Raw genomic sequence first — 230,686 nt, forward strand, 5'->3', positions numbered from 1 at the left:
TTTTGCCAACTCCGTTTTTCCTGTTCCTGTAGGTCCCAGTAAGAAGAATGATCCTATTGGCTGCCCCGGCTTGTTCAGTCCGCTTCTGTTTTCAACGATAGCATCAGAAAGGATTTTTAAGGCATGATCCTGTCCGACTACACGGTTCATAAGAAGCGATTCCATATTAAGAAGTTTCTCTTTTTCCTGTGCCTGAATCTTACCTATCGGAATATTTGTTTTTGCAGCCATCACTGCGGCCAGTTCCAGACGGTCAACTTTTTCCCTTTTTATGGAAGCATGCTGAAGAAGCTCAGTATAGGTATCATCGATAATCTTTTTGATCTGGTCTACAGTCATTGAGTTATCGATCGTAGGTTGCTCACTCAACGATCCCCACAAAATAGGGCTGATCTTATCCCTTAACAAATTATAAGTCCATATCAGCTCATCTGCCTGATCCTTAGCATCAGGATATTCTTCTTTTAGAATTTCTTCATAACTTTCTTTCCAGCTTTCCAGCTCTTTTTCGGAAAGTTCATCAAGCATTTTGATGGCAGCCATAGTCCTGTCCAGCAAATCAATCGCCGCATCAGGAAGTTTTTTACCTTTTGCATAGCGCTTCGCTAAACGTACACATTCCGGAAGGGCTGTTTTTTCAACCTCAATGTTATGGTGTTTTTTGTAACCTTCAAGAAGAACATCGATCATTTTCACACAGGTTTTCTCATCCGGTTCATTTACCGTCAATACCTCAAAGCGTCTGTTAAAGGCCTGTTCAGGTTCGATGATCTTCCGGTATTCCTCCTGAGTGGTAGCTCCGATAACCGTGATCTCGCCTCTTGCTAATTCAGGCTTCAGTAAATTGGCAACATTTCCGATGCTCCCCTTTGGATCTAAAAGTGTATGAATTTCATCGATGAATAAAATAGCTTTTTCAATCTTTTTACATTCATTAATTACTTTCTTAAGGCGATCTTCAATTTCGCCTTTATAGGATGTTCCTGCCAGCAGTGCTCCTGTGTCCAACTCCAATAAGGTGGCATTTTTTAGCATTTCCGGAACATTTCCCCTGATGATTTCAGTAGCAAAGCCTTCTACTAAAGCTGTTTTACCAACTCCGGGCTCACCAATGATAATCACATTAGGTTTGCTTCTTCGGCAAAGGATCTCTACGAGCATCCTCAATTCTTTGTCCCGTCCGATAATATTTTCCAATGTTCCTTGCCTCGCCTGTGCTGTTCTGTCTACACAATAGTTTTTGATCGAAGGAAATGAGGCGTCCGTAAAATCCGAAGTATTGGAAAAAAGTGACGAAAATTCACCATCTTCCGCTGTGCCGTAAGGCATATCCTTCCTGTATAGGGCGAATATTTCATGCTCTCTTAAGGGAAGGGATTTCAACTGCTGTAATGTAAATGCAACCTGAGGCTTTACAATAGCAGTAAGGATACAAATAGGAGTGATCTCATCAAGTCCAAGTTTCAGCCTGATGTCATCTGCCTCTTCGGTAATTTTATCTACGTATTCATCTTGTCCCACATCATCAGGAAGATGGGTTGTTTTAGGGTAATCTTCTATGCGAACGTCGGCCCATTCGTAAAAGTATCCAGGGTCTTTATCAATATTTTTCAGAAATTCGTTAAGTCCTATATCTTTGTGCATCAAAGCCTGTAAAAGATGTGGAGCTCCATATGTGGCATTATAATTTTCTCTTGCAATGGATTGTGCAATATGAAAAAGCTGTTTTACGGTTTCGTTGGTTACTAGTACTCCCATTGATAATGTTCTTATTAATATGTTTTGTGTTGTTGTATGCAAATAGTTTCACGTCTGCCTGTACAGTTCATCAGCAGGAATGTTCTTACATTAAAATATCATGAGCCTCATCAGCAATAATATGATCAGAATAGGGTCTTATTGGTAAAGTACACATCTGCAGATCCTTAATGAATCTGCCGGGTTTCTGTGATAAACGGAAAGAAATTCCGTAGGTATGTTCAGGTATCGGTAGCATATTTTTGCGATTGTGGTGAGGCTTAAAGGTAAAAAAAAATATCCAATCAGGATTTCTTTTAGGCAAAGTATTCCCTGATAAAGATTTCAGATTGTCTTTTCTGTGGGTATCTAAATTATCTCAGGCAAAAAAGACTGTCTTTTTATGGACAGTCTTTTTCTATGAATGTGGATTAAATGTGCCTTTTTTAATTAGCTTGATGGCCATAGACCTTCATAAATACCCTGACCATAATGAATGGTCTCAGCGCTTACGATAAAGCTGATCAGCATACTGTTTTCATCTACTGCATCGAAATCTACTTCATGCTGAATAACATATCCGTTTTCCCACTTTAAAGTAATTAAAGTACCTTCTTCATGAGATTTGTTAAATGTAACTTCTCCGGTGGTCGGCTTATATTTTCCATTAAGTAAGCTTTCCAGAATATCAGATTTTTCCGTTGCCTCTACTGTAAGTTTTATAAGTGCATTTGAAGGATCTGATGCTACCCTTCCCGATACATCTGTAGATCTGGAAACGCTATAGTTAAGTTTTAATAGTTTTTGACCCTCGCCTCCGTTGAATTTTAAAATCCCTCTAGAATTTGCTGCCATGATTGTAAATTTTTAATCGTTAATTGTATATTGTAACTCAATGAATGTACAACAAATATAGTACCCCTGCTGCTTTTATAAAAGTTTTCAAATGGATTTTTACAAATTTGTAGTAGTTCTACGATCATCGATGTAGCAACATTTTAGAACTCCCTGGCAATGATTCTTTTGCAATAATCCGGAATTGATAATCCGGAGATATTTCTTCAGGATTTCAATATGTGTAAATACAAAAAAGGCGGAAATAATTCCGCCCTATAATTGATTTTAATGTTTTGTATACTCTGGTTCCTCTACCGGAAGCATGGTCGGCATAAAATATTCATTTAGCCAATAGAAAGTCTGTCCGTTTTGCTGGATTTTCACCGCCGGATTATTTCTGTGAGTAAGCAATCTTTCTCCCAATTCTTTGTAGTTAAGGAAATATTTTCTTACTGTTTCATTTAGAACGATCTTAGATTTTCTCCAGCCCTTAAGCTTATATTTTGACATTAGTTCTTCTTCAGACAAATCGAAACCTGTCGTCAATCCCACTACATAAGACATAGGCTGCTCGTAAAGATCACCTTTATCTATGAATGTTGTTGTCGGATTATATTTTTTAACAAGACGAACATATTCTTTAATTGCTTTTGACTGGTTGAAGTCTGCTCTTGCCGGACCAGTTTTCTCATATACTTCCCTATAGAAAGCTTTTAGGTTATCATATTCTGTTTCAGAGATCAGAATTCCTTTTTCAAGACCTGGTTTATAATCTTTAAGATCTTTTGGAATATACCCTTTTACCAGGAACGGACTTCCGTAATTGATCAGCTGAGCGGCAATTCCCGCCGGAACGCGATTGGTAAGTCCCGGATACAGATATTTATATTTCAGATCCACATCTGTTCTTCCCGCTCCTACTGAGGAATGGAAATAAGCATTCAGGGAATTATCTATCGACATATTATCCATGGTTACCTGTGAAATTAAACTATCAACTGATTTTTTCAGATAGCCCGGTGTCGTTACATCTCCTTTTTTAGGGAATATTACAAATCCCTGAGACATACTTTGCTTTGGATAATCTAAAGAGAAGAAGCCTTCATCTCCTTCCACAAGGTTAAAGTTATTCTTAGTTAAAACATCATTCTGGTTAATGATTTTTTGCTTTTTCAGCTCGGCAATATTTTTTGCCGTATTGGAAACAACATTTTGCCCCAGCAAAACGAAGTCATTATACGTATCAGATGATCTAGAACTCGTCTGGAACATGATCAGCCTTGCCTGTGCTTGCGTAAGAGAATTGATTACGCCATACATATTCCCGCTCTGGTTGGCAGATGTCCCCACTGTAATTACAAGGTTCGTTTCATCAGGAACCGTTGAAAGAAGATTTCCTGCCGCCGTTAAACCTTCACTTACGGGTTGATATCCACTGTTGGTAGGACAATTCATCTCATTAATCTTATCTTCTATGAAAGTGATTATTTTACTGTAATCAGCATTTAAGCTGGAAACAGCTACATTATCTCCGCAAGAATTGTTTTTATAGAGAACCACTCCATATTTTACAGAATTGAAATAAGAAGGCTTTTCAAATCTTAACTGCAGGTCCTGTAACAGGGACTTTACAATCGGAGCATAGAGTGCATTAGGTGCACTGATATCTAAAGCAAAAACAATGTTGATGTTTTTATTTCTTTCCGTGATCTCACGATAACGATCAAAATAAATAGGTTCTCCCAATACATTTAGGACATAGTTCTTACTGTAGTCCAGGATATTGGTAAAATATTTGGTTTTAGAATCCGGAGTTGGCGCTTCTTTTAATGCAAGCTTAACAGGGTAAATATTTTCAAGTGGCGTTCTCTTATTAACATCCGTAAGAAGAATTGCAGTCCTGCTTGCGGCATCACTACCTCCCGGCGCTCCTTCATGTAACCCTAAAGCAGTTTCCGTAACACCGGTTGTATTCTTCATTTTTACTGCAGAACGTTCCCCCCATGCTGAAATCACATTGGAACTTACCCAGCCATATAATCCTGTACTGATACTATCGATGTCAATATTCGGTTTTTTACCCACTAAAAATCTTTTGTTATTCTCAGCTTGTTTGTAAACATATACAATTTGACCGTTAGGTATCTTTACATTCGCATTTTCGATCAGACTTGGAGAGTTGAACACCATGATCGAATCATTTTTGTAATATCTTTCAGCACTTCTGATAACATCACTATTGCTTGGTACCACAGCAACCCTTACCGGATAACCTGTCTTTTCATCTTTTAAGGAGCTGTTCCAAAGCAATAGCTCGGATTCAGGAATCCATCCATAGGTCTTAATAGCCTTCGAAGAAACCTTTTTCATTAAAGCATCCGGAATATACTCGGCTACTTTTACCATGCCGTCTCTATGCTTTAAGACCATTAAAGGTTCTAAGAATTTTACTTCTTTATATGATTTTTCGTCATTTTTATCAAGATAAGCCGTATTTCTGGAACGATCCGAAATGGCAATCCATGGAACGGACTTCTTTGGATAACCATTCATCACTGAGGCATTATCAATTTGCCCGTATTGAGTTGGCTCCGGAGTTCTTTTCGATGGTAATTTTACCTGACAGCTCGTCAGTAAAAATGAAACTCCGATATAATATGCTGCTAGAGGAAATTTATTTTTCATCCTATTTTCTTTTATAATTTGGTGTGCCCGATACAGGGTTGTAATTATTTACTTTGGTTAATATCCACTTTGGTTACACAATTCTGTGTATCATCAAAATTTACCTTAACGGTCTGAATAACATTATTTTTATCAAACTGAAGTCCCGCGCAATACATGTAAAAGTTATTTACTTTACTGTCATTCACCTTCACAACCGTATTCTCATTATTACAAAGGTATTTCTGAAGAAGGTAATTATAGTGTGAATTGAAATTACTCCCGTTGGCAATCTGCTGCAAATGATATTTAAAATCATTATCGATTTTTGCATAAGCGTCTTCTACGCTTACATCCTGATCATTTAATGCATCATAAGAAGGATCAATTCTAATGTGGTGTATAATCGGTTCAATGCTTTCATCCGTGTATAAAGTAACAATATAATCTCCCGGTTCTTTATAGGAGTAGATTGCTAGCTTATCTTTAGAATCCGTAGTTCCGCTTTCCCCGAATTTCCAGCTGAACTGTTTAGCATCGGAGATCGCACGAAACTGTACATTCTCGAATTGCATAGCCCGTAATGGTGCATCTATGGTTGTTTTTACCATCGCTGTATCTTTTGCTTTCTGAATTGCTCTGGCAGAAACCAGTACAGGGAAGGATTTAGAGTATTTATTATCGATAATAAGCGTTACCGGATAATATCCCGGTTTGTTATAAAAGTGGATACCACTGCTTTTCTCAGAAGTTGTCCCGTCTCCGAAGTTCCATTTTTTGCTTTTGGCAAATTGTGTTTTATCTTCAAATACCAATGTATCCCCTACACTTAATGTAGATGGATATACAACCCCTACAATATCATCTGCAGAATGAATGACCTTTTTCTGCAACCAGAGTGCAACAAGAGCCGCAATCAGCAATGTCGCTATAACACCGATAATAATGTTCTTTTTGTTCTTTTGAAAATAATTCATAGTTATAATGTGATGTGTGATTGATTGAGTATTAGTTTTTACCGTCTACTGGGTTCTTTCTTTTAATGCATTCTGTCGCTGAAAGACACGGTCTTTGGTTTCTTTAAGTCCGATCAGGCAATCCTGATACTGTTTTTGAAAGAGTTTGATATCTTCTGTAGTTCTTGAGATGATCTTTTTGTCCTCAAAATACATTTTATAGAATTGTGCAATCTGAGGATAAGCATCTTTTCTGATGTCTATATATTCCGGACCAAAGCTGTTATTAATATCATTAATCCCTGTCTGAATAGAATTTTCCACAAAAGGTTCTGTAGTTTCATCCGTAAGTCTGCTTACCTGGATGAAAGTACTATCCTGCAAACGCTGGGTTAATTTTTGTTGCTGATCAAATTTGGCTTTTTGTTCAAGTTTCTGAATGGCAATGATATCATCTTCAGAAAATGGCGATTTGAATCTTTTCAGGAAAATAATTCCTAAAAATATGAGTGCTGCCAAAAGCATTAAAATCAAATAAAAAAATTGATATTGCTTTTCTTTTTTGGATAATGTGATGTGTCCCTGCATAACTTATCTTTTTCTTCGACTTCCTGTAAACTTTCTGGTAGGATCTATCTTCAGTACCTTTTCCATACTTCCTACTTTCCCCATGCATCCGTTGACATCTCTTATTGCAATTTTTTTCTGGTTGGAAACCTCTACAATACGATTTTTCAAAGTCAGCATCGGACTTATTTGTTTCATTAAGACCGCATAATGTTTAAAATTATCCGCACTGTCTTTTCCCATAATGTTTTTAGCATTATTCACATTGTCTATAATATCATTTCTTAGGAAAATATCATTTTCCACTCTGTTGAGCCTGCTCATTCTGCTGAAAATAGTATCCACCTGAACTCTAAGAATATCGCTGCGGCCCAGTAATTCTCTGTAGGCTTCCGCATCACGGCTTACCCCTTCCGTTTGGGCATCATAGCTTTTAAAAAAGAAAAATACGCTGGTGAAAGAAACAGCAGCCAGGACAACAAAAGACAGAACAAACTTCCAAATGCCTATTCTGACGTCTGATTTATTTAATTTTTTCTCTCTATTTGAAGACATATTTTGTGGTTTGTTTGGGTCTGTGAAAGTATAAAAAAAAAATTTCCTGCACAATATCTATCTTTTCCGTGATATAACGGATCATTTTTCATTTAAATTAAGATTAATTTTAACTTTAATAAGTTTTTATTAATTTAGACCCCTAAATTTAATTATCATAAGCCAAATCGATATTAAATATTAACGTGAGTAAAATATTAACTAATACTGTGCGATTCTCAATAGCAGACAGCGATTTTTATTTTAAAAAAATACTTGTCAAAACGCTTTTGGAAAACCCGTTTTACATGCTTCTCAATGATTGTAATAACGGGCATGAACTCGTAAACAGAATTTACAGAAGACAGGAAGACGTCTTTATCATTGAACTATTTATGCCTGTATTAAGCGGAATTGAAGCGATAAAATACATCCGTAAAAGCAATTCCGAAACTCCCATTATTACCTATTCAGGAACCTATCAGGAAGATATGGCTGAAATACTTTCCAAAATTCCCAATATCTATTATTGCGAAAAGAAAAGTAATATCATTCGAGATATCATAAAAGGACAGGTAGCGTCAGACACCTTCAACTATGAAGCATATTCCAAAGAATGGGAACAGCAACCCCTTGCTGTTATGGAGTATATGGAACGGCAAAAAAAGAGCCAGGAAGAGCTTTCTTCCACAGAGATCCAGCTGATGAAATTTTGCTATGAAGGCTTTAGTAATAAGGAAATCGGAGAGAAACTTAATCTTAGTACGAGAACGATTGATACCTACATCAACAGGTTAACGGAAAAACTGGGACTAAAGACAAAACTTCACCTGATCCGCTTTTGCGTAGAAAACGGATATTACAATTCCAGCATGTAAAAAACATCATTACGTAATATATATAGAGAGTAAATATAAAACCATCAACCGTTTACCGAAATTTTTTTTACCACTAATTTGCTAGTATTCAATTTTTTTAACTAAATTTGCACACCTAAAATTTAAAATTAAAAAAGGAAATGACAAAGGCAGAATTGGTAAACACCATCTCAAATAAGTTGGGAACAGAAAAGAATGAAACACAGAAAGTTGTAGAAGCTTTTATGCAGGAGATCAGAACTTCTATGTATAATGGAGATAACGTTTATCTAAGAGGTTTTGGTTCTTTTATAATTAAAACAAGGGCTGCTAAAACAGGAAGAAACATTTCTAAAAACACTGCAATTGAGATCCCTGCTCACAATATTCCTGCTTTCAAACCATCAAAATCTTTTGTTGAGAAAGTAAAAACTAAAGTTGCAGTAAAATAAAAATTAACTGAATATTAACTAGTTACTAAAAAATTTAAAATTATGCCAAGCGGAAAGAAAAGAAAAAGACACAAGGTTGCAACTCACAAAAGAAAGAAAAGAAGAAGAGCGAACAGACATAAGAAAAAATAATCTCCTTTTTCGAGATTTAAAAATATATTAATATAGTTGGTGTTTTTAATTTTTTAATCTACACCGACTATATTTTTATTTATAACTATAGGATTCCCAAAAGATCGGGACAGGTTTTATTTCATTGAAATAAATAACACAACTTTCATTATGAATTCGTAAATTTATACATGCATTTATTAAAGAAAACCATGCCTGTTTCCTATAATCTTAACAATTTTATCTTATAACAAAATGAAGAAAGAACTAATAGTTTCGCATGAGGATGAACTTACAAAGATTGCATTACTGGAAGACGGAAGACTATGTGAACTTCATGAGGAAGAGGACAAAAGTGATTTTATAGTTGGAGACTTATTTATAGGAAAGGTAAAAAAGCTGGCACCTAACCTTAATGCCGCATTCGTAAATATAGGTTACGACAAAGATGCGTTTCTGCATTATCAGGACCTGGGGCCACAATATCTTACTTATAGAAAATTTTTAAAGGACACCATTTCTAAAAAGCAAAGTTCTTCAAGCTTAAAAAATTTCGAGATACAACCCGAAATAGACAAAAACGGAACTGTGGATAAGGTCATTGCAAAGGATGACATTGTCCTGCTGCAGATTACCAAAGAGCCTATCTCCACAAAAGGGCCAAGGATCTCTACCCAGGTATCTTTAACAGGACGTTTTTTGGTTTTAATTCCTTTCGACAACAAAGTTTCTATCTCCAAAAAGATTAAAAGCTTTGAGGAAAAAGAAAGACTAAGAACTCTTATCGAGAGTATCAAACCTGAAGGTTTTGGTGTGATCATAAGAACCGTTGCCGAAGGAAAAAAAGTGGCAGACCTGCATAACGATATGAATCAGCTGATTCAGAAATGGGAAAGTACTTTTAAAAATATCCAGAAAAATAAAGTTCCATCTAAGGTCTTAAGCGAAGAAGATAAGGCTTCAGCTATTTTAAGGGACAATTTTAATCAGGATTTCGTAAGTATCATTTGTGATGATGAACAAATGGTAGAAGAAATGAAAAATTATGTAGAAGTAATTGCTCCTGAAAGAAAAAATATTGTTCAGTTTTATGATTCTCACATTCCTCTTCTGGAATATTACAATGTTGAAAAACAGCTTAAACAAAGCTTTGGAAAACACGTCAACATTCCAAGTTCTAAAGGAGCTTACCTTGTTATTGAACATACGGAAGCTTTACACGTAGTCGACGTGAACTCCGGGAATAACATTACAACCGGAAATGCAGCCAATAAAGAACACGCTCTCAACGTGAATAAAATGGCCGCAACAGAAATTGCAAGACAATTGCGCCTTCGTGATATGGGTGGTATTATTGTAATCGATTTTATCGATATGCCGAACGCCGATCACAGAAGAGATTTGTACGAACATCTGAAAGAAGAAATGAAGCGCGACAAAGCTCGCCACAAAATTTTACCTCCAAGTAAATTTGGATTGATACAGATTACCAGACAGAGAAACCGTCCGGAAAAACAAATCGAAACCAAAGAAGAAAACCCTAACAAGGACGGAGAAATCGTAGCTCCGATTGTTATTGTGGAAAGAATGGAAGAAACCATTAGAAACATCATGCAAAAGGAAAAAGGAAAACTTTACCTGCATGTACACCCATTCGTGGAAGCTTATCTTACAAAAGGAATTAAGAGCATCCAGATGAAATGGTTTGTAAAATATAAAAAATGGGTAACCATCATTCCAAGGGATTCTTTTAAATATTTGGAATACAAGATCTATAACTCTAAGAAAGAAGAAGTATCAGGATATTCCAATTAATACAAAATTACAACCTCCAGTTTTCTGGAGGTTTTTTTATTTAAATTAGTACCTGTTTTAATAAACACAAAAAACATGAACAAGGAACACCACTACTCCACTTCCATTGAATGGACCGGAAATAAAGGAACAGGTACCAGCGGCTACCGGAATTACGGCAGAAGCTATACCATCTCAATAGAAAATAAAGTTACTATTGATGGGTCTTCTGATCCGGCATTTCGGGGCGATAAGACCAAACATAACCCTGAAGAGCTTTTTTTAGCATCCTTATCTTCATGCCATATGTTATGGTATCTCCATTTTTGTTCGGAAGCGGGAGTTATCCTAACTGAATACACAGATAAAGCAACCGGAATCATGGCAGAAACCGCCAATGGAAGCGGCCATTTTACAGAAGTAACCCTACACCCTGAAATAATCGTGACGGATAAATCCATGATTGAAAAAGCGGTGGAACTTCATCAAAAAGCTAATGAATTTTGTTTCATTGCCAACTCGGTTAATTTCAAAGTAAAGCACAGCCCCACAGTACAGGTTAAACAATGATGAATTCGGCAACATTAATAGCCTATTCGCGTCCGGTATCTTTAATTTTTTCATCTTTAATTTTTCAAAACCATATGGTTAATTAATGTTAATGGCTATTCCATTCTTCAGGATATATTGCTAAATTTGAGCTATGGAAAGTTTTGGAAAAGATTTATTAAGAAAAATTAAAAGTGTGGAATTACCAGGAGAGAATGCTCACGGCGTATTTTCTCCACCTTATCGTCCTGTTTTCAATCACGATGAAATCTTAAAGAAAAATCCAAAATTCGCGGCAGTAAATATTGTTTTATATTTAAAAGATGATGAATGGTATTTCCCTCTGATTCAAAGGACCATTAATGAGCACGACAGGCACAGCGGTCAAATATCACTTCCTGGCGGAAAGCGCGAAGAAATGGACCGGGATTTTGCCGACACTGCTATTCGTGAAACTTCAGAAGAAATAGGAATAGATAAACATTACGTAAGGATCATAAGAGAGATGTCCCCTATTTATATTCCTCCAAGTAATTTTTACGTATATACCTATATTTCATATACCAAAAAGAACCCCACTTTCGTTTTACAACAAAGTGAAGCAGTAGAAACCATCGAGTTTCCTATTACTTCGTTTTTAAATCTTCCCGACCAGCCTGAAATTATGGCTCTGCCAAGTGCCGGAGGACATGAAGTTCCGGTCATTAATTTCAATGGATATATCATATGGGGAGCTACAGCAATGATATTAAGTGAATTCAGTCAGTTGCTGAAAAAAATGTAACTTTGCACAACCGTGTTTAATTGAGAGATGGCGAAGAAAAATATTTTCACCGATGCATTCGGGACACCTTACTTTTTGAAAAGGTTAGTTATTTTTATTTTAGGATTTGTTTCTTACAGAAGATTCAATGGTTTTAATAAGCTAAAAATAACCGGTACTGAACACCTTGTTGATCTGCCCGATTCCAATGTGTTGTTTGTATCCAACCATCAGACTTATTTTGCAGATGTTGCAGCAATGTACCACGCATTCTGTGCTGTAAATAATGGCTATTTAAATACCATTAAAAATCCGATCTATCTCCTCAATCCAAAGATTGATTTCTACTATGTGGCAGCAGAAGAAACCATGAACAAAGGAATTCTTCCTAAAATTTTTAAAATTGCAGGTGCTGTTACGGTAAAGAGAACATGGCGTGCGGAAGGAAAAAATGTAAACAGAATGGTAGACCTCACAGAGGTTGATAATATAATGAAGGCTCTTGATAACGGCTGGGTAGCCACCTTCCCTCAGGGTACTACTTCCGCTTTTGCACAGGGCCGTAGAGGAACAGCAAAACTGGTAAAAAACCAGCGCCCGATTGTAATTCCTATCAAGATCAATGGTTTCAGAAGAGCCTTTGATAAAAAAGGATTACGGGTAAAGGTTACCGGTGTAAAACCTACCATGGAGTTTAAGGCATCTCTCGATATTGATTATGATAAAGAAAATGCACATGAAATTTTATTAAAAATCATGACTGCCATAGAGCAAACGGAGGACTTCAATCTGCTGCACCAGTATGATGAAGAATTAAAAGCTAAAAAACTAGAGAAGAAAGATTCAGATAATTAAAAAAGGTAAATTACATATGAAAAGAATAATAGAGATCTTATTCGCAATCATAGTATTAGTTTCATGCAACAGTCAAAAAGTATATTCAAATTTCGACATTAGCTATTCCAAAAGCGGAGGCTACGCTCCTGCTTATGAAAACCTACTTATAAAAGATAATACTGCACACTATTCTTTTGAGGGCGAAGGAAAAAAGATCAAACAGGATTTTAAGGTTTCGGATGAAGACCTGAAGAAACTCAATAACATTTTGTCTCAGAATAACTTCAGAAGGATACAGGAAGATCACAAAAAACTGTATGATAACGTAACGACTTCTATTAATGTAAAGAAAGGTCCTAATGAAGGAAGTAAAACGGATGCCAGCCTGATTATGCCGAATTTCAGGACCAATTGGACGAATATCACCAATGCATTTCAGGAGATCATTAATAATAATGTTAAAAAATAATAAATACAATTGAAGACCCATTTCATTGCTATCGGAGGAAGTGCCATGCATAATCTTGCCATAGCACTAAAAGATAAAGGATATCAGGTGACAGGTTCTGATGATGCCATTTTTGAACCGTCAAAATCAAGACTTGAAAACAAAGGAATACTTCCTCAGGAAATGGGTTGGTTCCCCGAAAAGATCACTTCAGATCTTGATGCAGTCATTTTGGGGATGCATGCTCATCAGGATAATCCTGAATTGGCAAAAGCAAAAGAATTAGGCCTGAAAATATACTCTTATCCTGAATTTCTTTACGAACAGTCTAAAGATAAAACAAGAGTAGTTATTGCAGGATCACACGGGAAGACCACCATTACTTCCATGATTCTGCATGTCCTTAATTTTCATCAGAAAGAGGTGGACTTTATGGTAGGAGCACAATTGGAAGGCTTCGACTGTATGGTGAAATTAACTCCTGATAACGATTTTATGGTATTGGAAGGTGACGAATATCTTTCGTCCCCTATCGACCTGCGTTCTAAATTTTTATTATATCAGCCGAACATCGCTCTTCTAAGCGGAATTGCCTGGGATCACATCAATGTGTTCAAAACATTCGATGATTATATAGAACAATTCAGAAAATTTGTAGCCAGCATCACTCCTGGTGGTGTATTAGTATACAATGAAGAAGATCCGGAGGTGGTAAAAGTAGTGGACAATGCGGAAAATTATTTCAGAAAAATACCCTATAAAACTCCGGAGTATGAGATCAGTAATGGGCAGGTCATTTTAAAAACTGAAATGGGAGATATCCCGCTTTCTGTTTTCGGAGCCCATAACCTTCTGAACCTGGAAGGGGCCAGACACATCTGCCGTCAGCTAGGTATTATGGATGAAGATTTCTACGAGGCAATTATGAGCTTTAAAGGTGCCTCAAAACGTCTTGAAAAAGTAGAAAGAGAAGATAAAGCCATTCTTTACAAGGATTTTGCCCACGCTCCAAGTAAAGTAAAAGCCGCGGTAAAAGCTTTTAATGAACAGTTTAAAGGAGAGAAAAAATACGGATTCCTTGAACTGCACACCTATTCAAGTTTAAATCCTGCTTTTTTAGAGCAATATGATCATGCCATGGATGGCCTGGATGAGGCTATTGTATTCTATTCTGAAGATGCCTTAAAGATTAAAAGAATGGACCCGATATCTCCTGATCTGATTAAAGAAAAATTTAAAAACGACCATTTAAAAGTATTTACCAATGCGGAGGAGCTTCATGCGTATTGGGATATTCTGGATAAAAAGCAAGGTGTTTTCCTGATGATGAGCTCGGGTAACTTTGGTGGATTGGATCTCACAAAATAATTATTCATATAAATAAGTAATTATAAAAAAAGCTTCCCTCTTTAAAAGAGGGAAGCTTTTTTATTGTGAAGAAAATATATTTTACATATAAATTTCCTCTCAAAATTGAGAAGTTTTTTTTAGTTGGTTCTCGTAAAAAATCTCCTGATAATATCGTTGGTCCCATCGCCATCCATATCTTGGGTACGGTCTTCCATGATCATTTCGGATTGGGTAAGTTTTGTAACGAAATATGGATAATCCTGTTCCCCCTCATACCAAAATTGACCGGTTGGTTTATCAAAAGTATAGTTTCTGGTAACAACATCAGTCTGAATACACGCAGTACCTTGCTGACCATAAGTTGTTGAAGTCATATTGGTTTGCCTGAACTCATGCGTGCTTTTTTCTGACAATCTGTAGAAAAATTGGTTTTTATCTGATGATCTTTTGAAGTGTACAATTCAGATTTTTCAATATACCACTTCCCGATTATTGTCTCTACATTGGGATCAATAGTATCCAATGTTTCACTATCACTACCACATGCAAGCATTGACAATAAAGCTAAAGGTAAAAATATTCTTTTCATATATGCTGGGCTTAAAGCCTGCAAAAATAGACAATTTTTCAGGATATTTTTTCAACATCAAGAATCAGTCTTTTTAAAATATCCATGGTGGATGCTTCACTGTACGGATGAACCGATTGCCCTAGCCATATATTCACAAACTCCACATTACCTTTAAGTTTTGCCGTTTTTCTTAAAATCCCTGTCAGCTTGTTTTGATAAGGATAAGGCAGAATATAATCAGAATTCTCAAGAGCTTCAATAAATCTATTTCTTATCTCTCTTGCATAACGTCCCGAGAAGCTTCTGGTCAAAAGAATTTCGTCTTCTCTTACCTTCTTTAATCTTTCTTTCTCAAATGACTGCAATGCGCTTTCCTGAGAAGCCAATAATATACTGCCCACCTGAAACCCTTTTGCTCCAAGTTCATTTGCCGCCAATATGGTTCTTGCATTATAAATCCCACCTGCATAAATCAAAGGAACCTTCACATGATCGAATACCTGCGATAAAAGAGACAGACCTCCTATCTGCGGAATCCGATCTCCGCCAAATGTTCCCCTATGCCCTCCAGCCTCAATTCCCTGAACACAGATTATGTCAATCCCAGATTTCTCCAGGATCAAAGCTTCTTCCACTGAAGTACACGTTCCAATAAGGGTTATTCCATTTTCTTTTAATTTCTGAATACTATTATCGTCAAGATTTCCAAATGTAAAGCTCAGTATCTTACATCCTTCTTCAATGATGGCATCAATTTGCTCGTGATAAGTGTTCACTTTAAGATCTTCGAGATCAGGAAGGCTGACCTCCAGATTATTTTCTTCCGCAAGCTCTTCAATAAAGTTTTTGGTCTTTATGTATTTCTGTCGTATGGAGTCTGTGATCGGAGGGATATTATGGGTAAAAATGTTAACGGCAAATGGCTGGTCAGCAAGTTTTTTTGTAACCTTAATCAATTCAACGGATTGTTCCGCAGATAAATCAGCTAATGCCAGAGTACCCAAGCAACCAACCTTTGAGGCTGATGCCGTCATCTCAGGAGTACTTACTCCGAACATTGGAGCCTGAATAACGGGATATTTTACGTTTAATTTTTCAATAAGTGTATTTGCCCAGAACATACAAATTATTTTATTTTAAAGTACAAAAAAACAGACAGCATTTAAGCCGAGCAAAATATGACATTATTCATTCTAAAAACACAATTCCCACAGATCTCACTTGTATACGGACTATTTCCGCAAAACCCTCGGAGCTGTGGGAATTGATTAATCTTTTATTAGATGTCTGCTATAGAATTCAGCATTTTCTTCTCCCATTCAGGATCTTTCGGATCAAAGAACAGTCTTTTACCCGTATCCAGCGAGCGAACGATATTCATTTCATCTTCTGTTAAGCTGAAATCAAACACATTAAAATTCTCCTCAATTCTGGATGGAGTAATCGATTTCGGAATAATAACAAAACCTTCCTGTAGATGCCATCTCAAAATAACCTGCGCTACTGTTTTGGAATATTTTTCTGCAATTGATTTTAGCTTAGGGTTTTGTAGAAGCTCAGCATTTCCGTTTCCAAGCGGACTCCATGGCTCCGTTACAATATTATTTTCACGGTCATAAGCTACCATTTCTTTTTGCTGGAAAATAGGATGCAATTCAATCTGATTGATCACTGGAAGAACAGCCGAATTCGCTTTTAACTCTTCTAGTTTTTCCACTGTAAAATTACATACTCCAATCGCTTTGATCTTTCCTTCATGATATAATTCTTCCAATGCTTTCCACGCACCTAAGAAATCCCCGAAGGGCCAGTGAATAAGATACATATCAAGGTAATCCAGTTGCAATCTGTCCAGTGTTCTTTGAAATGCCGCTTTAGCTTTTTCATACCCATGATCCTGCACCCAAAGTTTTGAGGTAATGAACAGCTCATCCCTATTCACACCACTATTTCTCACTGCGCTTCCCACAGCCTTTTCATTAAGATATATAGATGCGGTATCGATCATTCTGTAGCCTGTTTGAATAGCTTTGATCACAGCATCTTCACAAACTTTCAGATCATCAATCTGCCATACTCCGAATCCTAGTGCCGGAATATCAATTCCGTTATTTAAAGTAACAACCGGCTGCCCTGTGTACATTTTTTTCTGCATAATTCTTTATTTTAATTTTTAACATAAAGTCTAACAAATTTGCAACAAAAAATTGAAATTTTACACCTTAAATCCCTGCTTTATGAAATTTAAAAATTATTTATTTTTGCACAAAAATTAAGATAATGGACTATCAGATTATAAAGGCAGAATCAAAGGATTATCCCAGGATCATGGAAATCTGGGCTTCATCAGTGAAAGCAACCCATCATTTTCTTGCGGAAGAGGATTTTAATTATTTTCAGGAAGTGATTCCTAGAGATTATCTGCCTCATTTAGATGTTTACCTGATAACGGAAGATAATAAAGCAAAGGGATTTGCATCAGTTGCCGGGGATACTCTTGAAATGTTGTTTATCCATGATGATTTCCGAGGAAAAGGATACGGAAAAAAATTATATCAGTTTATGAAAGATCACATCGGTTTTACGAAGCTGGATGTCAATGAGCAAAATCCCCAGGCGATTGGCTTTTATGAAAAAATGGGGTTTAAAAGAGTAGGAAGATCAGAAAAAGATGGCTCCGGAAAAGATTATCCTATTATCCATATGGCAATATAATGGATCCGTTCACACTGATTAAGATCGATGCCTCTTCAGAGATGCCCTATGAATTGCTTCTGCTGGCTGATGAAACTGTGGAAGCAATCCATAAATACATATTTGATTGTGATGTATATGTTCTTAAAGATAAGTCCCGATCGATAGCCGTAATGGCCCTTTACCGGATTAGTAATACTGAATTGGAAATTAAAAACATAGCAGTTGACAGCCCGTATCAGGGAAAAGGTATTGGTGGTCTTTTAATCGATAAAGCGAAGGAAATAGCAAACAAGAATCACTTTCATTCCCTATTAGTAGGAACTTCAGATACAGGCTTCCGTCAAATCCGCTTTTATGAGAAAAATGGTTTTGTGAAAAAAGGAATACACAAAGATTTTTTTATTCAAAACTATCCGGATCCTATTTTTGAAAATGGAATTCAGATGCGTGATATGGTCGTTTTAGAGTTTTTAACTCATCACTTCTCTGAATAATTTCTTGATATGCCCGATCTCTGCCTGATAACTTGTTTTTTTCCGGCATCCGAAATATAAAGTATTTTCCAGCTTTTTATCTCCTTCCCAGATCAATTTTACATCTCCGTTTTCAATTTCATTTTTACATAAAAAATCAGGAACTACAGCCAATCCTGTCCCTCCTTTCAGACAACGGATAATAGAATTAAGATTAGGAACGATATAATTGGGACGGAAATTAGGTTTATGTCCAAAATTCAGGATCCAGAATTGGAATAAGTGTTCCATATCACCTGTTGTTCCATACCATTTCTCCTGTTTAAGCCATTCTTCTATCTTATCAGGATCTTTGGTTTTAAGAACCTTTTTAAAAGCATCGGTATCTACATCTTTCCCTCCGACCAGAATAATCTGCTCGGATGAAAATGCTTCATGCTCAATATTAAGTGATGATCCCTTTTTGGGTGTTATGATAAGATCAAGAATCCCTTTATCAAGCTGATCCAGCATCTCCGGATACTCCCCGAAGCTGATGATCAAATTAAAAGGTAAAGTGGAAACATATTGCTCCAAAGTAGTTTGAAAAGTCTCAAAACACATCCCTACACTGATTGTCGGTGTATGCTTTTCTGTTGATTTCTGAAAGTTTTTCTCTACATTCTCAAGCTTTAAAAGCGGTTCAAAAACAGCATTATAAAGCACCTTCCCTCTTTCTGTGGGAATCATTTTTCTTCCGGTCCGGTCAAAGAGTTTATATCCTACATAAGCCTCAAGTGAGCTTAGATGAAGACTTACACCAGGCTGTGAAATGAACAAACTTTCCGCAGCTCCGGTTAACGTTCCTGTCTTGTAGATCTCTTTAAACGTACGATACCACTCTAAATTAACCATATCAAAGCATTTAAATTATAATACAAAACTACAAAATAATCAGAATACTAATAGATAGAAATTGACTATGCTTTGCATCAATAATTGTAATACCTTTGTGTAAAGGCTTGATTCAGGCATGAAAAAGGACATTCAGACATTTCATCAATTTCTAAATTCTATCGGGGAAATTTCAACACAAGATTTTGACCTGATATGTCAATATATGGAAATAAAGGAAATGGGAGTGGGAACTATTCTCCTGCAGGAAGGAAAAATCGCAAAAGATCTTTTCTTTGTACTGGATGGTATTTTAAAGATCGTCTCCACTAATGAAAAAGGGAACGAAGTCATTCATTTTTTTATTAAAGAAAATAAATTTTGTACAATCCTATACAGTTTTACAGATGAAGTTATTTCAAGGGAAGAAATCATTGCTGCAACTTCTGCCCGGGTTTTGGTATTTTCCAGGAAAAATCTGAATGAATTATTTGAGAAACTACCTCACTTTAAGAATCTGATAGAAAATATTACCCAAAAAACCCTCATGGAAAAAATTAAAGCCAGAAACCATTTAATGGGAGAAGAAGCCACAATACGTTATCACAAGTTTATTTCCAACCACCCAGACCTAATGCTTAAAGTTCCCTTAAGTGATGTGGCTTCCTACTTGGGAATAACGCAACAATCTCTTAGCCGGATCAGAAAAAATATTAACTTTTAATTTTTGACTTAAAGTCATTGGATACCAAGAAGTATCTCCATTCAATTACAATCATAGCTGCTTTTTCATCATAAAAGTTATCTTCATTCATTAAAAAAATCCCCCCTATGGAAAAAAGTACAATAAATATATACTTTTAGCCATTTTTTCGAACCCGTACCGTCTCTATCTTTGCCCTGTTAAGTTATTCTAAAGTCAGATAGCTTAGCAGGGAATCAGACAATTGGTCTGGTCCGTAACAAAAAAAATTTAACCTTAAAATATATACTTATGAAAAAGACTTCAATTTCAAAACAATCAAGGTTCTTACCTTTCTTAGCTGTTTTATTTATGTTATTCGGTGGAATATCTGCTTTATCAGCTCAATCATCTAAAGTAGTAAAAAACATTGTGCTGGTGCATGGGGCATTCGTAGATGGTTCCGGTTACAGGGGTGTTTATGATATCCTTACAAAAAAGGGATATAATGTTACCGTGGTACAAAACCCGCTAACTTCGTTGGCAGATGATGTTCAGGCAACAAAGGATGCACTTGACAAGCAGGACGGTCCAACTATTCTTGTGGGACATTCCTATGGCGGAACAGTGATTACTGAATCCGGAGATCATCCCAATGTAGCAGCATTGGTTTATGTAGCGGCATTTCAGCTTGATGAGGGTGAATCAGCTGTAGACTGGGCAAAAACAGAACCTGCATCTCCTAAGAGCGGAATTTTGCCTCCGGATGAAAAAGGATTTCTTTACTATGACAAAGCTAAATTTCACGCAGGATTTTGTGCAGATCTACCTAAAGAACAAGCTGATTTCATGTATGCTTCGCAAGGACGTTTTTCTGCAGCAGCTCTGGGCGCTAAAGTAACAAGAGCACCATGGAAAACAAAACCTTCTTATGGTATCGTTGCCACTCAGGATGAGGCGATACTTCCTTCTATTCAACGTAAAATGTACCAAAAAGGACATGCAAAAATCACAGAAATAAAAGGAAGCCATGTTGTATTTATTTCTCATCCACAGGAAGTGGCGGATGTGATCATCAGAGCATCAAAAGAAGTAAAATAATAGTAATAAACATCCTCACATTCAAAGCTGTTTCAATTTTTTGAAACAGCTTTGAATTATTTAGATTAAAAATTAACCGACTTTTCGTTTCTCAGAAAAGATGCATAATAATTGGGAATTCCACTGGCTTCAATACTTTTAGCCACCGTTTCGAGCGGATACTCCAGTTGAATGATCTCAGGGACTACCTCTTTTTCATTCAACGTAAGAATTACATAAGATGCTAATCTGTTTTCTTCCTTTGATCGACCCACAGAACCAGTATTAATTGCCCATTTTTCACCGATCTTCTTCTTAAAAGAAATATGAGTGTGTCCCATCAGAATTACATCCGAATCAGAACCCTTCAACATTTCGTGAAACACCTCATCAGCTTCATATTCGTAGAGATAAGTATCATTACTTTTCAGAGATGAATGTACCAGCTGGATATTCCAATGTCTGCCTCTTGTCTTATAGTTTAATTTGATGTGGAAAGGAAGCTCGGCCAAAAAGGATTTATTCTCATCCCTAATAGATTTCCGGGAGTGGTCTATAGCTTCAAACCGAGCTATTGTTTCTTCTTCGGAATGTTTGCTTAGTGGAATTACGGGCAGGTCGAAAGCAATTCTTTCATCATGATTCCCGAGTATACAAGGAATATGGTTCTTCCTGATCTTGTCAATTACTTCATTTCCCCACGGTGCAAAGTCCACCAGGTCACCCAGACAGAATTTTTGAGTAATTCCTCTTTGATCTATATCCTGTAAAACCACTTCTAAGGCCGGAAGATTACCATGTACATCACTAAAAACGGCTATCTGTATCATATACCACTCAAATTTACCTAACAAAATTACATGAGAAAATAATAAATAGCGTGCAGAAGGAATATGATATTCAACCATAATGCCTTAAATTCAATGTATCATTATTCTAATATTAAACTATAATTTATATTATTTTTATCATAGTAAAACACAACCTAACTTTGCATCATAAATTTTAAACAATCATAAAACAATGAAAAAAGTATTAATAATTAATGGTGGACAAAACTTTGGACATTCCGGAGGAAAATATAATAAAACAGTTGCTGATAATACATTGGAAGTATTGAAAAATTTTGAAAATGTAGAAGTTAAAGTAACCAATATAGCAGACGGATATGACAAAAATGAAGAAGTTCAGAAATTTGTGTGGGCCGATTATATAATTTACCACACTCCGATCTGGTGGTTTCAGCTTCCGAACGGATTTAAGAAATACATTGATGAAGTTTTCACTGCCGGACATGCTAAAGGCATTTATCTGAGCGACGGGAGAACAGCCGAAAACCCAGAGATCAATTATGGAACCGGAGGGATGCTCGGTGGCAGAAAATATATGGTAACAACCAGCTGGAATGCTCCAGAAACTGCGTTTACTCTTCCCGGAGAGTTTTTTAATGAAACGAGTGTAGATAACGGACCATTATTTGGATTCCACAGGATGAATGCTTTCGTTTCTTTACAGAAAATGGATAGCTTTCACTTCCATGATGTGGAAAAGAATGCCAATATAGAGCGTGATATGAAACGGTACCAGGATCATATTAAAAATGTTTTCGAAAAAGAATTAAAAGTACAATTAGCCTCATGAAAAGAATACTAATAACTGGAATTACAGGCTATATCGGAGGAAGTATTGCTAAAAAATTACAGGATAAAAACTATACAGTAATAGGTCTGGTCCGTAATGAGACCCATGCTAAAGAACTGGCGTCTGCGGGAATTGAAACCATCATCGGAAGCATCCATAATGAAGCTCTTCTCCGCGATGCCATTGAAAAATCAGATGCAATCATTCACAATGCCGATTCGGCAGATGATGCTTATGCTGTGGACAGCATTATCAATGCACTGGAAGGAACCGGAAAAACATTTATTTTTACTTCAGGTTCAGCTATTTTGGGAGGAAAGGAAAACGGAGAAAAAAGTGACTTTATTTTCACTGAAGATATTCCTTTAACCCCAAGGCTGGAAATGGCTTCCAGGGTTCTGATCAATGACTGCGTTTTAAGATCTGCACAAAAGAATATCAGAAGTATTGTTATTGTCCCTACAATGGTATACGGTACAGGTCTTGGGATCAAAAAAGACAGCATTCAGATTCCTGCCCTGACTCAATTCTCAAAAGAAAAGGGATTTGGCGTTTATTTCGGGAAAGGAGAAAATATCTGGTCAAATATCCACATCGAAGATCTGGCAGACCTCTATGTACTTGCTCTGGAAAATGCAAAAGCAGGTTCCCTGTATTACGCAGAAAACGGCTCATCCAATATCAGGAATATAGCTGAAACCATCAGTACAAAATATGGATTGGAGCCTGCACAATCTTTAAGCGTACAGGAGGCAGTAGATCGGTTTAGCAATGCGGGTGGTTATTTTGGATTTGCCTCTAATAGCCTGTGTAATGCGGACAAAGCAAAAAAAGAACTGGGCTGGACTCCACAGTATCATTCAATCGAAGACTTTATTTAAATACAATTATTATGAAAATATATTTAACAGCGATTATAAAAGCAAAAGAAGAACACCGTGCAGAAGTACTTGAAGTTCTTCAGAACATGGTAAAAGAAACGAGAAAAGAGGAAGCATGCGAACTTTACAGCCTGCATCAGGGTATAGAGAACCAAAACGAATTTGTTTTCTATGAAATATGGAGAAATACAGCAGGGCTTGAACAACACAATCAACAGCCATATATTAAAGCTTTCGGAGCTCTGGTTGATGAAAAACTTCAGGAAGTTCCACAGATTTATAAAACCAACATTTTATAGCCATGAAAAAACTTGCAATTGTAATATTCAGCATATTCATGATAGGATTTGTCCAGTCACAAACCAAAAAATCAATTCATATGAAAAAGAAAATTTTATTTGTCGTAACAAGTCATGACAAAAAAGGAGATACCGGCGAGAGTACCGGATATTATTTAGGAGAGGTTTCTCATCCATGGGAGGTACTTCATCGCGCAGGCTATGATATAGATTTTGTAAGCCCTAAAGGAGGAACACCGCCAGTAGATGGCTTTGATCTTAAAGACCCGGTGAACAAAGAGTTTTGGGAAAACAAAGAATACAAAAATAAAATTGATCATTCTCTAAAACCTTCTGAAGTAAAGCCTTCTGATTATTCAGCTATCTTTTATGCCGGAGGTCATGGAGCAATGTGGGATCTTGCAGATAATACCGAATTAGCTTCCATTGCCTCAAAAATTTATGAAAACAGAGGAATTGTTGCCGGAGTTTGTCACGGACCCGCAGGTTTGGTCAACATTAAACTGAAAGACGGTAAATATCTAGTTGATGGTAAAAAGATCAATGCTTTTACCAATGAAGAGGAATCTGAGGTAAAACTAACGAATGTTGTTCCTTTCCTTCTGGAAGACCAGCTCAAAGCAAGAGGAGCGAAATTTGAAAAATCAGGACTTTGGCAGACGCATGTTGTTACAGATCAAAGAGTGATTACAGGACAAAATCCTCAATCAGCAAAGGCTGTTGGTGAGGCTATTTTAAAAGAATTAAACAAATAATTTCAAACAATTTTTAAATCAAAATGGAATATAGAAAACTAGGTAATACTGACCTTGAATTATCAGTAATTACTCACGGGGCTTTTGCCATCGGTGGAAATATGTGGGGCGGAAATGAAAAACAAGATTCTATAAACTCTATTCATGCTTCTTTAGATAACGGAGTAACCTCTATTGATACGGCACCTTTTTACGGTTTCGGATTAAGTGAGGAAATGATCGGGGAAGCAATCAAAGGAAAAGACCGTTCAAAGATCCAGCTATTAACTAAGTTTGGCTTAGTATGGGACGGCAGCAATCAGGGAAAAGGTGAGTTCTTTTTTAATGCAGAAAAAGATGGTAAAACACTTCCTGTATATAAATTTGCATCTAAAGAAAACATCATTAAAGAAGTAGAAGAAAGCTTACAACGTTTAGGAACCGATTATATTGATCTTTTACAATTACACTGGCCGGATAACTCGACCCCTATCAGTGAAACCATGGAAGCTTTAGAAATGTTGATACAGCAGGGAAAAATAAGAACTGCCGGTGTAAGCAATTACCTTGTGGAACAAATGGAAGAAGCTTCTAAAACGATTCAGCTGGCAAGTAATCAGGTATCATACAGCATGCTGAACAGAGCTATAGAAAAAGATTTAGTACCTTACTCTTTAGAGAACAATACCGGAATTATAGTGTATAGTCCAATGGAGAGAGGATTATTAACGGGTAAATATTTTAAACAAGCTCAATTAAAGGCTGATGATCACCGTAACGGATATTTTGCACAGTTTGATCTTGAAAAAGTAAAAGCTTTTCTGGAAACTTTGGAAACAATTGCCCAGGAAAAAAATGCTACCGTTTCACAGTTAGTCCTACGCTGGACCAGTTTACAACCCGCTATCAGTGTTGTATTGGCAGGAGCACGAAATGCCCAGCAGGCCATCGAAAACGCACAGGCAATGTCCGTTGAACTTTCTCGGGAAGAATTAGATACGATTAATTCTGCCCTTACCGGAATCTAACATAAAACAAGTTGGAAGAGAGAAGCTGCATACTCATTACATCTGATTGAATATCATTTATTCATAAAGGGTTCAATAAACTTTCCTCTTCTAACTTCCCTTCTTTCTAATCCTAAATCATAGAAAATGAAAAATAATCTGATCACATTGTTCGGGTTGACTGCTTTATTGTCTTTTAACACCACAACAGTAAAAGCTCAAAAACAGTATATCAATCCTGACGATCAATCCTGGTACCCCTCAACATACGGGGTAAATGATGAAATAGGAGCCGCTAATCTCCTGACAGCGCAAGTTGTAAAAGCAGCCATTTCGCTTGTAAAACAAGGTAAAACATTACCTCTGGCTGTCGCTATAGATAAAAACCTTCCTGCTTTCCGTCACAGAAGCTTTAATTTATATAACATTCAACCCGGGGAACAGGCCGGCCAAAGTTTGGGCCCTAATAAGTTTACGTTCAATGACGAACTGGTTAATGGCTGGACGGGCGTTGGAACACAACTTAACGGAATCGGACACATTGGTATCAACAATATCTACTACAATGGCAATAAAGCCGCTGATTTTGTAACTGTAGAAGGTGTGAAAAAGCTGGGTATTGAAAAAGTTCCGCCATTTGTAACCCGCGGAGTGGTATTAGATATGACCGAACATTACGGAAAATCCATCGTTCCCGGAGGAACGGAATTTACAGTATCCGATATCAAAGCAGTATTGAAAAAACAGGGAATCACACTCAGAAAAGGAGATATTGTTCTTTTCAACACAGGATGGCTTGAGCTCATTGGTAAAGACAACAAACAGTTTTTAGAAGTTGAGCCCGGTATTGGTATGGAAGCAGCACAATGGCTTGCCGACCAGGGAATTGTTGCTTTTGGCGGCGATACGTGGGCTTCCGAAGTCTACCCCAATCCCAAGAGTAGAGAAGAATTTCCTATTAATCAGTTTATGCTGGCAAAAAAAGGAATCTACAACCTGGAACTGATTGACAGCCGTCCTTTGGTAAAAGAAAAAATATGGGAATTCATGTTCGTCCTTGGGCAACCACTTTATAAAGGATCAACACAAGTAAATATCAACCCTGTCGCTATTTATTAATACTTCAGCGGAATTTGTAGTTTGAAATGATCAGTAAACTGATTTTAAAAAGAGCTTCTCAATGATGAGAAGCTCTTAGTGTTAAATAAAACAATTTCAAAAAATTATTTCATAATCGGTAAATGTGTGCTTATGGCAATTCTGTTCCATCCATTAATCGTTACAATCGCCATAATGATCTGGGCAATCTGATTATCATCAAAGAATGTTTTTGCTTTTTGATATGTTTCTTCCGTCAATCCTTTATGGCTGATTAAGGTAATTTCTTCTGTCATTGCCAGTAAGATCTGTTCTTCTTCTGTGAACAGTTCTAAAGCCTCTCTCCATGCATTTAAAAGATATATCCTTTGTGGAGTTTCCCCATATTTCACAGCATCTTTCGTATGCATATCCAGACAAAAGGCACAACCGTTGATTTGTGAAGCTCTGATTTTAATAAGCTCCTTTTGAAGAGGATTTAAAGAAATGGTCTGAAGATATCCTTCCAATCCCATCATAGCTTTATAAGCTGCTGCATCCGTTTTTGCAATATTTACTCTTGCACTCATAATATTTATATTTTTTTGGTTAATTGATCTGCACTTAATGAAAATTGTCGTTGACTTGCCAATAAAAACGCCCCTGCACTTCCTACCCAGACTGAATAATCGAGAGGAGCTTTAGCCCCCAAAGCAATCGTCATGGATAAAGCAAAAATGAGCAATAAAAATCCGGCTCCGTAAGCTGCTATTCTGGTTTTATACCCCACAAGTAATAACAACGGAATAGCAATTTCAAAGAATGTAGCCGTATAAGCAGAAAACTGACTCAGCCCTTCAGGAAGAAAAAAAGTTAATTTCCGGGTGTATTTCTCAAAATTCTCCCAGTTCCCCCAGGCTGAATTTTTTCCCCAAAAACCAAAACGGTCCGCCACTGCTGAAAGCATTGTCACGGCAATCGCTACTCTTAAAAATAATTGCGGAAATTGCTCTTTTATATTTGTCATTGTATTAGCTTTTAATAACATGACAAAATTCCGATTTTAAAATCTTAAAAAACTTAAACTGGTTTAAGAACGTAACTTAGCTCTAATTTCACTAAGATATTCTGGCGTAAACCCTAAAAACGAAGCAATCAAATATTGTGGAATGCGCTGAATAAACCAAGGATATTGTGTGCTGAAATGAATATAAAGCTCTTCCCTTGACATTTCATATAAATAACGGATTCTTCTCTCAGAGGACGCATAAGCCCGTTGATAGATCATTCTGAAATAACGTTCCATGACGGGATGCTTTTTCAACAAAAGTTCCTGGGTTTCAAGGTCAATTACCAGAATTGTTGATCGTTCTACAGATTGAATACTAAAATCCGATTTAATCTGTCTCTCAAAAGCAAAAGTATCCGTGATCCACCAATTCTCAATCGCAAATTCAGTTGTTTGCTCGACTCCCTTTTCATTCACAAAAAATTTTCTGAGACAGCCATTTAAAACAAAATACATGGATTTACAAACTTCACCTTCAACAAGGAGATTCTGTTTTTTCTTAACTTCCATGATCTGGAAAAAAGATAATACAGAACTATAATCTTCATCATTAATCGTAATGAATTTGTCAAGATGTGTTTTAAAAGTATCCATTTTACAATTTAGTAGTCAAACTTAACTTTATTTTTTTAGTTTTACAATTACAAAATAATTAATCATGGAAATTGTTGCAAAAATTTTGATTGCTGTAGTAGCACTGGAACATATTTATATTCTCTGGATGGAAATGTTTGCATGGGAAACAAAAGGAAAAGAAGTTTTCAAAGCCGCACTTCCTGCAGAAATGTTCAAGCCTACCAAAGGATTGGCTGCCAATCAAGGATTATACAACGGTTTTCTTGCAGCGGGACTCATCTGGACTTTTTTTATTAAAGATGCTGAATGGCAAACCAATATCGCTCTGTTTTTCCTGGGCTGTGTTGCCATTGCAGGAATTTATGGTGCTATTTCAGCTACCAAAAAAATATTTTTTGTTCAGGCATTACCTGCTATTTTAGGAATTATTGCAGTGCTTCTGAAATAACTTTTCACAAAAAGTCTGATATTGTCAATCTTTTAATTTTTCAATTCTTTAATTAATCATTTCTGATCCCCCATCGACTGCCTGATCTTCTCGCGGTGGATAATTCCCCAATTTACTAAAGTTTCGGTAACAGGAAGTACCGATTTTCCGTAATCAGTAACCGCATAGGTTACAGTAATAGGTTTGGTATCCTGGATTGTACGCGTAATGAGTAAGTTCATTTCCAGTTCTTTCAATTCCTTGCTCAGCATTTTTGCAGAAATACCATCGATTCCTCTCTGAAGCTTTTTAAAATGGATCAACTGAGCCGTACGGTTCGTTAAATAACGCAGGATCATCAATTTCCATTTTCCACCTAAAACATCCAGACTATCCCGCATTGCGAATAATTCTTCAGTACAGGTTGCTTCCCGCTCAACTCCGTTTTCTATAATTTTTGACATAATAGTATCCTTAAAGTTACTAGTTACCAATAGTTAACTAGTAGCAAATATAAACTATTCCTGTTTTACATTTGTCTGATAAATTGATTATGATGAAAGCAGTAATACTTAATAAAGATTTCAGATTAGAAGATGGGACGGTTGAAAAGCCCCAACCCAAAAATAATGAAGTTCTGATTCAGATCAAAGCAAGCGGATTTAATCCAATAGACTATCAGATGCTCGAAAACGAACTCGAGAAAAGATTGATAAGCTCCCCTGTTTTAGGACGTGAGCTTTCCGGAATCATTGTCGAAAAAGGATCCGATGTTTCCGAATTTGAAATTGGAGACGAAATATTCTGTGGCAGTGGTTCCATGGGAAGCAATGGTTCTTATGCCGAATACATCAGCGTCCCTGCAGCAATCGTAGTTTTAAAGCCTAAAAACATTTCATTTGAACAGGCTGCTGCTATTCCATCTGTGGGGATGACGGCTTTGCAGACTTTTAACCGCTTGCAGTTGAAACCTACTGACACAGTATTGGTTACAGGCGCTACTGGAGGTGTAGGATCTTTTTTTATCAAACTCTTAATTGCTAACCACTTTAAAAATGTGGTTGCAACGGTAGGATCGGAAGAAAACAGAATGCTATTGCTGGAGATGGGTCTTCACCATGATCAGATTGTAAACTATAAAGAAACTCATCTTCCTGAAAAATTACTCAAAGCGAATGGAAATCAACCTTTCGATATTGGAGTAGATCTTGTGGGTGAGGGTATGTCTGAAGTGACGGCCAAAGTACTGAAAGTTCATGGAATGTATGTGGATATTACTGCGCTAATTAGCAAAGAAGCCAAGGAAATCCTTTTTAATAAGGGAAATACTATTATGAACATTTCTAACTACACCTACAGTATGACAAAGAACCACGATTACTATAAAGACAGTTTAACAAAAATCTCAAATCTCATTGAAGATCACTTGATTGTCCCGCCCAAATATAAGATCGTTGGAAACTTATCTCTGGAAACCGTTCTTAAAGCCCATCAGATGCTTAAAAACAACCTCACCCGAGGGAATAAATTAATTATGACCCATTAAGTTATGAATAGAATACCAAGACGCATTGTAACAGGAATTCAAAATGGGAAGTCAACTATTATTGAAGACCATGAAGTAGAAAATACGGTAGAGCATTTACCCGGATTGATTATTTCAGATCTCTGGAATACACAAAAGACTCCTGCAAGCATGGATTTTGAAGCCCCGATCCCAAACACAGGATTCCCTCAGACACCAAAAAACGGCACCTACTTTCGCTATGTGGTTATACCTCCTGATAAAAATCTGGGTGTTGAATTTAAACCAGGAGAACCTCATCCGATGATGCACCGAACGCAGACACTAGATTACATCATTATTCTTTCAGGTGAGCTTTATCTGATCATGGAGGAGGGTGAAACGCTTCTTAAAGCAGGAGATATTGTTATCCAAAGGGGGACAAATCACGCATGGAGCAATCGTTCCGATAAATCTTGTATTCAGTTGGCAGTTTTGATTGATGGAGGAGAGTAATTGAAAGACGTAAGAATTTAATCGTTAAAGGATCAACGTCCTTTTCATCATTAAAAACTTATTTAATCGATAAAAATTCCTCGCAGATTGAGATAAATTCGGCGGGGAAATTTAATTGTACAAAGCCGAAATTTCTTCAAGTTTCTTCTTCATCTTTTCCGGTTTAAATTCGCCTTCATGGTAATACACCAAATTCTGGTTCGCATCCAATATGATCCAGAGCGGATAAACCGGCTGGCTTTTATTTTTAGACAGTGCTAAAGCCAGTTCATGAATCCCGGAATTTCCATTAGGAAGATAATGAAACTCTTTTCCTTCAAAATTGATTTTTTCTTTCGTCTTTTCCGCTTCAAAATTGATAAAATAGAAATGATCATTAATTATAGTGACAAGCTCCTTATCTTTATTCAGATTGAAAGATTCGATTTTACAAATAGCACACCACCCGGTATACAAATGAATGATAACAGGCTTTTTCTGATTATTCCGCAATGTTTCAAGTTCAGAAAAAGTGCCCTCTCTCATCTTTTGAGAAAGACCAAAGAAGGGCACTAACATTAAAAATAAAATCAATATTTTCATTTCAAAGTATATCTTATTCCCAAAAATCCACGTATTCTCTGCATTGGTGCGTAACCGTATGCCGTATCAAACTTGTAGTTATTGGGATTATTAATAGGATCATTGACATGCTGGTCAAACGGATCAAAAGGTCTCATCAAAGGATCTTTTGGGGTAAAGTTGAACAGATTCTTGATTCCGCAGTACACCTCAAATCCTGACTTAAATGCTTTTGAAACCTGGATATTAGCTAATGAATAAAAAGGTGAGTATTCCGGACGGAAATCATCCGGAAGAACCGGAAGACGCATAGGTCCGTAGAACTGTCCCGTAAAATCTAATGTCAAAGCATTCGGAAATTTATACGTCAGACTATACGTTCCACTCCATTTCGGCGCATGAAGCTGCTGAACTTTAGAATTGCCATCATCCAGTTTCTGAAATACTTCAAGATAGGTCACCCCAACATTGACACTTAAGGGAAAACTGAAACTGAAATCCACATTCATAGAAGCTCCCTTAGAAATCCCATATCCATGAAGGTTGTCATAAATAATTTTATCAGGATCCGTGTCGAAATCCCCCACGATCTTATTACTGAAGTAGGTATAAAAAGCTGAAGCGTCAAGGTTAATCAGGCGATTACCCACAGGAATCTTCCAGATGTAATTTAAATTTCCATTGATCGATTTTTCAGGCTTTAAATCGGATTTAATAACAACCTCACGGGAACCTGTTAATGCAGCATGATCCTCGGTAAATAAATTCACTACTCTAAAGCCGGTTCCAAAATTAAACCGTAACGTGTGGTAAGGATTAGGAGAAAATTTCCATGCAAATCTGGGAGAATGAACAGAATGATGTATTTTATCGTAATCATATCTGTAGCCCAGTAATACTGTGTTTTTAGAATCCAAATCCCACTGATCCTGGATGAAGGCACCCAAAATAGGAGATTTCATAGGTTGATTGATGAGTCCGTCTGCAGAAGAAGTTCCCGGAGTATTGTCATCATAAAATGTCCTCTTGTAGGTAACTCCTAAGATCAGATCATGATTTCCGAATTTTCTGTCCCAGTAAGTCTGTACAAAAGCAACTTTCTGTTGTGCATCGTAAGGATTGGTACCATAAAACGAATCCTGGTTATGATAATTGTATGAAAACTGGGTAATGATCTGCTCTTTCAATGGCCATTGGTATACCCCTAAGGCTTCTACCCTATTTGTATAAATACTTTCACCATATATTTTGTCACCACCCCTATTAGCCTTTGTCCACTGCATCTCACCGCCGAACCGGTCTTCATAGAGATACCTCAGTGCTAAGCTTGCCAGTCTGTTCTCTTTTCTCTGGAAGTTCCATTTGTTGAAAACAGAAATTCTATTCTGTAGTGTGGCATCCGTAAAATTATCTTTGTTCTGGTCTATTCTTTTGGTAAAGTTAAAATAGTTCAAACTCAATAAAGAGGCGGCTTTCTTACCTACGTTAAATTTGGTAGATAAATCTATATTATCTTCACTCCAGGTACTTGTCATTACATCCAGACTTAATTTAGGAGCTGTTAAAGCATTCTTTGTGATGATATTAATCACTCCACCCATAGCCTCAGATCCATAAATTGATGAAGCCGGACCTTTTACCACTTCTATCCTGTCGACCAGGCTGTTGGGTATCCCACTAAGCCCGTAAACAGTAGATAACGAGCTCACAATAGGCATCCCGTCAATAAGGATCATTGTATAAGGACCTTCAAGGCCGTTGATATGGATATCTCCGGTATTACAAACCGAGCAATTGAGCTGAGGGCGGACTCCGTTAACCATAGAAATCGCTTCAAAAACATTCGGAGTAGGATTTTTCTGGAAAAACTTCTGGCTATAGATTTCTACAGCTACAGGGCTTTTGGATCTGCTGATAGGTTTTATGGTTCCTGTCACCACCACATCATCGATCAGCTTTGTTTTGATCTCTTTTTTAGCAACAGAAATAGAATCAGGCCTTTGATTTTGATTTAAAGTTAAACTATCTGTTTCCTGAGAAAAACAATACGAGGATAAAAGTACACCAGAAAATAATATTCGCTTCATGAAATAATAATTGTTAGGCAAATCTAACAATTATTTTTGAAACAAAAAACTCTATGATAAATATCCTCTAAAATAATTCGTCAAAAATTATTAAATTTGAGAAAATATAAAGGTAAAAATGAGATATAACCAGTCCGGGAAAATCCCACAGAAAAGACATACGATTTTTAAATCTCCTGAAGATAAATTCTACTATGAACAACTTTTCGGAACGGAAGGGTTTCATGGTATTTCTTCTTTGCTTTATCATATCCACCGTCCTACACAGATCAAATCTATAGGTACACCAAAGGATGTAACTCCGAAAATTGCGGTAGAAAAAAATGTGACCCCGAGAATGTTTAAGGGGATGCAGGTGACTCCTGAAGACGATTTTCTGGACAGCAGAAAATTCCTTTTGGTCAATAACGACTTGAAAATGGGATTATCAAAGCCAAGAAAATCTACGGATTATTTCTATAAAAATGCAGAGTGTGATGAGCTTTTGTTCGTTCATGAAGGAAAAGGTGTTTTAAAAACCTTTGTTGGAAATCTCGAGTTCTCAACCGGTGATTACCTCATTATACCAAGAGGAACCATCTATCAGGTGGAAATCCAGTCAGAGAACACTGTATTTTTTGTTCTTGAAAGTCATTCTCCGATCTATACTCCGAAACGTTACCGAAATGAATTCGGGCAACTCCTGGAACACTCTCCTTTCTGCGAAAGAGATATCATTGCCCCTACCTTCGTTGAACCTAAAGACGAAAAAGGAGAATTTCTCATCAAAGTAAAAAAAGAAAATCAGATTACCGATTTCATTTATGCAACTCATCCATTTGACGTGGTGGGCTGGGACGGTTACTTCTACCCTTATAAATTTAATATCAAGAATTTTGAACCGATTACAGGAAGAATACATCAACCACCACCAATCCATCAGAACTTTGAAGGGCATAATTTCGTAGTCTGCTCATTCTGTGCCAGAATGTACGACTACCATCCATTAGCCATTCCTGCACCGTATAACCATTCCAATATCGATTCCGATGAGGTATTATTCTATACTGAAGGGGACTTTATGAGCCGTAACCATGTTGATCTGATGGACTTCAGTCTTCATCCGGGAGGAATTGTTCATGGGCCACATCCGGGAGCTATGGAAAGAAGCATCGGAAAGAAATTCACAGAAGAATACGCTGTAATGGTAGATCCTTTCCGTCCTTTAAAAATCACGGAAGAAGCAATGAAGGTGGAAGACCCTACATACAAAACTTCCTGGCTGGAATAAATCTGGATAAACACAAATAACCGCAGGCAGCGCGCGGTATAAATATTATTTCAAAAAAATTCAATATGTACAATTATATTAGTGCAGAGGAAGCCGTATATACAGTAAAAAGTGGTAATCGCGTATTTTTTCACGGGAGTGCCTGTACACCAAATTATCTCATTGACGAGCTTGCGAGACAATCCCACAGGCTCGAAAACGTGGAAATGGTCTCCATTACCCAACAGGGAAATGTGGAAATTGCAAAACCTCAGTACAAGGATAACTTTTTTATTAATTCCCTGTTCGTTTCAACTCCGGTGAGGGAAGCTGTTAATTCAGAACGGGGAGATTTTGTTCCTGTATTTTTAAGTGAAATTCCGATTTTATTCAGAAACAATATCCTACCCCTTGATGTTGCATTAATTACCGTTTCTCCTCCTGATAAACATGGTTTTTGTACGCTGGGCACATCTGTAGATGTTGCGAGAGCTGCTGTAGATACTGCAAAAATAATTGTCGCCATTGTTAATCCCCTGATGCCCAGAACGCACGGGGATGGAATGATCCATATCAGCCGCATTCATAAGCTTGTGTGGCACGAAGAAGAATTGCCTACTGTAGATTACGGATCCAAGGTGGGGCCAGAAGAAATGCTGGTCGGCAAAAATGTGGCAGAACTGATCGATGACAGATCTACCTTACAAATGGGTATCGGTACAATTCCGGATGCTGTTCTTAAATGCCTGGGTAATCATAAAGATCTGGGGATCCACACCGAAATGCTGAGTGACGGAGTGATAGACCTTATCCAAAATGATGTCATCAACAATAAGTACAAAGGATACAACGATAATAAAACCATTACTAGCTTTTGTTTCGGAACAAGAAAGCTTTACGACTATGTAGATGATAACACCGTATTTGCTTTTAAAGACGTAAGTGATGTGAATTTTCCAATCAACATTATGCGTAACAAAAAAATGGTTGCAATTAATTCGGCTATTGAAATTGATCTTACAGGGCAGGTTTGTGCAGATTCGATAGGCACTTTGCAATACAGTGGTATCGGAGGACAAATGGATTTTATGAGAGGAGCTGCGTTAAGCGAAGGAGGAAAACCTATTATTGCTATCACTTCCAGAACAAAAAAAGGAGTATCAAGAATTGTCCCTTACCTGAAACAGGGAGCAGGAGTTGTAACTACGAGAGGACATATCCATTATGTTGTCACAGAATATGGAACGGCTTATTTGTATGGAAAAAATCTTCGTCAGCGTGCCCAGGAATTAATCAGTATCGCACACCCTGACGACAGAGAGATGCTGGAAAGAGCAGCCTTTGAAAGATTCAAACATTAAGAGAATTGATATATTTTAAACGGATTTTTAACCGAACAAAAAGGGATTGATAAAAATATCCTATAATTCTTTGGCAGTATTTTTGATAAAAACCTTCTAAAGTCAGGAAATTGAAAACCATATATAACTCAATCCGGGAGGAAATAGTAAAACATTCCAAAATAAAAAATTCAGTTTTAGGAAATGTTAAAGATTGGAAAAGAAGCCATTACATTATTCTCTCTGAAATCATTAAAGAGGAACTTTCAGAATCGGAAGAACTGAAAGGAGGAAGAAAATTTGAAATAGGGAATACCATTTCACACGTCACTTTACAACGCTTTTTTGAAAATGATTATCAGGATAAAACCCACAATGATCTTCGTTTTTTAAAGACACTCGATAAGATCTGTATCTTTTTAGGATTCAAAGATCTGAACGATTATATTCAGTTTGCCAGAGAAAAAAAACAGGACAATGGTACGGATGATGAAGCATTTTTCAGCAATATGGTCTATGAATACTGCTCTACAGCTTTTAAGTTTTATAAAAAGTTTCCTGAACACGACACCGCACTTTTCAAGGATCTTGTTTTCGATGACTCGCCTTTTCTCGAAAGAGCAACCCAGTTCAGCAAAGAATTATGTGAAAGAAAGTTTCAGCTTATAACCAAGAACAACCGTTCCAACTTTGAGGTTTTTGATATTCACATGGTCACAGACGAACCGGATAAAAAAATACTGGAGACTCAGGAATTCTGGAACCTATTGTTTAAAATAGGGGAAACCGGTGAAGAGAATTTTGTTAACCAACTGAACACCCAGATCTACTTTATCAGAAAGATAGATAACGTCTGGAAAATATGGGATAATTATAATCCCGACGCTGGTAGACTCAACAATAAAAAATGAAAGCCGTAGATTCCTACGGCTTTCAAATTTTCGAAAATATCTTTCTTTCACTTGTCTTTGTATTACAAATGTAATTAACCGAATTGTAATAAATTAAACTTAAAATTACTTAAATGAACTTTTCTTTAAGATTATGTTAACTCAATTTGAGGATTTCCCATTAATACTTTTGCCATATCTAAGATTTTTGTAATTTGCATACCAATAAAAATAAAAGTAAAAAGAAAATATGTCAACACTTACATTTGCCGAAAAAATTGCTCAAGCAGAGAATTTTTTGCCAATTAATGGTACAGATTACATTGAGTTTTATGTTGGAAATGCTAAACAGGCTGCTCATTTTTATAAAACCGCTTTTGGTTTTCAGTCTGTAGCATATGCTGGTCCTGAAACAGGAGTAAGGGATCGTGCTTCTTATGTTCTTCAACAGGGAAAGATAAGATTAATCTTAACGACAGGACTTACCTCTGAATCACCAATCAACGAACATGTAAAAAAACACGGAGATGGAGTAAAAGTTTTAGCACTTTGGGTGGATGACGCTTACAAGGCTTTTGAGGAAACGACAAAAAGAGGTGGTAAGCCTTATTTGGAGCCTGTAACTTTAACGGATGAGCATGGAGAAGTAAAAATGTCCGGAATCTATACATACGGAGAGACCGTTCACATGTTTATTGAAAGAAAAAATTATACAGGACCTTTCATGCCTGGCTACGAGAAGTGGGAAAGTGACTACCAGCCGGAAGAAACAGGTTTATTATATGTAGACCACTGTGTGGGAAATGTAGACTGGAACAGAATGATTCCTACTGTAGAATGGTATGAGAAAGTAATGGGATTTGTGAACATTCTTTCTTTTGATGACAAGCAGATCAATACAGAGTATTCTGCCCTGATGTCTAAAGTAATGTCCAATGGAAACGGATACGCCAAGTTCCCGATCAATGAGCCTGCAGAAGGAAAGAAAAAATCTCAGGTAGAAGAATATCTTGATTTCTATGAAGGTGAAGGTGTTCAGCATATCGCTGTTGCTACCAAAGATATTATCCATACGGTAACAGAACTTAAGAAAAGAGGAGTAGAATTCCTTTCCGCACCACCAGAAGCTTATTATGACATGGTTCCTGAGAGAGTCGGTCACATCGATGAGGATCTTAAAAAACTACAGGATTTAGGAATTTTGATCGATCATGATGAGGAAGGTTATCTATTACAGATCTTTACCAAGCCGGTAGAAGACCGTCCTACCCTATTCTTTGAAATCATTGAAAGACATGGCGCACAAAGTTTCGGGGCAGGTAATTTTAAAGCATTATTCGAAGCTTTGGAAAGAGAACAGGAAAAAAGAGGAAATCTTTAATCCCAAATAACAATACTAAGTTTTGTCAGGATGAAAAGTCCTGACAAAACTTTTTTTTAAACACTTAATATGAAAAAAATTGTATTCGGAATTTTATTTTTCAGTGCATTAGGGCTAAAAGCTCAATATGGAACACTGAATGAAATTCTTACCAGACTTGAAGAAAGAAAAGGCATCAATCAACATCTTGAAAATGTAAATATTGATGATAAAAAATTTGTCTTTATCAAAGATTTTGACGACCATACGGAAAGGGATTTCATTATCATAAAAGGAAATAATGCAACCTATGTTGAAGTTTTCGATGATAAAACCACAGGAGAAAGCAGTTCTAATGTTTTTACCGGCGATATCATCAGGAAAAAAAATATTGTTTCTTTAAGAGCCAATATCCTGGAGGGAAAAAAAGTTCCTATGCCGGTAACCAAAACCTTATTATTAACAAGACAGGATAATATCTTATATCTGATTGACGTTAATACTAAAGACAGGTGGATTGACGAAGCCTCTTATTCAAAAAAATAATACAAAATATCTTGAGGGCGCTCGTATTTGCGAAGAGCGTAGTGAGAAGGTAATTTATTTCATATCTCAATATTGAACCGACAGGTGATCATTGGATAACCAGTCAAGGAGTTTTAAGAATATTTAGTTGGAAAACATCGCTTTTCTGCTACGGCCGCTTGAGATATTGGAACCCAAATTTTAACAGATTTATTAATCTTAATTAAATTACAATCTTATGAAATCATTTGTAGAGTATTCCTCAAATTCAGACTTTTCTATACATAATATTCCTTTTGGAGTAGCTGTTTTCAATAAAGAATATATCGGATGCTGCACCAGAATCGGTGATCAGGTCATTGACCTTGCCAGCCTGTATGATCTGGGCTATTTTGAAGATATTGAAGGACTTGAAGATAACGTCTTCGAAGCTTACACCCTTAACGAATTCATTGAATTGGGGAAACCCATTACCAATGCCGTGCGTACTAAAATCCAGGAATTATTACAGGAAGGCTCCACTTTATCAAAAGACCAGAAAACCATAGAAGATGCTTTCTACGAACTGGATCAGGTAAAAATGATAATGCCTCTGCATATTCCAAATTACACTGATTTTTACAGCAGCATCGAACATGCCACCAATGTAGGAAAAATGTTCCGTGATCCTGCCAATGCGTTATTACCCAACTGGAAGCATTTGCCTGTAGGATATCACGGCAGAGCATCATCCATTGTGATTTCAGGAACTGATATCAACCGTCCCAAAGGCCAGACTAAACCTGCTGATGCAGAAAAGCCGGTATTCGGCCCTTCTAAACAACTGGACTTTGAACTAGAGATGGCTTTTGTTATCAACAAAAATACGGATATGGGCGAGAGCATTTCCACAAAAGATGCTGAAGATGCAATTTTTGGGATGGTTATGTTTAATGACTGGTCTGCAAGAGATATCCAGGCATGGGAGTATGTTCCGCTTGGACCGTTTTTAGCTAAAAACTTTGGCTCTTCTATTTCTCCATGGGTTGTTACTTTAGAAGCATTAGCTCCTTTCAGAACCGCTTCACCGGTACAGGATCCGGAAGTTTTGGACTACCTGAAGTTTGAAGGTGATAAAAATTATGATATCAACCTTGAAGTATACTTACAGCCTGAAAACGGAGAAGAAAACCTAATTTCTGAAAGCAATTATAAATTCATGTACTGGAACATGACCCAGCAACTGGCACACCACACGGTAAACGGTTGTAATCTTGAAGTTGGTGACCTTTATGCCAGTGGTACTATTTCAGGAAGCGATCCAAAATCATTCGGATCTATGCTTGAACTGACATGGAGGGGCCAAAATCCTATTCAGCTAAGTAACGGCCAGGAAAGAAAATTCATTGAAGATAATGATACCATTACCATGAAAGCATGGGCTGAAAAAGATGGCGTAAGAGTAGGTTTCGGGGAAGTATCTGGTAAAATAATTCCAAGTTTATAAAAAGAGTTAAAAACGTTTGAGCTACTTAAGTTAAAATATTATGGTAAAATTAAGTTCACTTTAGTTTTTCAATTAATATTGATAAAACTGAAGTGACTTATTATAAAATATGAAAACAGTTATCCCATCTGAAATAACACCGGTTCAATTACAAACGATAATGCAGACCGCTGTTTCACCGAGGCCTATTGCCTTGGCTTCGACAGTTGATAAGAATGGTACTATTAATTTATCGCCTTTCAGCTTTTTCAATATGTTCAGTACCGTTCCACCTATCTTGATTTTTTCACCTTCAAGGAGAGTCCGTGATAACACCACTAAACACACGTTGAAAAATGTTTCAGAGCTTCCAGAGGTGGTAATCGGAACAGTCAATTTTCCTATTGTACAACAAATATCTTTAGCTTCAACAGAATACGGAGACGGGGTTAATGAGTTCATCAAATCCGGCCTTACAATGAAGGACGCAGATCTTGTACAGCCAAAACTGATTGAAGAATGCCCGGTTAATTTTGAATGTAAAGTACTCGAAATAAAACCCCTGGGAGATCAGGGCGGAGCAGGAAATCTGATCATCTGTGAAGTACAGAAGATTCACATAAGGGAAGAATATCTGAATGAAGAAGGCAATCTGGATCAGAAAAAACTGGATATGGTAGCCCGTCTGGGAGTAAACTGGTACTCAAGAAGTAATGAAAACAGTCTTTTTGAAGTTCCTAAACCACTGGTAACAAAGGGAATTGGATTTGATCTTCTTCCTATTGAAATACGATACAGTAAAATTTTTACAGGAAATGACCTGGGCATGCTTGCCAACATTGAAGTTTTACCGGAGGGTAGTTTTCATTCTGAAGAAAACATTCATCAGGAAGCGCAGAAACTTCTGCTTGAAAGTAAAATTAACGAGGCCTGGAGTATTTTAACCAAGCCGACACAGAATGACTAAACTTGAAATCTATAAGATCTAAAATAAAAAAGGAGTGACGTTGCCACTCCTTTTTTATTTTTATTCGTGTACAATCTTATTGTTAATAAAGTCAATACATTTTTCGATAGCTTTATTCAGATCTTCCGGTAAATCCGGACTTTCCCAAGGTTCTTTGGCTCCGAATGTATGATTCGCATCTTCAATTAAAAACAGTTCAGAATTCGGGTTCAAAATATGGAGATGTTCCGCTTCTTTTGGAGCAACACTTTCATCGTTGGTGCCATGGATAATTAAAATATGAGCTTTTGCCATTTCCATTGCTCTTTCTACATCGAAACGATGCACATTCTCTTCAAAATCTATATAAAACTGAAAATAATGAGGCATTTCCTGCTTTGTTCTGCCATTCATAACATAATACACACCTTCTTTTTTCCAGTTTTCAAAAGCATTTCCTGTTGGAAAACGCTCAAGGGTATCTACACTTGCAAGGGTAATTAAGCCGTTTATTCTTTCATCTTCGGAGGTTTTTATAATCGAAATGCCTCCTCCTCTGCTGTGCCCTATTAAAATGACCTTTTGATCATCTACCCTATCATCTGTAATAAAAAAATCAATAACAGCACCGAGATCGGAAAGTTCCTTAGAATAATTATTTTGCCCGAAAGCTTCCAGATCCCCGAAGTTATGAGGGTCATTTGTTGTTGTCCCGTTATGGGAGGAATTAAACTTAACAAAGAAAAAACCGGCTTTTGCTATTTTTTCAGCCATAAGCCCCCATGCTCCCCAATCTTTATACCCTTTATATCCATGTACAAAAATTACCAGTGGTAATTTTCGTTTACTTTCCGGATAATAAGCATCTGCAAGAAAATCCTTTGTTTCAGGATTTGAAATAACAATATTCTCTTTTTTTATAACTTCCATACTCACTTCTTAAAGAATCAGCCAGAAAAGAACATCTTATCACAAGAATATTTCTTCCACTTTGATGGCTGACATAATTTCAACTAAAAATATTAAAAATAGGAACAAACACAAAGTAAAATCTTATTTTTGCGGTATGTTGGATTTAAGAACAGTAACGGTAATGCGCTACATCCTTCCATTAAGAGAGGGTGGTTCGCTTCCGGCTTTGGCAGAAGCTGATGATGACTTTAAATATGTCCTGAAGTTCCGGGGTGCCGGCCACGGAGTAAAAATGCTGATATCTGAACTTTTAGGAGGAAAAATAACAGAAGTTTTGGGATTAAAAATTCCGGAGCTTGTTTTTGTAAACCTGGATGTAGATTTTGGACGAACGGAAGCTGATGAAGAAATTCAGGATTTGCTAAAATTTTCGGAAGGGCTGAATCTGGGACTTCACTATCTTTCCGGATCGATCACATATGATCCGGGTGTAGTCATCGATCCTCTACTGGCCTCAAAAATAGTATGGCTGGATGCATTCATCACCAACATCGATCGTACTTATAAAAATACCAATCTGCTGATGTGGCATAAGGAACTCTGGGTAATTGATAACGGAGCTTCTTTTTATTTTCATCACTCATGGCAAAACTTTGATGCAGCGGCAAAGACTCCTTTCAAATATGTAAAAGACCATGTTCTTCTTCCCAAAGCTAAAATGCTGGATGAAGCCGACCAATGGGCACATGAGGTTTTAAATGAAAAAGTATTCCGGGAAATTGTAAATCTGATTCCCGAAGATTGGCTACACTGGAACGATGCGGATGAAAGTCCTGAAGAAATCCGTGAGGTGTACTTCCAATTTATGAAAACAAGGCTAGAAAATTCACAAATCTTTGTAAACGAAGCTAAAAATGCAAGAGGATAAAATATACGAATATGCCGTAATACGTCTGGTACCTAAGGTTGAAAGAGAAGAATTTTTCAATATAGGCCTCGTGATGTTTTCAAAAAAAGAAAAATTCATTCGTGTAGATTTTTATCTATGCCCAGATAAATTCAGACTTATGCACAGCAAACTTGACTATGAAGACATTATTCAGAACCTGCAAAGTTTTCAAAAGATTGCCAATGGAGATAAGTACGGTGGACCAATAGCCCTGCTTGATATTCCCGAGCGTTTTCGCTGGTTAACAGCGGTAAGAAGTTCCGTTATACAAACATCAAGGCCTCATCCCGGAAAATCCAAAGATCTTGAAAAAACTTTTGGTAAACTTTTTGAGGAGTTAGTAAAATAACCAATTTCTCAAAAATTATATGGCATCATTCAAAAGCAATATTACAATATACAGGTTTTATGTAAACCTGTTTTTTATTTTACTTCTGAGCATTTCCCCTGTCGCTTTTTCCCAGAATCAGCTTCAGCCTAAAGCCCCAAAAAGCAGTCTTTTAAAAGAAAGGACCATTTCATCAGAAGATATTTTCTATAAAACCAATAAGGAAGGTTCAATAGCTTTGGATATGTACAGCCCAAAAACAACCTCTGCGGAAAAACATCCTGTGCTTATTTATGTCCATGGAGGGGGATGGGTCGGCGGTGATAAGATCATTCATGCAGATTCCTATATAGAAAACCTTATTCTCAAGCTGGTAGAAAAGGAATATACTGTAATCAGCATCAACTATACTTTAGTGAATAAAGATATACATTTTCCAAATCCTATCCAGGATACTAAGGATGCTATACGATGGGTCAGAAAGAACGCAGATAAATATCACTTTGATACCAACAATATAGGACTTTTCGGGGCGTCTGCCGGGGCGCATCTTTCATTGCTGGCTGCCTATACGCAAGATAATGAATTCGTCGGAGCACCTGAACTCTCATCTTATTCTGCAAAAGTAAATTATGTAGTCAATAATTTCGGGCCTACTGATCTTAATAAACTTTTACATACCCGTGTGGGAAATGTAGGTGCCTTTTTTATTAGCCTTTTTTCAAAGAAAATTGTTGATCTAAGGGGAAAACTGATCTTAGGAATTTCAGGATACGACATCAAAAAAGACAAGAAGAAAGTCATCAAATACTTTGAAACGCTTTCACCGGTAACTTATGCTGATCATGCAATCCCAACCCTAACTCTACAAGGAAATAAGGATAAGATTGTACCTCTCAAGCAATCGATACTACTGGAACGAAAACTTGAAGAAAATGAAGTACAAAATAAACTGACTATCGTAGAAGATGGTATACACGGCTTCGGAACCACCGATAAAAACTACCTTAATCAGCTTGTTGATGAAATGGTAGATTTTATTGTTTCTCAGAGAAAGACTAAGTCCAGCAATCATTAATGTTGAAATGAAATATACTTCTAAACTAGCAATAAATTATAGTTAACTCAAACGGAAAAACAATATAAAATATTAATTATCAGGATATTAAATAAGTAATTATTTTCAATTTTTGTTAATTTGCTAGATTAGTATACATATTCTTATTTTTTATTTACAAAATAATTAACTTGGCCATTGTTTAAATTATTCAAAATAAATTAAACAAAAAATTTAATTATTTACTCATAAAAAATCAAGACGATATGGATTTCCTAAATAACATCAACGCCTTAACTTTAGTTTTCACATCGCTCCTTATTTTCGCCATAGCATACCGCATCTATGGAATTTTTCTCGCCAATAAGGTATTACGTCTTAATAACAAAAATACGACTCCTGCATTGGAGTTTGCGGATGGTAAAGACTATGTTGCAACTAATAAGAATGTTCTTTTCGGACATCACTTTGCTGCAATTGCAGCTGCAGGACCATTGGTTGGGCCTGTTCTTGCCGCACAATTCGGATACCTTCCCGGAGCATTGTGGATTCTGATAGGCTGTGTATTAGGAGGTGGTGTTCATGATATGGTCGTTTTGTTCGCATCCGTAAGGCATAAAGGCCAGAGTCTGGCAACCATTGCTTCTAAAGAAATTGGAAAAACAACCGGAACAGTAGCCGGATTTGCCATTTTATTCATTCTCATTCTTACACTGGCAGGACTATCGTTGGCGTGTATCAATGCTATGCACGAAGCCTCATGGTCATTATTTACCGTAGTGATTACAATGCCTATTGCCATCATTATGGGTCTGATTATGCGCTATCGCAAAAATAGTGTCACTTTTGCCAGTATCCTAGGAGGAGTCCTTCTTATTGCGGGTATTATCGGAGGGCATAACCTGATGCAGAATGAAACCATGCATAATTTGTTCTCCTGGGATATCACCACCATTTCTATAGCTATTCCTTTGTATGGTTTTTTGGCATCCGTTCTACCGGTATGGCTGCTGCTCGTCCCAAGGGATTATTTGTCGACATACCTGAAAATCGGAACTATCATCATGCTTGCTATCGGAGTAATTGTGATCCATCCCACGATACAGATGCCTGCCCTTACACAGTTTGTAAACGGTGGCGGACCCGTGATCGGAGGACCTGTCCTTCCATTCATTTTCATTGTTATCGCATGTGGTGCTATTTCGGGTTTTCACGCTGTTATAGCAACCGGAACAACGCCTAAAATGCTAAATAAAGAAAGGGAAATTCTTTTTGTAGGATATGGAGCAATGCTTGTTGAGGGATTTGTTGCCCTAATGGCATTGATCGCAGCATGTACATTAATGCCCGGAGATTATTTTGCCATAAACACTCCGAAAGACTCTTATGATGCATTTCTGGCTGCTCATCCTTCTTTACACGGAGTTGATATTGATTATTTTTCACAGAAAATCGGGATCGATCTTCATGGCAGAACCGGAGGTGCTGTATCTCTGGCTGTGGGAATGGCTCATATATTCAATAAGATCCCCTATATGGATCAGTTAATGGCTTATTGGTATAATTTTGCAATCATGTTTGAAGCTGTTTTTATTCTTACGGCTATTGACGCAGGAACAAGAGTAGGACGTTTCTTTTTGCAGGAAATGCTGGGTTCTGTAATTCCGAAATTCAATGACAAAAACTGGACCCCGGGGATTATTATCAGTAGTCTGATCTTCACTTTTGCATGGGGATACCTTGTATTTACAGGAAACGTCAGTAGTATCTGGCCATTATTCGGGATCAGCAACCAGCTGCTTGCTGCCTGTGGACTGATCGTCTGTACAACAATGCTCATACGGTTAAACAGAGGCAAATATGCCTTGTGTGCAGCTATACCGGGTGTGTTCATGGCAGGGATCACATTCTGGGCAGGTTATATCCAGGTTACCTCCATTTATATTCCCAAAGGGCAATACTTACTGGCAACACTTGCTGTGGTTGCAATGGTCTTAATGCTTATCGTATTTGTAGGAGCCTTCAGAAAGTGGTATGAGCTTATCAAAATTAATAAATCGGAAATGGATTACTACGGAGAAAGCGTAAAGGAGCTGGTAGAGAGATAAAAGGTTTGGGTTACTAATTAATGATAAGGCCATATCTGATATTTTTCTTACATTTGTTATGCTTTAGGGGTATTCTGAGAAGAATTGAGAGAGTCCCTTTGAACCTGATACGGCTTACACCGACGTAGGGAAAAGCAAAAAGACATTCTTTACAATGTACTTTTGTTTTGGATTTTTTCCTGAAGCTATTTATTTAATCAATAATAATGGATAAAAATCTTTGGGAACAAGTACAGCTCGTAAAACAGCAATCCCCCCTTGTACACAATATCACCAATTACGTGGTGATGAATAATACAGCTAATGCCCTTTTGGCTGTGGGAGCTTCTCCGATCATGGCGCATGCAAAATCTGAAATTCATGAAATGGTCAGTATTGCACATTCAGTCGTTATTAATATAGGTACGCTGGATGAATATTGGGCAGAGTCAATGATAATAGCCGCAAAGGCTGCCCATTCATTAAAAAAACCGTGGATTTTGGACCCGGTAGGTGCCGGTGCAACGGGTTTCCGTGATGAGATTTTACACCAGCTTTTACCGTACCGGCCGACTGTAATCAGAGGCAACGCATCAGAAATTATTGCTTTGGCTAAAGCAAACACAATCGTTACAAAAGGAGTTGACAGCACAGCAAAAAGTGACGAAGCGATCAATGCCGCCCAATATCTCGTCAATCAACACGATACGATTGTCTGTATCTCCGGAGCTACAGATATCATTCTTGACCGACAGCAGACCTCCTTTATCCGTAACGGGCATCATTTAATGACCAAAGTTACCGGATTAGGCTGCTCGGCAACTGCCCTTATTGGTGCTTTTGCAGGAGTTACCGAAAAGTATTTTGAAGCAACTGCGGCTGCAATGGCATTAATGGGTATCGCAGGTGAACTGGCTGTTTTGGAAAGTAAAGGTCCTGGAAGCCTTCAGGTTAACCTTCTCGATAAATTATATACTATTACCGAAGAGGAGTTTCTCAGTCATCTCAAGTATGAAAGATAATGAATCGACATCCTTTTCCTTACCAGCTTTACATTGTTATTTCTGAGGCAGATTGTCCCGGAAGAGACTTTTTAAAGGTTGCAGAGCAAGCTATTCTAGGCGGCGTTGATATCATACAACTAAGAGAGAAAAACAGCTCTCCCGATGAATTCCTCCAAAAAGCCAGACAACTGATAGCAATTACAGAAAAACATCATATTCCACTGATTATTAATGACAACGTAGAAGTGGCCACAAAAGTAAACGCGGCAGGCATCCATGTGGGTAATACCGATGCAAGCCCCGTCTATTTGAGGGAGCAGCCACTCATTCACAATAAAATGATTGGTTACTCCATTGAATATCTCGATCAGCTTGAAAATGATCAGACTGCAGCATCAGACTATCTGGGCATCAGCCCGGTCTTCCGCACGACTACCAAATCAGATACAGTTACTGAATGGGGATTGGAAGGAATAGTAAAAATAAGGCAACTCACCTCAAAGCCCCTTGTTGCTATTGGCAGTGTCAACTTAACCAACGCCAAGGCTATTATGGACGCGGGAGCCGACTGTATTGCCGTGGTTTCTGCAATATGCGGTGCTAATGATCCTCAAAAAGCAGCTTATGAACTCAAAAATGAAATTGTAAAATGAAAAAATTTAAATATTCATCCGTATTAACGATAGCAGGATTCGACGGAAGCGGAGGGGCTGGCATCCAGGCTGATATTAAAACCGCCTCTGCCCTGGGATGCTTTTCAACATCGGTGTTAACTGCTTTACCGGTCCAGAATACCCAGGGAGTAAGAAAGATATATCCAATTCCTGTAGAAGCAGTAGCTGATCAGATCGAAGCTATTTTAGATGACATTTTTCCTGATGCAATCAAAATCGGAATGGTCCATACTTCCCAGCTTGTGGAAACCATCGTTTCAACACTCGGTAAATATAAAAAGATTCCTATTGTATTCGATCCGGTAATGGTCGCGACAAGTGGACATCGTTTAATCGAAGAAGAGACTATTACCGCTATTACAGAAAAACTTTTCCCTATTGCAGATGTGATTACCCCTAATATGGATGAAGCAGCAATTTTAGCCAGCATGGAGGTGAAAACGCTTGAAGACCTTTATGCAGCAGGAAAACTGATCAAAAGTCTGGGCTGCAAAAGCATTCTTTTAAAAGGCGGACATCAGGATACCTCAACGATTACCTCATTATTCTACGATGAAAATAATCAATACCATACCTTTGAAACCATCAAATTGGCAACCCACAATACCCATGGTTCAGGCTGTACCCTTTCTTCGGCTATAGCCGCATATCTGGCTCAGGGAAAAACCTTATTTGATTCTGTTTCTCTTGGACAACAATATGTTTATAAAGCCATAGAAAATGGAAAAGATGTAGAAACCGGTTTAGGAAACGGCCCGCTTAATCACTTTTTTAACCCTCAAAAACTGATCAAAAATGAAATGGTCTGAAAAAACCTGGCAAGCTATTGAAGACAAATACATGTCTATTTTGCAAATGGATTTTATCAAAGAGCTTTCAGCCGGAACTTTGCCGCTTGAAAATTTTAAATTTTACATGGCTCAGGACTCTCTATATCTTGAACATTTTGGACGAACGCTTTCGCTAATTGCTGCTAAGATCCCGGATCTTCAGGATGTTCTTTCTTTTATGAGGTTTGCCGAAAATGCGATCGTGGTCGAAAATGCTTTACATGAATTTTATTTTAAGGATTTTGGTGTTACCGATAAAGGTGTTTTACAGCCTGCATGTCATCACTATATCCATTTCCTGAGGAGTACTGCTGCTCTGGAATGTGTTGAAGTTGCAGTTGCTGCAGTGTTGCCGTGCTTCTGGATCTATAGGGAAGTAGGAAACTTTATCTTTAAGTATCAGAACAATATTAATAATCCTTATCAAAAGTGGATCGATACTTATGGCGGAGAGGAATTTTCTGCTGCTGTAGATCATGCCATTGCTATTTGTGATAAGATCGCAGAAAAAGCTACAGATGATACAAGATATAAAATGACAGAAGCTTTTATCATGTCAACCCAAATGGAGTACCATTTTTGGGAAGCGGCCTATGAATTAAAAATATGGAAATAAAACCTGCAAAAGCTGTTATTTTTGATATGGACGGCGTTCTTATCGACAGTGAAAAATTCTGGAAACAAGCGGAGTCCGAAGTATTCAGCTCATTGGGTGTAAAGATTACTGATGAATTCACACAGTTTACTCAGTCGATGACTACTGCTGAGGTTACCGAATTCTGGTATAAAAAATACCCTTGGGATAACATTGCATTGGACACTGTGGAACAACAAGTCATCTCAAGGGTCATTGAACTGATCGCAACAGAAGATTGTACTATTGCGGGTATAAAAAAGTTTATAGAAGATCTTAAATCAAAGCAATACAAAATAGGCCTAGCCACCAATTCTCCTTACAGGATCATTCAAACCGTTCTTGATAAAGCAGAGATTGCCCATTTATTCGATCATATTACCTCAGCTGAGTTTGAAGAACATGGTAAGCCTCATCCTGCCGTATATTTTACTTCAGCAAAAAACCTGAAAGTTGACCCTCAACATTGTTTTGTAATAGAGGACAGTCAGTCCGGTATTCTTGCTGCCAAAAATGCAGGAATGACTGTCATTGCTTTTACCAATCAAAATTCAGAAATTTATTTTGATCTCGCAGATCACAGAATAATCAGTTTTGAAGATCCTTTGCCTGCATTGTTCAGCTAGTTTTTATTTTTTACTTAAAAAGTAAAATTAAGTCTCGTAAAAACATACCTTCCGTTCTGTCCGAATTGAGACGTGGAACGAGAGTAGATAAACTGGTCGTTATTGGTTGATACCGGAAGATTTTTGCTTGGATAAATATCAAAAACGTTATTCACTCCCAGCGTTAAGCCTACATTTTTAGTAAACTGATACGCTACAGAAAGATCAGTAATCACCTTATCTGCTATTTTCTGATGTTCATCAAATGCAATAACCCCATCTCCATTAGCATCTAAAACATCAGCACCGGTTACCTTTCCGAAATACGTATTTCTTAAATAGAAACTGGCATTTTTCCATGAAATACTGTGGGATAAACTTGCCTTTACTCTTGGAACCGCTTCTTCAAGATAGACTCTTGATTTTTCAGAGAAATAGGTATTTTCAAGATTAGCAGATTCCAACAAACCCGATGAATGCACGTCTCCTACTTTTTTGGTCTGATTTAGATTAACTGCAAAACTATTATCCAGCTTCACTTCTGAAAATCTTACATTGTGAGCGATTACAATATCCAGCCCTTTCGTTTCCGTATCAATTGCATTGGCAAAAAATTGTCCCGCATTTACTCCCGCAGCATCAAATGCCTCCTTTGCCGGCTGAGGAACTGCTGATCTGGTAAACTGGTCGGTAAGGATAATCCTATTTTTAATTTTAGTAAAATAACCATCTGCCGTAAATGTTACATTAACTGATGGAATTTTATACGTAAATCCTATACTTGCTGATTGGGAAGTTTCCTGTTTCAATTTTGGAATTCCCAATAGTCCTGCTATTTTAGAGTCGTTGCTGAAAGTTCCTACTTCTAAAAGCTGATTATTGGTAAATAAAGTAGAAGTTACATTATAATAGATCTGATGGATAGATGGCGCTCTAAATCCTGTAGATCCAGCAAATCTTAAATTAAAGTTCTTATCAAGTTTAATTCTCGAAGCTATCTTATAATTAAAAGTAGATCCGAAATCCGAATAGTTTTCATATCTCGCAGCAGCATCTACCAGCAACCAATCTGTAAAATTGAATTCAAAATCTGCATATCCCGCAACAGATTGTCTGTTTTTATTTACAGCATTTTCAGGTCTGAAACCGCTAAATACCTGTGATCCTCCCGGAAGTGAATTTCCAAAGAAATCGGTAGGTCTGGAAGTGGTCCCGTTCCATACATTACCATTGATATCATAAGTTGCATAAGAAGCTTCTTCTCCTGCTGTTATTTTAAAATTTTCATATCGGTGCTCAGCCCCAAATGCTATGTTGATTCCCTGCCACACATCATATTTCTTTGAAAAATCAAGATTGATCGTATTTTGAGAAAACCTTAGTCCTCCGGCACTAAATTCATTGGGGGAAGCAAATCTTAAAGAAGTATTACCTGTATTCTGGATAGTATAATCAAAGGAGTTTTGTCCGTAAGTATTACTGAAGTCAATATTCCAGCCATCCCAGTTTCCTTTTATACCTGCTGAAAGAGACAAGTCCTGGATATCTGTTCCGATCTGCGGCAGATAACCATCCTGATATATTCCTGTAAAGGTTCTGCTTTGATTAGGTCTTCTGAAAAATCCTCCCGAAGTACCATGCCTGAAGCTATAACCTCCAAAAGTATAGACTTTCCAGTTATCATCAATCGGAACCTCTATATTTGCAAAAAGCTGGTGGTTATTCAGTTTTGACTGGCCTACCTGCATATTGAAATCTTTTCTTTCAAGACCTCTGTAGCTCAACTCCTGATTGGTTACATCAGCTCCTAACAATCCCTGTAGCGCACCAATTGTATTGGCTCCCTGAATTTGGTTTTGAAAATCCTGGGAGAAATAATTAACATTCTGTGCATATTGATGAATATAATTTACGATCTGCTGAGCATTGGGAGTAGTACCGATATTTGTAAATAATGAAGAAAGATTCACGCCATCATTTAATGCTCTTTTCTCAATAGCATTGTAAGCATTGTAAATTGTCCCGCTTTCGGTTCCTGCTCTATAGGTTGGATTTCTAAACTGTGAAGTCCAGGTAATATTGAAAAAACCTCCCTTTTTTCCTATTTTATCACCATAATTCAGATCTACCTGAAAGTTTTGTCCGTCAAAATTTCCTGTATGATCATTGGCTGCCGGCGTGAGGTTTCCTCCGTAAGTAAACTGACCTGTCAGTCTTCCGGTATCTCTTTTAAGCCCTAAATTAATAACCCCTGCAATGGCATCTGATCCGTATTGTGCCGCAGCACCATCCCGCAACACTTCAATCCGGTTGATCGCGAAAGAAGGAATAGCATTCAAATCCGTACCTACAGTTCCTCTTCCCGGAGTTCCGTTCACATTAACCAATGCCGAAGTATGCCTTCTTTTACCATTGACCAAAACCAGGACCTGATCGGGACCCAGGCCTCTGAGCTGTGCAGGGTCCAAATGATCCGTACCATCAGCGTTGGTCTGGATCGTAGAGGTAAATGAGGGTGCTATAGCGTTAAGGATCTGAGAAATATTGGTCTGAGGAAGAACCAGCGAAGATTCTTTTATATTAAATACATCCACAGGAACCGGGCTGTCAACTTTAGATCTTGCTCCGCTTCGGGATCCCAGAATAACAACCTCTTCCACATTAGCGGTTTTCACTGTATCCTTCTCCTGTCCATAAACATAAGTTGTCCCCAGAAAAAATAAAACAGAAGCTGAAAAAATTGTCTTTCTATTTTTCATACATTTTATGTTAAGTTTTTTTTAACTTTTTTTGAGGAGCAAATGTATGTCATATTTATAAGTCTACAAAATAAGTAGACTTATAATTTATAAAAAGTTCTGATAGCTTACGTCTATGTTTTTTAAATTTTAGTTAGTTTAGCGTATTTCAGAATAAGATTCTTCTCTCCTTCATGCATGAAAACCACTTTAGCCTTGATATTCTGAGGGTCTGTTCCATCCAGAAAAGTAACTTCCCCGACACCAAAACGATCATGTCTCACCTTATCCCCCACTTCAATATCCTGAGAAGAGGCTCCGCTTGGGTTAATGATTTTGGCCGTACTTACGGGTTTCAGTTTACGAGGTTCAGCAATTGGTTTTGAATTCTCATTCTTTTCAATGGTTTTCTTCTCTACCTTTTTAAAACTACGTATTTCTGAAGGATGTTCATCAAAAATATTGGATTTAAGCCCGCTTTGATTAATAAAACGTTTTTCCATTGCAGGATTGATGAATTCCAGATACTCTTCATCAATTTCACTTAAGAATCTTGATGGTTCTGCATCTGTAATTTTTCCCCATTGGAATCTGGAGATGGCATAAGAGAAAAATGCCTGCTTCTCGGCTCTTGTCAAGGCTACGTAAAACAAACGTCTTTCTTCTTCCAGATCTTCCCTTGTTGCTGAACTCATAAAACTAGGGAAAAGATTTTCTTCCATTCCTACAAGATGCACAACAGGAAACTCAAGTCCTTTGGAAAGGTGAATGGTCATCAGGGAAACCATATCATCTTCTTCATCTTTTGCTTGCGTATCTGCTGAAAGGGCAATATTTTCAAGGAAATTGGATAAACTAGGATCTCCGTCCTCCAGCTGCATCTGCTCTTCTATAAAACCCTGCATAGAGTTCATGAGTTCCTGTACGTTTTCTACCCTTGAAATCCCTTCGGGAGTTCCGTCATCTTTCAGAAATTTGATCAGACCGCTTCGTTTTGCAACTTCCATGGCAACACTGTAAGCTGTTTCTGTTTTCAGCAATACCTGAAAAGCCTTGATCATTGACCAGAAATCATTCAGTTTGTTGAGAACACCATTATTGAATCCTAACTGTTGAGAATACATCGGAAGATTATCCAGGACCTTTGCTACAGACACGTTATGGGCATCAGCAAAAACGACCAGTTTATTCTGCGTTGTTTCTCCGATCCCTCTCGTAGGATAATTGATTATCCTTGTCAATGCTTCCGAATCATTTTCATTGATAAGAAGACGCAGGTAAGCAATAAGGTCCTTTACCTCTTTCCTTTGATAGAAAGATAAACCTCCATATACTTTATAAGGGATATTCTTACGTCTCAGAGCATCTTCAAAAGCCCTGGTCTGAGAGTTCGTCCTGTATAAAATGGCAAAATCACTAAATTTTCGCTGGTCCCTGTTATGAAGCTCCCATATATTTCCAGCCACAAAGTTGGCTTCATCCGCATCCGAAAGCGAACGGTAGATTTTTATTTTATCTCCTTCTTCATTCTCACTGAATACATTCTTTTTGAACTGCTGAAGGTTTTTTGCAATCACCACATTAGCGGCATTCACGATATTTTGTGTTGAACGGTAGTTTTGTTCCAAAGAAACCGTCACCGCATCAGGATAATCTTTCTTAAAATTTAAAATGTTATAAATATTGGCTCCCCGGAATGAATAGATCGATTGAGCATCATCTCCCACTACACATATATTTTCAAACTTTGAAGCCAGTGCCTTTACAATCAGGTACTGAGAGTGATTCGTATCCTGGTACTCATCTACCAGAATATAACGGAATCTGTCCTGATATTTGGCTAAAACCTCAGGAAACCGGGTAAGCAGTTCATTGGTTTTTAACAATAAATCATCAAAGTCCATCGCCCCGTTTTTAAAACAGGCTTCTACATATTTCTGATAAATCTGACCGATAAACTTCATATTCGCTTTTTCATCAGCCTCCATCAATTCAGGGTTGTTGAAATAGGCTTTTACCGTGATCAGGTTATTCTTATAGTTTGAAATTCTTGCCTGGACTTTTTTAGGTTTATACAGATCCGCATCTATATTCATGTCTTTCAGCACTTTCCGGATTACATTCAACGCATCCTGCTGATCATAAATTGTAAAATTCGATGGAAATCCCAGATAATGAGCTTCACTTCTCAAAATTCTTGCAAATACCGAGTGAAAAGTTCCCATCCACAAACTTCTTGCATTACCGGGGCCTACTACCTTTGCAATACGCTCCTTCATTTCACGTGCTGCTTTATTGGTAAAGGTAAGGGCTAAAATATTGAAAGGATCGACACCGTTTGTAATCAGATGGGCGATACGCATGGTAAGTACACGCGTTTTCCCCGAACCTGCTCCTGCAAGTACCATTAAAGGTCCCTGTAAAGTAGTAACGGCTTCGTATTGTGATTCATTGAGTCCTTTCAAATAGTCCATGCTGCAAAAAATTTTGGGAATACAAAAATAATGTATTAAAAGGAGAATTCAAATTTTTGAAATGCAGGTATGATATATTTAACAAAACCAATAATTCAGTTAAAAATTTCACATAATAATTGTAACAATTAAAGTATTTTTAGGACTTATTGACAAACAATTTCTACTTTATGAAAAAACGACTTCTTTCTGTTGCTGCTGTAGCTTTCTTTGGAGTGATGCTGAATGCACAACAAATCAAATTCGAAGAGTATGATTTACCAAACGGTTTACACGTGATTCTTCATCAGGACAATACAGCACCGGTAGTTACAACAGGAGTAATGTACCACGTAGGTGCCAAGGATGAAGTAAAAGGAAGAACCGGTTTCGCTCACTTCTTTGAACATCTTTTATTTGAAGGAACACCTAATATCAAAAGAGGTGACTGGTTTAAAATAGTTTCTTCCAACGGAGGACAGAACAATGCCAATACAACCAATGACAGAACATATTACTATGAAACTTTCCCTTCCAACAACGAACAACTGGGACTTTGGATGGAAGCTGAAAGAATGCGTCACGCAGTTATCAACCAGGTTGGAGTAGATACTCAGAGAGAGGTTGTAAAGGAGGAAAAAAGATTGAGAATGGACAACCAGCCTTACGGGAATCTTTTTACCACCATCCAAAAAAATCTTTTCACCAATCACCCGTACAACTGGCCAACCATCGGATCAATGGAGGACCTGAATTCTGCTAAACTTGAAGAATTCCAGGCATTTTATAAAAAATATTATGTACCTAACAATGCCACTTTGGTCGTAGCAGGAGATATTAAGCCTGAACAGACTAAAAAATGGATTGAAGAATATTACGGAGGAATTCCAAAAGGAACAATCTATCCTAAAGATTTCCCGAAAGATGCTCCTATCACTCAGGAGAAGGAAGTTACTGCCACAGATCCTAACATCCAGCTTCCGGCCTATGTTTTTGCCTACAGAACACCTGCCAATAAAGAGAAAGATGCCTATGTTCTGGATATGCTTTCAACCTATTTAAGCAACGGAAAATCATCTGTTTTGTATAAAAAATTAGTAGATCAGGACAAAAAAGCACTTCAGGTAGCGGCTTTCAACCAGGGACTTGAAGACTACAGTATATTTGCATTTTTCGCAATCCCAATGGGACAGACTACAAAGCAAACTTTACAGTCTGACATTGATGCTGAGATCAAAAAATTACAAACAACTTTAATCTCTCAGGAAGATTATCAGAAAATTCAGAATCAGTTTGAAAACCAGTTTGTAAATCAGAATTCAAGTATTCAGGGAATTGCTGCTTCATTAGCAACAAACCACGTATTGATGGGGAACACCAATTTAATCAACAAAGAAATTGACATTTACAGATCCATCACAAGAGAAGATCTTCAAAATGCTGCTAAAAAGTACCTGAATCCTAATCAAAGAATAATCATTAATTACGTACCTGAAAAAAAATAATCCAGATCAGTTGGGTTAAAAAGTGATTATAACAAACAATTATTTACAAATGAAAAAGCAATTAACATATATAGCCGTAGCATTTTTATTTACCGGAATGCTTTCAGCACAAAAAATAGATCTTAATGCAATGCCAAAGCCAGGTCCTACTCCAGCGATAAACATTGCCAAGCCAAAAACTTTCCAGTTAAGCAATGGCCTTACGGTGATGGTTGTAGAAAACAACAAATTACCACGAGTAAGCGCCAATCTATCTATGGACAGACCTCCTTACCATGAAGGAAATGTGACCGGTGTAAGCGAAATCATGGCAGAACAGTTCGAAAACGGAACAACCAATATCGGCAAAGATGAATTTAATAAAAAGGTAGATTTTCTGGGAGCTAACCTTAACTTTTCATCTTCCGGAGCTTTCGCAAGTTCTCTTTCAAAATATTTCCCTGAGGTATTGGGATTAATGGCTGATGCTATTATTAATCCAAAATTTTCTGCTGAAGAAATCCAGAATTCTAAGGAAAGAGCTATTGAAAGTTTAAAATCTGATGATAAAAACGCTTCTTCTATAGCAGCAAGGGTTTCCAATGCTTTACAGTATGGAAAAAACACATCCAGAGGAGAGTTTGAGACCGTTGAGTCCATCAATAAAATCCAGCTGGCCGATGTTCAGAATATCTACAAAAAATATTACGCTCCGGACAATGCTTATTTAGTTATCGTTGGAGATGTTAAATATGATCAGGTAAAACCTTTGATCGAAAAAGCATTCAGCGGATGGAAAAAATCCAATACTGCTTTTACCGCATTAGAACCTGCTTCAAATGTTGCAAAAACAGAGATCAATGTTGTTGATGTTCCTTCAGCTGTACAATCGGTTGTTTCCGTAGGCAACCTGAATACACTGAAAATGAAAGATCCCAACTACTTCCCTGCAACAATTGCCAATTACATCCTTGGAGGAGGTGGTGAAGCTAGACTTTTCATGAATCTTCGTGAAAAAAACGGATTTACTTACGGAGCTTATTCAAGCATGTCTGCCAGCAAATATTCTCCTAATTTCTCAGCACAGGCAAGTGTAAGAAACGAGGTCACAGACAAAGCCGTTAAAGAATTCATGAATGAACTGAATGCTATTTCTACCGTAAAACCGGAAGAGCTTGAAAATGCTAAAGCAAAGCTGAAAGGAAACTTCATCATGTCTTTGGAAAAACCTGAAACCATTGCAAGATTTGCATTAAATCAAAAAGTACAGGATCTTCCTTCAGATTTCTATACCAATTATCTGAAATCTATTGACAAAGTAACCGCTGCAGACGTTACAAGTGCGGTTAAAGCGACAATACTTCCTAATCAAAGCAGAATTTTCATCGCAGGTAAAGCTTCTGATATTTCTGAAGGTCTGGAAAAATTAGGGTACCCGGTAAAATATTTTGATAAGGAAGCTAATCCTGTAGCAAAACCGGCTGCACAAAAAGTGGATGCCGGTGTTACGATCGGATCTGTAGCGGATAAATACATTAATGCAATTGGAGGTCTTGCTGCTGTCCAGAAGATCAATTCTATTTCCAGTGAAGCCACTACAAAAGTACAGGGCATGGAAATGAACATGAAAATGATTCAGGCCAAAGAAGGCAAAATGGCTATGAACATCAGCATGATGGGAAATACCGTACAAAAAATTGTATTCGACGGAAAAGATGGCTACATGGAAGTTCAAGGGAAAAAGGTTCCTCTAAGCGACAAGCAGAAAGCCGAAATGTCTGATGAGAAAGAACTATTCCCGGAAATTAATTTCGCAAAATCTACTGAATATAAATTAGCAGGAATTGAAAAATATAACAACGAAGATTCCTACGTAGTGAAAGGCGCAAAAGACACATATTATTATAGCGTAAAAACCGGCCTGAAAACAGGAGAGGTAAAAAGTGGAGAGCAGGGTTCTACCCCTACAAGCTATGCTGATTATAAAGATGTATCCGGCGTAAAATTACCACATACCATTATTCAGAATATGGGCGGAATGGATATAAACCTGGCTGTAAAATCTTATCAGATCAATCAGGCCAAGGATTCTGATTTTAAATAAGAATAATCTCTTTTAAAGAAAAAACAGCAACAATTGTTGCTGTTTTTTCTTTTTACTAAAATCTTATTTTGCTGTTCGGTAAAAAAAGATTAAATTTGCCCATTCAAAAAGATATCAAATTAATGGATTCTATATTTATACTATTGATGGTTCTTGTTATGATTGCTAGTGTTTTACTGGTAATTATCGTTATGGCTCAAAATCCTAAAGGAGGAGGCCTTTCCAGTACCTTCGGAGGTGCATCATCTGCGCAATTCGGAGTACAAAGAACCAACGACTTTATGGAAAAAGCAACATGGACCTTGGGAGCAACAATCATTGTTCTTATCCTTATCAGTGTTGTGATCACAGGAAAGCCATCACAAACGGCTCCGGTTCAGCAACCTGTTAAAAAAGAAGCTCCTGCAAAACAATCTGCTCCGGCTTCTCAAACAACAGCACCAACTCAGGCTCCTGTTACTCCTGCTAAATAAGCAAATACTATTTTTACATATTAAAAAAGCAACTCAATTGAGTTGCTTTTTATTTTAATTTGATCTTTTCTATTTTGTGCCGGAGCCTTAAGCCTGCTTTTAAAAATGAATACTGCAAAGGCTTCGATTCCTTGTAATATTTACTGATAAAAATCTGCATAGCCCCATAAAAGCGCTCGAGATAAAGCTCATCTTTTACCGTACTTTCTCCTTTATAGTGTAATATTGAAGCTTTACCATAATAGTAATTCGTAAAGCCATTCCTAAGTAAGGTATAACATAAATCGATATCTTCACCATACATGAAATAAGCTTCATCCAGGCCGCCTACTCTTTCATAAACCTCTCTCTTAACAAGAAAAAATGCACCGGTGATCACTTCCACTTTATCAATTGCATTTTCATCAATGTCATTCCGATAATAGGATTTTGAATTGTTATTCTTAAAATTCACAAATAACTTCTCGAAGGAGTTGAACATATCCGGAACAGAACGTTTGCTTTCCGGTAAAAATGCACCTTTCGAATCATGCATTCTCACTCCCAGACACCCAAAGTCAGGCTGAGCATCTGCAAAATCTAAAATCTCATCCATATAACAGCCTTCAAGTTCGGTGTCAGGATTGAGGATCAGGACATAATCTCCCACTGCCCTTTTTATAGCTGTATTATTGGCTTTTGAAAAACCATCATTACTTTCGGAAGCGATAAAATGAAAACCCGGAAATTCTTCTATCAGATTTCGCCATGAGGTGTCTGTAGAAGCATTGTCAATAATAATGACTTCATAGGGAACTTCTTTTACATATTTTTTAATGGATAAAAGGCAATTCCGAAGTAACTGGGTAACGTTATAATTAACAATTATTATTGAGAGCCTGGTATTCATTTTTAATCCTTTTCGTTATAAGGAAGCCTGTTGATAATGGACCTGCCCAAAGAAATCTCATCCGCATACTCAAGTTCATCCCCTACTGAAATCCCTCTGGCAATGCTTGAAAAACTTACATTGAAATTTTTAAATTTCTTATAAATATAATACGCTGTGGTGTCCCCTTCCATGGTTGCGCTCAAAGCAAAAATAAACTCTTTGACCAGCCCTGTATTCAATTTCCTTTCAATGCTTGGAATATTAAGCTGATTCGGACCGATCCCCTCCATAGGAGAAATCTTACCTCCCAGGATCAGATATTTCCCTGTGTATTTTCCTGTATTTTCAATAGCAATAACATCACGTACATCCTCTACTATACAAATCACCTCATCACTTCTTTTGGAACTGCTGCAGATTTCGCAAACATCAAAATCCGAAAAATTATGACATTCCTTACAGTATTTTATATCATTAACTAAACTGATAAGAGAATTGCCGAGACCAACGGCCCTGGAATTGGGCTGTTTTAATAAATGAAGCGCCAGACGCAAAGCTGTTTTCCTGCCAATTCCGGGAAGTCCTGAAATCTCATCCACAGCTTTTGCCAAAACTTTACTTGGGTAATCCATAATTACTTACAAAAATAATATAAAAAGATGAGTCTATAGGGCTTTCTCAAGCATAAATCATCTCCTTCTCCAATAAAAGATATATCTTTGGAAAATATATGAAAAAAATAAACTAAATGATTCTTAACAACCTTAATTATCCTCTGGATTTCAAATTCAAAATCACAACATTAGCCAGTGATTTTAACATTACAGACAGAAACGGGAACTATGTGGCGTATGTTCGCCAAAAAATGTTTAAGCTAAAGGAAGATGTTATTGTCTTTAATGATGAAAGCAAATCTAAGGAGCTTTTCAGGATACAGGCCAATAAGTGGATCGATTTTAATGCATCCTACTCTTTAAATGATCTTGTTGATAAAAAAAACTTCGGAAGGCTGGCAAGAAAAGGAATGCGTTCACTCTGGAAGTCAACTTATAATATCCTGGACGCAAATGATCAGCCTAAATTTACAGTAACGGAAGATAATGCATGGACAAAATTCTTCGACGGGATGGTAAGTGAAATTCCGATCATCGGTATGTTTACCGGATATTTCTTAAATCCTGCTTACACGGTAAGAGGCGTGGATGGAAAAGAATATTTTAAATTAAAAAAGATGCCTTCATTTTTTGGCAGAAGATTCCAGCTAGACAGAATGATCGATATCGATGATGAGGACGAAAGTCTGGTTATACTTTCTTTATTAATGATGGTTCTGCTTGAAAGAGCCAGAGGATAATGTATTAAAACCACAAACAATGAAATACCTTATTATTATCTTTTCAGCACTCTTGGTAGTAGCTTGTAAAAAAGAACAACCAAACGTTTTAACAACCACTCCCAAAGATTCACTGAATATTGTTCAGGATTCTGCAAAAGTGGAGAGCTCAGGAAAAATCCTGGTTGAAACGATAGCCTTCCCCAAGGAGATTAAAGAATGCTCATGTTACTTTGCAAAAAGCAAAGCTGATTTCGAAGCGGAAAAGTACATCTATGCTGATGATGCAGGAAAAACAGCTTACATGAAACTGGACGGAAAAAGATTAGCCATGAACCTGATCTCATCCAGCGATATGGAAGCTGATGAACTTCTAACCAAAGAAATAGAAAATGACGATTATAAAATATCCGTAAAAGGTAAAAAAATCAAAGGAGAAGAAGCTCTATTATTTGAAGGGACCATAACCATTGAAAAACCTGACGGAACTGTCATCACATTGCCTATTTATGGAGAATGTGGATGCTAATCATCCTGTAATTACGCTTTTCAAAAATTTCCTCTCCAAAATAAAAAAGACTGCTCCCGAATTTACGGGAGCATTTTTTATTCGTAATTTTGATAAAAATAAATTTTATGGAATTATCCAATATAGAACCGCAGATTATCTGGAAGAATTTCTCCAAATTAAATGCTGTTCCAAGACCTTCAAAAAAAGAAGAAAAAGTAATCGCATTTATTAAAGGATTTGGTGAAAGTCTGGGATTACCAACAACAGTAGATGAAGTAGGAAATGTTATTATTAAAAAACCTGCAACAGCAGGAATGGAAAACCGTAAATCGATTGTATTACAATCACATTTGGATATGGTTTGTCAGAAAAACAGTGATGTTAATTTTGATTTTGATACAGAAGGCATCAAAATGGAAGTTGACGGAGACTGGGTAAGAGCAAAAGGAACTACATTAGGAGCAGATAATGGTTTAGGTGTAGCTACGATCATGTCTATTTTAGAAAGTTCAGACATTCCGCATCCGGATTTAGAAGCACTTTTTACCATTGATGAAGAAACAGGAATGACCGGAGCTCTTGGATTAAAGCCAGGACAGCTTACCGGACAGATCCTATTGAATCTTGACACCGAGGAAGATGATGAGATTGATATCGGCTGTGCAGGAGGAATAGATGTTACTATCACTCAAAACTATGAGCTTGAAGCAGCGAAAGGACAAATTGTAAGAATTGAAATCAAAGGGCTACAGGGAGGTCACTCGGGAATGGATATCCATAAAGGTTTCGGGAATTCCAATATTATTTTGGGAAGATTGCTTTACAGCGGTTTAGCAAAAGAAAATGTACAATTGATTTCAATCGATGGTGGTGGTTTAAGGAATGCGATCCCAAGAGAAGCAGTAGCTATTATCTCTGTAAGAAACGCCAATGAGTTTATTGAGGAACTGACCAATGGTCTTAAAAAAGAAATTTTAGAAGAATTTGCAACTGTTGAGCCAGGTCTTCAGATCAATATAGAAAATTCAACAAGCTCTGATAAAGCCCTGTCTGAAGAAGATTCTAAAAAGGTCATTTTAGTCCTAAAATCTCTTCACAATGGTGTTTACAGAATGAGTCCGGATGTAAAAGATCTTGTAGAAACGTCCAACAATGTAGCAAGAGTAGAACTTAAAGGTGGAAATTTAAAAATATTAAACCTGTCAAGATCTTCAGTTGACTCAACTAAATATGCTGTGGCAGAACAGTTAAAATCAGTTTCTGAACTGGCAGGAATGCAAGTAGAATTCAGTGGCTCTTATCCCGGATGGAAACCAAAACCCGGATCTGAAATCGTTCAGCTCATGGAAAAGATCTATACCGAAAAATTCACTGAAAAGCCTCATGTGGTAGCTTGCCATGCAGGTCTGGAATGTGGGATCATCGGTGCTAACTATCCGGAAATGGAAATGGTAAGCTTTGGACCTACCATCAGAGGAGCCCACTCTCCTGATGAAAAGGCTAATATCCCTTCAACACAAAAATTCTGGAGCTTCCTGAAAGAAATTTTAGCGAATATTCCTCAGAAATAATTATTCAAAGTAATAATCATTCATGTGGAGTCCATAGGCTTCACATGATTTCATCAGCTGGAAAATACAATTCAAAGATACAGTATACGTATGCTATCCGGGAATTCCAAATTTTCCAATACATAAAAAAAGTCCTGAAAAAAAATTTCAGGACTTTTATATTTTTAAGTTAAAAATTTTCTAAGGATAAGGAGCAATCTCTACTTCAAGCCCTTCCATATCTTCCACGATGTGCAGCTGACATCCTAATCTGCTGTTTTCCTTCACATGGAAAGCTTCAGCTAACATAGCATCTTCTTCATCTCCCATTTCAGTTAAGCCCGGATCATTGATCACATACACCTGGCAGGAAGCACACATAGCCATTCCTCCACAAACACCGATTGTTCCTTCTTCTGCTAATTCATAAGAACGGATAACTTCCATTAAATTCATAGACATATCCGTTGGTGCAATAACATCGTGCGTTACACCTTCCCTATCGGTAATTTTTATATTGATATCTGACATAATTTTGCAAAATTAGTCAATTTTTTTCACAACTGCTTTTTCTGCTTCTTTACGGCTTCCGTCGAACCCGTCTACTCCACTCACAGTAGTATATTTAAGAACATATTTTTTCCCAGGGTTCAATCTGTTATAAACACTTTGACACATTAATGTTGCTTCATGAAAACCACATAAGATCAATTTTAATTTACCCGGATATGTATTAATATCACCAATAGCGTAAACTCCGTCAATATTTGTCTGATAATCCAGCGCATTGTTTACAACGATGGCATTCTTTTCAATATTCAGCCCCCAGTTGGCAATATCTCCTAACTTTGGAGTTAAACCGAATAAAGGAATAAAATAATCCGTTTCAATATCATGAGCTTCTTCACCATCTACCTGAACGGTGATCGCTGAAACTTTTCCTTCTCCTTTTATTGCAGTAACCTCGGCAGGGGTAATTAATTTTATTTTTCCCTGGTTCTTTAAATCCTGAACTTTTTCTACAGAATCCAACGCTCCCCTGAACTCATTTCTTCTATGGATCAAAGTCACTTCACTGGCAACGTTAGATAAGAAAATACTCCAATCCAATGCTGAATCTCCACCTCCTGCAATAACCACTTTTTTATTTCTGAAGTGTTCAGGCTCTTTAACAAAATATTCAACACCTTTTTCTTCGTAATCTGCAATATTTTCGATGGTAGGCTTCCTTGGCTCAAAAGTTCCTAATCCACCGGCAATAGCAACCGCTTTTGCTCTGTGAACCGTTCCTTTATTCGTAACAACCTCAAACCATTCCTCATCTACTTTTGTAAGCGTAACCGCCGTTTCGCCTAAAGTAAACCCAGGCTGAAACTGCTTGATCTGCTCCATTAAATTATCTACCAGATCACCGGCATTTACCGAAGGATAACCCGGAATATCGAAAATAGGCTTTTTAGGATAAAGCTCGGCAAGCTGACCTCCCGGCTGTGGAAGTGCATCTATAATATGGCATTTCATTTTAAGCAAACCTGCTTCAAACACTGCGAAAAGTCCAGTTGGTCCGGCTCCTATAATCAATATGTCGGTAGTAATCATAATAAAATTTAATTTTACATATAACTGCAAATTTACTAATTTTAACGCGAAGCTGATTTAATTGAGTCTAAATAAAAACCTGAGATTTATCAAATAACGGGTAAAATAGAAAAATTTTAATTTTGGCAGCGTTTTTGTAAAAACCATATTATGAAGAAAATTCTCAATATCATTGCATTATTCGTATTCTTTCTTGGTTTTGGCCAGATTGATAATATAGCAGATGGCGAATCTATTACTTTCAGGATTCATTACGGAATACTAACTGCCGGAAATGCAACGCTTACAACTCAAAAAACAACTTACAAAGGAGCTCCCCACCTCTATGTAAAAGGAACGGGACAAACCTCCGGTGCTGTAAAAGCTTTTTTTAAAGTGGATGATCTTTATGAGAGTTTCATTGATATACAGACGGGACTTCCCAGTTTCTACGTTCGAAATGTAAAAGAAGGAAGCTATCGCCAACATTTTGAAACTGTGTTCAACCATGACAACAATACACTAATCCTGACGGATAAAAAAACACCGGCTAACGGCTCAAAAGTAATCAAGTCTGTAAAAGGAATACAGGATATGCTTTCTTGTTTTTATTACCTCAGAAGCCAAAGCCAGACGGAGCTTAAAGTGGGTACGGTAATTAATATGAATGTTTGGATTGATGATGAAATGTTTCCTTTTCGTTTAAGGGTTGTAGGTACCGAAAATTTAAAGACAAAGTTCGGAGTCATCAATTGCTTAAAAATCGTTCCGTCAGTAATGAGTGGGAGAGTATTTAAAGATAAAGAGGGAGTAACCATGTGGGTTTCTAATGATGCTAATCACGTTCCTATGTTACTTAAAGCTGAATTAGCTGTCGGTTCTTTAAAAGCAAGTATCGACGATTTTAAAAATGTAAAATACCCCTTAAGGTTTTCTAAATAAAAAGCCACTAACAAACATAAAAAAGCCTCCTACCGGAGGCTTTTTCTATAGTGTCTTAAATTGTTCTAAAGTTCTGATATCGTTTTCAAAGAACATTCTGATATCGCTCATTTGATAAAGAAGCATTACAATCCTCTCAATACCCATTCCGAAAGCATACCCAGAATATTTTTCCGGGTCAATATTTACATTTTTTAAAACAGCCGGATCCACCATACCGCAACCCATAATTTCCAGCCATCCTGTTCCTTTAGTAATTCTATAATCCGTTTCAGAGTTTAATCCCCAGTACACATCGATTTCAGCACTAGGTTCAGTGAAAGGGAAATAAGAAGGTCTCATTCTGATTTTGGACTTTCCAAAAAGTTCAGTAGTAAAAAACTGGATGGTTTGCTTCAAATCCGCAAAGCTTACATTTTCATCGATGTATAACCCTTCAATCTGATGGAAAATACAATGAGAACGGGAAGATACCGCTTCATTTCTGAAAACCCTTCCCGGAGATAAAATTCTTACTGGGGGTTGGTTTTCCTCCATATAACGAATCTGCACTGAAGAAGTATGCGTTCTCAAAAGAATATCAGGATTTTGCTCAATAAAGAAAGTATCCTGCATATCTCTTGCCGGATGATATTCAGGAAGGTTAAGTGCCGTAAAGTTATGCCAGTCGTCTTCAATTTCAGGTCCATCAGCTACCGCAAAACCAATAGATTTAAAGATCTCAATAATTCTGTTCTTCACCAGGTTGATAGGATGTCTCGATCCCAGCTCCAAGGGAAAAGCAGGTTTTGTAAGATCATCTTTCTCCACTACGACGGAAGATTCAGAAGCGCTTTTCAGATCTTCTAATTTTATGGCAATAGCCTGTTTTAAAGAATTCACTTTCTGTCCGAATTCTTTCTTCTGATCGTTTGGAACTTCCTTTAATGTTTCGTAAAAATCGTTTAGAACTCCTTTCTTACCATTATACTTGATTCGGAAATTTTCGATCTCCTCTTTAGATGTAGTATTGAAGTTATTTACCTCAACGAGTAGTTCTTCTATCTTTTCTATCATTATTTTACCCTTTCAAAATGTTTTGCAAAAATACGATTTTTCAGTTTAAAAACTTTCTTATTTTATCATAAAAAATCTGCCCCCTTATTCAGAGGCAGACTTCAATCACTTATTTCACTTAAATAAAAAAATTATTTCTTTTCTAAAGCTTTAACGTTGATCTGAAGAGTTACCTCATCTTTAATCACTCCGTTTTCAGCAGGAGCCTGGAATTTCACACCAAACTCTTCTCTTTTAATATCTTTAGGTTCAGTAGCTACGGTTACTTCACCTTCTTTTACAGACACATTAGCTTTAAGCTGAAGCGGCTTGGTAATTCCTTTAATCGTTAAATTACCATCCAATAAAGTATTATAATCACCTTCAGCTGCCGGTGTAACTTTAGTAATTTCATAAGAAGCAGTTGGAAATTTTTCAACTTCAAAGAAATCCCCGCTTTTCAAATGCCCGTTCAGTTTTCCTAATTGCTCTGCGTCATCTTTTAAATCCACAGATGTTAATGAATTCATATCAGCAACGAACTTTCCACTTTCTAATTTTCCATCTTTCACTGTAAGATCACCACTTTCAAACTTAATTGTTCCGAAATGGCTTGTACTTTCAGATTTGAAGACTTTATACCCCTTCCACTCTATTTTACTATTTAAAGTATCCAATGCATATTGAGCACCTTCTTTTGTTGTCGTAACATCATTACTTTCACTTGTAAGCGGTTTGTCTTTTTTACAAGAAACAACAACAGCTGTAGCAAAAACGGCAGGGATAACGAAATAAAACAGTTTTTTTCTCATTTTTGATATTTTTTTATTACGTTCGCTAAGATAATAAAAAAAATAATTCTTTTTTAAAAATACTACATTTGTAATATGCTATTAGAGATAAACAATCTTTATTTTTCACATCGTAAAGACCAGCCTCTTTTTCAAAACCTCAATATACGATTTGAGGAAGGGAAAATCATTGCCCTGGCCGGTGAAAGCGGCTGTGGAAAATCTACATTATTAAATTTAATTTATGGACTTTTAGACTGGGAAAGCGGTGAAATTATTTTTGACGGCACTCCACTTATGGGCCCGAAAGGCAATCTTGTTCCCGGAGAACCTCAAATGAAATTTGTTGCTCAGAATTTTGACCTGATGCCTTATTCCACCGTTGCAGACAATGTGGGTAAGTTTATTTCAAATATCAATCTATCAAAAAAAAGAGAAACCGTTCATGAACTTCTTGAAGTAGTAGGCCTGCAGGAATATGCTGATGTTTTCCCAAAAAATTTAAGTGGCGGACAGCAGCAAAGAGTGGCTATTGCGCGTGCTTTGTCTATATTGCCTAAGCTCCTGATCCTGGACGAACCGTTTAGTAATATTGATTTTCCAAGAAAAATAGAACTTCGGGAAAGGCTTTTCAGGTATGTAAAGCAACATAACATTTCCTTAATCATCTCAACTCATGAACTTCAGGATATTATACCTTGGGTAGACCAGATCGTTGTTCTTCAAAGTGGTAGACTGATCCAAAACACCCATCCGGAAGAAACTTATAAAGAACCTTACAATCCTTATGTTGCTAAACTTTTTGGGGAAGTAAATATTTTCACCGATCATGAAATGAAGAATTTTGGGATCCCCAAATTTTCCTATTACCCGCATGAAATTAAAGTTTCGGAAAACGGTATGGATGCAGAAGTTCTGGAGAGCAGGTTTGCCGGTAACCATTATTGGAATAAAGTAAGAGCAAAGGAAAAGGATGTCGTTTTATATACCAACAGCAAAATTGAAGGCCCCGTAAAAATTGTCTTTGCATAAAGCCGAACTGCTCAATGGTGGAAAAAACAAAATTATTATACGTATAAAGTATAAAAGGTAAATTTGGGATTCGGTGATTTTTCCAAAAAAATTAACATATCCTTAATATGCTTATTGTTAGTTTGTTGATAAAAGTCCGGATTCCGGAAATTCATTTTTAAAACTTTTTATTACATTTGTAATTCTATAGCATAAGGAAACTTTTGGTTAATTCTCTTTCTGCCTCCTGGACGAACATTAGCAGAATCCTGCAATCTAGTCTTTGAAAGATTACACTGTCCAATCTTTTCCTTTTTTTGTTTCTTATAACTCCTTATATATCAAAAATGCGTCCCTAAAGACGCATCAATGAATATATTATCAGGTTTTATGCTTTCTTCACGAACTCTGATTTCAAAGCCATCGAACCAAAGCCGTCAATTTTACAATCGATATTATGGTCACTATCAGGTCTCAGGCGGATATTTTTCACCTTTGTTCCCGCTTTTACAGGTTTTGGAGCTCCTTTTACCGGCAGGTCCTTGATAACCACTACAGAATCGCCATCATGTAACTCATTTCCATTGGAATCAAGTATTTTACCTTCATTGGCTGTTTCCGCAGCTGCCTCATCAGCATTCCATTCATAAAAACACTGGGAACAAACCGTCATGTTGTCACTAGGATAAGTAAATTCGGAACCACACTTCGGACAAAGAACAATATCACTCATATTTTAATTTTTTGCAAAGGTAGAGTTTTTTAAAGGATCAAGTCAACAGAAAGGTTTAGAGATAAGATCAGGTATCGGGAGAAAAATCACCCACCCTATTTATCTATTTATGTATTAACTATCAACATCTATCGTACCTCCTGTTTCCCATCTCCTTCATCAATCTCAAATCTCAACTATAATTTGTACTTTTGCAGATTGAAAACAGCAGAAGCAATTATGGAACTTATTCACAGAAACCTGGCAATCGGAATTCACGATGCCCTACAGGAGACATTTTTTGAAAAAAACAAATACGCTGATAAAGTTATTGAAAGACTTTTAAAGGCTCACAGAAAATGGGGAAGTCAGGACAGAGCCGTTGTTTCTGAGATTTTTTACAATATCATCCGTTGGAAAAAGCGTTTGGAGTATTATATGGGAGAAGGTGTAAAACCGAATAACATATACAAACTCATTCTTGCTTATTTGCTTTGGAGCAAAACAAACTATAAAAAGTTTGAGGAGTTCGACGGGATAAAAATCGCTGATATCATTACAAAGCTAAAAAAAGATACTGTTCCTACAAAAGCTATTGAACACTCTATTCCTGAATGGCTGGCTGAAACCCTTGAAAAAGAATTAGGCGCTGGCTGGGAAAAGGAAATGAGAGCTTTAAATGAGCAGGCTCCTACTGTTTTGAGAGCAAATTCTCTTAAAACAACGCCCAGAGAACTGATCTCTGATCTATCTGATGAAGGTATCGCCTCTTTTACCGTGAGAAATTATCAGGACGCTGTACAGCTGGAAGAAAAAAAGAATGTTTTTTTAACAACAGCTTTTAAAGAAGGATTATTTGAAGTTCAGGATGCTTCTTCACAAAAAATAGGATATTTCCTTGATGTAAAAGAAGGACAAAGAGTAGTTGATGCATGTGCAGGAGCAGGAGGAAAAACACTTCACCTCGCAGCACTAATGCAAAATAAAGGACAGATCATCGCTTTGGATATCTTTGAATGGAAACTAGCAGAACTAAAACGCCGCGCCAAAAGAGCAGGCGCTCATAATATTGAAACCCGTATGATCGCGGACAATAAAGTGATCAAACGTCTTCACGAAAAAGCAGACAGGCTTCTTATTGATGCTCCTTGCTCAGGCTTAGGAGTTTTAAAAAGAAATCCTGACAGTAAATGGAAAATCGACCAGGATTTCATTGATAGAATCAAACTGGAACAACAACAGATCCTTCAGGATTATTCTAAAATCCTTAAAAAAGGTGGAAAAATGGTGTATGCCACATGCTCTATTTTGCCTTCTGAAAACACCGGACAGGTTAAGGAATTTCTTAAAAACAACCCGGACTTCAAACTTATTAAAGACGAAAAAGTAATGCCTAGCGAAGGATATGACGGATTCTATATGGCTCTTATAGAAAGGTTAGCCTAACCAGCCTTACATTATAAATATACTAACTACTCCATTTTCTGGAGTAGTTTTTTTTACAATACATCATTAATCAAAAAAAATTTCTCAATATTCGTAACATTTCGGTATCCTTGGAATACCTATTCATGAAATGCCATTGAATTTACAGGTAGACATTTGTAAGACATTGTATATTTGTGATAAACCATCCGCACATGCGTAAACGACTTTTATTTGCTTTCTTTGCTTTTCTGTATTATGTTTCATCTGCCCAAACCTATGAAATACAGTATACCAATTCTTACAACGGAAAAATACAGACAGAACAGTCACCGACTTTTATATGGGTTAACGGCAGTGAAAACTTCATCCTTAATAACTCTATCAGGGAACAAAAGAGCGAATATCCGTTTGAAATTACAAAAATTGAAAAACCTTCAAATACAATTGTATCATACGGGTTTTTAAAGCCTGATGAGATTATTTCTACTGCCGATAAAGAATCAGTAGCCAGACAGACCTTTGAATTAACCAATGAAACAAAAAAAATTCTCGGCTATGCCTGCCGGAAGGCTGTCACTAAAATCAACTCCAATACAATAGAAATCTGGTACACAGGAGATTTAAAGATAAGTGGCGGACCTTCAGTTCTAGGACAAAACCTGGGATTGGTTCTGGAAATTGAAAGAAATAAAAATTCTCTAATTACTGCCACTTCTATTAAAAAAGTAAAAAAAACCAATATTGCGGATATCATTAAAGGATCCATTACCTCTACAGATCTTTTAGGTTACAAAGACCAGCTGTGGAAAAGCCGCTTTACTACTTTGAAAGTTTTTGAAAACGAAACGATCAACTTCTCGGACGAATCCAAATCCGACGAAAAGATAAAACGATTTGCAAATGGAACAATTATCTTAAAAAAGGTAACGTTTCCAAAGATATCTGAAGGAGAAAATGTTTTCATTGAATTAAAACAGCAATCCAATGGTGATGCTTATGACAGAACAGGAACCGTTTTCTTTATTCCTCAGAATAAATCGCAATCCTTTTTTGATGGCCTGGAAAAAGGTGCTAAAACACTTCCGGTATACGAAAACGGAAATGGAAAGCAATATTATGGCATTATCCCTACAGATAATTATGATCCGAGCATTGAAATGATGCGCTTCTTTACCGCATTTGGGATTCAAAAATTCAACCATATCCAGCTAAAAGGAAAAGACTGGCAAACAATCAGTCCATACCGTCAGGATATTACAGAACTAAAGCCTTCTTTATCTGATAAAGAATTATGGATTGGAACCTTTATAGGAAACTATGATAAAGGCGGACATACAGTAAATCTGGAAATTACGATTCATAAAAGTGATCAGACTGTTTATAAAAACAATACCGTAATTCCGTTGTTCAATACCGTCAACATCATGGAAATGGCGGGACAGGATTATTCCACCATGTTTAATGCCGAGAAAGGACTCTTCGTAGAATTCACTCTAAAAAAAGATCTGAAAAATGCGCAATTACGTTATATAACGACAGGCCATGGCGGATGGGAAAACGGAGATGAGTTCGTTCCGAAAGTCAATTCCATATTTGTGGATGGAAAGATGATTTTCTCTTTTACACCATGGAGAACAGACTGTGGTTCATACCGTTTATATAGCCCTGCATCAGGAAATTTTCCGGATGGACTCTCTTCATCAGATTTAAGCAGATCAAACTGGTGTCCCGGGACTGTTACGAATCCAGAATTTATTTCATTGGGAGATTTAAAGGCCGGAAAACACAGTATCCAGATCAAAATTCCTCAAGGCCCTACAGAGGGCACAAGTTTCAGTTCATGGAATGTTTCCGGGGTTTTATTAGGAATTCAATAAAAAACAAAACCTTCTCGTGATATTAATCACAAGAAGGTAAAAACACAAATGATGAAAAAAAATTATTTCGAGCCACAAAGTAAAAGTAAAAATTCATATAATTAATTACCATATATTAATAAATATCCCATTTTAATTTCGTATAGCTACACATAGTATTCTTCTGTAAGAAAAATATTAACCAAAATCATATTTATCATTCAATTTAATTAATTAAATTCTTTAAAATAGATTATTTAATTAAAAATATTAACTTATATTTAATTAATGTTTTCTTTTTTAAATTGCAAGTCTATTTTTGCTCCTAAATAAATGATAAAAAATGTGTGGAATCGTATGTTTGTTTGACGCAAAACAAAAAACAGAAATATTAAGACCTCAGGTCTTGGAAATGTCAAAAAAAATCCGTCATAGAGGTCCGGATTGGAGTGGAGTTTTTCAGAATGAAAAAGTGGTGTTTTCTCACGAAAGATTAGCCATTGTAGATCCTACATCCGGAAAGCAGCCTTTATTTTCTAAAGATGGGAATATTGTATTAGCCGTAAATGGGGAAATATATAACCACAGGGAACTGAAGGAAGAATTTCCGAACTATGAATTTCAAACCCAATCCGATTGCGAAGTTATTTTAGCACTTTACGAAAAGTATGGTAAAGACTTCCTGGAAAAGCTTAATGGTATTTTCGCATTTTCGTTATATGATATCAAAAATGATGTTTATCTCATCGCGCGGGATCATATGGGGATCTGCCCGCTTTATCAGGGATGGGACAGAAACGGCAACTTCTATATCGCTTCAGAATTAAAAGCACTGGAAGGAATTTGTAAAACCATTGAAACCTTTTTACCGGGACATCTTATTTACAGTAAAGACGGTATGGAGCTTCAACAATGGTACACAAGAGACTGGACCGATTTTGATCATGTAAAGGATAATGAGAGCGATATAAAAAAACTGAGACAAGGATTAGAAGATGCAGTTCACAGACAGCTTATGAGCGACGTTCCTTATGGAGTACTATTATCGGGAGGATTGGATTCTTCTGTAATTTCAGCGATCACTGCAAAATTTGCCCGTCAAAGAATTGAAAGCGGAGACACCCAGGAAGCATGGTATCCGAGACTGCATAGCTTCGCAGTAGGATTAGTAGGATCTCCTGATCTTGCAGCAGCACAAAAAGCAGCAGAACATATCGGCTCTGTCCATCATGAAGTTAATTTTACCGTTCAGGAAGGACTGGATGCTATACGCGATGTAATTTATCATCTGGAAACCTATGACGTAACAACCGTAAGAGCTTCTACTCCCATGTATCTTTTAGCAAGAGTAATCAAATCCATGGGGATTAAAATGGTACTATCAGGTGAAGGTTCTGATGAACTTTTCGGTGGATATCTATATTTCCATAAAGCTCCGAATGCCAAAGAGTTTCACGATGAAACAGTAAGAAAATTAGGAAAACTTCACCTTTATGATTGTTTAAGAGCCAACAAAGCATTAATGAGCTGGGGAATTGAAGGACGTGTTCCCTTTCTTGACAAAGAATTCATGGACATTGCTATGAATATTAACCCTAAAGATAAAATGATTGATACCGCTGATGGCAAAATAGAAAAATGGATTTTAAGAAAAGCTTTTGAAGATATCCTACCGGAATCTATTGTTTGGAGACAAAAGGAGCAATTCTCCGATGGTGTAGGCTATTCATGGATTGATACCTTGCGTGAAGTGGCAGAGAAAGAGGTTACGGACGAAATGATGGCGAATGCAAAATTCAGATTTCCATTGAACACTCCTCAGAATAAAGAAGAATACAGATACAGAACGATCTTTGAAGAACATTTCCCAAGTGAAACGGCGGCAGCAACAGTTCCGTCTGTACCATCTGTGGCATGTTCCACTCCTATTGCACTGGAATGGGATGAAGCTTTTAAGAAAATGAACGATCCAAGCGGAAGGGCTGTAAAAGTACACGAAACTTCTTATGAGGGATAATATTTGGGGAATAATCAAAGGAGTTTTTGAACACCCTGATAAAAAATTTTCCAACTCACCTTTCAACCCCCCGGAAACTAAAATTTATTAATCCTGTAGCAATACAGGATTTTCTTTTGAATAAACATCAATAATATTAACAGATTTTAACTAACAATCAAAAATAGTATCTAATAAATAATTATATTTGGAAAACGAAAAAATCAATATTATAAAATGAGAAGAACCGTTACTATCTTTTTTGCTTTATTATCTATAAATTTTGCTTTTGGCCAGGGTAAATTTGGTAAATATCTTAACTCAAAGAAACTTGCACTTACTTATAAGACTGTAAAGGACAACGAAAAAGAAAATTATTATCAACAATATTACTGGCTTGCGAAAGCTGAACAATTAAAAACCTATCCGCACCTTAAGGATGTAAAGCCAGTTGTTCTCTATGAATTTGTGAAAAAAGTAAACCCACAGAATCCAACCAAAAAGCTGGATGCCAGAGGAAAAGAACTACGCGAAACAGCTGAATTATCTTTAAATCAATACTTTAAGAATAAGAATTTTGAAAACAATGCCGTTTTAATGTATAATCTTGAAACGTATGTTGATCCTTCTCAGGGTGAGTACTTCACAAAGGTAGATCCTGAAAAAATCAAGGAATTGGTGCCTAAAGAACTTTTTGCCTTCAATTCCCTGAATAGAAAAACTCAGGAGGAAAAGACTTATTACCTTTGGATAGACAAGAAAAAAGATGATTTTAAAATTGTAGATATTATTCCGAGTGAAGAAGATAAAAAGTTTTATGCTTCACTAAAACAATATCTTCCCAACTATAAGTTTTCAAAATATGTTCCTTCTGTAAAAAAAGGGAACAAAACCGATAAAACAGATGTGGATTACTATTACATCATGCCGTTTGAGCAAAATACAGATAACATCGAGTATAAAACAACAGATTTTAAAACTTTCATTTTAAGCCAGTACAGAAAAGCCGGCGATGAATGGAAAGGAGTAGAAAAAACTAAAAAATAAATCAAAAAGTCCTGTGAAATCTCACAGGACTTTTTTAATTTTATACATATTTCTTTATCTAAGAAACAAGTCTTTTAAGTTTCAAAATACATTACATTAGATAATGGCCGGAAGAGAGGGAAAAAACCTGTTCAATCCATTTATTTTTATTCCAGAATGATCTCTTCAATTTGCCTTGATCGAAATAGCAAACTTATCGAAAGACTACATTATATAAAGATCCTAGCTGATATAACATGTCTGAAACCAATTCATCTCTAACGTCGATTAAAAAAATCCTTCCACTGATTCTTGCTACCGCTATTTTCATGCAGATGCTTGATTCTACAATTCTGAACACTTCTTTACCTTCTATTGCCAAAGATCTAAAAGAGTCTCCGCTCAATATGCAAAACGCCATAATCAGCTACGTTCTGACTCTGGCAGTTTTCATGCCTGCGAGCGGCTTTTTAGCAGATAGATTCGGAACAAAAAGAGTTTTCATCTTCTCCCTGGTTCTCTTCAGCCTGGGTTCCTTATTCTGTGCATTATCGCAAAACCTCACTCACCTTGTTATTTCAAGAGTTATCCAGGGAGTGGGCGGCAGTTTAATGACACCCGTTGGAAAATTAGCCCTCATTAAAACCTTTGATAAAAGTGAATTATTAAAAGCTATGAATTTCGCTATCATTCCCGCTCTTATCGGTCCTGTATTGGGGCCGTTGGTTGGTGGTTATATGGTGGATTATTTATCCTGGCACTGGATATTCCTTATTAATATCCCAATTGGCTTTTTAGGGATTATTCTGGGAATTAAGTACATGCCTAATTACAAGTCGAAGGACGTTGATTTCGATCTCAAAGGCTTTATGATTTTTGCTGCAGCCTCCCTCCTGCTATCCATTTCTCTTGAACTTTTTGGGGATCTTCAGAATATAACACCGGTTCTTCTGATCTTTATCTTAGGATTTCTCTTTCTATATTATTACTATAAACATGCAAAAAAGGAAGGAAATCCTATATTTCCTTTAAATCTTTTCCAGGTGCGAACTTTCCGTGTGGGAATTGTAGGAAATCTGGCTACCCGTCTAGGAATCAGTGCTGTTCCTTTGCTACTTCCCCTGATGATACAAATCGCCTATAAACAAACAGCAGTTACGTCTGGCTGGATCGTTGCTCCCATGGCTCTGACAGCTATACTCGGAAAATCATCAGTCATTAAAATCCTGGATAGGTTTGGTTACCGTCAGACGTTAATGGTTAATACATTCGTCATTGGAACATTAATATGTATGCTGGCCATTCCTGATATTCATACGAATCTTCTATGGTTCATCCCGATCATAGCGGTTTTAGGCTTTTTCAATTCTATCCAATTCACCTCCATGAATACCATTTCGATTGCTGATTTAAGAAATTTCCAGACGAGCAGCGGTAATTCATTAATATCTGTAAATCAACAGCTCGCCATTGGTTTTGGAATTGCTTTTGGTCTTATTGTTCTAAAAATATTTGAAAGTACCGATCTTATTAAAGGAGAAATCCATAATGCTTTCCGCTATACTTTTCTTACAGTTGGTTTTCTCACAATATTATCCGGATTGGTATTCCGAAGACTTCATATTTCAGATGGCAAGAATATGAAATCAAAGGAGTAACCCTATTATTTCGACTATAATAAGTCATGAAAATCAATCTAATCCGAACTTAACACAGATCAATGCAATTGATTCTTATCTACTCTATTTTTGTTATTATAAAAAATCAACATTATGATGACAACTAAAAAAGTAGAAATCGTAGTATCTCCAAAGCCTGCCCATTTTGTAGGTGATGGGTTCAGAGTTCATAATTTTATACCCGGTGCATCAGGATTAGATATGAAAAGAATGGATCCTTTTATTATGCTCGATTATAATTCAAAATTCCATTTTAACGGATCTGAGAAACCAAGAGGAGTTGGAGTACATCCGCACCGAGGTTTTGAAACCGTAACCATAGCGTATCAGGGAAAAGTAGAACATCACGATAGTTCGGGAGGTGGTGGTATAATTGGTCAGGGAGACGTTCAGTGGATGACCGCTGCAAGAGGTGTCTTACATAAAGAATACCACGAAAGAGAATGGTCTAAAACCGGTGGAATCTTTCAGATGGTTCAGCTTTGGGTGAATCTTCCAGCGCAGGATAAAATGAGCAAACCTAAATATCAGGCCATCAAAAACTCCGATATGAAGATCGTTGATCTGAAAGAAAACGGGTTTATTGAGGTGATCGCCGGAGAATATGCAGGAAATAAAGGACCTGCAAATACCTTTACTCCGGTACACATGATGAACGCAAAATTAAAATCCGGCGGAAAAGCTGATTTTAATTTTCCTGCTCACTTTAATACTGCTGCCCTTGTCATCGAAGGAAGTATTATTGTGAATGGAAATGAAAAAGCAAAAACCGATCAATTGGTATTATTTGAAAACAAAGGAGAGGGATTTACCATTGAAGCCAGTGAAGACGCAGTGGTACTGATCATTAGTGGGGAACCAATCAATGAGCCCATTGTCCCGCATGGCCCTTTTGTAATGAATACAAGAGAGGAAATCATGCAGGCTTTTGAAGATTTCAACACCGGAAAATTCGGATATTTAGAAGATTAACCATACAGAATTTGGCAATAATTAAATAATCTTAATCTTAAGTCGGTTATTTAATTATTGCTTTTTTATTACCTTTAACATAATACTTTTACTTTTTAAGTATACAGCCAAAAATTTAAACAATGAAACCAGAATTTGAAAATATTCCACTTGTAAAAAATGAATCAAAAAAGAGATTCGAAATTGAAGTAAATGGCCATTTTGCTTTCATTGATTACCGTGAAACCGACAGTCAGATCATTTTAATTCATACGGAGGCTGACCCAGAATTGGCAGGTACCGGAGCCGCCGTAGCAGTTGTAGAGAAAACATTGGTTTACATTGAAGAAAGTCTTAAAAAATTACTCCCGTTTTGTCCTTATGTTTTTGCTTACATTAAAAAGCATCCGGAATGGAAACGCATTGTGGACGTAACGTTTGAAAGATATGACCAGCTTTAATATCTAAAAAAGCTAAATAATTTAATTAAATAACACCAGCAATCGTAAAGAATCATAATTATGTCAAATATTGGACTTATCATAGAAGAAAAAGCCGCAGATATAGGAAACTTTTTAGTCGGAAGACTTTTACCTTTCCGTGAAAAAAGAGCGGTAGGCCCATTTGTTTTTATAGATCACATGGGACCGTCAGAATTAAAAGATTATCAAAATCTGGATGTACCACCTCATCCCCATATCGGACTATCCACTTTAACTTATCTTCTGGAAGGATCTATTTTTCACCGTGACAGTATCGGAAGTGCCATGGAAATAAAACCGGGAGCCGTCAACTGGATGACAGCAGGAAAGGGAGTGGTACATTCCGAAAGAACTCCGGAATATTTAAGAGAAACTGATAAAAAATTACATGGTTTTCAAATCTGGGTAGGCCTTCCAAAACATCTGGAGCAAAGTGAACCGACGTTCCATCATACGGAGGCAGATGAACTTCCGGTTTGGGAAAATGGAGACATCCACTACAAACTAATTGCCGGAGAAGCCTTTGGAAAAAAATCTCCCGTTCCCGTTCATAGTAAGCTTTTTTTCATTGAGATAAAAACAAAATCGGCACAAAAAATCAGCATCGGACAGGACTTGTACGGTGAAGCGGCCATGTATGTTCTGGATGGCACTGTAAATATCGAAGGAAACACCTATGGCTCGAAACAATTGCTTATTGCAAAGGATACCAAGCTATGTGAGTTTGAAATGAGCGAAAATGCAACCGTCTATCTTTTCGGAGGCGAACCCTTTGAAGAAGAGCGCTTTATATTCTGGAATTTCGTAAATTCGGATAGAGAAGTAATTGATCAGGCTAAGGTAAACTGGAATGACCAGAACCACGATGCTTTTCCTTTAGTTCCAGGAGATGAGGACGAATTTGTTCCGCTTCCTAAAGCAATTCTGAACAGAAAATAATTCCGGACAGAAATTTTATAACGACAAGACACCATGAAAATATTAGCATTTGCGGGAAGTAGCTCTTCCACCTCTATCAACAGAGAACTGGTTAAATTTGTTTTGAAGGATTTTCAAAATGAAGATATTAATTTAATTGACCTTAACGATTATACAATGCCTGTTTTTTCTGTAGATCTTGAAAAAAAAGGATTCCCGGATGCTGCACATGAATTCTTAAAAAGAATCGAAGACTGTGATGTTATTATTTGTTCCCTGGCCGAACATAACAGATCATACAGCGCTGCTTTTAAAAATATATTTGACTGGGCTTCAAGGATTAATGTAAAGGTTTTTCAGAACAAGCCCATGCTTCTCATGAGCACCTCACCGGGTGGTTATGGTGGTGGAAATGTAATGAATACAGCCAAAACGTTCTTCCCCCAGTTCGCAGCGGATATTAAGGAAACCTTCTCCTTACCGAAATTCTATGAAAACTTTGATTTGGAAAGTGGTGTCATAAATCCGGATATGCTCAAAGAGCTGAATGAAAAAATCAAAAATTTTAAAACAGAGATTACAAACTGATGACCAAAGGAAGACTGGAAGCGTTCAGTGATGGTGTTTTAGCCATTATCATTACCATTATGGTACTGGAACTTAAAGTACCGGAAGGTGACAGCTGGGCAAGTCTCAAACCGATTATCCCAAAAGTTCTGGCTTATGCCTTTAGTTTTATCTATGTGGGAATTTATTGGAACAATCATCATCACTTGTTCCAGGCAGCCAAAAAGATCAACGGAACTATTCTTTGGGCAAATTTGCATTTGCTGTTCTGGCTCTCTTTAATGCCGATTGCTACGGAATGGATAGGTACTACACATTTCGCTAAAAACCCGGTTGCTGCCTATGGAATCGGATTGTTCATGTGCGCCATAGCCTATACAATTATGGAAAACTTAATTGTCCGCTGTGAGGGAGAGAATTCGAAGTTAAAAGAAGCTATCCATTCCAGGTTTAAGGAATATATTTCAATTGTATTTTATATATCCGGAATCGCGACTTCATTTTTTTATCCTTATATTGCTCTATGTTTTTATTACATTGTTGCTCTTATATGGCTGATTCCGGACAGAAGAATCGAAAAATTACTAAAAGAAGAATAATGGAAACACACGAATATACCAACGGAGATCTTACCGTAGTCTGGATGCCTAAGAAATGTATCCACTCTGCAGTTTGTGTAAAAATGTTACCCCAGGTTTATAATCCAAAGGACAGACCATGGATCAAGGTAGAAAACGCAACAACTCAGGAACTCATCAATCAAATAGAACAATGTCCTTCCGGGGCATTGAGTTACAAAATCAATACTGAAAAATAATGGGCGTAACAGTAAAAGCAAGTTTAGGAAAAACAAAATACTATACAGAAGTAGTAGCCGGTGAAAATAAAATCATCACGGATGAACCTTTAGATAAAGGAGGGCAAAACAAAGGATTCAACCCCTTTGAAATTCTTGCCACTTCTTTGGCAAGCTGTACTGCTGCAACCTTAAGAATGTATATTGAAAGGAAGGAATGGGATGTGGAAAAAATCAACGTAGAGGTTGATCTGGAAAATTTCCCCCTTACCAAAAGAGCTGTTTTTAAAAGAGATATCAGCTTTGAAGGAACCAACCTCGATGACGAACAATTGAAAAGGCTGCATACGATTGCTGATGCGTGTCCGATACATAAGATACTAACAAACGATATAGAAATATTAACCAAATTTTCATAATATGATAGAGGTAAAACAAAACAACGACGAAAAACACGGAAGTTTTGAGGCTTTCATAGACGGAAACCGCGCAGGGCTAATGACATACACCTGGGCAGGAGACGAAAGATTCATTATTGATCATACGGAAGTAGAGGAAGCTTACAACGGAAAAGGCGTTGGCAAAGAAATGGTTTTAGCGGCGGTAGATTTCGCAAGAAAACAAGGCAAAAAAATAATTGCACTTTGTCCTTTTGCGAAAGCTACTTTCCAGAAAAACGAAGATCTTCAGGACGTCGTAGTCTAGTTAACAGGAAAAGGAAGATGAAAAACCTTTCAGGACAGATCCCTGAAAGGTTTTTCTTTTTTATCAGAAGATAAAAAAACTATATTTGTAAAATTTTAATTACAAAAATATGTCTCCAATTATATTACTGTCCATTATCGTTGTATACTTTGCGCTGCTTCTCTGGGTAGCTTATAAAACCGGTAAAGGAAGTGACAACGAGAGTTTCTTCATTGGAAACCGTAAAAGTAATTGGATGCTTGTTGCCTTTGGAATGATAGGCACTTCACTTTCCGGAGTAACTTTTGTGAGCGTTCCGGGAGCTGTGGGTAAAGACAGTTTCTCCTATCTGCAGATTACTCTGGGCTATCTTATCGGGTATATTACCGTTGCATATGTATTGCTTCCTTTGTATTACCGTCTTAAACTCACTTCCATCTACGGCTATCTTCAGCAGAGAATGGGACAGCTTTCTTACAAATCAGGAGCCTGGATATTTATTGTTTCGAGATTGGTAGGAGCTACAGCAAGATTGTACCTGGTTGTCAATATCCTACAGGTAACCATATTAGACAGCTTAGGAGTTCCGTTCATTGTGACCACTCTCATCATTCTGGCCATGATTATTTTATATACCTATGAAGGAGGGGTAAAGACCATTGTGTGGACCGATACCCTGCAGACTTCATGTATGCTTCTGGGACTGATTATCTGCACCATCTACATGCTGAACCACCTGGATCTTAGCGTTGGACAGAGTTTGAGTGCCATGAGTAGTAAAGGTTATACAAAAATATTCGAAATGGATTTTAATTCTCCGGGGTTCTTTATCAAACAGATTCTTGCGGGAGCATTTATTACCATCACCATGACCGGAATCGATCAGGAAATGATGCAGAAAAGTCTTTCTGTAACGAAGCTGAAGGATTCTCAGAAAAATATGGTAACCTTAGGATTTATTTTGTTAGGAGTAATTTCATTGTTCCTGTATATGGGAGGCCTTCTTTATCTTTTTGGAGAGAGCCAGGGAGGTCACCTTACAGAAGTCATTGTAGATGGTATCCCCAAAAAGGAGTTTATACTGAACGGGAAAGATATTTTTGGAGATAAGATTTTCCCTGAAGTGGCATTAAACCATATGCCTGGGTTTATTTCAATTATCTTCATCATTGCTTTAATTTCAGCTTTATTTCCAAGTGCAGACGGAGCCATGACAGCACTTACCTCCTCTTTGTGTATTGATATCTTTGGAATGAAGGAAAAGAAAGAATGGACAGATCATAAAAAGGAGAAATTCCGTAAAAATGTTCACCTTCTGGTAGCGCTTTCTTTCCTGGTTATGGTAATTATTTTCAAGATCATCAATGATAATTCCATGATCGGATTGATCCTGAAATTAGCAGGATTTACATACGGACCTCTTTTAGGACTTTTCGCTTTTGGTATTTTTACTACATACAAGGTTAAAGACAAACTTGTTCCTTATGTTTGTATTGCAGCACCTATTATATCCTATTTTATTGATAAGTATCAGACGTCTATTTTCGGAGACTTTAAAATAGGACTGGAATTACTGATCATCAACGGACTATTAACATTCCTGGGGCTTTTAATCATCAGAAAAAAATAAAATCAATAACCAAACTCAAAATAATTAATACATACCATGAAAAAAATCTTTCAGCTTTTATTGGGTCTTTTGGCTTTCAGCTTTGTGTCAGCACAGGAAAACTTTGAAGTTTCAACCCTTAGAATAGGCCCTTATAAAGTATTTATGAAAAGTGCGGAGATAGAAAAAATTTCAGGAACAAAACTGAAAATAACCGACGGAGAATATAAAAACTCTGTAAAATACAATGGTGAAATCCTTATGATCAGCACCAGCCAGGAATATGATAATGATGGAAAAGAAACTAATGGATATAGTATATATGGCATTTCCACAACCAGCAAAAAATTCAGAACCAAAAGTGGTATTGGTGTAGGCAGTACAAAAGATGAGATTATTAATGCTTACAAAAATTATCCAAGCTATAGTGCATATCCGGGATGGGATGATAAGGGCAAGCCCATTAAAAATCAAAGTTATTTCATTCTGAACGACAGTGATGCCTCAACCATATTGTCTTTTAAATTGGTTGATAATATTGTTACCGAGATTTCAGTATCGCTTAATGAAGGCTGCTAAAAGCTTCAAATCTTTAAATAATTCAAAATCCGGGCATTCCGTCCGGATTTTGAATTTCCATAAGCCAGTAAAAAATCGTAAATTCGCGTGCAAATAAATCAGATATAATGAGTAAAAGTATCGAAGAGTTGAAATCTCTTACTACACAAATCAGAAGAGACATTTTAAGAATGGTTCACGCTGTTAATTCAGGACACCCTGGTGGAAGCTTAGGATGTACGGAATTCTTTACAGCGCTTTATGGAAAAGTATTGAACTATCATCTTCCTTTCACTATGGAAGGTAAAAATGAGGATCATTTCTATCTTTCCAATGGCCACATTTCACCTGTTTTTTATTCTACTTTGGCTAGATTTGGCTTTTTCCCGGTTGAGGAATTAAAGACTTTCAGAAAGCTTGATTCAAGATTACAGGGACACCCGACTACTCATGAGGGATTACCTGGAATCCGTATTGCTTCAGGTTCTTTGGGACAAGGACTTTCTGTAGCTTTAGGGGCTGCCTTAGGTAAAAAATTAGACGGAGATAAATCATTGGTTTACTCACTTCATGGTGATGGTGAATTACAGGAAGGACAAATCTGGGAAGCTTTAATGTTTGCTGCGGCAAAGAAAGTGGATAATATTATTTCTACGATCGATTACAATGGTCGTCAGATCGATGGTGACACTGATGATGTATTGAGTTTAGGTGATCTGCATGCTAAACTGGAAGCATTTGGATGGACTGTATTAGAAGAGAAAAACGGGAACGACCTTGAAGCGGTGATTGCTATTCTTGAAAAAGCAAAAACAGAAACAGGTAAACAAAAACCGGTAGCGATCCTTCTTCATACTGAAATGGGCTATGGAGTGGATTATATGATGGGAAGTCATGCTTGGCATGGTAAAGCGCCTAATGACGAGCAATTAGACACAGCATTTAAGCAACTTTACCTGGAAGCTCCTGCAGATTACTAATATCTTTGATTGTCACAATTATCAAGTATTCCATGAAAAAATTCATCATAATCTGCTTGCTTACAAGCTTTATTTTAGGAGTCGCTCAAGAGAAGAAAATTTCTTTCTCTAAAGTGTTTAATTATCAAATGATTGATAAGAAAGCTTCTTTACCTACCCTAAAGATGTATGCAAGTAAGAATAATGAATTTCTCACCCGTCTGAACATTAAAGAGATTCCCATGTATTATTATACCGACGCATTGGGAACAAGCACGGTTTCATTAGAAATGAACAGCCGGCTTACCGGTTCAGGTTTGAGTGCTTTGATGTATTTGGGGTACAGTGGCTATGATTATGGAGAAAAGGAAGAGTATACTTTGGAAGCCAGAAAACTGGATACAAAAGAAACTATTCTGGGAATGCCCTGCTCACATTATCTGGTCAACTACCGTTCAAAAGATGGAACGAAAAAGGAAAATGAAGATTTAAAATTGTGTATTGATGATCAATCGTCTATCAATAACATGTCTGTATTTAACGGACTTTTGAATCAGTATCTTCCGGGCGTAAAAATGAAGAGCTCCGGCCTGAAAGGCCTTATTTTAAAAGTGGGTCCTGAAAAAACGTATGATAAAGAATACTTTGTACTGGAATCGGTAAAAGATTCTCAAGATCAGGTATTTTTTGATCATAGAAAAGCAATGATGGACAGACAAAGAAAACAGGACTCTCTGATGATTGCCTATAAAAAGCAGGAAGAAGAATATGCAAAGGCTGATTCCGTATATGCAACAACTGATTCTACCGCTATCGTAGCTGATTCTGCTGCTACAGCCGCAGTTCCATATGCTGATGAGACTTATTATTATATTCCCGACTATGTTTCTTCATATAAGGAGAACCAGGATGAAGACGGAAGCTTGGCTATTGCAAACATTCCGGCTGAAACTCTTTGGAAAGGACTGCCTAAGCATTGTAAAAATTTAGAAAAAGATCTTCCAACCTTTAAGCTTAAAGAAGTAAAAGGACATTTGAGAAATTATGTGGGTCAGATGTGTGATATGTATCTTACACAATCGACAGGACACAATGTAGGTATCAAACTTACTTTGGATGAAATAAGGCGAGAAGTTCTATATCTTAATACTATTCAGGAAAAACTTGATCAATCTGATAAAAAGAAATTAAATAATTATTTAAAAACTCTAGATTAAAAAAATAAAAATGAAATATACATATACAGAAAAAAAGGACACACGTTCAGGATTCGGAGCCGGATTAGCTGAGCTTGCAGATAAAAATCCAAATGTAGTAGCACTTTGTGCAGACCTTATCGGATCTTTAAAAATGGAGAAATTCATTGAAAAGGCACCGGAAAGATTTTTCCAGGTAGGAATTGCTGAGGCCAATATGATCGGTATTGCTGCAGGTCTTAGTATTACAGGAAAAATTCCTTTTACCGGAACGTTTGCCAATTTCTCTACTTCCAGAGTATATGACCAGATCCGTCAATCTGTTGCCTATTCAGGAAAAAATGTAAAAATCTGTGCTTCACATGCCGGGCTTACATTAGGAGAAGACGGGGCTACGCACCAGGTTCTTGAAGACATTGGTATGATGAAAATGCTTCCTGGAATGACGGTAATCAATCCGTGTGATTACAACCAGACAAAAGCAGCTACTATTGCTATCGCTGATTTTGAGGGTCCTGTATACTTAAGATTTGGAAGACCTACCGTTCCAGTATTCATTCCTGAAGATATGCCTTTCGAAATCGGAAAAGGAATTATGTTGCAGGAAGGAACAGATGTAACAATCGTGGCAACCGGACATCTTGTTTGGGAGTCTCTTGTAGCTGCAGATGAGCTTGAAAAAGAAGGTATCTCTTGTGAGGTGATCAATATCCACACTATTAAGCCGCTTGATGAGGAAATCATCTTAAAATCAGTTGAAAAAACCGGCAAAATAGTAACTGCTGAAGAGCACAATTATTTAGGAGGTTTAGGAGAGTCAGTTGCGGGAATGTTGGCGAGAAAAAGACCAACAAGACAAGAATTTGTGGCAGTAAATGACACTTTCGGAGAGTCTGCTACTCCTGCTGAATTGATGAAGAAATACAAGATTGATGCTGCTGCTGTAAAAGAAGCCGTAAAAAGAATTTTAGAGAAATAATTTCTCTGACAAGTTTTATATACATAAAAGCATCCCATCTGGGATGCTTTTATTTTTTTACAGAAGCGTGTTCTGCTGTTATTTAAATTTCCGTTCTTCTTCCTTAATCGCTAAATCATTGATGCTGGCATATCTCTTTTTCATAAGTCCGTTTTCATCAAACTCCCAGTTCTCATTTCCATAGGCTCTGAACCACTCTCCATTTTTTGTCTGATATTCATATTCAAAACGTACGGCTATACGATTATCGGTATGTGCCCAGTATTCTTTCTTAAGCCTATAATTAAGCTCTTTTTCCCATTTATGACGGAGAAATTCAATGATCTCTTCTCTCCCGTTCACAAACTGGTCTCTGTTTCTCCATTCACTGTCTTGAGTATACGCTTTAGATACCCTTTCAGGATCCTGACTGTTCCAGGCATCTTCTGCTAACTGGATTTTTTCTTTTGCCGTTTCAAGGGTAAAAGGTGGAAGTGGGTGTTTCTGTTCCATTTTTATGGTATTAAATTGGTGATTATCTTTTTTGATTTTTCTATCAGTTCATTGGATCTAAACAACTGGCTTTCTATAATACTGCTCTCAAAAAGCATGTAAACATGATCACTGATTTCAGCATCATCCACTATTTTCATAAAGTAATTACGAAGATCTGTTTTATGATGTTGAATTACATTAAGAATCTTGGTATTATCAGTTGGAATTTCAGATAAGATATTGAGAAAGCTGCAGCCTCTGAAATTCTCTTTTCGATTCATGTCAATCAGGAAGTCAAAAGCAGCCATTACTTTCGATTTAGCACCTCTTTTCCCCGCCGTAAAGGTTTCAAGCTCACTGAACCAGTAAGTATGCCTGGTATTCAAAAACTCAACGCACAAATCTTCTTTGGACTTAAAATACTGATAAAAACTCGCTTTGGCTACACTCGCTTCTGAAATAATCTGATTGATCCCTGTAGAGTTGTATCCCTGGGTGGAAAATAATTTCATTGTCGTTGCTACGATCCTTTCTTTTGGAGATATCATAAATCAATATATTATTGAAACAAAGGTAGAAAAAAATAATAACATACAGACAGGTCTGTCTGTTAATTTTCAAATAAAAAAACCTTCATTACGAAGGCTTCTTATTTTTATTTGAAAAATTTCCATTTAGGAATTATTGCAAGCATCCCAAATCCTGTGAAGAGGAAAAGATTGGTAACATCCGTGTACAGGAATGTTGAAAGATAATAGTTGTGCATAAAAAAATGCAGAACCAGCAAAGCAGGAAAAGTAAATATGCCTATCTTCCTGTAAAAAAACATCAGTATTAGACTTATCATCATAAGAATGTCTATAGAAAAGATGACATAAAAATACCATCTGGGAATATTAAGGTATTCATGCTGCAGGTATTCATCTACATCTATCCCCAATCCCATGATTGTAAATAACATTAAAGATGCAAATGCTAAAATAAAACCCCATCCCTTCTTTGGGTCCTCATCAAAGTAACTGTATTCTTCCATAGGTACAAAAATAAAGAACTTATGAATCATATCATAAGTTCTTCTATAATTATTCGTTTAGAATTTGATTAAATAGAAATAGCGTTGATTAGTCTATTTTTATCACTTAAGTATTCTTCCATGGAAATCATACTTTCTGTTCTCATAACATCCTGAATATCGTCTATCTGATAGATAATTCTTTTCGCGTCTTCAGTATTCTTCGCTCTTACTTTACAGAAAATATTATATTTTCCAGAGATCACACTCGCCTCGATTACGTTTGGAAGAGTTGATAACTCTTTTAAAACTTCCTGAGTACGGTTTGATTTAGTTAAAAGAATTCCGATAAAAGCAGTAAAGTGATAATCCAACTTACCATAATCGATATTAAGGGATGATCCCAAAATAATACCTGCATCTTCCATTTTTTTCACTCTTACGTGAATTGTACCCGCAGACACATCCATCTGTTTAGCAATTTCAGTAAAAGGCATTCTTGTGTTTTCTACTAAGAAATCAAGAATCTTTTTGTCTATTTCGTCCAGTTGATAGTTCATATTAGTTAAATTACAATTTTTTTAAAAAATCTATGTATTTTTTGCAAATCTATAAAAAATAATTTAACTAAAAAAATTATAACAATAATTAACAATAATTAACACGGATGATAAAAATCATTAAAATATTCAAATTATTTACCCATTGCTTTTAGGGAATCTGTTTTTATTTCTTTTCCAGTCTCTACAGGTTTTTTGTCTTTTTTCTTTCTTTTAAACAAAGAATTGAAGCTTTTACTCCACACAACACCGCCTCCATAGGCTTGATTTGCAGATCCGTTAGTGCCTGCACCTACCACACCCATTCCGATATTCGTAGGTTTAGAGTAACCTCTTAAAACTAAACTTCCGTCATTTTTCTTAGAAATATCGTATTCAATAGATCCCTCTCCGGAGAGATAATTAGCTTCCGTACTCTCTGTTTTTGTTAAAGGAATACCTAAACCTGTCTTCACTTTAATCCTTGGAGAAAGTGCAAAGCTTACACCGGCGTTCGCCCGGTCTCCTGTATTGGAGTTCTGGTCTCCTTTTACATAATTCAGGTCAATCTGAAATTCGTTACTCATTGTATTAAGAACAGATCCCAATTGCTTTAAAAGCATATTATACCCGGATGATTCCGCTACACCGGCAACATCTACACCCACACCTCCGGTATTTGAAATATTAAAACTATTCAATAGCAATATAGATCCGAACTGCAATACTTTTTCTCCCTCCTGGCTCATTTTTGCAGCTAAGGTTTCTTTTACCTGGCTGGAAACGTCCAAAGCAGAAACATCGAGGTCAATTTTAGGATCCGTCAATGACTGTGTAATATTTGCCTGTAATAAGATACTGATTGGCTGAAGGCTACCCATATTCAAATATTGCCCTGCATTTGAAACCATCCTTACATAATTCGCCGTAATATTAAGTGCAGGCCTCATTGCATCACCATCCCAACGGATACTGCTTCCTTTTTCTATCTGGAATGTTTTATTAAGAATAGCTTTTGAAACGAAAGTACCATTTTCTACCTTATAAGTTCCTCCCATTGCAATAGCCCCTTGTCTGTTCATGAGGAATTTTAAGTTTTGAGCCTCCCCTTTTACCGTAATATTACCTACATCATCTCCTACCAATACATTTACAGTCGTTCCCTTATCTACATCAAGAGAAAAGTCTATATTCATATTGGCTCCCGTCTTTTTCTTTTCTTCAAGAGTTACCAATCCGTCTTTTCCTTCTTTTAGGAACCTCAGCATTTTGAACTCCTCAACATTGGAAGTTGAACCTGAGTTAAAGGTAAATGTACTTCCGCTAAGAGCCTTCATATTTGGCGTGGATATACTGAGACCAGACACAGGACCGTCAATATAGAGATCCCCTTGTCCATATACTCTACCCCAGAAAAGATCTAGATCTTTTTGAGTGCTGTTCAGGACTAAAAGATTATCAGCCCTCATTACAAGGTTGACTCCCATTGAAGAAAGGGTTTCAAACTGAATTGCCCCCGAAATATTACCTTTAGAATTGGATCGCCCGTCATGAACTTCAATATTATTTAAAATTGCCAATCCTTTTGATAGTGGAATGACTGTATCGTCAAACGAATAGTCTACTCCTGTAAACAAAAGTTTTAATCCAAAATCTTTTAAAGCTATATCACCACTGTAGTCAAGATTCTTTAAGGTACCGTTTATTTTAAGGTCCCCTGTTGCCTTACCTCTAAGGTTTCCGAAGATAGACTGCACAAACTGCTGAGCAAATGAAATATTAAAATCCCTCATTTCCGCTACCAGATCAATCGTTGGAGAAGCAGTGTTGTTATTTACAGTTCCGGTAAGATTCAAATTATTATTTCCCAGCACTCCTGCTGATGTTACTTTTACATCAATATCGTAAACATTAAGCGAGAAGCCATTGGTTGCAGAGATGGTAAGATCTCCCATATCCGTTCCGTTCATCTTGATATCATCAACCGTTAAATCCACCAAAGGTTGTAAGGTGCTCTTATCCATCCTTATTTTCACACTTCCGTTTGCCAGCCCTTTGATGTCCATGGAATTCCCACCAGACTGCATTTCCAGAAGCTTTTCAATGGCAAAATCATTGATATCTGCATCTACATAAAAATCTTTAGCAGATTTGAAGGTAGATTCTTTAATAAACAGAACACTTTTATCCGAATATATTTTCAAATTACTGATTTCAAAGTCACTGGTCTTCTTCCTGTAAGTAATTGAGTGATTCAATTCAGGACTTGTATCTATGGCCCAGGTTACATCATTGAATTTTACTTCAGTAGGATCAAATTTAAAAACAAAATCACCTCCGGCATTGGTAGATTGATTAACGTTAATCGCATATTCTTTAAGATTATCATCCAGTTCATCTGCCGGACTGCCATGTTTAAATTTGGTTGCTAAATGTAATATGGAATTGTTTTCATTTTTACCACTAAGCGTGATGTCTTTAAGGATATTATTATTGTATTGTACCTTATTTATTTTAGCGTACAATTGTTCATCCAGGTTAGCCGTATTTATTCTTACCATTACACTATCCACTAAAGCACTGTCTCTGGTAATATTTCCTCTCTCGTTTATTTTATAAGCAGGATTAGCTTCTGCCAATGCCTTATCGGCTTCTGTAACCTCCGCTTCTTTGGTCATTATATACTTTAGGGAGGAAGCATCTACATTCAACCTAAGATTGTTGGCATTTCCATCATATTCCCCTTCTACTACAGCACCTTGAGGCAACTTAAGATCCGGCAGGAAATAGCTTACCAATCCTTGCTGAACATCAAAATTCATGGCAAAATTTTGTCCGCGATACAACTTTCTGGGTGGCGGCCCTACCAGGATTTTCCCCAATCCGTTTTCTACCATTCCGGTAAGATCAGCCAGGTTATACTTCCCTGATATTTTTCCATTTACAGCTCCCGGAGCATCAACGGAAATAATCCTGCTACCCGATTCTATAAATGTTTTGAGTTTAGCATTGGGAATGATATATTTTTGCGTTGCTGTAGCAAAATTAATGTTATTAGCCTCTACATCCATCGCCAGGTCATTAATGGTGGCCATGGACATTTTTCCAATTACCTGTCCGCTTACCACCTGACTTCCGGGCTTATCTGTAAAATAATTCATGTTCAGGTAGTTCACATCAGCATTTACATCCATAGCGATTCGCGAAGTGCTGAAGTCAATAAGACCTTTTACAGTAGCCTTAGCCTGCTCATCATTGACAGTAATGGTTCCGTTATACTTCTTGTGATCCAGTAAGCCATCCAGATAGAGGTTATTAATTTCCTTATTCATGATCTCAACCTTCGAAATCTGAGATTTTGTGGTCAACCTCATGGTATTAACATCAAAGCTTTGTCCGGTAATATCAAATTTCCCGGAAATTAAACCCACAGCCTTATTTTTTGTAATTACGGAAACATTCAGATCTGTTGCTTCTACATATCCTGCATATTTTGGCATAGCTGTACTATAGCCGGACAAAGTAAGTTTTGTAATCCTGGCCTGTCCGATTCCGGTCATCAGATTTCCGTTCGGAATAAAGATTTGATCAGGGTTTACTCTTGCCGCTCCGTTATACTTCAGCCTTCCGAAATCATCTGCAAAATTCTTCATCTTTTTTGAAATGAATGAAGGCATCATGGCCTTTAGATCCACGTAGGTAAAATCAGTAGAAAGATTGTTGGTTTCGATCTGGAAGTTTCCTTTCAGAAGGTTATTGACCTTCATCGTCTGCGTTGCTATATTGACGTCAGGGTTTCTGATAAGGAAATTTTCAAGATAAAATTTATTCAGCGGGCCATTCATTTTCCCGGAGACATTGAAAGGTTTAAAATTATCCCAGTTGGTGACAAAATAACTGATATCATATCCGCTCAACTGGCTTCCCTGTTTAAGATTCATGTCCCATCGTACCCGGTCTGCAAAATCCGCCCAAGATCCGTTATTGAGGTTAAATTTAATATCTCCCTGCAAAAGGGTATGATCTGTATTTATCGTTAAATCTTTAAGAGAAAGATGTTTATGGGTTAAAGATAATTCCGTCGAGAAGGTGTCCACAAAATGAGATTTTCCCCATCGTGTTGTAACGAAGGACATATTATTGATCAACGCAGAAACATCAGGTCCACTCACTTTAAGATTAGGAGCCTTCAGGTTGAATTTAGTCGCAGTAAGCCACTTCCCTGCTTCTCCCGGAGAGTTTTGGTTAACGATAGAAACTTTAGAGTCAATGATTTGTATGCGAGAATTCAATTCAAAAGCCGGCTTTTTCGGATCCCTTTTCTTACCGTTATCAAATAATTGGGTAAAACGAATAAAATTTGAAATGCTATCTCCTTTATATGTAATTACTTTAACATCGGCATTAATCATCGTAAGGGAATTAAAGCTCAAAGAGTTGCTTTTCCCGGAAATAGCCCCTGCTGCCAGCGATAACCAGTCCGAATTTGCCCGGAACTCACGTGCCTTAATAAACTCTAATCCTTTATAATCTTTAACTTTTAATCCTTTGATGGTAACATTTCCAAAATAATTTACTTCCACACTTTCAGTGGACATATCTGCTTTAAAATCCTTATTGACAATCTGCAACGCCTGATCTGCAGCCCATTGTTTGGTAACAGGAAGATTAATAATAATGACAATAGCAACAACAACAGAAACGACCAACCAGAATAAAATAAGTAAAAGTCTCGCCCACCATGAATAGTTGGTAACATCTTTAGCGGCCTGTTTCCCAAATTCCTGAACAGTTTCCACCGGATGATGAACAGCATCGGAAGCAAGTTCAGAGGCTTCTTTTACCGTTTCTTTTACTTTTTCCTCAACATTTTCTACAGTCTTTTGTACCTGATCACTTAAGTTTTCAGTTACAGATTTTTTATTCTCATTTTCGTTATTATTCTCTAACTTTGCCATTATTATGAGCGAGTCTATAATTTTAGGTATCGAGTCGTCTTGTGACGACACATCAGCAGCTATCATCAAAGGGAACACTATTCTTTCTAATATTGCTGCCAATCAGGCTATTCACAAAGAATATGGAGGCGTTGTTCCTGAGCTGGCCTCAAGGGCCCATCAGCAAAACATCATTCCCGTTGTTGAAAAATCTCTCACCAAAGCAAATATACAACAAAATGCGATCTCTGCTATAGGATTTACACGCGGACCAGGACTTTTAGGTTCTCTTCTTGTGGGGACGTCTTTTGCTAAATCCCTGGCTATGAGTTTAGATGTCCCATTGATCGAGGTAAACCATCTCCAGGCTCACATTTTAGCGCATTTTATTGACGATGCAAATCCTATGCCGCCAAAATTCCCTTTTTTATGCCTTACGGTGAGTGGAGGACACACCATGATCGTTTTGGTAAAAGACTATTTCGATATGGAGATTATTGGTAAAACCACAGACGATGCAGCGGGAGAAGCATTTGATAAAATCGGAAAAATATTTGATCTTGATTATCCTGCAGGTCCTATTATCGACAAATTAGCGAGAGAAGGAAATCCCGACGCATTCAAATTCAACAAACCCAAACTGGAAAATTACGATTATTCCTTCAGCGGGATAAAAACTTCAGTACTCTACTTTATCCAGAAAGAGGTAAAAAAGAATCCTGACTTTATAAAGGAAAACCTCAACGATCTATGTGCTTCCGTACAGAAAGCCATCATTGAGATATTAATGAACAAGCTTGAAAAAGCCGCAAAAGAACTTAACATCACTGAAGTAGCCATTGCCGGCGGTGTATCAGCCAACTCAGAATTAAGAAAAGTAATGCAAGACAACCATCAAAAACTTGGGTGGAACATCTACATTCCAAAATTTGAATACACAACGGACAATGCAGCCATGATCGCTATGGTAGCACAACTCAAGTTCGAAAGAGGAGAATTTACAGATTTGAGAACGAGTGCAACATCGAAATATGATTTGTAATTTTTTGCTAAATTGTAAAGTTGCAAATTTGAAAATCGTAAAAGATGGATCAGTTTTACTTTGAAAAATTAGAAGTCTGGCAAAATGCCCGGCAATTGGTTAAGGAAATTTATATTGCAACTCAATCTTTCCCAGAAAGTGAGAGGTTTGGAATCACCGATCAAATCCGAAAAGCAAGTGTAAACATTACGGCTCATATAGCAGAAGGGGTGTTAAGAAAATCAAAGAAAGATAAATCCCGTTTTTTAGATACCGCTTTTGGCTCAACAATAGAAGTAATTAATTTTTTAATTCTTTCGCACGATCTGCAACTTTTAAATTATGAAGACTACCTTCATTTAAGAGGTCAGTCGGAATTCATTTCTAATCAAATTAATTCATTAAAGAAGTCCATCCATAATGAATCTTAGCCCTAATTAACAATTCAGCGATCAAAAGCTATCAACTTATGAAATTATTTCACGGACATATAGAAAACAATACCGTAACAATACATGATGAGGAACAACAACATATTGTAAAAGTTCTTCGCATGAAAAACGGAGAGGAAGTCCATGTAACAGATGGAAATGGAAATCTTGCCTTTGGAAAATTGATTTTGGAAGGTAAAAAAGCTCTTTTGGAGTTGTCCGACATCAAAACCGGACTTCCGGATTTCAATCCTAAACTCCATATCGCGATTGCTCCTACCAAAAATATTGACCGGATAGAGTTTTTTGTAGAAAAAGCTGTAGAAATGGGCATTTCCGAAATCAGTTTTTTAATAACTGAAAAGACAGAACGTAAAAATATCAACATTGATAAGATAAGAAAACAAGCTATTGCAGCTTCAAAACAAAGTCTGAGATTTCACTTTCCTGTCATTCATGATCCCGTAAAGTTTTCAGATTTTATAAAAGGTATATCCCCTGAAAGTACTTTTGTTGCTCATTGCCATGAAAACCTGGAGAGAATTGAGCTTAATCAAATTCCCACACTGGACCATTTCACTTTTCTTATTGGTCCTGAGGGTGATTTTTCTGAAAAGGAAATTCAAACTCTTGCAGATCAAAAAGTAAAAGCCGTGTCCCTTGGAAATCAAAGACTCAGAACCGAAACAGCAGGCATATTTGTCGCATCATGGAATTACCTTCATCTAAAATAGCTGCATAACATTACAAGCTTATCCTTTTTAAGCAACCAAATATTTTTTTCTAAACAGAGGTCTCAAAAGATGATAAGGGAAAAAGATGACAATCAGGAAATAATTTGCATTTTCAAATTCAGCTAAAACAAATATAGCTGTGTAAACATGAAAAATATAAAGGAATATTAAAAAGAAGGTAAGCAGTTTCCGATTAAAACCCCCAAGAAAACAAAGAAATTGCATCAAAATTCCTAATACAGTTATTACAATCCAAATATGATCATAGGCATAAATACTTTTAAATACAGGAGGTATTTGCATATCTGCCATCCAATAATTATCATAGGTATTAAGCTTTGCAGCATCTTTGCTAACCCAGGTGAGCTTATCCGTATTTTTAATCAAATTCTTTACCGTACCCAGGATTTTACTCATTCCCGCAAGGGTATAGGTCATTAGTATTCCCAAATAAAAGTATTGTACAAGTTTATAATCCTTGTCTTCTAATTCCTTTGGGAGTAAAAAAATACTAAGAAAAAATCCCAGAACGATGATGTGCCCATCGTGATGGACTCCAAAGTTGGCCGCAATAGGGAGATTAATAATAGCGACTAACAGAAAAATAAAAAAATTAAGAAGATAAGATGATCTGAAAACCGTAATAATCAAAAGAGCAGCACAGACGATCAAAAGTCCGGCAAAAACAAATGTCCCCGGAAATTCAGGAAAGATAAGCTTTTCAAGCTGAAAAACAGGTTCATAGATTGCCGCAGGTCTTTCTTTCAATCTGATAAATTCCAGATACTGTGCTACCAGCCAGTACAATCCGAAAAACCTTACCATGTAGTAGGCAACCTTATAATTGAATACAGTAATCTGAGGATAGTTCATCACAGTTTTACAATCAGTTTTTTGTTGATATTCATCTTTGCTTCTCCTATTTCCTTCGGACGATAAGTCTCTTTATAAAGAAGATAACCTTTATATTGAGGTTCAGTATCTTTTGCGAAAATCAGTAGCTTCCTCTTATTTTCTTCCTTGTTCACATTATCTTCTATTCTTTTACCATAGGTTCCCACGATTACAGCTTTGTCATTGGCATCATAGCTGCGGACGGATTTATTTACAATTCTAATGGTATCACTATCGGAGATTCCATAGAGTTTATATTGGTCTTCCGTAGCCTCTCCTCCGCTAGGCACTGTAAAAAGCTTCCAACTGAAAAACGGATATAATTCTTTATACCCTTTTTCCATGATAACTAAACTGATAAGGGACATTACAAAAGAAAAGATAAATAAATGTAGGGTATATTTTTTCATCAGATTAACAATGGGAATTATGTTTTTAAGTAATGTTCGAGGATTTCATGGCCGCTTCTTATAGAATTCACAGCCCATCGTATTTTCATTTTCAGAAGTTTCTCTTCATTGAGTTTGTATTCTATTCCTGATCTGAGAAGTTTTTGTTTTAATTCATACATACAGATTCCTGCAGCAACGGAAACATTAAAACTCTTTGTAAAGCCATACATGGGAATAGCCAGTGTTTCATCTGCAAAGTCAAGAACTTCTTCTGACACACCTTCCAGCTCAGTTCCGAATACCAGGGCAATAGGCTTCGTAATGTGGTAATCAGGAAGCATCACAGCATTTTTTTCCGGTGAAACGGCTAAAATTTTGTAACCTTCATTTTTAATTTCCTGAAGTGACGAAATATCTTTAGCCATTTTCTTTACTTCAACCCATGTTTCAGCACCTTTTGTAACGGTAAGATTGGGATTAAAAACATTTTCTTCTTCCATAGCTACCACTTTATGAAATCCACAAGCTTCCACAGACCTAACAATGGCTGCTGCATTTCTGAACTGATAAATATCTTCCATTACGGGAAGCACAAAATCAGAACTCTCCTGGGAAAAATGTTCGATCTTCCTTAATCTCTCATCCGTTAAAAATTGTTTTAAATATTCAAAAGTTTGTGCTAAATCTTTCATCTGCATTCGATTTCTTTTTAATAACAAGATGGAACGCAACTCATTATAAAATGATTTTATAAAATTTATCATGAAGCGTTTCATTCATTTTCAAATCTTTGCAAATTAACGTAATTTTGAGTTTATAAACCTGCACAAGGTTCAACTTCTTAATAAAAAGTAATACATGAAACGAAAAGTCCTGTTGATATACACTGGTGGAACTATTGGAATGGAAAAAGATTATGAAACCGGAAGCCTTAGGGCATTTGATTTCGGAAATATCTTTGAGAAAATGCCGGAAATGAAACTTATGGAATGTGAAGTTTTCGTCCATCCTTTTGCAAAACCTCTGGACTCTTCAGATATGGGACCGGAAGAATGGAAAATCATTGCGCATTATATTCATAAAAATTATGATCATTATGATGGCTTTCTGGTTCTTCACGGAACCGATACCATGTCTTATACGGCTTCTGCACTAAGTTTTATGTTGAAAGGACTGAGAAAACCGGTTATTTTTACCGGTTCACAACTTCCTATTGGAGATCTCAGAACCGACGCTAAAGAAAATCTGCTTACAAGTTTATATTACGCCAGTTTATATGAAAACAACGAACCTGTTATTCAGGAAGTTGCCATCTATTTTGAGTATAAACTATTGAGAGGAAACAGGACATTAAAATATTCCGCAGAATATTTTGATGCATACGCAAGTCCGAACTACCCTATTCTGGGTCAATCCGGGGTTCACCTTAATATCATCAAAGATAACCTTCACCGATGTGATCAGGATGTGGAATTTCACGTTGATGATCATATTTCCGAGGATATTTTATTCTGGAGAATTTTTCCGGGAATGCACTTAAGCCATTTCAAGGAAATTCCCAAAATGAAAGTCCTTATCCTTCAGGTTTTTGGTTCCGGAACTATTTTCAGCAGCGAAAAAACACAACAGACACTTGAGGAAATCCGAAATAACGGAACTGAAATCGTAGTAGTAAGTCAGTGTATTTCAGGAGGAATCTCGTTTGGAAAATACGAAAACAGCAATATTTTCTCGAGGATTGGTGCCATAAGCGGAAAAGATATGACCGCAGAAACTGCAATAACAAAAGCGATGCATTTAGTCGGCAATCCTAAATATCAGGGAAGCTTTGCAGAAAACTTTTCAAAGAGTTTATGTGGAGAAATTACAGACTAATTGCTTTAATTATTTGTAAATTCAAGAAAATACATTACTTTTGCAATCTCAAACAGAAAGGTGTCCGAGTGGTTGAAGGAGCTACCCTGGAAAGGTAGTATACGGGTAACTGTATCGAGGGTTCGAATCCCTTCCTTTCTGCAAAATAACGTACTGAAAATCAGTACGTTATTTTTTTTATACAGCATCACTATTTTTCTATATTTTTATTTTCAGAGCTTTATATATACAAAACAGGTACTTACTACTTCGTTTTTACATAATTTTTACACAACAGATATTACTATCAAAATACACCTATTATTATGATCACGATCATAAAAAAGCTTGTTCACAATTAGTATATTCGAATATTAGTTTTCCAACTGATAAATTTCATCAAGTTAAATTAGCTTCCCTGCCCCGGGAAGCTTTTACGCAAAAAACACTTTTTAAAATTTTTTTAAATACTGGATTGGAGTCTTTCAATTGAAAGGCTCCTTTTTTGTAATAATTTCTAGTCTAAAATAAAATATTAATCCGGATGAACCAACAACTACACGCCCCTAATAAAGAGAATTAATTCAAAAGATATAGATCATAAAAAAACGACTATCATTACTGAAGTCGTTTTTTCTTATTTTTCCTGAAAAAATTATTTCTTTAAATCTGCTTTCACATCTTTATAACCATCTGAAACCGCATCAGCTCCCTTCGTGGCTGTTTTACCAACCCATTTTGTACCTTTTTTAACTCCTTTTTTAGTAGCTTTTGCACCTTTGGTCGCTGTTTTACCTACCCAATTAGCACCATCTTTCACACCCTCTCCAGTTGCTTTTGCTCCTTTCTCAATGGCTTTACCTACATTTTTAACTTCTTTTTTTACAGTCTCTTGGGCATTAATAGCTGTAGTGAACAACACAAATGCTAATAAGCCAAATAGTTTCTTTTTCATTTTTTTTATTTTTTTAAACTGTAGTATATATTACATAAAACAAGCCAAATTTATTTAGCCTAAAAAGATTAGTAAAAATAGTTTACTCAAAATAAAGAGCAAAAAGTTAAAAACTCTTGTGAATGCCGAACCGAAAGCTTGGTTATCTTTTAAAATAAAAAAACATTGAAATTCAATGTTTTTTTTATTATTCTGTGCATGCTTATCTTATAAACGGCTAACCGTTAATTGGTATGTTTTGGATACATTTCCATTATTGGTTATAGTGTACGAATCAGTTGTTGCTTTCATAACAGTGAAATCGAACTGCGTTCCCGTGCCTCCATCAGCACAATTGGTTACATTGGGAAATACGACACTCCATGTTCCTGAAGTATTGGCAGAAGGAGCAATCGGAGCAATAGTGGGATTTCCAATTTTATCTCTTGCTACTCCTGATACATATCCGAGAGACAAGCCATTATATACAAAGGTTGTAATCATAGCTCTTGCACATCCATTTGTAGATTTTACAATGAAAAGGCCAGTAGCAATATTCACCGTAGAGGGTACTGTCACTGTTGCACTGGCTCCAGCTGCCACTGTTACAGCCTCCGTATAGCTATAAGATGTTGCAACAACATCACTTGTAGCCATATCCCTTGTTAAAATATCATAACTCATGGGTACCTGTCTGATCAGATTTCGAACTCGAAGACTTTGATTTTTGGCATCTACGTCCAGTGATCTTTGTGGGTTTGCATTTCCTATTCCCACATTTCCTGTTGCGGTTACAACAAAATCATTGGCTTCCTGAGCCGCAGTTGGAGCACCGGTAGCAGCATTGTCTTTAGCTCCGTCAACATGTAAAACTGCCTGAGGGTTAGTTGTACCGATACCAACCTGTGAAAAATAAAGCATTGGTAGGCATAAACAGTAAAATAAAATAGTTTTTCTCATAACTTGATTGGTTTTAAAAGATTAGATATAAATAATTCAATTTTAATAACCTGATAAAAAACATGATACAATCTTAATCTGTCTGCCTAATTGTACTCTTATAAGAATATTCCACTATCGTTAACTCAAAGTTAAAAAAATAAATCAAATGTTTTTAAAATAAATAAGTTATAAATTATTCTAAATAAAATAACTTATCATTTTCATCACAATTAATCTTATAAAATATTTTTCAAACATCATCCATAATGCGAATTTTAAATATTTTCTATAAATTTTAATTAAATTGTACTTCGAATATGCATAATCTATGATTTTACAAAATATAACAACAGGCTTATTTCTGACCATCACCAGTTTAGTATTTGCACAAAATAGCAAGCAAATGTCTAAGCTAATTCAGAATGAATTTCAGCTCGCAGATAAGCAATACAAGAAGCTAATGAAAAGCATACCTCAGGATAAAATGCCTCAATCTTATAATGCGTCTATTGATAAAGTAACCACAAAAGATATTACATGGTGGTGTTCAGGCTTCTATCCCGGATCATTATGGATGATTTATGAACAGACAGGAGATCCTGAAATCAGAAAAGAAGCAGAAAAGAGATTGCAGCTGATCGAACCTAATAAAACATTTACACGAGATCATGATTTAGGCTTTATGATGTTTACCAGCTTCGGCAATGCATACAGAATCACTAAAAATCCTATATATAAAGATATCATTCTTACTTCAGCGGAATCATTATCCACAAGATTCCGGCCAGGAATGCAGGCTATTTTGTCCTGGGATAAGATGGCAGACTTTAAAGGTCCCGTTATTATTGACAATATGATGAACCTGGAAATGCTCAATTGGGCAGCCCAAAATGGAGGTAATAAAAAGTTAGAAGAGATTGCAATCGCCCATGCTAATACAACCATGAAAAATCACTTTCGTTCCGATTACAGCTCATATCATGTAATTGATTACAATGTCAATACAGGTGAAGTTTTCGGTAAAAAAACCTTTCAGGGCTATTCAGATTCTTCTGCCTGGGCAAGAGGTCAAGGGTGGGCTTTATATGGCTATACCATGATGTACCGCTTTACTAAAAATAAAGCATATCTTGACCAGGCCAGGCATATCGCAAAATTTATTCTGAATAATCCAAATTTACCGGAGGACAAGATTCCTTTTTGGGATTTCAATGATCCAAAAATTCCTGAAGTTCCCCGTGATGCGTCTGCCGCTGCAATTATCGCATCTGCCTTACTGGAATTAGGACAGTATGTAAAAGCAGATGAAAGAAAAAACTATATCAACAATGCACGGCAAATGATAGTAAGCTTATCAGGAGATCATTATCAGGCAAAAGCCGGAACGAATGGTGGCTTTCTCCTCATGCACAGTACAGGCGGGCTACCACTCCATTCAGAAATCGATGTCCCGTTAATCTATGCTGATTATTATTTTCTGGAAGCATTGAAACGATATAAAGATTGGTATTTACAATAAACCGGAAATTCATGAAATCAACATTATGGGGCTTAGTAATGATACATTGTGTATCTTTCATGCATGCCCAACAATCCATATTATTAAAATTAGAGCTAAAAAACAGTCTTACGATTCCCCGAAATATGGAGTCCGTAGAAATTCCTTTAAAAAAAGTCAGGGTTCTCGCCGGTCAAAACTTTACCATTAATGATGCATCTTCCAAAAAGGAGCTACCCTATCAGTGGTTGGCCAACGGCGACCTGCTTATTCAAAGCGACTTTAAGGCTGGCGAAATAAAAAAAATAGAATTTTATAAATCTTCACTACAGCATTTTGAGCCTAAAGTGTACGGAAGATTTGTACCCGAACGTCTTGGAGATTTTGCATGGGAAAACGATAAGATCGCCTTCCGTATGTATGGAAAAGAACTGGAAAAAGTTCCTGAACAAAACGGCTGGGGAATGGACGCCTGGACAAAAAGAACCAACAAAATGATTATCAACCAATGGTATCAACTCAATAATTACCATCAGGATAATGGAGATGGGTTGGACTTTTTTCAGGTGGGTAGTACTTTGGGAGCAGGTGATGTCCTTCCTTTCATAAATAATAATTTAGCCTATCTTGGAAATTATACTTCCTACAAAATCATTGAAGAAGGTCCTCTTCGATTTACATTTGAACTCACTTATCCCCAGGTAAAAATTGACGGCTATGAAATTTCCGCACTCAAAAGGATCAGTCTGGATGCAGGCTCACAACTTAACAAATCTGTCATTAGGTATGAGTTTAAAGGAAAAAAGACCCTTCCTGTTTTTACCGGTATTGTTCATTGGGATGGTAAGGGGCAAAAAATCATCGACCAGGATAATCAGCTGGCTGCTTACTGGCCTGAGAACTCAAAAAACGGAACTGTAGGTAGCGCTATTCTATACCCTAACAGCAATAACCTTATTATTGATAAGAATAAACATCTGGGCTCGGAAACTAATGTAAAAAGCAATCAGGCCGTTACCTTTTATACGGGTGCTGTCTGGGATAAAGCAGGTGAAATTACTTCCGGTAAAAACTGGCTATATTACCTTCAGGAATTTTCTCTCAGATTAAAACATCCTATACAGATAACCCAATAATAAAAACAAAATCCTGATCATGTAATCAGGATTTGTTTGTTTGATCAGTATCAAATACCAATCAAACCATAATTGAGTTATAATGAATGTTTTGGTGTCGGTTGTATAATTAGTTACACATGGTAAGAAACTGATGGCTCATCTGTACCTTGAATCTTGCATCTGATTTCAGCTTATTATAAATAGTCATTTCGGTAGCCTGTACAGCTCTTAATTTCCGATCAATAAATTGAGCGATCTGAACAACAGAAAAAATAAAATCACGATAAACTCCAATATTTACAGTTTGCCCATGGCAAGGAAGGTAAGCCTTTAAAAAAGAAATAGTTTTCTGATGTTGATTGTAATTCACACAATATCCCGCTCCCTCTTTAAAAGTAATGATTTCACGACTGTTAATATAATCTAGAACATTTTTATCTTTAGGAGAGATCTCGTTTTTAGCAAAATACCGGTTTATTTTATCAAGAATATGTTGCGCATATTCCATCATTGTTATTGTTCTCCATTCAAATACATGGTTCATTTGCTTTTTATGCTTCTTCTCTGTATCATTTTCACAGTTGGTACAAAAAGATAAGCCGATTTTTTCATGGTATGGGAAAAAGCAATCTTTGATTTGAATAGATGCATCAGCCTGAATCCTGTCATGAGTGAAGTTGTAATACAGATACGGACAATACATATCCACAAGACTTTTCAAAAAATCAGTTTCACTGGTATTCAGATGCTCTTCAAACCACTTTTCAAGATTATTGTAATAATTATTTTCAAACTCTTTATAGCTTAAATAAAAAGGCAATTCCATAGCTTTATATTTTGATAAGACAAAGCTATTTCAGTAAAGCGTCAAAACTTGACGTTTAATATTTTTTTAGTGAAAATTTAAATATGAAGGGGGATCAATTACAGGCTATCAGGCTATCAGGCTATAATACGTATGAATCACTTATCATAATTCTTCATGATATACTCAAAATAATGAATCATTTTCATGTAATTTTCAATACTGATATACTCATTAGTACTATGAATGCTTTGTTTTTCAGCATCAGTAATCTTAATAGGCATAAACCTGTAAATATTTTTACTTACGATCTGATATTTATAAGCATCTGTTCCGGCAATGGTAAGATAAGGAGTAATTAAAGAATTAGGATAAACCTCCTTAATCCCCTGTTCAATCACTTTATATGCCCTAACATTCGTCGGTGATATCGCAGAAGCCTCTCTGGTATTGTCAATCTCTTCCACTTCTACATCAAAACCTTTGGTCGCCATAGCGATATGATCTCTTATATCTTTTACAGAATTGCCTGAAAGTAATCTGAAATTAACCACAAACTCAACTTCGGGGGAAAGTACATTAGTTCCGTCACTCCCTTTCATCATGGTAAGAGCAGTTGTAGAGCGTATCAAAGCATTGGTGGAATTGTTTTTAGCCAACTGTGAAAGCAACACGGATTTTAAAAGCCATTGATTAGAAATAGCCAATCTATTTGCAAATGGCATTGTTCCACCAATATTATCAAAAAACTCTTTAATAAGAGGAGTAATGGTTGGCTTCATCTGATCTTTTTCCAATCTTTGCATGATAACAGCAGCTTTACCGATGGCACTTTCCATAGGTGGCATTGAGGAATGTCCTCCCAATCCTTTCACTTTTATTTTTGCAGAAAGAAATCCTTTTTCAGCACAACCGATTACGGCAACATCAGAATCTATTCCTTTAATCCCTCCTTTTTCCAGGATCAATCCACCTTCATCGTAAACCGCATCAAACGTCAATCCTTTTTTCTTAAAATCCTCGGCGATCTGTTTTGCTCCTTTTCGTCCTCCTACTTCTTCATCAAACCCAAAAGCTAGATAAATATCGCGTTGAGGAACTGTTCCGCTTTTAATCATATTGGTAAGAGATTCCATCAGGGAAAACAGCATTCCTTTCATATCGATCGCTCCTCTTCCATAAATTCTTCCATTCGCAACCGCCCCGGAAAAAGGGGAAAAATCCCAATCTTCTGCTACTTTGGTCACAGCGGGTAAAGCTTTATCATCGGGTCTGAAAACATTTTGTTCATTATTTTTGATATCAGCATCGCCCGGAGGCACTACATCCATGTGTGATAAAAAAAGGATAGGTTCCAGATTAGGTTTGCTTCCTTTTAATTTAAAAACTAATCCATAGGTATTAACTTCATAGTTTTCTGTGTTTTGATAGACTAAAGGATATGATTTTTTCAAATATTCTTTGAATTGTCCAAATGGAGCATAATCAAAAACATCCAGATCACCCGCTGACACTGTAGGTATTTTAATTCCACCTGAGAACCTTTGGATGGCAGAATCATTTTTAACCCATTTTGTTTCCGGAACAGAACTTAGATTATTTTTTTTAAACGGATACGTAAATGTCTTGATCAGCAATACCGCAACGATCACCACGACAATGACTGCAATTGCTAAAAGGAATTTTTTCATGATCTTTTGTTTTGTGATAGCTTTTCAATAAATATAATAAAGATATTCATATTAAAAAAACTCAAAACAGAATATGGATATGAAGTAGATGTTTTTTTACGCAGGATTAAATGCCGAGAAACTATTTTTACTATCTAGTTCCTGTTTTCTTTTGCGGATAAAATCCGTTGGCCGGATCCCATTAATTTCATAAAATAAATCTGAAAAATTCTGTCTGGATGCGATACCACACTCCTTTGCTAAAGTTTCTATGCGGTACTTAAGATATTCTTTGTTCTCAAATAGAAGTGCTGTTATGTAATTGATCCGGAGCTCACTTAGATATTTATTGAAATTAACTCCTTTACAATCATTGATCACCTGAGAAAGATAATTTGAATTGGTTCCCAACTGCCCGGCCAGTTTGTGAATGGTAAGACCTTTTTGGGTATATTCTTTTTTTGCTTCAAATATTTTCAGCTTGGTGAGAAGCTCTTCTACCTTATTTTCATCTAATCCGGTTTTCTTTTCCTCAGCATCTATATTCAACAATGATTTTTCAGGTACTGAATTTTGATGTAAACTGAATTTTTCCTCCAAAAGGATATATTTCTGCTGAATGTCCTTTTCTCTTCTATATCTTATGACAAGAAGGATGGAAAGTATAATCGCCAGAACAATTAAACTTACTATAATAATATTGCCCCAGGAATTGGCTTTCTCCAGTTTACTTTTTTCTTCAAGCAAAGTCTTTGTATCAAATTCTTTATGAATTTTACTCGACAAATAAATAAAATCCTTCGAAATAATACTGTCTGCTTTTAAAAGCTGACCGGTAAAATATAATTGCTCGCCTTGATTCCCTTCTTCCTTATAATGCTTGATCAGGATTTCATAATTTTCTCTAAGATCAGGAAGAATAAATTGATGTTTTTGAAATATAGAATCAACTTTCCTAAAATACATAATAGATTCCGTATCCTTTTTTAATCCGGCTAAACTTTTCCCTATATAAAAATATCCTACGGATAGTCGTGCAAAATCACCGCTTTTCTTCATAGGAAAAACCGACTGTTTCAAATCATCGACAGCCGTTATATAATCTTTTCTGTCAAATTCCGATATTCCTTTTGCAAGCTGAAAATAGCCTTTCTCCTGCGAGTATTCACCATTGGCACCTACCTGCTGTAATCCAGTGTGGATAGCCTTATCTGCCTGATCCGGCTTATGTAAATTACGGTAGCAGATAATCAATTGATGTAAGCTGTTGAGATAACCCTTTTTATTGTTATACACTTCATTAGGATGCAATCCGGATTTTGATTTCGGTCCGTAATAGGCGATACATTGTTCAAATAATTTTGAGGCCTCCTCATAATATCCTAAATAACTTTTTACAACACCTATATGATACAGATTCTGATATTTCAGGAAATCATTTTTCGTATCCTTCGAATATTCGTAAGCGAGCAGATATTCATTCAATGCTGCCTGGAACCTTTTGTAATGATAGTAATAAACAACCCCTTTTTCTAGATAAGCAGTACTTATGAGATCTTTATCTCCGGATTGCTGAGCAGCCCATACCGTGCTGTCTGCATAAATAAGCTTCTGTTCGTTGGAAGAGGAATAGAATACTCCATCCTTATATCCCTGAACAAGCTTTTCAAAATTCTTTTCCTTTTTAGCTTTATTAATATAAGGTTGAATATATGGAAACGCCTGAGTGTTATTTTCTTCGAAGTTTTCGTATTTCAACCGGAGTTTATAATAGTCACTGTATCCTTCCTGAGAAAAGGATAATTTAAAAATTACTAAGACGAGTATAAAAAGCAGTTTTTTTATCACTTCGAATATTTAACAAACCATATTTATAAACCAAAAATACATAAAATCATTTAATTCCTATTAAACAATTATGATTTAATCCCCTTGGTTTTCGACACATTAAAAATTTAAATAAACAATTGAAAATCAAATATTTAACATTGTCCTTATTTATGAATTAGGACGTCTTAATTGCCGAATAGAGACAACAAGTACTTTTTTTTATCATTTTATGCCTATAATTTCGGACTCAGAATTCTGAATGATAAACCTGGCCGGGATAACCTTTTAACTCTGAAATTTTATGAAAAAGATTATCTCATTAAAAACCTTTCCATTAATAATTGCTATGGCAGTTTGTATGACTTTAGGAGCTTGCAGACAGGATGATGAAAACGACTTTCAAATGGCAAAGAATAATGCCACTGGGCTTAAAATTGCTAGTGACAAGCAATCAAAGACGGTAGAAGGAAAACTGGTTGCAAAAACAGATCCTCCTGTAAAAAACGGAACACACTGGAAAACACAACCATAACAGGAAGAAAGCATTCCTGAATGTTGATTACAACGAACTAACAACCATGTTTATATATAATTTAGTTGCAAATTGCAGGTAAATTCCAAAGGGCCCGGCATATTACAGGGCCCTTTTTAATGGAAATTTAATTGATATTTTAAACAAAAAAGAGGCTGTCTGACGACAGCCCCCCTTCTATTAAAAAAACATTAAAGATTTATAATCACTTCCAGCCTCCGCCTAAGCTCTTATAAATATCAACAACTGTACTCAGCTGTTTTTCTTTTGCTTCTACCAATTCCATTTTGGCATCTAAAGCATCTCTTTGATTTAATAATACTTCAAGATAGTCTGCTCTTGAATTTCTGAACAATTGATTGGCAATATCAATAGATTGATCTAGTGCATGGGTTTCCTCAGACTTCAGCTTATAATACTGATCAATATTCTTAACTTTCGACATCAGATTAGCAACATCCAGATATGCATTCAGAATAGTTTTATCATATTCATACAATGCTTGTATCTGTTTTGCATCAGCAGTCTGGAAATTAGCTTTAATCGCAGTTTTATTAATCAGAGGCCCTGCTACTTCTCCTACCAGATTATAAGCGATAGACTCGGGCATTTTTACCAGATAAGAAGGTTTGAAAGCTTCCAGTCCAAGCGCTGCAGAGATCTCAAGGGAAGGATAAAATTCTTTTCGCGCAGCTTCCACATCCAGTTTTGCAGATTTTAATTCCAATTCAGCCTGTTTGATATCTGGGCGATTGGCTAATAATTGCGATGGAATACCGGTGTAAACGGTCTGAGGAATTGTAGACATAAAGCTTTCCTTAGTTCTTACAATCGGCTGTGGAAATCTTCCTAAAAGAGCATTTATCTCATTTTCCTTTTCAGTGATCTGTTGTCGGATTGTATATTCCGTTGCCTTGGACTTAGCCAATTCTGCTTCAAATTTCTTTACAGCCAGTTCTGTTGCCGCAGCAGCCTCCTTCTGGATTTTAGAAATCTCCAACGCCTTATCCTGCAGCTTGATGTACTGCTGAATAATATCCAACTGGTTGTCAAGTGAAAGCAATTCATAATAATTGTCCGCCACTTCTTCAATAAGGCTGGAAAGAACAAAATTCTTTCCTTCTACTGTAGACAGATAATGGGCTACAGCAGATTCTTTTTCTGTTCGTAGTTTTTTCCAGATATCAATCTCCCAGTTTGCCATTAATCCTCCTTCAAAATTACCCAGTGGATCAGGCATTTCTCTTCCGGGTTCAATCTCCGTAGTTGCATCTCCTGCTCCTTCACTGGTATAACGTCCGGATTTTTTCAACCCCGCTCCCAGTTTTGCCTCTACTGTAGGACTCAATTTACCTTTCTTGTAAAGAACTCCGCTTTTTGCGATTTCAATTTCCTGTAAGGTAATCATCAGCTCCTGATTATTTTTCAGGGCGGTTTCAATCAGCACTACAAGATTTGGGTCAGTAAAAAACTGCCTCCATGGAGTTGTCCCACTGTTGGTATTAGCATCCTGCTGATCATTTTCTCCAAAGTTCTGAGGTACATTTTCTTTTACCTCGTCTTTTATAACAGTCGCCATAGGTGCTTTACAACTTGATAAAACAAGGGATAATGCTATGGCTGTAAGTATTGATTTAGTCTTCAAATTTTCCATCATGTTCATAAGGTTCAGTTTGTTCTGTTAAAGGATTTTCTTCCTCATATCTTGCCAGCCTGGACTTTTCAGCAATCGTTCCGAAAATATAGTATAATCCAGGAATAATCATTAATCCAAAAATGGTCCCTATCAGCATTCCTCCTGCTGCTGCAGTTCCGATTGTTCTGTTTCCGACTGCTCCCGGTCCCGTTGCCATTACCAACGGAATCAATCCGGCAATAAACGCAAATGAGGTCATCAGGATAGGACGGAAACGGATTGTTGCTCCCTCGATAGCAGCTTTCACTACAGAGATTCCTTCTTCTGCCTTTTTCTGTACGGCAAATTCCACAATCAATACGGCATTTTTCCCTAAGAGACCAATAAGCATTACCATTGCCACCTGAGCATAGATGTTATTTTCCAACCCTAATAGTTTCAGGCATAAAAATGCTCCAAATATCCCTGTAGGAAGAGAAAGAATTACCGGCAAAGGAAGAATGAAACTTTCATATTGTGCAGAAAGAATAAGATATACAAATCCAAGACATACAAGAAAAATAAATATGGCTTCATTTCCACGGCTTACTTCATCTTTGGAGATACCTGCCCAGTCGATTCCAAATCCTCTCGGTAGAGTTTTATCTGCAACCTCCTGAATGGCTTTGATCGCCTGTCCACTACTGTATCCCGGTGCTGGGGTTCCACTTACCTCTGAGGAATTATACATATTATGTCTTGTAATCTCAGATAATCCATATACTTTTTCAAGCCTCATGAAATCTGAATATGGAACCATTTGCTCCTTATCGTTTTTAACATATAGCTTCAATAAATCAGTTGGTAATGCACGATATTGCGGCCCTGCCTGAACGATTACCTTATAAGGTCTGTCAAAACGAATAAAACTGGTTTCATAGTTCGAACCAATCAATGTTGATAAATTATCCATTGCATTGGCAATAGTCACTCCTTTTTGCTCCGCCAGGTCATTATCAACCCTCAACATATATTGCGGGAAACTTGCCGAGTAAAAGGTAAACGCTGATCCAAGTTCAGGACGTTTTTTTAGCTCTTTAACGAAGTCATTACTTACTTGCTCCATTTTATGGTAATCCCCGCTACCCGCTTTATCTAAGAGACGAAGCTCAAAACCTCCGGCAGCACCATATCCCGGAATAGAAGGCGGTTGAAAAAACTCAATATTGGCACCCGGAATATTTTTGGCTTTTTCTTCTAGTTTCTCAATGATTTCTGCGGCAGATTCTTTACGATCTTCCCAGCTTTTGAGGTTGATAAGACAGGTTCCGGAGTTAGATCCTGTTCCTTCTGTTAGAATTTCATAACCAGCAAGGGAAGAAACAGACTGTACTCCATCAATATCTTCCGATTCTCTTAAAAGTTCTTTTGCTATCTGATTTGTTCTTTCCAAAGTAGATCCCGGAGGAGTCTGAATAATAGCATAGATCATCCCCTGGTCTTCACTAGGAATAAACCCTGATGGAAGTGAATTGCTTAAAAAGAATGTACATAAACAAAAAGCTAACAACAAAGGAAGCGTAAACATCTTTTTCGTTACGGTCTTATTCAGTAACTTTTCATATTTCCCGGCTCCTTTAGTAAATAACCCATTAAATTTATCCAGGAATATCGTAATCGGAGTTCTTCTTTTTGCCTTTCCGTGATTATTCTTTAAAATTAAAGCACATAAAGCCGGAGTCAGTGTCAATGCCACAACCCCTGAAAGTATAATTGCAGAAGCCATCGTAATAGAGAACTGACGATAGAAAACACCTACAGGTCCTGACATGAATGCAATAGGAATAAATACAGACGCCATTACCAAAGTGATTGCTATAATCGCTCCACTGATCTCATGCATCGCCTCTTCCGTTGCTTTTAATGGTGAAAGATTTTTTTCTTCCATTTTGGCGTGGACGGCTTCAATAACCACAATGGCATCATCCACAACTACACCGATCGCCATTACAAGCGCAAAAAGTGAAATCATATTCAATGTGATCCCAAATGCAGACATTACGGCAAATGTTCCTACCAATGACACCGGAACCGCTAAGGCCGGAATCAATGTTGAACGCCAATCACCAAGGAAAAGAAACACCACAATCGCCACAAGGATAAAAGCTTCAAATAAGGTATGAACCACTTTTTCAATCGAAGCATCCAGGAACCTGGATACGTCATAACTGATGTCATAATGCATTCCTTTAGGAAAAGAAGTTTTCTGAAGATCAGCCATCAGGTTTTTTACATTCTTAATAACATCACTTGCGTTGGATCCATAAGACTGCTTCACTGTGATTGCCGCGGAAGGTTTACCATTCAATGTTGAATAAATATCATACATTGAACTTCCGAATTCAATATCGGCTACATCTTTCAGTCTTACAAACTCCCCGGCTGACTTTGCCTTAAGGATAATGTTTCCATAGTCTTTTTCACTATTAAAACGACCAGGATATTTTAGAATATATTCAAATGATTGAGAACGTTTTCCCGAACTTTCTCCGGTTTTCCCCGGTGAAGCCTCTAAACTCTGCTCATTCAAAGCTTCCATTACTTCGTCTGCTGAAATATTGTAGGCCGTTAATCTGTCCGGTTTTAGCCAGACACGCATTGCATATTCACGGGTTCCAAGGATATCGGCAAAACCAACTCCACTTACCCTTCTCAATTCAGACATTACATTGATGTCCGCATAGTTAAACAGAAACTTCTGGTCAGCTTTGGGATCATCACTATACAGGTTGATATACATCAACATGTTAGGCTCTTCACGGGTGATCTTCACCCCCTCTCGGACAACCAATGGAGGAAGTTTGTTAACCACTGAAGATACCCGGTTCTGAACGTTTACTGCTGCAACGTTCGGATCAGTTCCCAAATCAAATACAACCTGGATGGAGGCTTCTCCGTCGTTTCCGGCGTCAGAAGTCATATACTTCATCCCCGGAACACCATTGAGTCCTCTTTCCAGTGGAATAACTACAGATTTAATTAACAGTTCATTGTTTGCTCCCGGATATTCCGCAGTAATATTTACTTTAGGCGGAGAAATGGACGGGAACTGTGTTATGGGCAGCTTAACAAGTGATAAAACTCCCATAAACACAATAATCAATGAGATTACGATAGACAGAACAGGTCTGCGAATGAATTTCTTAAACATACAGCTTCATTTTACGAGTACACTACTCTGCTTTTAATTTCAATGATTGAATTACTTTCCGCGGATCCTGGAATTTCACTTTTACTTTTTGGTCGTCCTTCACTTTCTGAACGCCTTCTAAGAGAAATTGCTCTCCTGCTGCCAGGCCTGAAGCCACAACATATAGATCAGGTAATTCATAAGCCACTTTTATATTCCGGGATTTTAATACGCCATTTTTGCCAACGACAAACACATATTTCTGATCCTGAATTTCATAAGTAGCCTTTTGTGGAATAATTAAAGCATTTCTGAGCGGTAGGGTCATTCTTACCTTTCCTGTTTCTCCATTTCTCAAAAGTTTATCAGGATTAGGAAACTTTGCCCGGAAGGCTATATTCCCCGTTTCATTATCAAATTCCCCTTCTATAGTCTGGATCTCTCCTTTTTGAGGAAGTGCATCTCCATTAGCCATAATAAGAGTTACTTCTTTACTTCCTCTATCTGCGGCATGAGTCTGATAATTCAGATATTCGGGTTCTGATACATTAAAATAAGTGTAAACATTGGTATTATCAGACAAACTGGTCAACAAATCTCCTTCATCGACAAGACTTCCGAGTTTCAATGGAATCCTGTTAATAATACCTGAGAACGGAGCTTTTATATCGGTGAATGATAAATGAATCTGGGCAAGTCTCATTTCTGCATTAGCAGCATCAAGCTTAGCTTTTGCCATTGCTCGTTCGTTCTTTGAAACAATATTATTACTGGCTAATGTACTTGCATTTTTTAATTCAATATTGGCCTGTTCCACTTCAGCTTTGGATTTCATTAATTCAGCCTGATACAATTGAGGCATAATACGGAATAAAGTCTGTCCCGCGTGAACAAACTGACCTTCGTCCACGTAGATCTTTTCAAGAAATCCTTTCTCCTGTGCACGGACTTCGATATTTTTTACAGATTGGATCTGCGTAACATATTCTTTGTTGATTACAGTATCCATTTTTACCGGAGACGTAACCGGAAAGGTTGTTACTTCTTCTTTTTCTTCTTTTTTGTTGTGACAGCCAACAAATAACAAGAGGGTGCTTAGCGCAATGCCCGAGGCAGCTCTTTTCATAATTTTGAAATTATATAAATCGTTAATGTTTTAATAGAATAGAAATGGTAATTGAGAGAGAACGCTATGCCCACTACCAACAAGCACAACGCATACTGCTCCACTCTGTAATCAGAGTAGAATCATACATTGAAAAATGAATTTTAAATTCTGATAGATCGGATCAGAATAAACTTTTTTACAGAGGAATAATTGGAAACAAATCCTTGAATACGGGCTTTTAATTTTTTATAATTAAATAGTCCGAAGAAATACACCAAACCGAAAACGCCTACAAAAAGAATAGCATCCTGAACACTATCCGACCATTGAAAATCTTCTTCTGTAAGCTCTAAAGAAGAATTATCAACACCATCCGGCATTTGCTGGATCGATAATTTATCGTAGGTCTGATTTAAACGATTGGCTTTTTTAGGTAAATGATGAGAAACAGGTAGATGGTTATGTAATGTTTTGACATTGATTTTACTTTCCACTATGAAAAGCAGAAATAGACTCGTCAAAAAATACACAATATAGTTTCTCATTTTGAAGTGGCAAAGGTAAGCTTAGATTTGAATATTTTTATACAGATTAACAAAATTTAACTCACTCACAAATATCAATCATCAGAATTGATTTATTTTCTTTCGATTCCCGGCATCCAGATACCTGAGATTACAACAGTTTTTTTTCATCATTTCTAATGGGAAATACAGTGTAGATTGCCAATACAAATAATTCCGTAAAACAGAAACAATCGTTAAAAAAAATAAAAATAACCATTTCCGAAACAAAGATGCATTCCATACTATTGATATGAATATTTAATTAATTTATTAAAAATTAACAAATACACCGTAAATATTTTGTAATTTTACAGTTCACAAACAAGTAACCAATGAAACACCTAATCACAAATACTTATGAAAAAAATAGTTCACATTATTATCCTTGTTCTCGCAGTAGTTTCCGTAGCAGCATGTAAAAGCTCAGCCAAAGAAGAACCCGAAGTTATCGCCTCTCAACCTGTAGAAACAGATGATATTACCAAAGAAGTTTTTACAGACAATTATGGAGATAAAATAGAAGTCGCAATCAATAATACAGATAATACTGCTGTTATTCACCTTGATGGTAAATCTTACGAACTTAAAAAGAACAAAGATCTGCCAGATTATACTGCATCCAATCCAGAGTATCAGTATTCTAATATCAGAGGAAATATAACTTTTCTAAAAAGAAATGTTGACATGGTCTTGTTCCACCACAAACAGGAAAAGAAAGGGGCCACTGCCAGCAAAATGGCATCATATTAGTTTTGTCAAACTAAAAATTAGATGCTTTAATTAAAAACAATACCCATGAAAAAACTACACAACTATGTCTTAATACTTTCTGTACTTATCCTGGCGATATGCTGTACTGCAAAAACAGCCGATAAGAACAGTAATGATATTACCGGAAAAACTTGGAAACTGATTGAAATTAACAGTCAGCCTATACAGCTGAAAAACCCGAAAAATAATCCTTATTTCAAATTGAATATGACTGACATGCGGTACGAAGGAAACGCTGGATGTAATGGCCTGGGAGGTACTTTTGAAATCAAACAGGACATTATGCGTATCAAGTTCAATCAGGGGATTTCTACCATGATGGCTTGTGATGATCTGGAAATAGAACAACGTTTTACCAAGGCTTTATTGGCTGCAGATAATTATTCTGTAAATGGCAAAATCCTGAGTCTTAATAAAGCTAAAATGGCACCCTTGGCAAAATTTTCCCTACAAGAATAAATAGAAATGTATACAGATAAGAAGGCACTTTAATGAGAAAGTGCCTTTTATTTTTTTTTATAGATCATATAACAGATTAAAAGTACCACATTCAGCACGACAGCAAATGCATTGGATAAAATAATGGGAAGTTCATCCTTCAGCAATCCATACCACACCCATAAAGACAAACCTGAAATAAGAACCAAAAGCATGACCCATGAAATATCTTCAACATTCTTTTCTTTAAGAACTTTTATCAGCTGAGGAACCATCGATACAGAAGTGAGCACACCTGCCACAATACCAAGAATATTTTCATTCATTTTTATAGAATTCACATATCCTGAATATACTAATTTTTTAATTAGGTAACGAAAAACATACACATATTATGTAAACCTTGTAAGGGCAACTTCATCAGGTAAAGGAATTCCTTTCTCTATAAGTTGATACAAACTTCCGGAAAAATAACATCCGTTTAAGATTCCCCTCGCCCCCAATCCGTTGAAAACATACAAATTGGAATATTCACTATGACTACCAATAATAGGTCTTCTATCCTTCACAGTTGGCCTGAAACCAAAATTAACTTCCTGTATCTTAAAATCGTGAGGATATACTTCAGATAACCCTCTTAACAGCTGGTCTACCGCAGAATCATCAATTTCGTGATGCAATTGCTCACGATCGTATGTGCCACCATAAAAATAAAGTCCATTATCAATGGGAAATAAAAAATGTTTCTTCTTTATGGTATCGACAGTTGAAATTTTTTCTGATAATTTGACCCTAATATGATGCCCTTTGTTTGGAATTACAGCAATGTCTGAAAAGTACGGGTTTTTCATTACCCCCATTCCTTCACAAAAAACAATATTATTAAAACGGATTCCTTTATATTCGGATCCAGACACATCTAAACTATCATAATCAAACTTCTCATTGATAAGATTTCCTTTGTCCTCGAAATAAGTGAAAAAATCGTTAAAAAAGTTACTGACATCCAATCTCGCAGATTGATTAACGATTCCCGTACTAAAAGGATTATTAATTCCTTCTAAACTTTGAAACTCCTTATTCAAAAAGTTTTGTAATTCTAAATGATCAGACTTCTTAACCCAAAGCTTTTGTTCATTCTCATCATGGAAAATCCTATGAATAGGCTTATCAATCAAATAGTTTCTCCCTGTATATGATTCAATTTCTAAAAGGGTTCTTTTCAGAGTATTTATTTGTTCCTGTGCTAACCAGAACGTTGTAAATTTCTTTAATACCACAGGATTAATGATTCCTGCAGAGACCTGTGAAGCACTTTTCTTTTTCTCGGAAAAAATAATAAATGATTTATTATTCTGTATTAACTGATGGGCAAAAAAAAGCCCGGCATATCCATCCCCTACAATAATATAGTCTACATTTTTCATAATAAAAAAACCTGAGTAAAAATACTCAGGTTTTGTATAAATATCAAGTGAAATATTAATAATTCCACATATCATTTTCCATATCAAGAATCTGTGCTTTAATTCTGTCGCTTTCTTCTATCTGCTCATCAGCATTTCTAGGAATATAATCTTTGATTACACCATCTCCTAAACCACTTGAAGATTTATAGATAATTGAAGAGAATCTTCTTGCATTGATGATATCATCGAAAGAAAGATCAGCAGAAGAGTTTTTTCTATTATACACGAAGTTATTCGCTAATATCTCTCTCGCACTTGGGTAATAAATCCAAAACAGGTCAATAAGCTCATTAGCTCCGGCCAAAGGCTGTCCGTCTGGCCCTGTTCTACCTTGTACAGCAGGATCTGGTCCCATTGCTGCAATACCCAGTGGTCTGTATTTCATCTGACCATCTCTTCTATCGATAAACCACATACCCATAATTTTTAATACTTTAACTTTATCAGTCGTCGTTTTAAAAATATCGGTATACTCTTTTTTCTCCTGTTCTGTAAGCTGTCTTCCAGAGTTTAGGATATCAATAGCAGCGTCAGAAACTCTTACACTTTCCAATCTTTTCTGAATTCCTTCAGGAGTTAATTTAGTTACAAAATTCTCATCATCATAAACTTCCTGGATTTTACCTGTTATTGCAGCATCCAGCAATAATTGATATAAAGATCTTGTTTGAGTAGCAAGAAGACCATCAGGATTATCATAGTATAATGGCTGATTAATCTTATCATTCATGTCAATAATCTCCCAAACAAACATACTTTTTAAGATATCTTTGTCCTCAACAAAACCGTATTCCAAAGGTTTTACCGTTTTATCAACAATAGTATCTCCAACTTTCTGCTTGTTTTCAGCTCTCATTTGTCTGAACTCTTCAGGAGAAGAAGCATTCAGAATAGTCTGGGAAAAAGCAACTCCCGAAACTACTACTAAAAAAGCGCTTATATATTTTTTCATAATATTATTTTAACTTATTAAAATTACTGAACATTGATTACAACAGGAGAGATATTCTTCAATGTTTGATTTCCTAATCCTGTAGCAGTCGCTTTAATATCAAAAACATACACTACATCACCCGCTCTTACATTTTTAACCAATCCGGCAGCTTCTTCAAGACTATTACCTTTGATCAGCAATGCTGCTCTACCAGGTACCTTCACCATAAACTGATTAACAGTGAATGAAACAGGGAAATCAAAATCTGGTATTGCTGCCTGTACCATCTGATTTGGAATCGAAGTAGCAGGAATATTCAATACTGTCTGACCTCTCATCTGACCTTGAGGAGCCGGAACATTCTTAATTCTGTATTCAAATACCTGAGATACCGTTTTACCATAAGGATCAGTTCCAGATAATGTTAATTTCACAGTATTACCAGTAGAAGGAATAATATTCCATTTTCCTGGACCATTACCTTTTACTACAGCACCCGGAGCAGATAATGATAATTTAGAATTGTCAGCACCCAGGATAGAACCGGAAACCGGGTTTTCTAATCCTCTGTACAATACATTCATCTTATCCGGAGAAAGTAATAATCCTTTTTCAAGTTTTACTTCTCTTGGTCCTGCAATTACATTATATGTATGCGTCCAAGGGAAACTTTGAGGTTTACCAGAAGCATCTGTTAAGGTAATAGTACCGTTTAGTTTATGCTCTCCAATACCATTTCCTGAAATAGAAATTGTTCCTTTTCCATTTTCTACCTTATTTACTCCCGTAATGCTAATCTTATTGCTATTAGAATAAGTACCTAACATTACTTTTACTTCAGCCTGTTTTCCAGCCTGAATATCAACAGGTCCTGCAACAATTGGTTCATAGCTGCTGAATTTAATACTAGCATCTACTTTCTCTTGAAGTAATAAAGCCAATGCATCAGACTGTACGTTTCTCGCATCATTCTGGATAATTTCCAGGTTAGAAATTGCTGCAATTAAAGGCTGATGATAAAACTTATTCTGAAACCATGTTTTCTCGTTTGGAGATTTTCCTTTAGGGTATTCAGCAATTAAAGATTTATTGGCTCTTTCAATCAAATCATTTAACTGATTGTTTTTTCCGAAAGTTGCTACAATATAATTTCTTACTTCATCAATTTTGGACTTCAATTCCAATGCTCCTTTAGAAGGGCTATTTTCATCTCCGTCAGCAAAAAAATAATGCGTAGTTGCTTCGTTATTATTAAGAGCTGCAAAATTCTCACTTACATCCACTTTATCAGAGAATTCTGATTCAGTTTTTAATTTAGTTTTAATTGTTTCAGCACTTTCTACTAAGGCATTAATTTTAGCTTTTAAAACCTTATACTGTTCCCATGGAGTAGCATAAGTATCCGGCACTTGTTGTGCCTTTAATTCTAGAGTTTTTTCAAAAATTTTCTCATTCTTTCTTTCTGTTAAAGTTCTTGTTTCATTAAGAGCTTTAGTCGAATCATAATAAGATCTGATGATTTCCGCATCAATATTTAGGGCCATCATAGCGATGAACACCAAATACATTAGGTTGATCATCTTCTGACGTGGAGTCTGTTTTCCTTGTGCCATTCTTTTTCTTTGTTTGGATTAAAAATTAAATTTAGAAATGGTTTGGAAATTAAGACTTCATAGCAGTTAACATACCACCATAAACTCTGTTTAAATTATTTAAGTTTGATGTTAAACCTTGTAACTCCTGGTTGAATTTTTCTGAATGCTCAGCAGACTTCTGCATATCTGCCACATATTTATTGGCAAATTCAGATTGTCTTTTACCATTCTCCAACTGCATCGCGTATAAAGCGTTCATGCTTTCCATGTGCTGAGCGGCAATGTTTAACTGATCATTATATTTGTGAGTAGAAGCAGAAACATCTACCGTCTGATTGATCTGATCCACTGAATTTGAAAATTTATCAATTCCTGTTCTTAATCTTTCAAACAATTGAACATCTAATTTAGCATCCTGTAACATTTTATCCAATTTTGTAGAAAGAGAGTTCTCTAATTCTGCAAATTGAGCAGCTGCATTATTTCTTGAAGAAACATTAGAATGTAAAGGGTTCGGGTTAGCATGTTTATCTAACAATTCAGGATAAACATTTTCCCAGGCATAAGACTCTTCTGATTTTGGAGGGTCGAAAGCGAAAATAATGAAGATGATTGCTTCAGTAATAAGTCCTACTGTAAGAGCAACGTTACCACTGATTGGTCCCAAGTTAATGTGAGTAATCTTAAGCCAAGCTCCAAGGATTACAATTGCAGCACCGAATGAATAAAAGAAATTCATCCAAGCATCTTTAGTCTTAAACATATAAGTTAGTTTTTTTTAATGATTAAAAATAAATTGTATTGAAAAATAATTATGTATCTGATTATCTGTTAACCCTTCTTGGCTTAACAGCAGCTTCAGGAATATCCTGTACAGTTCTGAATCCAATATAACTTCTTGCAGAATCTTTTCTTTCCCAATCTCTTGCACCAGTCATAAGCATTGCGCCTATATCTTTCCAAGAACCTCCTCTTACAGATTTCTTAGAATCTGATTTATCTTTAGTAGAAGGGTTTAGAGTTGAAGAAAATCCGTATGAAGAATTGTTATAAGAAGATTCTGTCCATTCAGAAACGTTTCCAGCCATATCAAATAACCCAAATCCATTTTTCTTAAATTTCTTTACTGGAGCTGTATATGTATAAGTACCTTTTTTATCGTCTTCCATGTAATTACCACGCTTAGGCTTAAAGTTAGCCAGGTAGCATCCTCTGTCATCCATCAAATATGGACCTCCCCAAGGATAAGTAGCATTCTGCATACCTCCTCTTGCAGCATATTCCCATTCGATCTCTGTAGGTAAACGGAATTGTAATGGTCTCTGTTTTTTTCTTTTTAAGCTTTCATTGTAATCCGTTTTCAATTTAGATCTGAAATTACAATATGCTCTTGCCTGATCCCAGGTTACCCCAACAACAGGATAATCTTTATAAGCTTTATGCCAAAAATATTGTTCAAATAATGGCTCGTTATAGGCGAAGTGGAAATCTTTTACCCAAACAGTTGTGTCCGGATAGATTGCTATACTTTTGCTTTTAAGGTAGTTTACCCCTCTTTCATTGTCAGCAAGAGCAGCATCCATATCTCCCCACTGGTAATTATATTTTAATTTACTAACATCAAGGATTCTTTCATTACCAATTCTGGCAGAAGCTGGTAAATATAAAGACTCAAGAACTTCCGCATATTCTACATCAGGATATTTTGAAGTATTCCAATGCAATGGGATTTTCCAATCTAGTCTTTTACTTGCATCATATCCTCCATCTTCTCTTCCTCCTTGTCCTTCTAAATATTCCTGATACGGAGTTAGGTTTTCTTCTTTCTTAGCAAGGTATGCATAATCTCCGATGCTGGCACCTCTTCCTCCACCTTCACCACCTTCTCCGGCAGCTTCAGCAAGTAGAGTTCTGGCAATAGAGTCTCTTACGTAGTTAATGAATACTCTGTATTCTGCATTAGTAGTTTCTGCTTCATCCATAAAGAATGAGGACACAGTTACTGTTTTCAGTGCTGATTTCTCAGGAGTATGAGTGATATCCTGATCAGCTAAACCTGCGATAAAAGATCCTGCAGGAATTGCAACCATACCGTATGGTCTTTCAGCAACAAATGATTTAGTTTTTTCTCTTGGTATCAACTCTCCTTTTGTTCCTGGCTTCCCTACAGAAGAGCTACCACCACCTGAACAAGATACCGACGCTACCGACGCAGACAATAATAAAAGAAATATCCTTTTCATGTTAATTTTTATAATTAAGCCGTAAATATATAATTTTTTTAAGAAACTTTTAAGATTTTTTTTGAAATAACGCGAGAAATCTAAATTTATTTTATTTCCTAGTATTTTTATTCTACAGTTACCGACTTAGCAAGGTTTCTGGGCTGATCTACATTGGCTCCTCTATATACTGCAATATAGTAAGCAAGCAGCTGTAAAGGCACAGATGCAACTATTGGAGAGAAGCATTCTGAAGTTTCAGGAATTTCGATAACGTAGTCTGCCATTTCGCTTACCTGCTGATCCCCTTTATTAACAACAGCAATCACCTTTCCTTTTCTTGCTTTAATTTCCTGAACATTACTTACGATCTTATCATAGTGACCTTTTTTAGGCGCAATAATAACGATTGGCATATTCTCATCGATCAAAGCAATAGGTCCGTGCTTCATCTCCGCTGCAGGATACCCTTCTGCATGGATATAAGAGATTTCTTTCAATTTAAGAGCTCCCTCTAAAGCTGCTGGATAATTATAACCTCTACCTAAATATAAGAAGTTATGAACCCCTACGAAATCTTTAGCAATATTCTGAGTCAATTCATGTGTTGAACTCAAAACTTCTTCAATTTTCTTAGGAATTGCATCAAGCTCTGAAATAAGACTCATGAATTCAGCATTTCCAAGGTTACCATTATGCTTTCCTAGCTTGAATGCAATAAGTGTAAGGATCGTAAGCTGGGCAGTAAACGCCTTTGTAGATGCTACTCCGATCTCTGGTCCGGCATGTGTATAAGAACCGGCATCCGTAATTCTTGCAATAGATGAATCCACTACATTACATATACCATATATAAATGCTCCTTTTTCTTTTGCCAGTTTTAAAGCCGCCATTGTATCGGCAGTTTCTCCCGATTGGGAAATAGCAATTACAACATCTTTATCTGTAATAATCGGGTTTCTATATCTGAATTCTGATGCATATTCCACTTCAACAGGGATTCTTGCATATTCTTCTATAAGATATTCACCAATTAAACCTGCATGCCATGAAGTACCACAAGCTATAATGATAATTCTGTTGGCATTTTTAAATTTCTCAACATGATCCCAGATTCCTGCCATCTTGATGATTCCTTCATCCACAAGTAATCTACCTCTCATTGTATCGTGGATCGATTTTGGCTGCTCAAAAATCTCTTTAAGCATGAAGTGCTCATATCCACCTTTTTCGATCTGCTCAAGGCTTAATTTCAATTGCTGGATTTCCGGCTCTATTCTCGAGTTTTCATTAATTGTTCTGATATCCACTCCTCCTTCCAAAGAAATTGTAGCCATATGTCCTTCTTCAAGATAGATTGCTTCTTTTGTAAACTCTACAAAAGGCGAGGCATCAGATGCAATAAAATATTCTTTATCTCCAATACCAATTGCTAAGGGAGAACCTAATCTTCCAACTACCAAAACGCCAGGATAATCCTCGTGCATTACAGTAATAGCATAAGCTCCATATACCTCATTAAGTGCATATCTTACCGCAGTTGGAAAATCTGTTGCTACATTTATATCCATAAAATACTGGATAAGATTCACTAAAACTTCAGTATCTGTTTCAGACTTGAAAGTAAATCCTTTATCAGCAAGCATTTTTTTAATGGTATCATAGTTTTCAATGATTCCATTATGAATGATTGCAATTTTATTATTATTAGATAAATGCGGGTGAGAGTTTCTATCACTTGGAACCCCATGAGTTGCCCAACGTGTGTGTCCCATCCCAATTTTCGCAGTACCTTTTAATTGAGCTGAAATATTAACAAGATCATCTACCTTTCCTTTTGTTTTTTCAACTTCAAATGAATTGTTTGCATTTTCCAAAACAATTCCCGCACTGTCGTATCCCCTGTATTCTAGTCTTCTAAGACCATTAATAACTACATCATAGGCATCCTGAAAGCCTGTATATCCAACTATTCCGCACATAATTTATTTTATTTGGTGTATGTTTTAAATTTATTTTGTCGCGTAGGTAACTTTTAACCTCGCTCTTTGAGCATTTGTCTTATCCGATCCTACAAAAACGGCTCTTTCCCTAGCATAAGATCTTGATGTAAATCTAGCTCCTGCTAATCCTGTATTATCTGAATTGGATAAGAACGCTCCAATATCAATTCTATAATATTTATAGGTATTGTTTGATGCATAATTATCTACTTTTCCTTCTACTAAATCTTTTACTGATTTCGTAACAATAAAATCATAATAACCAGGATCAGGATTCTTATCTAAATCAAAGGTTTTATAAATTGTATAATTAGGAGAGCCTGCAAGAGTTAGTACATCACTAGTAAAACCAGTAGTTGTAATTAAAGGTTTATCCTTATTTCTATCTTTCTGCAAAAAGGTTAATGCAGTCGGTTTTTTATAGCTGTTATTCCATGTTGCCTTGTCCGTATATATTCTGATTTTAGCACTTATAATAGCAGCTTTATTTTGTTGATATAAAGTTTTAAGACTATCAACAGTCTCTTTTGGAATCTTAATTCCAATAGATGGGCCACCCATTCCCTGTGCATACAATTTTTTATCTCCAGTCACTCTATTTCCTATCACTCCTGTAGATGCTCCAGAACCCGTTCTATCATACTCATATTGTCCAATATGAGAATTACCCGCTCCTAAAGCAAATGCATATGTTGATTGTGGTCGGGTATTAGTTCCATTTTCTACTTTATCATTTTTATAATACATGATCAGCTCCATATCATTGGGAGAAAACTGGAATAAATATCCGTCATTTTCCTGAACTGAAATCCTAAGTCCTTTAAAATGTCTGATAAAGTTGGAAGCATCAGCGAGTTCAGGCTTACCCTTCTTATCAATAATTTTTTCCTGGAACAGATCTTTGTTCAATGAAATTCTTATACCTGGTGTTGTAGTAGTAAATAATGAACTATTATCAGAATCTTTAGTTATAGCAACTGTATTAATTGTCCCTTTAAATTCTTTTGTTCCTAATACAGTTGCATTGTAAGCAAAATTAGCATTTGATTTAACACTGTCAGTCGCTGCTCCTAGGAAATCGGTAACTTCATTTACATTGATATGAAATGTTGCTTTAGCTTTACCATATTTATTAATAGGATATGTTTTTACTTCTTTTTTCGCAGGTACATTCCCATCAGGATAGACATAATTTTCGTCTGTAGTTGTTGTAAGCGAATCTGATGCATAAGTTGGTTTAATAACCAAAACCACTGAATCTACCTTAGCGTTAGTTCCAAAATCTGGATTATAAGTAGATAATCTTAACTGTGTAACATAAGATGCTTTCTGCATTCCAAATTGCCCTTCTTGAAAAGCACCTAGAACAGCTGACCCTAATTGAGTAGCATCACTTTTGATTGTATCTTTATTATCAATATTGAAAGCAATTACTTCATAAGCCTTTTCATTTCCCTGAGCTGCCCCATCTAAAAATAATTGTTCTCCCAAAGAATCCGGATCCGGTTCACAATTATAAAGTAACACACTGCCGAAAATTGCCAGAGAAAGTATGGCAAAAGTTCTTTTAATAGTACGAGTCATTAAATGTCTTTTTAATAAAGTTTGTTTATGGAATCTACATCAAGATATTCCGATTTGGTTGTAGATGTTTCATTGAATGCCTTATCTAGGTCTCCATCCAGGAATTCATCTCCTTTTACAACCCCGTCTACATAATTCATGCTTTCAATGACAAAACTTTGAAAGCTTGGTTTATCTAACGCTTTTAGTCCCGAAATATTATCGAATTCTAGTTTTTCTCCGATTTTATCGTTAAGAGATGCGTCTTTTTCATTATATAATGAAAGCACAATCTTAGCGTCTTTAAAATACGTATCGGATTTGTAGTAAGTTTTAAGATAAATAGGAACAAAAGAGGCCATCCAACCATTCAAATGAATGATATCCGGAACCCAGTTCAGCTTTTTAATAGTCTCAATTACTCCTCTTGCAAAAAATATCGCTCTTTCGTCGTTATCTTCAAAAGGGCTACCATCATCTTCATAGTAATATTGCTTTCTTTTGAAGTATTCTTCATTATCTATAAAATAGACCTGAAGTCTTTCCCCCGGAAGAGATGCCACTTTAATGATTAGAGGTTGGTCCAGGTCATTAATGATAATGTTCATTCCTGAGAGACGGATAACTTCATGGAGTTGGAATTTCCTTTCACTTATTTGTCCAAATCTTGGCATAAAAACTCTTACATCATTGCCTTCATTGTGCATTTTAAGCGCCATTTTGTTTACCACAGTAGCCATGTTTGTATCTTCCTGATATGGATACATTTCTGTAGTAATGTACAGTATTTTTTGATTCGGCATAAATTTCTATCTAATTTTTTGTAAAAATGCTTTAATGTGCAAAATTACAAAAAAACATCCAACATTATTTTAATTAACATTTTTTTACGAAAATTACCTTTTTCAAATTATCAAAAACGCAGTTTATTATCTGATATTTTAGTATTTTTGAATTGCTATTAAAATTAATTATGGAAGTTTTAAAAAATAAAAAAACACTTCAGGATTTCATTGAAAGACAGAAAGAAATGGGAAAAAGAATAGGATTTGCACCTACAATGGGAGCTCTTCACAATGGACATCTTTCTCTTTATGAAGTAGCAAGGAATGAAAATGATCTTGTGATTTCTTCAATTTTTGTTAATCCTACTCAATTCAATAACCCTGATGATCTTGCAAAATATCCACGGGATGTGAACCGGGATATACTTATTTTAGAAAATTCCGGATTAGTTGACGCCGTTTATATTCCTGAAATTACAGATATCTACCCTGAAAAAGCTGAAAGTCATCATTATGATTTTGACGGCCTGGAAAATGAAATGGAAGGAAAATCCAGACCTGGCCATTTTGATGGTGTAGGAACGGTAGTAGAAGAACTTTTCAGGCAAATACAACCTGACAATGCTTATTTTGGAGAAAAAGATTTCCAGCAGCTTGCTATTATTAAAAAATTGGTTGAGAAAAAACATTTTCCTATAAAAATTACTGGTGTTCCTATTTACAGGGCAGATAACGGGCTCGCTTTAAGTTCAAGAAACCAAAGACTGCATGAAGATCGCAGGGAAGCTTCAAAAATTATTTATGAAACATTAAAAAAGGTCAATGATTGGTTCAGAGTAATCACCGTTCCTGAAATTAAAGAAAGAGTTGTTGATATTTTCGATCATCAGCACGGTATGAAGCTTGAGTACTTTATGATCGCAGATGAAAACTCATTAAAAGAAACAGACTTCTTTTATAAAGATAAATCCTACAGAGCTTTTATCGTTGTTGTTGTAGACGGTGTAAGACTAATTGACAATATGCATCTGGATTAACACAATCTCCTGATAATTTCGCAATACAAAAATGTAAACTTTGATTCCTTAATCGAAGTTTTTTTTGTTCACCTGCTCATATACAAAAAATCAAAGGCCTCCTGAAGGAAGCCTTTGAACACCAAATCACAAAATATTAATATGAAAAAAATTTACTTTTCAGTAAACTTGTGACCCGGCTGGGATTCGAACCCAGGACCCATACATTAAAAGTGTATTGCTCTACCAGCTGAGCTACCGAGTCGGTCGTAATTCTAATTTACAAATTTTAAATCAATATGCAACTTAAAATTTACTTTTCTTTGCAGTGCCTGCGACTGGACTCGAACCAGCACATCCTTAGGAAACCACCCCCTCAAGATGGCGTGTCTACCAATTTCACCACGCAGGCAAAAAAATTACAAAATTTAGTAATATTTTTGCTAGTGACCCGGCTGGGATTCGAACCCAGGACCCATACATTAAAAGTGTATTGCTCTACCAGCTGAGCTACCGAGTCGGCCACTTATTTTAAACAACTTTCATTTAAGTAATGTCCCTTGTTTTAAGTGGTGCAAAGATATAACTTTTTTTAATTTCTCAAAACTTTTTCGCAAATTTGTTTAAAAATATTTCATGATAATTTCACTAGTCGGATACATGGGTTGTGGCAAATCACACATTTCCAAAATTTTAAGCGAAAAAATAAATTTTAAATTAATTGACCTCGATAAAGAGATTTCCAGACGAAATAAATTAACTATTCCGGAAATCTTCGAAAAAAAGGGTGAAATCTACTTTAGAAAGCTGGAAAGAGAAACTTTGGAAGAAATACTCGCTACCGAAGAAAATCTCATTTTAAGCCTCGGCGGTGGAACTCCTGTTTATTACAATAATATGGAGATCATTAATAATAATTCTAAGAGCATTTTTCTGAGAGCTTCCGTTGGTACTTTAGCAGAAAGGCTTTCAAAACAGAAAGAAAAAAGACCATTAATCGCTAATATTTCTGATGAAAACCTTCCTGAGTTTATTGCCAAGCATTTATTTGAAAGAAATGAATTCTATAGCAAGGCTATGATCAGTGTGACTACAGACTCCAGAGAACCTGAAGCTATCGTTGATGAGATTATCGAGAAGCTCTATTTATGATTTCTCTTCAACCTCATTTTCCATTCCGTCGTCTTCACTTTCACCGAAAAAGTCGTCCCAATCCGTAAAATCTGATGCAATATCATTTTCCACATATCCATCCATGTCCCGTCTATCCTTTTTAGTTGGCCTGCCTTCTCCTCTGCTTCTGTAATAGTCCTGGGTCATTTTACGCATTTTAAGCAATTCGTATTGCTCTTTGTCTGTTACATCTTTGATATGAAGAGATACCAATTTAGCTCCTATCCTGCTTTTCGGGATCTGGATTACTTTAATCTTATAATCAATCTGATTTTTACGGATTTTTATTATATCTCCTTCTTTTACCTCTTTTGAAGACTTTACAACAGTATCTCCAATGGAAACTCTGTTCTTCTTAATCTCCTCAGTTGCAACAGTTCTCGTTTTATAAAAACGAATGCTCCATAAAAATTTATCTATTCTCATAATTTTTTATACTTTTGCCGTTATATTATTTGTAAAGTAATTAAAGTTTTTGAAATGAAAAAAATATTTTTATATATCCTTGCAGGATCTCTTTGTTTTTCTGCTTGTAAAAAAGATGATGAGGCACAAACATTTGTTGAGCCCGATGATGTAGCAGTAAGAAATACCTATGATGATCAGGCTATCCAAAAGTTTCTGAACGACAACTATCTTGATACCCAAGGAAATATAAAAGCTTTCAGTGCTACTGATACCATTGATGACCATGAGAAGAAGTTAGCAGAATTAAATCCTGTAAAACTTCCTTCAGGAGTTGTGTACATCGTAAGAGCAGGTGCACAGCCTTCTCCGGGAAAAACAATAGGGGCTACCGATGTTCTTAGGATGATGGTAAGAGCAAATTATTACCTGGCGACCAATACAGACGGAACCGTAGCGCTTACAGCATCTTCAGTTTCCCCTTACCTTGTCAATACAGTAAATGGAACCGGATCTCCCCTTTCGGATCCTATGTGGTATTATGTAAAGAAACAAGTATTAGCAGATGCTACAACAGATGTTGCAAAACAAAGAAAATTCTATGAAATAGAAGGATTCCAGGAAGGGTTGAAGTTTTTCAAAGCAGCATCACCTGCTTTAACGGATGGGGCTCCTTATAACCTACAGGGAGTAATTATTGTTCCTTCCAGAGCTGCTTTTGGAAGAGAGGCCCATTATAACTATACAGGATATTCTCTTCAAAACAGGACATTTGTATTTAATTTCCAGGTGTATGGAACATCAGATAGACCTGCAAATGAATAAGTAAAAGTAAAACATCAATAAAAAAAGCGCTTCAGAATAACTGAAGCGCTTTTTATTTATCTACATTCTTGTTTTCTGTCTCACATTTCCTAAAATATCCGGAAAATAAAGATCCGCAAGATGATCGAATTCATCTCCCCTCATAAACATAGATGCATCTACTTCTTCATAAGAACTACGTCCTGCTGCAGCAATCAACTCATTACATGTATGAAGGGTATTTTTATGGAAATGGTACACTCTTTCACTTTTATCTGTAACATCCAGACCCTTGATCAGCATCTTATCCTGCGTAGCAACACCTGTAGGACAATTATTGGTATTACATCTGAGCGCCTGTATACATCCCAGTGAGAACATAAATCCTCTGGCATTATTACACATGTCAGCTCCCATCGCCACCGCTCTTAAAATATCAAGACTTGTCAATACTTTACCACTGGCAATGACCCTTAGCTTTTTTCTAACATTATAATTGTTAAGTGTTTTATTTACAAAAATCAACGCCGGTTCCAAAGGCATTCCTACGCCATCTGAAAATTCCGGTGGTGCTGCACCCGTACCTCCTTCAGCTCCATCTATGGTAATAAAGTCCGGGTATATTTTTAACACATTCATCTGAACACAGATGTCCTCAAATTCTTTTGTATCTCCTATACAAAGCTTAAACCCTACAGGCTTTCCTCCGGAAAGTTCTCTTAGTTGCTGTACAAATCTTAATAAACCTGCTGCATTGGAAAAAGCAGAGTGCGATGGTGGCGAAATCACGGTTACTCCTGGTGTTACGTGACGAATCTTTGCAATTTCAGGTGTATTTTTTACTCCCGGCAAAACTCCCCCATGTCCCGGCTTTGCCCCCTGAGATAATTTAATCTCAATCATTTTCACATTAGGCAATGTAGAATACTTTATAAAGAGATCCGGATTAAACTTTCCTTCTTCATCCCGGCATCCAAAATATCCTGTCCCTATTTGCCAGCATAAATCACCTCCTTCCAGGTGATGTGGGGAAATACCTCCTTCCCCTGTATTATGATAAAAATTACCTTTTTTCGCACCTCTGTTCAGTGAAATCTGTGCCCTGTCACTTAATGCTCCAAAACTCATCGCTGAAATATTAAATAACGACGCATGGTAAGGTTGCGTACACTGTTCCCCTCCTACCCATACTCTTGGTAATTCTTCGGATGGCGATTTAGCATATATAGAATGCTTAATCCCTTCATATTTTCTGTGATTAACCTCCAGTTGTGTTCCGAATGCCACGGTGTCGCTAAGGTTTTTTGCACGCCGGTAAACAGCTGAACGCTGATTTCTGGGAAAAGGCTTCCCATCTGTTTCCCTCTCAATAAAATATTGCTGCATTTCAGGAGAGATGCTTTCAAAAAAGTATCTGAAATATCCTAAAACAGGAAAGTTTCTTAAAATTGCATGCTTTGATTGTGTAACATTATAAACTCCAACAGCATAAATAATAGTAAGTAAAATAGGAATCCACCAATCCGCTTTTATCAAGAAAGCGATAGCCCAGGCTACAACTAAAATTATAGCACCCCAAAGCAAAAATTTATCTCTCATATCGTTTTTGAATTTTATCAAAGTTAAAAAAATACAGAATACTTTCCCGCATTCAGCTCCATTAAAAACGGTTCAATTTATTGTATTTTTCGTTTTTTTCAGTTTTCAACAGGAGCATGAAATTTATATCTTAAGACAAATCAACAAAATCGTGCCGTCCAATGCACTTTCGAAATCTATAAGTTACGAAAACCTCTCTGAATTTTGGGTAACGACAATTTGCTTTCTATTTTCATCAATAATGATGAAAAGTCTGGAATAATATGAATAAGAAAGGAGATAAAAAGGTTATACCTTTTCTAAAAAGCTCTCAAAAGAATTAAGTACTGAAACCGTACCGTCAGCTTCTATTTTTTCAAGTTTTAAAAATTCAATCTGGTTAATCGATGCCTGGTCAAAATCTTTTTGGACTCTTACGTAGTTTTCAGTGAAACCATACATCTTGCCATCTTTATTTTCATGCTCCCAAAGTACCGGAAGTGTTTTTCCTAGCTGAGTTTGATAAAAGGACATTTTTTTCTTTTCCGAAAGGATCCGCAACATTTTGTTGCGTTTTTTTCTTTCAGGGATGGGAACAACCCCTTCCATATCTGCTGCTTCGGTATTTTCTCTTTCAGAATAAGTGAAAACATGAAGATAACTGATGGGAAGATCATTAAGGAAGTTATAGGTTTCCATGAACTTTTCTTCAGTTTCTCCAGGGAATCCAACAATCACATCAACACCAATAGCCGCATGAGGCATAACTTCACGAATTTTATTCACCCTATCCCGGTAAAGCTTTGTTAAATAACGTCGCTTCATCTTTTTCAACAGATCATCGCATCCGGATTGTAAAGGAATATGAAAATGAGGAACAAAGCTTCTGCTTCTGGAAACCAGTTCAATGCTCTCATCCTTCAGAAGATTAGGTTCAATAGACGAAATACGTATTCTCTCGATCCCATCTACCTGATCAAGCTCAGAAATCAGATCCAGAAAAGTATGCTCATGTCTTTTATTTCCGAATTCACCTTTTCCATAATCCCCAATATTCACTCCGGTAAGGACAATTTCTTTGATATCTTTTGCTGCAATTTCTTTAGCATTATTAAGAACACTTTCAATCGTATCTGATCTTGAAATCCCTCTTGCTAAAGGAATGGTACAATAGGTACATTTATAATCGCAACCGTCCTGAACTTTCAAAAAGGCTCTTGTTCTGTCACCGATTGAGTAGCTTCCTATAAAAAAGTCGGTTTCTTCAATCTCACAGGAATGAACAATTCCCTCACTTTCAGATTTTTCTAAATCGTCAAGATAACTCAGGATATTGAACTTTTCTTTGGCACCTAATACTAAATCAACTCCATTAATTTGTGAAATTTCTTCAGGCTTGAGCTGAGCATAGCAACCAACAATAACAACCAGTCCTTCTGGGTTCGCTTTCATTGCTCTTTTTACATGAAGTTTACACTCACGATCTGCATTTTCAGTAACGGAACAGGTATTGATCACATAAACATCAGCCTTATCATCAAAACCTACCTTATCATATCCGGCATCTGTTAATTGACGAGCAATAGTAGATGTTTCCGCAAAATTTAATTTGCAGCCTAGGGTATGAAATGCGGCGGTTTTATGAAAATTTGACATTTTTATCAGTCCTGAATTTTATGAGTGCAAAGATAGTAATTTAAATAAAGACTCTGAATTGATTCGGTCTATTGTTTGTAATCGTCTCTGACTTCCGGGTTATTTTCAAAACAAACAGGTGAGGAATTACCTTTAAATTCAGTATTATTCCATTTATTTTTCATTTCCATGTTGAACTCCTGAGATTTATTTCTTGGAATAGAAAGCGTTTTCCAATCATCATTTTTTATCATTTTAGCAATATAAACGATCTGCCCGATATGATAGGGATAATGGGCCAGCTGACGAAAAACAGCATCTAAAACCGTATGCCCTTCTCCTCTAATATAAATCGTAGCATACAGGTTTTCATCAGTGATCTGATCTAATGCATTCAATAAACAACTCCAGCCTTTTTCCCAGAAATTGATAACCTCCTCCTTTGTTTTAAATGCATTGACAAATTCTTCATCGCGGTTTCTATATTCCTTTTCCCCATCTTCTGTTAAAAAATTCGTCCATCGGGAAATCATATTTCCTGCAACATGCTTTACAATTATTGCAATGGAATTGCTTTCGTTATTAAACTGCCAAAATATCTGCTCTTCTGACAGTTGTTCAAAAGCCCTGTCTCCAAGAGATTTATAATAACTGAATCGTTTGATAAATAATTCTTTCATTCATTAAATTTAAAAATATTGAAAGAAAAAACCATCTTTTTAGGATGGTTTTTTTTTATGATTATCAAATATTAATCCCTGTTTTTCACCAGTATCCAGCTTGAGAATTTAACCAGTGTATTTTTCTTATCATTTTCGTTCCAGGTCACAGAGTACCAATATGTTCCTGTCGGAACCTTTTTACTGCCATTGGTAGTACCATCCCATTTATATCCATTTGTTTTGTCGGCCTGGTGAACCTTATTACCATATCTGTCGAAGATACTCAATATTAAATTTTGTTTGTGGGCCAGCGCTGAATAATCAATTACATCATTAATTCCATCATTATTCGGAGTAATTACATTGATCAGGTTCGGTACCACCACTGTAATATCAATTGGATCACAGTCATAAGAATCCTTTACATAAACCTGGCTATCTCCTCTCGGTACATTGCTAAATACATTAGAAGTCTGCCAGTTGATATTATCTAATGAATATTGATAAGGAGGTGTTCCTCCGTTAACCGCAACTGTAATAGTGTTAGTCGAAATATCAATATTGGATATTACAGGCTGCTCACTTGCATACACTTTTACCTCCTGAGTTGTGATGCATTCTCCTGTTTTTAGTTTTACCCAATAAGTCCCTACGCTTACATTTGTGATCGCCTGGGTTGTAGCTCCTGTACTCCAGAGGTATGAATCGAAACCGGGACCGGCATCCAATGTCGTAGTATCCTCCATACAGATGGTTTTATCAGTAAGGACTGTCGATTTTACCGGCGGCAGCACAGCTAGAGTAACTTTTGCGACGGCAAAACAATTATTTGAATTGAATACTTTTATGTATACCACACCATTTGAAGCGATGTACGCAGACGGTGTTGCGATTTCATTTGTTCCATTCACCGCGTCAGTAAGTGAAGGATAATATTTCTTGGTTACGGGTGTCTGTGTAGTAACCGATGCCGCGGTAAGATTAAAGGACGCTGTAGAGGAGGCGCCTTCAATGAAACATGATCTCAAAATAGCATCATTTACAACCACCACAGGATAAAACTTAAGATAAATCATTCCTGTTCCAATACATCCCAGCTGGGAAATTATTTTTACATATACTGTTGCTTCGGCAGATACATATGCAGAAGGATTCAGAATTTCATTAGTACCTGCATTAAGATCGTTTAAAGACGGATAATATTTTTTAACTGCTGTAGGATCACCAAAAACAGCAGCGGTTGTAAGATCAAATGTTGCCGTACCCGCATTATTATTGTTACAGGCAAATAAAGAAACGTTATTCCCTGTTATATTTCCCAGCTTAAATTTAAAGGCACCCACCTGCCTGCATGAATTGATGGGATTGTTGGGATTTGCAGGATCCTGATAATGTATACTGAAATAATAAGTTGTTGTTGTATTAACGGTAATAGGAGTTAAAATCGGGCTTGCACCGGAAAGGGCATCATTTTGTGAAGTATGGTACGTTATCTGGAAATTAGGGTTCGCATTAAGAATGCCTGCCGTCAAAGTACTGAAATCAAAAACAGCCGGACTATTACATATAATAACTTCGCGTGGGTCAGCAGGATTAGCCGCAGGAACCCCCGGAGGGACAAATGGATGTGGCTGTATTGCAGGATCAGTGAAAGGAGACGCCAAAGCAGCAGTACCTCCCCAGGTCAAAGAAAACGGAGCCATTGTAGTACTGGCAGCACCCACCCAGTTATCTATATATAAATAATAAGTCTGACCTGGCAAAACATCTAAATATTTACAATAAGGAGTCAGTGATCCTCCGGGAGCGTCTACAATCGTACTTGTCATATTTAATCCTGTAGACGGACCTACACCAATCACAGTTGCAGCATTACAGCGTATAGGAGATCCTAAACTTCCGCAAGCTACATTAGGACCATAAATAGCCCAATCATAATCCGCATCCGGATCATTGGGCACCAAATCAAAAGTAAGCGTTCCACCAGTGGCAATAGTAAGTTTATACCAAATTGAATTGTGCTCGCCTGTTATTAAGCACCCTCCTAAATTTTCATTTACAGCTCCAATTCCTGTGGGAGAATATGTAATGCTTGAATTTCCACAAACCGATAATGCAGATGAACAATCTGCCTGGGAAAAGAGGATTTGTGAGATCAATAAAAAAATAATAAGTAAATTTTTCCTCATGAATACATGCTTTTGTTAGAAATTAATCAATAATTAAATCAATACACAACACATATATCAAATATACTTATTATTTCATTAAAATTCATAAAATAGCAAAAATCATTAACAATACATATTAAAAATATGTAATTATTAAATAAAAACACATCTATTAAAGAATTATTTTATACTTGTCAAATTCCCACATAAATTCTCAAGATGGAAAATTTTGTGAAAAGGACTTTTGACTTCATTCAGATGTTCTTTATCCTGAATAAAGGTATATCGCGATGCAATAGAATTCATATCTGAAACGATCACAAGCCAGCATTCGTCTACTGAAGTGTCGTAATAAGGAAATTTTTCATTCTTTTTCTCAATCAGTTCAAGTATTTTATCCGAGCATAATTCATCAAATAAATTCATACTGTATTCATGTGTAATAAATACATTTCTGCGATGAAAAGACTTCCTGATTTTTTTAACGCAGCCTACCGGTTTGTTTTTCTTTATGCTCTTACAGATGGCAAGAATACTTTCCTGCTGTTCCTCGGGATTATCAAACCTGAAATCTGAATGAAATTCTAAAAAATAAACACCACGATATTTCGTAGTGTCTTCTTGTTCTAATAATATTTCAGCCTGACGGAAAATCTTGTTAAGATTACTTTCTATCTTCTTCATTTCCAAATGATTGATCACCTCAGTGAGTTCTATCCCAATTTTTTTATCATTTAAATTAGCGATAAAGTCGGGACTTTCACAGGTAAGGTTTTCAAATTTAACATCAGGAAAATGATGCATAAAAGAATTTAACAGTAAAATTTCTGATTTTTTCTTATACTTTTCGCGGTCATGAAGCTGAGATTCGTCTATTTTACGATGATACTTTTCTATCGGCTTTTTTTTCAAATGTCGATTCAGGTAATATAAGCTTAGATTCTTGATTAAATCTTCATCGGAAAACACCTTTTTCATGACTGCCTTTTTATTAATGGTTAATAAAACATGGAACCTAAAGTTTCATCTGAGAAGTTTTTGATTATCAAAAAATTACACTTAAAGGTAAGCAAAAAAACTATTCAACAGATATTTTTAAAAATAAATTGTCAAATAATTAATGTATAGTTTACTTTCATATTCAATACCTTTGGCTTTTAAATACAAAATTGTGATACATGGATTTTAAAAACTTTAAAATACCTTTTAATACCAATCCCCAATATTCAAAAAAAGTTGCCTATTTTTCAATGGAATTTGCCATTGAACAGGTTTTAAAAATATATTCCGGAGGACTGGGCTTTTTAGCCGGTTCACACATGAGAAGCGCCTATAATTTAAAGCAGGATTTTATAGGAATAGGAATACTCTGGAAATTCGGCTACTATGATCAGGCAAGAAACCACGATCAGACACTACAGCCGGTATGGACAAAAAAAATGTATAGTTTTTTGGAAGATACCGGAATAAAATTCCAAATTGAAATCCACAGCGCTCCTGTTTGGGTGAAAGTATGGTATCTGGATCCTGAAATTTTCCATACCGCCCCTATGTTTTTTCTATCAACAGATGTACCGGAAAATGACCACGTTTCAAAAACAATCTGTCATAAACTATATGATGCCAACGAATCGACAAAGCTGGCTCAATATATTTTATTGGGAAAAGGAGGTGCCCAATTACTGGACGAAATGAATTTGGAAAGAGATATTTATCATCTGAATGAAGCACATGCCCTACCCGCTGCATTTTATTTATTAAGAAAATACAATGGAGATTTAAGCAAAGTAAAAGAGAAACTTGTTTTCACAACGCACACTCCTGAAGAAGCGGGAAATGAAAAACATAATCTGAAATTATGTTATGACATGTCTTATTTTTCAGGCTTTAGTATGGAAGAAGCCAAAAGCATAGAAGGAGTAGATGATGAACGTTTCAATCATTCTCTTTGTGCATTAAAAATGGCTAAAGTTGCCAATGGTGTTTCACAACTTCACGGTGTGGTTTCCAGAGCAATGTGGAGTAAATATCCTGGAATTTGCGAAATCAAATCAGTCACCAACGCACAGGAATTTAAATACTGGGCAGATAAGCGCCTGTACAACTCCAAAGATGAAAGAGACGATCAGGCATTTGATTACCGTAAAAAATATTTAAAAAAGAGACTCTTTAAAATCGTTGCCGATCAAACAGGAAATCTTTTCAATCCAAACATTTTTACTATAGTCTGGGCAAGGAGATTTGCCGGTTATAAACGTGCTGATCTGCTTTTGCACGATAAGGACAGATTTTACAAGTTATTGAATAATCCTGAACATCCTGTTCAGATAATTTGGGCAGGGAAGCCCTATCCAATGGATTATTCTGCCATTTCTACATTCAATACACTGGTAGAAGAAAGTAAGAATCATAAAAACATGGCTGTCCTTACAGGTTATGAGCTTTCTTTAAGCAAATCACTAAAACAGGGTTCAGACCTATGGCTGAATAATCCCAGGGTTCCAAGAGAAGCTTCAGGAACTTCCGGAATGACTGCTGCTATGAATGGTTCTGTAAATCTTTCGACAGATGACGGCTGGATTCCTGAATTTGCAAGACACGGACAAAACTCTTTTGTCGTTCAAAAAGCAGATTACCTGAATATGAGCATTTATGAACAGGATAATTATGATTTAAACCAGTTATATGAAATCCTGGAAAACCAGATCCTTCCAACCTACTACGACAATGCAGATAGCTGGAGGAAAATACAGTACAATGCCATGGACGATGTTAAGCATCAGTTTAACAGCGATAGAATGGCTGATGAATACTATAGCATGCTGTATAATTATTAGGGCGAAATTGCTGAATTGAGAAATTTAAAAAATTGAGAACCTTTCAATTGTTAGGTCTATATTAAATAAAAGCTGCCGGAAAATTCTCCGGCAGCTTTTATTTTAAGTTAGTCTTTTTTCTTTTTAGGAACTTTCAAGCCTTTCTCTCTTGCCTCAGAAATTCCGATTGCAACAGCTTGTTTCTTACTTGTCACTTTTTTTCCAGAAGAAGATTTTAATTTACCCTCTTTGAATTCGTGCATTACTTTTCCTACTTTTTCCTGAGCTTTATCTGAATATTTTGTCTTGCTCATGATGCTATTTTTTTAAGATTTTGGCAGGGATACCCCTATTTCATAAACTTCAGCGTGTTTCAAATATTTTGAACGCTCTCTTGAAGTAACCGATTCTAAACGATCATTTTTGATCACAATAATCGGATCTTCTGCATTTTCAATTTCAAAATTGGCTAAATATCTTTCGTCAGGAGCATCCTGACGCATCTTAGCTTTTATTTTCTGCAGATCGTCTGCGTATTTTCTGAATCCCGGATCTGAGGAATGGATAAATTTATATTCATCACCTGCATATACATAATAATGTAATTTTTTTTCAATAAGCCCTGCTTCATCTGAAATCTGCGGATTATCATTTCCATCTTTAAAGCTTACTTCCACTAAAGTTCCGCCCTTTTTCCGTGCACATGCTTCAGCATCTTTAAAGCTCGAAAAACCCGTATACACTATTTGATCATTCAAAACGTAACGATTTAATTTCTGATTGAATGCATTCGTTTCCATAATTATTATTTTAGCTTGATTTGTAATAATACATTCAATTTTTTTGCCAAAGCCTTATATTAAAAAGCTTTTTTGTGCGTTTGATAAAATTATTATCTTTGAATCTGTTTAAAATTAGAAATGAAAAAAATCCTATTAAGTCTTGGTGTTGCCATAGCTCTTCAAAATCTATCTGCACAAGAAATCACATTAGATAAAATATATTCAGGATATTACCGTGGGAAAGGCATTGCCGGAATTACTTCCATGAAAAACGGAGAAAACTACTTGGTTATTGAGCAAGGCGGTATCGCAAAATATTCTTATAAAAATTCTCAAAGAGAAGGTAATATAGTAGACGGGCAGTTTGAAAGCTATGAGTTTTCCGATGATGAATCCAAAATTCTTTTGCTTAAAGAAAGACAGCCTATTTATAGACATTCGTTTTTAGGGAAATTTGAAGTTAAAGACCTTAAATCAGGGAAAATCATTTCTGTTAATGAAGGGAAACCCGTTCAGGAGCCCAGGTTTTCACCGGATGCATCTAAACTGGCATTTATTGCAGACAATAACCTGTTTTTTCAGGATCTGAATTCCGGAAAGATCAATCAGATAACGACGGACGGAAAGAAAAACTCAATTATCAATGGACTTGCTGACTGGGTATATGAAGAAGAATTCGGACATGCAAGACAGTATGAATGGACCAAAAATTCGGATGCCATTGTTTTCATAAAATCAGATGAAAGCCAGGTTCCGGAAATTTATATTCCTATTTATGGTAAAACTCTTTATCCGACAGAAATGCGTTATAAATATCCAAAAGCCGGAGAAAAGAATTCTGTTGTATCAGCTCAATTATACCGTCTTGATTCAGGAAAAACAATGCCATTAAATCTTGGATCCTTCAAGAATTATTATATTCCCAATGTATTTCAGACAGCAAAACCTGACGAAATGGTTTTGATTACTTCAGAAAGAATACAAAACGCTTCTGATGTTTTAAAAGTTAATACAAAAACCGGTGCTGTTCAAAAATTATTTACAGAAACAGATGATAAGTGGATTGATACAGACAGTCCAACATTGGAATTCCTGGAGGATGATTCTTTCCTTTGGGGGTCAGAAAGAGACGGGCACCGTCATCTATATTGGTATGACAAAGATGGTAAACTGAAGAAGCAGGTTACAAAAGGAAACTGGGAGGTAACTGATTATTATGGTTACAATCCAAAATCTAAAGAAATCTATGTTCAAACCACAGAAAAAGGTAGTATTAACAAGGTAATATCCAAAATCAATATTCAGAATGGGAAATCACAGCTGATCTCCAATACAGAAGGGAATAACTCTGCTAATTTCAGCAAAAACTATAATTATTTCATTGAAACCTCCTCCTCTGTTTCAAAGCCTTATAGTTTTGTACTTAAGGACGGCAATGGTAAAATAGTAAAAGAGCTTCAGAACAATAACGACCAGCTTCAAAAATTACAAGCAGATAATTTTGCCGTGAAGGAATTCATTACCATTCCAAATAATGCAGGTGATCAGATGAATGCATGGATCATAAAACCTAAAAACTTTGATCCGAATAAAAAATATCCTTTATTTATGTTCCAATACTCCGGGCCTGGTTCTCAGCAGGTTTCTAATTCTTGGGATCAAGGAAATACTTTGTGGTTCAATCATTTGGTTCAGAAAGGATATATTGTAGCGTGTGTAGACGGACGTGGTACTGGTTACAAGGGAGCTCAATATAAAAAGGTAACATATATGAACCTCGGAAAATATGAAATTGAAGACCAGATTACCGCTGCGAAATGGTTTGGAAATCAATCTTATATTGATAAAAGCAGAATCGGAATGTTCGGATGGAGCTTTGGTGGATATATGACAAGTTTGGCTATGACAAAAGGAGCCGACGTCTTCAAAGCAGGAATTGCTGTTGCTCCGGTTACCAACTGGAGGTATTATGATTCTGTTTATACGGAAAGATTCATGAGAACTCCACAGGAAAATGCTGACGGTTATGATAAAAATTCTCCAACAGAATACTCTAAACTGCTCAAAGGTAAATTTCTACTAATCCATGGTACTGCCGATGATAATGTACATTTTCAGAATTCTATGGAATTCTCGGAGGCCTTGATCCAAAACAAAAAGCAATTTGATTTCATGGCATATCCTGATAAAAACCACGGAATTAATGGCGGACAAACAAGACCTCAGCTCTATCAAAAAATGACGGATTTTATCCTTAATAATTTATAATCCATCGTTAAAAATATTTATTAAACCTTCTGATTTACGTTAGAAGGTTTTTTAATATTCATTTCATTTATCGTTTTTCTAAAGAGTAATTTATTTTATCAATTAAAATTAAAAACTTATTTTTGGGAAATTTGAAATTTGTATAGATGAAGACTAAACATCCTAAAGGCCTGCCTTTTCTATTTTTTACCGAAATGTGGGAAAGGTTCGGGTACTACTTGATTCTCGGAATTTTTGTTTTGTATGTTATTGAACCTACCGGTTTAAAAGGAGGTCTGGGATTACCGGACAAAACCGCTGACGATATTTTCGGGACCTATATTGCACTTACCTATCTAACCCCGTTTATTGGAGGTTTCTTGGCAGACAGGGTTTTGGGATATATCAAATCTATTTATCTGGGAGGAATTCTGATGGCTGCTGGATATATAGGAATGGGTGTTTTCAAGGATCTCCCTTTATTCTACACTTCTCTGGCACTTATTATCATCGGAAACGGTTTTTTTAAACCAACCATTTCTACCCTTCTCGGAAATCTGTATTCTGAAGAACCTTATAAAGCCAATAAGGACTCTGGTTACAATATTTTCTATATGGGGATCAACATAGGAGCATTTATCTGCAATATTATTGCTGCTTTCATGCGTAACAAATTTGGTTGGGGTGAAGCTTTCATTACGGCCGGAGTAGGAATGCTTATCGGTATGGTTATTTTTACCATTGGGAGGAAGCACTATATCCACGCAGCTCAGATGAAACCAGTTCAGGAAGGAGATACTAAGCTTTCGGAAATCTTAATAAAGGTTTTTTTACCGGCTATTATTGCCGGAGCCATCGGATGGTTTATTCCGGGTAATATATTTGGAAGCGATAGTACCGATGCATTTATTTTTGCATGTATTCCTGTCATCTATTTTTATGGATCACTTTATTTTAAAGCAAAACCGGAAGAAAAAACGGCTATCGGAGCATTATTATCTGTTTTTATGATCAGTATGTTTTTCTGGGCAGTTTTTAAACAGAACGGAACCGCTTTAACAAGATGGGCGAATTATTATACCGATCGATGTGTTCCCGCAGCCATAGAAAAACCTTTAGAGAATATCTATATGGTAGATGGTAAAAGTTATGAGGACAAAGAAGTTCCTGTTTATGACAATCAATTCCAGTCACAGAAAGATAAAGACGGAAATACAATTAAAGTGCAGGGGAAAGATGTTTATTTTAAAAATATATCTTCTGAACAACGTGCTGAATTAGAGAAAAATCCAAAAAATAAGGTTTATTTATACAACACTGAATTATTTCAATCCATAAACCCTTTCTGGGTTATTGCTTTAACCCCTCTGATCGTAGGATTTTGGGCAATATTACGAAGAAAAGGAAAAGAGCCGCTTACTCCTACAAAAATTGTTTTAGGCTTATTCATCTCCGCATTATCCTGCCTGGTAATGGTATTGGCAGTAATGGCCGGAGATAACGGAGCTGTAAAAGTTTCTCCATGGTGGCTTGTTGCCGGTTATGGAGTGATTACAGTAGGAGAACTCTGCCTTTCCCCAATGGGACTTTCTTTTGTTTCTAAGCTTTCTCCTGCAAGAATTACAGCATTGATGATGGGTGGTTTTTTCCTTGCCAATTCAGTCGGAAATAAGTTATCAGGAATATTGGCAAGTACGTGGTACAGCTATGATAACAAGATGAATTATTTCCTGGTTAACTTTGCTTTATTGATTTTTGCTACGCTTTTAGGGCTTTCAATGCTTAAAAGGTTAAACAGGATCATGAAAGAAAAAGGGCATTAATTAACCCTTTTTAATAGATAATAAAAGCTGTAGAATTGATCTACAGCTTTTTTATTTAAATATAAAATTAAAATCTTGCCAAAAACTCAAAAAAAACTATATTTGCTAGTCTTAACAAAAATTAACAATAAGAATGGATAATATTGAAGCATTAAGTCCGAAACCGGATGAACTTGTAGAGAATAAGAGCTCCAGACATCCCAAAGGATTATGGGTTCTTTTCGGAACAGAAATGTGGGAGCGTTTCAACTTTTATGGGATGAGAGCACTTTTAACGCTCTTTATGGTAAACTCCCTATTGATAAAAGAAGCTGATGCAGCGATCATTTACGGTGGATTTTTAGCTTTGTGTTATTTAACACCTCTTTTAGGAGGATTTATTGCTGATAAATATATTGGTAACAGATACGCCATTATTATTGGTGGATCCTTAATGGCCATCGGTCAGTTTTTACTGTTCATAAGTGCCTCCACTTTTTCTGCTGATATCGGAAGTGCTAAGCTTATCATGTGGCTTGCCTTGTTCATTATCATTTTTGGTAACGGTTTCTTTAAACCGAATATCTCCTCAATGGTTGGAAGCCTTTATCCTAAGCAGGAAAAATCAAAGCTGGACTCTGCCTTTACTATTTTCTACATGGGAATCAATATCGGCGCATTCCTTGGGCAATTTATCTGTCCATACGTTGGGGATGTTAAAGATGCAGCAACAGGGGTAAGAGATATTTTCGCCTTCAAATGGGGATTCCTTGCAGCTTCTATTGCCATGATTATCGGAACTGTAACATTCTTCATCCTTAAAAACAAATATGTGGTGACTCCGGAAGGAAGACCTATCGGAGGATTACCAAAACATAATACAAGTGCAGATTTTGAAGAAGGGGAAACCCAAACGGCTAAATTCTCAGGTCCGTCATTAGGAATAACGGGGCTTATATTTGTCGTTTTATTTTTTGCTTTCAGATATCTTCTTGTAGGAGAATTTGGATTCAATTCAGTAGAGATGGGACAACTTATCAAAGGAATTATCTATCCTTTCATCTATGCGGCAGGTATCGCTTTAGCATTCCTGATTATGACTTCTGCTGAAAATAAAGTGGAAAGACAGAGAATCTGGGTAATTTATATCGTATCATTTTTTATTATTTTCTTCTGGGCCGCTTTTGAGCAGGCAGGTTCTTCCCTGACGTTCATTGCGGATAACCAGACAGACAGGAATATTTTAGGCTGGAATATGCCTCCTTCCATGGTTCAGATCTTCAACGGGATCTTTGTTGTTATACTTGCCGTTCCGTTCAGTTTGATCTGGGACAAATTAAGAGCCAAAGGAAAAGAACCTGTATCTCCGTTCAAGCAAGCTATGGGATTGGCATTAATTGCGCTTTCTTATTTCATCATTGCCCACAATGTAAAAGATCTTGGAAGCTCAGGTTTGTTAGCAATCAAATGGTTGATGCTATTGTATTTCATTCAGACATGCGGTGAGCTTTGCCTTTCTCCTATTGGTTTATCACTAGTAGGTAAGTTAGCTCCAAAAAGATTCGCTTCATTACTATACGGGGTTTTCTTTATCTCCAATGCAGCAGGTTATGCTTTAGCAGGTTCGTTAGGAGCTCTTATTCCTGCAACAGGTGATAAATTTAAAAAAGCGGAGGAAATCGGAGTAAACCTTCAGGATGTTTTAGATAAAAAAGTAACTTTAACAGCTGATCAAATAGCTGCTTTTGATAAAGCCCAGCTCCCATTACACAATCCTACATTTGCCGGATTTGAAATTCACAATCTGTTTCAATTCTTCATGGTATTCGTAGTACTTTGCGGTATTGCTGCGGTAATTTTAGGTTTAATTTCACCTATTTTAAAGAAAATGATGCACGGTGTAAAGTAGTTGCATTAATAAAATACTATAAAACCTCTGCTTTGTCAGAGGTTTTTTTATAAATTAGCACGCCGTTTCAAAATGAAACAGCTTTTCGTTTATTTTCATTTACTATGTATACATTAGAAGAAATACAAGATTTTAAAGGCAAGTATCCTAAACAGCTTTGGACGCTATTCACAGTAGAAATGTGGGAGCGTTTTTGTTTTTACGGGATGCGCGGAGTTCTTACCATTTTTATGGTGGACCAATTGGGCTTATTGGAAGATAAAGCCAATTTACAATATGGAGCAATACAGGCCTTCATTTATGCATTCACCTTTATCGGGGGAATTTTTGCAGACAAGATCCTGGGATTTAAAAGATCATTGGTTTTTGGCGGACTTATCATGTCCATTGGTAATCTTATTATTGCCTTTTCGCCCCATGATTTCTTTTATTTCGGAATTACCTGTTCAATCATTGGTACCGGTTTTTTCAAACCTAATATTTCTTCGATGGTAGGAGAACTTTACAAGGAGGATGACCCAAGAAGGGATGCAGGATATGGATTATTTTATGCAGGTATTAATATTGGTGGGTTACTTGGGGGTGGCTTATGTGTTTATCTGGGGAAATATTATTCATGGTCATGGTGTTTCCTTGCAGCTGCCGTTGTAATGATTTTAGGCTTGATTACATTTTTTGCGACAAAGAAAACCTTAGGCCCTATCGGAGATTCTCCATTACAGGCTCTTCCACAATCCAAAAGAACGACTCGTGAAGTGTTGGTTTATATCGGAGCGTTGCTAAGTATGCCGCTTATTTTTATCATGGTCAAGAATACGGATTATACCGATTATTTTATGTACCTGATAGGAATTGTTGCGGTCGGATATTTTATCATAGAAACATTAAAACAAACCACACCTTATCAGAAAAAGCTTGTTGCCGCATTCATATTCATCTTCATGTACTTTGTGTTCAACTCTATTTATGAGCAAAGCGGAGGTTCATTATCTTTATTTGCAAAAGATAATCTTGTACATAAGCTTTTAGGCTTTGGTATGGATCCTAATGTTATTAATAATAGTGCCAATTCATTTTTCATTATCATTTTCAGTCCATTGATCGGGCTGGCATGGATTGGTTTAAATAAAAGAAAATTAGAGCCTAATACCATCAACAAATTCGGGATTGGATTTTTATTCCTTGCAGCCGGATTCTTTTTATTTTATAGTTTAAGATATTTTGCGGGTGCTGATGGAAAATCTTCACTTAATCTGTTTACCTTTACCTGGCTGGTCATTACTTTCGGAGAATTATGTTTGGGGCCGATCGGAATGTCTATTATCACAAAACTATCACCAAAGAAAATGTTCGGAATGATGATGGGATTGTGGTTTCTGGCAAGTGCATTCGGACAGTTTGCAGCCGGTAAAATCGGAGCAAGTTTTTCGGAGGCCAATACCGGCAATACCAACATGAGTAAACTTATTGCTTATACCGACGGATATAAAACTCTGGGAATCTATGCATTGATAGCTGGTGTGGTATTAATTTTGATGTCCAAGCTTGTGAGAAAATTAATGCAAGACGTAAAATAAAATATAAGCTTATTATGCTTAATTTTATTAATAATTTAAAATTATATGAAAAAAATTCTAAGCATAATAAGTTTGTTTTTGTTTACCCTGAGCTTCGCACAAGTCAAATGGATGACTATTGAAGAAGCCCTGAAGGCTCAGAAACAAAATCCTAAAAAAATTCTTATTGATTTTTATGCCGACTGGTGTGGTCCATGCAAAATTATGGACAAAAAAACATTTGGTCATCCTGTGATTGAGCAGATCCTGAATGAAAACTATTATCCGGTGAAGTTCAATGCAGAAGAGAAAAAAGATATTGAAATTTTCGGGAGAACATTTTCCAATCACACCGTTGAACACAAAAAAGGAAAAAATTCACTCCATGAATTCACACAATATATGAACGTTGCTGCAGTTCCAAGCACTGTTTTTCTGGATGAGAAAGGAGGACCCATCACTATTCTTCAGGGTGAACTTTCAGCTATAGAGCTAGAGCCTTACCTGGAATTTATTTCAAAGGATATGTATAAAAAAATTAAAACGCGCGAACAATGGGAAGATTACCAGAAAAAGTTTAAATCCAAAATAAAAAACTAGTTTGGGATTTCCAAATTAATAATTAAGGCTTCCAATTTTTTGGAAGTTTTTTTTATTTTACCGAAATTCGGACTTTTATTTTTTCATTTACTATCGCGGATCAGAAACCTGTATCCAAGCTAAAATTGAATCTAGAAACCTCTATAGAATACGTTAAAGGAATCGGTCCTGAAAAAGCTAAACTCATTAAAAGTGTGTTGGGAATTTCTACTGTGGAAGATTTGCTTAACTTCTATCCTATCCGGTATCTGGATAAAAATAAAGTGTATAAAATTTCTCATCTTCAGGAAAACAATCTGGAGATTCAGCTAAAAGGAAAAATTACCCATGTTCAGGAAATTCAAACCGGAAAAACCAAAAGACTCTCCGCTAAATTCAATGATGAAACCGGAACAATGGATCTTGTATGGTTCCAATATTCAAAATGGCTGAAAGAGCAGCTTCCCATCAACAGGGAAGTCTATATTTTCGGAAAGATCAATCTTTTTAATAATCAGTTTTCAATGCCACATCCGGAAATTGAAATTGAAGAAAAAAGAGAAAATGATAATCGCCTGAGACCAATTTATCCAAGCTCTGAAAAGCTGACAAAACGTGGTTTAAACCAAAAATATTTTCAAACAATTCTCAGAAATATCTGCAAAGAGATCCCCAATCTTATTGAGGAAAACCTGCCGGATTACCTGATAAAATCCTTTAAATTCTTATCAAGGCAACATACTTTTTTAAATATCCATTTTCCACAGAGTATGGAATATTTTGAAAAGGCCGATCACCGGTTGAAATTTGAAGAATCATTTTTCTTTCAGCTAGGCTATGTTTTAAAGAAAATTCATCATAAAAGTCAGGCGTTCGGCAATCCATTTCCTATTGTGGGAGACTACTTTACCGGTTTTTATGAAAACCATCTTCCTTTTGAGCTTACCAATGCCCAAAAACGTGTTTTAAAAGAAATACGCTTAGATATGAAGAAACCGATACAGATGAACAGGCTTCTTCAGGGAGATGTAGGCTCAGGAAAAACGATGGTTGCTTTGCTTACTATGCTTATTGCAATGGATAACGGCTTTCAAAGTTGCATAATGGCACCTACTGAAATCCTTGCCCAACAGCATTATAACGGAATAAAGGAATTGCTGGAAAAAACAGATATTAATGTCCGGCTTTTAACCGGTTCCACAAAGGCTTCTGAAAGGAAAATCATTCATCAGGAGCTTGAAAACGGAGAGCTGTCAATTTTAGTAGGCACCCATGCTGTACTTGAGGATAAGGTTAAGTTTAAAAATCTTGGGCTGGCCATTATAGATGAGCAACATCGGTTTGGTGTTGCACAGCGGGCAAAACTTTGGGCAAAAAACAAAATTCCGCCACACATTCTTGTTATGACAGCCACTCCTATTCCGAGAACTCTGGCTATGAGCTTTTACTCGGACTTGGATGTTTCTGTGATTGATGAAATGCCTGTAGGTAGAAAACCGATTATAACAGCTCATAGAAGAGAAAAAGACAGAACCTATGTTTATAATTTCTGTAGAGATGAAATAAAAAAAGGCAGACAGGTCTATTTTGTATATCCGCTGATAGAAGAATCTGAAACTTTAGATTATAAAAATTTAATGGAAGGTTTGGATCATGTTATGAACTCTTTTCCGGATTATAATGTGAGTATGCTCCATGGAAGGATGAAGCCGGATGAAAAAGACGCAGCCATGAATTATTTTGCATCCGGGAAAGCAGAAATTATGGTTGCAACGACAGTAATTGAAGTGGGTGTAAACGTTCCCAATGCCTCAGTAATGGTTATAGAGAGCGCTGAGAGGTTTGGTTTGTCACAGCTCCATCAGTTAAGAGGACGTGTGGGCCGCGGGGCGGAACAAAGCTATTGCATTCTCATGACTTCAGATAAACTATCAACTGAAAGCAGAACCCGCATCAGGACAATGACAGAAACCAATGATGGATTTAAAATCTCAGAAGTAGATATGCAATTACGCGGACCTGGTGATATTTTAGGTACTCAGCAAAGTGGCGTTGTAGATTTTAAAAGACTTGACCTGGTAAAAGATTCCGGGATTATAAAAACAACAAAGAAAACAGTTGAAAAGATTCTTGAAAAAGATCCCCTGCTTGGTCTTGCGGAACATCAGATTATTAAAAACTACTATCTGAAATACTATAAAGGGAAAAATAAATGGAGCAAAATATCATAAAAAAAAACCGCAAAAAGAAAAAGATCTTTCCGCGGCCCCCTTATAAAACTGTTATTTAGAAGAAATTATTCTCGTGGTAAAAAATTTATTTAGTAGAATGCTTATTATTCTGTAATTTGATGTGGAGTGAAAATATTTATAGCATTTGCATTTTTATTTTAAGCCACTACTAAATAAATTTTGAAAAAACAAAATGAATTATGTTTCCAACTTACTTATTATAAAAACTAACTGTGTTTGTCGAAAGGATTTTAAAAGAAACGACTATAATATCCCCCGACGCTTGAGTTTTCATGATTGTACCGTTTTGTTTAAAGATCTTCTACGCTTAACATTGGAACTGAATAATCCATTTTGTTTTACTAACATCGTGATTAACATTTTTTACTTTCAAGATTTGAAAAATAATTATTTATATTAATTACTTTTATGATTAATTTGTGTTAGCACGTTTCTTGTACAAATTTCATCAATTGTTATTAATAACTATTTATATTATTATATTTAATAGTTATAAAATTTTCACCTATTGGTGAGTATTGTATAATATGTCTTATTTTATTTCTGAATTAAAATCCAGAAACATCAATGTTTATCATACTTTCAGGATAAGATTATCCTTATTGAGTCCTGATGTGTGGTATTGCCAATTTAGAGTCACTACCTCGGAAATTACCCTTTTCAGGTCTTTATAATTATCTGGTTTTTTTATATAAATATTTGCACCTTTTACAAAAATCCTTTCGACTTCTTCTTCTGACAATGTATCACAATATACCCCTGTGACCATACTGTTCAACCTCACATCTTTTTTAATCTCTTCCAGACATTCCAGCATCCCTTTTTTTGGAATGGTGTAGTTCATCAGCAGCACTTCCGGAATAAGAGCCTCCGCATTATTTAAATATTTCATCAAATCCTCACCATTGGAAAACGACTGCACCTTTACTGTTATTTTAAGATCTTTAAGTATACTTTTAAATAGAATAATATTGCCTTCGTCATTGTCAACAAGTATGGTATTTAAATATTCTTTATTCATAAAGCATTTTATTAGTAACAGCCACAGTCTGCTCTTTTCTCCTTTTGATAATAATTTTCTGAAACTGGGAAGGAGTGATACCCGTTGTATTTTTAAATTGTGTACTGAGATGAGCAACACTGGAGTAGTTCAGCTTATGTGCAATCTCCGTAAGGTTAAGTTTATTTGTAATAATCAGCTCCTTGGCATATTCTATCTTCTGTAGAATAATAAAGTTTTCTATAGATGTGTACGCGACTTCTGAAAAAAGATTGGAAAGATATCCGTAGCTATGATTCAATTTTTCAGCAATGTAAATAGACGCTTTAACAGCAACAATATCTTTTGAGAAAACCAATTCTACGATTGCATCTTTTATTTTCTGGACTAATGCAATCTTCTGGCTCTCGATAATTTCGATGCCATAATCTTCAAGATTCTTTTTGAAATTATTGTGCTGTTCCTGAGTAAATGCTTCATAAAATTCAACTTCTCCAAAATTCAGCAAACGGTATTTCAAACCCTGTTCTTTAAGCTTTTCATCCAACACTTTTTTACAAAGAGCATTGAAATCAAATTTCACATACATTTTCATCCTAGTACAAGTGTGTTAATTATTTTGTAAATATAAACTTTTATTTCATATAAATGTGAAATAGGTTAATAAAGTTAAAATAATTTTCATAAACGCAAAAAACTCCTGCATTAAAGAATACAGGAATTTAAACACTAAGGATGAAAAAAATATACTGATAAAAGCCAATACAGCTTAAAACCAAGTATATGAACGTATTATTTTTGAAGTGATTTGGTTCTTTGCAAATATCACAATTATAACCAAGTCACCCGTTATAGAATTATCAGATATTGTTACACAATTATAAGTCTATTGTTCGTGAATTATAAATTCCATCAGATAATCGTCCATCACGAAACCATTCCCGATATCAAATACTCCTTCGTCGTAGATCCGGTATCCTTGAGATTCGTAAAATTGTCTTGCGGCATTAAATTTATTTACATTTAAGATTATTCTGCCATCTCCAGCTTCAAGTGTTTTGTCTGCCAAAAAAGCGAGTGCTTTTTTCCCAAATCCTTTTCCTTTACTCTCGGGAACCAAATAAATCCTGTGGAGTTTTGTTGTTTGATCTTCGTAGGCATTTTCGTAGCCTATAAATCCTTCAAAAGAGTTACTTTCTCCATCTTTAATAAGATAATAATGATAATGAGGGTGCTGCAAATGCCCTGCAATCTCTTCTGTAGAATACATTGTACCCAACATATACTCCATCTGTTCAGCCGAAAGTATTTCTGCATAGGCATTTTCCCATGATCTTCTGGCTAAATCCTGAATTAAAGGAATGTCATTTTCTGTTGCTTTTACTAATTCCATAATTTTATCATTAAAAAAAGTGAAAGGCACGAACCTTTCACTTTATGTTATTTAATTTATTGACAGATAACGTAACCGCATATTTATTTTTAACGTCTTACGTATCTTAAATATTCGCCATTTCAGCTTTTATTTTCGCGTAAAGTCCTTCTGATGCTGCTACGAGAGGAAGTCTTAAATAATTTTTAATAATTCCTTTTTCTGTCAAAATCACTTTAATTCCACATGGATTTCCTTCGGCAAAAATCAATCTTGTGATTTCCACAAGTTTGTTATGAATTTCATAAGCTTCTTTTACTTTTCCATCCAAAGCTAACTGAATCATAGTAGAAAATTCTTTTGGATATGCTTGTCCTATAACGGAAATAACTCCTTCACCCCCTGCCAAAGTTACAGGCAATGCATATTCATCATCTCCCGATACTAATGCAAAACCTTCAGGCTTCTTTCTTAAAATATCGAAATATTGAAGAATGTTTGGAGCGGCTTCCTTAATTAAGAATAAATTAGGAAATTCTTTAGCCAATCGAATCGTAGTATCTGCCTCTATATTTTGTCCTGTTCGGGAAGGCACGTTATAGATAATGATCTTTTTTCCTGTAGAAGCCAGAGCTTTATAGTGCTGATAAAGCCCCTCCTGATTAGGTTTATTATAATAAGGAGAAACTGATAAAACTGCTTCAAATGATGAAAGATCCGTTTCTTCAATTTGTTTTTTTACTTCAAGAGTATTGTTCCCTCCAATTCCCAGAACCAAAGGAAGGCGTTTACTATTTACCTTAATGATATGATCTGTAACCTGTTTCTTCTCCTCTGCAGAAAGTGTTGCAGCTTCCGCTGTAGTTCCTAAAACAACTAAATAACTGGTTCCGTTTTCAATGTTATATTCAACAAGTTTTGTTAAACTATCAAAATCAACGGATAAATCTTCATTAAAGGGTGTTACCAAAGCCACACCTACTCCTTTTAAAATGCTCATCTGTTAGAATTATTTTTGTCAAATTTAATAATTTCGACTAAGAATTTATAATAAATAATAATGTTTTATTCTACATATAATTATATTTGCATATACTAAAAGAAATTATGAAAAATAAATTCTTATTGCTGGGAATTGCCTTGGTTTCGCTTACTTCTTGTAAAACAATTCCTTTACAGGTAGCAAATGTGGAAACACAAAAGAATATTTCCATTAATAAAGATCTGAAGAATGATGAGGCTTTTGTAAAAGTTATTGAACCTTATAAACAAAAACTGGATCGGGAAATGAATCAAAAAATTTCCCATACGAACACAGATCTTACCAAACAAGGTGATAACAGCAATCTGGGAAATCTTTTAGCTGATTATACTTTTGAAGGAGCCAATGAATGGGCAAAGTCACACCTGCAAAAGAATGTTGACGCTGCTCTCATCAATATAGGAGGTATTCGCACTGCCATTGGCAAGGGTGATATTTTACTCAAAAATGTATACGAAGTGATGCCATTCGAAAATGAAGTGGTCATTGTTAAAATGAAGGGATCCGACTTGCAGGGTTTGTTCGAATACTATGCAAAAAATGAGGTCAATAATCCGGTTTCTCACTTGTATATAGAAATTCAAAACGGCAAACCATCCAAAACTTTAATTGACGGAAAAACCATTAATTCAAGTCAGGATTATTATATTGCAACTTCTGATTATTTAGCATTAGGAGGTGATAACATGAATTTCTTTGCAAAAGGGGAATCAATTTCTACGGGAATTAAAATGAGAGATCTTTTTATTGATTGTTTTAAGAAAAACCCGCAGATTGTTCCCAATACAGATGTTCGTTTAAATTTTATCGGTAAGAAATAATGGATAGAAAAAGATTTATAAAAACAATTGGTGGCGGGACTATGGCAATGGCTTTAGCTCCCAATATGATGATGGCTGAAGATTTCGGACTGAGTACCTTATCTTCAACAAATAAACTTACTATTCTTCATACCAATGATCAGCACAGCAGAATAGAACCTTTTGATGAAAGTTATACAAAAAATCCTAATCAGGGAGGTTTTGCAAGAAGAGCAAGTTTAATACAGCAAATCAGAAGTAAAGAAAACAATGTATTGCTTCTTGACTCGGGAGATATATTCCAGGGAACACCATACTTTAATTTCTTTGGCGGCGAACTTGAATTCAAATTAATGTCCATGATGAAATATGATGCTTCTACCATGGGGAATCATGATTTTGATAATGGATTACAGGGGTTTCTGAATGTTTTGCCTAATGCACAGTTTCCATTCATCTGCTCGAATTATGATTTTAAAAATACAGTTTTAGATGGTAAAACATCTCCCTATAAAATCTTCAATAAAAACGGAATCAAAGTAGGGATTTTCGGATTAGGCATTCAATTGGAGGGGTTAGTAGGAAAAAAACAATATCAGGAAACTGTATATTCGAATCCGATTGAAGTTGCACAACATTATTCAAACTTTTTGAAAAATGAACAAAAATGTGATCTTGTAATTTGCTTATCACATATTGGCTACGATTACAAAGGAGAGCCCGATAAGGTAAGTGATAAGATACTGGCTGCAAGTACAGAAAATATCGATCTGATTTTAGGAGGACATACCCATACATTTTTACCGGAACCCCAAACCTTTAAAAACCGTCAAGGAAAAAATGTCCTGGTAAATCAGGTGGGATGGGCAGGACTTCTTTTAGGCAGAATAGATTTCCACTTTGACAATAACAAAAACGTACAACATATCTCCTGGAATAATCAGGTAATAGATAGCAGTATAATAGCATAATATGAAAAAACTCTCCATAATTTCCCTTGGTATTTTAGCATGCTTTCAAATGGCTAATGCTCAGGTTATTTCTTCAAAAAAATGGGCGGATATATTCTCCTACAACAATGTTATCTCCATGAAAGAAGATAATGGGAAAATAATTGCAGCTGCAGAAAACGGGCTATTCTATTATACCATCTCGACAGGTGAAATTACGAAGTTATCCAAAGCAAATGGTCTTCATGAAGTAGGTATTTCCGCTTTTGATTACAATGCTCAAACCAAGATCGGACTTATTGGTTATCAAAACGGCTCCTTGGATATTGTTACTCCGGACGGTGTTACTTATGTTGTAGATATCCCCATTGCTACAGGATACAACGGAAGCAAAAAAATCAATCATATATCAATTACAGGAGATAAGGCTGTTATTTCAGTTGGCTATGGAGTCTCTATTTTTGATCTTAGAAAAAAAGAGTTTAACGATTCTGCTTTTTTTCTTTCAGGAGGTGTATACGAAGCGAGTAATGAAGCAACTATCGTAGATAATAAGGTATATTCTGTAACGAATACTGGTTTAAAGAGCCACGAAATGAATACGACTTTTCCGGTATTTTCTACCTGGACAACTGATGTCCCGGGAACATTTACCCAAATCGATTCTGATCCTGTTATTAGCTTTTCTTCTGCAACTACAGCATACATCTTTAATAATGGTGTCTCTACTCCACTTTCGCAGACTTTTGGAAAAGTACAGGATATCGTTGTGAGTTCAAATGGCATTATTATTACCGATCAGAGTAGGATTTACACTTTCAATACCAACGGAAACTATGTTGGGACAGCGAGTGTAGGAGAAGAATGTAATACCGCCATAAGGACAGGTTCGAAGATATATGGAGGAACTATTCTGTCGGGAATTAAAGATGAAACCAATAATGCATTTAAACCGGATGGTCCCTATTTCAACTATGCTTATAAACTTAATTTATATGGTGAAAATCGAATTTTAGTTTCAACCGGAGGTAGAGAAGCAAGATTCAACACTCCTATAAGTAATCCTAGAAACCCCGGTTTCTACTACTTTAACGGAATGCAATGGATATATTCATCTTATTTTATAGGACAAACACAGTCATTTAATATTTTAGATGCTGTGGCCGATCCGAGCAATTTGGATGAAGTCTATTTCACCAATTATGTATATGGAGGACAGGGTATTTACAAAATGAAATACAACAGCACGAATAAAGATTTTGATTTTACAAAATATTACAGCTTATCACCACCTAATAACTTTGCCTATAGACCTGTAGGCTTAACTTATGATGATCAAAATAACTTATTTGCTACTGTAGGTTTTATGGATAATGGATCTATGGCTATAGTTCCGTATGATAAAACTGCTGACAATTTTATCGTAAAGGAAATAGCAGGTCTGAGCCACGGTGTGCAGAAAGCTCTATATTATGAAAATCTTTTATGGGTACCGATCCCAAGGACGAACAACTTTTTAGTATATGATTATAAAAAGACTCCAACAAACGTATCTGATGACACCGCTTATATCCTGACTCAAGCCAGCGGATTTCCAACCAATTCAGGAGGAACGGTTTCTGTCGCCATTGATAAAGCCGGAGATGCGTGGATCGGTTCTGACACAGGGTTACGGGTTTTATCCAATGCGGTAACAGCCATTAAAGAACCCAATCCTACTGTAAACCCTATTATCATTGAGCAGAATAATCTAGGCGAGGAGCTTTTCCGTGATTCTCAAATTTTACAAATAGAAGTAGATGCAGGAGATTATAAATGGATTTCAGTAGATGGTGGAGGAGTATATTATCTGTCTTCAGATGGACAAAGAACCATAAAGCATTTTACAAAAGAAAATTCACCATTGCCTACGAACAGCATTACTGATATTAAAGTAGACAGAAAAACAGGAAAGGTATATTTTGCTTCTTACAACGGAATTGTAACCTATCAGGGAGATGTAGCGGATGTAACTTCGGGCTTCGGAAATGTAGTGGTGTACCCGAATCCTGTGGTATACTCTAATTTCAAAGGAAAAGTTACAATCAAAGGTCTGGCGGAAAAAACAAACATAAGAATAACTGATGTTGCAGGAAACGTCATTCACTCGGCAGTAGCAAGAGGTGGTTATTATGAATGGGACCTTAATAATCAGCGAGGAACCAGAGTAGCATCAGGTATCTATTTTGTCTTAATGACCAATGAAGATGGTTCTGATAAAGCGACCGCCAAAATAGCTGTGGTTAATTAATGAATTCACAAAAAGGATTTTTACTTTCATTTATCAAATACGGGGAAAATGATGCGGTTCTTCATTGCTTTACAGAAGAGGAAGGTTTTCAGACTTTTTTCCTGAAGGGGATTTACTCCAAAAGAAATAAGAAAAAAGCATTATTGCTTCCGTTAAACCAACTCAGTTTTTCCATTCCTATGGGAAAAAGTAGCGGAATACCGTCCGTTACCAGATTCGAGTTGGTAAAAAACAACGATATTTACACTGATATAAAGATCAATACTGTGGTTTTCTTTATTTCAGATTTTCTTAATCAGATCCTGAGAAATGAACATAAAAATTCTAATCTCTATTTTTCCATTGACGAGTTTATTGATGAACTCTCTCTAAAGAATTATCAATCCCATTTGATTTTTTTAATTAAAATTTTAAAAATCCAGGGTGTAGCACCCCTACTCGACCATCACCAGTATCTGGATCCGGAAACAGGAACTTTTTCACATCAACCGGCTCATCAATTATTCAGCCATGAGATCTCAGCCGCTTGGAAATCTATTATTTCTTCACAGAATCCTTATGAATTAAAAATTCATTCAGCATTAAGAAAGGATCTCCTGGATAGTATATTGGTTTATTACCATTACCATATTACAGACTTTAAGATTCCAACTTCCCTGGAAGTGATCCAGCAGATATTTGAATAAGTAAATTACACAATCATAAGTTCATTTTTATTATGGTTGTCATCGGTTTATGTTGTAAGGTAGCTGAATTGTGAAATTGTATTTAATACATTATTATTCTGCTCGCTTGCTTTTTAGCCAATTGCTCCCAGCTCAACTATTTCGTTTCTTCCGGCAATTCCGTTTGAGATTCCGCTATTTCCTTTTTGGGGAATTTTGGTTGAAGAATTTTAGATATCAGTCCGGTCCATCCTGTCTGATGAGAAGCTCCTACTCCACGCCCTGTATCACCGTGGAAATATTCATAAAAAAGAATGTAATCCTTAAAATCAGGATCTGTCTGAAACCTTGGATACTGTGAATTGACCGGCCGATTTCCATTTTCATCTTTAAGGAATATTTTTGCGAGTCTTTTACTTAGAGCATCTGCAATCTCCTCAAGATTAGAATAATTTCCACTGCCAGTAGGATATTCTACCATAAAATCAGGACTATAATAAAAGAAAAAACTTTGAAGACTCTCAATAATCAGAAAATTAATAGGAAACCAGATAGGACCTCTCCAGTTACTATTTCCACCAAAAAGCCCACTATCACTTTCTGCAGGTGTATATTTTACAGAATAATCAACCCCATTGAGATTAATTGTATAAGGATTTTTTTCATATACTTTGGATAGGGCGCGCACACCATAATCACTTAAAAACTCGTTTGGATCCAGCATCCTGTTGAGGAGCCTCTTTAAGCGATGTCCTCTCAGCAGGGAAAGCAAATGCTTTGAATCCTGCCCCTTCACTTCCCAGTGCGAAACAAGGGCTGCCAGTTCGGGTTTATTTTCCAATACCCAATGCATCCTCTTTTTAAAATTAGGAAGTTTTTCAATCACCTCATCGTCAATTACCTCAACCGCAAACATAGGAATGAGTCCCACTATTGTCCTTAATTTAAGATACATATGATTTCCATCACTGGAAGAAATAGCATCATAAAAGAACTCATCTTCTTCGTCCCAGAGGCCAAAGTTTTCATCACCCATATTATCAAGAGAATGGGCGATAGAAAGGAAATGTTCAAAGAATTTCATTGCCATCTCTTCATAAACCCTGTTATAGAGAGCCAGTTCTAAGGCAATTCTCATCATATTGAGTGCGAACATCGCCATCCAGCTGGTTCCGTCCGCCTGTTCCAGCTGTTCTCCATTCGGGAGTGTACTGTTTCTGTCAAAAACGCCTATATTATCAAGTCCTAAAAATCCGCCTTCAAAAATATTATTCCCGTTGTTATCCTTTTTATTCACCCACCATGTAAAGTTCATCAATAGCTTCTGGAAAGCACTTTCCAGAAATTCAAGATCAGGCTTATCCTTCAGATATTCATCGATTTTAAAAACTTTAAAAACCGCCCAGGCATGAACGGGTGGGTTTACATCACCGAAATCCCACTCATAGGCAGGTAACTGCCCGTTAGGATGCATATACCATTCGAACAGGAACAACTTTAACTGATATTTAGCAAAATCGGGATCAATCAATGAAAAACTTATGGCATGAAATGCCAGATCCCAGGTTGCATACCATGGATATTCCCATTTATCAGGCATCGAAATGATATGTTCATTATTCAGATGTTTCCAATCGTAATTTCTTATTCTCCCACGGGATTTAGGTGGAGGCATTTCTGCAGGATCACCTTTCAGCCACTTTTCAACATTATAATGATAATACATTTTATTCCACAACAAGCCTGCAAATGCCTGCCTCTGAATCAGCTTTTCATCATCAGACCGGATTCCTTTCTGGATGTCATTATAAAAATCATCAGATTCTTTTTTTCTTGAATTGAAAATTGCCTCAAAATCCTGAAATGGTTCTGATAATTCTTTATCGGAGAGCCGAAACTCAAAGGTCTTTGTTTCTCCTGCTTTAAAATCATCTTCAATATAAAAAGAGGCTTTTGTTCCCTTATTCTCCAGATTTATGGCCGATAAATTCTGATTAATGATAAAGTCATTAATTCCGTCCTTACAGTATTTTGATTTATTAGCCGAACGATATATCCGTTCATTATTGGTCTCATTATCACAAAACAATGTTTTCCGGGATTGTTTGGAATAGATATTTCTGACCTCAAGATCCTTATGCTCAATTTTAATCTTTGAAAATTCTTTTGAGCTTAGCAGAGGCTTATAATCATCATATCCCCAACTCCAGGTATTCCTGAACCAAAGTGTTGGTAAGATAATAAGCGGAGCTTCATTTTCAGATTTATTGGTAACCGTTAATTGTATTAAAATATCATTTGCCCCTTCTTTAGCATATTCAATGAAGATATCGAAGTATTCGTTCCTTTCAAAAATACCGGTATCTATCAATTCATATTCATCTTCATTTTTACTTCTTCCTGCATTGATGTTTAGCAGATCTTCATATGGAAAAGCATTCTGAGGATATTTATAAAGCATTTTCATGTAGGAATGGGTAGGTGTGGAATCGAGGTAATAGAAATATTCTTTAACATCTTCACCGTGATTTCCCTGGCCGTTTGAAAGACCAAAGAAACGCTCCTTTATCATCTTATCTTTTTTATTCCAGAACCCTATGGAAAACACCAATTTCTGCCAGTCATCACAAATCCCGCAAATCCCTTCTTCCCCCCAACGATATGCCTTCGCTTCAGCAATATCATGATTGGTATAATTCCAGGCATCTCCATTCGCACTATAATCTTCACGTACCAACCCCCATTCCCTATTGCTTACATAAGGACCCCATTTTTTCCATTGTATATCAGAAAGTCTCTGCTGTTCTGTCATATATGTAGTTTTAAGAATGAAATAGTAAATTAAAGGCAAATCATTATTTATCCGCCTGTGGAAAAGCTTTCAAAAGTCGTCATTCCTCCATCTACAAAAATGCTGGTTCCTGTTATATAATCTGCAAGATCACTCGCCAGAAAAGCGGTCAGGTTTCCGATATCTTCCGGTTGTCCGATTCTATTGTATGGAATTAAGTTAAGAAGACTGTTGAGTGCCTCCGGAGTATCCCAGGCATTTTTATTTATTGGTGTCTGGATAGCCCCAGGACAAATAGAATTAACTCTAATTTTTTGTGCTCCATACTCTTGTGCAAGGGTTTGCATCAGCATACGGATAGCCCCTTTACTTGATGCATAATTAGCGTGGCCTCCCCATGGAATAATTTCATGGACAGAACTGATATGAATGATTTTTCCACAAGCCTTAGAACGAGAAAGGTCTATTCCCCTGCGAAGAAACTCCTTAATGGCTTCTCTGGCACAAAGAAATTGTCCGGTAAGATTAACCCCAATTACAGCATTCCACTGATCCATGGTCATTTCGGTGAACTTAGCATCTTTCTGAATCCCGGCGTTATTAACAAGAATATCCACAGTTCCGAATCGGGAAATCACTTCCTGAAACATAGCGATCACCTGATCTTCTTTCGAAACATCACACTGATAGGTGATTCCTTTTCCTCCAGCATCCGTTATTTCTTTTAAGACAGCTTTGGCTTCCTCAACGGATCTTTCTGAAGAATGATTAACAATGACCGTGGCACCTGCTGAAGCTAAGGATTTAGCGATTCCTGTACCTATTCCACTTGATGCTCCCGTAACGACAGCTACCTGATTATGAAGGGATATTTCCATATTTTTTATTTGATGTTACTCAAAGTTAGTGGAAAGATCGCGCCAAGCAGAATTTTTTTACTTTAAAATTTTCTTAAAGTTTTTTATACATCAGCCGTTGCGGACCACTCCGTCCCATTCTGGTTTTTCCCTCGAATATGTAGCCTACTTTTATGTACAGCTCATATGCAGAAATATTGTTTTCGTTGACAGCAAGAACGATTTCATCACAATCTTTAAAATGATTCTTTACAAAATCGTCTACAAGACTCATAGCAGCTTTTCCAATGCCTCTCCCCTGAAAATCGGGATTAATAGACAATGATCTTAATAAAACAGATTTCGTATTATGGGTAAGATCCAGTTTATCATCACCGAAATCCAAGGCAAAATAGCCTGCAGGATTCTCATTTTCAAAGATCGTCACAGAAAATCCTTTACCATCATTTCTTTCTCTGATTCTCTCTATAGCAAATTCGGCAGTTGATGTATACTGCGATTGAACGTCATCCAATGTATAGTTAACTCCGGAAAAATCTTCGGGCTTGTAAAATTCTAAATGAATCATATTAATGGTGGTAAATATCGTTATACATTACTCCGGCACGGATCTCCACAGGTATTTTATTTTCTTCGGGAACAACCGGACAGTTATAATCATAAGCGTTATAGGCACAATACGGTTGATAAGACTGGTTAAAATCCAGAATAAGAGTGTTTCCTTTCGGAATTTTAAGGTCCATATATTTTCCGCCACCATAAGTTTCTTTTCCATTGGTGAGGTCACGGAAAGGAAGGAAAAGATAGTCTTTATATTTTTCTTGTTTTAAAAGATCCAGACTTTGATATAAAGTAATCGTATACTCCTGCCCTTCCAACGTAAAGCTAGCCTTACCATATTCTTTATATTGTTTAGTCTTTCCTGATGAAGTAGGAATTTCAAACGGTTCAGCATTAGCTGTTCGTACCAGCTTAGCTTCTACTCTGTATTTTAGATCCACAGGAAAAAAAGGATGTGCTTTAAAATTTTTAAAATTATCTCCTCTTAAAGGAGTTTCTTTAGGATTTAAATACTCTGCATTAAGGTTCTTCTGGAATTTTTTGATTTCAACCTTCTCCTTAAGGATTGATTTCTGCGAAAAAACGAAACAAGGAAACAGCAGCAATAGTAACAGGTATCTTTTCATTATTCATCTATTAAAGGTTAAAATTACAATAAAAAGTCCCATTAATTTTAATTAAAAATTATAATTTTTTGTGTTTTTCTAGCATAGTTTTTGGAAAATAACGAACATGAATAGAAAAGAGTTCATTAAAACAGGTATCATTGGAATATCTGGCTTTTACTTTTTAGGTACGCATCTTTTATATGGTTCCGCTCCAAAATCTCCTGAAAAAACAGAAATTTTGGATGCCCCTGTCATTATTATCGGTTCCGGATACGGAGGCGCCGTAGCAGCTTTGCGTTTATGTGAGGCGGGAAAAAAAGTATTAATGCTTGAAATGGGACTGAATTGGGAAAAATCCGGGATTCCTTTTTCCAACTTATTAAAACCCCGAGAAAGTGCTGCATGGCTGAAAAAGAAGACCATTGCACCTTTTATGAACCTGTTCTCTTTAAAACCTTTTACAGGTGCATTGGACCGACTGGATTTTGAACATATCAATATCTGGATGGGAAGAGGTGTTGGTGGAGGATCTATCGTAAATGGCGGAATGGCTGTAACCCCTAAAGAAAGTTATTTTAAAGAAGTTTTTCCACAGCTCGATGCCGAAAAGTTTTATGATTACTATTTTCCTCTTGCCAGAAAAGAGCTGAAAGTCAATGTGATTGATGAACAGTTTTTGCATGATTGTCCTTATTATAAATTTACAAGAGTAGGTGAAGAAGAGGCTCATAAAGCAGGCTTTAAAACCATCCGTGTTCCGAATGTGTATGATTTCAAATACATGGAGAGAGAATATAAAAATGAAGTTCCGAGATCTGCACTTAATACGGAAGTGATCTATGGAAATAATCATGGTAAAAACAGTCTTGATAAAACGTATTTAAAAAAAGCATCAGACACGGGAAATCTTGAAATACTGGATCTCCATTCAGTTACTGCCATCAAATTAAATGATGACAAAAGTTATACACTGGATGTTACACAGATCAATACCTCTGGAGAAGTAATCAAAGAGAAAATTTTTCATTGTAAAAAGCTGATTGTATCTGCAGGAACTATGGGAACTTTAGAGCTTCTTTTAAAATCCCATGCGAAAAACCAGCTTCCACTCAACAGTAATGTAGGGGAAAATTGGGGTAATAACGGAAACTTTATGACCGGCAGAAACTGGGTCAGACCTCTGTCCGGAGGTACAGGAGTTCAGCAATCCACTATTCCTGTAGGTGGAGTTGATAACTGGGAAGATAAAGAACATCCTTTTTTCACGGAGATTGCACCATTGCCAATGGGTATGGATGTGGCTACTGCACTATATCTGCTAATCAACAGAGTTGATAAAAAGGGAAAGGTATCTTTTGATACCACAACTCAAAGACTCCATATTGACTGGAATGAAAGTCATACAAAAAAGATGAGAGAGAATGCAGATTATTTTATCCGGAAAATGAACCGGGTTAATGGAGGTACCAGAAGCCATTTTCTTTTTAAAAATGGTTTTGGGCCTAATATATGTTATCATCCGTTAGGAGGTTGTGTATTAGGTGAAGCCACCAATCAATATGGTAAATTAAAAGATCATGAAAATCTTTTCATCCTGGACGGATCTTTAATTCCGGGAACCATTGGCGTGAATCCTTTTGTAACGATTGTTGCAATTACTGAATACTGCATTGAAAACTTAATCCGGCAAAATGAATTCGACTAATCCTGAGTCTTTATCATCGTAAGGTACTTTCGTATTTTACTTTCATGCTCTTCAGGATATGAAGTTTCGAGCTTTCTGGCTATGTCAGTTCCTATTTCATGAAAAAGATCTGCATATGCCAATAAAGCATTCCAGTTTTCTTCAATACTACTTCCGGAAAAAGTAGCTTCAATCCTTTTCCATAGATCTGGAGACAAATACTTTTTGAAAAGTCTTCCGTGTTTATTCGTCGTTATATTGTTCCATCCGTTTTCACTGGCAATATACCATTCCAACAAAGGAACAAGATAATCAGTTCTGATTACATCCTCACTCATAAATTTAGCATAAAAAATATCTTCACGCTTAAGGCATTTTGCCACATAAGTTGTGTCCCACCAGAAATCATTCATCAGTTGCTGAAACCTTTCCGTTGTGGGTTTTTTAATCATCACAGACTGATAAGTCGGGTCCTTGAGATTCTTTGTCAACTCATCTTTATCGATCAGAACTTTATAGCCTACGTCCCAATCTTCAGGAAGCTCATCTTTTTTTATTTCTTTTATAAATTCAGATTTTTCATAGAGTTTGAAGTCCACTTTCACAAGATCTTCATACAAAACCATTTTCATTGCATGGACTCCGTCAAAAAATGTTTCATCTTCTTCTACCATTGACATGGGCGCCCCAAAAAGTTCCAACCATGACTTATCAGATTCATATGGTTTCATTTTTTCAAAGACAAGTTCAATATCCAGATCACTAAAATCATCAACAGGAGCATAAGGATTTACTAATGAGCTGGTTAACAAAACAGCACGAATATCCGGATTCGTTTTCGCCCAGTCAATGATCTGTTGTAATTTTTTTTCTCTGGTTTTCATTTAATAAGATTCTGATATTTTCACTCTGTATACATCCATTGCATTTCTCTTGATGGATTGTACAAAAAATCCACCTTCTTCAGGAATAACTTCTTTAAGATCAAAACTTTTACAATCTTTTGGTAACCCTGAAAATATGAGTGTAAACCAAAAATCCCGCATAAAAGGAACCGGAGTCCAATCCGGAAATATTGTAATATTCTCAGCGTGGATCAGCTTACTTTGATGCTCCGAACTGTTATCAAAAAGATACGTGGTATTCCATATCCGGATAAGGTTGCCCAAAAAAGGAGAGGCCGGGAAGCAGCAGTGCACAATAACCTGCTTCTCCTCTTCCACTTTTGTCTTAAGGGATTCAAGAAGTTCTCTGGCAATAATAGGCTTTACAACAATTTCTTCCACGGCTTTATATGAATAACAAATAATATCCTGCAAATTTATTTAAATTTCAATTGAAATGTATATTTTGAATGGATTATGATTGTGTTAAGGAATTTTTATTGGAAAAATACTTTACAATATAAAAAGCCAATTCATGGAATTGGCTTTTTTACTATTATTGATATTAATTTATTCATTGATATAAATAATGCTTCAGAGAAAATATCGCATCAAAATTTCAGCACTCCCCATCAATTTCACTGCGGACATTTTTTAATTCAAGAAGCTTATCTCTAATATCTTTTATCTTTTATCTTTTATCTTTTATCTTTTATCTTTTATCTTTTATCTTTTATCTTTTATCTTTTATCTATACTAATAATGCAGCTCCAGCTTCTCTTTCGTATAAGCTCTCACTTTATCTGTAAGTTCAGGATTATCTGCAAGTTTTTGTCCGTAAGAAGGGATCATTTCCACTAATTTGTCTTTCCACTCCCCGTGAAGTTTTTCACCGAAGCACTTCTCAAGAACATTAAGCATAGCATAAACAGCAGTAGAAGCTCCCGGTGAAGCTCCCAGTAAAGAGGCAATGGTTCCACTCTTATTAACAACCACTTCGGTTCCGAATTCCAGTTTTCCGCCTTCCTTTTCATCTTTTTTAATAACCTGAACTCTTTGTCCGGCTACTTTTAATTCCCAGTCTGGTTCATTGGCATCTTTAACAAACTCTCTTAAATGCTGCATCCTTTGAGCTTTCGTCATGGCTACCTGCTGAATTAGATATTTTGTCAAAGGAATATTATGCCACCAGGCCCCGAAAAGGGATCGTATGTTTTTTGTATTCACACTTTCAGGAAGGTCAAGATAACTACCCTCTTTTAAAAACTTGGTTGAAAAGCCGGCGAAAGGTCCAAACAGGAGTGCTTTTTTACCGTCAATAATTCTAAGGTCAAGGTGAGGAACAGACATTGGCGGAGCATCTACTGTAGCCTGTGTGTATACCTTAGCCTGATGTTTTTCTACCAGCTCAGGATTATGCGTTACCAGCCATTCACCCGAAACAGGAAAACCTCCATACCCTTCACTTTCCTTAATATCTGAACTATCAAGCAACGGAAGCGCATAACCTCCGGCACCGATGAATACAAAATCTGCAACTACTTCTTGTTTGTGATTGTGAATCCTGTCTTTAACCTTCATTTCCCATTGTCCATTTTCTCTGGGATCAATATCTTTTACTTCATGATATAAAAAAACCTCTACATTGGAATCTTCTAATAAATGTCTTCCCATTTTTCGGGTAAGGGAACCAAAATTAACATCCGTTCCCAGATCCATTTTGGTTGCTGCCATTACTTCAGAAGCATTTCTCTTGCTCATCACTAAGGGAATCCATTCCCGCAGTTTTTCATGATCCGTAGAATACTCCATTCCTTTAAATAAAACGGATTTCACCATCTTATCATGGCGCTTTCTCAGGTATTCTGCGTCCTTATCTCCAAATACCAGACTCATGTGAGGACATGAATTGATAAAATCTTTTGGATCTTTGATATATCCCTTTTGAAGTAAATAGGACCAAAATTGTTTGGAAATTTCAAATTGTTCTGCAATACTTTCTGCCTTTGAAATATCAATGGTCCCATCTTCTTTTTCCGGAGTATAATTCAATTCGCAAAATGCTGAATGCCCTGTTCCGGCATTATTCCAGGCTGCTGTACTTTCTTTGGCAAACCTGCCAAGCCTTTCAAAAATTGCGATCTCCAGATCGGGATCAAATTCGTGGAGTAATGTGGCTAAAGTGGCACTCATGATACCACCCCCAATGAGTACAACGTCATATTTTGGTTTTGGCGTTCTGCTTATAAGCGAATGTGACATAACATAAAATTTACTACTAATTTCGTGAAAAGTTTTAAAAAGAAGATTGCGTTTAAGGATTTTAACACAAAAGTTATTAAGAATATCTAACCTGTATCTGCACTAGAAAAAGTACAAAATTTTAGGTCAAATTTTGTACACCATTCAGGTTATGGATTGATGAATACGAAATGCTTCTAATTAGACATCAATTTACTTCTCAATTCCCAGAGTCTTAACCAATTCCCTTGCCGCAGCACTTCCAGCTCTGTTTGCTCCGATAGTGGAAGCTGAAGGCCCATAACCCACCAAATGAATTCTCGGCTCTTTTGAAACTTCAGTAGCAAGTCTGCCGGACATGATGATACCTCCACCTTCTTCCTTAGGCAAAACAGCATCTAAATGAGACAGAGACCAGCGGAAACCCGTATTCCAAAGAATGACATCAGCTTTTTCCTGTCTTCCGTCTTCCCACTTAACACCTTCTTCCGTAATCTCACTGAACATAGGAAACCGTTTGAGAACACCTCTTTTTTCCATATTTTTAATTTCATCAGTAACTGGTAATCCCGTTACCGAAACAACAGATGTTGGCAATAATCCGCTTCTCACTCTTTTATCAACCATCGCAACGGCTAAACTCCCGGCCATATCATCAAACGGTCCTTCACGAAACTCCGGAGGCCTTCGTGTAACCCATGTAGTGGTGGTTACTTTTGAAATCTGATCCAGCAATTGAATTGCAGAAATACCACCTCCGACAATGATCACGTGTTTTCCCCTGAAGTATTCAGCATTTTTAAAATTCCGAGTATGCAGCTGTTCCCCCTTAAAAAGCTTAGCACCCGGATATTCCGGGATGTATGGATTTTCCCAGGTTCCCGTAGCATTAATGATGCCTAATGCAGAAAAGGAAACAGACGATGTATCAATATAAAACCGTTCTCCGTTCAGGCTCACTTTTTCAACCTTTACGGGCCGATAGACCTGTAATCCAAACTCTTTCTCATACAAATCATAATAATGCGGAACGGCAATATTAGCACGGACTTCCTTTTCATTTCCCTGAATAGTTTCTTCAAATGACATTCCCGGCAGATCATGAATGCGGTTTACTGTACTCAAGGTCAGGGAGTCCCAACGGGATTGCCATGCACCTCCAGCTGAAGGTGCAGCATCTAAAATAATAAAATCCCGACCGATTTCCAGTCCCATTTTTTTGAGGTGATATGCTGTAGAAAGTCCGGCTTGCCCGGCTCCAATAACTGCAATTTTTGTTTTATACCAAATTTTTCCTGCCATTTCAGATTTTTTAACGCCACCCCAATTCAGGAGCAACATATTTCAAAATGGATTCAAGTACATGTACATTGTAATCCACACCCAATGTATTGGGAATTGTCAATAATAAAGTATCTGCTTCCTGAATGGCTTCATCCTGAGCCAACTCCTTAATGAGCTGTTCCGGTTCAGCAGCATAACTTCTTCCGAAAATAGCACGTTGGTTCCCCTCTAAAACACCTATTTTATCTGTTCTGTCGGCTTCATGCCCGAAATAATATCTATCCTGATCGTTGACGATTGCGAAAATAGACCGGCTCACAGAGACTCTCGGGGTCCGTGTATGTCCTGCTTTTTTATAAGCCTCTTTATACAAACGAATTTGTTCAGCCTGCTGAATGTGAAAAGGTTTTCCACTTTCATCAAACTTCAAAGTAGAGCTTTGCAGATTCATACCGGTTTCTCCCGCCCAAACTGCAGTGGCATCCGAAGCCGAGCCCCACCAAATGCGATCACGTAATCCTTCAGAATGGGGTTCTATCCGCAATAATCCTGGAGGATTAGGAAACATCGGATTAGGATTAGGTTGAGCAAACCCTTCTCCTCTCAACAAATCAAAAAACTCCAAACCTTTACGACGTCCCATATCGACATCTGATTGTCCATCTTCCAAATCATATCCGAAGTATCGCCAACCATCAATGACCTGTTCTGGTGAACCTCTACTGATGCCTAATTGTAACCGGCCTCCAGAAATCAAATCTGCTGCACCGGCATCTTCTACCATATACAATGGGTTTTCATACCGCATATCGATGACACCCGTTCCGATTTCAATTTTTTTGGTTTTGGCACCAATAGCCGCTAACAAAGGAAACGGCGACGCCAACTGGTTAGCGAAATGATGCACTCGAAAGTACGCTCCGTCAATCCCAATTTCTTCCGCAGCTACAGCCAGATCTATGGATTGTAACAGAGTGTCACCTGCTGTTTTGGTATCATATGAAGGATGATTTCCCCAATGTCCAAACGATAAAAATCCTATCTTTTTCATGTATCTAATTTACAAAATGTAATCTCTTGAAATATTATCATATGGTAAGTTCGGAATATACCAAGTCCTTACTATTTACCAATACATTTCAGATACAAGACAGATTGCATTCCGTTTTTATACACTGAACTGAATCAAAGATCTGTGCCCCGGTAAAAATAGTCTCCAATAAAAAAACATCAGCAAATTGCGGATGTTTATATTCTGTCCTGTAATTTTCAAGTCGTTTTAGTTCAATTTTGCGGTCAGCTTTTTAAACTGTTTTTCTGCATTTTTACCTTCATACAGAATTCCATAAATGGTATCAACAATCGGAAGTTTCAGATTTTTTTGTTTAGCCGTTTTATAAATAGAGTTAGCTGCGTAGTATCCTTCTGCTACCATGTTCATGGACTGGATAGCAGATTTTACAGTGTATCCTTTTCCTATCAGATTCCCTAAACTTCTGTTTCTGGAAAACAATGAATAGGCCGTCACCAATAAGTCTCCTAGATAGGCACTTTCATTAACATCTCGCGGTGCCTCATATATGGCTTCAAGGAATGTTTCCATTTCTCTGATCGCATTCGACACAAATACGGCCGTGAAGTTGTCTCCATAACCCAAGCCACTTGCTATTCCTGCACCAATGGCGAAAATATTTTTAAGGATTGCACTGTATTCGTTTCCTAAGATATCTTTACTTGAGTGGACTTTTATAAAATCGGAATTAAAGATATTCAACAGTTTTTCGGAAACTTCATCCTCTACAGTGGCTACGGTAAGATAAGAAAGACGTTCCATCGCTACTTCTTCAGCATGACAAGGTCCGGCAATTACCGCCTGATTTCGAAATCCGATCTGAAATTCATCTCTCAGATAATGAGCAACCACATCGTTTACTTTAGGAATGATCCCTTTAATCGCAGAAACAAAAATTTTATCTTTATAATCGCAGGTCATCTTATCCAATGTATCTGAAAGATAAATAGAAGGAGTTGCCAGTACAATAATATCACAGGCTGTAACAAGCTCATTGATATCAGTTGTCAGTTTTAAATTTTTAAGATTAAAGTTAACTGCAGTTAAATAAGTAGGATTGTGCCCGCGAAGCTCAATAGCTCCTTTTACAAATTCACTTCGTACACACCAATGTACTACTTTACAGTTTTCAACAAGCATTTTTACAATCGCAGTTGCAAAACTTCCACTTCCTACCACTCCTACGGAAACTTCACTTTTATTCTTTTTCGGATTTGAAGATTCTGAAATAGTTTTCTTTTTCGCCATAATTGAAATGTGAACTGCAAAGATATTAAAACAAAAAATTAAGAACTCTTTCGGAGCGTGATAAAACCTAATTTTTTGAAAACATTAACACTTTCACACAATTAAACCTTTAAATCCACGTTAAATACAGAAATAAGTAAATTTTAATTAAAAATAATTCATAAAACCGTTTTTTAATTAAATTTGCAGGCTAATACTGTTTTAATACTAACTGAAGAAATATGAATAAATTTCTAAGCAGCAAAAAGAAGGTAAATATACTCCTGGGAGGACTTTTACTGGTAGTTTTTGCTCAAGGCATCTTTATAGCTAAGTTATCTTCCGAAAAGGATGATAAAACATACGAAGTAAACCTTGTAAAAATAAACACTGAAAAAGACAGTGTAGATTACTTAAAAATGAAAACAGATCTTACTTTAGTAGATCAAACCGTAGCACAGCTTAACTCATTCCTGAAGTCTAAAGATGTTCCTAGTGAAAAGCTGATGTTTCTGAGTAAAGACAGTATTTCAAACTCTGTCTATCTGGCCAAACAAGCCAACCGTTACAGTCAATATTTAATGGATTTACAAAAAAAACTGATGCAGGTTCCATTGGGAATGCCAACTGACGGATATATTTCGTCCAATTTTGGAGTCAGAAAAAATCCTATTCCATTTAAGACCGTCTATGCTTCCGTAAGGACAAGTGCGGTTGCAGATTCTAAACCAGCAGTTGCCGCAGCTCCAAAACCGGAAGTGAAAGCCGAACCTGTTGAAAAGATCATTGAATTGACAGACAGTTACGGAAATAAAAGAGAGGTAAAAGTAATGGTTACTCCAAAAGCAACCAATGCTGCTACTCCATCCGCTGTATCAACCTCTACAAAAACCTTAGCCGCCAATCCGTCATCTTCCAAAACAGCACCAACAGAAAAAAATAATCCACCTGCCGAAGCAGATCAGATGCAATTTCATAAAGGTCTGGACATTGCTGTTGCTTATGGTTCTGATGTAAGAGCAGCGGCAGCCGGAACCATTATTTTCTCAGGACAGAAGGGAGGTTATGGGAATTGCGTAATTGTTTCCCATGGAAATGGCTTGGCAACTTTATACGGCCACTTATCCGAATTGATCGCAAAAGTAAACGATAAGGTAAAAGTAGGTCAGGTGATTGCCAAATCCGGAAATTCAGGACGTTCCACAGGTCCTCATCTTCATTATGAAGTGCACAAAAACAATACTCCGGTGAATCCGAAATTATTTATGAATTTATAATATAAAAACGGCTGTCTTTCGACAGCCGTTTTTGTTATTTTATTCGAAATTTATACTTGAAAAAGAGACTGTGTAATCCGTTATATCTGAGAGAGTTTTATACACAAAGATTCTATCGTTTTAATTTTAATCAATCAAGAATCCGCTAAGGTTGCCGGCTACAATAAGTCTTCTAATTAAAATACCTAAATGAATTATTGGATTAAAAAAACTCGGCTGCCATCAGGCAGCCGAGTTTTTATTTATTATTTTATTTCAAGATTTTAAACGGTACTTTAAAATGATCGAACGATCCGTCTTTTCCAGCAATATTCGTATAAATTATGTTTTTATTATAATCCTGAATATGGGTAACATTTTCACCGGTTTTAGGTTCATGCCAATACACCATGAATATATTTTTTGCAATCTCAGTTGCCGTATACTCAACAGTATCTGAAATACCTTTAAAAGCTTCTGTACCACTAAAAGACATCGTTTTATTATCTTTATAATCCAATACAAATTTTCCTTTTCCAAAATCCACTTCAACCTTTCTTCCGATTGCCGGATATGGTGTTCTCAGATCCCAGTTCATCTCGCCCAGAAACACTTTAACCCCCATCTCCAGTTCTTCTTTTCCGGGAAGATCCGGATATTGACTCACCATATATTTCACGATAGCGTCTGAGCTTTTGTTTTCGTGGACAGCCTTTTTGTAGTTTTCCAGATACTTTTTAACAAAGTCCAAAGATTGCGGAGACAAATTTAGTTGTGCAAAATGGGACGGAACAACCTGTTGTGGTTGCAAAGCCTTCATTGCGTCAATCTGTGCAATCCATTTATCAATAGCTTCATTGTTTTGAGTATCTGCCATCCAGATATGAGAATCTACAGAAACGGAAATACCTCCAACAATTGTTTTTAACGAAGGAATCCACAGAAAACTATGGGCAGGATCGTCAGGGTTCTGTCTGATCTCAATTTTATTTCCTTCCAAATCGGGAATTGAGTCTACAGCCTGAGGAACATAAACCTCTGAGGGAGCATCCGCTTTCAACTGAGGATTCCATACTGCCAGCTTATCATCTTTAGAAGCTGAAATAAGGTAAGCTGTCTGCGCAGTGGAAATGATCCTTACGTTAGGAAATGCTTTTTTAATAACATCAAGCCCAAAATAAAAGTCAGGGTCGCTGTGCGAAATAAAAACGGTTTTCAGATTTTTGCCTGTCGCTTTTATTTCCTTTACCAACTCTTCCGCATATTGTTTTTGGAATTGTGCATCAATCAGTATGGCATCTTTATCTCCGTATACAAGAGTAGAGGTAATCGGAAAAATAGCTTTTGCTCCCGGATTATATACTTTTATTTTTAGGTTTCCAGCCCATGCATTCCCTACAAAAACTAAGACAGCCAGTAATGATAATAATTTTTTTCTCAGCATCATAAAATGTTGTTTTGATTAGTAAGCAGCTGTAAAACGTTCACGGATATGATTGTTCTGTTCCAATTCATCAACCAGAACAACTGCTACATCTTCTACTGACAGAATACTTCTTCCCTCTTCATTCAATACCGGAGTTTCTAAAGAAGTTCTGTATTTTCCTGTTCTTGTTCCTACGTTAGCCTGGTTCATTTCAATTGCAGGGCTAAAGAAGGTCCAGTCAAGCGTATTATTTTCTTTGATCTTATTCAAATAATCTCTGGCAGCGGTAGCTCCAGGTTTATATGCTTCGGGAAAATCCGGCGTGTCTACAATTTGTACATGATCCGGTGTATAAAGACTTCCTGCACCTCCTACTACTATAAGTCTTTTTACTCCCGATTTCTCAACTGCTTTTTCAATGTTTTCTGAACCGGTAAGAAAGTCATTGTATAGATTCGGATTTGTCCATCCGGCGTTGTAAGTACTGATTACAGCATCAATTCCCTTTAAATTTTCGGCTAGCTGTTCTACATTGTTTACATCAACACTTTTAGCCTTTACTTTGTCATTCTGCTCTACTTTAGAAGCATCTCTTACGATCGCCTCTACTTCATAACCTCTGTTTTCCAATTCTTTCACTACATGTGAACCTACAAATCCTGTTGCACCAATTACTGCTACTTTTTTCATAATGTTTATTTTTAAATTAAATTGTAATAAATTTTGTTACATTTAAGGGTAAAAAATTTTAATTGAATTGATCACAAAACTCCTGTAATGTTTTATCCCCTAAAAATTGAATCACTAACTTTTCTGTCTCGCTGAATAATGTGTTTAAATGATTATTAATCTCTTTTCCAACATTACAAGCCGGATTAGGATTTAGATTTTTTTTACCCAGAACTTCAGTGTTTTTTACTGCTGAGTAGATATCAGAAATACGGATTTCGCTCGCATTCCTCGAAAGCTGGCTTCCTCCTTCTTTACCTTGTCTGCTTGCAACCAGACCAGCGTTTCTTAAAACCCCTAACTCTTTACGAACAACAACAGGATTAATATTAATACTGCCAGCCATCCACTCAGAAGTTAACCACTCCTCCGGACTATCTGCCAATAAGGTCATAATATGTACTGCCGTAGCAAATCTTGTATTGTTCATTTTAATTACAGGACAAAGGTAAAACAATTTTTTAATTGTAACAAAATTTATTACAGTTAAATTTTTCTTAAAGTACCAATTTATCCAAATCCAAAAGCAAATAGTTGATGTTCTGATTGATCGTCCTTGTTGCTGATTGCATCTGATTAAGCATTGCTGCACGGTTTTGCAGGTCATCGGCCCGATAAAATCCTCCATCACTAAAAATAACCGAACTGTCTGCAGCTTTCCTATCATCATCGAACTGATAATGAAGCCACCTTTGTTTCATACTCTGGATGATGGAACTTGATTCTTTATTGGAAAACTTCTTCTCGGTATACATGTACCAGATAAATGGTGGAAAATTAGGAGATTCAAGTCTTTCGTTCCATATATCCCTGAGGAGATTTCTTTGATGGATAAACTCTACCTTCTTACCCTTCGGGTTTAGGGTAGCCAATCCGAATCCGGCTCCCAAAGCACCCCCACCAATATCTATTGCACTGCTCCATCCCTCATCTTTTACAATTCCTCCCGCAATGGATGCCGCAGCTCCTGCCACAATGGAATATAAAATAAGTTTATTATTCCTGGAAGCATTAAGATTATCTACATAGCTTCCAATCTGAGCCACCCGCTCTCCTTCGCAATCAAATTCAGCCGCTACAGCATCCAGCTCTGTGAGTGCAATCGTAATTTTACTGTTAATTTTAGTTTTAAGCTGTAAAACTTTAACCTGAGCACTTAGTGAGGTATCTTTTTTAAGTTCCATAATCTGATGCACTTCGTCCAGATTATCCAGAGCATTCAGGATAAGGATACTCTGATCGGAAAACATTCCTTTAAGCTCCTTGTTCGCAGCCAGAATAGAGTCAGAATTATAGGAAGGAAGCTTTTTGCTGTAATTGTATTGGAACGGGGCTTTGCAGTAGCTATCTTTTAAAGTAAGAATATTCTGCTTTATGGCCTGATTTTTTTTGGAAACACATGAAGTTATTAAGCTAAAAATAGCAAAAAGGTAAAGCAGCTTTTTCATTCAATCTATTTTTGTGTAGTCAGCTGTTGAAGGAGATTGCATGCATTATTAAAAATAATCTATCACCTATTTAAACAACTTAAAATCTAAAATACGAATTTAAAGTAAATAAAAAAATTTACCCAGAAATCGGGTAAATTTTAAGCTTTATTTAATCAGTAAATTATTTAATTCCCAATAGTTCAACTTCAAAAATAAGGGTACTATTCGGACCAATTTCTTTGCTGATCTGTTCCTCACCATAAGCCAGGTTAGGAGGAAGGAATAATCTCCATTTACTTCCTACCGGCATTAGCTGAAGAGCTTCTGTCCATCCGGATATTACTCTATTCAAAGGAAATGACGCCGGAGTTCCTCTTTTTACAGAGCTATCAAAAACCTCCCCTTTGATTGTGGTTCCGTGGTAGTGACATTTTACCGTATCTTTTGCTTTAGGCTGAGCTCCATTACCTTCTGTAATGATCTCATACTGCAATCCGCTTGGCAACGTTACAACACCATCCTTTTTGGCATTTTCTTCCATGAAGGCTTTTCCCTCATTAAGATTTTTTTCTGCCAGTTCTTTTTTGCGTTTAAATAACATATCCGCTACTCCCATTATTTAATTTTTTACAAAGATAAACTTTCTGAAAAACACTGAAAACCGAATGTTAAGCAGATAAAACACTAAAATAACATTATCTTAACATGCAATTCGAAACTTGGTGTTATAATTGGATTTAAAAATTAATGCCAAGCCCAATATTATATAATAAGAAATTCAATGAACTGACGGAGGAGGAAAAAGAACTTCTTACAATCAACAAAAAAAGTATTTCAGATTTTGTTGAACAGTCATCCATTATCAGCGATGTAGATTATGCGACGCGAAATGCCCATGCTACAACATATGCGGTTCTAAAGGGAGAGTTCAAAGTAAATACAAATCTACCCGATAATCTGCAACCCTTTTTTGATAAGGAAAAATATGATCTTATCATCAGGTTTTCCAATGCACATCTTAAAATTACAAAATCGAAAAAAGAAATGCCAGCCTACGGTTTTTCAGTAAAAATAAAAGACGAAACCGGCGATGTTCTGGCCAATTACCCATTGGTTAATTTCCCTTTGTTCCCGGTTAACTCAGTAAGTACATTTTTGAAGCTTTTTACCTCAATAAACCAATTTTTTATAAAAAAATGGAACCATGTATTTCCTCTTGCTTACCAGATAATAAAAATAATCCCATCAGTATTCACCTTTTCATTTTTAAAGCATCTGTTCAGGTTGATCAGCCGGCGTAACAATTTCTTCCTTTCATTTGATTTTCACTCTATCGGAGCCTACCGGTTAGGCGAATATATGATCAAAATACAGCTAAAACCTCAATCTCCGGAGAAGAATTTTGGAAAAAAAACAGGTACCCGTGAAGCTATTGAAAATTACTTTTCTTCCCATGATTATGTGGCAGATGTATTTATTCAGGTGTGCTGCGATTTAAAAGATCAGCCGATTAACATTTTAAATCGTGAATGGAAGAATGCTCCACTTATCAAAATAGGCGAAGTAATAATCAGAAAAGACGGTATATTGGAGCGATCGTGTGAAAATGAACTCTTGTCTTTTAATCCGTTTGAAAGTAAAACCATTTTTCAGCCTGTTGGTAAAATCCAGAAACTCCGGGATGAAGCGTATAAGGTATCTGTACAGACCCGGCGCAAGATCAATAAACTGTTGCATGGATAGCCTTGAAAACAATTGGCACGAAATAAAAAAACTAGATTCAATAAAAAAGCCTTACTTTTAAGTAAGGCTTTATGATTTATTTTTCTTCAAGCTTTTCTTTTGCTTCGTCCTCTTTTTCAGGGAACATGATTGATAAAATAACTGAAATCACCAGTACTCCACCCACGACCCCTAATGAGATTGGTGATGAAATATGAATCCATGGTGCAATTAACATCTTAACACCAATGAAAGATAGGATGATAGCTAATCCGTAAGGTAATTTACTGAACATATGAATAAAATTCGCTAATAGGAAATACAATGATCTAAGTCCTAGAATTGCAAAAATATTCGAAGTATAAAGAATGAACGGATCATCAGAAATCGCGAAAATAGCAGGAATTGAATCTACAGCGAAAAGAACATCTGTAAATTCTATTACTCCTACAACAACCAAAAGTGGAGTCGCCATTCTGATCCCGTTTTTAACGGTAAAGAACTTATCTCCATCATAATTATCGGCAACTTTCCAGAAGCTCTTGATAAGCTTTGCCCCGGCAGTATTACTGAAATCTTCATCCTCATCATCGCCTCCGTCACCCCAGGATTTAATACCAGCGTAAATAAGGAAAATACCAAAGAGTGCCATTACAATATTAATCTTAACAGCTTCACCAAAAATGTGCATTTCAGGTAAATAAGTTAAATTGATCAGCTCGACTCCTGCAAAAATAAATATCGCCCTGAAAATCAACGCGCCTATAATTCCCCAGAACAAAACTTTATGATGTAAATATTTCGGAACTTTAAAAAATCCGAAAACAAGGATAAATACAAACAGGTTATCCACCGAAAGGGCTTTTTCTATCCAGTAAGCAGCCTGGTACTGGGTAAACTTTTCTACAGCAAGATGATGCCCATCAGCCTGATTGAACACCCAATATACCACTCCTGAAAAGATCATGGACAATGAAATCCACACTACAGACCAGATCGTTGCTTCTTTAGATGAAACTTCGTGACTTTTTTTGTTGAAAACTCCCAAATCGAGAAGCAACATGATAACAACCGTTACCGCAAATCCCCACACCAATCCAGGATGCAGTTCTAAAATACTTTGATGTTTTTCCACTTTACTATGTGTTTATTATATACGATAAAAGCAATAGCTGTACAGAGTACAATTATTGCCATTTATTTTAATGCGCGTAAATATAACCAATTTCAGCATAACTAAGCCTGACAAAAGTTTTGTTTAGTAAATTTATGTTTCAAACAATAACCAGCTCGGTATGCCTGTAAATCAATCTATTTGCTGTATTTTTTCTTATAAATACTTTTGCTGTACGGTCTGGATTGTCTGCTCCAGTTTTCTGTCTGCGGTAGGATCTCCGATTGCGTTGAATTTCCATTCCCCGTTTCTTCTGTAAAAAACTCCCATTACCATCGCAACATGCCCGCTGAATGATTTGTCGTTAGCAATATCATATTTAGCGAAAACTTCTTTTACATTAGTCGGTGTTCCCTCATAAATACGAATGGATGCAAACGGAATGGTCCCGAAATCCTGGCCTCTGTAGCTGTTCAAAACCAGGGCAACATGCTCAACACCGGGATCCAGCTGATTGAAATCCACCGTAATAACCTCATTATCCAAACCGTCATCTCCGTCTACATCCCCTGTAAGATCATCACCACTATGCTTAACAGATCCGTTTTTAGACTTTAGGTTTCCGAAGTAGATTACTTCCGTTGCATTTTTATTGGAATCATATAAAATACAGCTCGCATCTAAGTCTACTGCTTCTTTTTTACTTCCCCCGGAAAAGCTCTTTTTCTCAATCGCCCCCCAGTTAATTCCCACACAGGCTTGCGTAAGAGTAGTTCCGTTTTCTTTGGTAAGATTAATTCTTTGACCTTTCTGTAAGTTAATAGCCATTTTTTTATGTTTAATTATTTTTTTAGTGAACTGCGAAACCTCTGAATCGCAAAATTACTTTTATCCTACCTTTTTTGAAGGTAGCTTCTTTTTAAGTTAATCCGTTAAACTGAATAATTGTGAAATTGCTTCCTTTTTTATCTTATAGTAACTATTTTACAGTTTCTACAAATAATACAATTTGGCCTTTTTACAATTCAGCAAATTTGCATTTTCCCTTCTTCCTAATTATTCAAATTCAAATTAAGCATTGCACGCAGAATATTTGTTTCTTCATTGACATCAAATATTTTGCTCATAATATCAACGTTTTCTAAGTTTCGAAGATAGTCTTTTAAAACAGACTCTACATCTTCAGGTAGTGTACGTTTTCTTTCACCGATTGATTCCTCCAGCTCCTGATTTTTCCTCTTTAGCTGGTTGATAATCACAATCTGGTTCGATTCATTTTCCGCAGTATTTAAGTACGCAAGCTCATCATCGATCAGGTATAATCTCTTCTCCTCAATGTTGAAGATAAAGTGTTCATCCAATTGAAAGATCCGAAATAACTCATATTCATTTCTGTCGATTCTGTAACCACACATAAAGCGTACTTTAAAGTTTTGTATATTAAGCTTACCTAATAATTTCCTTTCAATAAAATAATCATTGTACTGGTAAGAAGGAACCGGATGAAGCTTAAGTTTTGATTCATCTGCCTCCGTTCTGTAAAATTCCGTTGCATATTTTTTATGAAAATATAAAACATCATTCCAGTTCAGGGTGAATTTATCTTCTGTAAGATCTTTATACAAATTTTTCAAATGCGTAGAAAATATACCGCTGTACATTTTCCTGTCTATTTCAAAACTATCAACTTTCCTTTCTTCAAAAGCTGAAATATATTGATTATTAATATCAATTTCATTAATAACCGCCAGCAGATCGTTTTCCTTTTTCTTCTTTATCTTGGTCAACAATTCTATCAGGCTGTCCGTATACTGAAGGTGAAAAAGCTCAAGCTTCTGAAAATCCAGTGTCTTATTTTCATTGAACAGATTATGTATAATATCTGTTTTAATGTAAATGGATATTATATTAACATTTTCAAAGAAGTTGGCAAGAAGTTTAAGTTTCGTTAATCTTCTTTTACTCTGAGACAGTATGGTTACAGCTTCATCATTCACCGGTGTATCGTATTATTAACCTCTGATATTTGCTTTTAGTTCGCTTTCTAATGTTTGCAGGTCCTGATCCAGCTTTCTTCTGTTTTCTGTTCCTTGCTTTTGGATCTGCTTTACTTCATTCAGGGTATTGATCAACATGGCTGTTGTTTCTTTCAAGGTTTCAGCGGATACAATGGTCTGCTCGTTTGCTTTCGCAACGTTTCTGGAGTTTTGCCCCAGACGTTCTGCATTTTTCCTTAAAATTTCTTCTGTAGTGGAAGATACCTTTTGCTGAATTTCAATATTCTGTTGCTGTCTGTGCATGGCAACAGCTAAAGAAAGCTGATTCTTCCATACCGGCAATGTTGTGGTAAGGATAGTCTGTGCTTTTTCAGCTATGGAAACATTATTGTTCTGTACCAATCTGATTTGCGGAAGGGACTGCATCATGATCAGACGAACAACTTTGAGATCAGCCAATCTTCTGTCCAGCCTGTTAATGAAGTCTCTTTTATCTGCAATCTGATAATCAGCATAATTCTGGATATTCGCTTCCATTTCTGCAAGTTCTCTTCCCGCTCTCTCCATTCTTAGATTCCCTGCAATTACAAGATCTTCTATTTGTTTAATTGAATTCACATTGCTGTCAAAGATCGTTTGCAATACTGCATTATCCTTTGTAGAAGTAATGATCCCGGCATTTACTTTATAAGAGATCTGATCAATATTATTGATAATCTTATCGTACTTCGCAAATAAGTTCTCAACCTGGGTAATTACTTTTTTCATGAATGGCAAACGGCTTAAAAAGCTTTTCGCTTTATTTCCGCCATTGATCTCATCTACATCCACGTAATTAAGCTCAACCAATAAATTATTGATCAGCTCTCCTACCTCACCTGAATTGGATCTTCTTACGTTATTCAGAAAGCTGTCACTCTGATTTGCAAGCGTCTTCTGCAGTTCAGAACCAAAATTTACGATAGAACCGGGATTAGTTTCATCTATGGCATTCGCTGCATTTTCATATTTCTGCAGATCATCATTTTTGATCTGGCTTAAATTCACATTTCCATCGCGGTCCACCAGAACCCCAGGTGTTCCCTGGTTGGATTGAACAGGCTGTGCCGGCTCAAATGTTTTAAGAGGTTCAATTGACTGAAGTGGGTCGATAGGTTGATTGGGTTCGTTATCCATGATAAATTATTGATAAAGTGATACAAATTTTTCAAGCCCTTCTCTCTGTCCGCTTCCTACCGCTTCAAACTTCCACTCTCCGTTTCTGTTATAGATTCTTCCGAATTCTACCGCCGTTTCGATGGAGAAGTCCTCATCCAGTTCATATTTTAGAATTTCTTCGTTGGTATCGGTATTGAAAATTCTAATAAAAGAGTTTCTTACCTGTCCGAAATTTTGTTTTCTTGCTTCAGCTTCGTGAATGGTAACAACCACTGTTATTTCCTTTACAGCAGAATCGATTTTGGTAAGATCAATTTTAATTTGCTCATCGTCGCCATCTCCATCTCCTGTCAAATTATCTCCCGTATGGATTACAGCTTTATCCGGAGATTCCAGATTGTTGTAAAAAATAAAGTGATTATCTGAAACCAATTTTTTATTTTCTCCCAATAAAAATAAAGAAGCATCTAAATCGAAAGAACCTCCTGTTGATGTATTATTGATATCCCATCCTAAACCTACGGTAAATTTAGGTGCGTTTATATTTTCTCTTTGTCCTTTTTGTAAGTTAATAGCCATAATATAATTCTGTTTGTGTTAAAGCATTTATGTTATTTTCGTATTCTTCTATTAAATGATAGTTATTGCTGATTGCCAGTTCAAGCAAGCTATCGATCTGTTGCTTTTTTACTTTAGACGTAAGATACTCAAAATTACTTGAATCCAACCCTAAAATATATTTCACAATTCTCGTATTAAACTGAAAACCAGGCCTCGCCATCACCTCAACAATATGATCTACATTTTTTACTGCATAGTAATTGAAGTAGTTTTCAATTTTCGGGTCAATATTAAAATTCATTAACTCCGCATAATATAAGAATATGAAATCAGCTTGTACGTCATATTCATTCAATATTTTGTTTACAGTATGCTCATGGCTTCCTGTAATTTTGATATCATCTATAAAAATACAAAGTTTTCCTCTTAGAAAATCCTTGTCAATATAATACGTATCATTAGCAATCAGATTTTTCCGATCCTCGAAATTAAGATTTCCATAATCTGTCGTATAGGTATGATTACGGTTGATCTTGGATAAAATACTTGACTTCTTTCCTTTTTGAAAAAGATAGAAATCAAGGCACTTTTTAAAATAAAAGCATAAAAAGTTTGAAGCAGTGGGAATTGCCATATATGGACTCGGTAAAATCACGATTTCTTTATCGGCATCGAAAAGCCCTTCATAATGTCTAATAAATCCTTCGAATAATTCTTTAGCAAACTTCTCGGCATAAGATTTATCTCCATATTTAAAATAACTGTATTCTGCCGGAGAAAAGCTAAACTCTTCCGCAGAATGAATATGATGTAAACTGTACCTCGTGTTCATAGTTATTATATTGAATGTTTAAGTAAATGTGCATTGAAACCAAAGCTTTTCGCTCCATTAAAATCGGCAATCGCATTATCACCGATATGCAAAATCTGGCGAAGTTCCAGCTCCTGGTTTTTGATTTTACTTTTCACTTCCTGAAAAGCAATCGGATTGGGTTTTGAACAATTGATCTCATCTGAATAGATATGGAAATCGATATAATCGTCCAGATTCTCTTCTATTAAAAACTTTCTAAGCGTTTTCCCTTTTATAAAGCCGGTATTACTTAAAATATTGATGGTCTTCCCCTGGTTTTTGATCTCGTCGAAAAGCTGGTGTATATTGTCAAAAATAATAACCGGTTTGTACTCCAGGAACAATTCTTCGCTTTTTATATAAAATGCATTGAGATCATCCGTATTGATTTCTTTTATATCAACCTGTAAAGCGCTTAATATAAGAAGATAAATTTCAAATGTATCCACATTCCCTCCTGTAACTTCGTTCATCGTATTACACAAATCATCATAATATTTTACTGTTTTTGTAACAGTTTCTATGGGTTGATTAATGGTAAAAAACGAGGTGAACAGCTCAACTCTTTTTGCTTTAAATTCAGGGTGAGATTTTATCAAAGTAAGCCACAAATCAAAAGAGAAATGATAGTGGTTATGGATGTCAATATCTGTTTTCAAAATGGTACGTATTACAATTTACACAGAGCATTGCTAAAAATTACTCCATATAATTTCATTTTTTCGTCGTTAGTTTTTAGTTTGAATCTATTCAATTCCTCCCAAAGATAATTTTTTAAAATTAAAGTCTGTTTTTTTTATAACTTTTTAAGATTTATGATTAATAATTAAGAAAAAAAACGACAAGTCATCATGGCACGTACCTACCATCTGTCTATTTCTCGGGCATTACCTTATAAGTGGGATCATCTTCTATGCTAACATCAATTACCGCTTCCGCTGTTTTTAAAATTTTCCTGCAGTCTTCGCTTAAATGGCGTAGGTGTAAGGTTTTATTGAGCTCATGATACCGTCTGGACAGCTTATCCAAAGCATCAATTGCACTCATATCAACAATTCTGCTTTCTTTAAAATCCACAACAACTTTATCCGGATCGGCTGCCGGATCAAATTTCTCGGCAAATGCGGTTACAGATCCGAAAAATAAAGGGCCGGATATTTCATAATATTTTACTCCGTCCTCATCAACGTACTTTCTTGCTCTGATCCTTTTTGCATTATCCCAGGCAAATACCAACGACGCAATGATGACTCCTACAAGAACAGCTAAGGCCAGATTATGCAAAACTATTGTTATCATCGCGACGATCACCCCAACAAATATGTCAGACTTAGGCATCTTATTGACAATCCTTATCGAAACCCACTGAAAGGTACTGATGGCTACCATCATCATTACTCCTACCAAAGCAGCCATTGGAATTTTTTCAATAAATGGTGCTCCTACCAGAATAATAATTAAAATCGTTATTGATGCAATGATTCCTGAAAGCCTGGCTCGAGATCCTGCATTGAGATTAACTAACGTCTGAGCTACCATGGCACAACCGCCCATTCCGGCAAAAAAACCATTGGTAATATTAGCAAGTCCCTGAGCCACAGATTCACGGTTAGCATTTCCTTTGGAATTGGTGATCTCATCAACCATCGAAAGAGTTAAAAGAGATTCTATAAGGCCTACACCAGCCATGATTAATGCGTAAGGAAATATAATTTTCAGGGTTTCCAACGAAAATGGTACGGCAGGAATATGAAATGCCGGAAAACTTCCGCTGATGTGTGCAATATCCGCGACAGTCTTTGTATGGATATTTAATCCCAGAACAAGTCCAAAAACAATAATAATGGCAACCAATGAGGCAGGAACCACTTTGGTCAGTTTAGGAAAAAAATAAACAATGGCTATCGTAAAAGCCGTAAGTCCGGCCATAATATATAAAGAACTTCCCTGAAGCCAATGAACGGCTCCGTTGCCATCTACAAATTTAAACTGTTCTACCTGAGCCATAAAAATAATGACCGCTAAACCATTCAAAAACCCATACATAACAGGCTGAGGAATGAGGCGAACAAATTTCCCCAGTTTAAAAACACCAACCAATATCTGGAAAACTCCTGCTAAAGCAACGGTTGCGAACAGATATTCTACTCCATGCGATTTAGCCAAAGCAATCAATACCACGACTGTAGCACCTGCTCCTCCGGACACCATTCCCGACCTCCCTCCAAAAACAGCCGTGATCAATCCCATTAAAAAAGCGGCATACAAGCCCGTAAGCGGAGAAAGTCCCGCAAGAATCGCAAATGAAAGAGACTCCGGGATCATGGTCATTGCGACAGTAAATCCCGCAAGTAATTCATTTTTATAATTAATTTTTTTAGGAAAATCGAAGATATTAGTGAATGCATCCATAGTTAATCACAAAGGTAAATACTTGAAATATTATACACAATAAACGAATTCTCAAAATAGCATAAACGAATAAGCATTATTTCAAATAATTCACACATAAATTTATATTATTAAAAATATAAAAATTTAAAACCTTAATTTTTCCGTTAATGTCATTTTTTAACATTATTTATTACTTATATTTTTTGCATCAATTTTAAATTTTTCTATATTTGAAAATCAAGAAGTTGATTTTTTATTATATAACTTTAAATTAAAATAAGATTTTTCTTATTTAACTTTTATAAAAAAAATTAATCTACGAGTAAACAATATAAAGAAAAAATTGAATGAAAGGGCTTTAGATAATATATTATTGCTACTGCAGTCATAAAATCTGATATCTATAGTATTTTATTAGACGAGACAAAAGATAAATAATCGCTAAAAGCATCGATGGAGGTTAGAAGGATACTCAAGTCATTCTTTACATACTAAAAAATTCAGCAAATAATAGCCATGCTATTCCAGAAGTTTTGCTTTTTACCATCTTCGCTGCTCACAAGGGCAATTGATTACCTATTTTGTAACATATTCTATTATTTCTATACGTATCACATATTCAGAATACAGTTGATATACTATTTTATCTAATCTATCTAAGCAAACACTAATTATAAAATATTATCTAATAAAAATGTTATACAAAGAAATACATATCGGGCAATTCGTGAAAGAGCGGGTTGACGATAAAGGAATTACAATGGAAAGAATTTGTAATTTCTTAAACAAGGATGAAGAATTTGTTGAAAAGATGTACAACAGCAAATCGATAGATACAGAAGTTCTGCTACGATGCAGCAAATTACTGGAGTACGATTTTTTCAGATTATATAGTTCTCACCTTATTTTATACGCTCCACCGGCAGCTGTAAACAAGAATACGGAGAAATCAGACAAAATCCCTTATTTCAGAAAAAACATTTACACACAGGAAATAAAAGAATTCATCATTAAAAGAATTCAATCAGGAGAGATGACTCTGAATGAGGTCATTAAAGAATATTCTATTCCTAAAAGTACCCTTCACCGTTGGCTGCAAAAAATAAACACACCCATTAAATAAGATATAATGCGACCAAATTACAGCAAGATTTACCATGATATGCTCAGACTGGAGCATCCGGATAAATTAGAAGAACCCAAAATTAAAGAATTACTGAAAAGACTTAACACTTCTGATGATGTTTTAAAATTCAATGAAAGAATTTTTGAACAATCAAAAGAAAGCTCAAAAAACAATCAAAAACTAAAGACCTACGACAAAAAAACAATGCTTAAACTGCTGCAATATCAAAAAAAGCATGGCTTTTCGACAAGTTATATGTCTAAAAAGTACAAGATAAGCAGAACTACCATTGCAAAATGGAAAAAGAACTTTGAAGAAGAAATCAGTTAAAAAAAATAATAAAAAGCCGGCGAATGATTATTTGCCGGCTTTTTATTTAAGCTGGATAGGTCTGTACATTCGAATCATAATGCCTATCATAGCTTTTCTATAAAGAAATAAAATATTGATTTTTTTAATCAACAGATTGATAACTTTGTTCATCATGAAAGAAGAGCACGAGCTGAATATTGTATCATTTGTCGGTCGTTATTTCAATTACATCCTTCCCGAAAAGGAAATGGACATTGTATGCCTGTCCGTCAGTGGCAGAGAGATAATACCTCTTGAGGGTAACCGCATTCATTTTTATATGATTATTATAGGAGTGAAGGGTAAAACCAGAATCAAAGCAGGCTCGCATCAATTTTTAATCATGCCCAACAGTGTTTCTGTGATTCCGGCAGAATCATGGGTAGCATTAGAAAAGCCCCAGAAAACATTTGATGCAAAATTCATCTTTTTTGAACCTTCATTTTTAAAAAAAGGCTGGGCTTACAACCATGTGCTGAATGATCTCATGTTCATTAATCCCAACTATCCTCCGACATTTCCTCTGAAAGGAAAACAACAAAAAGATTTCCTGTACAAATTAAATAAAATTTCACAGGAAATAGACACAGAAGCTCCCTTCGGAATGGAAATGATACGACTTTATCTTGTACAGATTTTATTTGAATACAATAGGATTTGCGAAATATGCCTGCTGAATTCCGATACTTCGATCAACCGGAAATTTCAGATTATGCACCGCTTCCGGCAGCTTGTTGACTTGCAATTCAAAGACAATAAAACCGTGGCATCTTATGCGGACCAAATGAACATAACCCCTAAATACCTCAGCGAGTGTGTAGCTGAACATTTAGGATATCCGGCTTTAAAAGTTATTCAAAACAGAATTTTGCGGGAAGCTGAAGTACTTCTGAAATATACTGAGAAAAGTATTAAAGAGATCAGTAATGAACTGCAATTTGACTCACCAACGCATTTTTCCCGCTTCATACAACATCAGAAAGGCAAAACTCCCACAGAACTTAGACAGCAACCGTAAAATTGGTCACTTAAGCCGAAATCCGGCTCTCCTATTTTCCTGTCTTTATGTATAGCTTTGTATCATCACATTAAACAAAAAAATCATGATCAAAGGATTATATGAAACCCATATTCAAGTGAGTAACCTGGAGAATGCCATTCAATTTTACACTGAAGTATTAGGCCTCACACTGGCTCATCGTGACGAAACGAGACCTATTGCATTTTTATGGATTGGTAAAGGAAAGGACTTTATGCTGGGTTTATGGGAGCAAAAAGAAAATTTACACCCACGGCATTTTGCTTTTTCAAGTGATAAGGAAGACATCCTGAACTATTCTGTTGACTATTTACAAAACAGAAATCTGAAACCTTATAATTTTTTAAAAGACGGGATAGACAAGCCTATGGTTTTTGCATGGATGCCGGCTTTAGCTATTTATTTTAATGATCCCGACGGAAATCAACTGGAATTCATCTCTGTTTTAGAAGGTGAAGGCAGACCTGAATGGGGTGTAATTTCTTATGAAGAGTGGGTCAGTAAAAATAATGAGGGAAAATAAATTCACCCGCTCAAAATCTTTTTGAATTAAAAATTCTGGCCCGTTTGCGGACCAGAATTTTCAAATTGGCATACCATCAATTCTGAAGAAAATTAACAATTTCTTCAGACATGTCCACGAGTACATGTCCCTTATTTTCATCAATAATTGTTTTCAAGTCCGGCAATATACCTCCAAGACGTTTTGAAATCTGTTCTGTAGACCGGATAACATCTCTTCTTCCTCCAATGAACAAAACCGGCATGGTAAGGTCCTCCAACTCCTCATCCTGAAAGATATACTCTTTATCCATCCGTGCATTGACATGATCCTGCATTAGATCCATAAACTCTATAACCTTTGGATCAACGGACTGTTCTCCTAATATAATTTCGTTGATTTTTTTCCTGCCCGCTTTTCCAAACAGCGAGTAGAATATCGCCTTAAATATAAAACTCCCTACAGTTCTTACAATACCAGCTGGTGAAAGCAAAACCATTTTGTTTACCCTTTCAGGAAAACACCCTGCAAAACGCACTGCCAGCCATCCTCCCTGGGACAACCCTACAATATGTGCTTTTTTTATCTGCATTGCATCAAACACCTCATGTAACCACACGGCATAATCCATGGTTTCATAGGAAAGCCGCGTCTCCGCACTTTTCCCGGGTTCACCGATAATATCAACGGCTATTACTTTATACTTTTGAGCATAAACATGGAAATCTGAGATCCATGACGTCGAATTGGATGACGCACCATGTAAAAGAACAAGAATATCTTCATTTTCCTCACCGGCTTCTACCATATAAGTATCTCCAAAACTTGTTTTACATACTCTTTGCTTAATTCCCACACCACAACCCAGCAGCGCAGCATCATACATTGTCAAGATCTTTTGTCTTCCCTGATCATTCTTAAAAACGGTATTTTTTCTCATTACCTATAATTTTTAAAATTTCCTTTTACTTATTCAGATGGTACTAAAAAAGCAGATTTCTTTACAGAAACCTGCTCATATATAATAATTGGGGCAGTTTTCTATTTTGCGAAAATCTCTTTAAGCTGGGAAACAATATTGCTGTTTCCGGATACGGTAATATCTCCGATTTTATCCGCGATCCTTTCCATATATTCCATTTCTTTCAGCTTCCACAACACTTCATTTTCTTCCATCAATTTTGCGGTATTCAGCAAGCTCCTTGTAGAAGCTGTTTCCTCCCGACGCATGATGCTATTGGCCTGAGCTTTTTTCTCGGCAATCAAAACCTGATTCATGATCTCCTTCATTTCTCCGGTAAGAATAACGTCACGGATCCCCGCATCTGTAGCTCTCAGTCCAAGATTTTCACCCTTTTTACCCATATTGGCAAGAATCTCCTGTCCTACATTATCTTTTTTCACCAGCAATTCATCCAGTGTTAAAGCCCCAACAAATTCACGCAAAGCCAATTGCATGATAATGTATAGTTGCTTATCATACTCCTTATTATCCATCAATGCTTTCACCACGTTTTCAACCTGGTAACGGACATAAAAATTGATACGAAGCATTGTTTTATCTTTTGTTAAAAGTTCCTGACCTGCAATCTCCATTTGTTGCATGCGGGTATCTACACTTTTTACTTCAACAGAAATTTCATTCATCCAGAAATAATAAGTCCCTGCTTCCAGCACTTTTGTCAGCTTTCCATCAATAATGAGCAAACCTTTGTATTGACTGGTTACCACAAATTTTCTCACAAGATTTTTCAATTTTGGATTTTCCAGAATCGTTTTGGAAATTTTTTCGGTAATATCAACTTTCGTCATATCAATCTTTTGAAAGGTCCTGTTTACGACATCTTTCCAGGCAGCATATTGCCCTACATGCAGAACTTCTTTAAAGATTCCGTTTTCATAGACTAAAACAAGTTCTCCGTCTTTTACCTCAACCAATTCAAGCATAGCGCTTAACTCCTGATGTTTTAGTAAAAGCAGCAGGTCGTCATTTATCTGCAAAAGTGTTTTCATTTCATAGGTATCCACAGATTTATTTCCAAAAATCCAGTGATGGCCTTCTCGTAAGATCTCAATAAGATTCAGGTTTTTAAATACCAGACCTACCTGATATGCATTAATTTGTACATTTCTAAACATCATATTATATTTTAAGGTTATTTTATACTTTATAAAAGGAAAAAAACTGAGGATTTTTCTTCTGAAAACAGCGGAAATAAGCATTTCTGAAAGAATCATTTCAAGACATACATGACAATACTACTTTCTGGGTACACGGGCTTTTGAGCGTTTTCACTGTCACTGCTACACAAAAAAAACTTCATTTACACCATCCAGCTTTTTATCATGATCCGTCAGGTTATTTTTTCACAAAAAACTTTTTTACAGGCTTCTCCAAAATATTGACTGAACAACTGAAAAAGCTCAGACTTTTTCCATACATACATTTTTTGAAGAGAAATATTAAACTCTGCAAAATAGATTTTGAGTCTATTTTTAACCTACGTTAAAAGCGTAGTGCTCTGACCAACTGAGCTATCTCATCCGAAATGAGAGTGGGAATCGAACCCACGCATAAAGCTATTACTCTACCCAACTGAGTTATATTTCCATAAGGAAACAGAAGGATTCGAACCTTCGACCCATAGCACATGGTAGAAGTTTTTGGAAAACTCCTCAAACCTTCAGATCAAGCTGAACAGAATAAGATCATGTTTCTCAACAATCCTTCTGCAATGGTGATATACCGAAACACTCAACAAGACCTGTCTGATATCTTCATTAAGGTTTGTTTTTTCCAAACCTTATTATTATTTCATTTTGATAATGCAAAGTAATAATAGAAATACGCAATCATTTTGCGTAATAAATTATTTATACAGGAAATCGATTTTCTTACTCTAAAAGACTTGTTTTTTAATTACCTATTTGGGCTATCCAGTCATTCACATTTTAAATCAATTAAATAATAAAATTAACTAACCATAATACGTAATTAATTAAAATGTTTATATTTGCACAATAAAAATACTTGATAACTCAAATATAATTCAATGATAAGTACAGATTTATTACTGCTTATGAACATTACAAAAGTGCAGGCCATTATTTCAAGAAAATTTGATGCATTGAGTGTGCATGGACTTAGCTTCAGTGATTTTACGATCCTGTATATTCTTATAGGGTCTTCAGAACATAAGATCCGCAGAATAGATCTGGCGGAGAAAACAGGTTTAACAGCTTCAGGGATTACACGCCTTTTGAATCCCCTTGAAAAAATAGGTCTTGTATCCAGAGAAGCCAATGAGAGAGATGCAAGGGTCAGCTATGTTGTGATCACTGATACCGGGAAAAAAGTCTTTGAAGAAGCAAAAAAAACAGCAGAAAATATTACAGCAGAGGTATTATCATTTAAGAAGAACAAATCTCTTAAAGCTACTTCAGAATTCCTATTTGAGCTGGGAGGATCGATACAATAATGAACAGACAATGGATTCAAATGAAAAATACAATTAAACAGCAACTTAGAGAAAAAGCTAAAAATCACCTTGTAACAATGGGAGTTCTTTCTATTAAAAATACCATAAACGGCAAGCGGTTTATCCAAGGCTCCCTTAATGTGGAAGCATTAGAGAATAAAATAAAATTCTCACTCAATATTGGCCAGTACACGCATCGGAAATTGCAGTCTGACTGGAATGAGTACGGTGAAAATGCATTTATATTCGAATGTATTGCGGTAGTGGAGCCCCAGAACAATCCTTATATCAATTACCGTCAGGAAGTTTTAAAAGCAGAAAAGAATTATATCGAAGATATTGAGCTCCCGGAAAATCTTTATTAGTTATAAAAAAATGACAACATCTTATCTATATCCTACCTTCGAGGCAGGAAAACATTTATTCAGTAAAAATATAAAAGGTTCTATCGTTAATCTGAACCTTATTAAATTAAAAAAAGAAGCCGATTATTCATCTCATCCGGAACTGAAATCTTCCGGGATCACAAGTGGCTGGGATGCATATTGCCGATACATACAGGAAACAGAACCCTTTCTCACAGCCAGTGGAGGTGAAATTCTTTTTATTGGAAAGGGGGATCATTTTTTAATAGGGCCTGAAAAAGAGTATTGGGACATTTGCATGCTCATCCGTCAAAAAAGTGTAGGCGACTTTTTAAATTTTGAACAAAACGAAGAATACATAAAAATCGCAGGCCATCGCACCGCAGCTATTGAAGATTCTCGACTGTTACCCCTGGAAGAGATTCTGCTTCAATCGATAAAACCCAACAATGGAAACAGCAATCATTAACAATGTAGATTTATGCTACGAGATCTTTGGAGAAAATAATAGTACTTCTATAATTTTAATCTCAGGATTAGGCAGCCAGATGATCCGATGGGATAATTCTTTCTGCAAGCAGCTTTCTTCACAAGGCTTCAAAGTCATCCGTTTTGATAACAGGGATTCCGGGGCTTCTGTTTTTACTACGGAAAAAGAAATCCAATTCGGAAGAAATATCGAGCAAACCTTTTCAGAGATCAGAAAAGAAGACATTCCCTATTCACTGATCGATATGGCAAAAGACGTTATAGGGCTTATGGATCATCTACACATTAAAAAGGCTCATATTATTGGCAGATCCATGGGTGGGGCGATTGCACAATTGCTGGGCTCTTACTTTCCCGAAAGAGTATCATCGATCACCATTATTATGTCTACCTCGCTCAATCCTCAGCTGCCTTCTGTACATCCGGAGGTTATGGCAATGATGACCCAACCACCTGTTGATTATCTTACCAACAAAGAAGCTTATATTAAAGAAAAAATAATTTTTGCCAAAAGGATATCAGGCAATTTCCCTTTGAACGAAATGCAGGAAAGAAGTTTAATAGAACAGGAATTAATCCGTTCTAAAACAAAAAATGGTATGTTCAGGCAAATGTTGGCTATGGGCTCCTGGATATACAACCCCAATGACCTGCAACAAATTTTAGCACCTGTTCTTATCATTCACGGAACAGATGACCCTATTTTTCATCCTGAATCCGCCAGGGATCTTTACCGGACTATTCCGAATTCAGAGCTTATGATGATCGAAGGAATGGGACATTCCATCCCGGAAGAGCTTTATATCCCAATCTGCAAAAAGATTATACAAACTGTAAATTTATCGGAAAAATAAAACTCCCTTCTTAGAAAGGGAGCTTTACCGTAATTAGTTATTTTGCAGGCACCAATGTAAAATCTTGGCAATATTTTTAGCATCGTCCACACCGCGGTGATGGATTCCTTCCAGCTTAAGATTAAGTTCCCCTAAAGCCCTGCTCATTCCTACACTTTTCCTGATCGTAGGATGAACACACCCGAACAATGTCTTCACATTAATATGACTATCACTTAAGGGATAATCAAGATTAAATCTTCTGGCCTGGTTTTGAAGCATGTTCAAGTCATAATTGCCATAACTCGCCCAGGTAAGATGTTCTGAATGATATTCTGCCCGGAGTATATCTAAGGCATCATCAAATAAAACACCTTCTTCATCCAGCATCTTTTGGGTGATGGTAGTCAGCTCCGTACAGAATGGGCTCACCTTTGAATATTGAGGTCTTACCAAAATCCCTTCGTTTCTTGAGATCTCGCCGGTCTTTGCATCCATAACGCAAACCCCGATTTCAATGATCTCACTTTCTTGTCCTCTTGGCGGCCGGCTGTCCCAACATGTTGCTTCGAGGTCTATAATAAGTATATGATCTGTTGTTTTCATAGTTTTTGTCGTACATGTATAAAATGTACTTTGTTATTAATAATTGGTCAACTTCAAATGAGCTCTGGTTCCTATTTCAGATCAACCTAAAAGAGCTCATTCTGTCTTCTAAAATTTTCAAGCAGGTTAATAATATTCTTTTTACCCACCGGATTCATGGAATGACTGTAAAATTGTGGTATATCCAAATGATGATCCATACAATATTCTATCAGCCATTTTGCACAGTCATATCCAGTCTTTTCGGAATCCCAGTTACCGGTGTGCTCTCCATCAGCAAGGTCGTGATCAAAAGAGATCATTTCCGGAAGTCCCTTTTCTGAAATCCAATGGATAAACTGCTTATAATTCCGAACAATGATCCAGTCTTTCAATAAGAAAAAATCCTGTTTTGTATAGTGATAGGCCTCTTCCGGACACCTGATATCATCAAGAAACAAAAGCTTTTGTATCATTTTCATAAAATCATCAAGATTTATTATTAAACCATCATATCTGCACAATTGGAGCTCGCAAAAGCATAAGGTTTAGCTTTGAATACATATCCCATTCCCAAAATATACCCCATGGCATCTTTCAAGGCTACATTGGATTTAAAATCAGGATCTGTATTGATATCAGCATGAACCTCCATTTCAACCCCATATTTATCTAAAACAGGACAGATGGTATAAGCAATTTCTACAGATTTATTCACCTCATTAAGCATCCGCTCTTTGATGCTGATTGTTTGAATTTCTTTTTGTTTTCTGATAAAAGTAAACGCACCTTTTCCTTCACGAATAAATACTACTGCCGTAGCATAACTAATAGTATCTCCATACACATGAGAATCTGATCCCACACAAACTTTCAGTCGGTATCCATTAGCTTCTTCGCGGATGATGGCTTCTTCTATCAACTGCGTGATAGGCTTGTGGAAAAATTTCCCACTCATATTCTGCCATATTTCTTGTTGCGTTTTCATTTTTTTACATTTTTTAAAATTCTACATATTGTTCTTTATAATTGATAAGCGATGATTGAGTAAAGATTTTGTTGATTCATCAGGACTCGAACCTGAACAACAAGAGTCAAAGTCTTGTGTGCTGCCGATTACACCATGAATCATTCTGCAGTACTGAGTTACATATAAGTTTTGTCCGCAATTACAGAACAGACAGGATCGAACCTGTACCTTCGTTAATTATCATTGATTATAGATAAATAAAAATTCATTATAAAAACCAAATGGTTATTTATCTTTATATGAATTAACATTTTGTACAGGAAAAGGGAGTCGAACCCTCAATATCTTGAGTCTAAGTCAAGTGCGTCTGCCAGTTCCGCCATTCCCGTATTTTTTTACAAATTCTAAATGATGAGATATTATAACAGATAAATTATAATAGCTGCAATCATTGATCTATGATCAATCATCACTTTTAGTTAAGGTTAGAGAAAGTTTGTCGGTGTAAACTTTTGCTTGTTAGTGTTTGTAAAGATCTTCTGCGCTTGACAAACCCTTCTCTTTCCTCTTTCGTTATATGATTGATCAATGATGATTGATCATTGATTGATAAGATATTAGTCTTAAAATTTATGAATCATCTTTTATCTTTTATCTTTTATCTTTAATTAATAATAATAATCGACTGATTAGGAATCGAACCTAAGCGACAAGAGTACAGTTCCTGCATGCTGCCATTACATTATCAGTTGATTGTGGTGGAAGTGGTAGGATTCGAACCTACTTAGCAATAAAGCAACAGATTTACAGTCTGCCCCGGCTCTCCAACTCCGGCGCACTTCCCGATTTGTATAAGGATCAGTGATAAAAGATGAATAGAGGTTTTGATTTCATCATAATTTCTGATCATTATAATGGAGTAAGCAAAAGGCCTGTCTTAATTTTTTGTTTGATATAAGAACTTCTGCGCCCGACATCCTTTTAACTTTTCTCCGGAACTAATCTCATTTTAGTTATTTGAGATGGTTATGGGATTCAAACCCACTCAGCTTACGCAACGGTTTTGCAGACCGCCCCGACTCTTCCACTTCGGTGAACCATCAGGTTTTATTCATTATTATTGATCGTTCATTAGTGATAATTGACCTGCATTTCAACTTTTCGCGTTCAATTAAAAATAGTCTGGAAAGCAAGATTCGAACTTGCGACCTCCCGCGTCCAAGGCGGGTAAACAACCACCGTTATCTTTCCAGTGATAAGGTTCAGCTTCCTATTTCTTTTCCGAGAGACAGTCGGAGCCGAAATATTCTGTGAACCTTGCGGTCTATGCGAGAATCGAACTCGCAGTGCCCAAGAGACAGTCGGGCAGGTTAGCCATTACCTCAATAGACCTTTTTGCGGAGAGCAAAGGAATTGAACCTTCACGACTATCGTAGAACTTATGAGCATTAAGCCGGAACCGACCCCTATTTATCTACTCTCCTTTTAATCCCAGAGAAATTAAACCTCCGCTTTTTCCGGTTTTAAAAGACCGGTGGTCGGTTCATTAAGCTAAGGAATTGTACTTTGGGTTTCTCCGGGGATCGAACCCTATTCTCCGGTGCCACAAACCGACGCTTTACCAAATAAGCTAAAGAAACCATAAAAAAAGCACCTCTTTTCGGGAGGTGCTGTATATATTTTGACGTGTCAGATCAATAGCTGACCCACATATATAAGCACCTTTTATCCACAAATTCACTATCCTGAAGACATGGGTAACCTTTCGGCTCCTCTGCTTGTAGTCTTGAATACGGATTAAATATGTAATGCAATTGTTTCATTATATTTTTTGTTTTAAACACTTTTTGAAATTCTGAAAACCTGTTGCTTTCAATTTTCGATTGCAAAGTAAATATGATTTTTTTTAACTCGCAAATAAATTTCAGATATAATAACTTAAAAATCAATAAGTTACATTAAATAAAAAGAAATAGAAATTCCTGTCCGCAAATTATTGCAGATACTTTAATTACCTAAATGACTGTCTCTCACCGGTTTGTTTATCACTCTATTTTATTGTATTAAAATTTCATCGCTAATTAAAAATTTTCACTTTTTTGGTTATTTTTTTTCATTCTAAATAATTTCTGTTCTAAAAACACAAAAAACGCCCCGGGAATCGAGGCGTTTTTGCAGTATTTTGATTAAATCTTTACGAGTTTACAGTAAATAATTTACAAAGTCAGCACATTTTACCTCATTCCATATCACGCATTCACATCCAAACGAATCCTTTAGTACAGGGCTATCGCATAGATTTAAACTGATATGTGCTGTTTGTATTGTCATAATTTTATGTCCGCAAAGATAATATTTTTCCTGATAAAATGGTGGTTTTGAAAGCTTCAGCCATTATGTTTGTTAGGAATTTATAAAGATTACTATGAAATTCTTAAGTCTTTTAATCTTTTAATTCCAACATCAATTAATTCCTGAACATCTTATTCCTTCCAGTCTTATACCTTGAAATATCTTTTAAAATAAGCGAATCATCAGGATTAAAATATTTTAGCTCATTTACAATTTCGGAATGGGTTTCTACCTTTTCGGAAATGATCTCATAAGCAATATTTCTCGTGACAGTCTGAAGGGAAGAATTCTTTTTAAATTCATACTTCATAGCCTCCAGATAAATCAGCTTTTTATCTGCTGGCGTTTCTTCATATAAATGCTGAATTTCCCTTTCTAATTTTGTAGAATCAAAAATATTTGCAAAATAATTGTTCAGGCAATTGAAGGCATCTTTATTTTCTTTCCATCCTGTTAATAGGATTTTCTGTGCTTCATCAGGCATTTCCATCTTTTTTCTGTAGATCAGAGAGGCTTTTACCATCTGGCTGTTATCCACGAAATCATCTGCCAACATCTGATAATAGACATGTGCATTTTTTATATCATTCATCTCTTTATAAAGATCACCTACTTTTTCTTTCTGATCCAGTTCTTTATAAAGATCAATTGCTTTTCTGTATTGTTTTGCTTTTTCATAGCAAGCCGCAGCATCGGATTTATTATGCAGTCTTTTCAGATAAATAACCGCTGCCTCATTATAAAATTCACCATTTTCCAGTGTTTTTGCTGCCCTGTAATTATCCTGGAGGAGGTTCATATAAACTTTTGCGGCTTTTTTGTAATCTCCTTCTGTAATATATTTTTCTGCCAGCTCTTCATATTTACTACGGATTCTGTCAAAAAGAGAATTTTCAAGGTAAAAGTTTCCTCCCGAATTTCCTCGCCTTCCGGAACGTTGATCATTTTTTTCTTTATCCTTCAGACTGATCATTACCACAAAAATTATGATAGCCACTGCGATAAAAATACCCAAGGTGCCTAATACACTCCAGAAACTCTGATGAAAAAGTTGCGCTACAAGCCCCAGCACTTTAAGAAGTACCAGTATTAAAAATGCCCTGATAAATTTATCTATAAACTTCTGCTTATTCATCTTTACCGGATTTTAAAATGGTTTTGTCCTCGCTGAATAAACGATATACCAATAAGATGACACAAATAACCAGGAACCATACAAACCAGTTGTACCCGTACATCCCGATCAACGGATAAAAAAGATAAATCAGCATTCCTATCAAAATAAGAACCAGGAATATTTTGATACCACCGGGTACATTATCGCCTCCGATATTCAATGTTTTCTTCCGGAAGAAATAAGAATAAAGTCCTACACTTCCGATAATCAGAATAATCAGCCAAATAATCTCGGAGAATGAAATGTCTTTCGATGGTCTACTTTCATCACCCAAACTTTCTTTTGTATTTACATTTTGACCGGATGAAAAATGGGGTTCCGCACTTTCTAAAGTTCCATAAAGCCTTCCAAGAGAATCTTCCATTAACACCTGCTTTTTTCTCCAGATACTTTTTACAATTCCCTGATCAACAGGTTTATCATGATTTTTATTTTTGATGGAATCGGAAATTTTACGCTGGTAATCCCTGGATTTGTCTGCAATATGTTTTACTATTTTTCTGTTGTAAATTTTCTTTAGAAAATCCCGCGTCTTACTTTCTTTTGCCCTGTAATTTTCAAGCTTCTTTTCCACCTTATTCATTTCCTTCGCGTCGGATCCTTTGGAAGCTGCGGCATAGTCTTTCATTAATTCCTTTCTTTCATTATGATACAGGGAATCAATCTTCATATCTATCTCGGTGAGACCGGATTCAAAGGCTAACTTGCCGGGATTCTGATTTTTCAAAGCCTCCTTTGAGAATACATTTCCTGAAGAAACAGGGCTTTCTGTTGTTCCCTCTTCTTTAGTAAAGCCTATCATAATTCTCCCGACAATAATTATGATCCATAATGCAAGGAGAGCCCACCGGTAATCCTTTTGTTTACCATTTGCCCCGTTTCCTCCCCATAACCGGCTCAGCCAATTGTTATTAAATCTGAACTTTCCCGAACCATCTCCTCGGGAAGTTCCCATAATATCCAGAGGCACGCCCAAATCTACAGCCCGATCAGGATATTTTTCTATATACTTTAGATATTTTTCGATTTCTTTTTTGTTTCCCGCCATCACTTTTTTCAGATCAAAAGGCAGGTTTTTCATCCATTCTTCTTCCGTTGCTGAGGTCCGCAGAGATTCCATCATTTTTTCATCATCGATCTCCACTGCAAAACTTTTGATTTCTTTAGGAATATAAACTCCGTTTAATGGTTTGCTGACAAAAGATCCATTCTTTTGTGGTTCTTCAAGTAATGCGGCCCAATCTATTTCTTCTCTTAATTTTACCATTCCGAATTCGGGATGGATAATCAGAAACTGAGAATCAATATGGAGCCAGTCTTCAGGAGTGACCTTAGGATAAAATGTAGTGTATTCAGGGATAAATAAGACCTCATCTATACATTGAAAATAAGAATTCCGGCCAACTTCCCGGGGGGCCTCATTATTAAAAACAATAAAACAGCCATAGAGAATATTAGGTTCTTTGGAAGGAATCGCAAATGTCATTACCTGGTCTAGGTCAATTCCCAAAGCATCCATTTCACTGAGCCATACGGATGGTGAAGAACTCCTGATCAGAAGTCCTTTCCGGGGATAATCATTCTTTGGAAAAGGTTTTATTCTAAGTTCCATATTCCAGAATTTGATTGATAAAAGGCTCCAGATAATCTGAACACATATCCCCCATTGTTCTCATCTTAAGCAAGGTGGTTTCAGGAAGGTAATATTCTGCTCCTCCAAATTCGGTATGGGTTGCCAGAGACAAAAAGCCATGTTCCGTAGAAGGGATATAAAATACCGGAATATTTTTATTACTGCTTTTGAAAGTTAATATCCCACGGGAATCCGTGATAATCTCACTCCCGTCTGAAAAAGTAAATTTATTTTTGTATTGATTCGCAATTATTTTTATCCTGTGATTATTTCGGTATAATGTCAGAGAATTGTCATAAACTTTTGCCAGCCTGTTATTTGATATGACGAGGCTGTTTTCGGTATTGATTCCGATATTATTAAAGTTATTTAAAATCTTTATTCCGCTATTCGCCAGCTTTTTCATTTCAGTTTCTACTTTTGAATGATTCCGGGCTATCTCTTTATCGTTCTTCACCGATTCAAATGAAATATTTCCATCGATATTAATATGATAGATCCAGGAGGATTCCGCATGATGCAGATAAAAACTTTTGTTAAAATAAATCAGCCGATAATCATTGGGTATGTTTTTCCCGGTTAGAGTGAGCTCAGAATATTCTTTGGTATTAAGATTAAGTTTTGAAATAATATGCTTATCAGGCTGGTACTGGCAAAGGATAAATTGTTGTTGCTTATTTTTAGCCAGAGCAAACTGCCCACGGGGTCTTACCGAAATATTTTCAATTAAAACCTCACAGCCCCTATGTATTCTATATCGGTCATAATAATCCTTATTATAATAATTATCAGACAAATAGGTTTTAAGCAGCTGCTTTTTATTGCTCAAGATAAAGAACTCCCCTTCATACAAAAAGGAAGCTATTTTGTTCATGGGTGTAGGAAAAAGAATTGGATAGTTCTTCGGAACATCCGTTTTTTTGCCATTCCCAGAATCCTGATCAGCTTTCTGTTTTCGTTGTGGTGGATTAGCCCATAAGTCTTTTAGCGGAAGTACAATTTTCTGGATGTGTTTCCTTGTTCCTTTATGATGTTTGAAGAAATTAACCTCGCCATCAACAGATGTCGTTACTATAAATTTAAGCCTGTCCCTGTTTTCATGAATTACCTTTTGCAACCCTTCATTCATGAGATTTTCCTGGTTGGTGATAAAAAATACCTCAAGATCTTTTTCCGTGTGCTCATTCTGGAAAAACTTAGCCAGAGCCTGGGAAACATCCAAAGCTGAGCTTACCTGATTCAGATGATCCACAACATTTTCCACGCTATCAAGAGAAACAGGAACACTTGTTTGCCCCAGAACGAAAACTTTACATTCCGAATGAGCTTTCGGATGCTTAATGACCGCAATTGCGGATGCATAGGCCAATACTTTCGGTGTTCCCCAGTTTTTCAGAGAGGTATCTATTAAAATTATTCTTTCAAAAACATTTTCTTCCGGAGGTATCTCCCTTTGAATATAGAGGGTTTCGTTGTTGGCTATTCTGCTCATAAAAACCTCATCTTCATTTGCGAATTCCGACAAAAGCATTCGGTGAAGCTCCCCCTTATTGGTCATATCAGAAACTCCTCCTATCGGCTGTTCACCGGGAGAAAGGTGACGCATGGGAATTTTGAGGCCACTCCAGATTCTTTTGATCAGGCTTCCTACCTGAAATGTTTTAGGCTCTTCTATTAAATCCTGGATAAAATCATTATTGGATTCTACGGTTATCTCCTCTTCTGCAACCTCATCATCCAGCTCCGGCTCAGTGCCAAAGCCTTTCATCGCATAAATAATTGACTCTACCGAAGGAAATTTTTCATTGAGCCACACAAGAACTCTGGTATCCTTTACCAGAGATGAGGATGTTACGGGTATTTTTTCAGCACTTTTGGCCAGAGCATAAGGATTTTTTGCAAACTTTTTCAGAAGCAATGAACCGGATGGTGCAGAGATCCTGTTATGGGCATTGTGAAATAATGTTTGCAGCAAAAGAATTCTGTTTTGCCCTTTTTTATAAGATTTACCCAATTTATTCAGGTTCCCCAGAAAATTGATAATGCAATTAACCTCAATATTTACTTTGGCTTCCCTTTCAAGCTTTTTTAAATAATACGAAACGGCATTGAAATTAAGATAGCCTTCCTGGGTTGCATAAAGTACTAACAATAAAGCTCCAAAGGGAGGGATTCCCTGCAGATGTAATTCTTTCAGGACTTCAATTATATAAGGTCGGTATGCAATGGCTCCCACATTCGGAATGGACACAAGGTTATTTTTGTGATAACCTGTCTCATCACGCACATCTTCATCTGTATTCCATTCCCAAAAATATCCTTCGTAGGACTGGAAGTATTCATTTAGCTCCATTCTTTCGCTTTTTGAGTGAGCCGGTATGAGCTTATGGAAAGCTTTTTCAGATCTTTCTTAGCAATGGACAGATAACTTCCGTCTTCATTCCATAAAAGCCAATAGCTCAGGTTCTCATTATATTTTCTTTGAAGTAAAGCACTTACATTCTTAAATTCAAAATCAAATCCGGTGGGTAAAAGATGTCCTTCTTTCTCCCAATAGGTTTTTCCCGGTAGCCCCAGTAAAGGTGTACCCAGGAATAACGCCCTGTCTCCAATGATAATCCATTCATTTCTTTCAAGTTTGAATGTAGGTAATGTCGGAATAACCGCTCCAATCTCCGACATAGGACTTAATAAAGCGATGGCAGGCTGTTCTGTAGTTTCAGGTTTTAGCCTTATCCTGATTTTTTCATTAATTCCAAAAAAATTCTGATTGGATGGCGGCAGTACCAGACGCAATGCCTGGTCGATAGGAGACCATAGTAATGCAGTTCTTACTTTCCGGGTAGGAACTAAGGCTTTCTTTTTAAATAATAAACCATTACGGAGCTCATATAAAATGAAATTGGGCAATTGTTGCACCTCCGGAGAAGCAGCCTGCTCTTCAGTAAATCCTTTAAGCCAGATCGTCTCATCCTCCAAAGCAATCTGAAGATTTTTCCAGTTCCGGATCGAACCTAAAAAATCTTCATCAGCACGAGGCAATTCCGCCCAAAAATCAATTACATGCTCTGTAAGATCCTCTGCCATAAGCCTTCTATTTCCTGTTGAATATATTGTTTCTGTTCAGGGTTTTTGATCCAGTCACAGCGGGTTTGTAGATATCTCAGTTTATCTTTAATCACATTTTGTTCTTCAAATGTTGCAGATCCGCTATCCCATTTTTCCTGTAAGATTTTCACATCCTTCATTACCTCTTCAGGATTCGGCATTTTATTGTGCAATGCCTGAGGATGGCTTTGCGGGTTTTCATCCTTTTCGATGGTCCTGTTAATGATCCCTTCCAGAATTTCAATCTGCTCTTCCGTATCCCAGATATGTTTCAATACCCAAAGGTCGGAAAGTATTGCTTCATTTCTCCCGCAAATCAAAGCACTTGCAGCAATAAGGTTCTGAAGCTTTACCGCTCTACGGTCGGAAATTGCAATTCCCGTATTCCGGAGACTGATTACGGTATTGAGGTAAACTTCATAAATAGGTTTCAGATCCACTGTTTTACAAAGGTTCTGAAGCTCTCTTATTTCCTCGGCCCTAATTTCAGGAATATCCCTGTCCTCTGCATTTTCTAATCTTCTGCCTGCTAAAAGAACCTGTTGAAGCAGCTCAGGATTCACATAATCTACATTGATCCTGATAAGAAAACGGTCGAATAAAGCATTTAAAGCTTCATCTTCAGGTAAAACATTGCTTGCTCCCACAAACATGAGTGCAGGCAGATGCTTGGTTTCCTTTCCCCTCTTAAAGATCTTTTCATTCAAAGCCATCAAAAGCGAATTGAGGATCGCTGAATTGGCATTAAAAATCTCATCCAGAAAAACCATTGAAGCCTCGGGCATCATCCCTTCCGTATTGGTAAGAAGTTCGCCTTCTTTTAATTTCCTGATATCAAAAGGACCGAAAATTTCATTCGGTTCCGTGAAGCGGGTCAGCAAATACTCAAAATTCTTCCCATCTTTAACCGTTTGGGACAAGGTTCTTACAATAGCTGATTTTGCAGTTCCCGGCGGACCATATAAAAATGCATTTTCTCTGGCCAGAAGGCAGATCCCCAGCAGATCGACCACATCGTTTTTACCTACAAAAGTGTCTTTTACGTAATTGAGTACCGCATTAAGCTTTGAAATATTCGGAATCATTTATTTTCTTCTTCGTTTATAATTTTTAATTCTCGCCAGAACCCGTCTTTATGTAAGCCAAATTCAGCAACCAACAACTTGTTAATAAAGGGTATTTCAGCCAACCTTTGAGCTCTTTTTTCAACAATCCTTTCAAGATATAGCTTCCGGTATGTCGGTTCTTTCAACTCTTCCTGCCAATTTATATTTTCAAGATCAAGATCATACCCTACACCCGAGTAATGGAATTGCAGCAAAATACTTTCCAATTTTTTTATCAAAGGATCGTCGGGGTCCAAATTCTGAAGAACAACAATTATCTGTGGTAAAAATCTCAGCGAAAGATCTGCTGATAAAAGTGCTTCGGAATTTTTCATTCCTCTAAATTCAGGGATGAACTGATCCAGGTCTTTTGCCGTGTTTTCCCTTATTAAATACAATTGAGCAGCATAATAAAGGACCTTAGCAGCCCAGACTGCAGCCTCTTTATCATACTCCAAATGATCCGTCAAAAACTCCAGTCTTTCTTTTTCAAATTCTGATTCAAAATAATCCGCGGCATCCTGTTCTTCTTTCTCTGAAATTTTTTGAATATTTGAAAAAACGGTGATACATTCTTCTTTACGGAGAAGAAATAAAGTATCCAGGAAAGGAGATGTATTTTCGGTCATATAACAAAAGTAAAATTATTTTTTCGAGAATAAAACTTTAATATCATTATGATTAAGAATTAATTAATGCCTCTGTCTTCGGCCAGCCACGGGAATACAAAGGCCTAAGAACAAGTTTTTTAGAGGATATAAAGATTTTTAAAACCGACGAAGTTGATAATAAAGTATTTTTGTTCATAAACATTTGAAAATCTAAGATTTTCCAGTGCTCTGAAAACATAAAATAATAAAATAACCTTTGCGTTTTTGCGATTAACTTAAAAAGCAATAAAAGTAAAAGTTGCTATCTTTGCCGTCATTCAAAATAACATTATGAGTATTCACATTAGTGCAAAAAAAGGAGAAATAGCGAAAGTAATATTGCAGCCGGGGGATCCGCTTCGTGCACAATATATTGCCGAAAACTTTTTAGAAAATGCAAAACTGGTAAGCAAAACCAGAGGTATTTTGTATTATACCGGACTTTATAAAGGAAAAGAAATCAGCATAGGAGCAAGTGGAATGGGTTTTCCAAGCATCGGTATTTATTCCTATGAATTGTACACCGAATATGATGTAGATACAATCGTCCGTATCGGTACCTGTGGAGCTTACACCACAGATCTGAAAGTATTTGATATTCTAAATGTTGAACATGCGGCAAGTGAAAGTACCTACGCAAAATATGCATGGGAAATAGAAGGAGATATTATTTCTCATCAGGGAAATATTTTTGATGTGATCAATGCAACGGCAGAAGAATCTTCTTTGAAAACCAAGGCTGTTACTATTCACAGCAGCGATATTTTCTATCGAAAGGATTTAACCGTTCCTGAGATTGCAACAAGATACAATTGTCCGGCTGTGGAAATGGAAGCCTTTGGATTATTCGCCAATGCTAAACATTTAGGGAAAAATGCCGCCACAATTCTTACGGTAACGGATATCATTCCGACGCACGAAAAAATTTCAGCAGACCAAAGAGAGACAGCTTTGAAACCGATGATTGAGCTGGCTTTGGAATCGGCATTGAAAGTTATTTAAAACCTTATATCACCCTAATTATAGAAAGCAATATTGCGATTCGCAATTTGCTTTTCAACCATAAAAAAAGAGCTTCACTTATTCAGTAGAGCTCTTTTTTATATCCTGAAAAATTTCCTGGCGACCGCTGTTGTTTCTTCTGCTACATCCGTCAAACTTATTTTCTTGATCTGAGCAATGGTTTGCGCCACATAAGGTAGAAAGGCAGGTTCATTTCTCCGGTTCTGACTTCGCGCTGAGATATTTTTCGGAAGCATAAACGGAGCATCCGTTTCAATCATCATTCTTTCTAATGGAACATACCTGATCACTTCCTCAAGGTGTTTAAATCTCTTTTCATCACTGATTGCTCCTGTAAATCCTAAATAAAACCCTTTATCCAAATAGCTTTTTGCTTCTTCTAAAGTCCCGGTGAAACAATGCACGACTGCTTCCGGAAGTTGGGAAAGGTAATCCTCTGTAATTTCGGTAAATCTTTTAAATGCAGATCTTTCATGAAGGAATAAAGGTTTATTGATTTGAATTGCCAGTTCAAGTTGTGCACGATAACACTTCTCTTGTAGAGGCCTTGGTGAAAAGTCACGGTCAAAATCCAATCCGCACTCTCCCACTGAAACCACATGGTCCTGTTTTAGAAGGTCCCTGAGTTCGCCGATACTTTGTTCATTAAATGATTTAGCATCATGAGGGTGAATGCCCGCCGTTGAAAATAAAATATCCGGATAATCCTGCGCTATATCTGCAGATTCTTTACTTCCACGCACACTTGTTCCCGTAAGGATCATATAGTCTACGCCATTGTCCAGAGCACGGTTAATCACTTCGTCTTGTTCATTATAGAACTGTTTATTGATCAGATTAATGCCAATATCAATGTAGGTATTCATTTTTCTTTTTTTGTTTTGTTATTGATATGAAAATATCTTATTATATGGGGACTGTTTACGGCACTTCTAAAAGATCTTTCACTATGGAATTTCTTGTACCTGGAATATTTTGTTCCATTAATTTCTTTGATTATTTTCACCCAGACAAGCTTTTGTTTTTGTCTTCTTACTTTCCGGAATGGTATGGATTCAGATAATTGGTCATCTATATCGGATTGCTCAGTTCTCCGCCACTTTTTGTTCCCATACTTTTTCAGGTAAGGTCCTATTTTCCCATATTCAAAAGCCCGAAAAGCTCCTTTGTTATAGATATTTTTCATTCAAATGAGTTTTTGGCAAAATAAAGCATTTGCTACGTAATCTTTTTACGCAATATATTATTCATTGATAAAAGTTTCCAGAAAACCAATAAGCTGTGTTCCTCTACTTGCCCAACGAATGCCGTGTCCTTCTTTTTCCCTTATTTCGTAGACAACCCCATGCTTATAATGAAAGAATACATTCCACCAGGTTTTATTCTCGATGATATAATGGATTTTAGCCATTACCTTTTCCTGTTTTTGAAAATTACTGCCTTTTACCTCACCCCAGAACTGGTCGTCCGTTCTTCCCACATGTTTTTCCCATGCCCTCTGTGCAATGGTGATTTCTTTATTAAAATAGACCTGACAACTATCAATCAAAGCATCTTTTAGAGGTGGAATGGCTTGTTCATCACGAACGCTTGCTGAAGTAAGTCTCTGCCCCAGAACATCAAGCCAGTATTCAAAGGGGATCTCTTCCAATTGTCTTGCTTTTTCTTCATTTTGATCCTTAGTTTCCAGAATATGGATAAAGTGCCCGAAACTTTGCTTCCGGTCAATCAGAATTTCTTCGTTAAAATAAGGAAGATGCCAATCTAAAGTTCCATCTTTAAATCTTTGAATGTTTTGATCGATAGTCCGAAGATGTTCTTCCGAAACAATGGCTTCATATTTTTCTTTCCAGGAGCCCGAAAAAAACAAAGAACATGGCTGAATTCCGCTCATTTAAAAATTTTTAACCAAAATAGCAGATTTTTTTCAGCAATAAAAGTACACTCTACATTATTGTTGACGTAAAAATGAAAAATTTAAAATACATTAAATAATCTTTGTTCATTAAAAAATCCCCATCAGTGACAGGGATTTTTAATTTATTATTTTGATGGGTTACTCATTGCTTTTAAGCTGTGCCAGGACTACCGATAAATTGTTAATTCCCCAATGCTCAAAATATTTCCCATTTTTAAGACGGACAATATCAATGACATCAATACTTATTCTTTTCCCTGAAGGTGCAATTCCCATAAAATTTCCGGTGTGAGTTCCGGATATATTTTTTCTGGTCGTAACGAGATCTCCTTCCGCAACCTGCTGAAGAATAGTCACCTGGATATCTGGCATGGCAGGTCTTAATATTCCATTGAAAGTATTGATCATTCCCTGTTTTCCATTATCAGCACCTTGTGGGGCAGAGTGGTTGATGAAGTTTTCATCCATGAGTTCTTCAAAGGTTTCAACGTTCCCCTTTTCAATAACTTCTATATTAAAGCGTTTTACTATTTCTTTGTTTTTTTCCTGTTGCAAATCCATATCTTATTATTGATTTTTTTCTTAGATACGTAAATTTAGGATAAAACATTATTCGCTCCAAGGAGAATGCAGAATACAGTTGCAGAAATTTTTCCTTTCAAAATTTGGAATCATAAATGCACAGACATCTGCTTTTATATTTCCGAAAGTGGTTTCGGTTTTATGTTTAAAACCATCAAAAAACGTTGGAATAATTTTATTCTTAAAATCATTCCGGGGGAATGCATCTATAATCTCATTCCGGTGTGGATCACTCAGATACTCATACCCTTCTCCCATTACATCCAATCCTACTCCGGAGTACATCAAAGCTACTTCATTCTCTTTATGTTCTGCAATCCCAATGGTTGTATGCAATGCTATCGTATCCCAAACCAGCTGCAATTGATCTTTCGGAAGACCGTGGCTTTTCAGAAAATCCCTTGCTGCATTAGCTCCGTCTACTTCAAATCTCAAATCGGGACTGCTGTAATGGGGCACTAAACCCAGATCATGAAAAACTGAGCTTATATACAAAAGTTCTGCATCATACTCCATATTTTTTCGTTTTCCGTTAAGTGAAGAAAAAAGGAAAACCCGTAATGAGTGGTTATAAATAAATTCCGTTCCATGCTCTAACAGCAATTCAGTGGCTTCTGTAGCAATTTTACTGTCCGGAATTATAATTCCGGCAACACTTTTTAATCTTTGGACTGACATATTTTTTATATTTTAATCAATACAAAAATAGGCCTGTCCTTCTTGCTCCGGAATGTCAGAATATACCTATTACCTGCCAATATTTACAAACATCCTACGGTATTCCAATGGTGAGATATCTGTGTGTTTTTTGAAAAAATGACTGAATTGTTCAGGCGTACTGAATGCAAGGTGATAAGCAATTTCTTTTATTGTTTTAGCAGAAAATTGCAATAATCTTTTTGATTCGGCGATCACTTGTCCCGCAATGACCTCTTTAGCTCCTTTACCGCTTTTCTTTTTTGATATATCGGATAATTTACGGGGTGAAACGGATAGGTGTTCTGCATAGTACAATACATCATGCATCTTGTTATATTGCTGACTGAGTAATTCAAGAAACCTGCGATAGATCTGATTGTCGAAATCGTCAATTCCATCCTGAAATGAAGGCATCGCATTGGCCAGCTTAATCATCAGAATTTTTAAATAGGCTGCCATAGCATCTAATTTATTGGGATAATCAGCACTTTCATATTCTTTAAAAAGAATCTCACAAACCCCAATCAGTTCAGTGAAGTCCTTTTCCTGTAAAGGAAAATTCTGATGAATGGCAGCATCATTAAAAAGCAGCAATTTACAATTGGAGGCACTTGAAGGTGCCTTTTCCCAAAAGCAATCTCCAAAGCTTATTTCATATCCGGACAACTGGGTGGGATGGGAAAAAGAAAATATTTGTCCTTTCGATATGACAAATACCTCCGGCCCCTGAATATGAAATTGTTTCCCATCAATAATGATGCTTCCGTTTCCTTCGTGAACAATGAGCACTCTGTTATAGGTAACACTGACTACATCCGTTTTTTCCAGAACCGAATGATCCAGCTTAACCACCTGAAAAGAATCCTTTATTTCCTTATCGAAGATGAACACTTCATCATACATATTATATGCTTCTCTAATGGTTTCAAAAGTATGAATATCAAAAAAGTTCACAACAGATCTGCCATACTATTTCCGGAATCACAAAATAGCAACAATCAATGATGCTTTTTACAACAAAAGGAATGTTTTATACAATCTTTTGATTTTTATAAACGATAAGTTTGTCCTGTTTAAAACCTATTCATGATGAACATTATAAAAAAGCTATGTTATGGATTGTCTTTATTGATGATGATAATAACTGTAATCTCATGCTCCGACAATAATGACGAAACTACTGTTGGGGAAACCGTTCTAACCCCTTCACAGATACTTTCGTCTACTCCATGGGAAACAACCCATGCTAAAAACCAAAATGGACAGCCGGTTCCTTTAACGGACACTCATGTAACGAACTTTGTAGGCTTTGCTTATTTTAAAGCAGATGGTACATTTACGATGTATAATCTTGATGATTCTCCTAAAATGCATGGAGACTGGTCCGTTTCTGCAGACGGAGCAACAAGAACTATTATAGCAAAAGATGCGAACGGAAACGTATTTTTTACAAGAATAGTAAAAATTACAGTTTTAACGGAACAGGAATTTACTTACAGAATATTTCCTGATGCTAATGATCCATCTGTATATTATGATATCATCCACACTCCAACAACTCATCCCGAGCCTTAGGCTCTTTTTATAATAAGTGAAAGCCGGTTCAATGAGCCGGCTTTGTTTTTTACTCATTTCTCTTCCAAAATAGGGCAGCTCTGCTTTACATACTTTGGAATATATTTATTTTCTTGATTTTTTTTCATTTTTTTCCCAATATGGATGTAACATATGTCACCCTATGGTTGTCTTATCAATTGAAACGCCCATTGAAAATGAAAATAATAACATGTACAATCGCCCTATTAACCGCTTCTTTAGCTTTGGCTCAGGCCAAAAAAGATACCGTTAAACTAAAAGACATAGAAGCAGTTACTTTAGTGGTAAGAAAACCGACAGTGGAATCCAAAGTTGACAGGACGGTTTTTAATGTAGCCAACAGTTCCATCCTGGCCGGAAATACCACCTGGGATGTACTGAGAATGACTCCCTTAGTAAGTATAGATAATAATGATGCTATTAAAGCAGAAGGCGAGAACGTTACGGTTTATATTAATGACAGAAAATCTGTTTTTACAGGAAAAGAACTAAAAGAATATCTGGCAACAATTCCCGCCGATAATCTGATGAAAATCGAGGTGATCACCAGCCCTTCTTCGCGTTATGAAACGACAGGATCCGTCATTAATATCGTACTGAAAAAGCGGGATGATGAAGGAATGAAAGGAAGCATCACCCTGAATAACAGACAAAACAGAAAAAATTCGCAATACACCAACTTCAACCTGAATTACCATAAGAAAAAATTCACACAAACGGTTATTGGAAGTTATAGTGACAATACATGGGTACAAACCAATTCGATTGTTAATTCCCTGTATGAAAATAATGATATTACCACAATCAATACTTTAAACACAGATAAAAGTAAAAGTCCCTCCATTTCTTCCACTTCAGAATATGAGCTGAACGATAAAAACAACATCGGTTTTATTGTGGAATATTATCAAAGTAAAAGAACGTCTTCATCAGAAGCGGAGGCAAGCAATTATGCCAATGACCAGTTCAAGTATTCTTATGATCAGAGCCAAAACTTAACGGGTATGAATCGTACTTTGGGAACCAATCTGTTTTACAAGTATTATGATAAAGAAAAAAACAGGATCTTGGATGTCAATTTAGGGACGAACTACGACTCTCAAAAAGATTCTAATGATTTCCTGAAAACATTTAGCAATAAACCGATTCCGGATCAAATAGGAGTTAATTCCAACAATCAGATGCGTAACTATTATATCAAAATTGATTATACGCAATCCATTGGAAAGTCGGGAGCCACATTTGAAGCCGGAGGAAAAATAGATTTCAATAATAACGTTGCTCCTTATTATTTGACGGGGAACAAGCTGGATCTGCTTCAAAAAACTGATAAATTCCATTATGAAGATAATATCAGTTCCCTTTATGCCAATTTCAGTAAAACCTTTTTTAAGAAGCTGGAAACCAGAGTCGGGATACGCTATGAATATATTGATTTCAAAGTAAGACAGGATATTGCAGGAACTTCAAGAAAAGACGGCTATGGTACTTTCCTTCCGAATCTATTGTTAAAATATTCTTTTTCAGATAAGTACGATCTAAGCCTTACCTACAACCGTAATATCTGGCGTCCGTGGTATGCCGAGTTCAACCCCTTCCTTCTACCTAATAATGATGGGATCTACTCCAGAGGAAATATCGACTTACAACCCAACCCAAGCGACAGGCTTTATCTGAAGTTCGGAATCTTGAAAAAATATTTCCTTTCTGCCAGATACATGTTTACCAAACAAGATTACTGGACCACTTATAGTACTCAGGTAGTTAATACACCTGGAGATCCCGACAACCCTACAAAAGAAATAACAGTGACCTACCCTGGCAATTTTAGCGGAAAGGTTCAGAAATACTACCTGTTTGCCAATACTAACCAGACTTTTCTGAAGAATAAGTTAAATGTAAATGTAGGCTTTGGCTGGTATTATATTGACAACAGTGATTTTAATCAAAGAAATGACCTGAAAGCAAGAGACTACATCAGCTATTGGGGAGGATCAACCAACCTTTCGTACACTAACCTGTTTAACAAGAATATTAATCTAAGTGCTTGGGTGGAAATATCCAATCAGAATAACGGGAACTCTTACGCCAATAAAACGAATGTATTCCACAATATTTCCATGACAAAAATATTCCCAAAAACACAGATGGAAGTCAGCCTTCAGCTGATGAATATTTTCCAGAGACCGAACTTTGATTCAACGACCTTCAGTCCGGTAGGAACTTTTAGAAATTCCACCCAATCCGATTGGTACGGAGTTTCCCTGTCTTTTGTGAAACGTTTCGGAAACCAGAAAGTAAAAACCAATACAAAGACCGACGTCGAAAAAGGCGGCGGTGGTGGCGGAGAAAAGTAAATGCTATTTTAATTGTTACTTATAGAAAAGGACTTTTTGAAATTCAAAAAGTCCTTTCTTTATCCGTTCGGAACCGAACTCTTATAATCTTAATTAAGAATCCCGTTCATCTCCGTTAAAATTACCGGCTTCCCATCAGTCACGATGATTGTATGTTCATGCTGTGCCATGTACCCACCTTTATTTCCTACCATGGTCCATCCGTCATTCAACTCAACGGCAAGGCTGGAAGTGGTTGAGATAAATGTTTCGATAGCAACAACCGAATTCTTTTTGAATCGTCTGGAATCATAACGGTTTTTATAATTCAGCAGATCATCCGGCTGTTCGTGCAGACTTCTTCCGATGCCATGCCCGGCAAGATTTTTAATCACTTTAAAACCTCTTTTCTTAGCCTCAGTCTCCATAAGCCACCCGATATCTGCAATTTTAACCCCACCTTTAATACTGTTAATTGCTTTTTCAAGAATATCTTTAGAAGCATCCACTAATTTCTGATGCTGATGAATATCTTCCCCAATAATAAAAGAACCTCCATTATCCGCCCAGAATCCATTTAGCTCTGCTGAAACATCGATATTAATTAAATCTCCTTCTTTCAGAACTCTTTCTTCCGTTGGAATACCATGGCAGAATTCATTATCTACGCTGATGCATGTCCAACCTGGAAATCCATAGGTCAGATAGGGGGCCGATTTAGCGCCAAAATCAGAAAGTATTTTTGCTCCAAACTCATCAAGTTCTTTTGTCGTCATTCCAGGCTGAGCATAGTTGGTCATTTCCTTTAATGTATAGGCAACTGCTTCACTTGCTTTTTGCATTCCTATTAATTCGGATTCGTTTGTTATTGACATTGTTATTTGTTTACGTAGGTTATTTTTGGATCGTTGTTCACAAAATTTACTGGAAACTACAAAGTTAGGCAATTAAAATATAGGATGGTGTGACAGGAAAAATTCCTATGTGAAAATGTTGAAGATAAATTTAAGTCATGTTTGATTACTTTTCTTATGTCTAACATAGATAATATAACTTATCTATAATTCTTTTTCTCGATAAAAATTAATTGTTTTTTTTACAATGTTTAATTTAGCAATTCCACTTCGCATACCGATAAAAATATTTTCTTCATCAAATACGACTACAGAATTTGGATATAGATTTCTCCAAAATTGTTCTCTAAAAATAAGGATCGCTTCTTCATTTACTACTTTGTAAAAACCATGAAAAGAAACAATATAAATAATGTCATTAAACACAGTTGATGCTTCTAAGGCATCTCCAAAGGATTCGATTTTTCTGTATGTGAAATCTTTTTTTAATTCATATAAGCTTCCCCATATACCCGAGCCTTCGGTAAAGTAGATTTTATTTTGGAATCGAAAAATATCAACCACATTTCCAAATTTTATTTCTATAGATTTCTTTATCTCTCCTTTCGGCTGAAAGTATAATGCTCCTCCCCATTCGCCTTTATTTTCTCCAATCAGTTTTCCACCTTCTATTTCTAATTCAGAATCTTCTTTATAATAACTGGCCTTTTCTACTATCAAACGATTATTTTCTTTTTTCACAGCATAGCAATCTTTAGATTGATTGAGAACAAACGATTCTTCAGATCCTACTTTTGGAATAGAATACTCACTAAAATTATCTGGAATTTTTATTTCTTGTCCTGTACTATAAGAACAAAAATAGAGTGTGAATAGTAGAAGTAATCTTTTCTCCATTGTTAAATTTATTGAAACGATGAAATTATTGCTTAGTAAATATCAAATCTTTTGTTTCAGGTAAGTAGATATTTATGTCTGTTCCCTGAGGACACTTACTGCTATCAAGTATAATGTCATTAGGACGATATTCCCAGGATAATTGTGTAGGACTTATCTTTTTTAAATTAATTTTCCCCCATCCAACGCGACAATTAGTCCCTCTATAATTAAATATTGCTTTACCTCCATTATCAACTATAAATTGACTATAAATTGTATGCGTATATTGATTCGACTGAAAATTCATGTTTTTAGTATCTTGCAGTATTGTACCTGTTGAATTTTTCACAATATATCTTATGGATAAAACATCTCTATATACTTTTTTATCCACTAGGTCAAAAAGCTTATCTTCTTCTTTAGAAATGTAAATGGTAATTTGTCTTCCATTATAGGAGGCTGAATAAACTCCTGTAAAGGCTGGTAATTCATTGTTTGTATCTTTTAAATGCGAGAGGTTAGGCACATTGTTCACAGCAGTACGAAGCGGATATATTTGCTGCGCCTGGCAAGATAATAGACCTATTAGAAAAGTGATTAATATGGCTGTTTTGATATTTATTGTTTTCATTTATTTTAATGTTTACTATTTAAGAGCAGGTTATTGAAGTTGGTTGATTATAATTATCCAGGGTAATCTTCTTTATTGTGCCATCTTTTTCTATTCTTTGCAGATTGACCTTTCCTACATTCGGGATAAAAAATAGGTTAAACTTATTAAAATCTATTTAATAAAATAGGCTAACCAAAAAGGCTAGCCCGTTTTTTACTGTTTCGTTAAAACAATGTCTTTAGGAAAGTTAAATGGCCAATCCTGCCCCTGAACCATAATTTGATTATAATACTGACAGGATTCATTTATTCCACTGGGATTATATTCGTAATGAAGTTTCATTTGCGTTTTTTCCAAATTCGTAAAAGTGATATTTACATTAGCACTTTTACCACACATATTATCAGGATGAAAGAGTAAAAACTTTTGTGAATAATTATTATACTGCCCAAAAATACCATAAAATTCTGGAGAAGATTGATTAAAATTAGTTATCCTATCTATTTCAATTGCTCCACTAGAAGAAATAATTTTTCGTTCACCAACTATTTGATCAGAATCATAATATGTTCCGTCATTTGCCGTGGATCTATCTTTTATTTTTTTCAATTGTAAATATACTGTTTTTCCATTCCAAGTACCTTTCCAGGTTCCAACATACTGATTAAGTTCTCCATCTAAATCTTTATAATAGGCTCCGTTTGGATAATCTATTTTACTTGTGTTCAAAGGAAATATCTGTTGAGCTGAAATAAAATTAACGCTAGTTATTAATAATATAATTAATGTTTTTTTCATTGTTTTCTTTTTATTGATAAACTTCCGTGTTTTTAGTATCTCTTGTATAGTAGATTTTTTTATGAGTAGCATTAAAAAAACCTTTACCAAAATTGATAAAGGTTAATTTAAAATAATTTTAGATTAGACAATCGTATTATTGTTTTGTAAATATTAAATCTTTTGTTTCTGGTAGGTAAATATTTATATCTGTTCCTTTAGGGCACCTGCTACTATCAACTATAATGTCGTTAGGACGATATTCCCATGAAATTTGTGTAGAATTTATTTTTTTTACTTTTATAGTTCCCCATCCTACACTACAATTTGTTCCTCCGTAATAAAATAACATTGTATTCCCGTTGTTCTCTGCCCATTGACTATAAATTGTATGCCTCAATTGATTTAATTGTCCAGTTATACTTTGAGTGTTTTGTAGAATACTTCCTGTTGAATTCTTAACAACATATTTTATTGACAAAATATCTTTATAGTATTTGTATTGATTTTCATCAAAAAGCTTATGGATTTGTTTTGTTATATACAGTGTAATTGTATTATTGTTATAACTTGCCTTCCATGTACCTATAAAAGAATCAAGTTCATTGTTAGTGTCTTTTAAATACGAATAGTTTGGTACTTCTGTATAGTCAGTTTTTAATGGATATTCTTGTGCTTTACAAGATAGAGCATAAAAAAATGTAAATATTAATAATAATTTATTCATGTTTTTTTATTTAAGAACAAGGGTTTGCTGTTATTATTCCGTTAGTATCTTTAGTTACTGTTTTTATAGTACCATCAATTTCAATTCTTTGTAAATTTATTTTTCCATCAAGTCCCATTTCTACTAATGTTTTAAAAAATAATCTTTCTAGACCTTCAGGAGTACTTGACGATTGATATAGATAGTTTCGTGTCTCAAAATTTTTAGTAAAAACATCTATTTGTTGTTGTGAAAAACTTACTAAAGCATCATTATAATTTCCATTAAAAGTAGCTACATAATGCATGCCATTTGGAGCGACCATCCCTATATATGCATTACTTGTATTCATGGGATTTCCATTCCCTTGTGCTAATGCAAATTGAAGTAGTTGTTCTATATCTGAAGGAGATAACATAGGTATTCCTGTAGGGGTGTGATTATGATATCCTCCTGCATATCCTGTTTTGTCTCCAAAATCAACACTATGGGTTCCTCCTTGTATTATTGCAGAAGGTACTCCGTCTGCTTTAAACATTACTCCAAGTTCACCTCCTTTAGGAGCTTGTTTTCGGAGTTCATTAATTTTTTCCAGTACCTGAGGCTTTGCTAAGTTATTTCTTGTTTTATTACATGGAGTTTCTGGGGTGTCTGGGTATGGATAACCTGTACCTCCTCCACCAGTACCCATATCACACAATCCTGTTACAGGATCTACAACACCTAAGCAATCAGAAATTTCTATTGGAGCGTCTATAACTCTACAAGTTGTAACATTACTGGATACCCAATATCCATCTCCTCCCTCTGGATCAGGATTAGATTCATTATTTGGATACCATGTAGAAATCGTTTTGGTTGAACAAACTAATGTGCCCTTACTACTATTGTTTGTGTTGGTATTTATTGCTTTTTTAACTCTTGGAGAAATATAATTTTGGAAAAAACTAATATCATTTTGTGATTGTCTGTATATGAAGTAAATTTTAGTGCCATGTCTAGGAACTTGAAGTACAGAAATAACTTTTCCATTATCTACTACAGGAACCATCAAAAAACTTTCATCAAAGCTATCCATTGTTGTGGCATAATCCCAATAAGGTGTTCCACTGCTTTTTTTGATTTTAGATTCATTTTCCTGATAGACTTTCATTACATTTTTAATATACTTTTCGTCTTCTTTCCAAAGGCTTTTGTTAGTATATTCTTTAGAACTTGGATCAAATGAAGCGGTGACTTCATCATGAACACATGAATACAGCGAGATGCAGAGGACTATTAGTAGCAGTAGCTTGAAAATAAATTTCTTTTTCATTTAGTGTTTCTATTTCTTAGGTAGCTAATATAAAAATATTTTATAATTCACACCTTAGGGTTTTCCTTAATTGTTTTGAGTTATTTTTTATTTGACGTGAGCTCTTATTGCAGGTACATAAAAGATTGAGAAAATACATTTTAATACAATGCTTTGTAGTCTTAATGAATGTTATCTTTTTAATGACCTTAGAAAACTCTTTGTAAAGCCAAATGTTTCTATAAAAAATTCAAAAACTAATACTGTAATACTTTTTAACACAAAAAAACCGCTCACATTTCTGTAAGCGGTTCATTTTCTGTGGTCCCACCTGGGCTCGAACCAGGGACCACCTGATTATGAGTCAGGTGCTCTAACCAACTGAGCTATAGGACCTCAAAACTTGGTTAAATTTTGTGATTGCAAAAATAGTAAAATTTCTTTCACTACAAAACTTTTTATGACTTTTCTTGACAAAGTTCTACGAGCACTCCGTTGGTGGATTTAGGATGAAGGAATACAACTAATTTGTTATCAGCACCTTCTTTCGGCTCTTCGGAGATAAATTGAAAACCTTCTTTTTTTAATCTTTTTACTTCTTCGACGATATTTTCAACGCCAAAAGCCAGGTGATGGATGCCTTCCCCCTTTTTATCGATGAATTTTGAGATGGGACTTTCCGGGTTGCTGGCTTCAAGAAGCTCGATTTTGCTTTCACCGGTTCCATAAAACGAGGTCACTACTCCTTCCCTTTCTACGGTTTCTTTTTTGTAGGAAGGTTTTCCTAAAAGCTTTTCAAAAAGTTCATCGGAAACTCCTAAAGATTTTACGGCAATGCCGATATGTTCTAACTTCATAAGTAAATTACTATAATTAAATCGTAAATTTGAAATACCCATTACATTTCAAATGAGCAATTCAAACAAAAGTACTAAATTTGCATAAATTATGGAAAGTAACAGACAAAGAAAAGTAGCACAGATTATACAGGAAGATTTTGCAGAATTATTCCGCAAACAGGCAGCTGACAGCAAACAGAACATTTTGGTTTCTGTTTCAGATGTTAAAGTAACTGCAGACCTGGGAATAGCAAAGATCTACTTAAGTATTTTTCCTCAGGAATTCCGTTCAGATATTATGAAGGAGATTGAGGAGAACAAACCTCAGTACAGAAATTTCATTGGCCAGAAAATGGCTAAACAAGTTCGTATCATTCCACAGCTTAGTTTCTACCTTGACACTTCTCTTGATGATGTTGAAAAACTGGAAAAAGAATTAAGAGGCGAGGGAGACAATCCTGTATTATAAATTTTGAAAAACATTGCATTCTATATTGCTTCCCGATACCTTTTAGCAAAAAAAGGGAGCACTGCCGTTACCTTCATCACATGGTTATCCGTGGGAGCAATGATGGTTGCCGTTACTGCAATGTTTGTCATTATTTCAGTTTTCTCGGGCCTTGAGGATCTTAATAAGGATCTGATCTCTAATCTTCATGCGGATCTTACGATCAAAAGCTCTGCAGGCAAGACCTTAAAGAACCTGCCGAAAATTGAAGATCTTCTTAAAAAAAACAAAGATATTACCAGCTTTTCCCGTGTTATTGAGGAAAAAGTATACATTAATTATAACGGTAAAGGAGACATTGCCTATCTGAGAGGAGTGGATTCAGCTTACACCGTAGTCAATCCCATCAATAAAGACGTATTTTACGGCAGCTACCCAAGTTTCGATTATTCGAATGAGGTATTGATGGAAAATTCACTGGATAACAGACTTTCGATTCCCATAGCTTCGTCAAAGGATTATGCCACCATCTTTATGCCGAAACCAGGACTTGGGATCATCAATAAAGAGGATGATATTTATAATAAAAAAGACATTCTGGTGACCGGTATTTTTCCGGGAAAAGATCAGCTGGACAGTTACATCATTTCCCCGATTGAATTGACGGAGCAACTATTGAACCTGCCCAAAAATTCAGCCTACCAGATCGTCATCAAGTTAAAAAATCCTGAAAATGCAGATATCGTTAAAGGTAAATTACTTTCTACTTTGGGCAAAGGGATTGATATCAAAACCAAAGAAGAAGAAAATGCTGCTTTCTGGAAAATGATCAATACGGAAAAGCTCTTCATCTACTTAATCTTCGCGTTGGTCATTTTTATCACGACCTTTAACCTGGCAGGAGCCATTATCATTCTGCAACTGGATAAAAAAGAACAGGCCAGATCACTGATCTCGCTTGGATTCCCGTTAAGCCACCTGAGAAGAATTTACTTCTACACCGGGGTTCTTATTGTAATATCAGGGATTATTTCCGGGTTGATTCTGGGGACAGCATTGTGCTATTTCCAATTGTTTACAGAATTTTTTAAAGCCAACGAGACATTGCCGTTCCCGGTAAAGATCGTAGGTAAAAATTATATCATTGTAGCCGTTACGGCATCTCTATTCGGCTTCATTATTTCGTGGGTATTTTCAAAAATCAGCAAGGAATATATTACTAAAAATTAATATACGTAAGATCGTATTTTCTTTACCTTTGCGACCCAATTTTTAAATAATGAAACGAATTTTATCTTCTTTTTTATTGGTATTAGCTTGTTTTTATACATTAGCACAAATACCTGCAGGCTATTATGATTCGGCTGTTGGATTAACCGGCCCTTCATTAAAAACCCAACTTAAGGAAATTATTTCTACGGGATATGTTCAACATACCTATAACGACCTTTGGGATGCCTATCAATCCACCGATAAAGACAATTTTTACGAGATGGATGGCACCGTTCTGGATATCTATTCCGAAAACCCTACGGGACCGGATAATTATAACTATACCTTTATAGTCAATCAATGCGGCAGCAACAATGGACCTGAAGGAACCTGCTACAACAGAGAGCATATTGTCCCTCAGAGTCTTTTCAGTGAAAACCTTCCCATGAAATCTGACATTCATTTTATACGCCCTACGGATTATAAGGTGAACGGCATGAGATCTAATTACCCTTTTGGAGTTGTAGACGTACCAACATTCGTTTCCCAAAACGGATCCAAGCTTGGGAGTTCTGCTTCCGCGGGATATACAGGTATTGTATTTGAACCTAATAATGCTTTTAAGGGCGATATAGCAAGAATGGTCCTTTATTTCGTAACAAGATATGAAGCCCAGCTTTCTACTTTCAGTACAGGGAATATTCTGGGAGGTTCTGCTTTCCCGGGGCTTCAATCGTGGGAACTGAATCAGTTGCTGGCATGGCATGCGGCAGATCCGGTGTCACCGGAGGAAATTGCAAGAAACAATGCATCTTATGCTTATCAAAACAACAGAAACCCTTATATCGATCACCCTGAATATGTGGCACTGATCTGGGGAACTCCGGTTATCGATACCCAGGCGCCAACAGCAGCGACCAACCTGATAGCCAACAACCCTACTTCTAACTCCATGTCATTGAGCTGGACGGCAGCAACCGATAATATAGGCGTAATTGGCTATGATATTTATGCAAACAATACATTCAAAACTTACGTAACAGGAACTACGGCAGTGGTTTCCGGATTATCTCCGTCTACTACGTATGATTTCTATGTAATTGCTAAGGATGCAGGCGGAAATTCATCTCCTCAGAGCAACATCGCACAAGGGACTACCTTGGCAGCACCGGCAGGAGGAAGTTGTGGAACCGAAACTTTTGATGCCATACCAACAGCTCCTAATCCTAGTTCTTACATCGATAGAACATGGACGAGCAATGGAATTACATGGAATGCTACCTCTGCAAGAACAGATGAAACAATCAATGGAAAATCCATCACGATCAAAAACGGAGTCTTAACAAGCTCTACCATTTCAGGCGGTGTACAAAGCTTAACACTAACGACCCAATTGAAGTATAGCGGAGCTGCCGGAACATTGAATGTTGAAATCAATGGAAATCTTGTAGGTACCATACCGTACAGCTCTTCCGTACAAACAACAACGATCAGCAATATTAATGTTACCGGAAATGCCGTGATCAAAATCATCACAACATCATCTGCAACAAACAGAATCGCAATGGATGATCTTAGCTGGACATGTAATTCAACATTAGCTACTGTTGATGCCACTAAAAATTCATCATCATTTGTGGTTTATCCTAATCCGGTTACAAATAATGAGCTTTATGTAAAAGGTGAACAGCTGAATAAAATTTCCAAAGCAGAGATTTATGATCTGTCGGGAAAACTGATCCGGGTGATTGACAATCCATTCAAAAATTCTAACAGAATTCATTTAAATGGATTGACTAAAGGAAATTACATCCTAAAAACCGACAACATTTCTGCAAAATTCATTGTGGAATAATCTTAAAAATATTTTAATCTATAAAGACCGATTTGTTCGGTCTTTTTTTTATTTTTGATAGATGGATTCCAATAAAAAATTAGGCTTAATAGGAAGAAATATTTCTTATTCTTTTTCCAAAAAATTCTTTGAAGATAAATTCCAAAAACTAATGCTGAAAGGCATCTCCTATAGTATTTTTGATCTTCAGGAAATCGAAGAGGTTGAAAACCTGTTTTCAACACCTGGTCTCCTGGGCTTTAATGTGACCATCCCGTATAAAGAAAAGATCATCAATTATCTGGACAATTTGAGTGAAGAAGCTGAAAAAATAGGCGCTGTAAACTGTGTTTTAATTGAAGATGGAAAGAAAACGGGTTATAACACGGATGCTTTCGGATTTGAAAAAACCCTGCTTCTCCATAAAAAACCACACCATACTTCAGCATTGATTTTAGGTGATGGCGGAGCCGCCAAAGCGGTACAATATGTATTGGATAAAAATGGCATTTCTTCACAGACCGTTTCCAGAAAGTCTATATTAAATTTTGATAATCTGGATACAGAAACAGTAAACAACCACAAGCTGATCATCCAGACTACTCCCGTAGGTACATTTCCGAATGTTGAGGATTGCTTAAAATTCCCATTTGAGGGACTTTCCCGCGAACATTTGATCATCGATCTTATATACAATCCCAATTACACGAAGTTCATTATTAATGCTTCGGAAAAAGGAGCAAAGACTGTAAATGGCTATTATATGCTTGAACAGCAAGCAGAAAAAGCTTGGGAAATTTGGAATTTTCAAAAAAAATAACATAAATTAGTGCATTAATTGGCTTTTTAGCTACGTGCGACAGATAATAAACGCCATTCACATAAAAGATTTGCTATGACAACAGAAAATAACCTTTCTGAAAACGAAGAAAGTAAAAATTCTATCGAAGGATCAAATGAAGAAACTTCAGAAAACACTGTACCTCAGGAAGAAAACCAGCATGATGATGCTGAACATCTGGAAGAGGAAGCAGATACTGATATTTCTTTGGCTGATGCATTGAAGGAAATGGAAAAAATCATCAACGCTCCTAATGCGGGCGAGGATGTAAAAAAATTCAACCAGTTAAAAGAAAAAGCAAGTCATTACATCCATGATGAAGTGGAGGACAAAAAGCACGAATATGTAGAAGCCGGGAATGCTCCTGAAAATTTCAGCTATGAGCACCCTTCTCAATCCAAGCTTTCGGCTTTGGTTAACATCTTCAGAGAAAAGCATGACAATTTCCAGAAAGGACTGGAGGAAGAACAAAAAAAGAATCTGGAACACCGTCAGGGAATCATTGAAAGGCTTAAAAACCTTTACACCAATTCCGAACCCAATACCAATTTATTCAAATCGATCCGCGAGATCAAAGAAGACTGGTCTAACGCGGGACAGGTAGCAAAATCTGAATTTAAAATCCTTAACAATAATTATTTCCACCATCTGAATCAATTTTATCAAATGCTGGATTTAAATAAAGAATTCCTGGAGCAGGAATACGGTCATAACCTTGAAAAAAGACAGCATATTATTGCCCGCGCTAAAGAACTGGAAAATGAGCCCGTTATTCAAAAAGCGCTGAATGAGCTGCAATATCTTCATAAGCTTTGGAAAGAAGAGGCAGAACCTGTAGCAGAAGAATTCCGTGAAAAAACATGGGAAGAGTTCAAAGAAATTTCGAATAAGATACACGAAAGAAAATCTGAACTTTCTGCAGCCATAGAAACTGAACAGAATGACAATCTTGAAAAGAAGAACAAGATTATCGAAGAGATAAAGAAATTATCCGAACCTGCGGAAACTCCTAACCACAATTACTGGCAAAATGCCATCAGAAGAGTTGAGGATCTCCGTTCAGAGTTTTTGAAAACGGGAAGTGTTCCAAGAAAGCTATCCAACCAAAACTGGAATGATTTCAAAACCACTCTAAGGAATTTCAATACGACAAAGAACAATTATTATAAATCTTTGAAGGGTTCTCAGCAAACCAACCTGGAGGAAAAATTAAAACTGATCCAGACTGCCAAGGACAATATGAATAATGAAGAATGGGATATTGCAGTTCCATTATTTAAAAAGCTTCAGGAAGACTGGAAAAAAATCGGCCATGTTCCAAAAAGCATGACCAACAAGATCTGGGATGAGTTCCGTGATGCCTGCAATACTTTCTTTAATAACTACAGAGAAAAAAGCAATGCATCTACAGATAACTGGAAGGAGAACTACAAACAGAAAAAAGAGCTTCTTGAAGAGCTGAAAACGATCTCTAACGATGAAGGAAGTATTGAAAAAATAGAGACAATAAAAACAGCATGGAATAATGTAGGAAAAGTTCCTAGAGATAAGATCTCTATCAACTCCGAATTCAACAAAACTTTAAGAGAAAAATTAAAGCTGAATAAGATCAATGAACTGGAGTTGAAAGAAGACGGTCTTTCTGAAAATCAATTAACCGATAAGGCGAGAAAAATGAAGAGCCAGATCTCTGACCTGGAGTCAGAAATCGTTAAATTAGAGAACAACCTTTCATTCTTCAATAAACCTTCAAGGGACAATCCTCTTTTAGCGGATACCTTCAACACGATTGATGAGAAGAAAGCTCACCTGGAAACTTTAAAACAGAATCTTCACAACATTATTGTCGGAGAATAACAGATAAAAAAATAACACCCAAGGCGAAGCAAAGAAATTTGTCTTCGCCTTTTTTATATTATGCAGGACGAATTATACATAAAAAGATGTATCGAGCTCGCTCAAAAAGCTTTGGGCAGAACATATCCTAATCCTCTTGTAGGAAGTGTGATTGTACATAACGGCGAAATTATTGGAGAAGGCTATCATCACAAAGCCGGAGAACCTCATGCAGAGATCAATGCAATCAATTCCGTAATCAATAAGGATCTGATTCCTGAATCTACCATTTACGTATCCCTTGAGCCCTGTGCTCATTACGGGAAAACTCCACCATGCGCATTAAAGATCAAAGAACTGGGATTCAAAAAAGTGGTGATCGGAGCGATGGACTCTCATGACAAAGTGAACGGGAAAGGCAAAAAGATCATTCAGGATGCCGGAATAGAAGTCATTTCAGGCATACTTGAAAAAGAGTCTGTTGAGCTGAACAAAAGATTCTTTACGTACCATGAAAAGAAAAGACCTTATATCATTTTAAAATGGGCTGAGTCAAAAGATGGATTTTTGGATAAAGATTTTAAACCGACTTCAATTTCAAATTCGCTGGTCAATCAGTTTGTCCATCAACTACGAGCTGATGAACATGCCATTTTAGTAGGTACACAAACCGCACTTAACGATAATCCCGGCCTTACCGTAAGAAATGTTGAAGGAGTAAATCCTGTCAGAATTTTAATAGATCTCAACCTGAAAGTACCTGATAATTTTAAGATCTTCAACAAAGAAGCCAAAACGTTGGTTCTTAATTCTGTCAAAGAAGGAAACGAAGAAAATATTCACTGGATCAAAATCAGAAAGGATGATTTCATTTCCGACCTGATGGACATCCTGTATCAGGAGCAGATCCAATCCGTTATTATAGAAGGAGGGCGTTTTACCCTTCAGCAATTCATTGACGCTAACCTTTGGGACGAAGCTATCGTTATCAAAAATGAAAATCTCATCCTTGAAAAGGGAACACAAGCCCCTGAATTCCATTCAGAACCTTTTAAAACCGAAACCGTGAGAGATAATACGATGGCTTTTCATACTTCCCGTATGGTGTAACCGTTTTAAACTGAACCCGTAGTTAAATTATAAAAGTCTATTGGGGTTTCAAACTAAAGCATTTTATACTTTTGTACTTTTAAAGCCGGCCATAATGATGCACGAATACAAAACCATTGATAAACCCATCGAAAACACTTTAATCAAGGAAAAGGGAAGCAAATTCATCGGATTTGCTTATCCCGTTGCGAACGAAAATGAACTTAAGGACGCGCTTGAAAAAGTAAGAAACGAGCATCCTAAAGCGACACACCATTGCTACGCTTTCAGAATGGGTCTTCATGGTGAAAATTACCGAGCAAATGATGACGGGGAACCTTCGGGAAGTGCCGGGTTACCAATCTACAATCAACTATTAGCCCATGAGATCACCAATGTTCTCGTGATTGTAGTCCGATATTATGGAGGAACTAAACTGGGCGTATCAGGTCTTGTAAAAGCATATAAAGAGTCTGCAAAGTTAACCCTTGAAGAAGCCAATATCATCACACGGGAACTGGAAACAGAAGTTGAAATCCGATTTAATTTTAATCAGCAAAACACCATTTTCACCCTGTTGTCAAAATTCGATGCAAAAGTCCTGAATTTTGATGCGAATGAAAACTGCATCCTTACCGCCTCTTTAAAAACGGCACAAAAAGAAAACATCTCAGATAAATTATCCGAGATGCAATATGTATCCTTTACATTTAAAGATTAATTTCTTCGGCTTCCCATCAGGATCGACAACCAGTAAAGAAGTTGTACCAGTGATCCGATAGCTGCAACTACATAGGTTCTGGCAGCCCATTTTAAGCTGTCCTGTACTCCTACATATTCTTCAGGAGTTACAGTCCCTGTATCTTTAAGCCATTTCATCGCCCTGTTACTTGCATCATATTCTACAGGAAGGGTGATAAAAGCAAATAAAGTAGTCACGGCAAACAATGCTACGCCAATAGCCAGGACGGTTGTATTCCCATTAGGATTCTCAATTGTTCTGCTGGCAGCCATAATGGCAATACCTGCAAAAATGACAAACTGCATTAAATTAGAACTGATATTCACAATAGGAACTAATTTTGACCGCATCTGAAGCATGGAATACCCTACTGCATGCTGTACTGCATGGCCGCATTCATGAGCAGCCACTGCGGCTGCCGCTGCATTCCTCTGCATATACACCCCTTCCGAAAGGTTGACCGTTTTATCTGCTGGATTATAGTGATCTGTTAATTGTCCGGGAACCGAAATTACCTGAACATCATTAATTCCGTTATCTCTTAACATTTTTTCAGCCACTTCTTTTCCTGAAAGGCCATTTCGAAGGTGTACATTGGAATAATACTCAAATTTGGATTTCAACTTTGATGAAACATACCAACTCACCAACATTGTAATCCCAATAATTACATAATAACCAATCATTTTAATAAAATTTTATAGATATTTTTTAACCTGTAAGATGTAAAAACTGTGCCAAAGTATTACATTTTATTTATTTATATTTGCCTTTTAATTACCCCAGAAAAACCATGTCTAAAGTTTCAATTCTAGAAGTAAAAAACCAGAACGAATTAAAACAGTTTGTGATGTTCCCCATGGATTTGTATAAAAACAATCCTTACTATGTACCCTCATTTATCAAAGATGAAATGAAGATCTGGGACGCCAAAGAAAATCCAGCACTGAATTACTCGGAATCAAAACAGTACCTTGCCTATAAAGACAAAAAAGTAGTGGGACGTATTGCCGTGATGATCAATCACAAGGAGGAAAAGGAACTGGGCATAAAAAAAGTTCGTTTTGGGTGGATCGATTTTATCGATGACAAAGAGGTTTCTGAAGCATTGATTCAAAAAGCAATTGACTACGCAAAAGAGCATCATATAGACATGATCGAAGGTCCTATGGGATTTACCAACCTGGATAAAGCAGGAATGCTGACCATGGGGTTTGACAAACTGGCAACCATGATCGGAATTTACAATCATGATTACTATCCTAAACATCTTGAAAGCCTTGGCCTCACCAAGGAAAAGGAATGGGTGGAATTTGAAATGGAATTCCCTAAAGTCCTTCCTGAAAAAGTAGAAAAATTCAGTGGATTGATCGCTCAAAAATATAAACTGAAAGTCCTGAACTTCAAATCTAAAGAGGAAATTCTTCCGTATGTGGAACCTATGTTTAAGCTTTTGGATGAAACCTATAAGCACCTCTCCACGTATACTCCTATTTCCGACGAACAGATCAAAACATACAGAGAAAAATATTTCCCGTTTATCGATAAAAACTACGTGATCTGCGTTGTTGATGAAAATGATCAGCTGATTTCTTTTGCAATCACGATGCCCTCTTATTCGAAAGCGTTACAGAAATCAAAGGGTAAACTATTCCCGTTCGGGTGGTGGCATTTTTTACAGGCCGGTAAAAAGAATGACCGCGCTAATTTCTATCTTATCGGTATTCATCCGGAATACCAGAGAAGAGGAGTTACGGCTATTATTTTTAAGGAAATTTTCGTTCGTTTTACCAGTATGGGAATCAAATTTGCAGAAACCAATCCGGAACTGGAAGAAAACAAAAGTGTGCAACTGCTTTGGCAGGATTACAATCCGGTTAATCATAAAAGAAGGAGAACCTATTCACTGAAGATCAATAGCTGATAAGGTACGAGGTTTGTATTGCTGGATTTTCAATTCCGGTTATAAACATAACATAAGTTTCAATTTGATAATTTAAACCAATGATTTTCAATCCTGAACATCGACACATACATCCATAAATCGAATTTCACATCCTGTATCTCGTCGCTCACAATTAATTACTCAAACGTATAAATCCTCTCCTATGAAACCACATCTCATCGTCTTCGCTATTTTAATTGCCGGGTTTATTATTTACAACTTTTTTTTCCAAAACGGAGACGATAAAACAAACACGGTAATCAATATTATTTACGCCAGTATCCTTTTCGG

General features: G+C 36.4%; 223 protein-coding genes, 13 tRNA genes and 1 riboswitch (1 of these 237 running past the window's edge). Of the genes, 109 read left to right on the plus strand and 127 right to left on the minus strand.

The genetic code is table 11. The features are described 5' to 3' along the window. From AAEU33_RS00280 to tssO (AAEU33_RS00310), 7 genes are all read right to left on the minus strand, one after another. Positions 1–1,758, minus strand: the 5' portion of a protein-coding gene (locus AAEU33_RS00280) for an ATP-dependent Clp protease ATP-binding subunit (protein ID WP_345990363.1). It extends 738 nt beyond the left edge of the window; the window shows 1,758 of its 2,496 coding nt (coding positions 1–1,758); its start codon is at positions 1,756–1,758; its stop codon lies off the left edge, out of view. Positions 1,759–1,843: 85 nt separating this feature from the next. Further along, a complete protein-coding gene (locus tag AAEU33_RS00285; protein WP_345990365.1) occupies positions 1,844–1,996 on the minus strand; it encodes a hypothetical protein in 153 nt (50 codons plus the stop codon). Positions 1,997–2,187: 191 nt separating this feature from the next. Beyond that, entirely contained in the window at positions 2,188–2,592 is a 405-nt protein-coding gene (gene tssD, locus AAEU33_RS00290) for a type VI secretion system tube protein TssD (RefSeq protein WP_172284086.1), read from the minus strand. 267 nt (positions 2,593–2,859) lie between these two features. After that, positions 2,860–5,259 (minus strand): type VI secretion system protein TssR domain-containing protein, encoded by a 2,400-nt coding sequence (gene tssR / locus AAEU33_RS00295; protein WP_345990368.1) that lies wholly within the window; start codon positions 5,257–5,259, stop codon positions 2,860–2,862. A 44-nt stretch (positions 5,260–5,303) separates the two neighbouring features. Further along, a complete protein-coding gene (locus tag AAEU33_RS00300) occupies positions 5,304–6,215 on the minus strand; it encodes a PKD domain-containing protein (protein ID WP_172284082.1) in 912 nt (303 codons plus the stop codon). Between the two features lie 45 nt (positions 6,216–6,260). Further along, positions 6,261–6,782 carry a type VI secretion system TssO gene (gene tssO, locus AAEU33_RS00305; RefSeq protein WP_172284081.1) on the minus strand — a complete coding sequence of 174 codons (522 nt, stop codon included), beginning with the start codon at positions 6,780–6,782 and terminating at the stop codon, positions 6,261–6,263. Between the two features lie 3 nt (positions 6,783–6,785). Then, on the minus strand, positions 6,786–7,316 hold the full coding sequence (gene tssO / locus AAEU33_RS00310) for a type VI secretion system TssO (RefSeq protein WP_172284079.1): 531 nt from the start codon (positions 7,314–7,316) through the stop codon (positions 6,786–6,788). A gap of 185 nt (positions 7,317–7,501) precedes the next feature. On the opposite strand from tssO (AAEU33_RS00310), the gene AAEU33_RS00315 reads away from it, so the two are divergent. From AAEU33_RS00315 to AAEU33_RS00350, 8 genes are all read left to right on the plus strand, one after another. Beyond that, positions 7,502–8,173: a response regulator transcription factor gene (locus AAEU33_RS00315; RefSeq protein WP_172284077.1), complete on the plus strand. Its 672-nt coding sequence runs from the start codon at positions 7,502–7,504 to the stop codon at positions 8,171–8,173. Between the two features lie 140 nt (positions 8,174–8,313). After that, positions 8,314–8,604, plus strand: coding sequence for an HU family DNA-binding protein (locus AAEU33_RS00320; RefSeq protein WP_002984212.1), 291 nt, complete (start codon positions 8,314–8,316; stop codon positions 8,602–8,604). 366 nt (positions 8,605–8,970) lie between these two features. Beyond that, positions 8,971–10,530 (plus strand): ribonuclease E/G, encoded by a 1,560-nt coding sequence (locus AAEU33_RS00325; RefSeq protein ID WP_172284075.1) that lies wholly within the window; start codon positions 8,971–8,973, stop codon positions 10,528–10,530. Between the two features lie 75 nt (positions 10,531–10,605). Continuing rightward, positions 10,606–11,079 carry an OsmC family protein gene (locus AAEU33_RS00330; protein WP_345990376.1) on the plus strand — a complete coding sequence of 158 codons (474 nt, stop codon included), beginning with the start codon at positions 10,606–10,608 and terminating at the stop codon, positions 11,077–11,079. A 133-nt stretch (positions 11,080–11,212) separates the two neighbouring features. Then, a complete protein-coding gene (locus AAEU33_RS00335) occupies positions 11,213–11,842 on the plus strand; it encodes a CoA pyrophosphatase (RefSeq protein WP_172284072.1) in 630 nt (209 codons plus the stop codon). Between the two features lie 27 nt (positions 11,843–11,869). Further along, entirely contained in the window at positions 11,870–12,676 is an 807-nt protein-coding gene (locus AAEU33_RS00340) for a lysophospholipid acyltransferase family protein (protein ID WP_345990379.1), read from the plus strand. 16 nt (positions 12,677–12,692) lie between these two features. Next, a complete protein-coding gene (locus AAEU33_RS00345) occupies positions 12,693–13,127 on the plus strand; it encodes a hypothetical protein (protein ID WP_172284069.1) in 435 nt (144 codons plus the stop codon). A 9-nt stretch (positions 13,128–13,136) separates the two neighbouring features. Next, a complete protein-coding gene (locus tag AAEU33_RS00350) occupies positions 13,137–14,474 on the plus strand; it encodes a Mur ligase family protein (protein WP_345990381.1) in 1,338 nt (445 codons plus the stop codon). Between the two features lie 119 nt (positions 14,475–14,593). Here AAEU33_RS00350 and AAEU33_RS00355 read toward each other — a convergent pair whose 3' ends face one another. The 4 genes from AAEU33_RS00355 to AAEU33_RS00370 all read right to left on the minus strand — a co-directional run bounded on the left by AAEU33_RS00355 (position 14,594) and on the right by AAEU33_RS00370 (position 17,182). Beyond that, the gene (locus AAEU33_RS00355; protein WP_345990383.1) at positions 14,594–14,830 is read right to left on the minus strand and encodes a hypothetical protein; all 237 of its coding nucleotides are present in this window, start codon (positions 14,828–14,830) and stop codon (positions 14,594–14,596) included. Next, entirely contained in the window at positions 14,827–15,045 is a 219-nt protein-coding gene (locus tag AAEU33_RS00360; protein WP_345990384.1) for a hypothetical protein, read from the minus strand. Before AAEU33_RS00360 ends, AAEU33_RS00355 begins: the two co-directional genes overlap by 4 nt. Positions 15,046–15,083: 38 nt before the next feature. Continuing rightward, entirely contained in the window at positions 15,084–16,148 is a 1,065-nt protein-coding gene (locus AAEU33_RS00365; protein ID WP_345990386.1) for a nitronate monooxygenase, read from the minus strand. A 158-nt stretch (positions 16,149–16,306) separates the two neighbouring features. After that, positions 16,307–17,182, minus strand: a complete 876-nt coding sequence (locus AAEU33_RS00370; RefSeq protein WP_345990388.1) for an aldo/keto reductase — start codon at positions 17,180–17,182, stop codon at positions 16,307–16,309. A 125-nt stretch (positions 17,183–17,307) separates the two neighbouring features. Here AAEU33_RS00370 and AAEU33_RS00375 point away from each other — a divergent pair, with 125 nt between their 5' ends. After that, on the plus strand, positions 17,308–17,742 hold the full coding sequence (locus AAEU33_RS00375) for a GNAT family N-acetyltransferase (protein ID WP_345990390.1): 435 nt from the start codon (positions 17,308–17,310) through the stop codon (positions 17,740–17,742). Next, the gene (locus AAEU33_RS00380) at positions 17,742–18,218 is read left to right on the plus strand and encodes a GNAT family N-acetyltransferase (protein WP_345990392.1); all 477 of its coding nucleotides are present in this window, start codon (positions 17,742–17,744) and stop codon (positions 18,216–18,218) included. Before AAEU33_RS00375 ends, AAEU33_RS00380 begins: the two co-directional genes overlap by 1 nt. Here AAEU33_RS00380 and AAEU33_RS00385 read toward each other — a convergent pair. Further along, entirely contained in the window at positions 18,195–19,091 is an 897-nt protein-coding gene (locus AAEU33_RS00385) for a LysR family transcriptional regulator (protein WP_345990394.1), read from the minus strand. The genes AAEU33_RS00380 and AAEU33_RS00385 overlap by 24 nt on opposite strands. Positions 19,092–19,209: 118 nt before the next feature. Between AAEU33_RS00385 and AAEU33_RS00390 the strand changes: the two genes are divergently transcribed. Together AAEU33_RS00390 and AAEU33_RS00395 are read left to right on the plus strand one after the other, a co-directional pair. Further along, positions 19,210–19,794 carry a Crp/Fnr family transcriptional regulator gene (locus AAEU33_RS00390; protein ID WP_345990396.1) on the plus strand — a complete coding sequence of 195 codons (585 nt, stop codon included), beginning with the start codon at positions 19,210–19,212 and terminating at the stop codon, positions 19,792–19,794. 270 nt (positions 19,795–20,064) lie between these two features. After that, entirely contained in the window at positions 20,065–20,853 is a 789-nt protein-coding gene (locus AAEU33_RS00395; RefSeq protein ID WP_345990398.1) for an alpha/beta hydrolase, read from the plus strand. A gap of 65 nt (positions 20,854–20,918) precedes the next feature. Here the strand turns inward: AAEU33_RS00395 and AAEU33_RS00400 are convergent, their stop codons facing one another. Beyond that, entirely contained in the window at positions 20,919–21,662 is a 744-nt protein-coding gene (locus AAEU33_RS00400; protein ID WP_345990400.1) for a metallophosphoesterase family protein, read from the minus strand. 193 nt (positions 21,663–21,855) lie between these two features. On the opposite strand from AAEU33_RS00400, the gene AAEU33_RS00405 reads away from it, so the two are divergent. The 6 genes from AAEU33_RS00405 (at position 21,856) to AAEU33_RS00430 (ending at position 26,513) form a co-directional block, all read left to right on the plus strand. Next, complete coding sequence (locus AAEU33_RS00405) at positions 21,856–22,473, plus strand: NAD(P)H-dependent oxidoreductase (protein ID WP_273650835.1); 618 nt, start codon at positions 21,856–21,858, stop codon at positions 22,471–22,473. Then, positions 22,470–23,354, plus strand: coding sequence for an NAD-dependent epimerase/dehydratase family protein (locus AAEU33_RS00410; protein ID WP_345990403.1), 885 nt, complete (start codon positions 22,470–22,472; stop codon positions 23,352–23,354). The genes AAEU33_RS00405 and AAEU33_RS00410 overlap by 4 nt, the downstream gene beginning before the upstream one ends. An 11-nt stretch (positions 23,355–23,365) precedes the next feature. Further along, positions 23,366–23,653: a putative quinol monooxygenase gene (locus AAEU33_RS00415; RefSeq protein WP_345990405.1), complete on the plus strand. Its 288-nt coding sequence runs from the start codon at positions 23,366–23,368 to the stop codon at positions 23,651–23,653. 80 nt (positions 23,654–23,733) lie between these two features. Next, complete coding sequence (locus AAEU33_RS00420) at positions 23,734–24,408, plus strand: type 1 glutamine amidotransferase domain-containing protein (RefSeq protein ID WP_345990407.1); 675 nt, start codon at positions 23,734–23,736, stop codon at positions 24,406–24,408. A 23-nt stretch (positions 24,409–24,431) separates the two neighbouring features. Continuing rightward, a complete protein-coding gene (locus tag AAEU33_RS00425) occupies positions 24,432–25,415 on the plus strand; it encodes an aldo/keto reductase (protein WP_345990409.1) in 984 nt (327 codons plus the stop codon). Positions 25,416–25,541: 126 nt separating this feature from the next. Then, complete coding sequence (locus tag AAEU33_RS00430; protein ID WP_345990411.1) at positions 25,542–26,513, plus strand: cyclase family protein; 972 nt, start codon at positions 25,542–25,544, stop codon at positions 26,511–26,513. Between the two features lie 104 nt (positions 26,514–26,617). On the opposite strand, the gene AAEU33_RS00435 is transcribed toward AAEU33_RS00430, so the two are convergent. The 3 genes from AAEU33_RS00435 to AAEU33_RS00445 form a co-directional block, all read right to left on the minus strand. Beyond that, a complete protein-coding gene (locus AAEU33_RS00435; protein ID WP_345990413.1) occupies positions 26,618–27,061 on the minus strand; it encodes a carboxymuconolactone decarboxylase family protein in 444 nt (147 codons plus the stop codon). A gap of 5 nt (positions 27,062–27,066) precedes the next feature. Next, entirely contained in the window at positions 27,067–27,498 is a 432-nt protein-coding gene (locus AAEU33_RS00440) for a DoxX family membrane protein (protein ID WP_228457050.1), read from the minus strand. A 63-nt stretch (positions 27,499–27,561) separates the two neighbouring features. Continuing rightward, positions 27,562–28,134 carry a Crp/Fnr family transcriptional regulator gene (locus AAEU33_RS00445; protein WP_172284033.1) on the minus strand — a complete coding sequence of 191 codons (573 nt, stop codon included), beginning with the start codon at positions 28,132–28,134 and terminating at the stop codon, positions 27,562–27,564. Between the two features lie 64 nt (positions 28,135–28,198). Between AAEU33_RS00445 and AAEU33_RS00450 the strand changes: the two genes are divergently transcribed. Continuing rightward, complete coding sequence (locus tag AAEU33_RS00450) at positions 28,199–28,564, plus strand: DUF1304 domain-containing protein (RefSeq protein ID WP_172284031.1); 366 nt, start codon at positions 28,199–28,201, stop codon at positions 28,562–28,564. A 56-nt stretch (positions 28,565–28,620) separates the two neighbouring features. Here the strand turns inward: AAEU33_RS00450 and AAEU33_RS00455 are convergent, their stop codons facing one another. Continuing rightward, on the minus strand, positions 28,621–29,007 hold the full coding sequence (locus tag AAEU33_RS00455; protein ID WP_172284029.1) for a helix-turn-helix domain-containing protein: 387 nt from the start codon (positions 29,005–29,007) through the stop codon (positions 28,621–28,623). Positions 29,008–29,099: 92 nt separating this feature from the next. On the opposite strand from AAEU33_RS00455, the gene AAEU33_RS00460 reads away from it, so the two are divergent. Continuing rightward, positions 29,100–30,089, plus strand: a complete 990-nt coding sequence (locus tag AAEU33_RS00460; RefSeq protein WP_345990417.1) for an NADP-dependent oxidoreductase — start codon at positions 29,100–29,102, stop codon at positions 30,087–30,089. Positions 30,090–30,092: 3 nt separating this feature from the next. Beyond that, on the plus strand, positions 30,093–30,563 hold the full coding sequence (locus AAEU33_RS00465; protein ID WP_273650825.1) for a cupin domain-containing protein: 471 nt from the start codon (positions 30,093–30,095) through the stop codon (positions 30,561–30,563). 111 nt (positions 30,564–30,674) lie between these two features. Here the strand turns inward: AAEU33_RS00465 and AAEU33_RS00470 are convergent, their stop codons facing one another. Together AAEU33_RS00470 and AAEU33_RS00475 are read right to left on the minus strand one after the other, a co-directional pair. Beyond that, positions 30,675–31,145, minus strand: coding sequence for a thiol:disulfide interchange protein (locus AAEU33_RS00470; protein WP_273650824.1), 471 nt, complete (start codon positions 31,143–31,145; stop codon positions 30,675–30,677). Next, positions 31,142–33,211 (minus strand): TonB-dependent receptor, encoded by a 2,070-nt coding sequence (locus AAEU33_RS00475; RefSeq protein ID WP_345990419.1) that lies wholly within the window; start codon positions 33,209–33,211, stop codon positions 31,142–31,144. Before AAEU33_RS00475 ends, AAEU33_RS00470 begins: the two co-directional genes overlap by 4 nt. A 118-nt stretch (positions 33,212–33,329) precedes the next feature. Here AAEU33_RS00475 and AAEU33_RS00480 point away from each other — a divergent pair, with 118 nt between their 5' ends. From AAEU33_RS00480 to AAEU33_RS00510, 7 genes are all read left to right on the plus strand, one after another. Beyond that, the gene (locus AAEU33_RS00480; RefSeq protein WP_345990421.1) at positions 33,330–34,481 is read left to right on the plus strand and encodes a homogentisate 1,2-dioxygenase; all 1,152 of its coding nucleotides are present in this window, start codon (positions 33,330–33,332) and stop codon (positions 34,479–34,481) included. A 65-nt stretch (positions 34,482–34,546) separates the two neighbouring features. Then, the gene (locus AAEU33_RS00485) at positions 34,547–35,821 is read left to right on the plus strand and encodes an acetyl-CoA hydrolase/transferase C-terminal domain-containing protein (protein WP_345990423.1); all 1,275 of its coding nucleotides are present in this window, start codon (positions 34,547–34,549) and stop codon (positions 35,819–35,821) included. A gap of 110 nt (positions 35,822–35,931) precedes the next feature. After that, positions 35,932–36,711, plus strand: a complete 780-nt coding sequence (locus AAEU33_RS00490) for a hypothetical protein (RefSeq protein ID WP_345990425.1) — start codon at positions 35,932–35,934, stop codon at positions 36,709–36,711. A 229-nt stretch (positions 36,712–36,940) separates the two neighbouring features. After that, complete coding sequence (gene hppD / locus AAEU33_RS00495) at positions 36,941–38,071, plus strand: 4-hydroxyphenylpyruvate dioxygenase (RefSeq protein ID WP_172284014.1); 1,131 nt, start codon at positions 36,941–36,943, stop codon at positions 38,069–38,071. Positions 38,072–38,140: 69 nt separating this feature from the next. Beyond that, a complete protein-coding gene (locus AAEU33_RS00500; protein WP_172284012.1) occupies positions 38,141–38,596 on the plus strand; it encodes a hypothetical protein in 456 nt (151 codons plus the stop codon). A gap of 217 nt (positions 38,597–38,813) precedes the next feature. Then, complete coding sequence (fahA, locus tag AAEU33_RS00505) at positions 38,814–40,061, plus strand: fumarylacetoacetase (RefSeq protein WP_345990428.1); 1,248 nt, start codon at positions 38,814–38,816, stop codon at positions 40,059–40,061. A gap of 109 nt (positions 40,062–40,170) precedes the next feature. After that, entirely contained in the window at positions 40,171–41,007 is an 837-nt protein-coding gene (locus AAEU33_RS00510) for a flavin reductase family protein (RefSeq protein WP_345990430.1), read from the plus strand. Between the two features lie 60 nt (positions 41,008–41,067). On the opposite strand, the gene AAEU33_RS00515 is transcribed toward AAEU33_RS00510, so the two are convergent. Continuing rightward, positions 41,068–41,916: an alpha/beta fold hydrolase gene (locus AAEU33_RS00515; RefSeq protein WP_345990432.1), complete on the minus strand. Its 849-nt coding sequence runs from the start codon at positions 41,914–41,916 to the stop codon at positions 41,068–41,070. 136 nt (positions 41,917–42,052) lie between these two features. Here AAEU33_RS00515 and AAEU33_RS00520 point away from each other — a divergent pair, with 136 nt between their 5' ends. The 9 genes from AAEU33_RS00520 (at position 42,053) to hxpB (ending at position 50,087) form a co-directional block, all read left to right on the plus strand. Further along, on the plus strand, positions 42,053–42,826 hold the full coding sequence (locus AAEU33_RS00520) for a HipA family kinase (protein ID WP_172284005.1): 774 nt from the start codon (positions 42,053–42,055) through the stop codon (positions 42,824–42,826). After that, positions 42,813–43,196: a DUF3037 domain-containing protein gene (locus tag AAEU33_RS00525; RefSeq protein WP_345990434.1), complete on the plus strand. Its 384-nt coding sequence runs from the start codon at positions 42,813–42,815 to the stop codon at positions 43,194–43,196. The genes AAEU33_RS00520 and AAEU33_RS00525 overlap by 14 nt, the downstream gene beginning before the upstream one ends. 19 nt (positions 43,197–43,215) lie before the next feature. Continuing rightward, positions 43,216–44,253, plus strand: a complete 1,038-nt coding sequence (locus tag AAEU33_RS00530) for an alpha/beta hydrolase (protein WP_172284001.1) — start codon at positions 43,216–43,218, stop codon at positions 44,251–44,253. Between the two features lie 245 nt (positions 44,254–44,498). Further along, entirely contained in the window at positions 44,499–46,340 is a 1,842-nt protein-coding gene (locus AAEU33_RS00535) for a carbon starvation protein A (protein ID WP_345990436.1), read from the plus strand. A gap of 55 nt (positions 46,341–46,395) precedes the next feature. Beyond that, a riboswitch (TPP riboswitch) is annotated at positions 46,396–46,488 on the plus strand. A 58-nt stretch (positions 46,489–46,546) separates the two neighbouring features. Continuing rightward, positions 46,547–47,341 carry a hydroxyethylthiazole kinase gene (gene thiM, locus AAEU33_RS00540; RefSeq protein ID WP_345990438.1) on the plus strand — a complete coding sequence of 265 codons (795 nt, stop codon included), beginning with the start codon at positions 46,547–46,549 and terminating at the stop codon, positions 47,339–47,341. Further along, positions 47,341–47,976: a thiamine phosphate synthase gene (gene thiE / locus AAEU33_RS00545; RefSeq protein ID WP_345990440.1), complete on the plus strand. Its 636-nt coding sequence runs from the start codon at positions 47,341–47,343 to the stop codon at positions 47,974–47,976. The genes thiM and thiE overlap by 1 nt, the downstream gene beginning before the upstream one ends. Further along, a complete protein-coding gene (thiD, locus tag AAEU33_RS00550) occupies positions 47,973–48,806 on the plus strand; it encodes a bifunctional hydroxymethylpyrimidine kinase/phosphomethylpyrimidine kinase (RefSeq protein WP_345990442.1) in 834 nt (277 codons plus the stop codon). Before thiE ends, thiD begins: the two co-directional genes overlap by 4 nt. Further along, on the plus strand, positions 48,793–49,443 hold the full coding sequence (gene tenA / locus AAEU33_RS00555; protein WP_345990445.1) for a thiaminase II: 651 nt from the start codon (positions 48,793–48,795) through the stop codon (positions 49,441–49,443). Before thiD ends, tenA begins: the two co-directional genes overlap by 14 nt. After that, positions 49,434–50,087: a hexitol phosphatase HxpB gene (gene hxpB / locus AAEU33_RS00560; RefSeq protein WP_345990447.1), complete on the plus strand. Its 654-nt coding sequence runs from the start codon at positions 49,434–49,436 to the stop codon at positions 50,085–50,087. The genes tenA and hxpB overlap by 10 nt, the downstream gene beginning before the upstream one ends. Positions 50,088–50,101: 14 nt before the next feature. Here hxpB and AAEU33_RS00565 read toward each other — a convergent pair whose 3' ends face one another. Continuing rightward, entirely contained in the window at positions 50,102–52,825 is a 2,724-nt protein-coding gene (locus AAEU33_RS00565; protein ID WP_345990449.1) for a TonB-dependent receptor, read from the minus strand. Between the two features lie 122 nt (positions 52,826–52,947). After that, positions 52,948–55,278 carry a UvrD-helicase domain-containing protein gene (locus tag AAEU33_RS00570; RefSeq protein WP_172283985.1) on the minus strand — a complete coding sequence of 777 codons (2,331 nt, stop codon included), beginning with the start codon at positions 55,276–55,278 and terminating at the stop codon, positions 52,948–52,950. A gap of 170 nt (positions 55,279–55,448) precedes the next feature. Here AAEU33_RS00570 and AAEU33_RS00575 point away from each other — a divergent pair, with 170 nt between their 5' ends. The 3 genes from AAEU33_RS00575 (at position 55,449) to secG (ending at position 59,318) form a co-directional block, all read left to right on the plus strand. Beyond that, positions 55,449–56,762, plus strand: coding sequence for a pitrilysin family protein (locus tag AAEU33_RS00575; protein WP_172283983.1), 1,314 nt, complete (start codon positions 55,449–55,451; stop codon positions 56,760–56,762). Positions 56,763–56,811: 49 nt separating this feature from the next. Continuing rightward, positions 56,812–58,845: a pitrilysin family protein gene (locus AAEU33_RS00580; protein ID WP_345990451.1), complete on the plus strand. Its 2,034-nt coding sequence runs from the start codon at positions 56,812–56,814 to the stop codon at positions 58,843–58,845. Between the two features lie 122 nt (positions 58,846–58,967). Further along, positions 58,968–59,318 carry a preprotein translocase subunit SecG gene (gene secG, locus AAEU33_RS00585; RefSeq protein WP_345990453.1) on the plus strand — a complete coding sequence of 117 codons (351 nt, stop codon included), beginning with the start codon at positions 58,968–58,970 and terminating at the stop codon, positions 59,316–59,318. Between the two features lie 49 nt (positions 59,319–59,367). Here the strand turns inward: secG and AAEU33_RS00590 are convergent, their stop codons facing one another. Continuing rightward, the gene (locus AAEU33_RS00590) at positions 59,368–60,207 is read right to left on the minus strand and encodes a glycosyltransferase family 2 protein (protein ID WP_345990455.1); all 840 of its coding nucleotides are present in this window, start codon (positions 60,205–60,207) and stop codon (positions 59,368–59,370) included. A 2-nt stretch (positions 60,208–60,209) separates the two neighbouring features. After that, positions 60,210–60,821 (minus strand): recombination mediator RecR, encoded by a 612-nt coding sequence (gene recR, locus AAEU33_RS00595; protein WP_172283975.1) that lies wholly within the window; start codon positions 60,819–60,821, stop codon positions 60,210–60,212. 116 nt (positions 60,822–60,937) lie between these two features. On the opposite strand from recR, the gene AAEU33_RS00600 reads away from it, so the two are divergent. The 3 genes from AAEU33_RS00600 (at position 60,938) to AAEU33_RS00610 (ending at position 63,604) form a co-directional block, all read left to right on the plus strand. Then, complete coding sequence (locus AAEU33_RS00600) at positions 60,938–61,543, plus strand: hypothetical protein (protein ID WP_172283973.1); 606 nt, start codon at positions 60,938–60,940, stop codon at positions 61,541–61,543. 19 nt (positions 61,544–61,562) lie between these two features. Next, a complete protein-coding gene (locus tag AAEU33_RS00605; protein WP_345990458.1) occupies positions 61,563–62,051 on the plus strand; it encodes a hypothetical protein in 489 nt (162 codons plus the stop codon). A 107-nt stretch (positions 62,052–62,158) separates the two neighbouring features. After that, positions 62,159–63,604 carry an aminoacyl-histidine dipeptidase gene (locus AAEU33_RS00610; protein ID WP_345990460.1) on the plus strand — a complete coding sequence of 482 codons (1,446 nt, stop codon included), beginning with the start codon at positions 62,159–62,161 and terminating at the stop codon, positions 63,602–63,604. A 180-nt stretch (positions 63,605–63,784) separates the two neighbouring features. Here the strand turns inward: AAEU33_RS00610 and AAEU33_RS00615 are convergent, their stop codons facing one another. Further along, positions 63,785–64,114 carry a 2Fe-2S iron-sulfur cluster-binding protein gene (locus AAEU33_RS00615; RefSeq protein WP_172283967.1) on the minus strand — a complete coding sequence of 110 codons (330 nt, stop codon included), beginning with the start codon at positions 64,112–64,114 and terminating at the stop codon, positions 63,785–63,787. Between the two features lie 12 nt (positions 64,115–64,126). Further along, positions 64,127–65,182, minus strand: coding sequence for an NAD(P)/FAD-dependent oxidoreductase (locus AAEU33_RS00620; RefSeq protein WP_172283966.1), 1,056 nt, complete (start codon positions 65,180–65,182; stop codon positions 64,127–64,129). Between the two features lie 150 nt (positions 65,183–65,332). On the opposite strand from AAEU33_RS00620, the gene AAEU33_RS00625 reads away from it, so the two are divergent. After that, complete coding sequence (locus tag AAEU33_RS00625; RefSeq protein WP_172283964.1) at positions 65,333–66,103, plus strand: DUF3108 domain-containing protein; 771 nt, start codon at positions 65,333–65,335, stop codon at positions 66,101–66,103. Between the two features lie 45 nt (positions 66,104–66,148). Here the strand turns inward: AAEU33_RS00625 and pheS are convergent, their stop codons facing one another. Both pheS and AAEU33_RS00635 read right to left on the minus strand, forming a co-directional pair. Further along, a complete protein-coding gene (gene pheS / locus AAEU33_RS00630; RefSeq protein WP_345990463.1) occupies positions 66,149–67,159 on the minus strand; it encodes a phenylalanine--tRNA ligase subunit alpha in 1,011 nt (336 codons plus the stop codon). Positions 67,160–67,290: 131 nt separating this feature from the next. Further along, on the minus strand, positions 67,291–67,950 hold the full coding sequence (locus tag AAEU33_RS00635; RefSeq protein ID WP_172283961.1) for a YceI family protein: 660 nt from the start codon (positions 67,948–67,950) through the stop codon (positions 67,291–67,293). 75 nt (positions 67,951–68,025) lie between these two features. On the opposite strand from AAEU33_RS00635, the gene AAEU33_RS00640 reads away from it, so the two are divergent. Further along, complete coding sequence (locus tag AAEU33_RS00640) at positions 68,026–68,961, plus strand: ATP-binding cassette domain-containing protein (protein ID WP_345990465.1); 936 nt, start codon at positions 68,026–68,028, stop codon at positions 68,959–68,961. Positions 68,962–69,328: 367 nt separating this feature from the next. Here the strand turns inward: AAEU33_RS00640 and AAEU33_RS00645 are convergent, their stop codons facing one another. Next, on the minus strand, positions 69,329–69,673 hold the full coding sequence (locus AAEU33_RS00645; protein ID WP_273650805.1) for a zinc ribbon domain-containing protein YjdM: 345 nt from the start codon (positions 69,671–69,673) through the stop codon (positions 69,329–69,331). Positions 69,674–69,892: 219 nt separating this feature from the next. Here AAEU33_RS00645 and AAEU33_RS00650 point away from each other — a divergent pair, with 219 nt between their 5' ends. The 18 genes from AAEU33_RS00650 to AAEU33_RS00735 all read left to right on the plus strand — a co-directional run bounded on the left by AAEU33_RS00650 (position 69,893) and on the right by AAEU33_RS00735 (position 87,336). Next, positions 69,893–71,098 (plus strand): RsmB/NOP family class I SAM-dependent RNA methyltransferase, encoded by a 1,206-nt coding sequence (locus tag AAEU33_RS00650; protein WP_172283955.1) that lies wholly within the window; start codon positions 69,893–69,895, stop codon positions 71,096–71,098. Positions 71,099–71,292: 194 nt separating this feature from the next. Next, a complete protein-coding gene (locus tag AAEU33_RS00655) occupies positions 71,293–72,957 on the plus strand; it encodes a GLPGLI family protein (RefSeq protein WP_345990468.1) in 1,665 nt (554 codons plus the stop codon). A gap of 322 nt (positions 72,958–73,279) precedes the next feature. Then, entirely contained in the window at positions 73,280–74,953 is a 1,674-nt protein-coding gene (asnB, locus tag AAEU33_RS00660; RefSeq protein WP_345990470.1) for an asparagine synthase B, read from the plus strand. A 216-nt stretch (positions 74,954–75,169) separates the two neighbouring features. Beyond that, positions 75,170–75,979: a hypothetical protein gene (locus AAEU33_RS00665; RefSeq protein WP_172283951.1), complete on the plus strand. Its 810-nt coding sequence runs from the start codon at positions 75,170–75,172 to the stop codon at positions 75,977–75,979. 236 nt (positions 75,980–76,215) lie between these two features. Then, the gene (locus tag AAEU33_RS00670; RefSeq protein ID WP_172283949.1) at positions 76,216–77,616 is read left to right on the plus strand and encodes an MFS transporter; all 1,401 of its coding nucleotides are present in this window, start codon (positions 76,216–76,218) and stop codon (positions 77,614–77,616) included. A 117-nt stretch (positions 77,617–77,733) separates the two neighbouring features. After that, positions 77,734–78,609: a pirin family protein gene (locus tag AAEU33_RS00675; RefSeq protein ID WP_345992719.1), complete on the plus strand. Its 876-nt coding sequence runs from the start codon at positions 77,734–77,736 to the stop codon at positions 78,607–78,609. 122 nt (positions 78,610–78,731) lie between these two features. Further along, positions 78,732–79,049 (plus strand): GNAT family N-acetyltransferase, encoded by a 318-nt coding sequence (locus AAEU33_RS00680; RefSeq protein WP_172283947.1) that lies wholly within the window; start codon positions 78,732–78,734, stop codon positions 79,047–79,049. 60 nt (positions 79,050–79,109) lie between these two features. Next, positions 79,110–80,009 carry a pirin family protein gene (locus tag AAEU33_RS00685; RefSeq protein ID WP_273650802.1) on the plus strand — a complete coding sequence of 300 codons (900 nt, stop codon included), beginning with the start codon at positions 79,110–79,112 and terminating at the stop codon, positions 80,007–80,009. A gap of 33 nt (positions 80,010–80,042) precedes the next feature. Further along, positions 80,043–80,576, plus strand: a complete 534-nt coding sequence (locus AAEU33_RS00690; protein WP_273650801.1) for an NAD(P)H-dependent oxidoreductase — start codon at positions 80,043–80,045, stop codon at positions 80,574–80,576. Continuing rightward, complete coding sequence (locus AAEU33_RS00695; protein ID WP_345990473.1) at positions 80,576–81,154, plus strand: TMEM175 family protein; 579 nt, start codon at positions 80,576–80,578, stop codon at positions 81,152–81,154. The genes AAEU33_RS00690 and AAEU33_RS00695 overlap by 1 nt, the downstream gene beginning before the upstream one ends. Then, a complete protein-coding gene (locus tag AAEU33_RS00700; RefSeq protein WP_273650800.1) occupies positions 81,154–81,372 on the plus strand; it encodes a (4Fe-4S)-binding protein in 219 nt (72 codons plus the stop codon). Before AAEU33_RS00695 ends, AAEU33_RS00700 begins: the two co-directional genes overlap by 1 nt. Next, a complete protein-coding gene (locus tag AAEU33_RS00705) occupies positions 81,372–81,770 on the plus strand; it encodes an OsmC family protein (RefSeq protein ID WP_172283938.1) in 399 nt (132 codons plus the stop codon). Before AAEU33_RS00700 ends, AAEU33_RS00705 begins: the two co-directional genes overlap by 1 nt. 1 nt (position 81,771) lies before the next feature. Further along, positions 81,772–82,056 carry a GNAT family N-acetyltransferase gene (locus AAEU33_RS00710; RefSeq protein WP_172283936.1) on the plus strand — a complete coding sequence of 95 codons (285 nt, stop codon included), beginning with the start codon at positions 81,772–81,774 and terminating at the stop codon, positions 82,054–82,056. A 109-nt stretch (positions 82,057–82,165) separates the two neighbouring features. Beyond that, positions 82,166–83,665 (plus strand): sodium:solute symporter, encoded by a 1,500-nt coding sequence (locus AAEU33_RS00715; RefSeq protein WP_306614411.1) that lies wholly within the window; start codon positions 82,166–82,168, stop codon positions 83,663–83,665. A gap of 36 nt (positions 83,666–83,701) precedes the next feature. Then, a complete protein-coding gene (locus AAEU33_RS00720; protein WP_172283933.1) occupies positions 83,702–84,223 on the plus strand; it encodes a hypothetical protein in 522 nt (173 codons plus the stop codon). Between the two features lie 104 nt (positions 84,224–84,327). Continuing rightward, a complete protein-coding gene (locus AAEU33_RS00725; protein ID WP_273651083.1) occupies positions 84,328–85,182 on the plus strand; it encodes a transketolase in 855 nt (284 codons plus the stop codon). A 32-nt stretch (positions 85,183–85,214) separates the two neighbouring features. Next, positions 85,215–86,378, plus strand: coding sequence for a hypothetical protein (locus AAEU33_RS00730; RefSeq protein ID WP_345990477.1), 1,164 nt, complete (start codon positions 85,215–85,217; stop codon positions 86,376–86,378). A gap of 10 nt (positions 86,379–86,388) precedes the next feature. Then, positions 86,389–87,336 (plus strand): transketolase family protein, encoded by a 948-nt coding sequence (locus AAEU33_RS00735; RefSeq protein ID WP_172283927.1) that lies wholly within the window; start codon positions 86,389–86,391, stop codon positions 87,334–87,336. A 78-nt stretch (positions 87,337–87,414) separates the two neighbouring features. On the opposite strand, the gene AAEU33_RS00740 is transcribed toward AAEU33_RS00735, so the two are convergent. From AAEU33_RS00740 to AAEU33_RS00760, 5 genes are all read right to left on the minus strand, one after another. After that, a complete protein-coding gene (locus AAEU33_RS00740; RefSeq protein ID WP_172283926.1) occupies positions 87,415–87,828 on the minus strand; it encodes a nuclear transport factor 2 family protein in 414 nt (137 codons plus the stop codon). A gap of 2 nt (positions 87,829–87,830) precedes the next feature. Continuing rightward, a complete protein-coding gene (locus tag AAEU33_RS00745) occupies positions 87,831–88,358 on the minus strand; it encodes a TetR/AcrR family transcriptional regulator (RefSeq protein ID WP_345990479.1) in 528 nt (175 codons plus the stop codon). A gap of 107 nt (positions 88,359–88,465) precedes the next feature. Beyond that, complete coding sequence (locus tag AAEU33_RS00750) at positions 88,466–88,873, minus strand: hypothetical protein (RefSeq protein ID WP_345990481.1); 408 nt, start codon at positions 88,871–88,873, stop codon at positions 88,466–88,468. Between the two features lie 38 nt (positions 88,874–88,911). Further along, positions 88,912–89,382, minus strand: a complete 471-nt coding sequence (locus AAEU33_RS00755; RefSeq protein ID WP_089029148.1) for an AsnC family transcriptional regulator — start codon at positions 89,380–89,382, stop codon at positions 88,912–88,914. Between the two features lie 134 nt (positions 89,383–89,516). Beyond that, positions 89,517–94,319, minus strand: coding sequence for a translocation/assembly module TamB (locus AAEU33_RS00760; RefSeq protein WP_345990484.1), 4,803 nt, complete (start codon positions 94,317–94,319; stop codon positions 89,517–89,519). Positions 94,320–94,323: 4 nt separating this feature from the next. On the opposite strand from AAEU33_RS00760, the gene tsaD reads away from it, so the two are divergent. The 3 genes from tsaD to AAEU33_RS00775 are packed head-to-tail and all read left to right on the plus strand — an operon-like array spanning position 94,324 to position 96,484. Continuing rightward, on the plus strand, positions 94,324–95,340 hold the full coding sequence (tsaD, locus tag AAEU33_RS00765) for a tRNA (adenosine(37)-N6)-threonylcarbamoyltransferase complex transferase subunit TsaD (RefSeq protein WP_172283920.1): 1,017 nt from the start codon (positions 94,324–94,326) through the stop codon (positions 95,338–95,340). A 44-nt stretch (positions 95,341–95,384) separates the two neighbouring features. Further along, positions 95,385–95,750 (plus strand): four helix bundle protein, encoded by a 366-nt coding sequence (locus tag AAEU33_RS00770; RefSeq protein WP_345990486.1) that lies wholly within the window; start codon positions 95,385–95,387, stop codon positions 95,748–95,750. A 38-nt stretch (positions 95,751–95,788) separates the two neighbouring features. Beyond that, positions 95,789–96,484 (plus strand): RsmE family RNA methyltransferase, encoded by a 696-nt coding sequence (locus AAEU33_RS00775; protein WP_345990488.1) that lies wholly within the window; start codon positions 95,789–95,791, stop codon positions 96,482–96,484. Between the two features lie 27 nt (positions 96,485–96,511). Here the strand turns inward: AAEU33_RS00775 and AAEU33_RS00780 are convergent, their stop codons facing one another. From AAEU33_RS00780 to AAEU33_RS00790, 3 genes are read right to left on the minus strand one after another with little or no spacing between them, the layout of a single operon-like run. Then, positions 96,512–97,360 (minus strand): hypothetical protein, encoded by an 849-nt coding sequence (locus AAEU33_RS00780; protein WP_345990491.1) that lies wholly within the window; start codon positions 97,358–97,360, stop codon positions 96,512–96,514. Continuing rightward, on the minus strand, positions 97,357–97,788 hold the full coding sequence (locus tag AAEU33_RS00785) for a hypothetical protein (RefSeq protein ID WP_345990493.1): 432 nt from the start codon (positions 97,786–97,788) through the stop codon (positions 97,357–97,359). The genes AAEU33_RS00780 and AAEU33_RS00785 overlap by 4 nt, the downstream gene beginning before the upstream one ends. 17 nt (positions 97,789–97,805) lie before the next feature. Further along, positions 97,806–98,462, minus strand: coding sequence for an RNA methyltransferase (locus tag AAEU33_RS00790; protein ID WP_345990495.1), 657 nt, complete (start codon positions 98,460–98,462; stop codon positions 97,806–97,808). A 166-nt stretch (positions 98,463–98,628) separates the two neighbouring features. On the opposite strand from AAEU33_RS00790, the gene AAEU33_RS00795 reads away from it, so the two are divergent. Both AAEU33_RS00795 and AAEU33_RS00800 read left to right on the plus strand, forming a co-directional pair. After that, a complete protein-coding gene (locus AAEU33_RS00795) occupies positions 98,629–99,645 on the plus strand; it encodes an asparaginase (RefSeq protein WP_345990497.1) in 1,017 nt (338 codons plus the stop codon). A 54-nt stretch (positions 99,646–99,699) separates the two neighbouring features. Beyond that, positions 99,700–99,786, plus strand: a tRNA-Ser gene (locus AAEU33_RS00800). A 493-nt stretch (positions 99,787–100,279) separates the two neighbouring features. Here AAEU33_RS00800 and AAEU33_RS00805 read toward each other — a convergent pair. Together AAEU33_RS00805 and AAEU33_RS00810 are read right to left on the minus strand one after the other, a co-directional pair. Beyond that, a complete protein-coding gene (locus tag AAEU33_RS00805) occupies positions 100,280–100,579 on the minus strand; it encodes a hypothetical protein (RefSeq protein ID WP_345990499.1) in 300 nt (99 codons plus the stop codon). Between the two features lie 207 nt (positions 100,580–100,786). Continuing rightward, positions 100,787–101,518: a hypothetical protein gene (locus AAEU33_RS00810; RefSeq protein WP_345990501.1), complete on the minus strand. Its 732-nt coding sequence runs from the start codon at positions 101,516–101,518 to the stop codon at positions 100,787–100,789. Positions 101,519–101,903: 385 nt separating this feature from the next. Between AAEU33_RS00810 and AAEU33_RS00815 the strand changes: the two genes are divergently transcribed. Together AAEU33_RS00815 and AAEU33_RS00820 are read left to right on the plus strand one after the other, a co-directional pair. Beyond that, positions 101,904–103,019, plus strand: a complete 1,116-nt coding sequence (locus tag AAEU33_RS00815; RefSeq protein WP_345990503.1) for a glycoside hydrolase family 88 protein — start codon at positions 101,904–101,906, stop codon at positions 103,017–103,019. 11 nt (positions 103,020–103,030) lie between these two features. Further along, on the plus strand, positions 103,031–104,134 hold the full coding sequence (locus tag AAEU33_RS00820) for a DUF4861 family protein (protein ID WP_345990505.1): 1,104 nt from the start codon (positions 103,031–103,033) through the stop codon (positions 104,132–104,134). Between the two features lie 109 nt (positions 104,135–104,243). Here AAEU33_RS00820 and AAEU33_RS00825 read toward each other — a convergent pair whose 3' ends face one another. From AAEU33_RS00825 to AAEU33_RS00835, 3 genes are all read right to left on the minus strand, one after another. Beyond that, positions 104,244–104,942, minus strand: coding sequence for a hypothetical protein (locus AAEU33_RS00825; protein ID WP_306614447.1), 699 nt, complete (start codon positions 104,940–104,942; stop codon positions 104,244–104,246). 137 nt (positions 104,943–105,079) lie between these two features. After that, entirely contained in the window at positions 105,080–106,612 is a 1,533-nt protein-coding gene (locus tag AAEU33_RS00830) for a M20/M25/M40 family metallo-hydrolase (RefSeq protein ID WP_345990507.1), read from the minus strand. A 96-nt stretch (positions 106,613–106,708) separates the two neighbouring features. After that, positions 106,709–108,439: a helix-turn-helix domain-containing protein gene (locus tag AAEU33_RS00835; protein WP_345990509.1), complete on the minus strand. Its 1,731-nt coding sequence runs from the start codon at positions 108,437–108,439 to the stop codon at positions 106,709–106,711. A 283-nt stretch (positions 108,440–108,722) separates the two neighbouring features. On the opposite strand from AAEU33_RS00835, the gene AAEU33_RS00840 reads away from it, so the two are divergent. Then, positions 108,723–108,953 (plus strand): hypothetical protein, encoded by a 231-nt coding sequence (locus AAEU33_RS00840; protein WP_172283897.1) that lies wholly within the window; start codon positions 108,723–108,725, stop codon positions 108,951–108,953. 205 nt (positions 108,954–109,158) lie between these two features. Here the strand turns inward: AAEU33_RS00840 and AAEU33_RS00845 are convergent, their stop codons facing one another. From AAEU33_RS00845 to AAEU33_RS00860, 4 genes are all read right to left on the minus strand, one after another. Next, the gene (locus tag AAEU33_RS00845; protein WP_172283896.1) at positions 109,159–110,616 is read right to left on the minus strand and encodes a TolC family protein; all 1,458 of its coding nucleotides are present in this window, start codon (positions 110,614–110,616) and stop codon (positions 109,159–109,161) included. Beyond that, positions 110,588–113,779 (minus strand): efflux RND transporter permease subunit, encoded by a 3,192-nt coding sequence (locus AAEU33_RS00850; protein WP_172283894.1) that lies wholly within the window; start codon positions 113,777–113,779, stop codon positions 110,588–110,590. The genes AAEU33_RS00845 and AAEU33_RS00850 overlap by 29 nt, the downstream gene beginning before the upstream one ends. A gap of 22 nt (positions 113,780–113,801) precedes the next feature. Then, a complete protein-coding gene (locus tag AAEU33_RS00855) occupies positions 113,802–114,884 on the minus strand; it encodes an efflux RND transporter periplasmic adaptor subunit (protein ID WP_172283892.1) in 1,083 nt (360 codons plus the stop codon). A gap of 143 nt (positions 114,885–115,027) precedes the next feature. After that, entirely contained in the window at positions 115,028–115,411 is a 384-nt protein-coding gene (locus AAEU33_RS00860; RefSeq protein WP_172283890.1) for a hypothetical protein, read from the minus strand. Between the two features lie 378 nt (positions 115,412–115,789). Here AAEU33_RS00860 and AAEU33_RS00865 point away from each other — a divergent pair, with 378 nt between their 5' ends. Next, a complete protein-coding gene (locus AAEU33_RS00865; protein ID WP_172283888.1) occupies positions 115,790–116,182 on the plus strand; it encodes a hypothetical protein in 393 nt (130 codons plus the stop codon). A 45-nt stretch (positions 116,183–116,227) separates the two neighbouring features. After that, entirely contained in the window at positions 116,228–116,662 is a 435-nt protein-coding gene (locus tag AAEU33_RS00870) for an META domain-containing protein (protein ID WP_345990514.1), read from the plus strand. 47 nt (positions 116,663–116,709) lie between these two features. Here AAEU33_RS00870 and AAEU33_RS00875 read toward each other — a convergent pair whose 3' ends face one another. The 9 genes from AAEU33_RS00875 to AAEU33_RS00915 all read right to left on the minus strand — a co-directional run bounded on the left by AAEU33_RS00875 (position 116,710) and on the right by AAEU33_RS00915 (position 127,230). Continuing rightward, entirely contained in the window at positions 116,710–116,967 is a 258-nt protein-coding gene (locus tag AAEU33_RS00875) for a SemiSWEET transporter (protein WP_345990516.1), read from the minus strand. A 66-nt stretch (positions 116,968–117,033) separates the two neighbouring features. Continuing rightward, a complete protein-coding gene (locus AAEU33_RS00880) occupies positions 117,034–118,068 on the minus strand; it encodes an FAD-binding oxidoreductase (protein ID WP_345990518.1) in 1,035 nt (344 codons plus the stop codon). 55 nt (positions 118,069–118,123) lie between these two features. Next, the gene (gldN, locus tag AAEU33_RS00885; protein WP_172283881.1) at positions 118,124–119,062 is read right to left on the minus strand and encodes a gliding motility protein GldN; all 939 of its coding nucleotides are present in this window, start codon (positions 119,060–119,062) and stop codon (positions 118,124–118,126) included. Positions 119,063–119,085: 23 nt separating this feature from the next. Next, entirely contained in the window at positions 119,086–120,657 is a 1,572-nt protein-coding gene (locus tag AAEU33_RS00890) for a GldM family protein (protein WP_172283879.1), read from the minus strand. A gap of 49 nt (positions 120,658–120,706) precedes the next feature. Beyond that, the gene (gene gldL / locus AAEU33_RS00895) at positions 120,707–121,402 is read right to left on the minus strand and encodes a gliding motility protein GldL (RefSeq protein ID WP_172283877.1); all 696 of its coding nucleotides are present in this window, start codon (positions 121,400–121,402) and stop codon (positions 120,707–120,709) included. A gap of 61 nt (positions 121,403–121,463) precedes the next feature. Further along, positions 121,464–122,882 carry a gliding motility lipoprotein GldK gene (gldK, locus tag AAEU33_RS00900; RefSeq protein WP_172283875.1) on the minus strand — a complete coding sequence of 473 codons (1,419 nt, stop codon included), beginning with the start codon at positions 122,880–122,882 and terminating at the stop codon, positions 121,464–121,466. A gap of 107 nt (positions 122,883–122,989) precedes the next feature. Further along, positions 122,990–124,843 (minus strand): glutamine--fructose-6-phosphate transaminase (isomerizing), encoded by a 1,854-nt coding sequence (glmS, locus tag AAEU33_RS00905; RefSeq protein WP_345990521.1) that lies wholly within the window; start codon positions 124,841–124,843, stop codon positions 122,990–122,992. 30 nt (positions 124,844–124,873) lie between these two features. Beyond that, entirely contained in the window at positions 124,874–126,448 is a 1,575-nt protein-coding gene (locus tag AAEU33_RS00910) for a DUF4270 family protein (protein ID WP_172283872.1), read from the minus strand. An 11-nt stretch (positions 126,449–126,459) separates the two neighbouring features. Next, positions 126,460–127,230, minus strand: coding sequence for a glycogen/starch synthase (locus tag AAEU33_RS00915; protein ID WP_345990523.1), 771 nt, complete (start codon positions 127,228–127,230; stop codon positions 126,460–126,462). Positions 127,231–127,400: 170 nt separating this feature from the next. On the opposite strand from AAEU33_RS00915, the gene panC reads away from it, so the two are divergent. Beyond that, a complete protein-coding gene (gene panC, locus AAEU33_RS00920) occupies positions 127,401–128,249 on the plus strand; it encodes a pantoate--beta-alanine ligase (protein WP_345990525.1) in 849 nt (282 codons plus the stop codon). Positions 128,250–128,420: 171 nt separating this feature from the next. Here the strand turns inward: panC and AAEU33_RS00925 are convergent. From AAEU33_RS00925 to AAEU33_RS00935, 3 genes are all read right to left on the minus strand, one after another. Next, positions 128,421–128,493 (minus strand) — tRNA-Lys (locus tag AAEU33_RS00925). Between the two features lie 64 nt (positions 128,494–128,557). After that, positions 128,558–128,640: transfer RNA gene (locus AAEU33_RS00930), tRNA-Leu, on the minus strand. A 35-nt stretch (positions 128,641–128,675) separates the two neighbouring features. After that, positions 128,676–128,748, minus strand: a tRNA-Lys gene (locus tag AAEU33_RS00935). A gap of 116 nt (positions 128,749–128,864) precedes the next feature. Here AAEU33_RS00935 and AAEU33_RS00940 point away from each other — a divergent pair. Beyond that, the gene (locus AAEU33_RS00940) at positions 128,865–129,380 is read left to right on the plus strand and encodes a shikimate kinase (protein ID WP_345990527.1); all 516 of its coding nucleotides are present in this window, start codon (positions 128,865–128,867) and stop codon (positions 129,378–129,380) included. Here the strand turns inward: AAEU33_RS00940 and AAEU33_RS00945 are convergent. Beyond that, complete coding sequence (locus AAEU33_RS00945; protein ID WP_345990529.1) at positions 129,375–129,827, minus strand: RNA-binding S4 domain-containing protein; 453 nt, start codon at positions 129,825–129,827, stop codon at positions 129,375–129,377. The genes AAEU33_RS00940 and AAEU33_RS00945 overlap by 6 nt on opposite strands. A gap of 54 nt (positions 129,828–129,881) precedes the next feature. Here AAEU33_RS00945 and AAEU33_RS00950 point away from each other — a divergent pair, with 54 nt between their 5' ends. Continuing rightward, positions 129,882–130,631 carry a hypothetical protein gene (locus AAEU33_RS00950; RefSeq protein ID WP_345990530.1) on the plus strand — a complete coding sequence of 250 codons (750 nt, stop codon included), beginning with the start codon at positions 129,882–129,884 and terminating at the stop codon, positions 130,629–130,631. A 60-nt stretch (positions 130,632–130,691) separates the two neighbouring features. On the opposite strand, the gene AAEU33_RS00955 is transcribed toward AAEU33_RS00950, so the two are convergent. The 5 genes from AAEU33_RS00955 to AAEU33_RS00975 form a co-directional block, all read right to left on the minus strand. Then, a complete protein-coding gene (locus AAEU33_RS00955) occupies positions 130,692–132,209 on the minus strand; it encodes a glutamate synthase-related protein (protein ID WP_172283861.1) in 1,518 nt (505 codons plus the stop codon). A gap of 288 nt (positions 132,210–132,497) precedes the next feature. Next, positions 132,498–133,844, minus strand: coding sequence for a tRNA (N(6)-L-threonylcarbamoyladenosine(37)-C(2))-methylthiotransferase MtaB (gene mtaB / locus AAEU33_RS00960; protein WP_345990533.1), 1,347 nt, complete (start codon positions 133,842–133,844; stop codon positions 132,498–132,500). Between the two features lie 68 nt (positions 133,845–133,912). Further along, the gene (locus AAEU33_RS00965; RefSeq protein ID WP_345990534.1) at positions 133,913–134,503 is read right to left on the minus strand and encodes a DUF1572 domain-containing protein; all 591 of its coding nucleotides are present in this window, start codon (positions 134,501–134,503) and stop codon (positions 133,913–133,915) included. A gap of 71 nt (positions 134,504–134,574) precedes the next feature. After that, entirely contained in the window at positions 134,575–136,674 is a 2,100-nt protein-coding gene (locus AAEU33_RS00970; RefSeq protein ID WP_345990536.1) for a gliding motility-associated C-terminal domain-containing protein, read from the minus strand. Between the two features lie 162 nt (positions 136,675–136,836). Next, positions 136,837–137,634 (minus strand): hypothetical protein, encoded by a 798-nt coding sequence (locus tag AAEU33_RS00975; protein ID WP_273650770.1) that lies wholly within the window; start codon positions 137,632–137,634, stop codon positions 136,837–136,839. A 200-nt stretch (positions 137,635–137,834) separates the two neighbouring features. On the opposite strand from AAEU33_RS00975, the gene glgP reads away from it, so the two are divergent. Beyond that, a complete protein-coding gene (gene glgP, locus AAEU33_RS00980; protein ID WP_345990537.1) occupies positions 137,835–139,493 on the plus strand; it encodes an alpha-glucan family phosphorylase in 1,659 nt (552 codons plus the stop codon). 107 nt (positions 139,494–139,600) lie between these two features. Here glgP and AAEU33_RS00985 read toward each other — a convergent pair whose 3' ends face one another. Next, complete coding sequence (locus AAEU33_RS00985) at positions 139,601–139,786, minus strand: DUF6496 domain-containing protein (protein WP_172283850.1); 186 nt, start codon at positions 139,784–139,786, stop codon at positions 139,601–139,603. A 12-nt stretch (positions 139,787–139,798) separates the two neighbouring features. Then, positions 139,799–140,272 (minus strand): hypothetical protein, encoded by a 474-nt coding sequence (locus AAEU33_RS00990; RefSeq protein WP_345990539.1) that lies wholly within the window; start codon positions 140,270–140,272, stop codon positions 139,799–139,801. A gap of 120 nt (positions 140,273–140,392) precedes the next feature. On the opposite strand from AAEU33_RS00990, the gene AAEU33_RS00995 reads away from it, so the two are divergent. From AAEU33_RS00995 to recG, 6 genes are all read left to right on the plus strand, one after another. Further along, entirely contained in the window at positions 140,393–142,522 is a 2,130-nt protein-coding gene (locus AAEU33_RS00995; protein WP_345990541.1) for a S9 family peptidase, read from the plus strand. Between the two features lie 146 nt (positions 142,523–142,668). Beyond that, positions 142,669–144,324: a peptide MFS transporter gene (locus AAEU33_RS01000; RefSeq protein WP_345990543.1), complete on the plus strand. Its 1,656-nt coding sequence runs from the start codon at positions 142,669–142,671 to the stop codon at positions 144,322–144,324. 133 nt (positions 144,325–144,457) lie between these two features. Next, positions 144,458–146,212 (plus strand): peptide MFS transporter, encoded by a 1,755-nt coding sequence (locus AAEU33_RS01005; protein ID WP_172283843.1) that lies wholly within the window; start codon positions 144,458–144,460, stop codon positions 146,210–146,212. A 104-nt stretch (positions 146,213–146,316) separates the two neighbouring features. Continuing rightward, entirely contained in the window at positions 146,317–147,789 is a 1,473-nt protein-coding gene (locus AAEU33_RS01010; protein ID WP_273650767.1) for a peptide MFS transporter, read from the plus strand. Positions 147,790–147,834: 45 nt separating this feature from the next. Continuing rightward, a complete protein-coding gene (locus AAEU33_RS01015) occupies positions 147,835–148,368 on the plus strand; it encodes a thioredoxin fold domain-containing protein (protein ID WP_306614470.1) in 534 nt (177 codons plus the stop codon). A 92-nt stretch (positions 148,369–148,460) separates the two neighbouring features. After that, complete coding sequence (gene recG, locus AAEU33_RS01020; RefSeq protein WP_345992721.1) at positions 148,461–150,578, plus strand: ATP-dependent DNA helicase RecG; 2,118 nt, start codon at positions 148,461–148,463, stop codon at positions 150,576–150,578. Between the two features lie 595 nt (positions 150,579–151,173). Here the strand turns inward: recG and AAEU33_RS01025 are convergent. From AAEU33_RS01025 to dapA, 4 genes are all read right to left on the minus strand, one after another. Beyond that, the gene (locus tag AAEU33_RS01025) at positions 151,174–151,620 is read right to left on the minus strand and encodes a response regulator (RefSeq protein ID WP_172283837.1); all 447 of its coding nucleotides are present in this window, start codon (positions 151,618–151,620) and stop codon (positions 151,174–151,176) included. Then, positions 151,613–152,194 carry a helix-turn-helix transcriptional regulator gene (locus tag AAEU33_RS01030; protein ID WP_172283835.1) on the minus strand — a complete coding sequence of 194 codons (582 nt, stop codon included), beginning with the start codon at positions 152,192–152,194 and terminating at the stop codon, positions 151,613–151,615. Before AAEU33_RS01030 ends, AAEU33_RS01025 begins: the two co-directional genes overlap by 8 nt. 291 nt (positions 152,195–152,485) lie before the next feature. After that, positions 152,486–152,992: a GNAT family N-acetyltransferase gene (locus tag AAEU33_RS01035; protein WP_273650764.1), complete on the minus strand. Its 507-nt coding sequence runs from the start codon at positions 152,990–152,992 to the stop codon at positions 152,486–152,488. 106 nt (positions 152,993–153,098) lie between these two features. Next, positions 153,099–153,971, minus strand: a complete 873-nt coding sequence (gene dapA / locus AAEU33_RS01040) for a 4-hydroxy-tetrahydrodipicolinate synthase (protein ID WP_345990547.1) — start codon at positions 153,969–153,971, stop codon at positions 153,099–153,101. Between the two features lie 107 nt (positions 153,972–154,078). Here dapA and AAEU33_RS01045 point away from each other — a divergent pair, with 107 nt between their 5' ends. Genes AAEU33_RS01045 through recO form a run of 4 tightly spaced genes read left to right on the plus strand, consistent with a single transcriptional unit; the run spans position 154,079 to position 158,739 of the window. Next, a complete protein-coding gene (locus AAEU33_RS01045) occupies positions 154,079–154,834 on the plus strand; it encodes a 5'-nucleotidase (RefSeq protein WP_345990549.1) in 756 nt (251 codons plus the stop codon). Next, entirely contained in the window at positions 154,834–155,784 is a 951-nt protein-coding gene (locus AAEU33_RS01050) for a metallophosphatase (protein ID WP_345990551.1), read from the plus strand. The genes AAEU33_RS01045 and AAEU33_RS01050 overlap by 1 nt, the downstream gene beginning before the upstream one ends. 1 nt (position 155,785) lies before the next feature. Then, complete coding sequence (locus AAEU33_RS01055) at positions 155,786–158,053, plus strand: hypothetical protein (RefSeq protein WP_345990553.1); 2,268 nt, start codon at positions 155,786–155,788, stop codon at positions 158,051–158,053. Continuing rightward, a complete protein-coding gene (gene recO / locus AAEU33_RS01060; RefSeq protein ID WP_345990555.1) occupies positions 158,053–158,739 on the plus strand; it encodes a DNA repair protein RecO in 687 nt (228 codons plus the stop codon). The genes AAEU33_RS01055 and recO overlap by 1 nt, the downstream gene beginning before the upstream one ends. Positions 158,740–158,875: 136 nt before the next feature. Here recO and AAEU33_RS01065 read toward each other — a convergent pair whose 3' ends face one another. From AAEU33_RS01065 to AAEU33_RS01080, 4 genes are all read right to left on the minus strand, one after another. Next, a complete protein-coding gene (locus AAEU33_RS01065) occupies positions 158,876–161,530 on the minus strand; it encodes a glucosidase (RefSeq protein ID WP_345990557.1) in 2,655 nt (884 codons plus the stop codon). Between the two features lie 47 nt (positions 161,531–161,577). Continuing rightward, a complete protein-coding gene (locus AAEU33_RS01070; RefSeq protein ID WP_345990558.1) occupies positions 161,578–162,387 on the minus strand; it encodes an SDR family oxidoreductase in 810 nt (269 codons plus the stop codon). Between the two features lie 73 nt (positions 162,388–162,460). Further along, entirely contained in the window at positions 162,461–162,934 is a 474-nt protein-coding gene (locus AAEU33_RS01075; RefSeq protein WP_273650758.1) for a GNAT family N-acetyltransferase, read from the minus strand. Position 162,935: 1 nt separating this feature from the next. Next, positions 162,936–163,553, minus strand: coding sequence for a DUF1684 domain-containing protein (locus AAEU33_RS01080; protein WP_345990560.1), 618 nt, complete (start codon positions 163,551–163,553; stop codon positions 162,936–162,938). Positions 163,554–163,659: 106 nt separating this feature from the next. On the opposite strand from AAEU33_RS01080, the gene AAEU33_RS01085 reads away from it, so the two are divergent. Further along, the gene (locus AAEU33_RS01085; RefSeq protein ID WP_345990562.1) at positions 163,660–165,240 is read left to right on the plus strand and encodes a GMC family oxidoreductase N-terminal domain-containing protein; all 1,581 of its coding nucleotides are present in this window, start codon (positions 163,660–163,662) and stop codon (positions 165,238–165,240) included. Here AAEU33_RS01085 and AAEU33_RS01090 read toward each other — a convergent pair. The 6 genes from AAEU33_RS01090 to AAEU33_RS01115 all read right to left on the minus strand — a co-directional run bounded on the left by AAEU33_RS01090 (position 165,237) and on the right by AAEU33_RS01115 (position 171,948). Further along, a complete protein-coding gene (locus AAEU33_RS01090) occupies positions 165,237–166,103 on the minus strand; it encodes an AadS family aminoglycoside 6-adenylyltransferase (RefSeq protein WP_345990564.1) in 867 nt (288 codons plus the stop codon). The genes AAEU33_RS01085 and AAEU33_RS01090 overlap by 4 nt on opposite strands. Further along, positions 166,104–166,538 (minus strand): hypothetical protein, encoded by a 435-nt coding sequence (locus AAEU33_RS01095; protein ID WP_345990565.1) that lies wholly within the window; start codon positions 166,536–166,538, stop codon positions 166,104–166,106. Between the two features lie 321 nt (positions 166,539–166,859). Continuing rightward, complete coding sequence (gene mqo / locus AAEU33_RS01100; RefSeq protein WP_172283803.1) at positions 166,860–168,365, minus strand: malate dehydrogenase (quinone); 1,506 nt, start codon at positions 168,363–168,365, stop codon at positions 166,860–166,862. Between the two features lie 192 nt (positions 168,366–168,557). After that, positions 168,558–169,646 (minus strand): NAD(P)-binding domain-containing protein, encoded by a 1,089-nt coding sequence (locus tag AAEU33_RS01105; protein ID WP_345990567.1) that lies wholly within the window; start codon positions 169,644–169,646, stop codon positions 168,558–168,560. Between the two features lie 10 nt (positions 169,647–169,656). After that, positions 169,657–170,679: an LLM class flavin-dependent oxidoreductase gene (locus AAEU33_RS01110; RefSeq protein ID WP_345990570.1), complete on the minus strand. Its 1,023-nt coding sequence runs from the start codon at positions 170,677–170,679 to the stop codon at positions 169,657–169,659. A 228-nt stretch (positions 170,680–170,907) separates the two neighbouring features. After that, on the minus strand, positions 170,908–171,948 hold the full coding sequence (locus tag AAEU33_RS01115; protein WP_172283800.1) for an NAD(P)H-dependent glycerol-3-phosphate dehydrogenase: 1,041 nt from the start codon (positions 171,946–171,948) through the stop codon (positions 170,908–170,910). A 221-nt stretch (positions 171,949–172,169) separates the two neighbouring features. On the opposite strand from AAEU33_RS01115, the gene AAEU33_RS01120 reads away from it, so the two are divergent. After that, positions 172,170–173,204 (plus strand): peptidoglycan DD-metalloendopeptidase family protein, encoded by a 1,035-nt coding sequence (locus AAEU33_RS01120; RefSeq protein ID WP_345990572.1) that lies wholly within the window; start codon positions 172,170–172,172, stop codon positions 173,202–173,204. A gap of 250 nt (positions 173,205–173,454) precedes the next feature. On the opposite strand, the gene AAEU33_RS01125 is transcribed toward AAEU33_RS01120, so the two are convergent. The 5 genes from AAEU33_RS01125 to AAEU33_RS01145 all read right to left on the minus strand — a co-directional run bounded on the left by AAEU33_RS01125 (position 173,455) and on the right by AAEU33_RS01145 (position 177,384). Next, the gene (locus AAEU33_RS01125; protein ID WP_345990574.1) at positions 173,455–174,630 is read right to left on the minus strand and encodes an MBL fold metallo-hydrolase; all 1,176 of its coding nucleotides are present in this window, start codon (positions 174,628–174,630) and stop codon (positions 173,455–173,457) included. 15 nt (positions 174,631–174,645) lie between these two features. Continuing rightward, positions 174,646–175,299: an NAD(P)H-binding protein gene (locus AAEU33_RS01130; protein WP_172283796.1), complete on the minus strand. Its 654-nt coding sequence runs from the start codon at positions 175,297–175,299 to the stop codon at positions 174,646–174,648. A gap of 58 nt (positions 175,300–175,357) precedes the next feature. Beyond that, a complete protein-coding gene (locus AAEU33_RS01135; RefSeq protein ID WP_172283794.1) occupies positions 175,358–175,768 on the minus strand; it encodes an Rrf2 family transcriptional regulator in 411 nt (136 codons plus the stop codon). Positions 175,769–175,835: 67 nt separating this feature from the next. Beyond that, positions 175,836–176,786, minus strand: coding sequence for a hypothetical protein (locus AAEU33_RS01140; protein ID WP_172283792.1), 951 nt, complete (start codon positions 176,784–176,786; stop codon positions 175,836–175,838). A gap of 163 nt (positions 176,787–176,949) precedes the next feature. Beyond that, positions 176,950–177,384: an FKBP-type peptidyl-prolyl cis-trans isomerase gene (locus tag AAEU33_RS01145; protein ID WP_172283790.1), complete on the minus strand. Its 435-nt coding sequence runs from the start codon at positions 177,382–177,384 to the stop codon at positions 176,950–176,952. Between the two features lie 131 nt (positions 177,385–177,515). Here AAEU33_RS01145 and AAEU33_RS01150 point away from each other — a divergent pair, with 131 nt between their 5' ends. After that, complete coding sequence (locus AAEU33_RS01150) at positions 177,516–178,511, plus strand: catalase (protein WP_345990577.1); 996 nt, start codon at positions 177,516–177,518, stop codon at positions 178,509–178,511. 76 nt (positions 178,512–178,587) lie between these two features. Here AAEU33_RS01150 and AAEU33_RS01155 read toward each other — a convergent pair whose 3' ends face one another. The 8 genes from AAEU33_RS01155 to AAEU33_RS01190 all read right to left on the minus strand — a co-directional run bounded on the left by AAEU33_RS01155 (position 178,588) and on the right by AAEU33_RS01190 (position 186,585). After that, positions 178,588–179,625, minus strand: coding sequence for a TerC/Alx family metal homeostasis membrane protein (locus tag AAEU33_RS01155; protein WP_172283786.1), 1,038 nt, complete (start codon positions 179,623–179,625; stop codon positions 178,588–178,590). 195 nt (positions 179,626–179,820) lie between these two features. Then, positions 179,821–180,432 (minus strand): TerD family protein, encoded by a 612-nt coding sequence (locus AAEU33_RS01160; protein WP_345990578.1) that lies wholly within the window; start codon positions 180,430–180,432, stop codon positions 179,821–179,823. A gap of 224 nt (positions 180,433–180,656) precedes the next feature. Further along, positions 180,657–181,601 (minus strand): hypothetical protein, encoded by a 945-nt coding sequence (locus tag AAEU33_RS01165; protein WP_345990580.1) that lies wholly within the window; start codon positions 181,599–181,601, stop codon positions 180,657–180,659. A 15-nt stretch (positions 181,602–181,616) separates the two neighbouring features. Next, positions 181,617–182,777, minus strand: coding sequence for a toxic anion resistance protein (locus tag AAEU33_RS01170; RefSeq protein ID WP_172283780.1), 1,161 nt, complete (start codon positions 182,775–182,777; stop codon positions 181,617–181,619). Positions 182,778–182,783: 6 nt separating this feature from the next. After that, a complete protein-coding gene (locus AAEU33_RS01175) occupies positions 182,784–183,338 on the minus strand; it encodes a TerD family protein (protein WP_172283779.1) in 555 nt (184 codons plus the stop codon). Further along, the gene (locus AAEU33_RS01180) at positions 183,328–184,152 is read right to left on the minus strand and encodes a phosphoribosyltransferase family protein (protein ID WP_345990582.1); all 825 of its coding nucleotides are present in this window, start codon (positions 184,150–184,152) and stop codon (positions 183,328–183,330) included. The genes AAEU33_RS01175 and AAEU33_RS01180 overlap by 11 nt, the downstream gene beginning before the upstream one ends. Positions 184,153–184,157: 5 nt before the next feature. Continuing rightward, entirely contained in the window at positions 184,158–184,832 is a 675-nt protein-coding gene (locus AAEU33_RS01185) for an HAD family hydrolase (protein WP_172283776.1), read from the minus strand. 214 nt (positions 184,833–185,046) lie between these two features. Next, entirely contained in the window at positions 185,047–186,585 is a 1,539-nt protein-coding gene (locus tag AAEU33_RS01190) for a SulP family inorganic anion transporter (protein ID WP_345990584.1), read from the minus strand. Positions 186,586–187,261: 676 nt separating this feature from the next. On the opposite strand from AAEU33_RS01190, the gene AAEU33_RS01195 reads away from it, so the two are divergent. From AAEU33_RS01195 to AAEU33_RS01210, 4 genes are all read left to right on the plus strand, one after another. Next, complete coding sequence (locus AAEU33_RS01195; RefSeq protein ID WP_172283772.1) at positions 187,262–187,690, plus strand: helix-turn-helix domain-containing protein; 429 nt, start codon at positions 187,262–187,264, stop codon at positions 187,688–187,690. A gap of 6 nt (positions 187,691–187,696) precedes the next feature. Beyond that, on the plus strand, positions 187,697–188,023 hold the full coding sequence (locus tag AAEU33_RS01200) for a helix-turn-helix domain-containing protein (protein WP_172283770.1): 327 nt from the start codon (positions 187,697–187,699) through the stop codon (positions 188,021–188,023). 154 nt (positions 188,024–188,177) lie between these two features. Further along, positions 188,178–189,062: a helix-turn-helix domain-containing protein gene (locus AAEU33_RS01205; protein ID WP_345990586.1), complete on the plus strand. Its 885-nt coding sequence runs from the start codon at positions 188,178–188,180 to the stop codon at positions 189,060–189,062. Positions 189,063–189,147: 85 nt separating this feature from the next. Continuing rightward, a complete protein-coding gene (locus AAEU33_RS01210) occupies positions 189,148–189,606 on the plus strand; it encodes a VOC family protein (RefSeq protein ID WP_345990587.1) in 459 nt (152 codons plus the stop codon). Between the two features lie 76 nt (positions 189,607–189,682). Here the strand turns inward: AAEU33_RS01210 and AAEU33_RS01215 are convergent, their stop codons facing one another. From AAEU33_RS01215 to AAEU33_RS01225, 3 genes are all read right to left on the minus strand, one after another. Further along, the gene (locus tag AAEU33_RS01215) at positions 189,683–190,525 is read right to left on the minus strand and encodes an alpha/beta hydrolase (RefSeq protein WP_345990589.1); all 843 of its coding nucleotides are present in this window, start codon (positions 190,523–190,525) and stop codon (positions 189,683–189,685) included. 101 nt (positions 190,526–190,626) lie between these two features. Continuing rightward, on the minus strand, positions 190,627–191,727 hold the full coding sequence (locus tag AAEU33_RS01220) for a slipin family protein (RefSeq protein ID WP_345990591.1): 1,101 nt from the start codon (positions 191,725–191,727) through the stop codon (positions 190,627–190,629). Positions 191,728–192,130: 403 nt separating this feature from the next. Next, positions 192,131–192,195 (minus strand) — tRNA-OTHER (locus tag AAEU33_RS01225). Positions 192,196–192,638: 443 nt separating this feature from the next. Between AAEU33_RS01225 and AAEU33_RS01230 the strand changes: the two genes are divergently transcribed. Genes AAEU33_RS01230 through AAEU33_RS01245 form a run of 4 tightly spaced genes read left to right on the plus strand, consistent with a single transcriptional unit; the run spans position 192,639 to position 194,772 of the window. Beyond that, positions 192,639–193,064 carry a MarR family transcriptional regulator gene (locus tag AAEU33_RS01230; RefSeq protein ID WP_345990593.1) on the plus strand — a complete coding sequence of 142 codons (426 nt, stop codon included), beginning with the start codon at positions 192,639–192,641 and terminating at the stop codon, positions 193,062–193,064. A gap of 20 nt (positions 193,065–193,084) precedes the next feature. Beyond that, on the plus strand, positions 193,085–193,429 hold the full coding sequence (locus AAEU33_RS01235) for a GIY-YIG nuclease family protein (protein WP_345990595.1): 345 nt from the start codon (positions 193,085–193,087) through the stop codon (positions 193,427–193,429). A gap of 10 nt (positions 193,430–193,439) precedes the next feature. After that, the gene (locus tag AAEU33_RS01240; protein WP_273650740.1) at positions 193,440–193,898 is read left to right on the plus strand and encodes a DUF1330 domain-containing protein; all 459 of its coding nucleotides are present in this window, start codon (positions 193,440–193,442) and stop codon (positions 193,896–193,898) included. Beyond that, positions 193,879–194,772 (plus strand): alpha/beta hydrolase, encoded by an 894-nt coding sequence (locus AAEU33_RS01245; protein WP_345990597.1) that lies wholly within the window; start codon positions 193,879–193,881, stop codon positions 194,770–194,772. The genes AAEU33_RS01240 and AAEU33_RS01245 overlap by 20 nt, the downstream gene beginning before the upstream one ends. A 33-nt stretch (positions 194,773–194,805) precedes the next feature. Here AAEU33_RS01245 and AAEU33_RS01250 read toward each other — a convergent pair whose 3' ends face one another. From AAEU33_RS01250 to AAEU33_RS01325, 16 genes are all read right to left on the minus strand, one after another. After that, positions 194,806–195,357: a 3'-5' exonuclease gene (locus AAEU33_RS01250; protein WP_345990599.1), complete on the minus strand. Its 552-nt coding sequence runs from the start codon at positions 195,355–195,357 to the stop codon at positions 194,806–194,808. Positions 195,358–195,443: 86 nt separating this feature from the next. Next, the gene (locus AAEU33_RS01255; protein WP_345990601.1) at positions 195,444–195,818 is read right to left on the minus strand and encodes a cyclic-phosphate processing receiver domain-containing protein; all 375 of its coding nucleotides are present in this window, start codon (positions 195,816–195,818) and stop codon (positions 195,444–195,446) included. Positions 195,819–195,838: 20 nt separating this feature from the next. Next, on the minus strand, positions 195,839–196,324 hold the full coding sequence (locus tag AAEU33_RS01260) for a ribonuclease H-like YkuK family protein (protein ID WP_345990603.1): 486 nt from the start codon (positions 196,322–196,324) through the stop codon (positions 195,839–195,841). 71 nt (positions 196,325–196,395) lie between these two features. Continuing rightward, a tRNA-Gln gene (locus tag AAEU33_RS01265) sits at positions 196,396–196,467 on the minus strand. A gap of 154 nt (positions 196,468–196,621) precedes the next feature. Beyond that, positions 196,622–196,695: transfer RNA gene (locus AAEU33_RS01270), tRNA-Leu, on the minus strand. A gap of 367 nt (positions 196,696–197,062) precedes the next feature. Further along, a tRNA-Tyr gene (locus AAEU33_RS01275) sits at positions 197,063–197,149 on the minus strand. A gap of 177 nt (positions 197,150–197,326) precedes the next feature. Beyond that, positions 197,327–197,408, minus strand: a tRNA-Cys gene (locus AAEU33_RS01280). A gap of 79 nt (positions 197,409–197,487) precedes the next feature. Beyond that, positions 197,488–197,559, minus strand: a tRNA-Pro gene (locus tag AAEU33_RS01285). A 67-nt stretch (positions 197,560–197,626) separates the two neighbouring features. Next, a tRNA-Asp gene (locus AAEU33_RS01290) sits at positions 197,627–197,698 on the minus strand. A gap of 176 nt (positions 197,699–197,874) precedes the next feature. Further along, positions 197,875–197,947 (minus strand) — tRNA-His (locus AAEU33_RS01295). An 826-nt stretch (positions 197,948–198,773) separates the two neighbouring features. Further along, the gene (locus AAEU33_RS01300; RefSeq protein WP_172283749.1) at positions 198,774–199,793 is read right to left on the minus strand and encodes a hypothetical protein; all 1,020 of its coding nucleotides are present in this window, start codon (positions 199,791–199,793) and stop codon (positions 198,774–198,776) included. After that, positions 199,786–201,447 (minus strand): APC family permease, encoded by a 1,662-nt coding sequence (locus tag AAEU33_RS01305; protein WP_345990605.1) that lies wholly within the window; start codon positions 201,445–201,447, stop codon positions 199,786–199,788. The genes AAEU33_RS01300 and AAEU33_RS01305 overlap by 8 nt, the downstream gene beginning before the upstream one ends. Further along, positions 201,437–203,821, minus strand: coding sequence for a hypothetical protein (locus tag AAEU33_RS01310; protein ID WP_345990607.1), 2,385 nt, complete (start codon positions 203,819–203,821; stop codon positions 201,437–201,439). The genes AAEU33_RS01305 and AAEU33_RS01310 overlap by 11 nt, the downstream gene beginning before the upstream one ends. Beyond that, positions 203,812–204,555 (minus strand): hypothetical protein, encoded by a 744-nt coding sequence (locus tag AAEU33_RS01315; protein ID WP_306614508.1) that lies wholly within the window; start codon positions 204,553–204,555, stop codon positions 203,812–203,814. The genes AAEU33_RS01310 and AAEU33_RS01315 overlap by 10 nt, the downstream gene beginning before the upstream one ends. After that, positions 204,528–205,661, minus strand: coding sequence for an AAA family ATPase (locus AAEU33_RS01320; protein ID WP_345990609.1), 1,134 nt, complete (start codon positions 205,659–205,661; stop codon positions 204,528–204,530). The genes AAEU33_RS01315 and AAEU33_RS01320 overlap by 28 nt, the downstream gene beginning before the upstream one ends. After that, entirely contained in the window at positions 205,658–206,311 is a 654-nt protein-coding gene (locus AAEU33_RS01325; protein ID WP_345990610.1) for a hypothetical protein, read from the minus strand. The genes AAEU33_RS01320 and AAEU33_RS01325 overlap by 4 nt, the downstream gene beginning before the upstream one ends. 312 nt (positions 206,312–206,623) lie before the next feature. Here AAEU33_RS01325 and deoD point away from each other — a divergent pair, with 312 nt between their 5' ends. After that, positions 206,624–207,334 carry a purine-nucleoside phosphorylase gene (gene deoD, locus AAEU33_RS01330; RefSeq protein WP_345990612.1) on the plus strand — a complete coding sequence of 237 codons (711 nt, stop codon included), beginning with the start codon at positions 206,624–206,626 and terminating at the stop codon, positions 207,332–207,334. Between the two features lie 98 nt (positions 207,335–207,432). On the opposite strand, the gene AAEU33_RS01335 is transcribed toward deoD, so the two are convergent. From AAEU33_RS01335 to AAEU33_RS01360, 6 genes are all read right to left on the minus strand, one after another. After that, a complete protein-coding gene (locus AAEU33_RS01335) occupies positions 207,433–208,221 on the minus strand; it encodes a TatD family hydrolase (protein ID WP_345990614.1) in 789 nt (262 codons plus the stop codon). Next, entirely contained in the window at positions 208,218–208,541 is a 324-nt protein-coding gene (locus tag AAEU33_RS01340) for a hypothetical protein (protein ID WP_345990616.1), read from the minus strand. The genes AAEU33_RS01335 and AAEU33_RS01340 overlap by 4 nt, the downstream gene beginning before the upstream one ends. 57 nt (positions 208,542–208,598) lie before the next feature. Continuing rightward, positions 208,599–209,249 (minus strand): hypothetical protein, encoded by a 651-nt coding sequence (locus AAEU33_RS01345; RefSeq protein WP_345990618.1) that lies wholly within the window; start codon positions 209,247–209,249, stop codon positions 208,599–208,601. A 162-nt stretch (positions 209,250–209,411) separates the two neighbouring features. Beyond that, on the minus strand, positions 209,412–209,834 hold the full coding sequence (locus AAEU33_RS01350; protein WP_273650727.1) for an ester cyclase: 423 nt from the start codon (positions 209,832–209,834) through the stop codon (positions 209,412–209,414). Between the two features lie 48 nt (positions 209,835–209,882). Then, positions 209,883–210,533, minus strand: coding sequence for an HD domain-containing protein (locus tag AAEU33_RS01355; protein ID WP_345990620.1), 651 nt, complete (start codon positions 210,531–210,533; stop codon positions 209,883–209,885). Between the two features lie 69 nt (positions 210,534–210,602). Continuing rightward, the gene (locus tag AAEU33_RS01360) at positions 210,603–211,508 is read right to left on the minus strand and encodes an AraC family transcriptional regulator (RefSeq protein ID WP_345990622.1); all 906 of its coding nucleotides are present in this window, start codon (positions 211,506–211,508) and stop codon (positions 210,603–210,605) included. 132 nt (positions 211,509–211,640) lie between these two features. Between AAEU33_RS01360 and AAEU33_RS01365 the strand changes: the two genes are divergently transcribed. Both AAEU33_RS01365 and AAEU33_RS01370 read left to right on the plus strand, forming a co-directional pair. Then, positions 211,641–212,129 carry a DUF4822 domain-containing protein gene (locus AAEU33_RS01365; RefSeq protein WP_345990624.1) on the plus strand — a complete coding sequence of 163 codons (489 nt, stop codon included), beginning with the start codon at positions 211,641–211,643 and terminating at the stop codon, positions 212,127–212,129. Between the two features lie 197 nt (positions 212,130–212,326). Next, positions 212,327–214,507: an outer membrane beta-barrel protein gene (locus AAEU33_RS01370; protein ID WP_345990626.1), complete on the plus strand. Its 2,181-nt coding sequence runs from the start codon at positions 212,327–212,329 to the stop codon at positions 214,505–214,507. Positions 214,508–214,596: 89 nt separating this feature from the next. Here the strand turns inward: AAEU33_RS01370 and map are convergent, their stop codons facing one another. The 8 genes from map to mce all read right to left on the minus strand — a co-directional run bounded on the left by map (position 214,597) and on the right by mce (position 220,466). Further along, entirely contained in the window at positions 214,597–215,361 is a 765-nt protein-coding gene (gene map, locus AAEU33_RS01375; protein ID WP_345990627.1) for a type I methionyl aminopeptidase, read from the minus strand. 183 nt (positions 215,362–215,544) lie between these two features. After that, positions 215,545–216,237 (minus strand): hypothetical protein, encoded by a 693-nt coding sequence (locus AAEU33_RS01380; protein WP_172283716.1) that lies wholly within the window; start codon positions 216,235–216,237, stop codon positions 215,545–215,547. Positions 216,238–216,262: 25 nt separating this feature from the next. Then, positions 216,263–216,850, minus strand: coding sequence for a hypothetical protein (locus AAEU33_RS01385; protein ID WP_345990630.1), 588 nt, complete (start codon positions 216,848–216,850; stop codon positions 216,263–216,265). Positions 216,851–217,045: 195 nt separating this feature from the next. Continuing rightward, positions 217,046–217,630, minus strand: coding sequence for a DUF6705 family protein (locus AAEU33_RS01390; RefSeq protein WP_345990632.1), 585 nt, complete (start codon positions 217,628–217,630; stop codon positions 217,046–217,048). 136 nt (positions 217,631–217,766) lie between these two features. Further along, positions 217,767–218,336 (minus strand): DUF6705 family protein, encoded by a 570-nt coding sequence (locus tag AAEU33_RS01395; protein ID WP_345990633.1) that lies wholly within the window; start codon positions 218,334–218,336, stop codon positions 217,767–217,769. A gap of 10 nt (positions 218,337–218,346) precedes the next feature. Then, a complete protein-coding gene (locus AAEU33_RS01400; protein WP_345990635.1) occupies positions 218,347–219,630 on the minus strand; it encodes a hypothetical protein in 1,284 nt (427 codons plus the stop codon). 301 nt (positions 219,631–219,931) lie between these two features. Continuing rightward, positions 219,932–220,005, minus strand: a tRNA-Ile gene (locus AAEU33_RS01405). A gap of 62 nt (positions 220,006–220,067) precedes the next feature. Next, a complete protein-coding gene (gene mce, locus AAEU33_RS01410) occupies positions 220,068–220,466 on the minus strand; it encodes a methylmalonyl-CoA epimerase (protein WP_172283698.1) in 399 nt (132 codons plus the stop codon). A gap of 91 nt (positions 220,467–220,557) precedes the next feature. Between mce and rbfA the strand changes: the two genes are divergently transcribed. The 7 genes from rbfA to AAEU33_RS01445 all read left to right on the plus strand — a co-directional run bounded on the left by rbfA (position 220,558) and on the right by AAEU33_RS01445 (position 228,429). Continuing rightward, positions 220,558–220,917: a 30S ribosome-binding factor RbfA gene (gene rbfA / locus AAEU33_RS01415; RefSeq protein WP_172283696.1), complete on the plus strand. Its 360-nt coding sequence runs from the start codon at positions 220,558–220,560 to the stop codon at positions 220,915–220,917. A 3-nt stretch (positions 220,918–220,920) separates the two neighbouring features. Further along, positions 220,921–222,126 (plus strand): ABC transporter permease, encoded by a 1,206-nt coding sequence (locus AAEU33_RS01420; RefSeq protein WP_345990637.1) that lies wholly within the window; start codon positions 220,921–220,923, stop codon positions 222,124–222,126. 49 nt (positions 222,127–222,175) lie between these two features. Next, positions 222,176–223,963, plus strand: coding sequence for an endonuclease (locus tag AAEU33_RS01425; RefSeq protein WP_345990639.1), 1,788 nt, complete (start codon positions 222,176–222,178; stop codon positions 223,961–223,963). A 61-nt stretch (positions 223,964–224,024) separates the two neighbouring features. Next, entirely contained in the window at positions 224,025–224,762 is a 738-nt protein-coding gene (locus tag AAEU33_RS01430; RefSeq protein WP_345990641.1) for a shikimate dehydrogenase, read from the plus strand. Between the two features lie 75 nt (positions 224,763–224,837). Beyond that, a complete protein-coding gene (locus tag AAEU33_RS01435) occupies positions 224,838–226,640 on the plus strand; it encodes a DUF349 domain-containing protein (RefSeq protein ID WP_273650698.1) in 1,803 nt (600 codons plus the stop codon). A 60-nt stretch (positions 226,641–226,700) separates the two neighbouring features. Beyond that, positions 226,701–227,729: a bifunctional diaminohydroxyphosphoribosylaminopyrimidine deaminase/5-amino-6-(5-phosphoribosylamino)uracil reductase RibD gene (gene ribD / locus AAEU33_RS01440; protein ID WP_345990643.1), complete on the plus strand. Its 1,029-nt coding sequence runs from the start codon at positions 226,701–226,703 to the stop codon at positions 227,727–227,729. Positions 227,730–227,826: 97 nt separating this feature from the next. Next, on the plus strand, positions 227,827–228,429 hold the full coding sequence (locus tag AAEU33_RS01445) for a YigZ family protein (RefSeq protein WP_345992723.1): 603 nt from the start codon (positions 227,827–227,829) through the stop codon (positions 228,427–228,429). On the opposite strand, the gene AAEU33_RS01450 is transcribed toward AAEU33_RS01445, so the two are convergent. Continuing rightward, positions 228,426–229,136, minus strand: coding sequence for a zinc metallopeptidase (locus AAEU33_RS01450; protein ID WP_345990645.1), 711 nt, complete (start codon positions 229,134–229,136; stop codon positions 228,426–228,428). The two genes, AAEU33_RS01445 and AAEU33_RS01450, sit on opposite strands and share 4 nt — an antisense overlap. Before the next feature lie 107 nt (positions 229,137–229,243). Here AAEU33_RS01450 and AAEU33_RS01455 point away from each other — a divergent pair, with 107 nt between their 5' ends. Further along, a complete protein-coding gene (locus AAEU33_RS01455; RefSeq protein ID WP_172283682.1) occupies positions 229,244–230,374 on the plus strand; it encodes a GNAT family N-acetyltransferase in 1,131 nt (376 codons plus the stop codon). Positions 230,375–230,686: the final 312 nt, after the last annotated feature.

Source organism: Chryseobacterium sp. Chry.R1, assembly GCF_039645525.1.
In the GTDB taxonomy this organism is placed as follows: Bacteria; Bacteroidota; Bacteroidia; order Flavobacteriales; family Weeksellaceae; genus Chryseobacterium; species Chryseobacterium proteolyticum.

Coding starts and splice junctions, on each gene's coding strand:
- AAEU33_RS00285 (WP_345990365.1), bottom strand. CDS start 1,996: ATGCTACCGATACCTGAACATACCTACGGAATTTCTTTCCGTTTATCA.
- tssD (WP_172284086.1), bottom strand. CDS start 2,592: ATGGCAGCAAATTCTAGAGGGATTTTAAAATTCAACGGAGGCGAGGGT.
- tssR (WP_345990368.1), bottom strand. CDS start 5,259: ATGAAAAATAAATTTCCTCTAGCAGCATATTATATCGGAGTTTCATTT.
- AAEU33_RS00300 (WP_172284082.1), bottom strand. CDS start 6,215: ATGAATTATTTTCAAAAGAACAAAAAGAACATTATTATCGGTGTTATA.
- tssO (WP_172284081.1), bottom strand. CDS start 6,782: ATGCAGGGACACATCACATTATCCAAAAAAGAAAAGCAATATCAATTT.
- tssO (WP_172284079.1), bottom strand. CDS start 7,316: ATGTCTTCAAATAGAGAGAAAAAATTAAATAAATCAGACGTCAGAATA.
- AAEU33_RS00320 (WP_002984212.1), top strand. CDS start 8,314: ATGACAAAGGCAGAATTGGTAAACACCATCTCAAATAAGTTGGGAACA.
- AAEU33_RS00325 (WP_172284075.1), top strand. CDS start 8,971: ATGAAGAAAGAACTAATAGTTTCGCATGAGGATGAACTTACAAAGATT.
- AAEU33_RS00330 (WP_345990376.1), top strand. CDS start 10,606: ATGAACAAGGAACACCACTACTCCACTTCCATTGAATGGACCGGAAAT.
- AAEU33_RS00335 (WP_172284072.1), top strand. CDS start 11,213: ATGGAAAGTTTTGGAAAAGATTTATTAAGAAAAATTAAAAGTGTGGAA.
- AAEU33_RS00340 (WP_345990379.1), top strand. CDS start 11,870: ATGGCGAAGAAAAATATTTTCACCGATGCATTCGGGACACCTTACTTT.
- AAEU33_RS00345 (WP_172284069.1), top strand. CDS start 12,693: ATGAAAAGAATAATAGAGATCTTATTCGCAATCATAGTATTAGTTTCA.
- AAEU33_RS00355 (WP_345990383.1), bottom strand. CDS start 14,830: ATGACTTCAACAACTTATGGTCAGCAAGGTACTGCGTGTATTCAGACT.
- AAEU33_RS00360 (WP_345990384.1), bottom strand. CDS start 15,045: ATGAAAAGAATATTTTTACCTTTAGCTTTATTGTCAATGCTTGCATGT.
- AAEU33_RS00365 (WP_345990386.1), bottom strand. CDS start 16,148: ATGTTCTGGGCAAATACACTTATTGAAAAATTAAACGTAAAATATCCC.
- AAEU33_RS00370 (WP_345990388.1), bottom strand. CDS start 17,182: ATGCAGAAAAAAATGTACACAGGGCAGCCGGTTGTTACTTTAAATAAC.
- AAEU33_RS00375 (WP_345990390.1), top strand. CDS start 17,308: ATGGACTATCAGATTATAAAGGCAGAATCAAAGGATTATCCCAGGATC.
- AAEU33_RS00380 (WP_345990392.1), top strand. CDS start 17,742: ATGGATCCGTTCACACTGATTAAGATCGATGCCTCTTCAGAGATGCCC.
- AAEU33_RS00385 (WP_345990394.1), bottom strand. CDS start 19,091: ATGGTTAATTTAGAGTGGTATCGTACGTTTAAAGAGATCTACAAGACA.
- AAEU33_RS00390 (WP_345990396.1), top strand. CDS start 19,210: ATGAAAAAGGACATTCAGACATTTCATCAATTTCTAAATTCTATCGGG.
- AAEU33_RS00395 (WP_345990398.1), top strand. CDS start 20,065: ATGAAAAAGACTTCAATTTCAAAACAATCAAGGTTCTTACCTTTCTTA.
- AAEU33_RS00400 (WP_345990400.1), bottom strand. CDS start 21,662: ATGATACAGATAGCCGTTTTTAGTGATGTACATGGTAATCTTCCGGCC.
- AAEU33_RS00405 (WP_273650835.1), top strand. CDS start 21,856: ATGAAAAAAGTATTAATAATTAATGGTGGACAAAACTTTGGACATTCC.
- AAEU33_RS00410 (WP_345990403.1), top strand. CDS start 22,470: ATGAAAAGAATACTAATAACTGGAATTACAGGCTATATCGGAGGAAGT.
- AAEU33_RS00415 (WP_345990405.1), top strand. CDS start 23,366: ATGAAAATATATTTAACAGCGATTATAAAAGCAAAAGAAGAACACCGT.
- AAEU33_RS00420 (WP_345990407.1), top strand. CDS start 23,734: ATGAAAAAGAAAATTTTATTTGTCGTAACAAGTCATGACAAAAAAGGA.
- AAEU33_RS00425 (WP_345990409.1), top strand. CDS start 24,432: ATGGAATATAGAAAACTAGGTAATACTGACCTTGAATTATCAGTAATT.
- AAEU33_RS00430 (WP_345990411.1), top strand. CDS start 25,542: ATGAAAAATAATCTGATCACATTGTTCGGGTTGACTGCTTTATTGTCT.
- AAEU33_RS00435 (WP_345990413.1), bottom strand. CDS start 27,061: ATGAGTGCAAGAGTAAATATTGCAAAAACGGATGCAGCAGCTTATAAA.
- AAEU33_RS00440 (WP_228457050.1), bottom strand. CDS start 27,498: ATGACAAATATAAAAGAGCAATTTCCGCAATTATTTTTAAGAGTAGCG.
- AAEU33_RS00445 (WP_172284033.1), bottom strand. CDS start 28,134: ATGGATACTTTTAAAACACATCTTGACAAATTCATTACGATTAATGAT.
- AAEU33_RS00450 (WP_172284031.1), top strand. CDS start 28,199: ATGGAAATTGTTGCAAAAATTTTGATTGCTGTAGTAGCACTGGAACAT.
- AAEU33_RS00455 (WP_172284029.1), bottom strand. CDS start 29,007: ATGTCAAAAATTATAGAAAACGGAGTTGAGCGGGAAGCAACCTGTACT.
- AAEU33_RS00460 (WP_345990417.1), top strand. CDS start 29,100: ATGAAAGCAGTAATACTTAATAAAGATTTCAGATTAGAAGATGGGACG.
- AAEU33_RS00465 (WP_273650825.1), top strand. CDS start 30,093: ATGAATAGAATACCAAGACGCATTGTAACAGGAATTCAAAATGGGAAG.
- AAEU33_RS00470 (WP_273650824.1), bottom strand. CDS start 31,145: ATGAAAATATTGATTTTATTTTTAATGTTAGTGCCCTTCTTTGGTCTT.
- AAEU33_RS00475 (WP_345990419.1), bottom strand. CDS start 33,211: ATGAAGCGAATATTATTTTCTGGTGTACTTTTATCCTCGTATTGTTTT.
- AAEU33_RS00480 (WP_345990421.1), top strand. CDS start 33,330: ATGAGATATAACCAGTCCGGGAAAATCCCACAGAAAAGACATACGATT.
- AAEU33_RS00485 (WP_345990423.1), top strand. CDS start 34,547: ATGTACAATTATATTAGTGCAGAGGAAGCCGTATATACAGTAAAAAGT.
- hppD (WP_172284014.1), top strand. CDS start 36,941: ATGTCAACACTTACATTTGCCGAAAAAATTGCTCAAGCAGAGAATTTT.
- AAEU33_RS00500 (WP_172284012.1), top strand. CDS start 38,141: ATGAAAAAAATTGTATTCGGAATTTTATTTTTCAGTGCATTAGGGCTA.
- fahA (WP_345990428.1), top strand. CDS start 38,814: ATGAAATCATTTGTAGAGTATTCCTCAAATTCAGACTTTTCTATACAT.
- AAEU33_RS00510 (WP_345990430.1), top strand. CDS start 40,171: ATGAAAACAGTTATCCCATCTGAAATAACACCGGTTCAATTACAAACG.
- AAEU33_RS00515 (WP_345990432.1), bottom strand. CDS start 41,916: ATGGAAGTTATAAAAAAAGAGAATATTGTTATTTCAAATCCTGAAACA.
- AAEU33_RS00520 (WP_172284005.1), top strand. CDS start 42,053: ATGTTGGATTTAAGAACAGTAACGGTAATGCGCTACATCCTTCCATTA.
- AAEU33_RS00525 (WP_345990434.1), top strand. CDS start 42,813: ATGCAAGAGGATAAAATATACGAATATGCCGTAATACGTCTGGTACCT.
- AAEU33_RS00530 (WP_172284001.1), top strand. CDS start 43,216: ATGGCATCATTCAAAAGCAATATTACAATATACAGGTTTTATGTAAAC.
- AAEU33_RS00535 (WP_345990436.1), top strand. CDS start 44,499: ATGGATTTCCTAAATAACATCAACGCCTTAACTTTAGTTTTCACATCG.
- thiM (WP_345990438.1), top strand. CDS start 46,547: ATGGATAAAAATCTTTGGGAACAAGTACAGCTCGTAAAACAGCAATCC.
- thiE (WP_345990440.1), top strand. CDS start 47,341: ATGAATCGACATCCTTTTCCTTACCAGCTTTACATTGTTATTTCTGAG.
- thiD (WP_345990442.1), top strand. CDS start 47,973: ATGAAAAAATTTAAATATTCATCCGTATTAACGATAGCAGGATTCGAC.
- tenA (WP_345990445.1), top strand. CDS start 48,793: ATGAAATGGTCTGAAAAAACCTGGCAAGCTATTGAAGACAAATACATG.
- hxpB (WP_345990447.1), top strand. CDS start 49,434: ATGGAAATAAAACCTGCAAAAGCTGTTATTTTTGATATGGACGGCGTT.
- AAEU33_RS00565 (WP_345990449.1), bottom strand. CDS start 52,825: ATGAAAAATAGAAAGACAATTTTTTCAGCTTCTGTTTTATTTTTTCTG.
- AAEU33_RS00570 (WP_172283985.1), bottom strand. CDS start 55,278: ATGGACTATTTGAAAGGACTCAATGAATCACAATACGAAGCCGTTACT.
- AAEU33_RS00575 (WP_172283983.1), top strand. CDS start 55,449: ATGAAAAAACGACTTCTTTCTGTTGCTGCTGTAGCTTTCTTTGGAGTG.
- AAEU33_RS00580 (WP_345990451.1), top strand. CDS start 56,812: ATGAAAAAGCAATTAACATATATAGCCGTAGCATTTTTATTTACCGGA.
- secG (WP_345990453.1), top strand. CDS start 58,968: ATGGATTCTATATTTATACTATTGATGGTTCTTGTTATGATTGCTAGT.
- AAEU33_RS00590 (WP_345990455.1), bottom strand. CDS start 60,207: ATGAATACCAGGCTCTCAATAATAATTGTTAATTATAACGTTACCCAG.
- recR (WP_172283975.1), bottom strand. CDS start 60,821: ATGGATTACCCAAGTAAAGTTTTGGCAAAAGCTGTGGATGAGATTTCA.
- AAEU33_RS00600 (WP_172283973.1), top strand. CDS start 60,938: ATGATTCTTAACAACCTTAATTATCCTCTGGATTTCAAATTCAAAATC.
- AAEU33_RS00605 (WP_345990458.1), top strand. CDS start 61,563: ATGAAATACCTTATTATTATCTTTTCAGCACTCTTGGTAGTAGCTTGT.
- AAEU33_RS00610 (WP_345990460.1), top strand. CDS start 62,159: ATGGAATTATCCAATATAGAACCGCAGATTATCTGGAAGAATTTCTCC.
- AAEU33_RS00615 (WP_172283967.1), bottom strand. CDS start 64,114: ATGTCAGATATCAATATAAAAATTACCGATAGGGAAGGTGTAACGCAC.
- AAEU33_RS00620 (WP_172283966.1), bottom strand. CDS start 65,182: ATGATTACTACCGACATATTGATTATAGGAGCCGGACCAACTGGACTT.
- AAEU33_RS00625 (WP_172283964.1), top strand. CDS start 65,333: ATGAAGAAAATTCTCAATATCATTGCATTATTCGTATTCTTTCTTGGT.
- pheS (WP_345990463.1), bottom strand. CDS start 67,159: ATGATAGAAAAGATAGAAGAACTACTCGTTGAGGTAAATAACTTCAAT.
- AAEU33_RS00635 (WP_172283961.1), bottom strand. CDS start 67,950: ATGAGAAAAAAACTGTTTTATTTCGTTATCCCTGCCGTTTTTGCTACA.
- AAEU33_RS00640 (WP_345990465.1), top strand. CDS start 68,026: ATGCTATTAGAGATAAACAATCTTTATTTTTCACATCGTAAAGACCAG.
- AAEU33_RS00645 (WP_273650805.1), bottom strand. CDS start 69,673: ATGAGTGATATTGTTCTTTGTCCGAAGTGTGGTTCCGAATTTACTTAT.
- AAEU33_RS00650 (WP_172283955.1), top strand. CDS start 69,893: ATGGAACTTATTCACAGAAACCTGGCAATCGGAATTCACGATGCCCTA.
- AAEU33_RS00655 (WP_345990468.1), top strand. CDS start 71,293: ATGCGTAAACGACTTTTATTTGCTTTCTTTGCTTTTCTGTATTATGTT.
- asnB (WP_345990470.1), top strand. CDS start 73,280: ATGTGTGGAATCGTATGTTTGTTTGACGCAAAACAAAAAACAGAAATA.
- AAEU33_RS00665 (WP_172283951.1), top strand. CDS start 75,170: ATGAGAAGAACCGTTACTATCTTTTTTGCTTTATTATCTATAAATTTT.
- AAEU33_RS00670 (WP_172283949.1), top strand. CDS start 76,216: ATGTCTGAAACCAATTCATCTCTAACGTCGATTAAAAAAATCCTTCCA.
- AAEU33_RS00675 (WP_345992719.1), top strand. CDS start 77,734: ATGACAACTAAAAAAGTAGAAATCGTAGTATCTCCAAAGCCTGCCCAT.
- AAEU33_RS00680 (WP_172283947.1), top strand. CDS start 78,732: ATGAAACCAGAATTTGAAAATATTCCACTTGTAAAAAATGAATCAAAA.
- AAEU33_RS00685 (WP_273650802.1), top strand. CDS start 79,110: ATGTCAAATATTGGACTTATCATAGAAGAAAAAGCCGCAGATATAGGA.
- AAEU33_RS00690 (WP_273650801.1), top strand. CDS start 80,043: ATGAAAATATTAGCATTTGCGGGAAGTAGCTCTTCCACCTCTATCAAC.
- AAEU33_RS00695 (WP_345990473.1), top strand. CDS start 80,576: ATGACCAAAGGAAGACTGGAAGCGTTCAGTGATGGTGTTTTAGCCATT.
- AAEU33_RS00700 (WP_273650800.1), top strand. CDS start 81,154: ATGGAAACACACGAATATACCAACGGAGATCTTACCGTAGTCTGGATG.
- AAEU33_RS00705 (WP_172283938.1), top strand. CDS start 81,372: ATGGGCGTAACAGTAAAAGCAAGTTTAGGAAAAACAAAATACTATACA.
- AAEU33_RS00710 (WP_172283936.1), top strand. CDS start 81,772: ATGATAGAGGTAAAACAAAACAACGACGAAAAACACGGAAGTTTTGAG.
- AAEU33_RS00715 (WP_306614411.1), top strand. CDS start 82,166: ATGTCTCCAATTATATTACTGTCCATTATCGTTGTATACTTTGCGCTG.
- AAEU33_RS00720 (WP_172283933.1), top strand. CDS start 83,702: ATGAAAAAAATCTTTCAGCTTTTATTGGGTCTTTTGGCTTTCAGCTTT.
- AAEU33_RS00730 (WP_345990477.1), top strand. CDS start 85,215: ATGAAAAAATTCATCATAATCTGCTTGCTTACAAGCTTTATTTTAGGA.
- AAEU33_RS00735 (WP_172283927.1), top strand. CDS start 86,389: ATGAAATATACATATACAGAAAAAAAGGACACACGTTCAGGATTCGGA.
- AAEU33_RS00740 (WP_172283926.1), bottom strand. CDS start 87,828: ATGGAACAGAAACACCCACTTCCACCTTTTACCCTTGAAACGGCAAAA.
- AAEU33_RS00745 (WP_345990479.1), bottom strand. CDS start 88,358: ATGATATCTCCAAAAGAAAGGATCGTAGCAACGACAATGAAATTATTT.
- AAEU33_RS00750 (WP_345990481.1), bottom strand. CDS start 88,873: ATGATTCATAAGTTCTTTATTTTTGTACCTATGGAAGAATACAGTTAC.
- AAEU33_RS00755 (WP_089029148.1), bottom strand. CDS start 89,382: ATGAACTATCAACTGGACGAAATAGACAAAAAGATTCTTGATTTCTTA.
- AAEU33_RS00760 (WP_345990484.1), bottom strand. CDS start 94,319: ATGGCAAAGTTAGAGAATAATAACGAAAATGAGAATAAAAAATCTGTA.
- tsaD (WP_172283920.1), top strand. CDS start 94,324: ATGAGCGAGTCTATAATTTTAGGTATCGAGTCGTCTTGTGACGACACA.
- AAEU33_RS00770 (WP_345990486.1), top strand. CDS start 95,385: ATGGATCAGTTTTACTTTGAAAAATTAGAAGTCTGGCAAAATGCCCGG.
- AAEU33_RS00775 (WP_345990488.1), top strand. CDS start 95,789: ATGAAATTATTTCACGGACATATAGAAAACAATACCGTAACAATACAT.
- AAEU33_RS00785 (WP_345990493.1), bottom strand. CDS start 97,788: ATGAAAAAATATACCCTACATTTATTTATCTTTTCTTTTGTAATGTCC.
- AAEU33_RS00790 (WP_345990495.1), bottom strand. CDS start 98,462: ATGAAAGATTTAGCACAAACTTTTGAATATTTAAAACAATTTTTAACG.
- AAEU33_RS00795 (WP_345990497.1), top strand. CDS start 98,629: ATGAAACGAAAAGTCCTGTTGATATACACTGGTGGAACTATTGGAATG.
- AAEU33_RS00805 (WP_345990499.1), bottom strand. CDS start 100,579: ATGAAAAAGAAACTATTTGGCTTATTAGCATTTGTGTTGTTCACTACA.
- AAEU33_RS00810 (WP_345990501.1), bottom strand. CDS start 101,518: ATGAGAAAAACTATTTTATTTTACTGTTTATGCCTACCAATGCTTTAT.
- AAEU33_RS00815 (WP_345990503.1), top strand. CDS start 101,904: ATGTCTAAGCTAATTCAGAATGAATTTCAGCTCGCAGATAAGCAATAC.
- AAEU33_RS00820 (WP_345990505.1), top strand. CDS start 103,031: ATGAAATCAACATTATGGGGCTTAGTAATGATACATTGTGTATCTTTC.
- AAEU33_RS00825 (WP_306614447.1), bottom strand. CDS start 104,942: ATGGAATTGCCTTTTTATTTAAGCTATAAAGAGTTTGAAAATAATTAT.
- AAEU33_RS00830 (WP_345990507.1), bottom strand. CDS start 106,612: ATGAAAAAATTCCTTTTAGCAATTGCAGTCATTGTCGTGGTGATCGTT.
- AAEU33_RS00840 (WP_172283897.1), top strand. CDS start 108,723: ATGAAAAAGATTATCTCATTAAAAACCTTTCCATTAATAATTGCTATG.
- AAEU33_RS00845 (WP_172283896.1), bottom strand. CDS start 110,616: ATGAACATGATGGAAAATTTGAAGACTAAATCAATACTTACAGCCATA.
- AAEU33_RS00850 (WP_172283894.1), bottom strand. CDS start 113,779: ATGTTTAAGAAATTCATTCGCAGACCTGTTCTGTCTATCGTAATCTCA.
- AAEU33_RS00855 (WP_172283892.1), bottom strand. CDS start 114,884: ATGAAAAGAGCTGCCTCGGGCATTGCGCTAAGCACCCTCTTGTTATTT.
- AAEU33_RS00860 (WP_172283890.1), bottom strand. CDS start 115,411: ATGAGAAACTATATTGTGTATTTTTTGACGAGTCTATTTCTGCTTTTC.
- AAEU33_RS00865 (WP_172283888.1), top strand. CDS start 115,790: ATGAAAAAAATAGTTCACATTATTATCCTTGTTCTCGCAGTAGTTTCC.
- AAEU33_RS00870 (WP_345990514.1), top strand. CDS start 116,228: ATGAAAAAACTACACAACTATGTCTTAATACTTTCTGTACTTATCCTG.
- AAEU33_RS00875 (WP_345990516.1), bottom strand. CDS start 116,967: ATGAATGAAAATATTCTTGGTATTGTGGCAGGTGTGCTCACTTCTGTA.
- AAEU33_RS00880 (WP_345990518.1), bottom strand. CDS start 118,068: ATGAAAAATGTAGACTATATTATTGTAGGGGATGGATATGCCGGGCTT.
- gldN (WP_172283881.1), bottom strand. CDS start 119,062: ATGAAAAAATATATAAGCGCTTTTTTAGTAGTAGTTTCGGGAGTTGCT.
- AAEU33_RS00890 (WP_172283879.1), bottom strand. CDS start 120,657: ATGGCACAAGGAAAACAGACTCCACGTCAGAAGATGATCAACCTAATG.
- gldL (WP_172283877.1), bottom strand. CDS start 121,402: ATGTTTAAGACTAAAGATGCTTGGATGAATTTCTTTTATTCATTCGGT.
- gldK (WP_172283875.1), bottom strand. CDS start 122,882: ATGAAAAGGATATTTCTTTTATTATTGTCTGCGTCGGTAGCGTCGGTA.
- glmS (WP_345990521.1), bottom strand. CDS start 124,843: ATGTGCGGAATAGTTGGATATACAGGCTTTCAGGATGCCTATGATGTA.
- AAEU33_RS00910 (WP_172283872.1), bottom strand. CDS start 126,448: ATGACTCGTACTATTAAAAGAACTTTTGCCATACTTTCTCTGGCAATT.
- AAEU33_RS00915 (WP_345990523.1), bottom strand. CDS start 127,230: ATGCCGAATCAAAAAATACTGTACATTACTACAGAAATGTATCCATAT.
- panC (WP_345990525.1), top strand. CDS start 127,401: ATGGAAGTTTTAAAAAATAAAAAAACACTTCAGGATTTCATTGAAAGA.
- AAEU33_RS00940 (WP_345990527.1), top strand. CDS start 128,865: ATGATAATTTCACTAGTCGGATACATGGGTTGTGGCAAATCACACATT.
- AAEU33_RS00945 (WP_345990529.1), bottom strand. CDS start 129,827: ATGAGAATAGATAAATTTTTATGGAGCATTCGTTTTTATAAAACGAGA.
- AAEU33_RS00950 (WP_345990530.1), top strand. CDS start 129,882: ATGAAAAAAATATTTTTATATATCCTTGCAGGATCTCTTTGTTTTTCT.
- AAEU33_RS00955 (WP_172283861.1), bottom strand. CDS start 132,209: ATGAGAGATAAATTTTTGCTTTGGGGTGCTATAATTTTAGTTGTAGCC.
- mtaB (WP_345990533.1), bottom strand. CDS start 133,844: ATGTCAAATTTTCATAAAACCGCCGCATTTCATACCCTAGGCTGCAAA.
- AAEU33_RS00965 (WP_345990534.1), bottom strand. CDS start 134,503: ATGAAAGAATTATTTATCAAACGATTCAGTTATTATAAATCTCTTGGA.
- AAEU33_RS00970 (WP_345990536.1), bottom strand. CDS start 136,674: ATGAGGAAAAATTTACTTATTATTTTTTTATTGATCTCACAAATCCTC.
- AAEU33_RS00975 (WP_273650770.1), bottom strand. CDS start 137,634: ATGAAAAAGGTGTTTTCCGATGAAGATTTAATCAAGAATCTAAGCTTA.
- glgP (WP_345990537.1), top strand. CDS start 137,835: ATGGATTTTAAAAACTTTAAAATACCTTTTAATACCAATCCCCAATAT.
- AAEU33_RS00985 (WP_172283850.1), bottom strand. CDS start 139,786: ATGAGCAAGACAAAATATTCAGATAAAGCTCAGGAAAAAGTAGGAAAA.
- AAEU33_RS00990 (WP_345990539.1), bottom strand. CDS start 140,272: ATGGAAACGAATGCATTCAATCAGAAATTAAATCGTTACGTTTTGAAT.
- AAEU33_RS00995 (WP_345990541.1), top strand. CDS start 140,393: ATGAAAAAAATCCTATTAAGTCTTGGTGTTGCCATAGCTCTTCAAAAT.
- AAEU33_RS01000 (WP_345990543.1), top strand. CDS start 142,669: ATGAAGACTAAACATCCTAAAGGCCTGCCTTTTCTATTTTTTACCGAA.
- AAEU33_RS01005 (WP_172283843.1), top strand. CDS start 144,458: ATGGATAATATTGAAGCATTAAGTCCGAAACCGGATGAACTTGTAGAG.
- AAEU33_RS01010 (WP_273650767.1), top strand. CDS start 146,317: ATGTATACATTAGAAGAAATACAAGATTTTAAAGGCAAGTATCCTAAA.
- AAEU33_RS01015 (WP_306614470.1), top strand. CDS start 147,835: ATGAAAAAAATTCTAAGCATAATAAGTTTGTTTTTGTTTACCCTGAGC.
- AAEU33_RS01025 (WP_172283837.1), bottom strand. CDS start 151,620: ATGAATAAAGAATATTTAAATACCATACTTGTTGACAATGACGAAGGC.
- AAEU33_RS01030 (WP_172283835.1), bottom strand. CDS start 152,194: ATGAAAATGTATGTGAAATTTGATTTCAATGCTCTTTGTAAAAAAGTG.
- AAEU33_RS01035 (WP_273650764.1), bottom strand. CDS start 152,992: ATGGAATTAGTAAAAGCAACAGAAAATGACATTCCTTTAATTCAGGAT.
- dapA (WP_345990547.1), bottom strand. CDS start 153,971: ATGAGCATTTTAAAAGGAGTAGGTGTGGCTTTGGTAACACCCTTTAAT.
- AAEU33_RS01045 (WP_345990549.1), top strand. CDS start 154,079: ATGAAAAATAAATTCTTATTGCTGGGAATTGCCTTGGTTTCGCTTACT.
- AAEU33_RS01050 (WP_345990551.1), top strand. CDS start 154,834: ATGGATAGAAAAAGATTTATAAAAACAATTGGTGGCGGGACTATGGCA.
- AAEU33_RS01055 (WP_345990553.1), top strand. CDS start 155,786: ATGAAAAAACTCTCCATAATTTCCCTTGGTATTTTAGCATGCTTTCAA.
- recO (WP_345990555.1), top strand. CDS start 158,053: ATGAATTCACAAAAAGGATTTTTACTTTCATTTATCAAATACGGGGAA.
- AAEU33_RS01065 (WP_345990557.1), bottom strand. CDS start 161,530: ATGACAGAACAGCAGAGACTTTCTGATATACAATGGAAAAAATGGGGT.
- AAEU33_RS01070 (WP_345990558.1), bottom strand. CDS start 162,387: ATGGAAATATCCCTTCATAATCAGGTAGCTGTCGTTACGGGAGCATCA.
- AAEU33_RS01075 (WP_273650758.1), bottom strand. CDS start 162,934: ATGATTCATTTAGAATTTTACAAGCCCGAAGATTTTTCCGGAGTTAAC.
- AAEU33_RS01080 (WP_345990560.1), bottom strand. CDS start 163,553: ATGAAAAGATACCTGTTACTATTGCTGCTGTTTCCTTGTTTCGTTTTT.
- AAEU33_RS01085 (WP_345990562.1), top strand. CDS start 163,660: ATGAATAGAAAAGAGTTCATTAAAACAGGTATCATTGGAATATCTGGC.
- AAEU33_RS01090 (WP_345990564.1), bottom strand. CDS start 166,103: ATGAAAACCAGAGAAAAAAAATTACAACAGATCATTGACTGGGCGAAA.
- mqo (WP_172283803.1), bottom strand. CDS start 168,365: ATGTCACATTCGCTTATAAGCAGAACGCCAAAACCAAAATATGACGTT.
- AAEU33_RS01105 (WP_345990567.1), bottom strand. CDS start 169,646: ATGGCAGGAAAAATTTGGTATAAAACAAAAATTGCAGTTATTGGAGCC.
- AAEU33_RS01110 (WP_345990570.1), bottom strand. CDS start 170,679: ATGAAAAAGATAGGATTTTTATCGTTTGGACATTGGGGAAATCATCCT.
- AAEU33_RS01115 (WP_172283800.1), bottom strand. CDS start 171,948: ATGGCGAAAAAGAAAACTATTTCAGAATCTTCAAATCCGAAAAAGAAT.
- AAEU33_RS01120 (WP_345990572.1), top strand. CDS start 172,170: ATGAATAAATTTCTAAGCAGCAAAAAGAAGGTAAATATACTCCTGGGA.
- AAEU33_RS01125 (WP_345990574.1), bottom strand. CDS start 174,630: ATGATGCTGAGAAAAAAATTATTATCATTACTGGCTGTCTTAGTTTTT.
- AAEU33_RS01130 (WP_172283796.1), bottom strand. CDS start 175,299: ATGAAAAAAGTAGCAGTAATTGGTGCAACAGGATTTGTAGGTTCACAT.
- AAEU33_RS01135 (WP_172283794.1), bottom strand. CDS start 175,768: ATGAACAATACAAGATTTGCTACGGCAGTACATATTATGACCTTATTG.
- AAEU33_RS01140 (WP_172283792.1), bottom strand. CDS start 176,786: ATGAAAAAGCTGCTTTACCTTTTTGCTATTTTTAGCTTAATAACTTCA.
- AAEU33_RS01145 (WP_172283790.1), bottom strand. CDS start 177,384: ATGGGAGTAGCGGATATGTTATTTAAACGCAAAAAAGAACTGGCAGAA.
- AAEU33_RS01150 (WP_345990577.1), top strand. CDS start 177,516: ATGCCAAGCCCAATATTATATAATAAGAAATTCAATGAACTGACGGAG.
- AAEU33_RS01160 (WP_345990578.1), bottom strand. CDS start 180,432: ATGGCTATTAACTTACAGAAAGGTCAAAGAATTAATCTTACCAAAGAA.
- AAEU33_RS01170 (WP_172283780.1), bottom strand. CDS start 182,777: ATGGATAACGAACCCAATCAACCTATCGACCCACTTCAGTCAATTGAA.
- AAEU33_RS01175 (WP_172283779.1), bottom strand. CDS start 183,338: ATGGCTATTAACTTACAAAAAGGACAAAGAGAAAATATAAACGCACCT.
- AAEU33_RS01180 (WP_345990582.1), bottom strand. CDS start 184,152: ATGAACACGAGGTACAGTTTACATCATATTCATTCTGCGGAAGAGTTT.
- AAEU33_RS01190 (WP_345990584.1), bottom strand. CDS start 186,585: ATGGATGCATTCACTAATATCTTCGATTTTCCTAAAAAAATTAATTAT.
- AAEU33_RS01195 (WP_172283772.1), top strand. CDS start 187,262: ATGTTATACAAAGAAATACATATCGGGCAATTCGTGAAAGAGCGGGTT.
- AAEU33_RS01200 (WP_172283770.1), top strand. CDS start 187,697: ATGCGACCAAATTACAGCAAGATTTACCATGATATGCTCAGACTGGAG.
- AAEU33_RS01205 (WP_345990586.1), top strand. CDS start 188,178: ATGAAAGAAGAGCACGAGCTGAATATTGTATCATTTGTCGGTCGTTAT.
- AAEU33_RS01210 (WP_345990587.1), top strand. CDS start 189,148: ATGATCAAAGGATTATATGAAACCCATATTCAAGTGAGTAACCTGGAG.
- AAEU33_RS01215 (WP_345990589.1), bottom strand. CDS start 190,525: ATGAGAAAAAATACCGTTTTTAAGAATGATCAGGGAAGACAAAAGATC.
- AAEU33_RS01220 (WP_345990591.1), bottom strand. CDS start 191,727: ATGATGTTTAGAAATGTACAAATTAATGCATATCAGGTAGGTCTGGTA.
- AAEU33_RS01230 (WP_345990593.1), top strand. CDS start 192,639: ATGATAAGTACAGATTTATTACTGCTTATGAACATTACAAAAGTGCAG.
- AAEU33_RS01235 (WP_345990595.1), top strand. CDS start 193,085: ATGAAAAATACAATTAAACAGCAACTTAGAGAAAAAGCTAAAAATCAC.
- AAEU33_RS01240 (WP_273650740.1), top strand. CDS start 193,440: ATGACAACATCTTATCTATATCCTACCTTCGAGGCAGGAAAACATTTA.
- AAEU33_RS01245 (WP_345990597.1), top strand. CDS start 193,879: ATGGAAACAGCAATCATTAACAATGTAGATTTATGCTACGAGATCTTT.
- AAEU33_RS01250 (WP_345990599.1), bottom strand. CDS start 195,357: ATGAAAACAACAGATCATATACTTATTATAGACCTCGAAGCAACATGT.
- AAEU33_RS01255 (WP_345990601.1), bottom strand. CDS start 195,818: ATGAAAATGATACAAAAGCTTTTGTTTCTTGATGATATCAGGTGTCCG.
- AAEU33_RS01260 (WP_345990603.1), bottom strand. CDS start 196,324: ATGAAAACGCAACAAGAAATATGGCAGAATATGAGTGGGAAATTTTTC.
- AAEU33_RS01300 (WP_172283749.1), bottom strand. CDS start 199,793: ATGAATAAGCAGAAGTTTATAGATAAATTTATCAGGGCATTTTTAATA.
- AAEU33_RS01305 (WP_345990605.1), bottom strand. CDS start 201,447: ATGGAACTTAGAATAAAACCTTTTCCAAAGAATGATTATCCCCGGAAA.
- AAEU33_RS01310 (WP_345990607.1), bottom strand. CDS start 203,821: ATGGAGCTAAATGAATACTTCCAGTCCTACGAAGGATATTTTTGGGAA.
- AAEU33_RS01315 (WP_306614508.1), bottom strand. CDS start 204,555: ATGGCAGAGGATCTTACAGAGCATGTAATTGATTTTTGGGCGGAATTG.
- AAEU33_RS01320 (WP_345990609.1), bottom strand. CDS start 205,661: ATGATTCCGAATATTTCAAAGCTTAATGCGGTACTCAATTACGTAAAA.
- AAEU33_RS01325 (WP_345990610.1), bottom strand. CDS start 206,311: ATGACCGAAAATACATCTCCTTTCCTGGATACTTTATTTCTTCTCCGT.
- deoD (WP_345990612.1), top strand. CDS start 206,624: ATGAGTATTCACATTAGTGCAAAAAAAGGAGAAATAGCGAAAGTAATA.
- AAEU33_RS01335 (WP_345990614.1), bottom strand. CDS start 208,221: ATGAATACCTACATTGATATTGGCATTAATCTGATCAATAAACAGTTC.
- AAEU33_RS01340 (WP_345990616.1), bottom strand. CDS start 208,541: ATGAAAAATATCTATAACAAAGGAGCTTTTCGGGCTTTTGAATATGGG.
- AAEU33_RS01345 (WP_345990618.1), bottom strand. CDS start 209,249: ATGAGCGGAATTCAGCCATGTTCTTTGTTTTTTTCGGGCTCCTGGAAA.
- AAEU33_RS01350 (WP_273650727.1), bottom strand. CDS start 209,834: ATGGATTTGCAACAGGAAAAAAACAAAGAAATAGTAAAACGCTTTAAT.
- AAEU33_RS01355 (WP_345990620.1), bottom strand. CDS start 210,533: ATGTCAGTCCAAAGATTAAAAAGTGTTGCCGGAATTATAATTCCGGAC.
- AAEU33_RS01365 (WP_345990624.1), top strand. CDS start 211,641: ATGATGAACATTATAAAAAAGCTATGTTATGGATTGTCTTTATTGATG.
- AAEU33_RS01370 (WP_345990626.1), top strand. CDS start 212,327: ATGAAAATAATAACATGTACAATCGCCCTATTAACCGCTTCTTTAGCT.
- map (WP_345990627.1), bottom strand. CDS start 215,361: ATGTCAATAACAAACGAATCCGAATTAATAGGAATGCAAAAAGCAAGT.
- AAEU33_RS01380 (WP_172283716.1), bottom strand. CDS start 216,237: ATGGAGAAAAGATTACTTCTACTATTCACACTCTATTTTTGTTCTTAT.
- AAEU33_RS01385 (WP_345990630.1), bottom strand. CDS start 216,850: ATGAAAACAATAAATATCAAAACAGCCATATTAATCACTTTTCTAATA.
- AAEU33_RS01390 (WP_345990632.1), bottom strand. CDS start 217,630: ATGAAAAAAACATTAATTATATTATTAATAACTAGCGTTAATTTTATT.
- AAEU33_RS01395 (WP_345990633.1), bottom strand. CDS start 218,336: ATGAATAAATTATTATTAATATTTACATTTTTTTATGCTCTATCTTGT.
- AAEU33_RS01400 (WP_345990635.1), bottom strand. CDS start 219,630: ATGAAAAAGAAATTTATTTTCAAGCTACTGCTACTAATAGTCCTCTGC.
- mce (WP_172283698.1), bottom strand. CDS start 220,466: ATGAAGTTAGAACATATCGGCATTGCCGTAAAATCTTTAGGAGTTTCC.
- rbfA (WP_172283696.1), top strand. CDS start 220,558: ATGGAAAGTAACAGACAAAGAAAAGTAGCACAGATTATACAGGAAGAT.
- AAEU33_RS01425 (WP_345990639.1), top strand. CDS start 222,176: ATGAAACGAATTTTATCTTCTTTTTTATTGGTATTAGCTTGTTTTTAT.
- AAEU33_RS01430 (WP_345990641.1), top strand. CDS start 224,025: ATGGATTCCAATAAAAAATTAGGCTTAATAGGAAGAAATATTTCTTAT.
- AAEU33_RS01435 (WP_273650698.1), top strand. CDS start 224,838: ATGACAACAGAAAATAACCTTTCTGAAAACGAAGAAAGTAAAAATTCT.
- ribD (WP_345990643.1), top strand. CDS start 226,701: ATGCAGGACGAATTATACATAAAAAGATGTATCGAGCTCGCTCAAAAA.
- AAEU33_RS01445 (WP_345992723.1), top strand. CDS start 227,827: ATGCACGAATACAAAACCATTGATAAACCCATCGAAAACACTTTAATC.
- AAEU33_RS01450 (WP_345990645.1), bottom strand. CDS start 229,136: ATGATTGGTTATTATGTAATTATTGGGATTACAATGTTGGTGAGTTGG.
- AAEU33_RS01455 (WP_172283682.1), top strand. CDS start 229,244: ATGTCTAAAGTTTCAATTCTAGAAGTAAAAAACCAGAACGAATTAAAA.